The following is a 230,686-nucleotide window of genomic DNA, read 5'->3' as shown; positions in this document are numbered from 1 at the left end:
GCGCAGCGTCAGGCTTTCAACGGAGGCCGGACGGTTGGTGGTGACAATCAGATCCACCTCCTGCGATTTCAGCATATCCGCAACGTATGCGTTTCGCTTCACCCTGACATCCAGCGCAAGCTTCGGATAAACCGAACTAATACGGTTCAGCAGGAAGGGGAGTATGGTATCGGCAGACTCATCGGAAGCGCCGATTGTTAATACCCCCTGAAGATTACTGAACATTAATGATGAGCAGGCCTCATCATTGAAGCGTAAAATTTTTCTGGCGTAGCCCAGAAGCTGAATGCCGTGTTCAGTCAACAGTTTGTTACGACCGTGACGGGCGAAAAGTTCTTTCCCTACGAGCTGCTCAAGGCGCTGCATCTGTTGGCTCACCGCAGACTGAGTACGACACACTGCTGCAGCCGCTGCTGCGAAGGTGTTCAGATCGGCAACAGCGACAAATGTTCTCAGCAGATCGAGGTCGAGGTTAATTATCGGACGATTTGCATTTATCATAATTTTTCACTTACTGGCGGCTCTTACTGAGCGCGTTAATGCTGTGCATACAAAAACAAGCAATTCCGTTTGTAATGCGCTTCCCTTGCTGGATGTCCCGATGTAAACGGGTGAAAGTAAATATGTATATCACGTGACAAGTGAAATGCTACTCCCTTTCTTTTGTAATAATACCTGACGCAATTTCTCGGTTTATTTCCAGGAAAACAGCGGTCATTATTAAATGAGCACAGTTATCTCCCGATGCGCGTTGTAAAAGGTTTTTTGGCCAAAGGAACCAGACCGACAACAGCAAAAATAAGACGATATACCAGCAGTTTAGTCCTCTCCCGCCCCGTATATTCGCTATTTAAGCGGTCTGCAAGTCATTCGTCCCGGATATCTTAACCGAAAACCCTTTTATTTATAAGTCTTAATACGAATAATCTGATGCATGAGTAGTTATGTTTGCCAGACCACCCGGCTAATATTAACCCCGGGATGTAGCCTTTCTAATTATTAAATAATAATTAATCTGCTTTCAGGCCATTCATAAACCTTACTTAACATTGGTTTTACACTGTCATGTACATAGTCCATCCCGATTAGCCTCTTCCGTGATTAACCTTTCAGTATTGACGAATGAAGTAAATAACCGCGAATTAACTGACATCGTGCTGCCGTCGCGCCTCCTGCCAGCAAGAGAATCGACCACATTGAAAGGATTTACATGAAATATTAATCCATAAATATAGATTTTAATGAAAGATAAAACCAATTTAAAATAATAATCAAGTTATTTACAGGACAATAGCGCTTCACAATTTTGTAAAATCTTCTTCTGCAAAGCCTTCAAAACGCAGCGCCGGGGGAGTACATTGTTCCAGGCAAGCTTCCACGGCAGGAAGTGGCGACAACAGCTTAAAGGTCAAGATTCATGTCCCCCATTGAAAAATCCAGCAAACTTGAAAACGTCTGTTATGACATCCGCGGTCCGGTTCTGAAAGAAGCCAAACGCCTGGAAGAAGAAGGCAATAAGGTGCTGAAGCTGAACATTGGCAACCCCGCCCCCTTTGGCTTTGATGCGCCTGACGAAATTCTGGTCGACGTTATTCGCAATTTGCCCACCGCGCAGGGCTATTCCGACTCAAAAGGTCTCTATTCCGCGCGCAAAGCCATTATGCAGCATTACCAGGCGCAGGGTATGCGCGACGTCACCGTCGAGGATATTTATATCGGCAACGGCGTCTCGGAACTGATCGTGCAGGCGATGCAGGCACTGCTGAACAGCGGCGATGAAATGCTGGTGCCCGCGCCGGATTATCCCTTATGGACCGCAGCGGTCGCGCTCTCCGGCGGCAACGCCGTACACTACCTTTGCGATGAATCTTCCGACTGGTTCCCGGACCTTGACGATATCCGCGCGAAAATCACCCCGCGCACCCGCGGCATTGTGATTATTAACCCGAACAACCCTACCGGCGCCGTTTACTCAAAAGCGCTGCTGATGGAGATTGTCGATATCGCCCGCCAGCATAACCTCATCATTTTTGCCGATGAGATCTACGATAAGATTTTGTATGACGATGCCGAACATCACTCTATTGCCGCGATGGCGCCGGATCTGCTGACGGTGACGTTTAACGGGCTGTCCAAGACCTACCGCGTCGCCGGTTTCCGCCAGGGCTGGATGGTGCTTAACGGTCCGAAAAAACACGCCAAAGGCTACATTGAAGGGCTGGAGATGCTGGCCTCGATGCGTCTTTGCGCCAACGTTCCGGCCCAGCACGCCATTCAGACCGCGCTGGGCGGTTATCAGAGCATCAGTGAATTTATCATGCCCGGCGGTCGTCTTTACGAACAGCGCAACCGCGCCTGGGCATTAATTAACGACATCCCCGGCGTTTCCTGCGTGAAGCCGCGCGGCGCGCTGTATATGTTCCCGAAAATTGACGTTAAGCGCTTCAATATTTATGACGATCAGAAAATGGTCCTCGATTTCCTGCTTCAGGAAAAGGTATTGCTGGTTCAGGGGACCGCGTTTAACTGGCCGTGGCCGGATCACTTCCGCATTGTGACCCTGCCGCGCGAAGATGATCTGGAGATGGCGATTGGCCGCTTCGGGCGCTTCCTCAGCGGCTATCATCAATAATCTTAAATTCAGGCTACTGCGGTAGCCTGATTTGCATCTTCTCTCCCCTCCCCCCACAATGAACTCTGTCGTCGTAAAGACAAAAGGTAATCTATGAAGCAGAGTCACTTTTTTGCCCATCTTTCCCGCCTCAAACTTATTAACCGCTGGCCTTTAATGCGCAATGTGCGCACCGAAAACGTGTCTGAACACAGTCTGCAGGTCGCCATGGTGGCTCACGCGCTGGCGGCAATCAAAAACCGCAAATTCGCGGGCCAGGTTAATGTCGAGCGCATCGCCCTGCTGGCGCTGTATCACGACGCCTCAGAAGTGCTGACCGGCGATCTGCCGACGCCGGTAAAATATTTCAATTCGCAAATCGCCCAGGAATATAAGGCCATCGAAAAAATCGCCCAGCAGAAGCTGGTGGATATGGTGCCCGACGAGCTACGGGATATTTTTGCGCCGCTGATCGACGAACAAACCTGGAGCGACGAGGAGAAGGCGATTGTTAAGCAGGCCGATGCCCTCTGCGCCTATCTGAAATGTCTGGAAGAGTTGTCGGCGGGAAATAACGAGTTTCTGCTGGCCAAAACGCGCCTCGAGAAAACGCTGGCTGCCCGCCGCAGTGCGGAAATGGATTATTTTATGGCGGTGTTCGTCCCGAGCTTCCATCTGTCGCTGGATGAGATTAGCCAGGATTCACCGCTCTGATTGCCTGACGACGCCGCGCTTACCGGGCCTGCCCGCTTCGGCAGGCCGACCCGGCACAGGCGGCAATCAGAACGGGAACAGCATCGGGATCATCACCACGCATACCGCCATCACAATCAGGGTAAACGGCACGCCCAGCTTAACAAAATCGCTGAAGCTGTAATTTCCCGGCCCTAACACCAGCGTATTGACCGGCGACGAAACCGGCGTCATAAAGGCTGCGGACGCCGCCATCGCCACCACCATCGCAAAGGGATAGGGAGAAACGCCCATCGACTTGGCCGCCGCCAGCGCGATGGGCGCCATCAGCACCGCCGTCGCGGTGTTCGAGATAAACAGACCAATGGCGGCGCACAGCGCAAACAGGCAGCCCAGCATCATATAGGGGCCATAGCCGCCGCCAACGTCCATCAGACCTTTTACCACCAGATCGACGCCGCCAGTTTTTTGCAGCGCCAGGGCGAAGGGCATCATCCCGACAATCAAAATAATGCTTGGCCAGTGAATGGCTTTATAGGCGCTCTCGGCGTCGATACAGCGAAACTTGCCCATCAGCAGACAGGCGATAATCGCCGCCACGGGATTCGGAATCTCGTCAGTCAGCATCAACGCGACCATCAGCACCAGACAGAAAATGGCGTGCGGCGCCTGGCTGTGCGCCGGGGACGCCTCGCTCACCTCTTCCGGCAGATTCATCGCCACGAAGTCGCGCCCCTGCTTCGCCAGCATGCCGATAAGCTTCCAGTTGCCGACCACCAGAATAATATCGCCCATTCGCAGCGGCTCATCGACCAGCGATCCTTCAATCGCCACGCCATCGCGCTTCAGGCCGACCACGTTAAGTCCGTAGCGGGTGCGAAAACCGATTTCCCGCACCGATTTACCAATCAGTTCCGATTCGGGAATCAATGAGATCTCCGCCATGCCGACGTCCAGCGCCTGGTCAGAGAAATACTCCCCGCGCAGCACCATCGGCTCCAGCAGCTGTTCGCTACAAAATTCGCGCAGGTCGACCTCGGCGGCGGACATATCTATTAACAAAACGTCGCGCGCGCGAAATTCAGAAACTCCGTTGACGTTGACGATAACCCGGCGAAAACGCCGCCAGCGCTCGACGCCAATCACGTTCGCGCCGTAGCGCTCGCGCAGTTTGAGATCGTCAAGACGCTGGCCGATCATCGGCGAACCGGGACGAATCGCCAGCCGACGCGCCCGCCCGGTCAGGCGATATTCTTTGATCAGATCGCGAAAGGTACGGCGTTTCCAGCCGTCGCCCGGCTGCGCCTGAGGATCGCCTTTCAGCATAAAGCGCATCAGCAGCATATAGAGAATGCCCAGCACCAGCACCACCAGGCCGATCGGCGTCACGCTGAAAAAGCTGAAGCCGCTGTAGCCTTCACGCAGTAATTCACTGTTCACCACCAGGTTCGGCGGCGTCGCCACCAGCGTCATCATGCCGCTGATAAGCCCGGCAAAGCTGAGCGGCATCATCAGCCGCGACGGCGAGGTTTGCATGCGCATGGAGACGCTTAACACCACCGGAATAAAAATGGCGACCACGCCGGTGGAGCTCATAAAGGCACCCAGCCCGGCGACGGTCAGCATCAGCAGCACCAGCATTTTGATTTCACTGCTGCCGGCCATTTTTACCAGCCAGGCGCCCATTACGGTCGCCACGCCGGTACGCACCAGCCCGTCGCCAATGATAAACAGCGCGGCAATCAGCACCACGTTAGGATCGCTGAAGCCGGAAAAGGCTTCGCTGAGGCTCAATGTGCCGCTGAGCACAAAGGCCACGATGACCAGCAGAGCAATCGCATCCATACGCACTCTGCCCGTCGCAAACAGGACTACGGCAATCGCTAACAGCGAAACAACCCAAATCAATTCACCGCTCACAACCTACTATCCTTGTCAGATGAGAAGATAGCGTGATTTTGCCATAAAAAAGCCCCGATAAGCCGGGGCGAAATCATGATCAGGTATTTCTTAATACCACCACATCACCGTTCGGTTGTTTCTTCACCGACAATTGCTCCAGGCTGGTAAGGGCAAAATCCACCTCCTCCAGACGCGGCGTATCCGCTGGCGCATTTACCGCGATAACGTGGCAGCCCGCGGCCAGGCCCGACAGCACACCCGCCGGAGCATCTTCCACCACCACGCACTCTTTCGCCGCCAGCCCCAGCAGCTGCGCGCCCAGCAGATAGGCGTCCGGCTCCGGCTTGCCGCGTTTGACCCTTTCCGCAGTGACAAAAACTTCCGGCGCCGGCAAACCGGCCACCCGGTGCCGCGCGCGCGCGACCGGCATGGAACCGGAAGTGACTATCGCCCACGGGATCCCGGACGCATTGAGATGATTGAGCAAGGCGATCGCCCCCGGCAATGTGGTGATGCCGGCAGTTTCAGTGGCTTCAATTTGCTCCAGGCGCGTAAACTCGGCGGCGATCTCCGCCTCCGGTTTGCCCGCCATAAAGTGGCGCAACGAGGTAATCGCCTGCTTGCCATGAATAAAGTTCAGCACCTCATCATGCGCCAGCCCAAAACGATCGGCCCAGTTACACCACGCGCGTTCAACGGCGGGAAGTGAATCCACCAGCGTGCCGTCGAGATCAAACAGGAAGCCTTTACACTGCACGTTCACCCCCTCAGGCGTTGATAATTTGCGTAATTTCGTTGGCGCTCAGATGGTACTGACGCGGGCAGGCGTGCCACACCTTCAGCATACGCTGATATTTTTCCCACATCGGCGTCTGCGCGTTGAAACCGTGCGTACCGGCGTCAAAATGGGTGTAGCGCCCTTCGACATTGACCATAAAACGCACGTAGCCGAGATAACGCGCTTCCGTTGCGGCGTCAAAACCGAGGAAAGTGACGCGGCGTTCATCAATGCCCTGCGCATCTTTCAGGTTGGCCCAGGAGACGTGCAGCGCGTGATACATCTCCATAATGTCGATCACCGTGCGGCAGGTTTCTTCTTTCAGCTCGCCAAACTCGCGATCCAGTTCACGCATTTGCAGACCGTAGCCGCGCTCGATAATGGTCTGCAGGCGACGGTAACGCTCGGCGTTGGTCGGATCGAGCATGGTCATCATTTTGTACTGGTTAGACAAAATCAGACGTTGAGCGTTGGTCATTTCCATTCGGGACTCCTGTATCACTCTACTACGGTGAAAAAAGTGAAAAAAAAGAAGGCATCAATATGCCTTCTTTTATATGCGTAATCCGGGGTCAATTACAAATCATCAAGGAAAGTTTTATCCAGTTGTTTGAAGGCGCGCTTAAGCGTGTCAGCCAGCGCCTGGTAATCCGGTTTGCCTTCAACCGGCGCCAGCGCCTGCCCGGCTTCCTGTAATTTTCCCCTGACTTCGTAAAACCAGTTGAGGATGGAAGGCGGCAGCGGCGTCACGGAGCGCTTGCCTAACCACCACAGCCCCTGCATCGGTAAACTGAGCGCAAACAGCGCGGTTGCCACCGCCGGTCCGAGCTGGCCGCCCAGCGCTATTTGCCAGCAGAGAGTAAAGACGGCAATCGGCGGCATAAAGCGGATCGCGTAGCGCGTCATGCGTATCACGCGGTTCTCTACAAAGACCGGCGCAAGGCGCTTTTCCATCGGCCATGTCTTTGAGTAATGCTGCCCCCGACGAAAAAGGCTAAAAAAATTTACGGAGCGATGATCCGGTGTCGGCATGTCTTACCTCAACTTCACATATAAAATTTCAAAAATTCGTGCAAAACAACAACTATGGGGGACAACGTTCAAAACATTTTGGCATTGATACCCAGTATCAGGTATCCTGTAGCGGCCTGTAAATGGCTGGTAGTCCAGATTCATTGAGTCGTCAAATTAACACATAGTATGCCATTGGCTGAAAAATACGCAAAATGGCATAGACTCAAAGGTATTTCTTCCATCATGCCTAAAAAGACAACTGCGCATGATGTTAATCATAAATGTCAGCGTCACACTGCGCTACGCTCTATGGCTCCCTGACGTTTTTTTTAGCCACGTATCAATAATAGGTACTTCCATGTCGAGTAAGTTAGTACTGGTTCTGAACTGCGGTAGCTCCTCACTGAAATTTGCAATCATCGATGCAGTTAATGGTGAAGAGTACCTTTCTGGTTTAGCCGAATGTTTCCATCTTCCAGAAGCACGCATCAAGTGGAAAATGGACGGCAGTAAACAAGAAGCGGCTTTAGGTGCAGGCGCCGCTCACAGTGAAGCGCTGAACTTTATCGTTAATACTATTCTGGCACAAAAACCAGAACTGTCTGCGCAGTTAACGGCAATCGGTCACCGTATCGTACACGGCGGCGAGAAGTATACCAGCTCCGTAGTCATTGATGATTCCGTTATTCAGGGCATCAAAGACGCCGCGCCGTTCGCGCCGCTGCACAACCCGGCTCACCTGATCGGTATTACTGAAGCGCTGAAATCTTTCCCGGCGCTGAAAGACAAGAACGTTGCCGTGTTTGACACCGCGTTCCACCAGACCATGCCGGAAGAGTCTTACCTGTATGCCCTGCCGTACAACCTGTATAAAGAACACGGCGTCCGTCGTTACGGTTTCCACGGCACCAGTCACTACTATGTGACTCAGGAAGCCGCCAAAATGCTAAACAAGCCGGTAGACGAACTGAACATCATCACCTGCCACCTCGGCAATGGCGGTTCTGTCTCCGCTATCCGCAACGGCAAGTGCGTCGACACCTCTATGGGTCTGACCCCGCTGGAAGGCCTGGTGATGGGGACCCGTACCGGCGACATCGACCCGGCGATCATCTTCTTCCTGCACGATAACCTGGGCATGAACATCGATCAGATCAACAAAATGCTGACCAAAGAATCGGGTCTGCTCGGTCTGACCGAAGTCACCAGCGACTGCCGTTACGTGGAAGATAACTACGCCTCCAAAGAAGACGCTAAGCGCGCAATGGACGTTTACTGCCACCGTCTGGCGAAATACATCGGTTCTTACACCGCGCTGATGGATGGCCGTCTGGACGGCGTCGTCTTCACCGGTGGTATCGGTGAAAACGCCGCGATGGTTCGCGAGCTCTCCCTGGGCAAACTGGGCGTGCTGGGCTTCGAAGTCGATCACGAACGCAACCTGGCGGCGCGCTTCGGCAAATCCGGCTTCATCAACAAAGAAGGCACCCGTCCTGCGGTGGTGATCCCAACCAACGAAGAACTGGTTATCGCGCAAGACGCGAGCCGTCTGACTGCCTGATTCCACACCGCCAGCCATCATGCTGGCGGTGCTGTTTTGTCACCCGCCGATATCGGCGGTAACGAAAGAGGATAAACCGTGTCCCGTATTATTATGCTGATCCCTACCGGAACCAGCGTCGGCCTGACCAGCGTCAGCCTCGGCGTGATCCGCGCTATGGAACGCAAAGGCGTTCGTCTGAGCGTCTTTAAGCCTATCGCTCAGCCGCGCGCCGGTGGCGATGCGCCAGACCAGACCACCACTATCGTTCGCGCGAACTCTAACCTGCCGGCGGCTGAACCGCTGAAGATGAGCCACGTTGAATCTCTGCTTTCCAGCAACCAGAAAGACGTGCTGATGGAAGAGATCATCGCTAACTATCACGCGAACACCAAAGACGCGGAAGTGGTGCTGGTTGAGGGTCTGGTCCCGACCCGTAAACACCAGTTCGCTCAGTCTCTGAACTATGAAATCGCCAAAACGCTGAATGCGGAAATCGTCTTCGTCATGTCTCAGGGCACCGATACTCCGGAACAGCTGAAAGAGCGTATTGAGCTGACCCGCAGCAGCTTCGGCGGCGCAAAAAACAGCAGCATCACGGGCGTTATCGTCAACAAACTGAACGCGCCGGTGGATGAACAGGGTCGTACCCGTCCGGATCTGTCCGAGATTTTTGACGACTCTTCGAAAGCGAAGGTGATCAAAGTCGATCCGGCTCAGCTCAGCGCCAGCAGCCCGCTGCCGGTTCTCGGCGCGGTGCCGTGGAGCTTCGACCTGATCGCCACCCGTGCGATCGACATGGCGCGTCATCTGAACGCCACGATCATCAACGAAGGCGACATCAACACCCGCCGCGTGAAATCCGTCACCTTCTGCGCCCGTAGCATTCCGCATATGCTGGAACACTTCCGCGCCGGTTCCCTGCTGGTCACTTCAGCCGATCGCCCGGACGTTCTGGTTGCCGCCTGCCTCGCCGCGATGAACGGCGTGGAAATCGGCGCCCTGCTGCTGACCGGCGGCTACGAAATGGACGCGCGCATCTCTAAACTGTGCGAGCGCGCCTTCGCGACCGGCCTGCCGGTATTCATGGTTAACACCAACACCTGGCAGACCTCGCTGAGCCTGCAGAGCTTCAACCTTGAAGTACCGGTTGACGACCATGAGCGTATCGAGAAAGTGCAGGAGTACGTTGCCAACTACATCAACGCCGACTGGATTGAGTCGCTGACCGCGACCTCCGAGCGCAGCCGCCGTCTCTCTCCGCCAGCCTTCCGCTACCAGCTGACCGAGCTGGCGCGTAAAGCCGGTAAACGCGTCGTGCTGCCGGAAGGCGACGAGCCGCGTACCGTGAAAGCGGCCGCTATCTGCGCGGAGCGCGGTATCGCCACCTGCGTGCTGTTGGGTAACCCGGATGAAATCAGCCGCGTTGCCGCTTCTCAGGGCGTAGAGCTGGGCGCCGGCATTGAAATCGTCGACCCGGAAGTGGTCCGCGAAAGCTATGTCGCGCGTCTGGTTGAGCTGCGTAAGAGCAAAGGCATGACCGAAACCGTCGCCCGCGAACAGCTGGAAGACAACGTGGTGCTCGGCACCCTGATGCTGGAGCAGGACGAAGTCGACGGTCTGGTTTCCGGTGCGGTTCATACCACCGCGAACACCATCCGTCCGCCGCTGCAGCTGATCAAAACCGCGCCGGGCAGCTCGCTGGTCTCTTCTGTGTTCTTCATGCTGCTGCCGGAACAGGTTTACGTTTACGGCGACTGCGCGATCAACCCGGATCCGACCGCAGAGCAACTGGCTGAAATCGCTATCCAGTCCGCTGATTCAGCGATTGCTTTCGGTATCGAACCGCGCGTTGCGATGCTCTCCTACTCCACCGGCACCTCTGGCGCAGGTAGCGACGTAGAGAAAGTCCGCGAAGCAACCCGTCTGGCGCAGGAAAAACGTCCTGACCTGATCATCGACGGCCCGCTGCAGTACGACGCTGCGGTAATGGCTGACGTTGCGAAATCCAAAGCGCCGAACTCTCCGGTTGCAGGTCGCGCTACCGTGTTCATCTTCCCGGATCTGAACACCGGTAACACCACCTACAAAGCGGTACAGCGCTCCGCCGACCTGATCTCCATCGGGCCGATGCTGCAGGGTATGCGCAAGCCGGTGAACGACCTGTCCCGCGGCGCGCTGGTTGACGATATCGTCTACACCATCGCCCTGACCGCGATTCAGGCGTCCCAGCAGGGTTAATTCCCTGTCCGCCCGCCGACTGGTTCCGGCGGTTAAAGACGACATATCAATCCGGATGCAAAAGCATCCGGATTTTTTTTGCCCGAAATGTGCGCTAAAGAGTAGAGTAAATTCTTAAAGCGGCCTCGCGTCATGGTCAGAAATTGCATTTATATTCAGTGAGATGCATACTTATTCCCTTGCAACGCTACATGGAAGGTATGCTATGTCCTCTGTTACACCAACTCCGCCCGCGAAACGGCAAAAGTTTGCCATGCCCGATACGCTGGTGATCATCTTTTTCGTCGCCATCTTTACCAGCATTCTTACGTGGCTGGTGCCCGTCGGGCAGTTCGATACGCAACAAATTCACTATCAGGTCGAAGGCGTTGAGAAAAGCCGCCAGGTTGTCGATCCCGGTTCGTTTCGCATCGTGACGGATGCCGCAGGCGAAGCGCAGTACAACCACGTACAGTTTTTTTCTACCGGCGAGGGCAGCGCGGGGCTGATGAACTTCCCGTTTGAAGGGCTGACGTCGGGCGATAAGTATGGCTCCGCCATCGGCATTATTATGTTTATGCTGGTTATTGGCGGCGCTTTCGGCATCGTCATGCGCACCGGCACTATCGACAACGGCATTCTCGCGCTGATTAACCGCACCAAAGGTAACGAGATCCTGTTTATTCCGGTTCTGTTTATCCTGTTTTCCCTCGGCGGCGCCGTGTTCGGGATGGGGGAAGAAGCGGTCGCTTTCGCCATTATTATCGCCCCGCTGATGGTCTGTTTGGGCTACGACAGCATTACCACGGTGCTGGTGACCTACGTTGCCACACAGATTGGCTTCGCCACCTCCTGGATGAACCCGTTCAGCGTGGTCATAGCCCAGGGCATTGCGGGCATTCCGGTACTTTCCGGCTCAGGGCTGCGTATCGTCATCTGGGTATTTGCGACCCTGCTGGCGATGGTTTTCACGCTTCTTTACGCCTCGCGGGTCCGCAAATCGCCTGAGCTGTCGCCCTGCCGGGAGTCGGACCGTTTTTTCCGCGAACAGCAGCAGCAGATCGCGCAGCGTAAACTGGGCGCCGGAGACTGGCTGGTATTAGCCATTCTGACCGCCGCCATTGGCTGGGTGATTTGGGGCGTTATCGTTCATGCCTGGTTTATTCCCGAAATTGCCAGTCAGTTCTTCACAATGGGGCTCGCCATCGGTCTGGTTGGCGTGCTCTTTCGTCTGAACGGCATGACGCTCAACGCGATGGCGAACGCCTTCACCGAAGGCGCGAAAATTATGATTGCCCCTGCCCTGCTGGTGGGCTTCGCGAAAGGGATTATGCTGCTGATTGGCAATGGCGACGCCAGTACCCCGAGCGTGCTGAACACGATACTTAACGCCATCGCTGGCGGTATTGGTGAGCTGCACACCGCGGTTGCCGCCTGGTTTATGCTGCTGTTCCAGACGTTGTTCAATTTCTTCGTCACCTCGGGCTCCGGGCAGGCGGCGCTGACCATGCCTTTAATGGCGCCGCTCAGCGATCTGGTCGGCGTCAGCCGTCAGGTTGCCGTTCTGGCCTTCCAGTTAGGCGACGGGTTCAGCAATATTATTTATCCCACCTCGGCATCGTTAATGGCGACGCTGGGCGTTTGCCGGGTCGATTTCCGCTGCTGGATCAAGCCAGCCGCAACGCTGCTGGGGCTGCTGTTTATCATGTCCAGCGTGCTGGTGATTGGCGCGCAGTTAATGGGGTATCAGTAAAGCAGTGCCGGATGGCGGCGTAAACGACAGGCCACAACACGTTCCTGTAGGCCTGATAAGCGTAGCGCCATCAGGCAAAACAGCGCCGGATGGCGGCGTTAACGCCTTATCCGGCCTACGGACCGAAGAAGTTGTCGTAGGCATGATAAGCGCAGCGCCATCAGGCAAAATACGCCCTCCGGCTCCCATCACATCATCGATTTCGCCGCGTCGACAATGGCGGCGGCGGTCAGGCCGTACTCCTGCTGCAGGAACGCCTGCGTCCCCACCTGGCCATAACGCTCTTTGACGCCAACGCGGCGCATCGGCACCGGACACGTTTCCACCAGAACCTCCGCCACCGCCGAACCCAGCCCATTATGGATGCTGTGGTTTTCGCAGGTCACTATCCTTCCCGTTTTTTCTGCGTAATTTTTCACCAGCATGCGATCGACAGGCTTCAGGGTAAACATATCGATGACCGCGGCGCTGACGCCCATTCTTTCCAGCTGCCGGGCGGCCTCCAGCGCTTCAGCGACCATAATTCCATTGGCGATTAAGGTGACATCCTCCCCCTCCCGCAGCACGTTCCCTTTACCGATAGTGAACACTGAACCCGGCGCATAAATAGACGGCGCCTGCTTACGGATGGTGCGCACCCAATAAAAGCCGTCGAGATCGATAAGCTGGCGCAGAATATCGGCAAACATAACGGCATCCGTCACCTCGAGGACGACCGCGTGCGCCAGCCCGCGCACAATGCCCATATCTTCAAACGACATATGGGTCCCGCCATTATGACAGGCGGTGATGCCGGCATCTGAAGCAATCACTTTGACGTTGTTACGCTGATAATCCAGCGACATAAACAGCTGGTCAAAACAGCGGCGGCTGGCGAAGGCGGTAAAGGTGTGCACGAACGGCTTACGCCCGGTCAGCGCCAGCCCGGCGGCGACGCCGATCACATTGGCCTCCATAATCCCGCAATTGATAACGTGCTGCGGCCAGTCCCGCGCCACGCTGTCCATCGCCATTGAACTCATCAGATCGGCTTCCAGCGCGATGACCGGGCTTCCCGCCGCAATCTGTTTCGCCACAAATCCGGCGTAGACCTTGCGCATCTCAACGCTGTCTTTTTGTCCCGCGGGCGCGAGCTTAATCATGCGTCACCTCCAGTTGGCGAAGAGCGTCATTCAGCGCCTGCTTCATTTCTTCCGTCAGGCGCAGGTGATGAGAGTTGTTCAGCTGTTCCAGGTAAGGCACACCCTGGCCTTTAATGGTGTCGAGGATCACCACGCGCGGGCGTTCCTGCGCTTCCGGGACCGGTTGTACCACCGCCAGCAGGCCAGCAATGTCATCGCCTTTCACCGTAAACGGCGCAAAGCCAAACGCGCGGAATTTCTCCTCCAGGCTGAACGGACAAATAATGTCGTCCAGTTCGCCATCCAGCTGCTGCTTGTTCCAGTCGACAAATATCGTCAGATTGTTCAGACGATGATGGGCGATAAACTGAAACGCCTCCCAGCACTGGCCCTCATTAAGCTCGCCGTCGCCGACAATGCAAAACACCCGGTTCGGACGCTCCGCCAGCTTGTGCGAGAGCACCATGCCCGCCGCAATAGAGATCCCTTGCCCCAGCGATCCCGTGGTCGCATCGACGCCGCGCGTTTTCAGCCGGTCCGGATGGCTGGGCAGACGGGTGCCGTTTTGATTCAGCGTACTCAGCTCCTCCAGCGGGAAATATCCCTTTATTGCCAGCGTACTGTACAGCGCCGGTCCCGCATGGCCTTTCGATAAAACGAAGTAATCGCGCTCAGGCCAGTCCGGGTCGGCGGGATCAATTTTCATCACTGCGCCATACAGCAACGCCAGCGTTTCCACGACCGACATGCAGCCGCCAAAGTGACCAAAACCTAAATGAATAAGCGACCTTAACGTCGCGAGGCGAATATCGCGCGCCAGCTGACCGATCTCGTTCACACTCATGATTTAGCTCCATTTTTTTCCGGCGTTTTCACCGCTGTCCGGCTTTTCGCTAACAGGTTCCAGGCCACCAGCAGGGCGAACAGCGCCACGACCAGTCCCGAAATGGCGAATGGCGACAGGTAGCGGGCCAGGTTGCCCAGCACAATACCGACAACGCCAAAATCGGCATCTGAGAAGGTGGTATTGGCAAAGCCGATAGCGCCTAATACCGGCAGCAGCAGGACGGGAAGGAAGGTAATCAGCAGGCCGTTGGCAAAGGCGCCAATCATTGCCCCGCGGCGTCCGCCGGTGGCATTGCCGAAGACGCCCGCCGTCGCGCCGGTGAAAAAGTGGGGCACCACGCCCGGCAGGATCAGCACCAGCTTCATTTGACCAAGCAGGAACAGCCCTACCAACCCACCGAGGAAGCTGAACAGAAAGCCAATCAGCACGGCGTTAGGGGCATAGGGATAGACCACCGGACAGTCCAGCGCCGGGCGGGCGTTGGGCACCAGCTTTTCAGAAAAACCGGTGAAGGCGGGGACAATTTCCGCGAGGATCAAACGGACGCCCTGCAAAATAATGAACACCCCGGCGGCAAAGGTAATCGCCATGATGATGGCGTAAACCAGATAGTTCTGACCGCCGCTGAACGTGCCTTCAACGTATTCCCGACCGGCGCTTAACGCCATAATCAGATAGATGATCATCATGGTCAGCGAGATGGAAATCGAACTGTCGCGCAGAAAGCTCAGGTTCTTCGGCAGGTTCATCTCTTCCGTCGAGCGGGAGCCTTTGCCGCATACGCTGCCAATCCAGCCGGAGAGCACGTAGCCAAGCGTGCCGAAGTGACCAAAAGCAATCTCATCGTTTCCGGTTATACGCCGCATGTAACGCTGCGCCAGCGCCGGGAAAAAGGCCATCACCAGTCCCAGGATTAGCGATCCGGTAAAGACCAACCCCACGCCGTTGAAGCCCGCCACCGTCAGGATAACGCCAATCATGCAGGCCATATAGAACGTATGGTGTCCGGTGAGGAAAATGTATTTCAGGCGAGTAAAGCGTGCGACAAGAATATTCGCCACCATCCCGAAAGCCATAATGAGCGCCGTCGAAGCGCCATATTTTTCCAGCGCAATAGAGACGATCGCTTCATTATTAGGGATGATGCCCTGAATAGTAAACGCGTGCTCAAACATACCGCCTAATGGATTTAGCGACCCGACCAGTACGGTCGCCCCACCGCCGAGAACGATAAATCCGAGAATGGTTTTAATCGTGCCTTTTACAACATCGGAAAAAGCTTTTTTTTGCGCCACCAGACCAATTAAGGCAATTAACCCTACCAGTACCGATGGCACCTTAAGAATATCAACAACAAAATTCAGCGTTTCAAGGATAAACATATCCACCTCGCTCTAAGCATATTTGCGGTCAATACGATCTGAACGTTTGTCGGCAAATACCGTTATTGTTTAGCGAACCAGGCGCGCAGCTGCGCTTCAAGTTCATTGATATCTATAATGTTATTAATCACCACCAGTTGAGCCTCGGGCACGCTGGCGCTGGCGGCGATATCTTTCGCCATAACAAACAGATCGGCGGCGCCGGACGTTGCGGAAGAGAGATCGGCATGTTCCACTTCCGCTTCTATATCCATTTTCTTAAGTACTTTTTTAATATTCATTTCGACCATAAAACTGCTGCCAAGGCCGGAGCCGCAAACCGCCATAATTTTCATTATTATCACCTTTTTTAAGTAGAACAGGTCTGCATCACGCTCGCGCGTAATGTTGTATTAATCGGGGTGTGGCTTAAATCAGTAGCGTGAAATAATCGTTTTAATTTCCTCCAGAGTGGTGGCCTGATGTAACAAGGCAAGATCCTCTTCGCTGGAAAATAATTCCGCCAGCGCGGAGATCATTTCGATATGACGATGTTTATCGGGCGCCGCTAATAAAATAATAAGATCCACCGGATCATATTCACCGGCGCCAAATGAAACGCCGCGTTGCAGTTTCAGTAACGCTAAGCCCAGACCGTTCGCCCCTTCTTCAGGTCGGGCATGCGGCATCGCCAGTCCCGGCGCCAGAACGAAGTACGGCCCCAGCGTCTGGTGCTGCGCCACGATCGCGCTGATGTAATCCGGCGTGATAACGCCTGCCTCAAGCAGCGGTCGGGCACAAATCGCCAGCGCTTCCTGCCACTGTTCAACGCCGTCACGAAGCTGGATCGTCGTGTCCGTTAACCAGGTATTAAGCACCTTTCCTCCTTTTTCTGCGCTCAGGATGGGCAAACTTTATTCAACGCCCGTGGGCTTATCTGCGATCAAAATCACAAAGATAGCGCTATCAAAGGTTATCGCTCAGATTTGTGATAGCGCTATCAAAACAGCATTGCGGCATGAAATCACAGCAAAAAATGGCAATTAAGGCGTATACTGCGCGTAACGCGAAGCGAAAAACGATGATAAAAAAGCTCCTCAACTGGTTGTAATGGCGCAGGAATTTGTATGTCTCTAACCCGAAAACGGCGTAGTACAGGAAAAGTGACCATCGCCGATGTCGCTCAACTTGCCGGTGTCGGCACCATGACCGTCTCGCGCGCATTGCGCACGCCTGAACAGGTCTCCGATAAGCTGCGGGAGAAGATCGAAGCCGCAGTCAATGAACTGGGCTATATGCCGAACCTTGCCGCCAGCGCGCTGGCCTCGGCGTCCTCGCGTACCATCGCGATGGTGGTGCCGAATCTTACTGAGGCAGGCTGTTCGGAGATGTTCGCCGGACTCCAGGAGATCCTCCAGCCTGCCGGATATCAGATCATGCTGGCGGAGTCCCGCCACCGTCTTGAGCAGGAGGAAAAGCTGCTGGAGACGCTGCTGGCCTCCAATATTGCGGCGGCGATACTGCTCAGCGTCGAGCACAGCGATACCGTGCGCAACTGGCTGAAAAACGCCTCAATTCCGGTGATGGAGATGGGAGCGATCCGCACCGATCCGCTTGATATGAATATCGGTATCGATAACGTTGCCGCCATGTACGAGCTTACGGAAATGCTGATTCAGCGCGGCTATCAGAACATTGGCCTGCTGTGCGCTAATCAGGAGCAGTGGATCTTTCAGCAGCACCTGCAGGGCTGGTATAAAGCCATGCTGCGCCACCATATGTCGCCAAACCGGGTGATAAATGCCGCCCTGCCGCCCAATTTTTCTACCGGCGCTTCGCAGCTTCCCGAGTTTCTTCTCGCGTGGCCGGAGCTGGACGCGCTGGTCTGCGTCTCGGATGAACTGGCCTGTGGAGTACTGTATGAATGCCAGCGCAGACGGATTAAAGTGCCTGACGATCTGGCGGTGGTGGGATTTGGCGACAGCGACGTCAGCCGGGCCTGCCAGCCGCCGCTGACGACGATAGCGGTGCCGCACCGGAAGATCGGCCTTGAGGCCGGGCGAGCCTTACTGGCGAGGCTTCAGGATGGCAACTGGAGCGATCAAAAGCAGATCGCCTCCAGTTTATGCCTGCGCGACAGCTGCTGAAGCGTTACTCCGCCTCTTCCTGTTTTACCTGCTGTTTCTCTTGCTGCTTTTCCTGCGGCGTCTCTGTCAGAGCCATATCTGTTCTGGCGTTGCGGGTCATCCACAGCGCCAGCGCTTTCAGGGAGTCCGGGGTAAACTCGTCGCAGCGGGCGGTGATCTCCTCCGGCGTCATCCAGCACACTTCGCTCACTTCATCTTCCTGAAGCGCGAAGGGTCCGTGCGACACGCAGCTGAACAGACTTCCCCAGACGCGGCAGTTTTCATCTTCAAAATAGAACTGGCCGTGCTCGGCGAAGGGCACGCCCGCAATACCCAGCTCCTCTTCCGCTTCGCGGCGGGCCGAGTCCAGCAGTTGCTCATCAGCCTGCACGACGCCGCCCGCAGTGGCGTCTAACATACCGGGTAAAAAGTCTTTTGTTTCGGTACGACGCTGCACAAGAATTTTGCCCATCCCGTCATGTACGACGATATAGGTCGCGCGATGCCGCAGGCACTGCGCCCGCATCTGTTCACGGCTGGACTGTGCAATGACTTCGTTGTCTTCATTAACAATGTCCACCCATTCCGTACTTGCCAAACGACGCTGTTCCACCATCAGGAAACCTTCTTTTTTTGGCGCTCTTACGGCGCATTTACATTTGTGGGGGTAAATTACGAATTAATCGTCACCTGCGCAATGATACTTTGATCATTGAGTGCGATGACGCGCAAAACATTCTCATCCAGCATCCCGTAGCTCGCCTGCTGGCCGCCCTTGGGGATGCTCACCGAACCGGGGTTGAAATGGAAAATTTCGCCCCGCCTTTCGGCTACCGGCAGATGGGTGTGCCCGTATGCCAGTATATCCCCGGCGCACAGCGGCGGCTGTTTATCCGGCCCAAACAGATGACCGTGGGTCAGAAACAGCCGCTGTTTCGCCATCAGTACCTGCTGCCAGGGCGCGGTAATGGGGAAATCCAGCAGCATCTGATCCACTTCGCTGTCACAGTTGCCGCGCACTGCGATAATCCGCGCCGCTTCGCCGTTCAGCCGCTCTGCAACCCTGGCGGGCGCATAGCCTTCGGGTAAGGCGTTACGCGGTCCGTGGTTCAGTATATCGCCCAGAATCACCAGCCACTGCGCGCCGCTGCGGCTAAACAGCTCCAGCACGCGCTCTGTCGCCGGCAAAGATCCGTGGATATCGGACGCGAACATCAGTTTCATCACCTTCTCCGTATCGTAAATACCGCGCGCTATGATACTGGATTATAGACGCTTTATCAGCCCGAACGCTTCGCGGAAAGCGCAATAAAACGCTGGACCGAGGCGCGTTGCCACTGAAACGTCGCGTAGTCGGCCAGCGGCTCCGGCACCGCGTCGCCATTCAGCGCCAGTCGGTTGAGCATCAGCGCCAGATCGGTATCCGCCAGGCACCATTCGCCGAACAGATTCGGCATACCGTGCGCCAGCAGATTACCCGCCGTGGCGAACAATTTTTCCGCGCTGGCTCTCCCCGCCTCGCTCAGCGGCCCTTTTTTCACGCCGCCGAAAACCACCTCCGTCGAACGCTCTTCGCGAATCGGCATCAGGTCGCTGCGGAGCCAGGCCTGAATCTGCCGCGCCCGCGCGCGCTTTTGCAGATCCAGCGGGTAAAGACGTCCCCAGGTTGGCGGCGCAAATCTCTCCTCCAGATACTCGGCAATGGCCGACGACTCGCTGAGTTCAAATCCGTCGATTTCCAGCAGCGGCACCCGGCGGGTCTGGGCGTAGCCTTGCCAGCCGGGCTGGAGATGTTCGTCCTGGTTAAGGTCGACAGTTTTCAGGCTAAAAGACAGCCCCTTCTCCTGTAGCGCCACGTAAGCAGAGAGCACGTAAGGAGAGAAAAAGTTGGCGTCCGACCAGAGTGTAATGACAGGTTTATTCATAGCTTCCTCGTCTTGTTGCGTTTTTTTCCCAACATAAAGACTCTTTCGCTTGCTGTCACCTGATCAAAACTCACACAACGCGCCAGGCTTTCTATACTTGTGGTTGTCGCATACTTAAAACCGCTTTCTGGAGCAGAAATGATCGACCTCTATTACGCCCCGACGCCCAATGGACACAAGATTACGCTCTTTCTGGAAGAAGCCGAGCTGGACTATCGGTTGATAAAAGTCGATATCAGTAAAGGTAATCAGTTTCGTCCCGATTTTTTATCCATTTCCCCCAATAATAAAATTCCCGCCATTGTCGATCGTGCCCCTGCCGACGGCGGCGCGCCGCTCAGCCTTTTTGAGTCGGGCGAGATCCTGCTGTATCTGGCGGAAAAGAGCGGCATGTTACTGAGCGGCGAACTGCGCGAGCGCCACGTCACCTTGCAGTGGCTGTTCTGGCAGGTCGGCGGTCTGGGGCCAATGCTGGGTCAGAACCACCACTTCAACCATTTTGCCCCGCAGGCCATCCCCTATGCGATTGAGCGTTATCAGGTCGAAACCCAGCGACTGTACAACGTCCTGAACAAGCGGCTTGAAAACTCGCCCTGGCTGGGCGGCGAACATTACAGCATCGCCGATATCGCCTGCTGGCCGTGGGTTCACGCCCATCAGCGCCAGCGCATCGATCTGGCGATGTATCCGGCGGTGAAAAACTGGTATGCGCGTATCCGCTCGCGCCCGGCAACCGAACGCGCGCTGTTGCAGGCGCAGCTTAATCCTGAGACGTTGAAAGGGTAACGTCGCATGGTTCTCGTGTATGATGCGAATATTCACACATGGAGAAACCTGCAATGTCTCAACCTGACGCGATTATTCGTATAAAAAACCTTCGCTTACGCACGTTTATCGGCATTAAAGAAGAAGAGATCAACAACCGCCAGGATATTGTTATTAACGTCACGATTCACTATCCGGCAGAAAAAGCGCGCGTCAGCGAAGATATCAACGACGCGCTGAATTACCGCACCATCACCAAAAGCATTCTTCAGCACGTTGAGAACAACCGCTTTTCGTTATTAGAAAAATTGACGCAGGATGTGCTCGACATCGCACGCGAACACCACTGGGTCACTTATGCTGAAGTGGAAGTCGACAAACTACACGCGTTACGCTACGCCGATTCAGTCTCGATGACCCTGAGCTGGCGGCGCTAACCGGCAATACGGGAGGCTGCATGAATATACTGGTAACCGGAGGCACGGGACTTATCGGCGGAGAGCTTATTCCGCGACTGCTCAGGCTGGGGCATCAGGTCACTGTTCTGACGCGCCATCCCGCAAAAGCGCGCGACCGGCTCGACAGCCGGGTCACGCTATGGAGCACGCTGGAGGATAAGCAGAATCTTAACGGCGTGGATGCGGTGATTAACCTCGCTGGCGAACCTATTGCAGACAAACGCTGGTCAGCCGCGCAGAAGGAGCGGCTGTGCCAGAGCCGCTGGCGCATCACGCAAAAGCTGGCGGATCTGATTAACGCCAGCGACGTGCCGCCATCGGTGTTGATTTCAGGTTCCGCCACCGGCTACTACGGCGATCTCGGCGAGGTGGTGGTGACCGAAGAGGAGCCGCCGCACAATGAATTTACTCATAAGCTGTGCGCGCGCTGGGAACAGCTCGCCTGCATGGCGCAAAGCGATAACACCCGCGTTTGTCTGCTGCGCACCGGCGTGGTGCTGGCGCCGAAAGGCGGCATTCTCGGCAAAATGGTTCCGCCGTTTCGTCTTGGGCTGGGGGGACCTGTCGGCAACGGACGCCAGTACCTGGCGTGGATCCATATTGACGATATGGTGAATGCGATCCTCTGGCTGCTTGATAACGATCTGCGCGGGCCGTTCAATATGGTTTCGCCGTATCCGGTACGCAATGAGCAGTTTGCTCACGCGCTGGGCCACGCGCTACACCGTCCGGCTATTGTCCGCGTACCGGCGACCGCGATTCGCCTGCTGATGGGTGAGGCATCGGTGCTGGTGCTGGGCGGTCAGCGCGCGCTGCCGAAGCGCCTCGAAGCCGCCGGCTTCGCCTTTCGCTGGTATGATTTAGACGAAGCGCTGGCGGATGTGATTCGCTGACGCCCGGCCTGTGCATCTCCGCCATTCCGGTGGTAAGGTAGTCAGACTGGCTTCCGGAATGGCGATGTTATGGCATTACTGACGACCCCGCGACTGACGCTCTCCCCCTTTCAGGCAACCGACTGGCCCTTTTTTCTCGCCCTGCGCGAAAACCCGGAGATTATGCGCTATATGGGCGAGATCGGTCCGGAACGGGATACCCGCCTGCTGTTCGCGCGACGTCTGGGGTCGCAGCACATGTTTGTTATTCGCCAGCATAACGATCCCACGCCGCTGGGCGATGTCGGGCTGCAAATCAGCCATCAGTTCCCGCAGGAGGCGGATATCGGCTACTGCCTGCTACCGCAGGCGCAGGGTCGCGGGTTCGCTGTCGAAGCCGTCCGCGCCGTCTGCGAATACGCCTTTCGCGATGCCGGGATAAAGGCCATCAACGCCTGGGTGCTGGCGGAAAATCTCCCCTCCGTGCGGCTGCTGGAGAAGCTTGGCTTTGTACGCACTCAGATACTGGAGCAAGTCTTTGAGATAAACGGCATCCGTTTTGATGACTGGGGATACCGTCTGGAAAGCGCCTGATGGCGCTGCGCTTATCAGGCCTGCCAATGGCGTCTTCGTTCCCGTAGGCCGGATAAGGCGTTTACGCCGCCATCCGGCACCGTTCCAGGCTATTTCAATGAACCTTTAAGGAACTGCTGCAAGCGCGGGCTCTGCGGGTTGCCAAACACTTGCTCCGGTTCGCCCTCTTCTTCAATTTTTCCCTGATGCAGAAAAATCACATGGCTGGAGACATGGCGCGCAAAGCCCATTTCATGCGTCACCACCACCATCGTTTTCCCCTCTTCCGCCAGCTGCTGCATAATGCGCAACACCTCGCCTACCAGCTCCGGGTCCAGCGCCGAGGTCGGTTCATCAAACAACAGCACTTCCGGCTCCATCGCCAGCGCCCGCGCAATCGACACGCGCTGCTGCTGACCGCCAGAAAGATGCACCGGGTATTTCCCCTGCGCGCGTTCATCGATGCCGACTTTCGCCAGATATTTCATTGCCCGCTCGCGGGCTTCCTGCTTGCTCAGTCCCAGCACCTGAACCGGCGCTTCCATCACGTTTTCCAGCACCGTCATGTGGCTCCACAGATTAAAGTGCTGAAAGACCATCGTCAGACGCGTGCGCAGCAGCCGAAGCTGGTTTTTATCCGCCACCTTCAGCTGGCCGTCTTTATCGCGCACCAGATTGATATTCTGCCCGCTGACGATAATCGAACCTTCACTCGGTTTTTCAAGGAAGTTAATACAGCGCAAAAACGTGCTTTTGCCCGAACCGGAGGAGCCGATGATGCTAATCACATCCCCGGCATTGGCCTGCAGCGATACCCCTTTCAGCACTTCATGTTCGCCGTAGCGTTTGTGCAAATCGATAACGTTTAATTTATTCTCAGACATCGTGTTACTCGAATTATTTAGAGGAAACATGCTGCAGCCAGCGCCTTTCCGCTCTGCGGAACAGGCTGATCAGGACATAGGAAATCATTAAATAGAGCACCGCGGCAATACCGAAAGCGGTAAAAGGCTGATAGGTCGCCGAGTTGATATCACGGGCGATCTTGAGCAGATCCGGCACCGTGGCAGTAAACGCCAGCGCCGTGGAGTGCAGCATCAAAATAACCTCATTGCTGTATGCCGGCAGCGCAATACGCAGGGCCGAAGGCAGAATAATGCAGCGGTACATTTTGAACGAAGAAAAGCCATACGCCCGCGCCGCCTCTATTTCACCATGCGGCACCGAGCGGATCGCCCCGGCGAAAATCTCGGTGGTGTAAGCGCAGGTGTTGAGGGTTAACGCCAGCACGGTACAGTTCAGGCCGCTCCGGAAAAAGGCGTTGAGTAAATCGGTGCCTTTCACAATCTCAAGGGTGTACATCCCCGAATAGAACACCAGCAGTTGCACGTACAGCGGCGTGCCGCGGAAGATGTAAGTAAACAACCAGATGGGAAACTGGATGAATTTATTGCTGGAAACGCGGCCAATGGCGAGGAACACCGCCAGGATACCGCCCATCACCACCGACGATATAAGCAACCACAGGGTGATCGCCACACCGGTAAAGCGATAGCCGTCGCTCCACAGCAGGGATTTCCAGTACTCCTGAATAATCTCGATCACAGGTCAGCCCTCTTCACGCCCACGGAGTAGCGGCGCTCGAGGAACAGCAGCACACCATTGGAAACGGTTGTGAATATCAGATAGATAACCCCGCACACCACGGCGAAGTAAAACGGCTCCCAGGTGCTTTTACCGGCAAGCTGGGTGGCCTTCACCACATCCTCCAGGCCGAGCAGGGAGACCAGCGCCGTCGCTTTCAGGATCACCTGCCAGTTATTGCCAATGCCGGGAAGCGCATAGCGCATCATCGCCGGGAACATAATGCGGCGAAACGTCTGGGAAGAGGTAAAACCAAAGGCGGTTGCCGCCTCAATATGGCCTGTCGGCACCGCCATAAAAGCGCCGCGGAAGGTTTCCGTGAAATAGGCACCGTAAATAAAACCAAGCGTAATAATACCGGCAACCATAGGATCAATATCAATCTGGCCGATACCCATCGCCTCGGTCACCGCATTCAGCGCGATCTGCAAACCATAAAAAATCAGCAGCATCAGCACCAGATCCGGCACCCCGCGAATAAGGGTGGTATACCCTTCGAAAATAAGCCCCGTCACCCGGTTTTGCGAAAGCTTAGCGCCCGCCCCGACGAGGCCGATCAGCACTGCCAGCACGACGGAACTGAGCGCCAGTTCCAGCGTGACGATCGCGCCCTGTAAAATAACACCTGAAAAGCCGTACAACATGCTGCCTGTCCTGTCGTGAGTGGTGAGTAAGAGCCTCTTTTGAACCTGACCAACCCGCTGAATGCCTGATGGCGCTGCGCTTATCAGGCCTGGGGAAATGCTACCCGTAAGCCGGATAAGGCAAAGCCGCCACCGGCAACGTTCTGCCTGATGGCGCTGCGCTTATCAGGCCTACGGACATGCTACCCGTAAGCCGGATAAGGCGAAGCCGCCATTCGGCAACGTTCTGCCTGATGGCGCTGTGCTTATCAGGCCTACGGACATGCTACCCGTAAGCCGGATAAGGCGAAGCCGCCACCGGCAACGTTCTGCCTGATGGCGCTGCGCTTATCAGGCCTGCGGACATGCTACTCGTAGGCCGGATAAGGCGAAGCAGCCATCCGGCATCGGGTCAGTTATAACGCGGGCTTTATCTGCACCTGCGGTTATTAACCGCCGTAAACATCAAAATCAAAATACTTTTTCGCCAGCTTCTCGTAAGTCCCGTCAGCGCGCATTTCAGCAAACGCTTTGTTCAGGGCTTCACGCAGTTCGTTGTCTTCTTTACGCAGGCCCATACCGGTCCCGACGCCGAACAGTTTCTCGTCTTTTACCGACGGGCCGCCGAATTTGTAATCTTTACCAACGGGCTGCTTAAGGAAGCCTTCGCTTGCCGCAACTTCATCCTGGAATGCCGCATCGATGCGACCGGCAGTCAGGTCGGAGTAAATATTGTCCTGGCCCTGGTAAGAGACGATCTCAATGCCTTTCGGCGCCCAGTGTTCGTTACCAAACGTCTCCTGCGTCGTGCCCTGCAGTACGCCGACGCGCTTGCCTTTCAGCGACTCAACGGTCGGCTGAATGTCGGAATCTTTCGTTACCACCAGACGTGAGTCGGCTGCATAAAGTTTGTCGGTGAAGGCGATTTCCTGCTGGCGCTTTTCGGTGATGGAAAGCGAAGACATGATGGCGTCGATTTTCTTCGCTTTTAACGAAGGGATCAGCGCATCCAGCGGGTTCTCGATAAAGGTACATTGCGTATTAATGCGCTTACACAGCTCTTTCGCCAGATCGATATCAAAACCAACCAGTTCACCCTGCGCATTTTTCGATTCAAAAGGCGCATAGGTTGGATCGGTACCGATGCGAAGTTTTTGCGGAATAGCGGCAAAAGCTGCGGTAGCGCTGGAAAATGCCAGAACCAGAGAAAGAGATAACACCAGTTTTTTCATAACTATCCTCAACAGACTGTCTTTATAGGGGATCTTTACAGGACCAGGTGCCGTTATCGTGCCATTAATCGGGTCGACAAGGCAAAGAATTCTGCCCTGTCGCCCGGGTTATTTTGCATGAAAATCGCTTAACTATGCACTTTTCCACTTTCCGGCCGTTGCATTTGCACCATAATAGTGCAACCCATCCATTTTGCACCGTAATGGTTAGCCCGGATGGCGCAAACAGATCCCTGCGTCAGTAGTCAGTCGCCGTAGACGTTAAAGTCAAAATATTTTTTCGCCATCTTGTCATAGGTGCCATCCTGACGCAGATCGGCCAGCGCTTTATCAAAGGCGGCTTTCAGTTCGCCATCGTCTTTACGCAGACCGACGCCGGTACCGTCGCCAAAGTATTTTTTGTCTTTCACGGAAGGGCCGGCAAATGCGTAATCTTTACCGGCTGGCTGTTTGAGGAAGCCCTCGCTGGCGGCCACTTCATCCTGCAAAGCCGCGTCAAGACGCCCGGCCGTCAGATCGGAATAGATCAGGTCCTGGTTGGCGTACGCCACCACGTCCACGCCTTTGCTGCGCCAGTTATCGTTGGCGTAGGCTTCCTGGGTGGAGCCCTGTAAAACGCCCACGTGCTTGCCTTTCAGCGCATCGAGGGTCGGCTGAATCGGCGAGCCTTTGGCGGCAATCAGACGGGAGTCCGCCGCGTAGAGCTTGTCAGAGAAGGCAATCTCCTGCTGGCGCTTATCGGTAATGGAGAGCGAAGAGATAATGGCATCGATTTTCTTCGCCTTAAGCGATGGGATCAGCGCGTCAAAATCGCTGGCAACCCAGGTACATTTCACCTGCATACGCTTACACATCTCATTGCCCAGGTCGATATCAAAGCCGACGAAGTCGCCTTTGGCATCTTTTGAAGAAAACGGCGCGTAGGTGGTGTCGGTACCAATACGCACCGTCTCCGGCAGCGCGGCATAGCCGGAGACGCTGGCAGAAAGTCCAATCAGCAATGACAGAGCGAGAACTGACTTCTTCATACATAACCCTCAAGTGGAATGGCTTTATTATGTTTTGCGTTGTGTGTTTTGCAGGCTTTTTCATGCAGGTCTTATGCCATATTCGCGCCGGGGAGGATTTTTGACGTTAAATATGTTAATAAAACGTTGCAATATTATCCTGATGTTGAAGATAGCAGGTCTGACGGATGAACCGCAGCGTTTCGGCGGATTTTAACGAATTAAATGTTGAGGATATGATCGCGGTTGCAAAATTGCCCCGAAACAGGGCAACGGGCGGTGGCAAAGGCAAATTTATGCGCCCTGCCAGCGGGTAAAGAGATCGTGCGGCAGCGCGATGTCGAACTGGTCGAGTACGCGGTTAACCGTCTGATTTATCACATCATCCAGCGTTTGCGGCCGATGATAAAACGCCGGAACCGGCGGCATAATTACCGCGCCAATTTCCGCCGCCTGGGTCATCAGCCGCAGATGCCCCAGGTGCAGCGGCGTTTCCCGCACGCAGAGCACCAGCGGACGGCGCTCTTTCAATACCACGTCGGCGGCGCGGGTCAGCAGCCCGTCGCTGTAGCTGTGCACAATGCCGGACAGGGTTTTGATCGAACAGGGCAGGATCACCATGCCGGCAGTCTGGAAAGAGCCAGAAGAAACGCTGGCGGCAATATCCCGCGCGTCATGGGTAACGTTTGCCAGCGCCTGCACGTCACGCAGGGGCAGATCGGTTTCCAGCGACAGTGTCTGGCGGGCGGCCTGGCTTATAATCAGGTGCGTTTCGACCTCCGGCACATCGCGCAAAACCTGTAATAAGCGCACGCCGTAAATAGCGCCGCTGGCGCCGCTGATCCCTACAATGAGTCGTTTCATGGTGTATTGCCCTGTCTGCCTGATGCTGCAGACTTTGCCGGATTATGGTTGCCGTTGCAATGCCGGCGACAATGAGCTTTCACGGACGATCAGCCGTACCGGCATCAGCAGGTTCCGCTCCCCTTCGTCGCGCTGGAGCAGACAAAACGCATCGCGCCCCAGTTCACGCTTGTTTACCGCGATGGTGGTAAGCGGCGGATGGGTCCAGGCTGCCGCGTCAATATCATCAAATCCGACAATCGCCATCTCCTGCGGGATGGTGATGCCTTCACGCGCGCAGACGCGCATCGCCACCAGCGCCGCCACATCGTTATAAGCGAAAATCGCATCCGGCGGCTGCGGTAACGCCAGCAGGCGGTTCATACCTTCAGTCAGCGCCTGCTCAATGTCTTTGACCGGCGGCATCTCTACCCGATACCCGTCAGGCAGTGAAAGTCCGGCTTCCAGCAGCGCCTGCTGGTAGCCCTCCACGCGCTGACGAATGCTGTAGTGATGCTGCGATTGCCCGAGAAACGCGATCCGCCTTCTGCCCTGCTGGATCAGATGACGTGTGGCAATAAAGCCGCCGTGATAGTTATCCGGATTGACGCAGGGAAAATCTGCCGCCCAGAGATCGACCAGCACCACCGGCAGAGCGGTTTTGCGCAGCTCATCCAGTACTTCAGGCTCCATATATCCGGCGCAGATCAGCGCATCAGGCTGGTGCAGATTAATCAGTTCAGAGACCGCCTCATCGGCGCCGACGGGTTGAAAACTCATCGCCACGTCGTTTTCCCGGCAGGCATCGGCCACTCCGAGCATCACCGCCGAATAGAACGGTAAGGCGGTGGCGATATTGTGCTGACGATGAAGCAGGAACAGCAGGCGCTTAATCTTTCCGTTGCGTAAGCGGCTAAAGTCATAGCCCTGCGCCTGCGCAATCGCCAGGATTCGCTGTCGGGTCTCCTCGCTCAGACCCGGTTGCCCTTTTAACGCCCGGGAGACGGCGGCAAGGGAAACGCCGGATGCCGACGCAATATCTTTAATTCGGATCTTTTTTACCATTCCGTTCGTTTTATACCTTTAGCTGTGGCGCAGCAGGCAGCCGCTTAACTCCAGCATATACGAATTCCGCTCTCCCGAGGAAGGCGGACACCCGGCGCTGTGACGGCGGCAGATCTTTTTTCGTAAACATTTCTCGTAATAATAACGAAACAATACATTTATTTCCTGAATATGCCGATTTTTCGTGATTAAGATCGGATTTTAAATTTTATTTTTAGTAAAAATATCGATCAGTTTCACAATGACCACACCTGGCGATATACCTGAATATCGTGCCAGATCTATGCTCAGCAGCGCCCCATTTTTACGAAAAAGTCAGAGATAAGACGTAATGGCTTGCTAAACAATCGCAACCTGCTAACGCATAGGGAGAGAAGTTATGGCGACTGCCGACAGTCTGGATGGTGAAGTGCAGAGCGTGGATTCGGAGGAGAGACTCTCCACACGTGAAAAAATTGGCTATGGATTAGGAGATGCCGGAGGGCACTGCATCTCTGATTTAATCAGCGGCTTTTTGCTTTTTTTCTACACCGACGTATTTGGCCTGAGCCCGGCCATTGTCGGCGCGATGTTTTTTATTCTCAGGATTTTCGACGCTATTTCCGATCCGATAATGGGCATTGTAGCCGACCGAACCCGTAGCCGCTGGGGGCGCTTTCGTCCGTGGCTGCTATGGACTGCCGTGCCGCTCGGGATTATTGGCATTCTGACATTCACCGTCCCGGATATCAGTCCGAATATGAAAATCGCCTGGGCTTTCGCCACCTACTTCCTGCTCTCCGTGGGTTATACCGCCAACAACGTTCCCTACTGCGCGCTGATTAACGCCATTACCAGCTGCCACGATCAGGTGATGTCCTGCCAGTCCTGGCGGTTTGTGCTCAGCGGTATCGCCGGCTTTCTGGTGTCGGTCGGTTTGCCGTGGATGGTGGATCTGTTCGGCCAGGGCAACCTGGCGAAAGGCTATCAATACGGCGTAGCCGTGCTGTGCACCATTGGCATGGTGTTATTCCTGCTGTGCTTTTTCTGGGTAAAAGAGCGCGTGCCGCTATCGCTGGCCGGTCAGTTCACCCTGCGCGAACACCTGCAAGGGTTACGTAAAAACGATCAGCTGCTGATGATGCTGGTGATGTCCTTCCTGCTGGTCAACATCCTCTGTATTCGCGGCGGCGGCTATATGTATTTTATCACCTACGCTTTGCAGGGTAGCGCCGGGTATATGTCGCTGTTTTTTGGCATCGTCACCATCGCGGGCATAGTCGGAGCGATGGTGGTCAATCCACTCTCCCGCCGTATCGATATGGTGAAGTTATATTTCTACACCAATATCACGCTGGTGATTTTCGGCCTGGCGATGTACTTCCTGCCCGTCGGCCCCGGTTATCAGACGCTGTGGCTGGTCTGTATTTTAATCAATAACGTCGTGCTGGGATTTGCTCTCCCGCTGCACTTTTCCATTATGGCGTTCGCCGATGATTACGGCGAATGGAAAAACGGCGTGCGCTCCACAGGGATGAATTTTGCCTTCAACCTCTTTTTCATCAAGCTTTCCTGGGCCTCTTCCGGCGGCATAATCAGCCTGATTTTGATACTGGTCGCTTATCAGCCGGGGCTGGAAAACCAGACAGCCGCCTCGATTGAGGGCATTACCGCCCTGCAAAGCCTGGTGCCGGCGGCATTCCATCTTGTTCTTGCGCTATGCCTGCTCAAGTGCAGACTCAGCGGCGCCATGATGCAGCGCATTGCGAACGATCTTCACCAACGACATTCACAGTTAACCCGGGGGATACATGATGCAGTCTGATGTAATTGAAGCCGACCTGAAACGAATCACGATTACCGACCCCTTTTTAGGGGAATATCAGTGGCTGATTCGCGATGTGGTGATCCCTTATCAGTGGCAGGCGCTGAACGACAATATTCCGCAGGCGGAACCCAGCCACGCGCTGGCTAACTACCGCATTGCGGCAGGGCTGGAAAAGGGCGAATTTTACGGCATGGTTTTTCAGGACAGCGATGTGACCAAATGGCTGGAGGCGGTGGCCTGGTCTTTAAGCCAGCAGCCGGACGCCGCCCTTGAACAAACCGCCGACGAGGTGATTGAACTGCTGGCAAAAGCACAGTGCGATGACGGCTATCTCAACACCTGGTATAGCGTAAAAGAGCCGGGCCAGCGCTGGACCAACCTCGCCGAATGCCATGAGCTGTACTGCGCCGGTCATCTGTTTGAAGCGGCGGTAGCCTTTTTTCAGGCGACCGGAAAGCGCCGCCTGCTGGAGATCGCCTGCCGGTTTGCCGACCATATCGACGCCGTTTTCGGCCCCGAGCAGGGACAGCTACGCGGCTATCCCGGCCATCCGGAAATTGAGCTGGCGCTGATGCGCCTGTACGAAGTCACGCAGGAGCCGCGCTATCTGGCGCTGGCCCGTTTCTTTCTCGACGAGCGCGGCAGGCAGCCGCACTATTACGATATTGAGTTCGAAAAACGCGGCGGAAGCTGGCACTGGGGCGGCTGGGGCGATGCGTGGATGGTGAAAGACAAAGTCTACACCCATGCGCACAAGCCGCTGAGCGAACAGGATCAGGCGGTCGGCCACGCGGTGCGCTCGGTTTATCTGCTGACCGGGCTGGCGCATGTCGCCCGCATGACGCACGATGAAGAGAAGCGCCAGACCTGTCTGCGGATCTGGAATAACATGGTGCAGCGGCGGATGTACATCACCGGCGGGATTGGCTCCCAGGCGATCGGAGAAGCCTTTACCAGCGACTACGATTTACCTAACGATACCGCCTATAGCGAAAGCTGCGCCGCCATCGGCCTGATGATGTTCGCCCGCCGGATGCTGGAGATGGAAGGCGACGCGCACTACGCCGATGTGATGGAGCGCGCCTTCTATAACACGGTGCTCGGCGGGATGGCGCTGGACGGCAAGCATTTCTTTTATGTCAATCCGCTGGAAACGCAGCCGAAATGCATGGCGCACAACCATATTTACGACCATGTCAAACCGGTTCGCCAGCGCTGGTTTGGCTGCGCCTGCTGTCCGCCGAATATCGCCCGCACGCTGGTGGCTATCGGCCACTATCTCTTCACTCCGCGCCCGGATGCGCTGTTTATCAACTTCTACGCCGGTAGCGAAGCGCAATTTACCGTCCCGGACGGCGAACTGCATCTGACGATTCGCGGCAATTATCCGTGGACGGGAGAAGCAGAGATCGCCATGACGCATCCGCATCCGGTCACCCATACGCTGGCGCTGCGTCTGCCCGAGTGGTGCGATTCGCCGCAGATACGCGTCAATGGCGAAACGGCGCAGGGAGAGACGATTAAAGGCTATCTGCATCTCCATCGCCAGTGGCGACAAGGCGACGTCATTACCCTGCTGTTGCCGATGCGCGTTAAGCGCGTCTACGCCAGTCCGCGGGTGCGCCATACCGCCGGGAAAGTCGCGCTCCAGCGCGGACCGCTGGTTTACTGTCTGGAAGAGGCGGATAACGGCAGCGAGTTGCATAACCTTTCGTTGCCCTCTGACAGCCCATTGCATGAGGTTGCCGGAAGCGGCGTCTTACAGGGAAAAGTGCTGATTCAGACAGAAGGGCTACGCGTCGCCACTCCCGAAGAAGAAGCGCCGCTGTACAGCTTCGATACGCCGCCCACGAGCGTAACAAAACAGACGCTGACGTTTATTCCGTGGTTCAGCTGGGCGAATCGTGGGGAAGGCGAAATGCGAGTCTGGGTGGACGAGGCTTGATAATCTTGCCGGAGGACGGCGCTTCCGCCTCCGGCAAGGTGCCGGTTAACCTTCGTTATGCATCTCAAGGTTTTCCACTTCGTTCTGACGCTGCACCGCTTTGGCATCGTCATTGCGCAGGGAGTCGAGGAAATCAAGATACTGCTGATCCACGTCTTTGGTAACGTACACGCCGTTAAATACCGAGCATTCAAACTGCTGAATATCCGGGTTCTCGGCGCGTACGGCTTCGATCAGATCGTTCAGATCCTGGAAGATTAGGCCGTCTGCGCCGATGATCTGGCGAATCTCGTCCACTTCACGACCGTGGGCGATCAGCTCGTTGGTGGTGGGCATGTCGATGCCGTAAACGTTCGGGAAGCGAATTTCCGGCGCGGCGGAGGCCAGATACACCTTTTTCGCTCCGGCTTCGCGCGCCATCTCGATAATCTGTTCCGAGGTGGTGCCGCGCACGATGGAATCATCCACCAGAAGGACGTTTTTATCGCGGAACTCCGCGCGGTTGGCGTTCAGCTTGCGGCGCACCGACTTACGGCGCAGCTGCTGACCTGGCATGATGAAAGTACGTCCCACGTAGCGGTTTTTGACAAACCCCTGACGGTACGGCTTACCGAGAATACGGGCAATTTCCAGCGCAATGTCGCAGGAGGTTTCCGGGATGGGGATCACCACGTCGATGTCCAGGTCTTCCCATTCACGGGCGATTTTCTCGCCAAGCTTCGTCCCCATATTGACGCGGGCGCTGTAGACGGAAATCTTGTCAATGAAGGAGTCCGGACGGGCAAAGTAAACGTACTCGAACAGGCACGGGTTGCTGACCGGATTCTCCGCGCACTGGCGGGTAAACAGCTGGCCTTTTTCGGTGATGTATACCGCCTCGCCCGGCGCGACGTCGCGCAGGAATTCAAAGCCCAGCGTATCCAGCGCCACGCTTTCAGACGCCACCATATATTCGGTACGGCCATCACCGATGTCGCGCTTGCCCAGCACCAGCGGACGGATGCCGTTCGGGTCGCGGAAAGCAATCATCCCGTGGCCGATAATCATCGCCACGCAGGCGTAGGCGCCGCGGATCTGGCGGTTAGTGGCGGCAATGGCGGCAAAAATGTTATCGGCTTCCAGCGGATAGTGGCGGAAGTTATCCAGCTCGCTGGCGAAAATGTTAAGCAGAATCTCAGAGTCGGAGGTGGTATTGATATGGCGGCGCTTCTCTTCGAACAGCTTTTTACGCAGCTCATGGGCGTTGGTCAGGTTGCCGTTGTGAGCAAGGGTAATGCCGTACGGCGAGTTGACGTAGAAAGGTTGAGCTTCAGAGGCGCTGGAGCTGCCAGCCGTTGGGTAACGCACATGGCCGATACCCATATTGCCCTGCATACGCTGCATATGGCGGGCTTCAAATACATCGCTCACCAGGCCGTTTGCTTTACGCAAACGGAAGCAGTTGTTCGCATCAATGGTGATGATGCCAGCAGCATCCTGACCACGATGCTGAAGCACCGTTAAGGCATCATAAATCGACTGGTTGACCGGCATAACACCGGCGATACCGACAATACCGCACATACGTCTTTTTCCTCGTTAAGCGACAACCCAATGCTTAAGCCCTGGGCAAGAAACTTGACGAGCTTTGCAGATAGTCAAAGAACCATCTGATGATGAAACTGAACTCCGGGATCAGCCGCGACTGGCTCCAGTCCTCGCTTTTCGACAATCCGGTAAAGGTATCGAGAAAGAACAGAATGGCAGCGACAATCAACACGCCACGCAGAGCGCCAAAACAGATCCCTAACACCCGGTCAGTGCCCGACAAACCGGTTTTCTCAACCAGTTGCCCGACAACGAAGTTGACGACCGCGCCGACGATAAGCGTCGCGATAAACAGCACCGCGATGGCAATCCCGTTTCGAACCAGTTCATCTTCAAAGCCCGAAAACCAGACAGACAGATAAGTGTAGTAATGGCTGGCGACAAAGAAAGCACAACCCCATGTCACCAACGATAACGCTTCACGTACAAAGCCACGGATCAGGCTAACCAGACAGGAAAAACCAATCACCGCGATAATGGCGTAATCAATCCAGACCATATTCGTCCCACGATTTTACGCCCTGCCGTCCTGTTCGGGGCGCATTCTAACAGAAAAAGAAAACGTTTGCGTAGGGATTTCCTTCCCGCGCGTAAATAAAAATGGCGCTGAAAAAATATTCAACGCCATCATCATTTTGCCCCGCCGGGGCATTGCCGGATGGCGGCGTAAACGCCTTATCCGGCCTACGGACACCGTTTGCGGCCATCAGGCAAAAACCTTAGTTCGGGCTGTACCCCATCACTACTCCGCTCAGGCCGGAAAGCTGCTTCAGCTCGCCAAGCGATCCTTTCAGCTTGTCGCGCGAGGCATCCGGCCCGACCAGGATGCGGGTGATTTTACCCTGCACCGGCGTCGACGGCACAGTATATACCCGGTAGCCAGCGCCACGAAGTTTCCCTACGATTTCATTAACCTTATCGGCGTTTTTCAGTGCGCCCAGTTGAACAACGTAAGCTTTGCCCGTCGGCGCAGGTTTCTCCGCCGCTGGTTTTGCCGCCGGAGCAGGCGTAGCCTCAACCTGCGGCTGCGGTTTTGGCTTCAGTTTTTCAACCGGCTTAGGTCTGGGCTGCTCAACAGGCGCTGGCGCGAGATCGGGGTTGTTCGTGGCGGCATAGCGCGACGGATCCAGCGACGGCGCCGCCGCGTCACCAGCCCGCACCTCTTCCGCGGCGCCTTCCGGCGGCTGCGTCGGCAGCGCCTGCGTCGCGGCAGGCATCATGTCCGGCTCGTCGCGATCGCCCGGTTTCGGCACCAGCGGAATGGCGGCAAACTCATCCTGATAATGTTTTTTCTGCCCGTCGAGCAGGCCGGGAAGCACAATGACCCCCAGCGCGACCAGCACAATCGTGCCGACTAAACGATTCTGAAATTTACTCGCCACCGATTCTCCCCGCGTCCATCACTTCCATGACATGTGCTACCGTGTGGAAGGAGCCACACACCAGTACGGTGTCTTCCGGCTTCGCGTCAGCCCGCGCCGCGCGCCAGGCCTGCGCCACGCTGTCATAGACACCACCCTGGCCCAGATGTTCCAGCAGTTGTTCCGCGGTTGCGCCACGCGGCCCCTCCAGCGGAGCACAATACCAGTCGTCGACCACGCTTTTCAACCAGGCCAGCGTTCCCGCAATATCCTTATCGTGTAGCATACCGATAACCGCCAGCACGCGCCCCTGTTTCGGTAACATTTTCAGCCGTCCGGTAAGGTATTCCGCCGCATGAGGATTATGCGCGACATCCAGGATCACCCGCGGGGACTCGCTCACTATCTGAAAGCGTCCGGGTAAAATCGCCCCGGCGATACCGTCGCGAATCGCCTTCTCGCTTAGCGGCAGGCCGCTGGCGCGCAATGCCGCCAGCGCGGTCGCCGCATTCGGCTGTGGCACCTGCGGCAACGGTAAATCGCTTAACGTCCCCTGCGCGTCGCTGAAACGCCAGCCCTCGCCGGTTACCTGATAGCGCCAGTCAACGCCGCAGCGCTGAAGCCAGGCGCCTTTTTCCTGGGCGACGTCCGCAATGGTCGACGGCATTTCCGGTTCACCGACGATAGCCGGTTTTTCCGCCCGGAAAATCCCCGCCTTTTCGCGACCAATGCTTTCGCGATCCGGTCCCAGCCAGTCGGTGTGATCCAGCGCAATGCTGGTCACTACCGCGACGTCGGCATCAACAATGTTGGTGGCGTCCAGCCGACCGCCCAGCCCGACCTCCAGTATCACCACGTCGAGACTGGCCTGTTTAAACAGCCACAGCGCGGATAGGGTGCCGTACTCAAAGTAGGTCAAAGAGATATCGCCGCGCGCCGCTTCGATTTCAGCGAAGGAAGCGGTATGGGCAGATTCAGGCAGTTCATTGCCCTCTATGCGCACCCGCTCGGTATAGCGCACCAGATGCGGCGAGCTGTAAACGCCGACCCTGTAGCCTGCCGCCATCAGCACCGACTCCAGCGTCCGGCAGGTGGTGCCTTTGCCGTTGGTTCCGGCGACGGTAAAGACAAACGGCGCAGGCTTCAGCACGTTCAGCTTCGCCGCCACCTGGCTTATGCGCTCAAGCCCAAGGTCGATGTTTTTGGCGTGCAGATTTTCCAGATAAGAAAGCCACGAGGCCAGGGGCGACGCGGCTTGAGGAATGCGTTTGTTTTCCATGATGCCCGTAATTGGTTACGTTGAGAAAAGCAAAAGGCAGCGCCAGCTGGCCCTGCCCTTTTGTACTCGTCGTCTTTCAGGCTGCAGGCTTGTTGGCTGCTCTCGTTCACCCGAATCATTTGCCTGCGCAAGCTCATCGGGATGAACTCTCTTGCCGCCTACCTGCAACTCGAAATCCATAGAGTAAATGATCAGGCCTCGGGTTCCTGATCCGGTACCGGCGGCACCACCACGCCTTCACGCGGGGCGTCCGGATTCGGCGTCGGCAGGTTCATCAGCTTCGCCAGGATGCTCGCCAGCTTCAGGCGCATTTCCGGACGGCGAACGATCATGTCGATAGCGCCCTTTTCAATCAGGAACTCACTGCGCTGGAATCCCGGCGGCAGTTTTTCACGGACGGTTTGTTCGATAACGCGCGGACCAGCAAAGCCAATCAGCGCTTTCGGCTCGGCGATATTCAGATCGCCCAGCATCGCGAAGCTTGCAGAAACGCCGCCCATGGTCGGGTCGGTCAGCACGGAAATGTACGGCAGACCGCGCTCCTGCATTTTGGCCAGCGCGGCAGAGGTTTTCGCCATCTGCATCAGCGACATCAGCGCTTCCTGCATACGCGCGCCGCCGGAAGCGGAGAAGCACACCAGCGGGCAGTTATCTTCCAGCGCCTGCTCAACGGCGCGGACGAAACGCGCGCCGACGACAGAGCCCATAGAACCGCCCATAAAGGCAAACTCAAACGCCGCGGCGACGACCGGCATACCGTGAAGCGTACCCTTCATGACCACCAGCGCGTCTTTTTCGCCGGTTTCCTTCTGGGCGGAAGCCAGACGATCTTTATACTTCTTGGAGTCGCGGAACTTCAGAATGTCTTTCGGCTCAAGTTCGCTACCCAGCTCCACAAGAGAACCTTCATCCAGCAGACTATGCAGGCGATTACGCGCCGACATGCGCATGTGATGGTCACACTTCGGGCAGACCTCGAGATTACGTTCCAGCTCAGCGCGGTATAAAACCTGACCGCAGCTATCACATTTGGTCCACACCCCTTCAGGAATGCTTGCCTTACGGGTGGGCGTAATGTTGCTTTTAATTCGTTCAATCCAGCTCATTGGTGACCTTTCTGCCTGAACCTTAGTCAGCTTTGTTATAAGGGGCGCATGATGCCATTTTTGCCCCTGACAGACCATGAATGTTGCACATTAAAACATAACAGTCCGAAACTTTGGATAAAAAAGTGGTCGAACCGCTGAGTTAGTTTCTATTTTGTTACACGCGACGCGGCACGCTTATGACGGATGATTTCCACTACCCCCGGCAAAATCGACACCACGATAATACCGACGATCAGTAACTTAAGGTTATCCTGAATCAGCGGAATCGTACCGAAGAAGTAACCGGCATAGATAAACAGCAGTACCCACAGCAGCGCGCCAATCACGTTGTAGACGGCGAAATGGCGATACGACATATGTCCCATTCCCGCCACAAACGGCGCAAACGTCCTGACGATCGGCACAAACCGCGCCAGAATAATGGTTTTGCCGCCGTGTTTTTCATAGAACTGGTGCGTTTTATCGAGATAGCTGCGGCGGAAAATTTTTGAGTCCGGGTTGCTGAACAGCTTCTCGCCGAACAGACGGCCAATAGTGTAGTTCACCGCATCGCCGACAATCGCGGCAATCAGCATCAGCGCCACCATCACATGGACGTTAAGATCGTTAGTGGGCAGCGAGGCCAGCGCGCCAGCGACGAACAACAGCGAATCGCCCGGCAGGAAAGGCGTCACCACCAGACCTGTTTCACAAAATAAAATCAGGAACAAGATGGCGTAAACCCACACGCCATACTCCGCGACCAGTTCCGCCAGGTGCACATCGATGTGCAGGATAAAATCGATGAGAAAGTAAATCAGGTCCATATCTATGCCTTATACGACGCAAATTAGTCCGCCAGAAACAGCGGCCCCATAGGCGGTCTGGGAAGGTCGAACCGATCGGGATAATCCACCGCGACCAGGTACAGCCCTTCCGCTTTCGCCGTTGCCGCTGCAAGCGTTCTGTCCTTTGCCGCTAACAGCTCTGCTATCCAGCTCTCCGGCTGGTGGTGGGCGCCCACTTCCATCAGGCTACCGACGATATTCCTGACCATATGATGTACAAAGGCATTCGCTTTGATATCGACCACCACGTAAGCGCCGTGGCGTGAGACATTAATATGCATCACATTGCGCCACGGCGTGCGCGACTGGCACTGCACGGCGCGAAACGAGGTAAAGTCGTTCTCGCCAATCAGGCACTGCGCCGCGCGGTGCATCCGCTCCGCATCCAGCGGCTCGTAGTAGTGCGTGACGCCCTTTGCTAAAACCGCCGGACGCAACCGATGATTGTAGATGATGTAGCGATAACGGCGAGCCGTGGCGCTAAACCGGGCGTGAAAATCTTCCGGTACAGCTTTCACCCACCGCACCGCAATGTCACCAGGTAAATTCGCATTTACGCCTAACGTCCAGGCGGCGTCCTTACGCAGCGCGCTGGTTTCAAAATGCACCACCTGCCCGGTGCCGTGAACGCCCGCGTCGGTCCGCCCGGCGCAAAAGACGGTAATCGGCTCGTTGGCGACCTGGGAGAGCGCTTTTTCCAGCTTCTCCTGTACGCTGCGCACTTCGTTCTGACGCTGCCAGCCATAATATTTGCTGCCGTCATACTCAACGCCGAGCGCAATTTTATAGACGGGCTGCTGCTGGTCCGACATCAGTACAGATACTCCTGGACCAGTTTTTCGGCGATTTTCACCGCCATCAGCGCGCCGCCAAAGCGCACATTATCGGCCACCGACCAGAACTGCACCTGCTCCGGCATTCCGTAATCATTGCGTACGCAGCCCACGGAAAGCTGAGGATTGCCGGAGGCGTCGCCTACCTGCGTCGGGAAATCGCTCTCTTCCGACAGCACAATATCTTCGCCGCGGGTAAAGGCGTCACGCGCTTCCTCTGCCGCCAGCGGGCGCAGCGCTTCAAAGGCCACCATCTGCGCGTGACCGTAAAAGACCGGCGACTGCACGACGCTTGCGGAGATCATCAGCCCGTCATCCTGCATGATTTTGCGCACTTCATCGACAATACGCCGTTCTTCACGCACGCTGCCCTCTCTGTCCGGCAGCAGCGGCAGCATATTGAACGCCAGCTGGCGACCAAAGAAATCGTCCTCATCAATCGGCATACCGTTCAGCAGCTTCGCGCTCTGCCCGGCCAGCGCGTCCACCGCCTTTTTACCCTGCGCGGAAGCGGAGAGCAGGCTGGTCACGCTGATACGGGAAAGGCCGCCCTGGTCGATCAACGGCTTCAGCGCCGCCAGCAGTTGGCTGGTCAGGCTGTCAGGCACAGCTATCACATTGCGGTTACGGTAGTCCGCCAGCACAAACGGGTTAACCTCCGGCACCACCAGCGGCACGTCCGGCTCCAGAGCGAACAGGCCGCTGGAATCAATCACCAGGCAGCCCGCGTTGGTCGCCTCCTCAACCCAGGCCGCCGTGGCTTCCGCCCCGGCGACGAAAAAGGCCAGCTGCGCCTGCGTCCAGTCGAATTCCGCCGCGTCCTGCACCATCACAGACTTACCGGCAAAACGCAGATACTCGCCTGCGCTTTCAGGTCGCGCCAGCGCGTAGATTTCACCGACCGGGAACTGGCGTTCAGCCAGCGTTTCAAGCAGCGCTTCGCCAACGGCGCCCGTAGCGCCGAGGATGGCAATATTCCAGCCTTCAGACATGGTGATTTACTCCAGAAATAGCAAAGCTCCCCGCAGCAGGCAGGGAGCGACAAAGAGAATGTTAACGAGCCGGGTGATGAACGGCGTTAAAACCGAGCTGATGCAGCAGCGCGGCGGCGCTGGCGTCGTCGCACATGACATACAGTGACGACCATTCGCGGCGCTCAAGGTAATTCTTACGCAGTTTATCGAATTCACCCGGGATCCCGGCGACTTTACGCAGCGGCGCATCGTCGCGGCGCACATCATACACTAAATGCGCCAGTCTTTTCAGCGTCGGCTGATCTAACGGGCCATGCAGCGTAATGCGGCCAAATTCCGGGGCGGGAAGCAGCGTATCAAGGGCAACATGCTGAGCGCGGCCAATAAAGGCGCTATAAGCTTCAAAAACCTGGGTGGTGCCGCGCGCTTTGCCTTCGAGCGTATAGCCTGCAATATGCGGGGTGCCGATATCCACTTTACCGAGCAGTTCCACATTGAGCTCCGGTTCCCCTTCCCAGACGTCCAGCACCACGCTTAACGCCTGGCCCGCCTTCAGGCGCGCCAGCAGCGCCGCGTTATCGACAACCGGCCCGCGGCAGGCGTTAATCAGAATAGCGCCGGGTTTCAGGCGAGCGATTAACGCCTCATCGGCCAGGTGCAAAGTGCGGTACGGCCCGTCCTTAAACAGCGGCGTGTGGAAGGTCAGAATATCCGCTTCCCGCACCAGCTCGCCCAGCGCGCGAAAATCGCCCTCGTCCCCACGATCCGCGCGCGGCGGATCGCACAGCAGCGTACGCACGCCGAACGCCTCCAGACGCGCCTGTAAACGGCTACCGACGTTGCCAACGCCGACAATCCCGACTGTACGATCGCGCAGAGCGAATCCGTCACGTTCCGCCAGCATCAATAGCGCGGAAAATACGTATTCAACTACCGCAATCGCGTTGCAGCCAGGCGCGGCTGAAAAACCGATCCCCGCCTGCGCCAGCCAGTCGTCGTCAACATGATCGGTGCCCGCCGTCGCCGTTCCGACAAACTTCACCGGCTTGCCGGCCAGCAGCGCTTCGTTCACTTTGGTGACTGACCGCACCATCAGGGCGTCCGCGTCATCCAGTTCGCCAACCGGGATGGGACGGCCTGCAACCGCTTTAACCTCGCCCAGACGACTAAACAATTCGCGGGCATAGGGCATATTTTCATCAACGAGAATTTTCACGTCTGTCGTACCTGTTTGAGAACGAGAGTTAACCGGGCAAGTGTGCCATAATCTGGCCGCCAGGCATACTTTGCAAAGATTGATGGTTTAAGGATAAGTAATGATGCACCCCATTTCCGGTACTCCCGCGCGCCCTCCCGGCGGCGAAGAACGCCCCGTCGCCTCCCCGGCTGGCGAACAGCCGCTCTCCACGCAGCAGCGGACGGTACTGGAGCGACTGATCACCCGCCTGATCTCCCTGACGCAGCAGCAAAGCGCGGAAGTGTGGGCCGGAATGAAACACGATCTCGGCGTAAAGAGCGATACCCCGCTGTTGTCGCGCCATTTCCCCGCCGCTGAGCAGAACCTGAACCAGCGTCTGGACGTCGCCCGGCAAAATCACGCCAACCGGCAGGTGCTTTCCCAGCTCACCGAATTATTGAGCCAGGGGAATAACCGTCAGGCGGTGAGCGATTTTGTCCGCCAGCAGTACGGCCAGAGCGCGCTGAGCCAGCTTACGCCGGACCAGCTGAAAAATGTGCTGACGCTGCTCCAGCAGGGCCAGCTGTCGATCCCCCAGCCGCAGCAGCGCCCGGCGACGGACCGTCCGTTACTGCCCGCCGAGCACAATACCCTGAACCAGCTGGTGACCAGACTGGCCGCGGCGACCGGGGAATCGGGCAAGCAGATCTGGCAATCTATGCTGGAGCTTTCCGGGGTGAAAAGCGGCGAGCTGATCCCGGCGAAACATTTCACCCATCTCTCCACTTGGCTACAGGCGCGTCAGACCCTCAGCCAGCAGCACGCCCCGACTCTGCAATCGTTACAGGCGGCGTTAAAACAGCCGCTGGAGCCAGCGGAACAGACGTCGTTAAAAGAGTATGCCTGGCAAACGTACCAGCTTCAGCCACAGACGGTGCTGACCGCCGCTCAGGTTCTGGATCTGCTGAATCAGGTTTTTCTGCGCCGCGTTGAACGGGACAAAGAGCTGAACGATCCGCGCCATCTGCAGCCGATCTACAGCCCGTTTACCCCGGTGTTTGAAACCATCAAAGCCGCCACCGCCCGTCCCGGCCTGCTGTTCGTGGCGCTTCTGGTGGCGCTATTGATTTTCTGGCTGGTGGTTTAACCGCGGCGAAACGACAGCAGCGTTACCGCAATCCCCAACACGGCGGAAATCGCCCCCGCAAGGAAGACCGACGGATAGCCACAGGATGTGGCCAGCAGTCCGGCCAGCGGGCCGGTCACGGCGTAGGAGATATCCTGAAAGGCGGCGTACCCGCCCAGCGCCGTCCCGCGCACCTGCGACGGGACGCGTTTGACCACTTCCACCCCCAGCGCCGGGAAGATGAGCGAACATCCGGCCCCGGTTAGCGCCGCGCCCGCCATCGCCATCCACGCCGTCGGCGCCAGCCACAGCAGCGCCAGCCCGACGGTTTCCAGCAGCAGCGAGACGATAGCCACCCTGACGCCGCCGAAGCGATCCGGCATCCAGCCAAACAGCACGCGCATCAGAACAAACGCACCGCCAAACGCGGTCAGGGTAAAGCCTGCCATCGCCCAGCCGTGGCTGACGAAATAAAGTGAGATAAAGGTGCCGATAACCGCAAAACCCACTCCCTGCAACGCCAGCCCCACTCCGGGTTTCCAGATAAGCCCCACCACGCTCCACAGCGACGGACGCTCCCCGCTCTGCGCGGGCACTTTACGCACCGTGCCGTTAAATAGCCACGCCAGCAGCGGCAGCGCCATCGTGGTTCCGGCCAGCGCCGCAAAACCAAAATGGCTGTGGATCAGCAATCCCAGCGGCGCACCCGCCGCCAGCGCGCCGTATATCGCCATTCCATTCCATGACATCACCTTACCGGAACGCGCCGGTCCCACCAGCCCCAGCCCCCAGGTCAGGGTCCCGGTGAGCAGCTGACTTTCACCAAAACCGAGGATCAGCCGCCCGGCGATCAGCAGCGCAAATTTGATCGGCGCGGAAACCGGCAGTAATGCCGCCAGCAGCCATGCGCCGCCCGCCAGCGCGCAGGCGAACATGCCCTGTAGCGCCGAACGCTTGCCACCGTACTGATCGGCAAGGCGTCCGGCATAGCCGCGCGTCAGCACGGTAGCCAGAAATTGAATACCTACGGCAATACCTACCATCGTATTGCCATAGCCCAGTTCATGATGGACAAAAAGCGGAATGACCGGCAGCGGCAGCCCGACCGTCATATAGGTCAGAAACACCGCAAAGGCGATACGGAAAAGCGAGAAACTGGCAGAAGGCGTTTTTTCTGTTTGAACTACAGCAGCCATGCATGACCCCAAAAAACAGAGCAAAAAGGGAGCTGTTAGCTCCCCTTGAGAATGACCAGGCGCAGGCGGATAGCGGTATAACGCCTATCCGGCCCGGAACCGCAAATTATGCTTTCAGCTTGCGCATCACCAGCGTGGCGTTGGTGCCGCCAAAGCCGAAGCTGTTGGACATCACGGTGGTCAGTTCACGCTCGGTGGTTTCGGTGACAATGTTCAGACCCGCCGCCTGCTCGTCCATCTCTTCGATGTTGATGCTGGGCGCGATAAAGCCGTGTTCCAGCATCAGCAGCGAGTAAATGGCTTCCTGTACGCCAGCGGCGCCCAGAGAGTGGCCGGTCATCGCTTTGGTGGCCGAGATAGCCGGGCTGTTATCGCCGAACACTTCACGGATAGCACCCAGTTCTTTCACGTCGCCAACCGGCGTGGAGGTGCCGTGGGAGTTGAGGTAGTCGATCGGAGAATCAACGCCGTGCATCGCCATCTGCATACAGCGCACCGCGCCTTCGCCAGACGGAGCGACCATATCCGCGCCATCGGAGGTTGCGCCGTAGCCAACGATCTCCGCATAGATGCGCGCGCCGCGCGCCAGCGCGTGTTCCAGCTCTTCAACCACCACCATACCGCCGCCGCCTGCGATAATAAAACCGTCGCGGTGCGCGTCATAGGTGCGGGAAGCCTTAGCCGGCTGGTCGTTGTATTTGGTGGACAGCGCGCCCATCGCGTCGAATTCACAGGCCATTTCCCAGCCCAGCTCTTCGCCGCCGCCAGCAAACACGATGTCCTGTTTACCCAGTTGAATCTGCTCTACCGCGTTGCCGATGCAGTGCGCGGAGGTCGCGCAGGCGGAGCTGATGGAGTAGTTGACGCCATGGATTTTAAACGGCGTGGCGAGGCAAGCGGAAACCGCTGACCCCATCGCCTTGGTGACCACATACGGGCCAACCGCTTTCAGGCCGCGCGGGCTACGCATAGCGTCAGCGCCGAAGACCTGCGCTTTTGAAGAGCCGCCGGAACCGGCAATCAGGCCAACGCGCGGGTTGTTCTGATAGACCTCTTCGCTCAGGCCCGCGTCAGCAATGGCCTGCTGCATGGAAAGATAGGCATAAATAGAGGCATCGTTCATGAAACGAACCACTTTACGGTCGATCAAACCGGTGGTGTCCAGTTTAACGTTACCCCATACGTGGCTACGCATCCCCGCATCTTTAAACTCTTCAGAGAAGGTGATCCCGGAGCGTCCTTCACGCAGAGATGCCAGGACTTCCTGCTGGTTATTACCGATGCTGGAAACGATGCCCAGGCCAGTAATCACTGCACGTTTCATTCAATACCTCTGTAAGTCGCACTATTGTAAGTTTCGACTGGCACAATAGCGTACACTTGTACGCCGAACAAGTCCGATCAGCCAATTTCTGCCGAAATTTGCGCCGCCATGCACACATCGCTAAGATCGTGGCACCACCTGTCAGACGAGTAACTTACGTGAAACAAAATGCCATACAACCTGCCAACCTCGAATTCAACGCTGAGGGTACACCTGTTTCCCGAGATTTCGACGATGTGTACTTTTCTAATGATAATGGCCTGGAAGAGACGCGTTACGTCTTTCTCGGCGGCAACCGGATTACAGAACGTTTTCCGGAACATTCCGATCCGCTTTTTGTGGTAGCAGAGAGCGGATTCGGCACGGGCCTCAATTTTCTGACTCTCTGGCAGGCGTTCGCCGCGTTTCGCGCCAGTCATCCCGACGCGACGCTGCAAAGATTACATTTTATCAGTTTCGAAAAATTCCCTTTAAGCCATGATGATCTGGTCGCCGCGCATCAGCACTGGCCGGAACTGGCGGATTTCGCCCGGCAATTGCATACGCAGTGGCCGCTACCGCTGGCGGGCTGTCATCGTCTGCTGCTGGATGAAGGGCGCGTGACGCTCGATCTGTGGTTTGGCGATATTAACGCCCTCACCGCTCAACTGGATGACAGCCTGAACCAGAAAGTGGATGCCTGGTTTCTCGACGGCTTCGCCCCCGCCAAAAATCCGGATATGTGGACGCCGCAGCTGTTTAACGCGATGGCGCGTCTGGCGCGTCCGGGCGGCACGCTGGCGACTTTCACCTCCGCAGGCTTTGTCCGCCGCGGCCTACAGGACGCCGGATTTACCATTGAGAAATGCAAAGGTTTTGGCCGCAAGCGCGAGATGCTGCGCGGAGTGATGGCGCAGACGCCCGCGCCTGTCGCCAGGACGCCGTGGTTTGCGCGCTGCGGCAGCGAAAAGCGCGAAGCGGCGATCGTCGGCGGCGGTATCGCCAGCGCCCTGCTCGCGCTGGCGCTGCTGCGTCGCGGCTGGCAGGTGACGCTCTGTTGCGCCGATGAGAAGCCCGCGCAGGGCGCATCGGGAAACCGTCAGGGCGCGCTTTATCCCCTGCTCAGCAAGCACGATGCGGCGATTAACCAGTTTTTCCCCGCCGCCTTTACCTTCGCCCGCCGCCTGTACGACGCCCTGCCCGTCGCTTACGATCGTGACTGGTGCGGCGTCACGCAACTTGGCTGGGACGAGAAAAGCCAGCATAAAATCGCCCAGATGCTGTCGCTGGAACTGCCCGCCGCGCTGGCGCAGGCGGTTGATAGCGAGCAGGCGCAGACGCTTACCGGCGTGGACACCGGCTGCGCAGGCATCACCTATCCACAAGGCGGCTGGCTGTGTCCGGCGCAGCTGACTGCCGCACTGCTGGCGCTGGCCGAACGGCAGGGGCTACAGACCCACTATCAGAAAAAGCTTCAGGCCCTGACCCGCACGGACAACGGCTGGAATTTGCGCTTTGCCGACGGCAGCGATGCGGAACATAGCGTGGTGGCGCTGGCGAACGGCCACGCCATTAACCGCTTTACGCAAACGCAGGCACTACCGGTCTACTCCGTCGGCGGCCAGGTCAGCCATATCCCGACTACGCCCGCGCTCTGTGCGCTACGTCAGGTGCTGTGCTATGACGGTTATCTCACGCCGCAGAATCCGGCAAATCAGCACCACTGCATTGGCGCCAGCTATCATCGCGGCAGCGAAGAAACGCACTATCGTGAGGACGATCAGCAGCAGAACCGCCAGCGGCTGATTGACTGTTTCCCGACGGCGGAGTGGGCGAAAGAGGTGGACGTCAGCGGCAAAGCGGCGCGCTGCGGCGTGCGATGCGCTACCCGCGACCATTTACCGATGGTCGGCAACGTGCCGGATTACCACGCCACGCTGACGCAGTACGCTGATTTAGCGGACAACCCAACCTCTGCGGCCAGCGCTCCGGTGTATGACGATCTCTTTATGCTCGGCGCGCTGGGGTCGCGGGGGCTGTGTTCAGCGCCGCTGTGCGCGGAAATTCTGGCGGCGCAGATGAGCAATGAGCCCATCCCGATGGATGCCGACACGCTGGCGGCGTTAAATCCGAATCGCCTGTGGGTGAGGAAGTTGCTGAAGGGGAAAGCGGTGAAATAAGGGCTCGCTAAATCGCAGGCCGGATAAGACGCCAGGCGTCGCCATCCGGCATATCCGTCGTTAGTTGGCCGTTGCCTTGCGGAACAGGGTGTCCCACATCGCTTTGACTAACGTCTGATCGCTCGGTGAAAGTTCCCCCGCGCCGATCGCTTTCTCAAGACTGTTGGTCACGCTGGCGTATACCGCCTCAGCGGAATGGTCGTCTGCGCCTTCCAGCTCCGCGACGGCTAACGTCAGGTGGCCACGCAAATAACCGCTGGCAAACAGTTCATCGTCGCTGGCATGTTCTACCATGTCGTCGATTAATGCCAGAATGTGTGATTCAAACTCCGCGATCATCTTCTTTCCTCATTTGTAAACGTGGCGCTGGCTTTAGTTTAGCGCTTCCGGCCACGGGAACTGTTCCGCCTTAAGTTCGGGCGTGTGATAATAATTCTGTAACGCTTTGATAAAACGCGCCGGTCGTTCAGGGATGCCGTTTTCCAGATACTCCATCACCTGCGCATGGACCCGCCGCTGAAACAGCACGCGGTCCGGTTCGAAATCGCCTTCCAGGTTGTCGCAGCTGACGTTAAACGGATACCCCGCCGCCACGCAGAACAGCCAGTCAAACGCCTGCGGCTTGACCTCCACATCCTCAAACCTGCTTTGCGTCGCGGCATCGCGACCGTCCGGGCAGTACCAGTAGCCAAAATCGACCAGCTCGCGGCGCGCTTTACCGGCAATGCACCAGTGCGATATTTCATGCAGGGCGCTGGCGTAAAAGCCGTGCGCAAAGACGATCCGGTTATAAGGTACTTCGGCATCTGCGGGAAGATAGATCGGTTCGTCGTCGCCTTTAATCAGACGGGTATTAAAATCGTCGGCAAAGCAGCCGTTAAAAATCTCGATTAGCTGTTGGTAGTGGTGTGTACTGTTCATGAGTTCATCCCCAGCCAGTGGAGAATCTCCTGTCCATGGTTATCATAAAGAAGCCTGGCGCTCATCACCGCCGAAACGATGACAATCATTGGCCGAATCAGCTTTTGTCCTTTGCTCAGCACCAGCCGGGACCCCATACGCGCGCCGAGGAACTGCCCGATCAGCATCACAAAACCGGTCGCCCAGATCACTTTCCCGCCAATCATAAACAGCAGCAGGCCGCCGATATTCGACGTGGCGTTCAGCACCTTGGCGTGGGCGGTGGATTTGGCGAGGTTATAGCCGCACAGCGTGACAAACGCCAGCGCGTAAAACGACCCGGCCGCCGGTCCGAAAAAGCCGTCGTAAAAGCCCACGCAGCCGCCAGCAATCAGCGCAAACGGCAAACCGTACAGGCGACGCTGGCGATCGTCTTCGCCGAGTTTCGGCATCAATAAAAAGTACAGGCCGATGCAGATCACCAGCACCGGAAGGATTTGGCGCAGCACCTCCGCCTGCACGTGCTGCACCAGCAGCGCGCCGCTCATCGAACCGATAAAGGTCATGGCGATGTTGAGCTTCTGATCGGCGAGATTCACCACCTTGCGGCGGATGAAATAAACGGAGGCGGAAATTGAGCCGCCGCAGGCCTGCAGTTTATTGGTCGCCAGCGCATGAGCGGGCGACATCCCCGCCGCCATCAGCGCGGGGATGGTCAGCAGACCGCCGCCCCCCGCCAGCGAGTCGATAAATCCAGCCAGCATTGCAACAAAAAACAGCACAACCAACAGCAGTGGAGAGACCATAAACAGGTCGGCGAAATTATCCATTAGAGTACATGCTCATCCAGTAGCGCCTGGCAGGAAGGCGGCAACGGAGGCGGTGTCTTCTTCTCAGGCTTGGTGGTTCCAGGTTTCGGGGGTTCAAACCAGCTTTGCAGCTCAGCGCCGCAGCCGTCGCCCGCAGACGGTAAAGGCTGTTCTTCGCACTCCAGGCTGTCGGCAGGGCAACGTAATCGTACATGCATATGCGCGCGATGCTGGAACCAGGGGCGCACTTTACGCAACCAGTCGCGATCGGTTCCGGCGTCAAGGCAAAGCTGCTGTTTAATTGCCGGATTCACGAAGATGCGCGTCACCTCGCTATCCTGCGCCGCCAGCTTGATCAGGCTGGCGATTTCCGCTTTCCACAGCGAGGGAACGACATGCCTGCCGTCGCGGGCGACCAAATCCAGCGCCTGCGGGCGCAGCAGCTGCGCCGACGTCCAGCGCGTTTTCGGCAGTTGCAGGAAAATGTCGACATCCAGACCGGTCTGGTGGCTGGCGTGACCGCCGTTAAAGCGTCCGCCTGCCGGCATCCCCATATCGCCAACCAGCACTGTTCCCAGCCCCAGATTGCTGACCTGGGCGCTGAGTCGCTGAATAAACCTCACCAGATCGGGGTGGCCGAAATAGCGGCGCTGATCGGTACGCATTACCTGGTAGTGTTCCGACTGCACGGGAAGCGCGTCCGCGCCGATAATACAGCCGTTGGAAAAGCTGCCAATCGACTGCGCGCTGCCCGGTATGGGCTGGGTTATTTTCTGCCACGGCGTCGCCGCCAGGCTGACGCTGCTGGCAAGCAGAGCCAGCAGCGCAATCGCGGTTTTTTTCATCTCTTACCAGCGTGGAATATCCGTTGTCACATCCGCATTTTGCGCCCGCTGGCGCAGCAGGTGATCCATCAGCACGATCGCCAGCATCGCTTCAGCGATCGGCACGGCGCGGATCCCGACGCACGGATCGTGACGGCCTTTGGTGATCATCTCAACTTCTTCGCCAGCGCGGTTAATGGTGCGACCCGGCACGGTAATACTGGAGGTTGGCTTCAGCGCCATGTGCGCGACAATCTGCTGTCCGCTGCTGATCCCGCCCAGAATGCCGCCCGCGTGGTTGCTCTGAAAGCCCTGGGCCGTAATTTCATCGCGGTTCTGGCTGCCGCGTAGCGCCACCACGCCGAAACCATCGCCAATCTCAACGCCTTTCACCGCGTTGATGCTCATCAGCGCGTGGGCGATGTCGGCATCGAGGCGATCAAAGACCGGTTCGCCTAAGCCTGCCGGTACGCCGCTGGCTACCACGGTCACTTTTGCGCCGATGGAGTCGCCCTCTTTTTTCAGCGCCCGCATCAGCTCGTCCAGCGCCTCGATTTTGTCCGGATCCGCGCAGAAAAAGGGGTTCTGTTCAACCTGATCCCACTCTTTTATCGCCAGCGGAATGTCGCCCATTTGGGTCAGGCAGCCCTGGATTTTGACGCCGAACTTTTGCGCCAGATATTTTTTGGCAATCGCGCCCGCCGCCACGCGCATCGCCGTTTCACGCGCGGAAGAACGCCCGCCGCCGCGGTAGTCGCGCAGGCCGTATTTCTGTTCGTAGGTGTAGTCGGCGTGACCGGGACGAAAGACATCCTTAATGGCGCTATAGTCCTGCGAACGCTGATCGGTATTTTCAATCAGCAGGCCGATGCTGGTGCCGGTGGTAACGCCGTCAAACACGCCGGAGAGAATTTTTACCCGATCCGGTTCGCGACGCTGGGTGGTGTAGCGTGAGGTGCCCGGGCGACGTCTGTCGAGATCGTGCTGCAAATCCGCTTCGGTGAGCGGAATGCCCGGCGGCACGCCGTCGACGACGCACCCGAGCGCCAGCCCGTGCGATTCGCCGAAGGTAGTGACACGAAAGAGTTGTCCTATTGTATTTCCTGCCATTGCGGTTCCGTTGTTGTCGTTGTTGTAGGTATTAATCTTTGTAGATGCTGAAGTGCTCGCGGGCGGCGAGCAGCTCGGCTTTGGTCAGCATAAAGACGCCGTCGCCGCCGTTATTGAATTCCAGCCAGGTAAACGGCACGTCCGGATACTGTTCCATCAGATGTACCATGCTGTTACCCACTTCACAAATCAGAATACCGTTATCAGACAGGTAGTCCGGCGCATTGCCCAGAATACGGCGCGTGAGCTTCAGGCCGTCGGAGCCTGACGCCAGGCCCAGTTCCGGCTCATGGCGATACTCATTTGGCAGATCGGACATATCTTCCGCATCGACATACGGCGGGTTGGTGACAATCAGGTCATACTGAACTTTTGGCAGATCGCGGAACAGATCGGAACGAATCGGCGTGACGTGATGGATCAATCCATGCTCTTCAATATTGTGTTCGGTGACGGCCAGCGCATCGGTAGAGATATCAACCGCGTCAACTTCCGCCTCCGGGAAGGCGTAGGCACAGGCGATGGCGATACAGCCGCTGCCGGTACACATATCGAGAATGTGGTGCGGCTGTTCGCTAATCAGCCCTGCAAAACGGTTGTTGATCAGCTCGCCAATCGGCGAGCGCGGCACCAGCACGCGTTCATCGACATAAAACTCATGGCCGCAGAACCAGGCTTTATTCGTCAGGTAGGCCACCGGGATGCGTTCGTTAACGCGGCGGATCACGCGCTCAACGATACGGTGGCGTTCGCTGGAGGTCAGGCGCGCGGTGCGCATATCTTCCGGAATATCCAGCGGCAGATAGAGTGACGGCAGCACCAGCTGCACGGCTTCGTCCCACGGGTTATCGGTGCCGTGACCATACCAGATATTGGCCGCGCTAAAACGGCTGACCGCCCAACGCAACATGTCCTGAATGGTATGCAGATCATTTACTGCTTCATCAACGAAAATTTTATCCACCTGTCCCTCCAGGGCATGTACGCAATAATTTCGGCGGCTAGTTTGCCACGAAGCCAGCGATAAATCAGCATTCACGCAGGGGTCCGGCGCGAAAATTGCGTTTTCCGCATTCGTATCCCCGCGGAGTCGGGTAAACTAACGGAAAATGAAAAATGAGACAGCAGAATGAAAAAGAAAACATCGCTCAGCGAGGAGGATCAGGCGCTGTTCCGGCAATTGATGACCGGCACCCGCCAAATTAAACAGGACACCATTGTTCATCGTCCGCAGCGCAAAAAAATCAGCGAAGTGCCGGTAAAACGCCTTCTGTCGGAGCAGGCGGACGCCAGCCACTATTTCTCAGACGAATTTCAGCCGCTGCTGAATACTGAGGGTCCGGTGAAATACGTGCGCCCCGACGTCAGCCATTTTGAACTGAAAAAACTGCGCCGCGGCGACTATTCGCCGGAACTGTTCCTCGACCTGCATGGTCTGACGCAGCTTCAGGCGAAACAGGAGCTGGGCGCGCTGATTGCCGCCTGCCGTCGCGAACATGTCTTTTGCGCCTGCGTGATGCACGGTCACGGCAGACACGTTCTGAAACAGCAAACGCCGCTGTGGCTGGCGCAGCATCCGCATATTATGGCCTTCCATCAGGCACCAAAAGAGTACGGCGGCGACGCCGCGCTGCTGGTACTGGTTGAGGTGGAGGAGTGGCAGCCGCCGGAGCTGCCTTAAGCGCTGTGGCTTGCCGGATGGCGGCGCAAGCGTCTAATCCGGCCTGCAAACGTCCCGTCGCAGGCCGGGCAAAGCGGAGCGCCGTCAGGCATTGATTAAATCGCTTTCGCCATTTTGAGGTTGCATGGGCTCATCTGCCAGTTGAAAACCCCTTTCCCGCTTTCATCAAGCGTGACGCTGGCAATCGCCGAGGTGGTAAACATAGGCGGCGTTTCGCCCGGGCAGAGTTCAGAAACCAGGTAGCCCACCAGCGGCAGGTGAGAGATCACCAGCGCGGAAGAGACTCCTTCATTCGCCAGCGCCTGGAGATAAGCGCTGACCAGACCTACATCGCCGCAGGGCGTCAGTTCCGGCAGAACATCAACGTTTGTTGGCAGGCTGATACACTCCCCTACCTCATCCAACGTTTGCTCGGCTCGCAGGAACGGGCTTACCAGAACACGTTCGATAGCCACTTTTTGACCTTTCAGCCAGTTCGCCATGAGGCGCGATTCATCACAACCACAGACGGTCAGAGGACGAACCGAATCACTGGCGGCGTCGAGGGCCGCGTCGCCGTGACGCATGATAAAAACTTGCATATTGCACCGCTTTTGTTAACCAGAATCACCCGCACGACAGCCAGAACCGGAACAACCGGTGGCTGAAATGCGGTGGCCGGCATTGTGCCTTATCCGTTCACCGAATGAAACGCTGTTTTTTACCTCAATGGCGTAAGTATAGTCAATCCGTGTTTACAATTTGACCAACTCGCGACCATCCGGTACGGATTTACCTTACATTTGACCCTATTATTTCGGGTCAGTTGCATCTGTTTTCCAGAAACTTTCACCCCGCTCCGCCATCTGCAACAACGCCTCGCACGGCGCGAACCGTGGACCGTACTGCGAAGCCAGGCGCTGCAATACCGCAACCACTTCACCCGCGCCGAGAGAATCCATGTAACGGAACGGGCCGCCGAGAAACGGCGGAAAACCGATACCAAACACCGCGCCAATGTCGCCATCGCGCGCGCTGCGGATCACCTGCTCATCAAAGCAGCGCGCCGCCTCATTGAGCATTAACATTACGCATCGTTCGGCCATCTGGCGGGCGGAAAGCCTGCCCTGCCCGGATGCCCCGATAAGCGTATAAATTGCCGGATCCGCCTGTTTTTTGCTTTTACGCCCTTTTGCGCCGTAAAGATAGAAACCGCGACCATTTTTTCTGCCTTTGCGATCGTCATTCAAAATTGATGTAACAACATTTGCAGGGGCGCTAAAACGCTCGCCATAGGCGGCCTCAAGGACAGGTATAATTTTAGTGCCGGTGTCGATTCCGACCTCATCCAAAAGTTGGATCGGCCCGACCGGAAAACCAAATTTCACCAGCGCGTCGTCAATCTGCTCCACCCGTTCGCCTTCGGTCAACATCCGGATGGCTTCGTTGATATAAGGGGCCAGAATACGGTTTACATAGAACCCGGCCTTATCCTGCACCACGATGGGCGTTTTGCCCTGTTTTTTCGCCAGCTTAACCGTGGTGGCGATAGTTTTTCCGGAGGTGGAAGCATGGGGAATCACCTCCACCAGCGGCATTTTTTCAACCGGGCTGAAAAAGTGCAGACCAATCACCTGTTCAGGTCTGGCGGCATTAGCGGCAATATCGCTAATCGGTAAAGATGAGGTGTTGGAGGCAAAAATGGTATGAGGCGCGCAGTTTTGCTCAACTTCCGCCACCATCCGTTGTTTTAACGCCAAATCTTCAAATACCGCTTCAATAATAACGTCGCGGCGGGAAAAACCACGATAGTCCGTGGCGCCTGAAATCAGCGCCAGCTGTTTATCCCGCTCACTGGCTTTGATATGGCGGCGGCGCACCTTCGTTTCAAGCTGATCCCAGCTGTATTTCAGCGCATGATTAATCCCTTTCGCGTCAATATCTTTAATGCGAACTGGCAAGCCGCCTTTACAGGCCGTGACGTAGGCAATACCGCCGCCCATTAATCCCCCGCCTAACACGCCAACGCTGGCAAGCGGCCCGGCAGATTCAGCGCTGCCTGGATCTTTTTTCACATCCGTACTGGCAAAGAAAATGGCGCGCAGCGCGCGCGATTGCGGCGACATCGCCAGTTCGCCAAATGCGCGGGCTTCCGCCTCATAGCCACTGCTGACGCCCTGCGCCAGCCCGGTTTCAATGACCTGCAAAATGCGTTCGGCGGCAGGATAATTACCGTGGGTCTTGTGTTGCGTTTTCTTGCCAGCCATACGGAACAGCAGCGCGCGGCCAAGCGGCCCCGCCAGAACCCGCTCGCGCACCGGCAGCGGACGGTGCTCGGTTCGATCCTGCTTCGCCCGTTCGACAGCAGCCTCCAGCAGGATTGAGCGCGGAACCACCTCGTCCACCAGTCCAATTTTTAACGCCTGCTTTGCCCGCAGCTGTTTACCGCTGAGGATCATATCCAGCGCCGTACTGACGCCTACCAGACGCGGCAACCGCTGGGTACCGCCGGAACCGGGCAGCAGTCCAAGCTGTACCTCCGGCAGACCGAGCACCGTTTTCTTGTCGTCGGTACAGATTCGCGCGTGGCAGGCCAGCGCCAGTTCCAGACCGCCGCCCAAGCAGGGGCCGTGTATGGCGGCGACAACCGGCACCGAAAGCGCGTTGATTTCCGCCATTAACTGCTGCCCCTGACGAGCCAACGCCTGCGCCTCTTCCGCGCTGGCGCAGTTGCCGATCATGTTGATATCCGCGCCGGCGATAAAGTTGTCCGCTTTGGCGGAAATAAACACCACGCCGCGCAGCTCGCGGTTGTCGCGAAGCTGTTTCAGAATAGCGCGCACCTGGCTGGCAAACTCCGCTTTCAGGGTGTTCATCTTCTCATCCGGAACGTCAATGGCGATAACCGCAACGTTGTCCGGACGCAGGTTAAGCGTAAACGCCGATCTCATGTCCATTAATCCGCCTCCAGAACCATTGCCGCACCCAGACCGCCCGCCGCGCAGGCGGTGACTAAACCAAAACCGCCTCCCCGACGGCGTAATTCGCGCAGGGTTTGGGTGATCATCCGCGCGCCGGTCGCGGCAAACGGATGTCCGTAGGCAATGGAACCGCCAAGTACGTTGAATTTGCTGTCATCAACCTCGCCGGTGGCGTGGGAACGCCCCAATACCTCACGGGCGAAGCGCTCGCTTGCCAGCAGCTGAAGATTGGCCAGCGTCTGGGCGGCAAAGGCTTCGTGCATATCAATCAGCGTCAGATCGCTCAGGGTTAATCCGGCGCGTTCCAGCGCCAGCGGCGTTGACCAAGCCGGACCCAGCAGCATGTCCTGCCAGACGTCAATGGCGGTAAAGGCGTAGCTGCGCAAATAGCCGAGCGGGATAAGCCCCAGCTCTTTTGCGCGGGATTCAGTCATCAGGATCACCGCCGCCGCGCCGTCCGTCAGCGGCGTACTGTTAGCGGCGGTCACCGTACCGTGCCGGCGATCAAAGGCCGGACGCAGCCTGGCATAATCGGCAAGCGTCGAATTGCCGCGAATATTGTTATCCTCAGACAGCGGCGCTTTATACGGCGGCGTCCAGGCCGTCATCACCTCGTCGTTCAGTTTTCCGTCGGCCCAAGCCTGCGCGGCGCGCTGGTGCGAGCGATGCGCCAGCGCATCCTGCTCCTCGCGGGTAATGCCGTAGGTTTTTGCCATCTGTTCGGCGGTATCGCCCATCCGCAGGCCGGTCGAGTATTCAGCGACGGCGGGCGGCACGGGCAACAGATCGCGCAGACGCAGACGGGAAAAGAGCTTCAGACGTTGCCCCATCGTGCGGGCTTTATTGGCATCGACCAGCACCCGCGCCAGCTTTTTGCTGACGCCAATCGGCAGCACGGAAGAGGAGTCCGCGCCGCCGGCGATACCGGCGCGGATAGTGCCGGCCATCAGGCTTTCCGCCACGTTAGCCACCGCCTGAAAGCTGGTCGCGCAGGCCCGACTCACGCTGTAGGCATCGGTATGGACGCTCATTCCTGTTCCCAGCACAATTTCACGGGCAATATTCGGCGCTTCCGGCATCTGCACAACCTGGCCAAACACCAGTTGTTCGATAACATCAGCGGGAATTTCGCTGCGCGCCAGCAGTTCGCCAACCACCATTTTTCCGAGATCGACGGCGGGAATGCCATGATAAGCGGTAGCCTGGCGGGCAAAGGGGGTACGTAAACCGCTCACAATAGCGATGCGATCGCCCTGACGGGTGACCAGCGGTAAAGCCTGACTCATAACACTCCCCTGTAAAAATAAAATAAGTGGTCTGACCTGATCACAGTCTTAACCAATTTTTTACATTTAGCCAAGCAGAGGGCGATGAAAGTGAGAGCTACGACACACTCAGTAATGGCGGGAAAAAAAGGAACTACCCCGACAGAAGCGCGTCGGGGCAGAGAAAGGCGGGATTAACGCAGACCCAGCTGGAAGATCAGCGTTTCGGCTTCGCAGGCAAAAACAAAATCGATATCCAGGCGCACGCCGTCAGACTCTTCGGTAAAGGTCGGGGTGATCTGGCAAGGCTCAGATTCCACGTTACGCGCCTTTTCGGTCAGCGCCGCCAGCGTTTCTTCAGCTTCTGCGCGGTTAGCGAACACACGGCTGTATGACGCGGTGCAATCGGAGTTGTCCATGATGGTACCAACATCCATACAGCAGCAAACCGGGGTTTCATCAGCACTGCATTTACTCATTGTAGATTTCCTCTGTATTCGCACCCAGGGTGCCAGATAAACGATGGGGATATTTTACGCCCCCGACTTTCGCCTCTCCAGCGGTTAATTATGCAAAATGAGAGAAGTGACCGAAATCACACTTAAAAATGATCTAAAACAAATTTCACCCAAACGGTTGATGAGAGACCCCGGCAAATTTGCCAGCTGGATCGCGTTTCTGAGATCACAATTGAAAAAACTTATAAACATACTTGCAACATATTAGCTGGTCAGACCTATACTCTCGCCACTGGTCTGATTTCCAAGTCGTACCGCAGACCCTACACTTCGCGCTCCTGTTACAGCATGTAACATAGTTTGTATAAAAATAAATCATGAGGTTATGGTCATGAGCCAGAAAACCCTGTTTACAAAGTCTGCTCTCGCAGTCGCAGTGGCACTTATCTCCACCCAGGCCTGGTCTGCAGGCTTTCAGCTAAACGAATTTTCTTCCTCTGGTCTTGGCCGGGCCTATTCCGGGGAAGGCGCAATCGCTGACGATGCGGGTAACGTCAGTCGCAACCCGGCGCTGATCACCATGTTCGACCGTCCGACCTTCTCTGGCGGCGCAATTTTTGTCGATCCGGACGTGGATATTTCCGGTCGCTCGCGCATCGGTAACGACGCCAGCCAGGACAACATCGCGCCGACGGCATGGGTGCCGAACCTGCACTTTGTGGCTCCCATTAACGATCAGTTCGGTTGGGGAGCGTCCGTCACCTCTAACTATGGTCTGGCGACCGAGTTTAATAATACTTACGCCGCAGGCTCGATGGGCGGGAAAACCGATCTGGAAACCCTTAACCTGAACCTGAGCGGCGCCTATCGCCTGAATAATCACTTCAGCTTCGGCCTCGGCTTTAACGCCGTGTATGCCAAAGCGAAACTTGAGCGCTATGCGGGCGACCTGCCGCAGCAGATCGTCGCAGGCTCCGGCGGCCTGATTCCTCCTGCGCTGGCTGCTCAGTATCCGGCCGACACGCAGATTGCGCGTCTGAAGGGCGACGAGTGGGGCTTCGGCTGGAACGCCGGTATCCTTTACGAAGTGGATAAAGACAACCGCTACGGCTTCACCTACCGCTCGGAAGTGAAAGTCGACTTCGACGGCGATTACCGCAGCAGTCTGCCGTCAATGGATCGTATTCCGCCGCAGCTGCGCCCGGTATTCGCCAGCCTGCCTGCCGGTACCAACGGCGGTACGATCGACGGCTCACTTAACCTGAACCTGCCGGAAATGTGGGAAGTTTCAGGTTACAACCGCGTTGCGCCGCAGTGGGCGGTTCACTACAGCATGGCGTATACCAGCTGGAGTCAGTTCGAAGAGCTGAAAGCGAAAAACAACAACGGCCAGACGCTGTTCTATAAAGAAGAAGGCTTTAAGGATTCCTATCGCATCGCGTTGGGGACAACTTACTACTACGACGATACCTGGACATTCCGTACCGGTATCGCCTTCGATGACAGCCCGGTTCCGGCTAACCGTCGCTCCATCTCCATTCCGGACCAGGACCGCTTCTGGCTGAGCGCAGGCGCAACCTACGCCTTTAATAAGGATGCTTCGGTCGATGTCGGCGTCTCTTATATGCACGGTCAAAAAGTTAAATTCGAAGAAGGCCCGTACTCTTTCGAATCTGAAGGTAAGGCCTGGCTGTACGGTATGAACCTCAACTACGCGTTCTGATAGTTCAGATGTAAAAAAGGTGAGCGCTCTCTGGCTCACCTTTTTTTATGTCTTCCGCAAGGCTTTTTGCCGGATGGCGGCGGGCGTTACAAACCATGCTTCGCGCCATCAGGCATTCGCTTACTCGGCGTCGATCTCTTTTAAATCATCCTCAATCGCCTGGGCGTTCGGGTTTTCCTGCGGCTTGAGCTTCCCGCCGTTGGCGATAAAGTCATGACGCTGGAAGTAGGCCTCACGCACCATAATGTACGGATCGGAGGACTGACGCAGCAGGCCATCGGAATCCAGCAGCTGGGCGCGGGTTTCAATCCCTTCAATCGTCCATTTACCGATAGACATCGGCCAGGTCAGCCAGGAGAGGACCGGATAAAGCGTATCGGCCATATCGCCGCCATCCTCACGCAGCGTCCAGCTGCCGTAGAACGGCAACTGCACATAAGGACCGTAGCCTACGCCGTAGTGCCCCAGAGTGCTGCCGAAGCGATGCGGTTCAACGCGCTGCAGTTTCGGGTTCGCCATCCCCGCGACGTCAATAAAGCCGCCCATCCCGAGAAGCGTGTTCAGGAAGAAGCGGGTAAAATGCACCATTCCCTGATACGGATCGCCCTGCAGGAAATAGTTCACCATCACCGCTGGTTCTTCGAGGTTGCCGGTGAAGTTGCTCAGACCATTACGGGCGGGCTGCGGAACATAATCACGCCAGGCGACAGCCACCGGTCGAACGACATACGGATCCAACACGTTAAAGTTGAAGTTGTACATAGTGCGGTTGAACCCTTCAAACGGGTCCGAGCGCCCCTGCTGTTCTGTACCGGAACTTGCACAGCCCACCAGCAGTGTGGTTCCCAGCGCAAGCGCCGACAGGCGAAGCTTCATAAATGTCTCCCTGTAAATTATGGCTATCGCTGATTGCCATCCATGACGGAACGCGAACGTATCCGCCTGTAAAGGTGTGAGCGATTGTAACAGCACGTCAAACGTTGTCTATATCACCAGTGCGGGTGTTTTGATCATAGCCTGTTCATGCCGCCGCGTAGCGTTTCCGTTGTGGCGAAAGGAGAAAAAACCCGCGTTACCCTTTTTATGCTTTCAGAGTTTCCCCCACCTGACCTTCCGGGAAAAGCCGCTACGCTTAATTTATCACTGCGCATACCCGGGACATTATATGGATAATCTTGAAAACGATAAAATTGATCGCCACAGCGACGATCTGGAAGTGGAAAGCGAAGAGAAACAGCGCGGAAAAAAGATTGAGGTCGATGAAGAGCGCCTCCCTTCCCGCGCGATGGCGATCCACGAGCATATCCGCCAGGATGGCGAGAAAGAGATGGAGCGCGACGCGATGGCGCTGCTATGGTCCGCCATCGCCGCCGGGCTTTCAATGGGCGCATCGCTGCTGGCGAAGGGCATTTTCCACGTTCAGCTTGAAGGCGTTCCCGGCGGTTTTTTAATAGAGAACCTCGGCTACACCTTTGGCTTTATTATCGTCATTATGGCGCGCCAGCAGCTTTTTACTGAAAACACCGTGACAGCGGTTTTACCGGTAATGCAAAACCCGACGCTCGGCAACTTCGGCCTGCTGATGCGCCTGTGGAGCGTAGTGCTGCTTGGCAACGTGCTCGGTACCGGTATTGCCGCATGGGCGTTTGAGTATATGCCTATTTTTGACGAAGAGACGCGCGACGCGTTTGTCAAAATCGGCATGGAGGTGATGAAAAACAGCCCCACTGAGATGTTTGCCAACGCCATTATCTCCGGCTGGCTTATCGCCACGATGGTGTGGATGTTCCCGGCGGCCGGGGCGGCCAAAATCGTGGTGATTATCCTGATGACCTGGCTAATTGCCCTTGGCGACACCACCCATATCGTTGTCGGTTCGGTGGAAATACTCTATCTGGTGTTTAACGGCACGCTGCACTGGAGCGATTTTATCTGGCCGTTCGCCTTGCCAACGCTGGCCGGCAATATTTGCGGCGGAACGTTTATCTTTGCGCTGATGAGCCACGCGCAGATTCGCAACGACATGAGCAACAAGCGTAAAGAAGAGGCCCGACAGCGCGCGTCTGGGCAAGAAAAGCAGGAAAAACAACGCTGAATGGCGACTGTTTGAGCAGTCAGGCGGCAACTACTTACTCCGGCGAATAAAAAACGCTATACTCTTGCCGCCTTGTCCCCTTAGTTAAATGGATATAACGAGCCCCTCCTAAGGGCTAGTTGCAGGTTCGATTCCTGCAGGGGACACCATGACCTCTTTCTTCCACCTCTCATAAATCCCATCAACCCCATATAACACAAGGCCTTGCAGCATTTTTCATAACTAATGATTTCCAGTGAATAGCACCTATAAACACAACCAAAAGTGTCCCTTTAAAGTACCCTCGTGCTGTTAGAACTTCGGGAGGGACACATACCCTTAACCAATATCGAAATAAAGAACGCTCAACCTAAAGACAAAGAATATGTCATATCTGACGGCGGCGGGTTGGTAATACTCGTCAACCAGACGGCACGAATTTCATTGTAGAACGTGATGATAAATCAATCGCACTGGTAGACCCAACAACCGGGCGCGGCGAGGATGGTCAATCAGGCGTGTTTAAACACGCCAGAACCTCTGAGATTCTGCGCGGAGTTCGACCCGGCGCCTAACAATGCGCTCGGTATACGCGCTATGTCATCAAGACATTTTTCAGTAGCCGTAATACAGAAATGTTAGCGGAGAACCTTTCAGGGTTAGGATTTGTCCGCCAGAACCTCATAGCGGCTCGTGACATGCTTAATGCTGAGGGTAGAAATATGAGGCATAGATAAAAAATGCCGTAGAAACGCTGCCAGCGAGATTTCTGACTTACTTTGCCTGATTGCTGATTTTATTGAAAAATACAGATGCCGTGGTACAGATGAACGTTACAGAGAATATGTACAGACGATCTTTACTGGTGTAGATCCAGAGCGGTTACCGCCGATAATCGCCGGGCTTATCGTTCAGGAGTTGCGGCGCTGGTAGATACCGCTCGCGCTACCAATGTGATGACCTTCGCGAGCTCTGGTATAACCCACGAAGAGTACTGGCGGTTTACAGATCCGAAAGAATATGCTGAATCCTATCCTGATGGCGAGATACCGGCACCTGCTTCGCCTCTTGAAGCCCTTGATATTTATTCGCGACATGAGGAGATAGCACAGCAAAGCCTGTGGTAGGGGCTTGATGATTATGTAGATGATTTTATCATCTCGCTGGCTGGTGGCTTATTGTATGCAAAGCAGTCAAATGCGCAGGTCAATTAACTAAACATTGAGAACTTATTTATGCCTGTCATACTAAGATTTAAGGGGTATCGGTTCTTTTTCTATTCGAATGAGGGCGCCCCCCTCGAACCGGCACACATTCACATTCGCGGCACTGATGGTGAGGCAAAATTCTGGCTAACACCTGAAGTGCTGCTGGCGCGTAATGATGGTTTTAATGCTCGCGATCTGAAGGAGCTGGTGGGAGTGGTTGAAGAAAATCGCAAACTACTAATGGAGGCGTGGAATGACTATTTCGCCTAAAAACGTAAAGTTCGACGAATACAATATGTGGGTAGAGTTAAGCGATGCCCGTACACTGGGCATACCGTTGGCATGGTTTCCCAAATTGATGCACGCCAGCCCTGATGAGCGAAACGACTTTGAGTTAAGCCGCCGTGGTATTCACTGGGATAGCCTCAATGAGGATGTTTCTATTGAAGGGCTTCTCGCCGGGCGTGGCGATGTGACATTCAGGCCGCACAGCGCCGCATAAAATTCCACTGGCGGTAATGCCCTTCCTTCCGTTACCGCCATTCGGCTTAATATCCCTCTATGTATCCCCCCAACGCGCAACTAATAAATATCTTTAATAGTCATGATGTTACCTTGGTTTACTGATCCTGTAGGGGAGGCCACTTCAGACATAACCCACCTCTCCACACCAGAACACAACGATAATCACACCTTTATAATTAAGCATTCATATACAACCGAAGCGAACCAAAGCGAATTGACTACGCGCAAACTTTTGCGGATATATTATGGGCACACTGCAAAATGACCACGGATTTATGCCCACATGCCCACGGTAAAGCAAATCGACGCAGCAAAACCAACTGAAAAATCTTATCGCCTCGCAGATTACCGGAAGGCTGTTTCTGTTTGTTCCGCTGTCTGGGAAAGGTCTAATGTGAGCGAAGAGCGGACCGCAAATAACATTGACATTGTCGTCGGTAAAGTGGTTGTATTGTACAACCATCTACCGGAGACTGTTTTATGAATCCAGAATCATCAGTTGTTCAAGGTATACGCGTCGCCTCTCGTGCTATGGTCCGAGAGCTGGGCTTTATGCACACTACACTGGCTGCAACAGATTACCCTCCCTCAGCTGTCCATGCCCTGCTTGAGATTGAGGCGCAGGGTTCACTGACGGCAGCCCAACTGGTGCAGATTCTGGGGCTGGAAAAGTCCAGCGTCAGCCGAATGCTTGCGAAACTTGTCGATGCTGGAGAAGTGGCAGAAACCCCCTCTTCTGAAGACGCAAGGGCAAAGCGACTTTGCCTTACAGGAAAAGGCCAAAAGACCGTAAGAGCTATCAATAATTACGGTGACGAACGAGTGGTTGCCGCATTACAAAAACTGGACCACTATCATCAACAAGCTGTCTATCAGGGTGTTTCTTCATATGCCAATGCTCTGAAAGCCTGTCGTAATAGTACGGAACTCAATGGACTGAGCGGTTTAAAAATTATTACGGGTTACCATGCTGGCATGATTGGTCGCATTACTGAAATGCATGGTAGCTACTACGCGAGAGAGCATAATTTTGGCGGTTTTTTTGAAGGTAAAGTCGCTCAGGGTCTCGCTGATTTTACCAACCGTCTTGATAAGGCATGTAATCAGATTTGGCTGGCAACAGTGAATGATCGCATTGTTGGATCAGTGGCAATAGACGGTGAGGATCTGGGTAATAATGAAGCACATTTGCGCTGGTTTATCCTGGATGATGGCTGCCGTGGCAGCGGATTAGGCAGAAAGCTAATTCAGGAAGCGATGAACTTTTGCGAAGAGCAGGAATTCACCGCGGTTCAGTTATGGACATTTAATAAGCTTACAGCGGCGAGACGGTTGTACGAATCATTTGGTTTTGAACTAACGAAAGAGTGGGAGGGAGATCAGTGGGGCAGTACTATCACTGAGCAGCAGTTCACCCGTAACATCATTTAACTGGTCACTCTGGAGATCATTTTAAGCAGGTTCGCTGTCAACTAACTATTGATCGGCACTGTCCGCTTTTGGCACGAAGTGAACTTAGTTAACCGAGCTGAATATCTGCTAAGAGCGAGGAGCGGACGTTGCATTTATATGCAAACGCAAAAGACCACGACCGAAGTCGTGGCGATCCCACTGTCTGCTTCTTTGCAAGTCACTATGAGAAATCCCAATTAAGCACGATGGCGCTACAGTGTTTACAGATGAACTTATAAATACCCTGATCGCCTCCGGGGGCATATCCGTTCATGAAACTATCCCAGTCATTCCGGTTTTGCTCGTATCTCTCCATCCAGATGCGGATCGTTTTATCATCAGCATCAATTATATCTTGAGCGGTAGCATCTCCATGAAATTCACAAGCATCATTACAATGCGTTCCCCACTCCTGATCTTGCCAGGTAAAGAAGCCTGGCATGCGGAACAAGAGACTTTAGGCCTCACTCATAAACTTTTTTACCCATCATTGATATTGTATACGGGCACTCGTTGATGTCTCTGGATACCGTTTTTTGACCTGTCGTAATATCAGTAATATCGATTTCATTCCCTACTGTGCCGATCTCATAGGTGTGGCCTTTTTCCGCTTTAAAGATGGAACTCCATGTCCGGCTGAGGTCAATTCCATACTGACTCTGCTCGAAGAACTTCCACCAGATTTTATACTCTTCATTTGGCTTGATGGCATATTCGAGATACCCCCGTTTAGCATACCTTTCAGAAACGGGCGCAATGCCGGGCACAGTTTTGGAGTAGCTGGACTTGATACCCGCAACGGCAACCGAAGAGGTCAGGCCGTAAACCTGGTCAAGCTTCACGCAGTTGCCAGCCGGGATAATCTTCTGGATACGTAATGCCGTAGGTTGCCCAGAATTATCGACACGAATGTAGGCCGCATCGCTGCCTTGATAGTCAGTTAACTTGTCCGACATGTCTATTGAGCAACTAGAAAGAAGCAAACAAACAGAGGTAGAAAATAACATCCTGGTATACATGAACATCTCCATTTTAAATTTAGAAGTATAAAGTACAGCTCATCCTGCATTACAGCATGCTGCCATAAACAGTTTGACGTCAACTTGATAACTCCTGGAGTAAGTAATTTGTCACAGTGTCGATCTGGTTATCAATTGCCCCGTACTTTTTTACGCTACCCCTGGTAGGTCTCCTCGCTTCTTTAGTTTTTCACAGTCAAAACCTTAACGTGAGTTTTCGCTCCATTGGGGTCCGCTTGGAAAACGGAAAATATCCTACGTTAAGCCTGTTTTTTTGAGCAGACATGACGGGCAGCTATGAGCGAGGAGCGGACGTAACGTCATCGTTCGGCATTAAGGCTGGCGAGCGTATTCATTTTAGCAAGCAACCAGCGTTCAAAACTTTCCAGCGCAGCCTCATTAATTCCCGTTTCCGTCGATTTTATTAAACAGAATTTTTTGCTCAGGCACTCTGAGGCAGGCCAGGGCGAAACAAGCATGCCACAACTCAATTCATTCTCGACATACATACGTGGAACCAATGCTACGCCTTGTCCCGCAATGACTGCAGCAATGGCCATTTCATGAAGATCGTACCGCACACCCTGAGCCGGATTATCGAGGCGTATTCCACTTTCCCGGGCATAGTGATGCCATGCATCAGGATTCTGTCGACGGTGAATGCGCGGAAGTTCGTTTAACTGTCGATTGACGTCATTATTTGTTAACAGTGCGGGATTGCAAACAGGCAGCAAATTTTCCTGAAACAGAAATTGCATACGCATGCCTGCCCATGCGGAATGTTCAAAATGAATGACCGCGTCAAAGCCACTTCCCGGCAAAATGAACGGATCCGTTCTCGCCGCAATATTTAACGTTATGTCCGGGAACAAAGAGTTAAAGCCGCCCAGGCGAGGAATAAGCCAACGGCTTGAAAAGGTCGGCAGGACGGCGATATCCAGACTTTTACTGCCCTCAGTCATCCCCATTATGTACTGAGTATCTCTTTCGAGCCGATCGAGCGTTTCACGCACGTGATGTGCGTAGCGCGCTCCGACAGGGTTAAGCTTTACCCGGCTTCCCATACGGTCAAACAGTTTACAGTTCAGCAACGCTTCGAGACGCGCAATCTGACGGCTAATCGCCCCTTCTGTTAACGATAACTCCTCTGCGGCCCTGGCAAAATTACCGTGCCTTGCGGCGGCATCAAAAGCCTGCATGGACGCACTACTAGGTATTTTTCTGCGCATAAAACCTGTTCCTTGCTCAGTGCCTACAACGTGCTTTTAATGATTTAATGTCACTAAACCGTGAAATATTATCGTTTTTAAGCGCCATAAGCAGCCTGTAGCATGATGAAAAATCATTGAGAAAATGTATTTATTTGCGTTTATAACTCATTTAGAGGTGGGCTTATGTTCTATACCGTGGAATGCTCGTATAACGATCCTGAAACTGAGGCAGAATGGAATGCCTTTTACAGCCAGCAAAAATTACCCGCATTGATATCTGTTGCTGGCTTCTCTACATCTCAACGCTTTCGCGCCGTCAAATCTGGATGCCCTGTTTACCTTGCCATTCATACGATTAATGATGCGGATATTCTCAGCAGTGAGGATTACCGTTTAAAAGGAGGCGGTAATTTCTCTCGTTGGCAGGTCTGCATTACTGACTGGCATCGTAATCTCTATGAAAGTGAAGGCCTTGCTCCAGCCATCTCTTCCGATGGAATTCTGCTACTGAGCGCAAAGCCAATAGACTTTTTAGAGACAGAGATGGGATATCGGGGTCTGGAAATGCATGCGGTGGGGCTGGATAAATCCCCTGACTATCGCGTTGCATATGCCTTGCCTGTTGAGATGGCCTCGCTGTTTACAGATATGTCTGGTGTATATCTCTACGAGCCACTGACCCCACAGTTGCGGAGTGCTGAAAAAGGGAAGCCATAACATCATGCCTAATCTGACTTTTTATATTTCTGAAAATCACTCCGACAAGTTTAAAAAACTTGGTGATTTTACCCATAAATGCAGCGCCCTATGCTGTGAGATCCTCGGCGCAGAACCCAAAAACGTTCATATCATTTTTGTCGATGTAAAGCCGGGATGCGGGCAACCGGTCTATGCCGAGCTCTTTTATCGCCTGACAACATTGCGAACCCATGAAGTGATGGAGAACTTTATGCGTGAACTGGATTTTGCCACTCAACAGGCCTCTGGTCTGATGCCCCGTATTCGCTGTTTTGGCTCCCCAGCAGAACACCTATTCGCCCGCAACTAACCTCGAGGTAATGATGAGCCATCCCCTTCCGTTCCGTCAGATTGGCGATTTTGAGATAACTGCGCTGAGTGACGGTAATATGTCAGCGAGTCTGGATTTACTGTCAGGCATTGAAAAAGCTGATGCAGACGTTATTCAATACAGTGCCGGAATCGGTGAGCCCGGCGATATTCATATCAACTGTTACCTTATCCGCGGTCTGGGTCGAATAATTTTGGTTGACGCTGGCACAGGCCCGCTGAACAACATGGCGGGACAACTCAACGCAAACCTTGCCGCAGCGGGTGTTAGCCCTGACGACGTCGATACCGTTTTACTAACGCACTGCCATCCGGATCATATTGGAGGCCTGCTGGATGCTGAGAAACAGCCGGTTTTTAAACACGCTGAAATTATTCTTCATCCTCTCGAAGCACAACACTGGCAGGATGATGAAAAACTCAACTTAGCGAATGAGCGCGGGCAACGTAATTTTTGGCTGGTCCGCCAAACGTTAAATGCTTACGCCCGGAAGGTGCGTTTTTTTAACGGCGACAAAATAGCAGAAGGCATTCTGCCGGTATGGCTACCGGGTCATACACCCGGGCATACCGGTTTTCGCATCGATGCGGATGATAACTGCTTATTAATATGGGGAGACGTTGTCCATTATCCTCATATTCAGTCAGCGCAACCGGCTGTTTCTATCTTATTCGACACCGATCCTGCTCTGGCCGAGGAAACAAGAAAGAAAATTATGGAAAAAGCTGTCAGCGAAAAACTGATCATTGCCGGCATGCACTTAAGTCAGGTTGGGTTTGCCAGCGTTCTCAGGGAGGGCTGTGGATACCACATTTCCTACTCTGAAAAATGATGGGTAAAACTGACTGGGTTGTTATTGATTAGCACCGCTCAAGGTCATCAATGTCCGCAACTGGCACAGAGCTGCCTGTCAGAGGTAAGTTTGGCTCTGTGCAATAGATGTGTCAGGATAAATCTGAGCTTTTACTTCACATCTAAACTTCCTCTTTTATCCCCTGCGCTTATATGTTTTATGTGAGGTCTGCAGGGTGCATCTCTTCTGAAGTCTACCCCTCCCCCTATAAACAGTTACTAAGCCTTTACTCTGGTTATGTGACATCAAAGCCCACCCATTTCAACGTGAAACAGTAAGCGTTTGGGGGCCTTAGCGGGGGGCTTATCCTGTTCAATAAAAAATGAGTCTTCAGAAAAGATCTGCATTGTCTCGCCATGAAAAATGGAAGATAAGTTCCTCCTGATATTCACCCCGGCGGGGCGGGTGTTGCGGCCAGCCGAAAAAGCGCCCTGCCCACAGCATAGACTGCCGGGGCAGGGACTTAGCCGACGTTAAAAATGATATTTAAGGCCGACCATGGCCGTAGCATCGTGATAACCTTTATCCCCCATCTGGACGCCGATATTTCCCCAGGTGTTCAGCCGTGAGTTAATCTGCCCTTCAACGCCCGTTTTGATTTCGCCCAGATTTCGCGCCCCTGCCTGGTAAACGCTCACATCATCCATCTGCGTACCAAAATCACGGGTGTTATAAATCCAGTTGAGTTCTACGTAAGGCTGGAACACGCGCTCCTTAGCGTTATCGATGGCATGGTGGCCTTTCAGGAAGGTACGAACACCCAGCCTGGTGCGGATATTACCCTCACCTTCGCTATGAATACGGGTACCGTTTGCCTCATGGAAATCATCGGCTTTCACCCCCATCCATATCACCTGCGCCTGAGGCTGGATAAACCATTCATTCAGCGTTTCCATGCTCCCCATGAACTCAGCGAGTTTCTGCGTATATCCTGCCTCCAGAGACGCGGTGAATCCCCGCGATTTATACGATTCACTCGCGACCCCTTTGCCCTGAACGCTGTTATTAAACCAGTTGTACAGTAACCAACTGTCCAGCCAGGCGCCCTGCGACGCCGGGGCATTGGCATACCAGGTCGCGTATCCACCTATGCTGTACCCCTCCACGGAACCGCTGGCGCGATAGCCGCTCGCCAGACTGCGCGTCGAACTGTGGTTGTTGCCATAGCCCGCCATAAAGCCGACATGCCAGCGCTCAACGCCATCATGACTCCAGCGCGCCACGTCGCCGCCCAACTGCGCCAGATAGCGATTACTCTGGGTTGTCAGCTGGCCGCTACCGTCATGCCAGCCATTGTGGCCGCCGACCTGACGCAGCCACAGGCTGGTGACTTCCGGCTGTGCCGATAAGGCATCCACAAACCCAGGCTCACCCAGTCGGTCATGCAGACTCATCGTAAACAGAGTATTGGCCGCAGCGATATTCGCGGTGTAACTGCCCGCTTCCGGACGAATCACCGGCGCTGTTCTTTGCGTAACCGGCGTCGGCTCAGGTTTCGTGCCTGGAACGGGGGCTGGCGTGGGTTCTGGCTCCGGCGTTGGCTCAGGTACAACCGACGTCGCCTGGCTGGTCAGATACCAGTTTTCGCCCTTTTGCATCAGGGAATAATCATAAGCGCCCGCCACAATACGGCCCGACTGCACGAAATTGCCGTAAGAGGTCCCGCCGACATTGACAATTTCAATGCCTTCAACCGTTTGCGCGCCTTGTCCGCCCAGATTATTAATGGTGACGTACGTCGTGCCCGCCAGCACATCGCCGCCGACGCTCAATTTATTGCCCGGCGAGCTGTCATCTCCCAGTACACTGTTAAACATCAGCGTCCCGCCATTACCGGCATAATCGCCGGTCACCGTCAGGGTGTCCGTCACGTTGGACGCGGAAAAGGCGATGGTGCCGTTATTGGTCAACTGGCCGACAACCGAACTGCCGCTCATATTCCAGCGGCTGGTGCTATCCAGCGCCAGCGACGTCGCGGTATTGACTGCGCCGTTTAGCACCGAGGCCGACGTCAGCTCAATCGCCACGCTGTTAGCAACGTTTGTGGAGGTGATATCGCCATTTAGCTGGCTGTTTGCGGCCGTTAAAGTCACCGTACTGTAGAGGTTATTGGCGGGATCAATCGCATCCTCATAATGGCTAACGTTCATCAGCTGACCGTTGCCGCTGCTGACCGTAGAGTCATTTATCGTCAGCGCCAGTATCGTGGCATCGGCCTCGATCGTCTGCGCCTGCGCGCTTTGTAACGTCACATTATTCAGCGATACGCGATTGCTGAGCGTGGTGGAGTAATCATTCACATACAGCCCGACTGCCGCGTCGCCAGACGTCACAATCGTGCTGTTGCTGATATCCAGTTGCCCGTTACGGCTCCACAGCCCAAAACCTTGTTTGCCCGTGGTCGTCACATACACATTATCGGCGGTAATAGCCGAACCGGGATAGGCCAATAGCCCCGGCGCAAGTTCGCCGTGCGTAGTGATATCGCTGTTAGTCAGCGTTCCCTTCCCGGCTGTTGCGGCGAACAGGCCACCCCCGCCGATGCCGTGGGTGGTGATGGTCAGCTTATCGCCGGTGAGCTGCTGCTTTCCGCTATACAGCGCATAAGAATTAAAGCCTGCGGTTTCGAGGGTACTGTTAGCGATCGTTACCGTACCACGCTGCGCGTTCAGCGCGATGGCGCGATCGCCTGCGGTTGAAAGAGTGGCATCGTTTATGTTGACGGAGGAGTCAGTGGTGGTAACCCACACCGCATCGCTGTATTTACCCTGCGTCGCGTAGCGGCCCCCTTCAATATTTATTTTTGCCGCCTGATTGGCCTTCACCGCATAACTACTGTCGCCGGTTGTTGTGGCGACCGTATTGGTCAGCGTTACCTCACCCGCCGTGACGCTGATAGCGTCGGCGCTTTCGGTGGCGATGGCGCTGTCGCTGAGCTGAGCCATCGCGGAGCCTTGCGAGGAGGACCAGAGCCCATCCACCACCAGACCCATAGCATTGTTCTGAGCTACGATGCTAATATCGGAAAGCACGGCTGAGCTATTATTCGCAAGATAAATACCGCTGCCAACGTTGCCGCTGACGTTAATGTTCAGATTGTCGCCATTGAAGACGCTATCATCAATCCACGCGCCGCCGCCGAGTCCCCCGGAACTGGTGAGAAACAGCTGGCTGCCGTTAAATTCCGCACCATTTTTTGCCTGGATAATAAAGGCACCGCTTGTGTCATTTTCAAGTGTCAAATTTTCGAAATAGAGTTTTCCCCCATCAACGACAATAACGTTGCTATTTGCGGCGAAAACATAATTACTCGCAGCAAGATAAATCGGTAACGCGCAGAGTAAACGATGCCACTCACCCTGACTAAAGTGATAATGATCCATAATATAGCCTTTTAACTATTCCATTTATAAATACAGCGTATTTCTTTCATTACGCCCACAGCGAACGATATTTCACAAATCAAGAAAAAGCTCACTTTGACATTATTCAAAAACCTCTCTTCTGGTAATGACTAGAATTATTTCAGGATAACGCACAAGGAAGATCGTCAACAAAAAGATCTTAATGTACGCGTTTAAATTCTCTGTTTTAAGACAGATTAAGATTTATTAAAGAAGCTTCAGCTCTACCTTTTCAGACTCCACGTCGTAACGACCATTCATACACAAATCTACAGGGTGGGGCTGCCAGTTAATTAGCCCCCGAATCTCAAACGCAATAACGGCATATTTCGCCATCTGCTCCTTTTTCTGCAATGAACGCACCAGCAATGTTTCAGGGATAATACGTGGTTCGAAGCGAATGATAGCCTTACGGATAGCCTGCTCGATAAGCTGCCAGTTATTACGATTTTCATGGCTGCCGATCAACGCCGGAATACCATAATTAAGCACGGATTCTGTCACTGCTTTATAGCGTTGCTCATTGATCGTGTCCTCGATGTTGGTATGATTAATTAAATCAGTAATATCTTTCTGAACCAGCTGACGTATCGTTTTAACGTCGACAGGCCGGGCGCGATCGTGAAGGCTTTTAGGTTCGTCATCCTGTAGCCGCTCCAGAAGAGCAGGCAGATAGCGGCCTCCTCTGTTTAACGACTTATTTGAAGACAATCTCACCCACCTCCATGATCGAATGTACACAGCAGTCGGTAATCAATACCTTACGGCCATGACCGAGAATGAGCAGATCGGATAGCGTGGACCACTCTGTCTTTGATCCCAGCTTATAATTTTGCTCATCATCCGTCGTAATCGGGTAGCGTGCCGGAATGAAGCCAAAATATTTTTCCCCCGCAACGTTAACGGATGCCTGCGTCCAGAGAAGGTCGAGGAGATCTTTCGGTTTTGAAACGCGTAATTGTTGAACTTCAGAAAAAGGTAGCCAACGATATCCTCCGGCACAAATAAATTCACACACTGGTCCAAGACGGCCATCGCTGTCTGCAATCCAGGAAAATTCGCCCAAAGTATCACTTTTGCCACGGCTTTCCGGCGCAAGTTCAAATGCTTCAGAACGCGTCATATCCGATAACTCCCTATTGCCCTGGCAATATTGTCCGTTCGCCTCATGTAGTTTCACCATCCACTGCGGCATATCGCCCTGCAACGTTGCGGCCAGACGCTCGCCCGCTAAAACCTGCGTGCGCTGCATTTCACTGAAGACGAGGTTTTTATATAGCTCACACTGTTTTTTCATTTCCTCGTCAAGCAGCGATAAGGTCTGCAATTGCAGTAACGCGCTATCCCATGCACCGTCAACGCAATACAATTTAAACAGCACTTCCCGGGCTTTAAGATCTTGCGGAAATGACTTCACCCGGGTAAGAACCTGCGCCAGCAAGTCTTTCAGAGAAGCGGTTTTTAATGTCTCATTTAATGTCGTAATATCCTGCATAGTAGTAACTCCAGTTATCAATAGTGTGAATCCAGGCCAATCTTGTGGAAATCACGGAACACCAGTTCCGGAACCTGATATGTTCCTTTTGCCACGATATGCTCCGGTGAAAGAGATTTAAGTAAATCGACTTTTTCTTCTTCGACAAATATATCGTCCAAGACACCGCTGTTTTCAAAATCAGGCCAGACCTTTTCCATCAGAAAAGGTCTGTCGACAATACATTCCGTTAAGGTCTTTTCTTTTAGGCTTTCTTTTACGCGGTCAAATTGATTATCGGTTTTGATAAGATAAGCCGCTTCATTGCTGACGTTATCGTAGTAATGACGTCCTTGCTCTTGCCAGATAAGAAAGCGTTTGTACTCGATTTCAAGCACTTTCAAAACATCATGGCTATTCCTGTGCGCGATGACATTATTGAAATAATGCAGGTCATTTATATAACTGCCCCCGTTCGGCAAAATCTCCTCAACTTCCGGGATGTTATCCGCCGCCTGCCGGGCGCTCTCCGCACCGATAAATGGCAAAACCCCCTGATGCGTTAGCGCGTCGGCCTCCTCAGTGGTCACCTCCAGCTTAAAGTGGCCGATCTGAAGATGACTACCGACGCGCAGGGGCTGGCTTTCGCCATAGCAGAGCTCCACGCCGTCCAGCAAACAGATGGCGCTGACACAAAAGTTCCGCATGACCGGACGGGTTAAATGCCAGTAAAAAGCCACCGCATCTTGCCCCTCCGGCAGCTGGCTATGAGGTCCAAAGACCCCGCGACTTACCGCTAACGCGATGGCCCACTCCGCCGTAATACCTTCCTGCAACGTCACGGGCTGGCGCGATACCGGCCATTCAAAACGAAACTTCATCGCGTTAACCGATGTAGACATCGGCAGAACCCGTTACGACAGCCGCACCGCACCCGGTTACATCGCCCAGCCTTGCAGCCGGTACGCCGTTAATAAAGACCGTTCCGGAGCCGACGGCGACGGGCGCTGCGCCATGAAACAGCGCGCATGGCGCGATACTAACGCCCACCATCGCGGCTGGAATGCCATTAACGTAGACATTACCCGACCCGGAACATAAGGCGCCACCGTGAGAGGTAGCATCTCCGACACGTGCTGCGTTTTGCATATTTCACTCTCCTTTGAAAATACCAGGTGACGACGACAGGCCTTCGCCGTCAGATGCACATTAAGGTTCAGGAATTGCGTTGCCTGTCTCCGTCGGGGTTTCCGTTGGTGTCTCTGTTGGGGTTTCCGTCGGGGTTTCCGTTGGCGTCTCCGTCGGAGTTTCCGTTGGCGTCTCCGTCGGGGTTTCCGTTGGCGTCTCCGTCGGGGTTTCCGTTGGCGTCTCCGTCGGGGTTTCCGTTGGCGTCTCCGTTGGGGTTTCTGTTGGCGTCTCCGTCGGGGATTCCGTTGGCGTGTCCGTTGATGTCGTAGGCGCAGGCGTTGGCGTCGGAAGCAGCGGTAACGGAAGCACAACGCCAAACAGCGATGGAATCGCAGGCAGGCCCGGCAGGCCAATCATTGCGCCACCGCCCCCACCGCCGCCGCCGCAGTTATCGCTGCAGTCGCCAGGGTTAAGCTCGACCGTGCCGCCCTGAATAATGACCTGTTCGGAACCGACGATTTTGATCTTCTTCGCCGAGAGCACCAGTTCACCGCCTGCAGTGAGCGTCATCGCCCCTCCCGCAACGGTGGTGCTTGCGCCGCCGACAGCCAGCGAGTGATAGCCGCCAACGGTCGTCATAAACGCGCCGCCGACGTTAATTCCCTTTGCCAGCGCAACGTTATCGGTCTGGCCTCCGCCCACCTGAATGGCCAGCGCGCCGCCGATGATGGCGCTACTGTTGCCGACCACATCCGACATATAGTTCGCGCCAACGAACAGATTTCGTGACAGACCGACATTCACGTTGGAATTCATGCCGATGGTCTGCTCCTCGTTTTGCTTGGTTAAACGAGTCATATTGCGCTCGGCCTGTTCCCAGTACTGCTCAAGCCCGGGCTTATCTTCAAAGCGAATGCCGTTAAAGTTGCTGCGCCCACCGCCAACGGTGCGGCTAACCAGCCCGCTCTGCGTAGCGTTCACCGGCAGATCCCACGGCGGCATCGTTACGTTGTTGTACAGGCTGCCGATAATCAGCGGTCGGTCAGGATCGCCGTTAATAAAGTCGACAATCACTTCATGGCCGATACGGGGAATATAGATCCCGCCAAAGTTATTTCCGGCCCAGGCCTGGCTCACACGTAGCCAGCAGGAGTCGGACTCCCGGTTTTTACCGTAGCGATCCCACAAAAAACGTACCTTTACGCGGCCATATTCGTCGGTCCAGATCTCTTCGCCATCAGGACCCACAACGATAGCCGTTTGCGGTCCGCTGGTTTTCGGCCTGGGCACCGTCATCGGGTGGCGATAAATCTTGGTGGTTGGCTGAACGGTAAAATCGCAGTGATAACGGAATTCGTCCACGTCGGTCACCTGATTAATCTCTTCCACCACCAGATGGCTTCGCAAAATCATGTATTCGCGGTTCGCTTTCTCGACGGGGTAATTCACCAGTTCAAAATCGCACCCGCAGGCAATTCCGCGCAGTTCACCGGAACCTTCGCAGCGTGACCCCAGCGCCCCGCGTTCTTCCATTCGTACCCGCGCCAGCTGCTCACCGATATTGGGCTGCTCGTAATCGCCTGGCCAGTGGAAGATCTCCATCTCGTTAAAACTGGTTTTACGCGGCTTGCTGTCCAGCGCCATAATATCGGCACGTGATTTCGTAAAATCATAATCATTGGTGACCCATTTCCCGGAGGTAATGGTTTCCTGAAAATGAAACTGGCTGATATATTCCTGGTCCATCTTCGGACGATCGGCTGCGTACTGAACCACATGATAAGCTTCACTCGGGAAACGTTTATGCGCCCCGACGTTATCCACCAGAATCAGTTTGTGGTACTGTTCGGCATGTTCAAAGAACCAATAAATCCCCCACTCTTCCATTAACCGTTCAATAAAATTAAAGTCGCTTTCACCATACTGAACCTGGAAATCCAGCAGCGGATAGCTTCCCGCCAGCCTTTTTTCTAACGGGAAATTGTAATCGCCTAACACCTCATCAATAATATCCACCACGGTTTTTTTCTGGAATATTTTAAAATCCGTAGTCAGTTCTGCCAGATGCAGCCATGGGCGAATCACAATTTCATAGAGCGCCTGATTACTATCGCGTCCGATATAACGCGCACGTTGCACAATTCCTGATATTTCCCGGGTATCTTTACCAATGGCAAAAATATCCCCCAATCCGTTACCATCCAGTTCAATGGTGACGGTCATTTCTTTGCCGATTAATGCTTTTAAATCGACATTCGATGCGGCCTGCCAGGGAATTAAAGGGTTAGCCGGGGTTTTAGCCGTAATCACATAGGAGTACAGGGACGACAGCGCCTCTTCGCCATCCAGCTTAGAGATAACCAGAGCGGTATCGCCCAGCAATAACGGCATCGCCGGACTGCTTAATGTAATAGTACGTGACATATAATCACCTGATACGTTGTGAATCTAATATTTTTCTATGCCGACTTTCCCGCCATAACCATACTCCTGACTCGTTTAACAGGCAGTCAGGCCAGTTTTTCCATGGCATAACGTCAACACCATCGCTATTTCGGATACAATAGTCTTCCCGTGATCCCTCCCTGAGTAAGGTCTGCGAACGAATTTTAAAACGCCATGCAGGCGTCAGCGCAAAAGACTCCCAAAAAGGAGAATAAGCACGCTGTAATGCCGTGCGCCATTGCCGTAGCAATGGTGTGTTGCGGGCAGAAAAATCATTTTCCTGGATCATATTTAAAATTCTACTCATCCAGAATGTCAGCGAAAATTCAGCCTGCATGTTCTTATTCAGCCACCGGTGGGAAACCGGGCTGTAGATCCCAATAAGCGTTTTTTCCCCTTGTTCATTACAAAGAATCTTACACGCCCCGACGTAATGGTATTTTTCCTGTGCAGTGCTGGACGATATAACAAAACACCACGGATAAGCCGTAGACAAATAGTCGTCTGTCATTGCCGTCGCCATGTTTGACAGAATTTTTTGAGAAATAAAAGCCTCCGTCTGGCGCTGTTTTTTTCTCTTTCTGCAAAACGGACTGGCACGCGACTCACCACCAAGTAAATACAGCCGTAGAGACATTTTTCCCTCGGATTTTAATATTCGCCAGGGCAGCGGAAATCTTTCAACATCTCCACGACCAGTTGATCTTTGAAAGTTATCCCTTCGATCGCAAGGTCCGCACGTCTGGAGTCCAGCGAATAACGCAAAATCAGTTCATCAGAACCGGTTAAGGAAATATCGCGGGCGCTATCCAGCCAACGTAAAAGCGACCAGGGACCGCTAAACGTCAGCGACGAATTCCCGGTTGCGCCCCCTGGAGCCATGTACATCGTCGTTTTTGATACGGCGCGCGACGTCGGCCAGACGATCGACGCCGATGAAACCGGTCCGTGCGCATAATTCACCTGCTGGCCGTCAAAATTCATATTGAGCTGCGTAATCGCCGGATCCAGATGCTGAACCGAAATATCAAACGCGAGCGCTAATTTTCGGCCGTTCTCTCCCTGGAAAAAGGCTTCGCGAATTTCCGCCGCCTGCTCAAAAAAAGCCAACATATTCGCATCATCCGTCCCGACATCGCCTTTATAGCGCCACGGCTGCGAAGAGGTATCGACTTTATTGGCGAGGTGTTTTTTGTAATATTCGTCAACCAGGCCGCCCACCGCGAAAAAGCGCTCAAAGTCCGCGCGTTTCACTTCACGCGAGGTATCGGCAAACGGATAACGTTCCTTCAGGGTGGCGCGGCAAACCTGCCCGATGCTCTCTTCAATCCCTTCATTGCTTCTGGCGATAGCCTCCTGACTGGCGTGATGGTAAACGCTGTCCAGCAGCGGCCCCACCAGCTGGCTCAGCGGATCGGGCCAGGTGCGCGATTCGGCGCTAATTTTCAGGGCGGTATTCGGCAGCGACGGCGAGTTACCGTTTTTCAGCGCATCGTCGTAGATCACAAACAGCGTATACTGTTCGCTTAACGCCTCCATCAACTTGCCAAGTTCCGCGCCGGTCATCGCCGGGCTTCCCTTCTGCGTCAGTTCCTGCCTGCCGGTGGCAAATTCCCTCAGCGGAGCGAACTGGTTATCAACCCGCTCCCTGAGCAACTTCTTTTCCATGCTGGCATAAGCGAGACTCACCTTCTCCGCCGCATTCAGAATCCGGCCTTTAGTGCTGACGTTATCAGGCAGCGATTTTTCATCGTTTTTCGCCAGCGTCGTCTCCTTTACGATGCGCTGAATGAGATTCACCAGCGGCGAATGGGAGGCGCTGAGCGTACGCAGAATATAGATATTTGCCGCGACGCCTGCGCTGCCGTAATCCTGCGTGATCACATTCTCTTTAATACGAATATTGCTCAGAAAATCCTGCCAGCGCCGGGTATATTCATCCAGATAGAGGGCGAGAATTTGCTGCTGCACCGGGTTAACCAGCGTGCCGTCGCTGCCGACCGCCACCTTTGGCGGCGCGGCGTCCGGCTTCGCTTTCCCCAGCACCCAGGCATCCTCACGCTCTAACAGCATCAGCCCCGGACCCATTTTTTTTTTTAAACGCCTCATAATAGCCGGCGCGGGTAAAAAGGCCGGGAATGGCGCCTCCACCATACTCATCGCTCAGGGTAAACAGGTCGCCGCCCTGGGATTTCGCCATTTCACCGAGAGTTAAATCCCCCGGCGTATCCTGCGCCAGCGAGGCTTTGATACGCCCATAAAGACGGCTGGCTAAGTCTTCGCGTTCCAGCATCGCCCGCGCATATTTCACCAGCCCTTCATCCGCCTCCTGACCAAAACGCCGCCACTCAGGCACCGCAAAAAGCCGGGTCAGATGCGAGACAAAAACCTGTCGCTCTTCATAGGGCTGGAGCTTGCCGGTTTGCTCCCACACTTGGGTAATGCTGACGATCATCTCTTGCTGATCGAACTTGCCCTGACCGGTAACCTGCAGATAGAGCTTTAACAGGTTGTAGATGCGCGCCGCGTCACCGCTTTCAATCGCCTCCTGTAACGACACCGCCACCTGCTGCTGGATCTGCGGCAACAGCAGCCGTTGCAGGAGATAGTGATAGAGCGAATCCGATGCCGTCGCCACATCCGTGCCGGTATACAGCCCATAGCGCCACGACAATATCGGGTTCAACACATCCAGCGTGCCGTAATCCGGCAGCGAGTGTGAAAGGGCCAGCAGGCGCGGCAGCATGACGTCATTCGTCGCTTGGTTGAAACGGTTAACTTCGCCGCGCAGCGCGGCGACTTTCGTCTCGATGGCATCCAGATAACCGCTGTTGTTGCGATAGCTGTTACAGAAGCCGTTCAACAAAATAAAGGCGATCGCCATGCATAGCGTATGGCCAAGGAAGCGTTGCAGGCGGTACTTTGACTGGTTAGCCTGGTTATAGCGCGCCAGATGCAGATCCTTAACGATCACCTCGCTAAAGGGTTGTTTAAGAAAATATTGCCGCCCGTAAGAAACATCGTTAACCAGAAAATCCTGGTCGTCTGACTTCGCGCTCAGCGACGCCATCACCTCCGGCGACTTATGCCCGACATAGTTGGCCCAGTGACCAATCACGCTCTGGTTATTCAGCAGGTTAAAATCGATCGGCTGATGGCTGCTGCTAAAATAGATACCGCGCAGCTGGGTATAGCTTTGCGTTTCATCGTAGCGGGAGGCAAAAAAGATGTTATGCGCCACTTCCGCAACCATGCCGGAAAGCAGGTGAAAGTCCTGCGGCAGCGCGTACATCTTTTTCCGATCCCGATGGTCGTACTCCTCCTGCTGACGCACGATCATCTCTCGCTCCAGACGCTCCTCAAGCAGGGAGAACTCTTCGGCGATCTGGCTACGTAGCCCCGGGACGGAAACGCTTTTGGCGTCGCCATAAGGGAACGTCACGCCCCAGACCTGCTCGCGTTCCTGATCGGTCAGGATCCTGAAATATTCGGTAAAGCCCGGTAACTGATCGAGTTTCGTCACCAGCACGTATACCGGAAAACGCACGCCGAGCGTCTGACGTAGATCCTCAATTTTTGCCCGCAGGCTGGCCGCCAGCTCAAACAGTCCGGCTTTATTGCGGCACATCACGTCGGCGGCGGAAAAGGACAACACCACGCCGTTAATCGCTTTGACCGGACGGTATTTTTTCAGCGCTTTCAGGAGCACGCGCCACTCGCTGAGGTATGTTTCCGGCTCGCTGATGTATTTCCCGGACGTGTCAAGCCAGATAGCGTCGTTGGCGAACCAGCACTCGCAGTTGCGGGTGGGTGAGGCAGGCTTCCCGACCTGATTCAGCTGCTCCGGCAGCGGGAAATTCTGACCGGACGCCAGGAGCGCTGACGTTTTGCCAGCCCCGGCGGTCCCGATCATCATATACCAGGGCAGTACATCCAGCGGCTTACGCGCCAGGATCGCGCGCTGGAAAAAAGACAGCGTACCGTGGCTTTTATTCACGTAGTTGACCGCATTGCTAATGGCCGCCATCACTTCCTGGCTGTTATCGTCCGCGACCGGCCCCTTATTGCGGGCAAACTTATTAAGCAGCGCCGGGTTGTCTTTCAGCGCCAGCAGTAATAACCATAAGCCGTATAACAACGCGACCAGCAAAATAGCGGCAACGATCGCCAGCCTGACGCTCACCGGCGCAACAGGCCAGCTTTCGCCCACCAACAGGAAGGGGCCAAATACCCAGACAATGACGCACAGCGTCGCGGTCAGCGCAATAAACGCGGGCCAGCCCAGCCAGAAACAGGTCAGACAAAACGCCGCCAGCAGAATAAAAATAATGCGCGACTCTATACTTTGCAGAGGACGAGAGTCACCAAATCCAAAATACGGCCCCAGGAACCAGATGGCGGCGATCAGTAACGCGACACCAGACACAATCAGCAGCGTCTTCATAAAGCGCGTGGTGAAGACTCTATTTAAATAAGACATTGTCGTCCTCGTTAATACGTGACAAAAAACTCGACACGGCGATTCTTCGCCCTTCCCTGAGCCGTCGCTTCGTTCGCCACGGGTTGACTACTCCCCACGCCACGGACTTTCACTTTGCTCTCCGGCAGCCCGGCCGCAATAAAATATTGCGCCACTTCCGCCGCGCGTTTTTCCGACAGCGCAACGTTATTGGGCAGGCCTGGCCGACTGATCGGGGTGGCGTCCGTATGGCCGACAATCAATACGTCGCCGTTCACGCGTTGGACTTCGCTGGCGATACGTTCAATAACTTTCACCATCTCCGGCTGAACGCGGACAGAGCCGGACAGGAACAACGCATCCCCTTTCAGCACCACTTTGCTCTGCTTCTGGTTCTCATCCACGCTGAGAAGCTGCTGCCTGATTTCGTTACGCAGCAGCACCGCCAGCTTCAGACGCATGGCAGGTTGCACCACGGGCACGCTGAAGTTTTGCATGGCATAGATGTCATTAGTGATGCCGTCACTGCGCGACAGTAACCAGAATTTGCACCAGAGAAACGACGACACCACCAGTACGCCAGCGCACAGCGCGCTTAGCCGCACGGGGATCGCCAGCTTCTCGCGCGCCGCAGGTCCATGCGGTTGCAGCCCATGCGGCGACAGCGCGGGCGGCGTGGTGTTTCGCGTGCTTTGGATCAGGGTCAACAGACGCTGGCGAATTTTGCTGAGCTGGCGGTCGCCATCTTCAATAATGCTGTAACGCCCTTCAAACCCCAGCCCCAGAATGCGCAGCAACACCTCCAGCACATCCGCGAATTCAGTGGGATTCATGGAGAGACGGCCAACCAGCAGAAAGAATTTATTCCCTCCGTCGTTATCTCCTTCAAAGTGGTTCAGCAGGTTACTCTGCGACCAGCCCGCTTCAAGCCCCCATGCCGTGGTATGCGCCGCCTCATCAAGCGCGGTACAGAGGCAATAACGCACGATCGCCATCTTTTTCCACGGAATATTCACCTCGTCACAGACAACGCCGAACAGCGTGATCTGACTTTTGAGGGTGTTTTTGAGGATTTCGACATGGGTAATATCGTTAATCTGCTCCGGCATATCGCCAAGCGCGCGCAGTAGCGGTTGCGCGGCTTCCAGCAGCGGATTTTCCGCCGCCTTCACGCGTAAGATCCGCTGCTGCACGCTTTCGCTTTTCAGTGCGTGTTCACCACGCGCCGTATGCTCGCCAACAGGCCCGGTTTCCTCTTTCGACGTCGCTTCCGGCTCCTGTATCCACTCCCCCTGTTCATCCAGCAGGAACCTACCCAACGCCTGCGGCGAACTCCCCTCATCCTCCGCCGGTTCCGCGGAGAGTTGCAGGTTAAGATCGTCTTTCATCAGTTCCTGATTCCCCAAAGTTCCATCTTCAGGCCAGGGAACTCACCCGCAATATGCAGCGCCAGCGCGCCGATGCCTGAAATCTTGTCCCAGAAAGGCCCCTTTTTGAGCAGTTCAAAATAGACGTAACCCGTGCTGTACGGGATCTGACGCGGCGGTACCGGCAGCCCTTGCAGCGCCAGGCCCGGCAGGTGCGATCGAACCAGTTCATGGAGCTGTTGCGGCGCGCTGATTTTGGCCTGCGCCTGGAATTGCTGCAGCAACACATCCATCGGCAGCTGCGCATGAACCGCCAGCACCAGGTTTGAGAACGAACACAGTTCGTTCGGCAGCATCGAGGCAGCCCAGACGCCGTTGCCTTTGGCCTGCAGGTCAATAAGCTGCCCGGCCCGCACCAGGATCTGGTTAAGCAGGTCATGCACATCGTCGACCAGGGGACGAATGGAAGGATAAAGGCTGGCGTGGTCATAGCCCGGCGCGCTCCTGGGACGACGCGTTTTGGTGCGCACAAAAGTCGAAAGCTCACCGGCCAGCTTCGCCAGCTCTTCGTAAAGCATGATAGGCGGGAGTTCCGGAATATGGCGCAGGTGATCGAGAATCGGCTCGTATTTATTGAAAATCTGCAACAGCAGATAATCCGCCACCTCCGAGCTGGCGCTGGCCTTGCCGTCGGACGCCGACAGGCGGTGCGCCAGCATCCCGGCACGCATTTTGACCAGGCCATTAAGATGGGTAAGCCATTCGCTCAGCAGCGGATTCGCCGCATAGCCGGTGACGGGCGGGATATAATCGTCCAGATGCAACAGCACGCTGCCATCAGGCTGAATCGCCTTGACGCGGGTCAGCGGCAGGCCAATCCACGATTCGGTCATTTCCGTTTGCGACATCAGCCTGAGCCGCAGTTTGGCCAGTTGAACCGGCTTCGGCCCCTGGCGAATCGCGTTGGTGTCGCACAGTTCCGTCTCCTGCGCGCGAAAACGCGCCAGCGAACTGACGTCATGCTGGCTGAAGATAGTTTCATCGCTATTATCAAGGCGTAACGGTACCGCCAGATAAATCGTCTTGCCCAGATGTTCCGGCAAAATCGTTAGCGGCTCGGGTAAATCGGCGTGATCGGGCACATCAAACGGCGTACCGTCCGGCAATACGCCGCGCGCGGCACGCAGCACCAGCTTGCCATACGACAGCGCCTCGCGGTCGATTTCATACTGCGAGAATCCCCAAAAAAAGGGGCTCAGGGTCGATGCTCTTTTATGTGCGTAGTATTCAAAATAGCGTTCTTGCTGTTGAAAAAGCTGCGGACGAAGAAACAGCCCTTCACTCCAGACGACTTTATTCGTTCTCACGGTTTAATCCATTACTTTAATTGTTATTGCTGTTTTCTGGAAACGCGCATTCAGCTCAAGCGAATCATCGCTAAAGAAACCCGGTCGCCACCACGATTTTTTCTTTACGGGCAAATCCCAACTCGCCAGCCAGAGAGAATAATTAAGGCTGCGATAGGCGCCAATGAAAGCAAGACTGCGTGTAGAACCGTCTGGTTTAATCAGAATGGTGCGCGACTCTCCGGGTTGTAAAATCGCTTCATAGACTTTTGACGCTGCCGCCTGTACACGTTTACTGGTCCCCTCAACAATTTCATAAAAGTCCGCATTGGTTAAAGCATCCAGATCCTTGACGTTATAAATAAATATATTGAGTGGCGCCGGTTCGCCCATTTCATTTGGGTTAATATCGCTTGCCGCCAGCAGATTTATTTTTATTGCATCGCCATCGCTCGCCGGACGGCTGCTTCCACTACAGGCGACTAAAAAGAGTGACAGTAAAAAAACGGTTGTTCTCTTAAGTACGCGTTTTATTTCTTTTCCGCTAAGCATACGTTTCCACTCAATCCATCCGAACGACGCCATTGTGAGAAGAGTTTTGTCGCCGTAGCGGCAAAACTCTGTCTGTAAACCTGGCGTTAATTAGCTGCGCAGGTTAGCTTTTACGTCATAACTGGTAGAAATTACGCCAGATTTCGCGCCTTCGGCGTTCTGCATAACGTAATCCTGGGTCAGTTTGGTGAAGGCGAACGTCACGCGTTCACGCGGGCGTGTTTCGTCTTCGTTGGAACCTGCCGTTTCAACGCGGGTAATAATGACATCGGAGAATTTAATGGTCAGATATTCCAGCGGATCGCCGCCAGCTTTACGAACCACAAACTGAATGTCTTTAATATGCTTACCGGACAGGCAGTAGCTCAGAAGATTCGTACTGGCCTTATCGACATAGTGCTCGAAGCAAAAATCTTCAACCGTTGCTTTACCTGCGCCGCCGCCGGAACCGCTGTGCATATTTGAACTCTGCGCGCTGGCCCAACGCCAGGACAGCACTTCGATTTCATTTTTATGGGAAGCATCAAGAGATTCGCCTTCGATGCCATCAATTTTAATAAACATATCCTGAGCCATACGATTTCCTTAATTAGCTCTTATTAACAACGTTACTTAAACGGTAACGAACGAAATGAAGACAAAATATTTTGTCTTTTACAGCGCGCAGAGATCCCTGCGCAACCGCATTTTTATAAGAATAATAAAGTTATTATTCTTATAAATTCATTGACTGAATTACGCCACGTCTTTCAGCGACGGTAATTTAGCGACCATGCGTAAAGAAACGGTCAGACCTTCCAGTTGGAAATGAGGACGCAGGAAGAATTTCGCCTGGTAATAACCCGGATTGCCTTCCACGTCTTCCACCACCACTTCCGCCGCCGCCAGCGGACGGCGCGCTTTGGTTTCCTGCGATGAGTTCGCCGGGTCGCCATCGACATAATTCATGACCCAATTGTTCAGCCAGCGCTGCATATCTTCACGCTCTTTGAACGAACCGATTTTGTCGCGCACGATGCACTTCAGATAATGTGCGAAACGTGAACAGGCAAACAGGTACGGAAGACGCGCGGAAAGATTGGCGTTGGCCGTGGCGTCCGGATCGTAATATTCCGCTGGTTTCTGCAATGACTGCGCGCCAATAAACGCCGCGTAATCGGTATTTTTACGGTGAACCAGGGGAATAAAGCCATTCTTCGCCAGCTCCGCCTCGCGACGATCGGAAATTGCGATTTCCGTCGGGCATTTCATATCCACGCCGCCATCGTCGGTCGGGAAGGTATGACAAGGCAGATCTTCCACCACGCCGCCGCTCTCTACGCCGCGAATCATGGTGCACCAGCCGTAATGCTTGAAGGAACGGTTGATGTTGACCGCCATCGCATACGCAGCGTTAGCCCAGACGTATTTGCTGTGATTCGCGCCGTCGGTATCTTCTTCAAAATTAAAGTTATCTACCGGGTTAGTGTTGATGCCGTAAGGCAGACGCGCAAGGAAGCGCGGCATCGCCAGACCGATATAACGAGAGTCCTCAGACTGACGCAGGGAGTTCCACGCGGCATATTCCAGGTTCTGGGTAAAGATTTTCGTCAGATCACGCGGGTTAGCCAGCTCCTGCCAGGAGTCCATCTGCATAACGGATGGCGACGCGCCGGTAATAAACGGCATATGGGCGGACGCCGCCACCTTGCCAATCGAGGAGAGCAGATCCACATCCGGCGCGCTGTGATCGAAATGGTAATCCGCCACCAGGCAGCCGTAAGGTTCGCCGCCAAGCTGACCGTACTCTTCTTCGTAAATCTGCTTAAATAGCGGGCTTTGATCCCATGCGATCCCTTTGTAGCGCTTCATGTTGCGACGCAGGTCATCCTTGGAAATGTCCATAAAGCGCAGCTTCAGCTTCTCATCGGTTTCGGTGTTGTTCACCAGGTAGTGCAGGCCGCGCCAGGCGCTTTCCAGACGCTGGAACTCTTCATGATGAAGAATCAGGTTAATTTGCTCTGACAGCTTAAGGTCAATCTCCGCGATAATCGCCGCGATGTTTTTATAAGCATCGTCAGCCATAGTGATCGAGGTAGAGAGCGCCTGTTCCGCCAGGGTTTTCACCGCCATTTCGACCGCCGATTTCGCCTGCTCGGATTTCGGCTTAAATTCACGGGTCAGTAACGCATTAAAATCATTTTGCGTGGTGGCCTGCGGCGCGGCCTGCTTATGGTTTTGTGCTTGAGTTGCCATTTTTATCTCTCTGATTCACATTCAGGACGCGACTTCATCAGCCCGTTCAGGTTTTGGCGCCGATGCCAGGGTGTTCAACAGCGACTTGTCATTCAGTACCTTCATCACCAGGCTCTCCGCGCCTGCTTTACCGTCCATATAGGTCTGCAGATTGGCGAGCTGCGTACGGGCTTCAAGCAGCTGAGATAACGAGTCAACTTTGCGGGCAATCGCATCCGGAGAAAAATCATCCATGCTTTCGAAGGTCATATCGACCATCAGTTGCCCTTCACCCGTTAAGGTGTTCGGCACCGCGAACGCGACACGCGGACGCATGGCTTTCATACGCTCGTCAAAGTTATCAATATCGACACTCAGGAATTTGCGGTCTGCCACAGGCGGCAGCGGCTCCAGCGGTTTACCGGATAAATCCGCCAGCACGCCCATCACGAACGGCAATTCAATTTTCTTTTCACTGCCATAGATTTCTACGTCGTACTCAATTTGTACGCGCGGCGCACGATTACGTGCGATAAATTTTTGTGAGTTACTCTTGCTCATATGGATATATACTCTTTAATCACCGTTTATGTATAAATCATGACTGGTCTGATAATTAACGTTCAGATAATTCGCTGATTCCACTCCCTGTTATTTATAAACAAGCTCGACTCCCGATACCGTCTGGACTTTGCCGGCAGTAGGCGCTGAGTCGCCCTTCGCATAATAGCTCGCTAAAAATCTATGGCTTAATGGGTCCGCCGTGGCGGAAATAAGGTAATCCTGTCCTGAGGTCGCATCATCAATAATGACCTGCGAGCTGTCTTCTTTACGTAATCTGATCTGAACATTTTTGCTCATATCCGGTCCTGTATCGTTAATAAGGTTTCCCGTCACGGTATCCGCGCCGGAGACGCTGCTACTGAAAAACACCGTTACGGTCCTGCTGGCCGGACACTCTTTTAAGGTGATATTAAAAGGTACGCTGCCCGCTTCGCTGCCATTGGTCCGCAGCGACATAACCGAAATTTTGGGCAATGTGACGACTTCATTATTACTACCATTATTAATCTCTACGACACAGGTTTCGTCGGTATAGGTGCCAGTAAAATAAACGTCCATTGAGTAATTAACGGCACAGACGCAGGTCGCCTGGCTTCCCAGCAGAGCGAGAAAGAGCGCTTTTTTGATCAATGGCATACCACCTCCACCTGCGTAATCGAACCGGCCGCTTTACTTATTTTTTTAGCGATATCATCGCTGGAATAAATCGTGCACAGGCGATCGCCAGATGCGTTTTTCACATATAAATGACTGTTCCCGGCCTGCCAGCCGCGAATAAACGCCATGCCGCCCTGTCCAATAATGCCCAGGCTATTATCCTGTTGGTCAAAAATATCCGCGCCGATAGGTAAAGGCTGCCCTTTCCGATCGCGGACAATTAATACCGCAGGCGCCCCCACCTGCGTTTTAATATTTACTTTCACCGCTGCGCCCATTCGCGGAATAACCGTGCTTTCGCTTTCCAGCACATCCACATTATCAGGCAGACCCACGGTGTTCACCGCAATGGTGTTTTCACGATAGGGCGTGAGCGACGGCACAACCGCAAAGCCGCGGGAATCGATGCGTGAACCATAGCCGTTCAGCATCCTCGCCCCTTCCGCGCCCGGCGCCTCAATCAATGCAAACGGCGCATCGCCCAGCCGCGGCCCCGCCGTAATGCCGCCGCTGTGCGCCACCACGCTGCCGCTTGCCGACAGCGAGAGCTGACGCGTCTTATTCCCCACCGACGCGGTCGCGCCCAACTGTCCTGACGGCGAGTTGTAATTCACGTTACCATTGAACGCCGTCTGCGTTGACGTATCCCGCGCTTTACTAAGCGAGGCGCCCACGCCGTAGCTCAGTTCATTCTGTATGCCCTGGCTACCGATGGCATTCATCTGGAATCCGCTGCCGCCGTTATTGTCATGCCTGGCGGTGGAGTAGACGGTACTGAATAATGGTTTTTCTGTGATGCTACTTCCCAGCGGCACGTTGACGGACAGCATCACATTATTCACGTTCCGGCCGTCGCTGTTATATGACCGGGAAGCCGACACCGACCAGGAGAAATAGCGCTCGGACTGGTTATACGAAACCATGTACTGGCTGGTCGACGGGCGATCGTCCCAGTAGTTATAAAAATTACCGGAAAGATTTATCCTGCTGTCGTTCCATAATGGCTGACCGATGCTCATGGTAAAGCGCTGCCGGGTGCGGTAATCCACCAGATAATCATTATTTCTGACGCCATAGCGCTCCAGCGCCGCATCGCGAAGGCTGTAAAATCCCGTTGATGAGTATCGGTAAGCCGCCAGCGTGACGTCTGTCGACGTGATATCCAGGAGCTTACTAAAACCAATATTAAAACTGTTGCCGGAGGAAACCTTGCCGCCGCCGAGTTCGCTGCGCGCGCGGGTCGCATCCAGCGATATGCCCCCCAACGGGGTATTAAACGCGTTCCCCAGCCCTACCGCAGCGTAGTGATCGGCCAGCTGACCACCGCCGTACAGGGTATACATATTGCCAATGCCATACTGATAAAAGCCCTGGGCAACCCCCGGTTCTTCGGCGAGCGCATCGTCCTGCAACTTGCCGGCGGTTACGCCAAAGCGATTAACGCCAGCGTGCAGCAACATCGGCGGCGCCGAAAAGGGCACGACCTGCGTCCGCTGGCGTCCATCCGCCTCCGTCACCGTCACCTGCAAATCACCGCCATATCCCATTGCGCCAATGTCGCTCAGTTCAAACGGTCCCGGCGGCACGGTAGTCTCGTATAGCGCCTGCCCCCGCTGCGTCACCTGTACTTTGGCGTTAGTTTCAGCGATGCCGCGTACCAGCGGCGTGTAATAACGTAAGCCTTCCGGCAGCATACGGTCGTCAGACTGTAGCTGGATCCCTCTCACCGTCATGCTGTCGAACAGATCGCCGCTGGTCGAGCTATCGCCCAGCGTCAGCTGACTTCTGAGCGCCGGAACGTCGCGCTGCAGATACGTCATGATGGAGTGGGTATGCGTTGATCCCGTACTGCTCCAGTTGGTGTTCAGCCGCTTGCGAAATCGCCAGTCATACAGGTTCAGCCCCATCATCAATCCCAGGTTGCCGCTGGCGGATCGATCGTTTTCCCCGCCGGAGTGATTGACGTTCTGCTGAGCATAGGCATTGGCGTTATAGTCCAGCACCCCCGCCAGGACGCCAGAATCCCACGAGGCAGGATCGGTATAACCACGCGGGAACTGCACTATATAAGCCTGCGGAATAATCAGATTGAGATAAAAATCGCCGGACAAATAATTCGCGCGCGCGCCTTCCCCCCACTCATCCACCATGGCGCATTGCCCGCTGTCTGACGCCTCAGGTTTGGCCGTCACCTTAATGCCCAGACGGCTCAGTTCGTCATAGGTGAAGCAGGGCTGGGCGCTAACATTGTCGTTCACGGGTTTAAACAGCACCTTACGCTGCCCCCGGCTCAGGCCATTGACGGCGACCTGCACCGTATGCTCCCCCGCCGGCGCCGGGTTACCCTCGTAAAAACGAGAAACATCAACGCTAAGACCGTGAATAAACGCGCTGTTAAATTTCACAACGTCGTTTTTATCGCTGGTTGCCCGCTCGCCAGTGCCGGTATGCGCCAACACGGAAACGCTGGCTCCTAAAGAAGCAATAAGAATATGGCGTATCACCGCCGCCATTTTCGATTCACGGATTGCGCGGCGTGCATGTTTTTTTATCTCTTTCGGCTTCACGTCCTTGTCTCCCCCACTACGCGGCTCAGTGTTTAATTATTCCTTTATTGACAGGGTGTTACCCGTTGAATGGGTCAATTGATATTTAACAACGCCGCCGTAATCGTTAATCAGGCGGACCTCAACGCTACTAATTGTTGCTGGCGTTTTATTTTTACTCTCCAGGACAAATTCTTTACTGCCAAACGGCGGGATCATATTCGCCACCAGAGGATATTGTGCGCCCCCTGAATAAGCGATCGCCGAATCAAATGAAAAGTAATAGGGTGTAGGGTTGCTCACTTTAATCCCCCGGGCCGGGCTAATGATTTCCCAACGCAGTTTTTCAAATTCACTGGCACTGCTACTCTTTAATGCGGTCGGACGATAAAATATTTTAATACGGGTTCTGAACGCCAGTTCCAGACGATCGGTGTCTTTTAACTTTTCATTCAGCGGCGGAATTTCCAGCATATTAAACCAGTACACCGACTCCCGATCCTGCGGCAACGGCATACCATTATAAATAAGACGTACACTCTGTCCTTTACCAGGCTCTACGCGATAAACGGGCGGCGTAGCGGTAAAGGGCACTTTAATATTATTAATGTCGGTGTTTTTATTGCCATCATCAACCCAGACCTGAACCAGTGTCGGTGTGTCATTTTTATTATTCGTTCTCACCGTTTGCTCTTTTTCAGAACCGGGAAAAATGACCCGAGTACCGAATATAGTCATCCCGGCAAGGGTACTGTGGGTTGCCAGTGAGAAAAAGAGAAAAGCATTTAATAATACTGCACGTTGATATTTCATAGTACTGCCCCGCAGGTAATACGGTCTGTCTGATAAATGGCTTAACAGGGGCGATTTCTCGCCCCGGATTTAATCCTGACGGCAATTACGGATACGCGATGGTATAAGCCGCCTGCGCGTAAACCTTACCTACAGAGGTCGTATCCGTCGCGTAGTAACCACCGTAGTAACGCATGGTTGCTGAACCGCCGGTCACGGTAGCAGGTGCACCGGTTTCACCCAGTTTCAACTGCTTCTCGTCAGAGTTATACAGACGCACCTGTACGTTCTCAGCAGCAGGGGTAGTCGCATCCCCCTTGAACTGGTTTGTCAGGTTGCCGGTTGCGCTATCAACGCCAGAGCTGCCGATCGCTTCAAAGTGCGCGGCCACCTTAGTAATACCGGCAGGGCATTTTTCAACGTTCAGGTCAAAACCTTTAGAACCTGCAGTGTCGCCTGACTTAGCCAGAGTCTGAATCGCAATCTTCGGCAGTTGTACCTGGCGATCAACAGAATCCGCGGCAATTTCACAGGTGCTGCTAATCAGTTCACCGTTAAACGTTACGGTACCCTGCGTGACGGCCAGTGCAGACGTTGATACGCTCGCCATCGCCAGCGCGCATAATGTTATTTTGAAAGTAGACATGACAAATTCCCTATATTAGCTTTATTCAAATTAAAACCTCACGACCCTAAGATCGCTCCTGGGTTATTACATATTTCCTGTAGATTAAATGTTTTGTTTTCCCTCCAGTTGCATCTCAATATCAATTTCCTTTTCTTCAGATAAAATGCACTGCATGGTTATTGTTTTATTTTTTGCCGGTTTGTCAGCCTGGGTTAAAAGTGCACTGCCTATCTTTGGTAAAATATTTTTCTCAATAAAGCGGATTAGCATCCTGGCGCCGGTTTCCGCTACCGGACACTGTTCAACAACGTGCTGGACCAATTCATCGCTGAAGTTAAGCGTCATCTCATACTGCGCTTTCGCACGCTCAGCGATACGGTTCAAATGAATTCTGACAATATGCTGCAGCGAATCCGTCGCCAACGGTAAATAAGGTATAACGGTGACGCGACCTAAAAACGCGGCCGGAAATATCTTCAGCAATGCTGGCTGTAGTAATTTCAGCAAGCCTTCTTCATCAGGCATGGTTTGCGGATCGGCGCAGGCGCTGCTAATAATGTCGCTACCGGCGTTACTGGTCAGCAAAATGACGGTATTGCGAAAATCGATCTGCCGCCCTTCACCGTCTTCCATCGAACCTTTATCAAATACCTGGAAAAACAGTTCATGCACATCGGTGTGCGCTTTTTCCACTTCATCCAGTAAAATGACGCTATAAGGCTTGCGGCGTACCGCTTCGGTTAATACGCCGCCTTCGCCATATCCCACATAACCCGGCGGCGATCCTTTCAGCGAAGAAACCGTATGCGCTTCCTGATATTCACTCATATTAATAGTGATCAGATTCTGCTTGCCGCCATAAAGCTGGTCGGCAATCGCCAGCGCGGTTTCGGTTTTCCCGACCCCGGAAGGGCCAACCAGCATGAACACGCCAAAAGGTTTTTGCGGATCGGCAAGCCCGGCGCGCGCGGTCTGAATACTCTGGCTCAGGCAGGTTAACGCATACGTCTGGCCAATGACTTTTTCCGCCAGACGTTGCGGTAGTTCCATGACGGCGCTGACGTCGTCTTTCAGCACCTGACCCACCGGGATACCCGTCCAGTCCGCCACGATCGCCGCCACGATGCTGGCGTTCACTTCCGTCTGCACCAGCGCCTTTTCGCCGCGGATCTCGCTCAGCGTCGCTTCCAGCTCATTCAAACGAGACTGCAGGTAACTGATTTTTTCCGCTTCCGGCGTTTGCGGATCGTCCACCGTGGCGGCAAGCAACTGCTGGCGGGTATCAATAATCGTCGCCACCAGTTCGCACTCCTGCGCCCAGCGCCGCTCCAGCGCCGTCGCTTCTTCTGCATGGTCGTCGATAGCGCGCTGAATCGGCTGAAGGCGTTTATCGTCCTCTTTGCCAAAGCCAATCGCTTTTTCCAGCATGGACAGTTCAGCCTGCGCCGACTGCTGATGGAATTTCAGCAGCTGTAGCTCGGTTGGCGGCGCGTGCTGCGCGACGGCGACCCTGGCGCAGGCCGTATCCAGCAGGCTGATCGCTTTATCGGGCAACTGCCGGGCCGGAATATAGCGATGAGATAAACGGACGGCGGCGCGGATCGCCTCATCCATGACCCAGACGCCGTGGTGTTTTTCCAGTACCGGCAGCAGGCCGCGCAGCATAGCGATAGCCAGATCTTCCGACGGCTCCTCGACCTGCAGCACCTGGAAACGTCGCGTCAGCGCCGGATCTTTTTCGATGTGGCGCTTAAATTCGCTCCAGGTTGTCGCACCGATGGTGCGCAGCTGCCCGCGAGCCAGCATCGGTTTCATCAGATTAGCGGCATCCCCGGTGCCGGCATTGCCGCCCGCGCCGACCAGCGTATGCACCTCATCAATAAACAAAATCACCGGATCGACTGATTTGGCGGCGTCTTCCAGCACCGCTTTTAAACGCGCTTCAAATTCACCTTTCATGCTGGCTCCGGCGGAAAGCGCGGTGACATCCAGCGTCAGCAGGCGAACTTTTTGCAGCGCGGGCGGTACTTCTCCGGCAGCTAACGCCAGCGCCAGACCTTCCACGACCGCCGTTTTCCCGACCCCCGCTTCCCCGGTGAGCAGCGGGTTATTCTGTCGACGACGCAACAGAATATCGATCATGGTATTGATCTCTTTATCCCGCCCCAGCACCGGATCAATTTTGCCTTCACGCGCCAGCGCGGTCAGATCGGTTGAATATTGCGCCAGTCCGCCGCTCTGCGTGCCCCCCATCGCGTTACTGGCTTCGCCCGGTACGCCCGCTTCGGCGGAAACCATTGCGCCGCCCGCTTCGCTCTCTTCCGCAGAGTCGCGAATAATGTAGCCAAGATCTTTGCTTAACTGTTCCAGCGGAATTTTTTCGAATACAGACGAAATGCTGAATAGCGCGCGACGTAATTCCATGGTGGTCAGCAGCGCCATCAACAAATGACCGCTACGAATACTCGTGTTCTGACACTCCAGGCTGGCAAATATCCATGCCCGCTCGATAGCCAGTTCAATATGATATGAAAAATCGGAAATAGAACTGGCGCCCGCCGGCAGGCGCGTTAATGCCTGAGCAAAATCACGTTCGAGAATTTCTGCATCAAGTTCAAAATGCCGTACAATATGGCGGATATCGCTATCCTGCTGCTGATAAATCTGATTTAACCAGTGAACCAATTCAACGTAAGGATTACCGCGTAATTTACACAGCGTAGTGGCACTCTCCACGCTTTTAAACAGGCTTATATTAAGTTTTCCGAATAGATTTTTTCTGGTAATCGCCACAACAAGACTCATCCCTTTTTAATTCGATGTCGTTTTCGGCCACTATTCCTGTAGTGAAACAGATGTTTACCTGCCTGCGCAGGTGTATTAACAGAGGCATCCTCTGGCTACTTCGCGTTAATACTAAACATAGTTGTCGATAAGGAAAATATTAAATCATAGCAACCGACAAAATTAAGAAAATCACTCAGAGGGGATTCCTAATTTCACCGGAGAGGATAAAAAATGTGATCGTGAAGAACGCATTTAATTCTAGAATCCGGCGCTATAAAAGCAAGTCGCGAAAATTGACGGGATGCAATGTGGAACACAACTTTCTAGATTATTATAACCAGGAACTGACGTTTGTCAGAGAAATGGCGCGAGAATTTGCTGAGCAGCACCCGAAGATTGCCGGGCGACTAGGGATGCAGGGGATAGAAACTGCCGATCCTTACGTAGAGCGTTTGATCGAGGCATTTTGCTTTTTATCTGCCCGAACGCAGATAAAACTCGATGCAGAATTTCCTAAATTCACCCAACGATTGCTGGATATTATCTACCCGAATTACAATGCGCCGACGCCGTCAATGGGGGTTGTTCAACTACAGCCGAATCTGAAAGAAGGCGATTTAACGCACGGCTACGTCATCCCCAAAAAAAGCACTTTTTACAGTCGGTTACTGCCAGGCGAAATGACGCGTTGCGAATTCAGGAATAATCAGGACGTCAGGCTGTGGCCGCTGGATATTGCAGAGGTGCGTTTAACCTCTGTCCCTCCGGATATTCCAGACCTGGAACTCCATCGCCTTAACCACCAGCAGTTAAAAGGCGCGCTGCGCATCAAGCTGCGTTTACAGGGTGATTTAGTATTCTCAGATTTGAACGGACTGGATGAGCTACCCATTTATATTCAGGGTGATGAACGCGTAGTATCGCATACCTTTGAATTGCTTCACGGCAGGCATGTCGCGGTGGTGGTTCGTAGCGGAGAGGGTGAAAATATTCACCATCACGTTATTGTCAACGACGCGTTAAAATTTGAAGGGCTGGCGCCAGATCAGAGCCTGTTGCCCTTGCAATGGAATATGTTCCACGGGCACACCCTGATACAGGAATATATCGCCTGCCGCGAGCGATTTTATTTTTTCTCGATCGCCCAGCTGGCAGCCGCGCTGGAAGAGAATAATACCAATGCAGTAGAAATTATTATTCTGTTAAACAAATTACCGCAGGATCTGGTGCCGCATCTGGACGCCTCGCGATTTTTACTGCACTGCACTGCGGTGATTAACCTCTTTCCCAAACGCGTGGACCGAATTGAAGTTAACCGCGCGCTGAATAATTTTCATATCGTGCCGGACCGCAGCCGCCCCATGGACTATGAAGTCTTTTCCGTCGATAAAGTCTTCGGCTTACAGGCGGAAACCAGCGAAGAGCTAACCTTTAATCCGCTCTACCAGACCCGACACAGCGACACCGGTAATTTTGGCCGTTATTTCTCCATCAGACGGGAAGTCAGGGTGAAAGAGGCGAGCCACCGTAAATATGACACCCGCACGCCTTACAGCGGCACGGAGATTTTTATTTCGCTGGTTGATCAACAGGAAGCGCCCTATAGCGAACATATTCGTTACCTGCTGGTTGACGCTATGGTAACCAACCGCGACCTGCCCCGCTTGCTGACCAGTACCGGCAACCTTGAGTTGACCATGTCAGACTCCGTTCCGATTCACGGCGCCCGCTTCGTCAGCTCGCCAAGCGCCCCGCGTTCGCCATTCGCCGTTGGCGAGGCGGCATGGCGGCTTATCCGTCAGCTTAGCTTTAACTATCTGCCTCTCTCCGGGATGGAACACGCCCGGGGCGGCGAATCGCTGCGTAATATGCTGCGCCTGTTCACCAGCTCTGCCGATACGGAAACCCTGACGCAAATTAACAGCCTAGTGGGGTGTAAAACCGAGCCCGTGGTGCGTCGCCTGTCAGAGGAGGGACTGCTGGTTTACGGGCGCGGCGTGCGTTGTAGTTTAACCGTCGATGAAGAGGGTTTCTCCGGCATCAGTCCGTATCTTTTTGGCCTGGTGATGGAAAATTACCTGGCGCGGCACGCGGCGATCAACATCTTTACCGAAACTGAACTGCACTCCATGCAGCGCGGCTTAATCGCACGCTGGAACGCGCGTCCCGGCAGACGAGGCGCATTATGAAAGCGGTTGACGCCTGGTTTGATGACAGCAAGCCCTGGGAAGCGGGTTTTATTAGCACAATGCGCGCGATTGCCGCCCGCACTCCTGAGCTACCGGCCCCCGGCAAAGCCCTGCTGCCCTCGCAGGAGCGTTTTCGGCTGGGGCAAGTGGCCAGCATGGCCTTTGCGCCGCGTGAAATCGCCGCCATCAGCCAGCAGGATGACAAAATCAAGTTGCAGCTTTTTAGTTTGGGTATCTGGGGGGCGCAGGGCGCCATGCCGCTTCACCTTTCCGAACTGGCTTACTCCCGCTACGAGCAGCACGACCATACGCTGATTGATTTTGTCGATATTTTTCACCACCGCGCGCTTAGCCTGTTTTATCGCGCGTGGTTTTTATCGCAGGATACCGCCTCGCTGGACAGACAGGAGGACGAGCGGTTTTCGTTTTACGTCGGCAGCCTGATCGGCCTCGATCCAGCAGAACTCTCTCCCGATCCGTTACCTGTCCACACCCGGCTGGCCTCTTCCGCCCACCTTATTCGCGAAGCCCGTAACCCGGACGGCCTGCTGGGGGCGATGCGCTACTACTTTGGCGTGCCGGTTCGCATGGAAGAGTTTGAACTGCAATGGATAACCCTTGAGCATAACGATCAAACCGCGCTCGGCGACAGCCATTGCGCCGGGCTACTGGGAAACGGCGCGATCCTCGGCAACACCGTGCTGGACAGACAACATAAATTCAGGCTGCTCATGGGACCGCTGACGCTTGCCCAGTACATGCTGTTCAGCCCGTGGGGCAGCGATATGTCAGTGCTGCGTGAACTGGTGCGCAGTTTTATCGGTTTTGAATATGTCTGGGATGTGCAACTGGTACTGGCTGCCGATCAGGTGCCACAGGCCCGGCTTGATGGCGCCCACCAGCTTGGTTACGCAAGCTGGCTGGAGCGTAATGCTTGTGATGACCCGGTTTTCGGCATGAGCTTCGAGCCGGAAATGTATCACCGCGAGTTAACGTCTGTACCCACAGCAAAAAGATACGTGCGATGAATCAAACATACCCTCTGACCTGTTCAGATTATTACCAGCCCCTGATGTCGCCCATCTCAGGCAGCGACGCCTGCGGCGAGACGCTCGATTACGACCCCGCATTCATCATGTTACAGTCCCGGCTCCAGCCCAAACTGGACGCGGAATACGGCAACTTCATTGAAGCGGCGGAGCCCATTAACTGGGCTGAAACCGAGCGCGAATGCCAGACCCTGCTGCAAAAAAGTAAAGACGTCCGGCTGATTATCATCCTGATGCGCTGTCGGCTACGTAAAGTCGGCCTCGCCGCCCTGGCGGAAGGGCTGGAAGCGCTTCACGCCTTACTGTGTGCATGGCCGGACGATCTGCATCCGCAGCTTCTTGATGAAGGGGAGTTTGCTCCGATGCTGCGCGCCAACGCCTTCGCCGAGCTGGAGGATGCCAACGGCCTGCTTGCCGACCTGCGCAATCATCCGCTGCCGAAAGCCTCCGGCTTGCAAATCACCATCAAAGAGTTTGAAAAAGCGCATCAGCTTCCGCGAGAAGAGGGCGCGCTGTCGGATACGGCCATGGCCGCCATTATTCATGAATGGCAGCTTAACGCCCGTGACAGTCTCTTCCCGCTTACCCAGGCGTACGGCTTCCTGATTGAGATAAAAAGCGTGCTTGCCGAAACGCTCGGGCACGATGCGCCAGAATTTGCCGTACTCGGTAACCTGCTGGTCTATTTCGCTAATGATTTCAAAGGCGTATCCCCTTCCCCGGTCGTTTTGCCGTCTATCGTGGAGGATGAAACGCCGCGGGTTCAGGAGATCGCGGAACGTCCCGCCGGAGAGGTCCCCGCTGTGCTGGATCTTCCTCCCGTCGCGCCGCCTGCCGTCGTGGAACCGCGCCGCGCTATCGACAGCCGCGCCGATGCGCTGCACCGCTTACAGGAAGTCCGCTGCTGGTTTGCGATGACCGAGCCCAGCAGCCCGCTTATTCAGGTGCTGAAGTACGCGGAAGAGAGCATCGGCAAAAGCTTTGCCGACCTCTTAAAAATGTATCCCCCTGAGATCGTCGCCATGCTGAATCACGAGAAGGAATAAAAGATGTTAAGGATCGCCATTACGCTTTGTGCCCTTGCTTTAATGCCCACCGCTTCCGCCGTCTGTACGCTGGCGCGCGGCGCGCCGACCGCGGTTTCCATTCCTTCGCAAGTTATTCGTATCAACGCGAATGCGCCCGCAGACACCTCAACCCCGATCGCCCAGTTCGACAGCAATCAGGCAGGCCGGAATATTGGCTATGACGACTGCCTTGTCGGCACCGAGTACGGAAAGCGGGTGATCAACCTGACGGGACAGGACACGTCAACCCGCCTCTATCCGACCCATATACCGGGCATTGGCATTAAGCTACTGTGGAATAACGGTTTCGCTTTCGGCAACTTTCCCTCCACCAACCAGGTGCTCTTTCCCGGGGGAGAGCAAGTCGGCACATTTGATTTTTTGGCCGCCTCTTTTTACCGCATCCAGTTTTTTAAAACGGCGAACAATTTGCGCCTGAGCGATCCGAACGGCGATACCGTTCTGCCCGCCGGAGATATTGCCTATAACTACCTGATGACAGCCGATCCGGCTTCGTATGTCATGAAACTCGCCATGGGCGATATCAAAATCATCAGCACCCCCACCTGCGATGTCGACAGTGCCAAAACGATTGATTTCAACGAAGTGACCCCCTCTTTACTCAGCAGCGGCGTGACCCGCAAGCTGGCTTTCAACATTACCTGCAAAAGCGACTACGGCACCTATTCCGCTACCGCCTCAATGCTCACCGACACCCCCTCCCCGGATGGCTCGTATATCCGCGTAAAAGATGCGGGCGGCAATCTGGATCGGCTGGGCATAAAAATCACCGATGGCGCAGGCAAGGCGATGAAGCTGGACGGCAGCACCTCAGAACAAAAAACCAGCATTACCAGCCAGGGGCCTGCCGAATTCGCCTGGAACGCCACGCTGTTCGCCAGCAGCAAAACCGCCCCCGCAGGCGGGACCTTTAACGCCAAAGCGGAAGTTGTTTTTGATATTCAGTAATCAGTTTTTGAATGGATTGGGAAAAATGGACGCCACAGCGACAATTTTTATCAGCATCGCCAGCTATCGCGACCCGGAGCTCATCCCAACGCTACAGGATATGCTGCGCCATGCCGCTCACCCGGAGAATCTGCATCTCTCCGTTTGCTGGCAGGACGACGAAAAGCTGTCGCTGTTTGAACAATGCGGCATGACCCCGGAAGGCAGTCGCATCGTTGCGGGCCAGAAGGTATTTGCCTTTCGCTACCGTCAGGCCAGAATTGACATTATCAGCGTTCATTATTACGCCAGCCAGGGCGCCTGCTGGGCGCGCAGCATGGCGGAAACGCTGTTTGAACAGGAAGCCTATTTCCTGCAAATCGATTCCCACTGCCGTTTTATTCCCGGCTGGGATGACGAAATGGTTGCCATGCTGCGCCAGTTACAGCAGAAAAGCGCGCGGCCCATTCTCTCCGCCTATCCGCCGCCTTATTGCCCCGGCGAAGAGGAAGAGGCCAGCAAAAAGCACTATGTCAGCCGCCTGATACTTCGCGAATTTAATCCGCAGGGTATTCCCATGTTGACCTCCACGCCTTTTACGGCGACCGGGCCAGTGCGGGGAAGCTATCTCGCGGGCGGGTTTATCTTTACGCACGGCGATTTCGTCAGCACCGTGCCTAACGATCCGCAGATTTTTTTCGCCGGTGAAGAGATAGCCATGGCGGTGCGCGCCTTCACCCACGGTTATGACATTTATCATCCGCACAAGCCGCTGCTCTGGCATTTCTATCAGCGTAAAGCGCACAGCAAAGTCTGGGGCGATCACTCAAACGAGGCCAAAGCGCAAGGCGCGGTGGATAAAGCCTGGTGGGAAAGAGACAACATCTCGAAAAAACGCGTCCGGACCATACTGGGGCTGGAAACAGCGGACGCCGCAAGCCTGGCGCCTTACGGCACGGGCTCTGCGCGTTCTCTGCGAGCGTTTGAGTATCAGGCCGGAATTTGTCTGCAAAAGGGCACCGTACTGCCGGAGGTCATGAGCGCGGAGAAGATCAATTTTTTCCCGACGCCACCCGATGACCACGCGCAATGGCTTGCCCGCCAGTACGTCTGGTACAAAAAAAACCTCACGCTGGAGCCCGCTGTCTGGCGCGCTGACGATGGAGAAGCGGGGAACCTGCACCTTGGCGTTTATAACCCGCAAAACATGCTGCTCTATAAACGCACGCTTGACGCCCGGGAGCTGCAAGTCCTGCACACCACATCCCCGGATGGCAACCTCAACCTCTCTCTTGAATTTAAAACCGCCAACGCCGCACAGCCTGCTGTCGTGCGGATATGTCCGTGGTCAATGACCTCTGGCTGGGGCACCGTGACGGAGAAAAGATGGTGAAAAGTGAAAAATTTTTCTGCCGACTGATCGGCATTGATACCCTGATATCCTTCGACGGCATCATTCCTTCAGCGGCGGATTTTCAGCTCAGGCTTATTTCGCTCATCGAGCAGTTTAATAAAGCCTTGCAGGAAGAGAACCAGACCGCCGAAGAGAGCGAGGCGTTGTGCAGGCTGTTATGCGGTTATTTTGATAAGCGACTGATGTTAAACCAGAAAGATAACGCCCTCTCCTGGGGACGTTATGCGTTAATGCATTACTTCTATGGCTACACCCAAAGCCAGGCCGATGACGATATTACCTCACTGCTTGCCGACCTGCTTCGTTCCGACAGCAACCTGATTTTCCGCTATGCCAGAAAGCTGCTTACTCTGCTGAAACAGGTCGAAGGACAAACCGACGCGCTGACGTCGCTGCGCACCGCCTGCGCGCCGCGTACCCGGCTGATGCGCATGGAAGCGGTCCCTGAACCGGAAACAGGCTGCGTAGATACGCCTGCGACCTCTCCCCGGCTGATGGTGCTGATTATTGGCCCCTTCGCCCAAAAATGGTTTCACCAGGCCAATCTGTCGACCAGCGATAACGGACACATTGTCTGGATGGTAGCCGAACAGTCGACCACGCTCGCCAGTCGGCTTGCGCATGCGCAAGTGACGCACCCGCCAATGGCGACGGTGGCCCTGTTTCCCGTGCTTGTCGAAGGTGTGGAAAACAGCGCCCTGCTGACAGAACAGTTGATGTCCTGGCAGTACCTCTTCAGCTCCATACGGCTTAACGGGCGGTTGCCCTGCATACCGGCTTTTTATACCCGACTGAGCCAGCAACGCCATTCGCACGATCCCAACCGGGCGATCTGGACCAGCTCTCTGACGCCGCCGCCGCACGGTCAGCTGACGCTGGAGTCGTGTTTCCACAACCTGGTGGACAAGCTTAATGCCCGCGATGACGGCCAGGATCTGTACGCCATACAACGGTATGCGCTCGGCAGTACTTTTATCGCCTGGCTTGCCGAAAGTCGGCTGATGGGCGTCGTGCAGTCCTTGTTTAAAAACACCCCGCTCGATCTCGCTGGCGTTATGCTTGCTGACTCTGGTCAGGGTTTTACCCGTCACGGCGCCTGGTCGCAGTGGCTGGAGGAAAGGTACGGCATCCTGCCTGCGCTTTCCGCCTCGATTGTCATGCCGCCGTTACCTCCGTTGCCCTTACCGCCGCTAGCGGACCCCGAGACCACATGGCCAGCGCCCGTGTCTCTCGTTAAGCCAGGGCCGCGCCGTCGTTCTGCGCTACCCGCCATTATCGCGCTGTTGTTACTGTTAGCCTGTCTGGCTGGCGGCGTTTACTCCTCTGTCCGGCATAACATCGGCGAAATACGCGAGCAGATAAGGCAATTTTCTCCGTTACGGAAAAACGTTGCCGCAGACGACGCATCACTCTTCCCCCTGGCGGATACCGTGCCGCTGTTTGCGAACGGCAGCAGCAATCTCATGCCCGACAGCGAAAAAACCCTGCTCACTATCGTGCCGGTCATTCGCCGCTCGCCAGAAAAAACGTTCCTGATTATTGGTCATTCCGACAGTACCGGCTCTGCCGCGACGAACATGGCGCTCTCTGCCGCGCGCGCGCAGGTCATTAAAGAGTGGCTGGTGGCGCATACGGGACTCCCCGCCGGACAGTTCATTACCGAAGGCGCTGGCGACACCCGACCGATCGCCAATAACGACACCAAAGAAGGGAGAGCGCAAAACCGCCGCGTTGAGATTATTCCCTTACCCCGATAAACCATTAAGGATGAAAAGGACTGACATGAACAAAACCCCGATGACTTATCCTCTTAATGAAGGCACTTTCATGACACTCACGCCACAGGAAGATCGGTCCATTAATATTCTGCGCTATATGGATGAGGAAAATAATCAGTACAACATACTGATAAATCGCGCCACGCTGGAAAAAGATCAAACGGTGGACGATTTCTGTGAGAAGCAGTGGGAGAAAATGAAGCTTTATGTCCCCGGATTTGAGAGGGAAGGAAAAAACCTGCGCCATGAAATTGGCCCAGCCAAACTGCAGGTGCTGCAAACCGCCAATAAATTTCTCGAGGATGGCGCCTGGGTCCGGCAGGTTTCTTCCATTGTGACGCTGCCCTGTCACCCGAAGCACAACCCCGAGTCGCGCAAACTGCTGGTGTTTACGCTGGCGGCTTATAACGACTTTACCGAAGCGCAGCGTAAACATTACGTCCGTATTATCAACAGCTTTATTCCAACGGAAACCGCACTGAGCGTGGAGTGATCCGCAAAACCACTCTGCGCCCAGGGCGCAGAGTGAAAGGCGAGTCCCGGCCTCACAGCACCTTACTTAAAAATTCCGCCGTGCGTGGATTCGACGGAGCAGTAAAGATCGCTTCTGGCGTACCTTCTTCCTGAATAACGCCGTGGTCGATGAAAATCACCCGGTCGGCCACCTCGCGGGCGAAGCCCATTTCATGGGTAACGATCGCCATCGTCATCCCTTCATTCGCCAGGTTCTTCATCACGTCCAGCACGTCGCCTACCAGCTCCGGGTCCAGCGCCGAAGTCGGCTCGTCGAAAAGCATAATCGATGGATTCATCGCCAGCGCGCGGGCAATGGCGACACGCTGCTGCTGCCCGCCGGATAAACGCGAAGGCCAGGCGTCACGTTTATCGCTTAAACCGACTTTCGCCAGCAGCTTTTCAGCCCGGCTGATAGCCTCTTTACGCGCCACGCCCTGCAGCATTTCCGGCGCCATAATCAGGTTTTCCAGCACCGTCATGTGCGGAAACAGATTAAAACGCTGGAACACCATCCCTACGCTTTCACGCATTTTATTGAGATCGGTTTTGCGATCGTGAACGGCAAAGCCATTTACCACCACTTCACCTTCCGTCACTGTTTCCAGGGCGTTCATACAGCGCAAAAAGGTGCTTTTACCGGAGCCTGAAGGACCGATGATGCAAACGACTTCCTGCGGCTGAATGTCGCAGTCAATACCGCGCAGCACGTGGTTATCACCAAAGTGTTTATGCAAATTTTTAATGTGGATCACTTTTACCAAACCTCTTTTCCAGACGATTAACCATCTGCGCGAGCAGGAAGGTGAGCACCCAGTACACCAGTGAAATGGTCAGATAGGGTTCCCAGTAGGTGGCATATGCGCCCGACACCGTTCGCGCCGCATAGGCCAGATCGGCGAGTCCGATAGCCGACGCCAGAGAGGAATCTTTTACAATCGCGATGGCGTTATTGCCCAGCGGCGGAAGAATACGGCGGAAAGCCTGCGGCAGAATGACCTTACGCATGGTTTTCCACCACGGCATCCCCAGCGCCCTGGACGCCTCCATCTGCCCGGGATCGATCGACTGGATCCCGGCGCGGAAAATCTCGGAAACATAGGCGCCGGCATTCAGCGTAATGGCGACGATACAGGATAAAAACGCGCCGTAGCCGGAACGCAGCTCGCGGGCAAGATCCGCGCTCATTATCCCGCTGGTCACCAGTATGCCGTCCCGCGGGTTAATAAACAGCGGCACCAGCGCAAAATGAACCACCATGATCTGCACAAACAGCGGCGTGCCGCGAAACGCGCTGACGTAGAAGCGAACCGGAAACTGCACCAGATAACGCAGCGCATATTTCCAGAAGCCATGTTCGGCTTTCGCCATGCGGCCCAGGCCCAGCGTCAGCCCCCACAGCGTGCCAAGACAGACGCAGATAATAGTGCATTTAATTGTCATCCATGCGCCTTCCATAAACAGCGGCGCATACTCCTGGATGATTTCCCAACGAAATCCCGTCATGGTTTTCCCCTGCAAAAAGCCGACACCGGGCGGGTGTCGGCCTGAAAGACAATAAAAAAGACGTTACGCTGCTGGCAGAGTCGGCACTTCGCTATCAAACCAGGTTTTATAAATTTTGTCGTAGGTGCCGTCAGCAATGATTTTCTTCAGTCCGGCATTAATCTTTTGCAGCAGTTCGGTGTTGCCTTTGGCGACCGCAATGCCAAAATACTGACGTTCAAATTTAGCGTCTGGCACCAGCTTGAACTGCTTTTCCGGATGCTGCCTGATGTAATACTTCACCACCCCAACGTCGCCGACCGCCGCGCTGACGCCATCTTCAAACAGCTCCTGCAACATCAAAGGCGTATTGTCGAAACGCTTTATCGCGGTGCTGTTTTTACCCAGCACGCCGGATACCACGATATCGCCGGTGCTGGAATTGACCACGCCAACCTTTTCGTTTTTCAGAGAGTCAAGAGAAGTGACCGTGGAACCGGCAGGCACAACAATAGACTGCTCCGCCGGGAAGTAAGGATGGGAAAAATCGACCATCTGCTTACGCTTATCGGTGATAGTGATACCAGAGATAATGATGTCGCGATCCCCGGAGCCGAGGGTGGCGAAAATCCCCTCCCAGGGCGTGTTGACCAGTTTGACCTCAAAATTTTCTGCTTTCGCTATCGCTTTAATAATATCAATGTCAAAACCTTCCAGCTGTTTCTGGCTGTTTTCAAACTCAAACGGCCGGTAGGTGCCGCCAGCGCCGACGACATACGTCTCCTGAGCCGCCATCGCCGCCCCTGTCAGAGCCATCATCAGACATCCGGCTTTCATCCACTTACTGAACATCTCTCACTCCTTTGCTTTTTATGCACATTTATTGCATAAAAATACACTTACAACTCTTCTGATGCAATCTTTATCTGGTCATCGTGGAATTCAAAGGATTAATACGACAAATGAGTGAAAAAATCAGCAGGAACCGGGTTTAGCGCGCCCTGTGGACTTGTAGTGCAGAAACAGGCTTTTTTAATGCGTTGCTTAAGGTTAATTTCAGCCAATTTTATTCTGAAAGCAGTGCTATTACCCGGATAAACCGTCAACGAAATTTCAGATTACTCTAAACATAGCCGAAGCTATCTTTGTCAGGTTTGTTATTAAAACTGAAAAGCTGACATAGCTTTCGTTAACTTCCTGCCTGGTTACTGATATTAAATATCCGAAAATGAACATCTTCTTTTCTGCCTGCGCGTGTAGTTGACAGATAAACCATTAGTCTCCTTACCTTTTTTATTTTAAGCCAAACCTGTCGCTACATTAAATGACGCAACTTTTTCATAACAATATTATTAATAGGATAATACCTGGTGTTTTGGTTTAATAGCAATAAAAACAACCAATTAAAACCAGGATAATTATTTTATCGCCATCATAAAAATATTTACGCTTGTTGATTAATTATTTGTAGATGCGGTTTATCTGCTGGTGGTATATTGAGCATCCAGCATTCATGCCCCTTGTGGTTTTATCCTGAAGCAGTTTTACACGCTTTGCAGGAACCATTGTCGTAAATGATGGACTAAGTAATTGAGTGTACCGCTGTGGACAAAAGATCTTCTGCGTTACCACAATAATTATTGTCAGAAGGTATTTATGTCTCCAACACGCAAATTTTCCCGCGCGTTTTTACATCCGCGCTACTGGCTGACCTGGTTTGGCCTCGGTTTTCTCTGGTTACTGGTGCAGCTACCCTACCCTGTCCTGTGCTTTCTTGGCACCCGTACCGGCACGCTGGCTCGCCCGTTTCTGAAACGCCGAGAGTCTATTGCGCGTAAAAATCTCGAACTCTGCTTTCCCACTTATTCTTCAGAGCAACGGGAGACGATGATCACGGAGAATTTCCGTTCTCTCGGCATGGCGTTGCTCGAAACCGGCATGGCCTGGTTCTGGCCGGATCGTCGCGTACGTAAATGGTTTGACGTTGAGGGGCTGGATAACCTGCAGCGCGCCCAGCGACAGGATCGCGGCGTCATGGTCGTCGGCGTGCATTTTATGTCGCTGGAACTTGGCGGCAGGGTGATGGGATTGTGCCAGCCGATGATGGCGACCTATCGTCCACATAATAATCCGCTGATGGAGTGGGTGCAGACGCGGGGACGGATGCGTTCGAATAAAGCGATGATCGGCAGAAATAATCTGCGCGGCATCGTCGGAGCACTGAAAAAAGGGGAGGCAGTCTGGTTTGCCCCCGATCAGGATTACGGTCCGAAGGGCAGTTCGTTCGCTCCCTTTTTCGCCGTAGAAAACGTCGCCACCACCAACGGCACCTATGTGCTGTCGCGTCTGTCGGGAGCGGCCATGCTCACCGTCACGATGGTGAGAAAAGCCAATAACCGCGGCTATCGCCTATACATCACGCCGGAAATGGAAGGCTACCCGGCCGATGAAAATCAGGCCGCAGCCTATATGAACAAGATTATCGAGAAAGAGATCATGCGCGCCCCGGAGCAGTATCTCTGGATCCATCGCCGTTTCAAAACCCGACCTCTGGGTGAAGCCTCGCTTTACATCTGAAAGGGCCGCAAGGCCTGAGGGTTCCCCATAAATAAAGACAGGCATAGAAGGTTGTGATCTACTTAGTGTTCCACCAAAAAGTAAGGTCACTCCTCTATGCCTGCTTCACAAGTTTGCCATAAATTTTTCAGCCAGTCCCTGAACTCCATTCATCAGTACCGTAAAAATGCCCTGCTCGATATGACCGTGGCCCTGACGCGTGGTGCTTCGCTTTCTCTTACCAGCATCGGCAGATACCTGCCAGGCCCCGCACGTGTTAAGCACAAGATTAAGCGTGTTGACCGGCACCTCAACAGCGACCTGATGTTCAGTGATATTCCCTCCGTCTACCGGCAGCTTGTATCCCGACTCACACACAGTCTTTCAGTTTGTGTCATTGCCGTGGACTGGAGTGGTTATCCTTCATCAGAGCTCAGTGTTTTGCGGGCAAGCTTATTGTGCGATGGCAGAGCTATTCCTCTGATGAGTAAAGTCATTTCCTCCCGCTACCAGAACAACTCTGCCGTGCAAAATGCCTTTCTCGATCAGATGGCTACTGCCATCGGCAAAGATAAGCAGGTCATTATCGTGACTGATGCAGGCTTTCGCAGCAGCTGGTTTCACCACATCCGTTCTCTGGGCTGGGATTTTGTCGGACGAGTCAGGGGCAGCCTCTATTTTCAGGTCGTCGGGGATGAAGATTGGCAGATGGCGCGGGATATTGCATCATCAACAACGGCGCGCTATCTGGGATTCGGGCGACTGGCACGCAACGCCAGTCGTGACTGTCCGGGACATTTTTACACCGTACATAAGAGGGCGACGGGCAGGAAAAGCAGCCAGCATTACCCCAGAACAGACAGGATGTACCGTAAAAATGCGCGTGAACCGTGGCTGCTTTTTACCAGCCTGATGGAATATAAGCCACGCGAGATTGTTAAAATTTATAGTCGCCGTATGCAGATAGAACAGAACTTCAGGGATGAAAAAAGCGAGCGCTATGGGTTGGGACTGCGGGCAAGTAAAAGCCGGGGGGAGAAACGAATATCCGTGCTTTGCCTGGTTGCAGTTCTCTACAGCATCATCATATGGCTGACAGGATATTACCTTGAAAGTAAGGGAATAAATCGATGGTTCCAGGCGAACAGTGAGAAATCACGCAGGGTGCTGTCGTATCTGACATTGAGTGAAAATGTCATCAGGCAGTCGCCGGGGCTCCTGTCGGGGATGAACCCCGACAGGGTATACGCCGATATGGCGAGGGCCTATCGAAACATCATTATGGTGTATTAATGATGTTTCTGGGGAACCCTCAGGCCGCAAGGCCCTTTTTAATGTCCGCCCCGCCAGTTAGCTTGTTTTTTTACAGGATTCGTATCCCTTTATCGCCCTGAAATCAGCGTCGCTGAACAGCAATTTATTACCGTCAGAAATTATACTGTCGCCGAATCACGACACTGGTAAGTTACTAAAAGTAAATAAGAAAATGCCTCTTGTTTCGTCACATTTTTAGGCGTACATTAGCGCCGTCTGGAGCAATGAAGCACAGAATTCTGAGGTGATGCCAGAGGGCGAAACGGGAAACTTCCCGAGTTTCGTTACCGCCAACATCAGCTCTCTATAATCCTATGAGATGAAAATTCATTCAGGCGTATCAGTCACTGCGCGGAGAGATGAAACGTGAAATATTTCTTTATGGGCATTTCTTTTATGGTCATCGTTTGGGCCGGTACGTTTGCCCTGATGATCTAATGGCAATAATGCAGCAAAGAACAGGAGCCTGATGGCTCCTGTTTGTTTTTACGCTCTTTGCGTGATGGCCGCCTGATGGCTATGACTTATCCGGAGTACCCGCAACGGCTTCCTGCCCGGCGGATTCGGAAGCGGATTTTGCCGCAGCTGGCAGCAGGCCATCGGCGCGAAACATCGCCTTAATGCCCCTGATCGCCTGGCGAATACGGTCGCGGTTCTCGATCAGCGCAAAGCGCACGTGCGTGTCGCCATAGTCACCGAAGCCAATACCCGGCGAGACGCAGACTTTCGCCTCATTCAATAGCTTTTTAGCAAATTCCAGCGATCCCATTGCGGCGTACTGCTCCGGGATCTTCGCCCACACGTACATTGACGCCTTCGGCATGTCAACCATCCAGCCAGCCTCGTGCAGCCCTTTCACCAGCACGTCACGGCGACGTTTGTATTGCTCTGCAATATCGCGTACGCACTGCTGATCGCCTTCCAGCGCCGCGATTGCCGCCACCTGCAACGGCGTAAACGTACCGTAATCATGGTAGCTCTTGATGCGCGCCAGCGCGCTGACCAGCGTTTTATTGCCTACCATAAAGCCGATGCGCCAGCCCGCCATGTTGTAACTTTTCGACAGGGTGAAGAACTCCACCGCTACGTCGCGCGCGCCCGGCACCTGCATGATCGACGGCGCTTTCCAGCCATCGTATACAATATCGGCATAGGCCAGATCGTGAACCACCAGCACATCGTAACGCTTCGCCAGCGCCACCACTTTTTCAAAGAACTCCAGCTCGACGCACTGTGACGTGGGATTCGACGGGAAGCCGAGGATCATCATCTTCGGCTTCGGATAGCTCTCGCGAATCGCGCGCTCAAGCTCGTTGAAAAAGTCCACGCCTTCCACCAGCGGCACCGAGCGGACCTGGGCGCCGGCGATGACCGCGCCGTAAATATGAATGGGGTAGCTTGGGTTAGGCACCAGTACGGTATCACCATGATCGAGCGTAGCCAGCATCAGATGCGCCAGCCCCTCTTTTGAACCAATGGTCACGATGGCTTCCGTTTCCGGATCGATATCAACGTGATAGCGTTCCTGATACCAGCGGGAGATCGCCCTGCGCAGACGCGGGATCCCGCGAGATGTGGAATAACCATGTGTGTCCGGGCGCTGCGCTACGGTGCATAGCTTTTCGACAATATGCGGCGGCGTGGCGCCGTCCGGGTTTCCCATACTGAAATCGATAATATCTTCGCCGCGCCGACGCGCAGCCATCTTCAGTTCAGCGGTAATGTTAAACACGTAGGGTGGGAGACGATCGATACGCGTAAAGCGACGTTCAGGGCGAGAGTCAGCCATAATTTCCTCAGATTCACGTTAGCGCCCGGACCGTCCGAGCGACGCTGCCACGATGGTGGCACGCTTAGAAAATAGCCTGATTAATTTCCCGCTGTCGAGAGGGGCGAAGAAATATTTTTCCGCCGCTTAAAAGAGGAAGCACAATATAAAAAGGGGAAGCTATTGATATTCATCCATTTTCCACTTTACTTTCTCATAACAGTTCCTTGTTATCAAATTAACCTGGCGACACATTATTTGGCGAAATACAATGTAAACGCGTCGGTTATCAGACAATCCCCTTTTGAAACTGTGGTTTTTCCTCATTACGCACACGCTTGTTACAGGCTGGTCATCCGCCTCACGGTTACCTATCATAGTGGTTTCCCCCTTTAGCAAGAGTCCCCCGTGCACGAAATATTTACTATGCTGCTGGCGGTTTTCGATCGGGCAGCGCTGATGCTTTTCTGTCTGTTCTTTCTTATCCGCATCCGTCTGTTCCGTGAATTACTGCACAAATCAGCCCACACGCCGCAGGAATTGCTCGGCGTTACCGCCATTTTTTCACTGTTCGCGCTGTTCAGCACCTGGTCCGGCGTGCCGGTAGAAGGCTCGCTGGTGAATGTGCGCATCATCGCTGTGATGTCGGGCGGTATTCTGTTTGGACCCTGGGTGGGGATTATTACGGGGATGATTGCCGGTACGCACCGCTATCTGATCGATATCGGCGGCGTCACTGCGGTTCCCTGCTTCATCACCAGCATCCTGGCCGGCTGTATTTCAGGCTGGATTAACCGCAGGATACCGAAAGCGCAGCACTGGCGCGTCGGGATTTTAGGCGGCATGCTGTGCGAAACGCTGACGATGATTCTGGTCATCATCTGGGCGCCGACCGTCGCGCTGGGAGTGGATATTGTCTCTAAAATCGGTATTCCGATGATTCTCGGCAGCGTCTGTATTGGCTTTATCGTGCTGCTGGTACAAAGCGTCGAGGGCGAGAAAGAGGCCAGCGCCGCCCGCCAGGCCAAGCTGGCGCTGGATATCGCCAACAAAACCCTGCCGCTGTTTCGTCACGTCAACAGCGAGTCGTTACGCCAGATCTGCGAAATCATCCGGCATGATATTCACGCCGATGCGGTGGCGATCACCAACACTGAACATGTGCTGGCCTATGTCGGCGTTGGCGAGGCGAATTATCACAATAACGATAATTTCATCAGTCCCACTACCCGTCAGGCGATCAACTATGGAAAAATCATCATTAAAAACAATGATGAAGCACACCGCACTCCGGAAATCCACTCCATGCTGGTCATTCCGTTATGGGAAAAAGGCGTGGTCACCGGCACGCTGAAAATTTACTACTGTCACGCCCATCAGATCACCTCGTCACTGCAGGAGATGGCGATAGGCTTGTCGCAGATTATCTCGACCCAGCTGGAAGTGTCGCGCGCCGAACAGCTGCGGGAAATGGCAAATAAGGCAGAGCTGCGCGCGCTGCAAAGTAAAATTAATCCTCATTTCCTGTTTAACGCGCTGAATGCCATCTCGTCATCCATCCGGCTCAATCCGGACACCGCCCGCCAGCTGATTTTTAACCTGTCGCGCTATCTGCGCTATAACATTGAATTAAAAGACGATGAGCAGATCGACATTAAAAAAGAGCTGTATCAGATTAAAGACTACATCGCCATTGAGCAGGCTCGTTTTGGTGACAAGCTGACCGTCATTTATGACATTGACGAAGAAGTGAACTGCGCTATTCCGAGCCTGCTGATTCAGCCGCTGGTGGAAAACGCCATCGTCCACGGTATCCAGCCCTGCAAGGGAAAAGGCGTGGTCACGATTAGCGTCGCCGAATGCGGCAACCGGGTGCGCATCGCCGTGCGCGACACCGGGCATGGCATTGACCCGGCGATGATTGAACGCGTCGAATCCAACGAAATGCCCGGTAATAAAATCGGCCTGCTTAACGTCCATCATCGCGTTAAGCTGTTATACGGCGAAGGCCTGCATATCCGCCGCCTGGAGCCCGGCACGGAAATCGCGTTTTATGTGCCGAACCAGCGCGCCAGCGCCTCGCCCGCAACGTTAATGCTTTAAGCCGGAGTCATACAGTGAAAGTCATCATCGTTGAAGATGAATTCCTTGCCCAGCAGGAACTCAGCTGGCTGATAAAAGAGCACAGCCAGATGGAGATCGTCGGTACCTTCGACGACGGTCTGGACGTGCTGAAGTTTTTACAGCACAACCGCGTCGATGCCATTTTTCTGGATATCAATATTCCGTCGCTCGACGGCGTACTGCTGGCGCAAAATATCAGCCAGTTCGCGCACAAGCCGTTTATCGTGTTCATCACCGCCTGGAAAGAGCACGCGGTGGAAGCGTTTGAGCTGGAAGCGTTTGATTACATTCTCAAACCCTATCAGGAGTCGCGCATCGTCGGGATGCTGCAAAAGCTGGAGGCCGCCTGGCAACAGCAGCAGTCCGGCGCAGCGCCAGCCGGTCCGGTCACGCGCGAGAACGATACCATCAACCTGATCAAAGACGAGCGGATCATCGTTACGCCGATCAACGATATCTATTACGCCGAAGCGCATGAAAAAATGACCTTCGTCTATACGCGGCGGGAATCATACGTGATGCCGGTCAACATCACGGAATTTTGCAACAAGCTGCCTTCCTCGCACTTCTTCCGCTGCCATCGCTCGTTCTGCGTCAATCTGAACAAAATTCGCGAAATCGAACCGTGGTTCAATAACACCTATATTCTGCGGCTGAAAGATCTGGAGTTTGAAATCCCGGTAAGCCGGAGTAAAGTGAAGGAGTTCAGGCAGTTAATGCATTTGTAGCGGGGAAACGATGAAACAGCCCGGCTTACCGGCAGACCAACAGTTTTTTGCCGATCTGTTCAGCGGTCTGGTACTCAATCCGCAGCGGCTGGGACGGGTCTGGTTCGCCACGCCAGGCACCGCGCTGCCCGGCGGGAGTTTATGTCTCGATCTCCCCCGCCTGGATATCGTCCTGCGCGGCGAGTACGGTAATCAGCTGGAAAAAAGCCAGCACCGGCTGGTCGAAGGTGAAATGTTGTTTATTCCCGCCCGCGCCGCCAACCTGCCGATAAGTGAAAAACCGGTGATGCTGTTAAGCCTGGTCTTTGCCCCCGCATGGTTCGGCCTGTCGTTTTACGATACCCGCAGCGCCTCCCTGCTGCGCCCGCTCCGGCGCATTGAACTGCCGCATCCCCAGCGTGGCGAAGGTGAAGCGATGCTCACCGCCCTCACCCATTTGAGTCGATCGCCGCAGGAGCAGGCCATTATTCAGCCGCTGGTGCTGAGCCTGCTGCATCTGTGCCGTAGCGTGGTCAATACGCCCCCTGATATCCGCCGTCCGCGCGCTGAATTTCTCTATCACAGTATTTGCAACTGGGTGCAGGACAATTACGCCCGACCGTTAAGCCGCGAGAGCGTGGCGACATTTTTTAATATTACGCCGAATCATCTTTCCCGGCTGTTCACCCGGCATGGCACGATGAGTTTTGTCGACTATGTTCGCTGGGTGCGCATGGCGAAGGCGCGGATGATTCTGCAGAAATATCATTTGTCGGTGAACGAGGTCGCACAGCGGTGCGGGTATGAGGACAGCGACTATTTTTGTCGTCTGTTCCGGCGTCAGTTTGGCCTGACGCCGGGCGAGTACCGCGCGCGTTTTCAGTGAGCAGCGCCTCAGATACGTAGCATTTTTACCGTGGCGTCGATATCAATCTCATCTTCCGAAAAAACTAACGTCGTACCATGAAAAGTGGTGATCGCCAGCTTTTTCACAGGGCGCATTTCACCCGCCTTAGCGGCTGATTTGGGCCGGATATTGTTCATCAGCACCCCGACCGACAGCACCGCGTTTTCTTTGTCAACCGGCGCATCGGCGGGAACCTCTTCGCTGAATACGACAAAAGATTTGATCGACGTGAGCTTTAAGCGCTCACCGGCGATATAGATATACTTGCTGTCCGGGATCACTTTCACCGCATATGCCGACAGCCCTTTGCTGTTGGCCGTCGGCTCAAAAGTCACCGCCGCATCTTTTTTTATCAGCTCCGGATTGGCGACCTTAATCACATGAAAATAACGATTATCGCCGTTTTCATCTTTGATAAATCCGAAGCCTTTATCTTTAAACCACGTTGTGATCGTTCCGTTCATCGCCATTACCGCCTGTTATTCATACCGGGTCAATTTTTTGCAGCGCGAAGTGTAAAGCGTAAAGCCTGATTTTGGTAGCCGCGGCTCACCACATCAAATCATCAGGCACTTTAAAGTCGGCATACGGATCGTCTTCATCCTCTTCTTCCGGACTCAGCGCACTGTTTAAAACGATACTGTCGGCATCGCGCTGGGCAATTTTATCGGCGACGCTGGCGGGGATGATGGCGTATTGGCACTCGCCGCTGTTGTCCATCGCCAGGCGCGCAATGGCCAGACGTCCGTTGATAAGCTGCGTCTGGGTTAGCTTATCCACGTCGATCTTTTTGATAAGATTATTGTCCGTGAAGTTAAAACTGATATCGCCCCTGGTGACGGTAATTCTGTTCATTTCGATCAGCTGCTTCACCTGCGCTTTCAGTTCTTTCGCCAGCACGGCCTGCTTCTGCTGCTCGCTAAGCTGTCTGTCACGCTCAAGCTGGGCTTTTTTGTTCTCTTCCACCGCTTCTCGGGCCTCGCGAGCCTGAACGCGTGATTTTTTGGCGGTCCGCTGGACTTTGGCCATCTTCTTGCTGGAGACTAATCCCGCTTTCAGCATTTGCTCTTGTAAGGTTAATTTGCTCATCTTGCTGTCTGATTTGGTTAAGGGGTTTTGGGGATTATACCTGCAATCTGGAGGGTATAACCAATCTCTGTTTCTCTTTCGTGGGCCATTCAGTGGTATGTTGATATTTAGCAACCAGACGAGAAAAACGAATGTTTATCAGAACGTGGCATGGCTGTGTTCCGCGAAAGCAGGCAGAAGGTTTTATGGAACTCCTCGCAGAAAGGGGGGTTAAGCATTCACTAAGCATAAAAGATAATAAAGGTGCATTTGTACGCAGGGAAAGCCATGAAATACCGTGAAGCGTTGCAAAGTATATTGTCAGAAGACCCGTTAAGGATGCAGGCCCTTCATGCCGTTCGCATCTTAAACCTCAGCGATGGCTGGATTGGTGCGGGGTTTGTGCGCGATGCCGTGTGGGATCACCTGCATGGATATGGACAAAAACCTGTTTCTGGTGATGTGGATGTTGTCTGGTTTGACTCAGAACGCCGTCACCCGAGTCATGACAACGAGCTGCAACAAAAACTCAGGCAGCGATTGCCGATGTTTACCTGGTCGGTAAAGAATCAAGCCAGAATGCATCAACGTAACGGTAATAGCCCCTACCTCTCTACCGAAAATGCGTTGCGCTACTGGCCTGAAACCGCGACAGCAGTGGCCGTCAGAGTGGAAGGCAATAATATTGATGTTATTGCTCCCTGGGGTCTTGCTGATTTATTTGAACTGCGTCTACGCCCGACACTGTCGTTCGAGCGTGAAAAATTTGAGATCTTCCGGCAACGTGTTGCTACAAAACAATGGATGAAACGTTATCCCGGATTGCAACTGATCGCACCGGTATAAACCGTTTCGCAAACTGAAGCGTGGATGTATGTTAACGGAACTAATCTCATTCACTCTGAGCTGCGCAAGACGTTAAAGACCGAATTCAGGCCCGACAAGCTTGCTTTATCGGGCCAGCAGACACCTAAAACGTCAGCTCCGCCTCCAGCAATGCCAGCATGCTTTCCGCATCCGCGGCGGCAAACAGCGACTGGCGGAAGGTTTTATTGACCAGCTTGCGCGCCAGCTGGGAAAAGACCTTCACGTGGTTGATGCCCTCTTCCGCCCCCAGCATCAGCATTATCACCAGTTCGACCTCGCCCATTTCCGACTGCCAGTCAATGGGCCTGTCCAGCCGCGCGATACTGATGCTGGAATGGCGAATCCACTGCGATTTCGTGTGCGGGATAGCCACGCCAAACCCGACCGCGGTGGTGACGATCTCTTCGCGCTGCCAGACATCCTCTTCCAGCTCGAACGGATGCGCCGTTCTCCCGTTCACGCCCAGGTTGCCGCAGAGGAACTGAATGACCTGCTCTTTGTTGCTGAAAGTCTCCCCGACGAAGATATTCTCCAGCGCCAGCAGCGGACACCGATCTTTCTTCGGCGTAAACCGACTCAGCAGCGCTTCGATCTCCTGCGCGCTACGGCACTCGCAGGCGGCATTCGCCAGCTTCCGGCACGCCTCGCCGTCGAGCTGACGCAGCTGGCTTTTAATCACCGGAATACGCGGGCTGCTCATGCTCAGCTCATCAAGGCCCAGTCCCAGCAGCAGCGGCAGATAACGGCTTTCACCGCCCAGTTCGCCGCAGATCCCTACCCATTTACCGCGCTCATGCGCAACGCGAACAATCTGCTGCAACATGCGCAGGAATGAAGGCGTGATCGGATTATATAACGGCGAGACGCGCGGATTATTCCTGTCGACCGCGTACAGATACTGCGTCATATCGTTCGAACCGATACTGAAAAAGTCCACTTCGTCGCAGAAGTGGTCGATGATGTAACAGACCGACGGCACCTCAACCATAATACCCAACGGAAGTGACGCCGCATGGCGCAGCCCTTCGTTTTTCAGTCCGGCGATCGCTTTTTGCAGCTCGCTTTTCACCCATAAAATTTGATCGAGGCTGTGTACCATCGGGATCATCAGCTGCGCGTTGCCAAAGGCGGCGGCGCGCAGAATTGCCCGTAGCTGGCTGCGAAACAGCTGCGAAAACTCAGGATAGATGCGCACCGCCCGGTAGCCGAGAAACGGATTCTCCTCCTGTGGGATATTGAGGTAGGGGATATTTTTATCGCCGCCAATATCCATCGTGCGGAAAATAACCGGCCTGTCGCCCGCCGCCAGCAGGACCTGCTGATAGGCTTCAAACTGTTCCTGTTCGTCCGGCGCGCTCTCCCGATCCATAAAGAGCATTTCGGTACGGAACAGCCCCACCCCTTCCGCCCCGTTGGCGAACGCGCCGGGCGCTTCCAGCGCCGTACCAATATTGGCGGCGATATCCAGGCGCTGGCCGTCGCGCGTGACGGCCAGCTGAGCGGCGTCCCGCGCCTGCTGCCGCTGGTGCTTATCCGCCAGTTTCTGCGCGATAGCATAATAGCCCTGCACCGCCTCGTCGGGATTAATCGCCACCACGCCGCAGCGCGCGTCCAGTATCGCAGGCAGTCCGGCATAACGGGCCAGCGCATCGAGCGGCAAACCGCTTAATACCGGTATCGCCGAAGCGCGCGCAAGGATCAGCGTATGCGAAGTGCGTCCGGTTTTCTCCAGAATCATGCCGGAAAGATAGCGGAGATCGAGACTCATAAACTGGCTGGGCGTCAGGTCTTCCGCCACCAGAATGGTTGGCTGGCTCAGTACCAGCGCATTACGTGGACACCGCTCAGGCCAGGTGATATGCAGCAGACGCTCGCTGATATCGCGAATATCGCTGACCCGCTCGCGCAGATAGTCGCTGGCGGACGCAGACAGTTTCTCGCATACCTGCTCCATGTTGCGCACAATCGCCGCTCCCAGACTCATGCGTTGTTCCGCCATCAGACGGCGAATATTGCCTGCAAATTCATCGTCCTGAATCAGCGATAAATGCGCGCTGAGTATGGTTTTACTCTCGCCATCGCGTTCGCGAAGCTGCTGGTTCAGCTGTTCCGCCAGCGTCGCCAGGCTGTGCTCCAGCCGGGTATTGTCTTCCGCGCTGGCCGCAATCGCCCGGTAGCTCTCCAGGCTATCGCTCCGCCAGAGGGTAAGGCTGCCGCTACCGACGCCGTTCGCCAGCGCGTTGCCGTACAGCAAATCCGGATTGAGACGAATCAGCGAGCGCGGCAGCGGATGCGCCGCCAGTTCTGCTGGCGTCGGCTGGACGCTGTCGCTGTCAATAAAGCGGTGCTGAAGATAATCCTCCAGCGCCCGTCTGGCCTGCTCTTCATCGCTGCCTGAAACCGTCAGGCAGCAGCTGTCGTTAAACAGCGTGCCGGTGCCAATCAGCGCCAGCGAACTTTTCGCATCCGCCCGGGTATTCAGGCGCTGGTTGATAAAAATAATCTCGCTTTGCCACTGGCTGCACTGTTCTTTCAGCTCCCAGGCGGGACGGGCATGCAGGCCATTCGGCAGTGGGCAAAGAAAAGGGATGGTAAGCATAACGACTCCTGATTAACGCGAAATCAGCAACTGAAATCCTTCAGATGCGCCACGATTTCGGGCGTAAAACGTGTTACCAGCGCTGATAACAGCGCCCGGGTTTGCAGAATATCCTGACAGTCGGCAATTGAAGCGGCGCAATGCCCGTGGCGGGTTGGCGGCCCCATCACCACCGTCGGGATCCCGGTGCCGCTCAGATGCACCGCGCCGCCGTCGGTGCCGCCGTTACTGAACATATCCAGTTGCAACGGTATGCCCGCTTCTGCGGCAACGTTTTCAATCCAGGCGGTGAGTCTGGGCAGCGCAATCATCGATTTATCGCTTAACACCAGCATCGGGCCTTTGCCGATCTGCCGCTGGTTCGCCGCGCTGTAGTCAAAATTTTTGCCCCAGCAGGCGGTATCCAGCACGATGGCCAGATCCGGCGCTACGGCGCGGGCCGACGTGTGTCCGCCGCGCAGTCCCACCTCTTCGCTGGAGCTGGCCACCAGCCAGATCTCGGCGGGCAGTTCGGCGGCGTGCCATTCGCGCAGCAGCGCGATCAGCAGATAGCAGCCCAGCCGATCGTCAAAGGCTTTTCCCATTACCCGCTGATGCGGCAGCTCCTGAAAGGGAGTATCGAAAGTGACGCGATCGCCCGGACGCACGCCCGCCTGTAGCGCTTCTTCCCGGCAGCGCGCGCCAATATCGACGCGCAGCGCGCCGACCTCACTCCCGCTACGCTCTCCGTTCAGCAGGCTGGGAATTTTGCTCTCTTCGCGCGTGGTGATGCGCACGGGCTGTAGCTCCCGCGCCGCCATCCGCACGTTACCGACCGGCAGCACTTCAATTGCCCCTTCAGCCGAGATGCCGCGCACCATGAACCCCACTTCATCCATATGGGCGCAGATCATGATTCTGGGGCCGTACGACGCATTCAGCCGGATCAGCACCGATCCGAGGCCATCGAAACGGACCTCTTTGTTCAGCCGTTGCGCTTCCTCAAGGAAAATCTGCCGGACCTCCTGCTCGGAAGCGGCGATCGCATCGGCCTCGCTTAATGCCTTCAGCAGCGTTAAATCCATTACGCCTCTCCCGTCGTTAAAAGTTCTTTGGCCATTGTGTAGAGCACTTCGCCGCCCTCCGGCGTCACCAGCACCACATCCTCAATCCGCACGCCGCCCCGTTTCGGCAGATAAATACCGGGCTCAACGGTTAACAACATTCCCGGCGCGAGCAGCGTGCCGTCCGTCGGGGAAAAGCGCGGATCTTCATGCACCTCAATGCCAATCGCATGGCCGGTGTTATGGTCAAAATAGTCGCCATAACCGGCGTCGGCGATCGTATTGCGCGCCGCCGCATCGACCTCCATGCAGCTTACGCCAGGACGGATCGCGGCGATGGCGGCAAGCTGCGCGCGAAGTACGGTCTGATAAACCGGATAAAGCACATGTTCCTGCGGCGCGCCCGCGCCGGATACCCAAAACGTGCGCGTCATATCCGAGCAGTAGCCCTGATACTGCGCGCCAAAATCAATAGTGATAAATTCTCCTGCCTCAACGTGCTTATCGCTGGCCTTGCCGTGCGGCAGCGCGCCGCGCCAGCCGCTGGCGACGATAGTCTCAAAAGCGGCTTTTTCCGCCCCCTGGGTGTGCATAAACCACTCCAGTTCGGCGGCGATCTCCCGCTCGCTCATGTCGGGCCGGATAAAGCGACGGATGTGCGCCGCGCTGCTGTCCGCGATGCGGCAGGCCTCGCGGATACGGGCGATCTCCTGCGGCGTTTTAATCTGCCGCAGCGGCGAGAGCGACGCGCTGACCAGCGTCGCCCGCAGCTCGCTTTGCCAGCGACGGGCGGTATCCCAGCTCACCTGTCCCCCCTCAAAGCCGAGCTTTTGCAGCCCCTCCGCCTGAATAAGCTGATTGACGACCGTCGCCAGCGACTGCGTCCCGCCGAGCCTGTGCATCCGGTAGCCTTCCGCCCGCGCCTGGACGTCGGCGAAATAGCGCGAGTCAATGAGCACGTGCGCGCTGTCCCGGCTAATCAGTACATATCCGGAAGCAGTGGAAATCCCCAGATGCGGCTGTTTATTCTGCCGCGATGAGATCAGCATCGCGTCCAGCTTCTGTGCTGTAAGCCACTGGCGCAGCGAGTCGAGTAACGTCATAACGCAGTTCCTTTTCTTACAGGCTTTCTATCAGCAGCTTGCCCCGGCGGTACATCAGATGGCGCAAAAAGACGACCATCAGCGCGGTGATGGTCGCGCCCAGCAGAATGCCGCCCATATAGACGCCGAGGTTACTGACCAGCGGCCAAGCCCAGATCGCCGACTCCGGGAACCACTGCACCGCGCCCAGCCAGACGGCGGTTGTCGAACCGACAATCGCGCCGACCATATACGAAGGAATGGCGGTCATCGGGCTTTCCAGCGCAAACGGAATCGCCCCCTCGCTGATCCCCATAAACGCGAGGAACATCGCCGTTTTCCCCTGCGGATACAGCTGGGCGCTGAACAGGCGTTTGCCGGTCAGACGGCGGTCGATAAGCGTGGCGAGCCCCAGGCCGATCGGCGGGATAACGATGGCAATTGAACGTGCGGTAACGGGCAAGACATGATCGGTCGTGAAGCTGAAGGCGACAAAACATGCGGCTTTGTTAATCGGTCCGCCAAGGTCAATGGCCGTCGCCGCCGAGATCCCCATCGCATACATCAGCGTTCCCTTCTCGCCCGCCGCGGTAAGCAGAGTGCGGATACCGCCATTGATCCAGCCGCCGAAAGGGGTAATTACGTAATACATCGCCAGCATCACGAAGATTGCGGAAAGAATCGGCAGCAAAAAGGTGGTTTTAAAGGCCAACAGAAAATCAGGCAGCTGGATTTTCTGATTCATCCACTTCACCAGGTAACCCGCCACAATTGAAATAATCAACGCCCCGATAAAGGTGGAGGGCACCGGCGCGCTGGTCATCCATTGCAGACTGGCGGGATCAAAGTTCAGCACCTGCGTAGGCTGGGTGGACATCAGACCGCCGATAAACCCGGCAGGAAATGCCAGCTTACCGCCGATGGAATTCGCCACAAACGCAGCGAACATGGGAATGGCAAAGCCAAACAGCACGCCGCCGAAAGATTGCGACAGCCAGGCGAATTTGAGCAGGGAAAGATCAAACCCGCTGAATTTGCCGCTGTTCAGCGCATCCATAATGCCGGTATCTGCGGGGATGTTCAGCCAGCTATAGGCAATCAGCTGGCTGAAGGCGAGGATCACCCCGCCCATGATTAAGGTCGGCACCATCCGCGAAATACCGGACATCACGTGCTGCGGCAGTTCACCCCAGAAGCTGTTGCCGGCGGCCGGCGGATTTTTGATTGCCGCCGCGGCGCCCGATGCGCCGGGCACAACGGTCGCACTGCGTTTTTTAATGGCCATATCGGTATCCCTGTCGACAATTACGGTTGTTCGGCGGCGATCATCTCTTCAATCTCTTTAATGATGCCCGCTGCATTTTTAATGGCATCCTGAAGGGTGATCTCATAAACATCACGGGTCGCAAAACGCTCATTGTCCTCCGGCGTCACCGCCACGGAATGGATGATTAACGTGGCTTCGGCAATATCCTGCGCCGTCAGGCGGTTTTGAATACCGTCTGCCCCCTGCGTTTCAATCTTCACTTCATAACCCGCTTCAATCGCCGCTTCCTCCAGCGCCTGGGCCGCCATAAAGGTGTGAGCCAGACCCATCGGGCAGGCGCAAACTGCAATCAGTTTTTTGCTCATAACAGACTCCTCGAAATAGTTAACGAGGGAAATTATGGCGGGGGGAATAACAGGAGCGTTACCGGATAAATAATGCTTTTACTGGACAAATAATTCCGTTAAGTGGAAATGTGACGAACATCGGAAAGGCGTGCAACGGGCATAAAAAAACCGCGTGAGAAACGCGGTTTAAGGTGAATGACAACGCGGGTATGCCGGATGTTGCAGGCCTACAGAATCTGCCCTAAGGTCTGGCGCAGATGCGCGCCCGCGCCAAGCAGCCCCGGATTATCGTGGACGATCAAATAGACCGGGATATCCTGCACGTAAGCTTTAAAACGGCCTTTGTCTTCAAACGCGCCGCGGAAACCGGAAGCTTTGAAGAACTCAAGGAAGCGCGGCACGATGCCGCCGGCAATGTACACGCCGCCAAACGTGCCCAGCGTCAACGCCAGGTTGCCGCCAAAGCGCCCCATGATCACACAAAACAGCGACAGCGCGCGGCGGCTGTCGGTGCAACTGTCCGCCAGCGCGCGTTCGGTGATATCTTTCGGCCGCAGATTTTCCGGCAGACGACCATCCGCTTTGACTATCGCGCGGTACAGGTTCACCAGGCCGGGACCGGAAAGCACCCGCTCGGCGGAAACGTGGCCGATTTCGGCGCGCAGCACCTCCAGAATAATATCTTCCTCTTCGCTGTTCGGCGCAAAATCCACGTGTCCGCCCTCGCCCGGCAGACTCACCCAGCGCCGGTCGACATGGACCAGATGCGCCACGCCAAGTCCGGTGCCCGCGCCGTACACCGCGATGGGTTTGCCCTCCACCGGTTCCGCCCCGCCAAACTGAATCAAATGCTCTTTTTTCAGCATCGGGATCGCCATCGATACCGCGGTAAAATCATTGATGATTTCCAGATGGCTGAAGCCAAGATTCTTTTTCATCTCCGCAATAGAAAACGCCCAGGTATGGTTAGTCATCGCGACCCAGTCGCCGGTGATCGGACAGGCGATAGCAATGCAGCCATCTTCCACGCTCACCTGATGCTCATCGAGATAAACCCGCACCACGGCTTCCAGGCTGGGATAATCAAGGCCGGAATAGGTTTTAGCTCGCGAGATCTCCCCGCTGTCGACATCGCACAGAGCAAGACGCGCGTTGGTGCCGCCCACATCCCCTACTAAAGCATACTTTGTCATTCTTCTACTGCTCCGCTAAAGTCAAAATAAATCTTTGCCACACTGTAAATTCACAGGGGCGCAACAACAACGCCAGAAAGGCGGGTCCCCTGAAAAAAGCGATCCAGGTCACACAATAACTTTATCGTTTCAGCACCTTTTGCAGCGATGCCGTCAGGCAGTCGCGGCAAACTGAGCGCCAGATTCGGCATTAAGGAAAAAGAAAATGCTCCATCCGCGAGCCAGAACCATGTTGTTATTGTCGCTTCCCGCGCTGATTCTTGAGATAGCTTCAAGCTTAGTCCTTATTGTAGTAATGAAATTTGCCTCAGTATTACAGCTCATACTGTGGCAGCGCCTGCCGGGCAGCGTTGGTATCGCTGCGGATTCGCCGTTCTGGATAATCTCTATCCTGACGCTGACAGGTATTCTGGTCGGTCTGACGATCCGCTACAGTCCCGGCCACGGCGGGCCGGATCCGGCAAGCGAGCCGCTTATCGGCGCGCCCATCGCGCCCGCCGCCCTGCCGGGCCTGCTCATTGCGCTGGTGCTGGGCCTGGCGGGCGGCGTGAGTCTGGGGCCGGAACATCCGATTATGGCGGTCAATATCGCGCTGGCGGTGGCGCTGGGCAGACGGCTATTCCCGCGCATCGGTACGCTCGACTGGACTATTCTGGCCTCTGCCGGAACCATTGGCGCGCTGTTCGGCACTCCGGTGGCCGCCGCGCTGATTTTTTCGCAAACGCTGAGCGGTTCTGACGATACCCCGTTATGGGATCGGCTTTTCGCCCCACTGATGGCGGCAGCGGCAGGATCGCTGACCACCAGCCTGTTCTTTCATCCCCACTTTTCTCTGCCCGTCGCGCACTATACCCAGATGCGGCTGGTGGACATTTTCAGCGGCGCGGTGGTGGCCGCTATCGCTATTGCGGCGGGAATGGTGGCCGTCTGGTGCCTGCCGAGACTGCATTTCCTGATGCACCGGCTGAAAAACCCGTTGCTGATACTGGGCGTCGGCGGCTTTATTCTGGGCGTGCTGGGTGTGCTCGGCGGGCCGCTGACTCTGTTTAAAGGTCTGGATGAGATGCAGCAAATGGCCTTCGGCCAGACGCTCAGCGCCACGGACTTTTTTATGCTGGCGGTGATAAAGCTCGCCGCGCTGGTCGTGGCGGCGGCCTGCGGTTTTCGCGGCGGGCGGATCTTTCCGGCGGTGTTTGTCGGCGTCGCGCTGGGGTTAATGCTGCATGCCCATGTGGATGCGGTGCCTGCCGCCATCACCGTCTCCTGCGCCATTCTCGGCCTGGTGCTGGTGGTGACCCGCGACGGCTGGCTCAGCCTGTTTATGGCGGCAGTCGTGGTGCCGGACACCACCCTGCTGCCGCTGTTGTGTATCGTTATGCTCCCGGCCTGGCTGCTGCTGGCCGGTAAGCCAATGATGATCGCCAGCCGCAAAGATCGCTAGTCAACCGCTGTTGCGCGTTTCCAGCGCCCGGGTGACCGCGCGCAGCAGCACGGGTAAATCGGCTTGCGGCAACACTACTTCAATCAGCGAAAGCCGCTCAGGACGCGTCAGGCGGGCGAGCACCTCCGCAAGCTGTACGGCCTGAGTGACGCGCCAGCACTCCGCACGCCCGGCAAGGTTTAAGGCATGGGGAATTTGCGTCCAGTTCCAGCGCGCGATGTCATTATAGCGCTGCGTTTCACCGTGAATCGCCCGTTCAACGGTATAGCCGTCATTGTTAAGCAGCAGAATCACCGGCGACTGTCCGTCCCGCAGCATCGAGCCCATCTCCTGGATCGTCAGCTGCGCGGCCCCGTCGCCGGTAATCAGAATTACCCGCCGTCCGGGCGCTGCGGTCTGGGCGCCAAAGGCGGCAGGCAGCGCATAGCCTATCGAACCCCACAGCGGCTGCACCAGCAGCTCCGCGCCCGCGGGCAGCGTAAGCGACGCCGCGCCGAATGCCGCCGTTCCCTGATCGGCAAGAATCACATCGCCGGGCTGTAGCGCCTGCTGTACGGTATGCCAGAAGTTTTGCTGGTTCAGCGCCCCCTGCTTCACCTGCGTCTGTTCGCCTGCAGGCTTCGCGGGCGGCGGGGCGAAGGAAAGCTCCAGACATACCTCCCGCAGCGTGACAACGGCCTGTTCCATTGAGATACCGCTATACCACGTTTGCCCAATCCGGGAGCCGTGTGGCTGTACCTCTATTGTCCGTTCTGCCGCCAGCTGCTGGGTAAAACCGGCCGTCAGCGTATCCACAAAGCGGGTGCCGACGCAGATTGTGGTATCCGCCCCTTCAATGGCTTCGCGGACAAACTCGCCGCTTGCCCCGCCGCTATACGTGCCGACAAAGCCCGGCTGCTGTTCATCGAAAAGGCCTTTGCCCATCAGCAGGGTGGCGTGGGCCATTGGCGTCTCGGCCATCCAGCGCTGCAGAACAGGCTGTAAATCAAAGCGCCTGGCGAGAAAGTCCGCCAACAGCGCCACCCGTGGACTGTTCATCAGCATCTGGCGCGCCTGATAGCGGAAAGCGGTAACGACGCTCTCCTGCGACTCAGGCTGTAGCGGCACCAGAGCTTCTGAAGGCGGTACAGCCGGACGTTTCGCCACGTCAGCGGGTAACAACAGGTAACCGGGCCGACGGCTGGTTAACATGGCATGCAGCACGCGGTCAATTTCATGGCAGGCGGTTTGTTCATCCAGCACCGCGCTGGCGGCGCAGACGGCCTGGCTCATCCGGTAGAAATGGCTGAAATCCCCGTCGCCAAGGGTGTGATGCATCAGTTCGCCCCGGCGCTGCGCTCCGCTACAGGGCGCGCCGACAATATGCAGAACGGGAACGTACTCGGCATAGCTGCCCGCCAGACCATTCAGCGCGCTCAGTTCGCCGACGCCGAAGGTGGTCAACAGCGCGCCAGCCCCCGCTAAGCGGGCATAGCCGTCGGCAGCATAGGCGGCGTTCAGTTCATTAGCGCAGCCGACCCAGCACACGTCAGGATGGTCGATCACGTGGTCGAGAAACTGCAAATTATAATCGCCCGGCACGCCGAACAGATGCGCGATACCGCATCCTGCCAGTCTGTCGAGCAGGTAATCGGCGACGGTATAGGGGGTTTGCATGGCAGCGATCCTTTTGACGTGAGCCTCAGCTTGAGTATTGAAGAAGCGCGAAGCCTGTCCAGAAAGTTGCTGCGAAGCGCATGGAAAGCAAAATTTACAGCGGTGATAGCGAAAAATGTCGTTGAAAAAGCGTCAGTGTAAACGTATACACTGGGAAGCAGAACTCACTGCGAGGAGAGACAATGGTTTACCAGCCTGATGAAAATCGCTATCAAAAGATGGCGTATCGCCGCTGCGGTCACAGCGGTCTGAAGCTGCCGGCGGTTTCGCTGGGGCTATGGCATAACTTCGGCGACGCCACCCTGATTGAAAACAGCCGCGCCCTGCTGCGCCGGGCTTTCGATTTGGGGATTACCCACTTTGACCTCGCCAATAACTACGGACCGCCGCCGGGATCGGCAGAGCGGAACTTTGGCCGACTCCTGCAGGAAGATTTTTTACCCTGGCGCGATGAGCTTATTATTTCGACCAAAGCGGGCTATACCATGTGGGACGGCCCTTACGGCGACTGGGGATCGCGCAAATACCTGATTGCCAGCCTCGATCAAAGCCTGAAACGCATGGGGCTGGAGTATGTGGATATTTTTTATCACCACCGCCCCGACCCCGAAACGCCGCTGACGGAGACGATGAAGGCGCTGGATCATGTTGTCCGCCAGGGGAAAGCGCTGTATGTCGGGCTCTCGAACTACCCTGCCGCTCTCGCGCGTGAAGCCATTGCTATCCTGAACGATCTGGGAACGCCATGCCTGATCCATCAGCCTAAATATTCGCTGTTTGAGCGCCAGGCGGAGGAGGGATTACTGGCGTTATTACAGGAAAAAGGCGTGGGCAGCATCGCCTTTTCGCCGCTGGCGGGCGGACAGCTCACCGACCGCTACCTGCACGGCATCCCGGCGGATTCACGGGCGGCAAGCGGCAGCCGCTTCCTCAGTCCGGAACAGCTGACGGAGACGAAGCTGGAAAAAGTACGCCAGCTCAACGCGCTGGCTGAAAAGCGCGGCCAGAAGCTGTCGCAAATGGCGCTGGCGTGGGTGCTGCGTAACGACGACGTCACATCGGTGCTGATTGGTGCCAGTAAACCGGCGCAGATTGAAGATGCCGTGGGGATGCTGGCAAATCGTCATTTTACCGCTCAGGAGCGCGCCGCCATTGAGCAGATACTTGCCGACACGCCTTAAGCGCTGTCTTTAGCAATTCGTGCTCTCGTTTATGATTTAAGAGTTAAGGCGATGAAACGGGGCTTTACGGCCCCTTAATATTGCGTTAACAGGCCGATTACGGCTTCGATCGTGAAGGAGAAAAAGTATGTTCAGGTCACTGATTCTGGCGGCAGCCCTGCTGGCTTTTGCACCGCTGGCCGCGAATGCGGGAGAGATCACCCTGTTGCCATCAATAAAATTACAAATCGGCGATCGCGACGACTATGGCAGATACTGGGACGGCGGCTACTGGCGCGACCGTGATTACTGGCATCGTCACTATGAGTGGCGCGGCGACCGCTGGTGGCGGCACGATAACGGCAAACACCGCGGCTGGGATAAGCGCAAAGCTTACGAACGCGGATACCGCGAAGGCTGGCGCGATCGCGACGATCATGGCGGTCGTGGACGCGGCCACGGTCATAAGCACCATCATTAAACCACGCAGGAAGAGTTCGCCGGGCAGCGCTACGCTGACCCGGCTTTTGTTTTTTTACAGCCCCAGCGCCGTCCCGACCAGTAACCAGACGTTGAGCACCACTACCAGCGCCACGATCAGCCAGCCAGTGAGTTTTATCCAGCGGGTATTAACCAGATCGCCCATTACGCAGCGGTCGCTGGTGAAAATCAGCAGCGGCACCAGGGCAAGGGCAATCCCAAAGCTCAGCAGCACCTGGCTCATCACCAGAATGCGGGTCGGATCCAGCCCCAGCAAAATCACCACAAACGACGGCATCATTGTGATGGCGCGACGCACCCATAGCGGAATATGGAAACGCACAAATCCCTGCATAACCACCTGCCCCGCCAGCGTACCAACCACCGTGGACGACAGCCCGGCGGCAACCAGACTCAGGCCAAACACCGTTGCCGCCGCGTGACTGAGCAGCGGTTCAAGGGTCAGATAAGCCTGATCGAGATCAGCAATGCCGGTGTGTCCGCTAAAGTGAAACGCCGCCGCGGCGGTAGCCATCATCGCCAGGTTAACGAATCCGGCAATGGTCATGGCGATCGCCACATCCCACCGGGTCGCCGCATAGCGCTGATGTCGCGTACCGCCGTGCGAATGCTGGGTGAGCGAGGAGTGCAGGTAAATCACGTGCGGCATAATCGTCGCGCCCAGCACCCCGGCCGCCAGAAAGACCGCCTCTGAGTTCGGCAGGCTGGGGATCATCATCCCTTTACTTAACTGCGCCAGACTGGGCCGGGAAAAAATCAGTTCGACAATATAGGCAATCGCCACAAACAGCAGCAGCCCGCCGATCGCCTTTTCCAGCGGTTTTTGTCCCCGACGTTGCAGCATTAGGATTAGAAACGTGGCGATACCGGTCAGCACCGCGCCCTGCAATAGCGAGACGCCGAGAATGAGCTTAAAACCAATCGCCGCGCCGATAAATTCCGCCAGATCGGTCGCCATCGCGATAATCTCGGCCTGGATCCAGTAAAACCAGACGACCGGGCGCGGATAATGGTCGCGAATTTGCTCGGCTAGATTTTTACCGGTGGCGATCCCCAGCTTTGCCGACAGCACCTGAATCAGCATCGCCATCAGGTTTGCCCACACCACTACCCACAACAGCGTGTAGCCAAAACTGGCCCCGGCCTGAATGTTGGTGGCAAAGTTACCGGGATCGATATAGCCGATAGCGGCAATGAACGCAGGCCCCATTAATGCGAACCTTAACTTGCGCGCGGCCTTTCCACTGCTACGCTCAACGCGATCGTCTGTCATCTCGTACCCCGGTAATATAGCCTTTGCTATGTTTCATGCTATGCCTGTTGAGAATAGTTATCAAATTCATTTAAAAAGTTAACGGTGATTTCTCTGACAGGCAGGAACAATTGATCGTGTAAAAACTGGAAATGTGCGCAGCGTGATTAACAATATAATAAAATATTAGCACAGTGACGTAACTTTTCACTTCCATACTAAACATAACAGAAATGTATGACTGCTTACTAATTTTGAATCCCGTCACAGGACCGGATTATAGTGTGTGTTTGATCTCGTTTTCTTTGCATCTGTTACATAGAATGTGCACGGAAATTAAACCTGCCTCATATTTGGAGCAAATATGGACCGCGTCCTTCATTTTGTCCTGGCGCTAGCCGTTGTTGCGATCCTCGCATTGCTGGTAAGCAGTGACCGTAAAAAAATTCGCATTCGTTATGTCATTCAATTACTTGTTATCGAAGTATTACTGGCGTGGTTCTTCCTGAACTCTAACGTCGGTCTGGGCTTCGTGAAAGGATTCTCCGAACTGTTTGAAAAACTGCTCGGATTCGCCAATGAAGGGACCAACTTCGTCTTTGGCAGCATGAACGATCAGGGTCTGGCGTTCTTCTTCCTGAAAGTGCTCTGCCCTATCGTCTTTATCTCCGCGCTGATCGGTATCCTCCAGCACATTCGCGTGCTGCCGGTGATTATTCGCGCGATTGGTTTTCTGTTATCCAAAGTCAACGGCATGGGTAAACTGGAATCCTTTAACGCGGTCAGCTCCCTGATCCTCGGCCAGTCTGAGAACTTTATCGCCTATAAAGACATTCTCGGCAAAATGTCCCGCAACCGCATGTACACCATGGCGGCCACGGCGATGTCCACGGTATCCATGTCTATCGTCGGCGCGTATATGACCATGCTGGAGCCGAAATATGTGGTGGCGGCGCTGGTTCTCAACATGTTCAGTACCTTTATCGTTCTGTCGCTGATTAACCCATACCGCGTTGACGCCAGCGAAGAAAACATCCAGATGTCGAACCTGCATGAAGGACAGAGCTTCTTCGAAATGCTTGGTGAATATATTCTGGCGGGCTTTAAGGTGGCGATTATCGTTGCCGCGATGCTGATCGGCTTTATCGCCCTGATCGCCGCGCTGAACGCTCTGTTCGCTACCGTAACCGGCTGGTTCGGCTACAGCATCTCCTTCCAGGGCATTCTGGGCTACATCTTCTATCCGATTGCGTGGGTGATGGGCGTGCCGTCCAGCGAAGCGCTGCAGGTGGGCAGTATTATGGCGACCAAACTGGTTTCCAATGAATTTGTCGCCATGATGGATCTGCAAAAAATCGCCTCCACGCTCTCTCCGCGCGCGGAAGGTATTCTTTCCGTGTTCCTGGTCTCTTTCGCTAACTTCTCCTCCATCGGCATCATCGCTGGCGCGATTAAAGGCCTGAATGAAGAACAGGGTAACGTGGTTTCCCGTTTCGGTCTGAAACTGGTTTACGGCTCTACCCTGGTGAGCGTCCTGTCGGCGTCTATCGCCGCACTGGTGCTGTAAGACCGCGTCGCAATAAAAGCCGGGGAATACTCCCCGGCGGAGCATGAAGGCCTGATGGCGCGACGCTTATCCGGCCTTCGTTCCCGATGTCTCTAACGGCTGTGGCCGTCCAATCAGGTAGCCCTGCAAATAGTTCACCCCCATGCTTAACAGCAGATCCCGCTGCTCCGGCGTTTCCACGTATTCGGCCACCACGCTTAATGATTTGGTTTTCGCCAGCTCAGTTATCGACTTCACAATCATCGCATCCAGCGAGTCGTTGAGTATGTCCTTCACAAACACGCCGTCAATTTTGATAATGTCCGCCTGCAGACGCTTCAGCCGTTCGTAATTAGCGTAGCCCGTACCAAAATCATCAATCGCAATTCTGAAGCCGAACTTATGCAGTTGCTCAATATTCTGCACGCTGGCCTCAGAGTTGGAAAACGCCTGCTCTTCGGTGATTTCAATGATCACCGTTTCCGGCGCGATGCCGTAGCGGTTAAACAGACGAATGATCCGCGGGGCCGTCTCTTTTTGCAGCAGGGTCAGCGGCATTAAATTCACCGAGAAACGCGGGCCGGGTTCGGCAGAGGGATGGGCGGCAAGCCAAGTCAGCAGCGCCTCCACCACCTGCAAATCAAAGCGGGCGCTGAGGTTAAACTGCGCAATCAGCGGGATGAAGCGATCCGGCGTCATGATGCCATCATCGCACTTCAGGCGTGCAAGGATTTCGTCGTAGCCTTTGCCCTGGCTGTCGCGGATAGGCTGCGCGTAAAGCAGCAGATCGCCGCCGTCGAGCGCTTTGCGGATTTTATTAAGTAACAGCACACGCTCGGTCGTCTGTCCGGTCGCCGCCTCCAGACTGTTGGTCAGCGCCATAACGCGATGATGCGTACAGGATTGCTCAGCCAGCCAGCTCAGTTGCCCAAGCAGCGGCTGCAACGTCTCCTGTTTACCGTCCCAGCCGCCCCAGGAGGCGCCATAGCCCATATCCAGCCCGGTATTGTTCCAGTAGATTTTACGACTATTCAGCAGGTCGAGCATATGCTGCAGGCGAGCCTCCGTTTCCGGCCCGCGCAGAACCAGCAGTAGTTCGCTGCCCGGAAGCTGAAAAATCTTTTCCCCTTCCAGCAGCAGCGGCTGAAGCATACGGTACACCGTGCGCTTACAGTGAACGCGCATTAACATACCGTAGTGACGACTGAGAAACTCCAGATTATCCAGCCGCAGGCTGCACACGCTCTGCCCTGACTCTTTTTGCAGAAAATGTTCCAGCGCGCGCAAATTGGGCAGGCGGGTCAAGGGATCGGTCAGCGCCTGTTGATGCCAGCGCTGGTTCAGCCAGTTGCTGCGCTGATAAATCCGCGTCATATAGAGCAAACAGATACTGAACGATATCAGGGCTGAAAGAATAAATGCCAGCGAATATTCCGACCCGACGCCCTGCAAAAAATTTCGGTTATAGGTCAGCAGGCACAGCGTCGAGATCGCCCAGCTTAAGTTTAAAAACGGGTAGCTGAATTTACCGACGCCGGTAGTAAAAAGAATGAAGAACACCGGCACCAGATAGCCCGCGATATACGCATTATCATAGGGGGCGCACATGACGAACAGCAACGCGGCCAGCCCGAACAGCCAGCATAGCGTGAATAACCGCTGTTTTTTCTCCAGCGACGGCGCGATATCCCTGCGCCAGAAGGTGCGCGCATAGCGAGGATTCACGATCATTCGCATCGGGTAATAAAACAGCATGGTAAAGATCAGCGCCGCTGAAATCAGGCTCAGGATATCGACAATGGTAAAAATCGCCGCCGCAGCGCCAAAAAAGGTCGAAACCGCAACCGGAAAGTCAAAATAATGGCCGGCCAGGTACATACTGATTTTCATACCCAACGGCGCGATAAAACCGAGCCAGATTACCCTGCGCCAGATATTGCGGTTCGGTAATCCGTAGCGCCAGCGTGAACCAATTCGCCAGCGCGCCAGCGCGCAAACGCCTAATACGCAGAATATCTGGCAGAACAGCAGTACGACACTCTGCGTAAACGATAGATCGAGATTCCAGAGGTTGGTGATAAACATCCCCAACACAATCGGCGCCACGCCGCGCCTGCCGAAGATAAGCAGCACCGCAAACATCACGCACAGCGGCAGCCAGGAAAGGTATATATAACTGGAGTCAACGGCGGCAAGCGGAGAGATAAAGCGTGAAAACTGGATAGCGATAATCGAGAGCGTTATTGCCAGCGCGAATATTCTTATATTATTTATCAGGTTATGCTTTACTGGCATGGTATGACTGCTCTCACGGAACGCATGATTAATCACATAAATGATAAGTTTATTCGCATCGCGAAGCAAACCTGTGCCTGCCAGATACTGCCAGATAAATGGATAACATTACGCAATCAGCCACTGGCCTAACAGAAACTGTATAACAAAAAAGCCTGGCCTGCAGAGATAAAAAAACCCCCGCTTCGCAGCGAGGGTTCAGAAGGTGGTGGAGCTAAGCGGGATCGAACCGCTGACCTCTTGCATGCCATGCAAGCGCTCTCCCAGCTGAGCTATAGCCCCACAATCTCTTTACGTACCAAAAATGTTGGGTTCACTTTTGGTGGAGCTAAGCGGGATCGAACCGCTGACCTCTTGCATGCCATGCAAGCGCTCTCCCAGCTGAGCTATAGCCCCACAATCTCTTTACGTACCAAAAATGTTGGGTTCACTTTTGGTGGAGCTAAGCGGGATCGAACCGCTGACCTCTTGCATGCCATGCAAGCGCTCTCCCAGCTGAGCTATAGCCCCACAATCTCTTTACGTACCAAAAATGTTGGGTTCACTTTTGGTGGAGCTAAGCGGGATCGAACCGCTGACCTCTTGCATGCCATGCAAGCGCTCTCCCAGCTGAGCTATAGCCCCGTCACGTAAAGCTTGTCGAGTTGACGGGCGGCATCATATGAATTCCCTTCGCATGTGTCAACGGCAAATTGACGCCGCCGATTCTAATCGCTGAAAAAGCAGACAAATGAAGAACCTTGCGTGGCAACTCGCATTCAGTAGTTAAACGCGTCACGGTTTCTACTAAAATGGTGCTATAAAATGAACCACTAATAAACCATACAGCTAATCAGGGAATTGCCATGTTCAAGGAACGGATGACGCCAGAAGAACTCGCCAGTCTGACCGGTTACAGCCGTCAAACCATCAATAAATGGGTGCGCAAGGAAGGCTGGGTGACATCGCCTAAGCCGGGCGTTCAGGGGGGAAAAGCGCGTCTGGTGCATGTAACTGAGCAGGTTCGTGAATATATCCGCAGTGCAGAACGCTCTGCGGATGGGGTTTCTGACGATTTTTTGTCCACTACGGGCGATGCGTCGCTTGAAGCTCTGTTAATCAAACTCGCGAAAGAGATGACGCCTGCGGAACAGAAAAAAATCACCTCTTTACTTCTGCGGGAAGGTATTACCGGTTTGTTACAGCGCTTAGATATTCGCGACAGCAAATAATTAATATGAAAAGATTACGCAGCAAAATGACTACCGAAGAGCTGGCGCAATGCCTCGGGGTCGCCAGACAAACCGTAAATCGTTGGGTCCGCGAGCAGAAATGGGAAACAGAAAAGTTTCCAGGCGTGAAAGGTGGTCGGGCAAGGCTGGTGCATATCGATTCGCGCGTTCAGGAATTCATTCTGAACATTCCGGCGTTTCGCAATCACTATGCGTTTTATCAGGCGCAGGAGCCGCTGGCCGAATACAAACCCGGCGCGCGCAGTCATGCTTATCGTCAGATCGTTGATGCTGTGGAAAATATGTCCGCTACGGAACAGGAAAAGCTGGCGATGTTTCTTTCGCGTGAGGGTATTCGCAGCTTTCTTGCCCGTCTGGGCATTGAAGAATCGCAGACGCGTTAAACGCGGCGCTGTCAGGATACAGGCCGGGACACCCTCCCCGGCCTGCCTGGTAAAAATTTATTGCTGTGCTTCACGCCCGGCAATAAACGCCAGCGCTTTGTTGATGCGCTCAATGCTGCGGGCTTTACCAATCGCATGCACCGTAACGTCCAGGCCCGGCGACTGACCGGCGCCAGTGACGGCAACGCGCAGCGGCATTCCTACTTTACCCATCCCGACTTCCAGCTCATCGGCGGTCGCCTGAATCGCATGGTGCACGTTTTCCGCGCTCCAGTCGCTGATTGCCGACAGTTTGTCACGCACCACTTCCAGCGGCTGACGGGCGACCGGACGCAGATGTTTTTTCGCAGCATCGGCGTCGAACTCCGCAAAATCCTCATAGAAATAGCGGCAGCTCTGCGCCATCTCTTTCAGCGTTTTGCAGCGCTCGCCCAGCAGTTTCACCAGCTCCGCCAGCTGCGGGCCGTTACGGGTGTCGATATTTTCCTGCTCAATATGCCACTGAAGATGCGTTGCCACATATTCCGGCGCCAGCGAATTAATATAGTGGTGGTTCAGCCACTGCAGTTTTTCCGTATTGAACGCGCTGGCGGATTTGCTGACTGCGCCAAGGGAGAACAGTTTGATCATCTCTTCACGGGTGAAGATCTCCTGATCGCCGCTGGACCAGCCCAGACGCACCAGGTAGTTGAGCAGCGCTTCCGGCAGGTAACCGTCGTCACGATACTGCATTACGCTCACCGCGCCATGACGTTTAGACAGTTTTTTACCGTCGTCGCCGTTGATCATTGAGACGTGCGCATAGACCGGCACCGGCGCATTCAGCGCTTTCAGGATGTTGATCTGGCGCGGCGTGTTGTTGATATGGTCTTCACCGCGAATAACGTGGGTGATTTCCATATCCCAGTCGTCCACTACCACGCAGAAGTTATAGGTCGGGGAACCGTCGGTACGGCGGATAATCAGATCGTCCAGCTCCAGATTGCTGAACTCGATCGGTCCGCGGATCTGGTCGTCAAAAATAACAGAACCCTCCTGCGGGTTCGCAAAACGCACCACGCACGGCTCATCGTCCGCATGATGCTCATGACCGTGACGGCAGCGGCCGTCATAGCGCGGTTTTTCACCTTTCGCCATCTGCTCTTCACGCAGCGCGTCCAGACGTTCTTTAGAGCAGTAGCATTTATAGGCCGTGCCCGCTTCCAGCATCTCATCAATAACGGCGTTGTAACGATCAAAACGTTTGGTCTGGAAATAAGGACCTTCGTCCCATTCCAGGCTCAGCCAGTTCATGCCATCCATAATGGCTTCAATAGCTTCCGGCGTGGAACGTTCAAGATCGGTGTCTTCAATACGCAGCACAAACTCACCGCCGTGGTGACGTGCGAAAAGCCAGGAATAGAGAGCAGTACGCGCACCACCGACGTGCAGATAGCCTGTCGGGCTTGGCGCGAAGCGAGTTTTGATTTTCATGAAATGGCCTTACGTTGATAAAGATGCCGACAGCCGGCAAATCCGGGAAAAATTAACGTTCGGTATTCTATCACTCCCACCTGATTCCTCAATGATGTTACCGCCAGAACCTCTGGCTTTGCTATTTTCGTATAGAAATCATGCGCCACGGCGTGATTTGCAAACGTTTTGCTTAAATTTACGACGAACGAACAATTTCTTTAGAAAATGCGTTGACTCATTTTCAACTCTCCCTATAATGCGACTCCACACAGCGGGGGTGATTAGCTCAGCTGGGAGAGCACCTCCCTTACAAGGAGGGGGTCGGCGGTTCGATCCCGTCATCACCCACCAACTACTTTATGTAGTCTCCGCCGTGTAGAGAAGAAATTGAGAAGTGGGTGATTAGCTCAGCTGGGAGAGCACCTCCCTTACAAGGAGGGGGTCGGCGGTTCGATCCCGTCATCACCCACCACTTCGGGTCGTTAGCTCAGTTGGTAGAGCAGTTGACTTTTAATCAATTGGTCGCAGGTTCGAATCCTGCACGACCCACCAATGTAGAAAGGCGCCTTTTTGCTGTCTGCGCTATTCCATGCCGGATGGCGGCTACGCCTTATCCGGCCTACAAGCGAAGCGCTATCAGACAAGACCCTCCTTGTTACCCCCTTTTGCATCCTGGCAGCTCGTCACGATAAATAAGACGGAACAAATATCATTAAATTAAATTTACCGCAGAGCGCACATAGTGCCTCACTATTAATCCCTTGAAAAACAAGATTTAATGCTGTCATTTATCAGGCAAAGATGATCCACATCAAAAAATAACCGTACAAATTATCATCTACTGTTTCAGTTTATTTAACTTTTCCCGGTTTTTACCCGGTAGCCAGGGAGGCGGTTATGGCAGAGAAAGGACTGCGTTTCACGCTGGAAGTGGAAGGACAGCCCCCGGAAACCTTTGCGGTGGTCAGCTTCCGGCTGGTTCAGGATTATTCCGTTCCCTTTACGCTTGACGTGGATGTTGCCGGTGAGGGCTTCCGGCTGACGCCGGAAGCCCTGCTGGAGAAAGAGGCCGTGCTGACTATCCTGACCGGCGCCACAATGCAGCGCCGTATGAGGGGGATTGTCACCCATTTCGGCATCCGTGATTACAACGGATGGCAGATCCGCCATCAGTTGATCATCCGTCCGCCGTTATGGCGCGCCGGGCTGCGACAGAACTTCCGCATCTTCCAGCAGCAGGATATTCAGTCCATTACTGCCACATTACTGGACGAAAACGGCGTCACCGACTGGACGCCCTGCTTTTATGAGCATCATCCGCCCCGTGAATTCTGCGTTCAGTACGGCGAAACCGACCTGGCATTTCTGACACGACTGTGGTCAGAGGAAGGCATTTTCTTTTTTGAGCGCCAGGCGCACGAAGGCGATAAACAGACGCTGGTGCTGTGCGACAATGCCGCCGGATTAACCACCGCAGGCGACATGCCGTTTAATCCCAACCATACCACCGAAGCCTTCACCCGCTGTATCAGCGCCTTCAGCTATCTGGCGCAGATACGCCCCTCGTCGGTCAGTACCCGGGACTATACCTTTAAGGCCCCCTCCTGGCCGGGATGTTTCGACCGTGAAGGCGATAACCTGAACGGTCAGTACAGGCAGTATGAGATTTTTGATTACCCGGGCCGCTTTAAGGATGAGCAGCACGGTCAGGATTTCGCCCGCTATCAGGCGGAAGGCTGGCGCAGCAACGCCGAAACCGCCAGCGGCGAAAGCCACTCCCCGGCGCTGTGGCCGGGCGCGCAGGTCACGCTTACCGGACATCCGGTCCCTCCACTGAACCGGGCCTGGCAGATCATCAGCAGTACATTGACGGGAAAACAGCCGCAGGCGCTGAAAGGCAGCCGCGGTCCGGGCACCACGCTGGATAATCAGTTCAGCGTTATTCCTGGGGACAGAACATGGCGACCCCAGCCGCTGCTGAAGCCGAAAGTCGATGGTCCGCAGCCTGCCGTGGTGACCGGACCGCCGGGCGAAGAGATCTTTTGCGATGAACATGGCCGGGTACGGGTGAAATTTATCTGGGACCGCTATCACGGCGAAAACGAAGACAGTTCCTGCTGGATACGGGTGTCACAGGCGTGGGCAGGCGCGGGATTTGGTAATCTGGCGGTTCCCCGCGTCGGTCAGGAAGTGATTGTGGACTTCCTCAACGGCGACCCGGACCAGCCGCTTATCATGGGGCGAACCTATCATGAAGATAACCGTTCGCCGGGAGATTTACCCGGAACCAGAACGCAGATGACCATCCGTTCAAAAACGTATCAGGGCAGCGGCTTTAATGAACTGCGGTTTGAGGATGCGACCGGACAGGAACAGGTGTATATCCATGCGCAGAAGAACATGGATACCGAAGTGCTGAACAACCGCAGTACCGACGTGAAGGTCAACCACACGGAAACCATCGGCGGAAACCAGGTTATCACAGTGAAACAGAACCAGATGCAGACGGTGGTGCAGAACCAGCAGGAGAATATCGGCCAGAATCAGTCCGTCACCGTCGGGCTGAACCAGGCGGAAACGGTGGGCGTGGCCCGTGCCCTGACGGTCGGAGTGGCGTATCAGACCACGGTGGGCGGCATGATGAACACCTCAGTGGCGCTGATGCAGGCTTCGCAGGTGGGAATACAGAAATCGCTGCTGGTCGGTAAAGGATATGACGTCAGCGTCGGGGAAAATGTCACATTTACGGTGGGGAAAAACCGGCAGGAAAGCGCAGGCAGGGTCGCCGTTTACTCCGCCGGCGAGCATCTGGAACTGCGCTGCGGGCAGGCGCGGCTGGTGCTGACGCAGGACGGCAGCATCTTTCTGAACGGCACGGCGATTAATTTGCAGGGAGTGCAGACCATCAGCGGCGATTCGCTGATGATTAACTGGAACTGCGGCGCGACAAAAAATCCTCCGGATGCGCCGGAGTAGTAAAGCCTTTACCGGAACACACAAGACAATAAACAGAAGGAACTGATCATGAGCGGAAAACCGGCGGCCCGTCAGGGCGACATGACACAGTACGGCGGGCCGATAGTTCAGGGGTCAGCGGGCGTGTTTATCGGTGCCCCCACCGGCGTCGCCTGTTCGGTCTGTCCCGGCGGCATCACCTCCGGCTCGCCGGTTAACCCCCTGACAGGCGCCAAAGTGCTGCCCGGCGAAACGGACCTCGCCCTGCCCGGCCCGCTGCCGTTTGTCCTTTCCCGCACCTACAGCAGTTATCAGACGAAAACGCCTGCGCCTGTGAGTGTCTTCGGTCCCGGCTGGAAAGCCCCTGCTGATATCCGCCTGCAGCTTTCTGATGACGAACTTATCCTTAACGATAACGGCGGGCGCAGCATTCGCTTTGAGCCACTGTTCCCCGGTGAGACCGCCTTCAGCCGCAGTGAATCCCTGTGGCTGGCCCGCGGCGGCGTGCTGACGCTGCATGAAAGCAACCCGCTGCACCGCCTGTGGCAGACCCTGCCGGAGAAGATTCGCTCAGGCCCGCACGTTTACCTGGCCACGAACAGCGCGCAGGGGCCATGGTGGATTCTGGGCTGGCCTGAGCGGGTGCCGGAGGCGGATGAGGTCCTGCCCGCCCCGCTGCCGCCGTACCGGGTGCTGACCGGGCTGGCGGACCGCGCCGGGCGCACGCTCAGTTTTCACCGGGAGGCCGCCGGTGAATTCACCGGCTGCATCACCGCCGTGACCGACGGCGCAGGCCGCCGTTTCAGGCTGGTACTGACCACGCAGGCGCAGCGGGCGCAGGCGGCGCGTCAGCAGGCCATTACATCCGGAATAAAAGCCCCTGAATTTCCGCAGACGGTGCCGGTTTCCGGCTACGGCGCGGACAGCGGTATCCGCCTGGAGGCGGTGTGGCTGACGCATGACCCGCAATACCCGGACAACCTGCCCGCCGCGCCGCTGGCGCGTTATGAATACACCCCGCGCGGGGAGCTGGCGGCGGTGTATGACCGGGGCGGCGTCCGGGTGCGTCAGTTTGAATACGACCCGCAGCATCCGGGACGGATGTGCGCGCACCGGTACGCCGGACGCCCGCCGGTCACCTATCTTTACGACACCGCCGGCCGGGTGGTGGAGCAGCGTAACCCGGCGGGCCTGAGCTACCGCTACCGGTATGAAAGGAACAGCGTCATGATTACCGACAGCCTGAACCGCCGCGAAGTGCTGCACACGGAAGGCGAAGGCGGGCTGAAGCGGGTGGTGAAGAAGGCACTGGCGGACGGCGGCTGTGTCCTCAGTGACCATGATAACGCGGGCCGCCTGCTGGCGCAGACTGACGCCACAGGGCGCAGGACAGAATACCGGATGAATGCCGGCTCCGGCCTGGTGACGGAAATTGTCACGCCTGACGGCCGGTCCGTGCGGTTCAGCTATAACGACCGGCACCAGCTCATCTCCTCCACCGGGGCGGACGGCCTGCGCAGCCGGCGGGAATATGACGACCGGGGACGGCTGACGGCAGGGACCTCCCGTCAGGGCGACACCACCCGCTGGTTTTATGATAATCCGGACAGTGAGCTGCCCTGCGCTGTGGAAGACGCCACCGGCAGCCGCAGGACGATGACCCGCAACCGTTACGGCCAGGTGCTGACCGTCACCGACTGTTCGGGATATGAAACCCGTTATGAGTATGACCGCTTCGGGCAGACCACAGCGGTTCACCATGAGGAAGGGCTGAGCGTTTACCAGGATTACGATAACCGGGGCAGACTCATCAGCCGGAAGGATATACAGGGCCGGGAGACGCGTTACGAATACAGCATCGCGGGCGACCTGACCGCCATCATTCATCCGGACGGCCGCCGCCATGAAACGCGTTATGACGCGGCGGGACAGCCGGTCAGCCTGAGCGCAGGCGGCCTGACGCGGCAGATAACATACGATGCTGCCGGGCGCGTCACCGCGCTGACGAATGAAAACGGCGCTGTCACCACGTTGACTACGACGTCATGGACCGGCTGACGGAAGAGTGCGGCTTTGACGGCCGGACACAGCGTTACGGATATGACCCCGGCGGACAGCCTGTCCGCAGCGAAGAGGGCTCCCTCATCACCCTCTGGCATTACGATGCCTCCGGTCGCCTGACGCACAGCACGGTGAACGGTGAGGAGGCTGAACGCCGGCTGTACGATGAGCGCGGCTGGCTGACGGAAATCAGCCACCCCGGCGACGGCCACCGCGTCGCGGTTCACTATGAGTATGATGATAAAGGCCGGATGCGCAGCGAGCGACAGACCGTCCACGCCCCGCAGACAAATGAACTGCTGTGGGAGCACGTCACGCAGCACGATTACCGGAACGGACTGGCGACCAGAACCACCCCTGACCACCTGCCGCCGGTGGAATGGCTGACCTACGGCAGCGGTTATCTGGCGGGGATGAAGCTCGGCGACACGCCGCTCACCGACTTCACCCGCGACCGCCTGCACCGGGAGACACTGCGCAGCTCCGGGGCATACGAACTGGCCAGCACGTACAGCGCAGGCGGGCAGCTGCAGCGCCACACGCTGAATATAACGGAACTGAACCGGGAATACGCCTGGAGCGACGGCGGAGAGCTGGTGAGTATCCGCGGTCCCCTGCAGCAGCGGCAGTACCGGTACGACGACGCGGGACGGCTGAATCAGGTATTCCTGACCGCCACAGAAACGACAGCAGACTGGCTGACCGACCCGGCGGGCAACCGCATTGCGGACCGGCAACAATACCCGGCGCTGCCCGCAACATGGCCGGATAACCGTATCACTGAGGACAGCCACTGGTTTTACCATCACGATGAACACGGCAGGCTGACGGAGAAGGACGAGCGGCGCATCCGCGACGGCGGCAGCCTCAGCCACCATTATCATTACGATACCCGGCACCGGCTGGTGCGTTATGTCCGCATGCAGCAGGGACAGACGCGGCTGGAAAGCCGCTACCTGTATGACCCTGTGGGCCGCCGCACAGGCAAACGGGTATGGCGAAGCCCGGGCGGGAAAGACCGCCCGTCCCTCAGCCACACGCCGGAGGTGACGTGGTACGGTTATGACGGCGACAGGCTGGTGACCACGCAGACGGCGGACCGCCGTGTGCAGACGGTATACATGCCGGGCAGCTTCACGCCGCTGCTCAGGGCCGAAACGGAACTGGCGGAGCTGGAGAAGGCCGCCGCACACCGCACGCTGGCGCAGAAGCTTCAGCAGGAGGCGAACATGACGTTCGTGCCGGAGCTGGTAATGATGCTGGACGTGCTGGAGGGGGAGCTGCGGCGCGGAGAAGTCAGCGAGCCGAACCGGCAGTGGCTGGCGCAGTGCGGGCTGACGCCGGAGTAGATGAAGAACCAGACGGAGCCGGAATACGTGCCGCGGCGTAAAATCCACCTCTACCACTGTGACCACCGGGGCCTGCCGCTGGCGCTGATACGCCGGGACGGAGGGACGGCCTGGCAGGCGGAATATGATGAATGGGGCAACGTGCTGCGGGAGGATAACCCGGAGGGGCTGGAGCAGCTCATCCGCCTGCCGGGGCAGCAGTACGATGAGGAGACAGGGCTGTACTATAACCGTCACCGGTATTATGACCCGCAGCAGGGACGGTATATTACGCAGGATCCGATTGGACTTAGAGGGGGATGGAATTTATATAGCTATGCATTTAATAACCCAATGAAATATATTGATCCAAGAGGATTAGATATATGGTTGGAAGGCGCTGCACCCGGTGAACCGGATCTTCATCAAAGTGTAAATGTAGGTGATCCTAATGGGAGTTATGATTCATACAGTTATGGATTGAGTGGCTTCATTACCGGTGAAGTCTATAAAGATGTAAATCAAGGAGGAGTGATCGTTGCTTACAAGACAACAACATATGAACAGGATGAAGCCTTTAAAGAAATAATGGAAGGAAAAATTGGTGATAGTGGTTATTATGGCTATGATGATATTTGCCGAAGCTGGAGCCAACGTCAATTTAAGGAAGCTCCTGGTCAATTAACCAGTCCTCCTAAAAGAGATGGTGCTATCACTACAATGGGATTAGGTGCCTTATCCTCAAGAGGAAGTAGCACTACAAATAGTGGAACGTCCAAATGAAAATTTTAATTTTTATCGTTGGATTTATCTCCTCAATTGTTGCATTAATAGCAATTAATACAACCGCTATAAATGAGGCTGTGTATTATAGGTTGTTTGTTATTGTAACAGTGTGTAGCATAGTATCGATATTAGCATGTTTATTACTTTATTCTGGTGGAGGATGGCAGCGTTATATTTTATTTAGTGGAGTATATTCTATATATAACGTAATTTGCCGCTGCTTTGGATATATGATTTAGTTGTATTGAAAATCCTTATTGCAATGGAATAAATTCGTCAATCGCGGGAGCAATACGATGCGGAGACGGGGCTGTACTATAACCGTCACCGGTATTACGACCCGCAGCAGGGACGGAATATTACGCAGGATCCGATTGGACTAAGAGGGGGCTGGAGTCTATATACTTATCCGTTAAATCCTGTCATGGACGTAAGCGGCTCGCCAGAACCGTATTGATATTTACTGAGAGCTCAGATCAACTTTCCAGGGCAACAGATCGCGTACCCGATTTGCCGGCCAGTCCTGGATATGCTCAATGACGTAACGCAGCCATTTTTCTGGCTCCACATTGTTCAGACGGCATGTGCCGATCAGCGAGTACAACACCGCCGCATGTTCGCCACCGCTGTCAGAACCCGCGAACAGCCAGTTTTTCCGGCCTACGGCCACTCCCCTTAAGGCGTTCTCTGCGATGTTGTTGTCGATTTCCACCCAGCCATTACTGCAGTACACGTTCAGGCTATCCCACTGTTTCAGCAGGTATGCGAACGCTTTTGCCGTATCCGAGTGACGCGACAGTGTTTTCATCTGAGTCTGTATCCAGTCATACAGTGACTGCATCAGTGACGCAGCTCTGGCTTTTCTTGCCGCCAGACGCTGTTCTGCTGAACATCCCCGGACTTCTGCTTCGATGGCATACAGTTCACCGATACGCTGCAGGGCTTCCGTGGTGATATCGGTTGGCGCTCTTGCATGCACATCGTGGATTTTTCTCCGGGCATGGGCCATACACGCGGCTTCCGTTATTCTGCCGGATTCGTATAACGCCCGGTAGCCACCGTAAGCATCGGCCTGAAGCACTCCGCTGTAACCGGACAGGTGATTCTGTGGATGTATGCCTTTCCGGTCCGGGCTGTACGCGAACCAGACCGCCGGGGGCATCTGTGAACCGGCGTTACGGTCATCACGGACGTAGACCCACAGCCGGGCTGTCCGGGTTTTACCGCTGCCCGGCTCCTGGACCGGGACGGGGATATCATCAGCATGGACTTTACCGGGCATCAGCACATACTGGCGCAGGACGTCATACAGCGGCTCCAGCAGTTCAGCAACAGCACCTGTCCAGCGCCCCAGTGTGGCACGGCTCAGCTCCACTCCCTGACGACGGTATATTTCTGACTGGCGGTATAACGGCAGATGGTCTGCATATTTCCCGGTGACAACATGGGCCAGAAGCCCCGCTCCGGCATAACTGCGTGCAATGGGTTTTGAAGGTACTGGTGCCTGCACGATATGGTCGCACCGGCAACAGGCCAGTTTCGGACGTTGTGTTTCGATAACCTTAAAGGCGCTGCTGATAAGCTCCAGTTGCTCTGACACATCACATCCCAGAGAACTGAGTTCACCACCACAGGCAGGACAGCATTCCTCTTCCGGCCGGATAACCCGGGTTTCACGGGGAAGTGAGGCCGGTAACGGTTTACGGGCTGAAGACTGGCGCAGGGCGGATGGCAGTGCCGGGTCATATTGCTCACCCAGCGTTTCAGCCATTTCTTCCTGAAGTGCGCTGATTCTCTCCTGTGCATCCTGTATCTGCCGTTCGGTTTTTGCGCGAAGTTTTTCTGAGCTTTTACCGAACTGCATACGTTGCAGTTTCGCAACCAGCGCCTTCAGCCGGTTGATTTCGGAAGCATAAGCCGCCACCCGCTGTGAGAGCAGGCGGTTGTATTCGGCCATCTGGCGGATGGTGTCCTGTTGCGTCTGCAACAGTGCCCGCAGGCGGGCGTTCTCATGAGCAAGTGAGGTGTCCATATCCTCACTTTACAACGGGTTATATGCGGATTCCAGCGCGTTCCGTTCGTTTCGGGTGCTTCCAGTTGATACCTTCAAGAAGCATGGATAACTGAGCCGGAGTAAGGTGCACCTTGCCGTCACGGGTGACTGGCCAGATGAAGCGGCCCCGCTCCAGGCGTTTGGTGAAGAGGCACAGTCCGTCACTGTCAGCCCACAACACTTTTATCTGGTCACCCCGGCGTCCGCGGAAGATGAACAGGTGTCCGGAGAACGGGTCATCCTTCAGGACGTTCTGAACTTTTGATGCCAGGCCGTTAAAGCCATTTCGCATATCGGTGATACCTGCAACCAGCCAGATACGCGAACCTGCAGGGAGAGATATCATCAGTGGCTGCTCCCTTTTATTTCGCGGATAAGTGTCTGTAATAACGCCGGCGTCAGTTTACCTTTAAGCCTGAGAGTTCCGGCCGGCAGAACCAGCTCACAACACAGACTGTCGGACGGTGTATTTATCTGCTCTGGTTCCTGTGCGGGGGCCGGGATTTTATTATCCGGCTCCGGCGTTAACGTCACGGGAAGCAGTGCCGGCATATTTTTTCCGGAAGGCAGCAGGCCACCTTTCCGGTATTGATGGCGCCAGTTGAAGAGCAGGTTATCGTTGATTCCGTTTTCCCGGGCGATCTGCGCCACACAGGCTCCGGGCTGCAGTGACTGCTCCACTAAGGCGATTTTAAACTCATAAGGGAAGTTGGGCCGCCGGGGACGTTTTTTTACCACGGGGGTTTCGGATATAACGGTGCTTTCAGGACGTACGACTGGTACCGTGGAAAATTGTCCGTAAAGGCAGGCATCAAGTTCCTGCTCCGACATGCCTGCGGGCAAAGGCCACGAAAGGCCAGCTCTCCGAAAGCGCACGAACATACTACAAACTGTTGATTTTGGTACACCCAGGCGACGTCCGGCCACAACCCGAGGTAAATGTTCTTCGAAGTGAAGGCGTAAAGCTTCAGTAATCCAGGTCCGGTATTCCATACGATAGTGTCCACTAAAAATGATGGACATTATTTTTGTGGAGCCGGAGGAAACAGACCAGACGGTTTAAATGAGACGCTTACGCTGGTCGTACTGAACCAGAGTTTTGTTCCGACAACAAAAGGTGACGCAGCGGGTCAGGCCAAAGGTGTGAAAAGCGGGACCGTGGGCGGGAAATGTTACCCGCAGGAGCACAGTAAAACGGTACGGGCAGGAAAAAAACAGATTTTGCGTCATGGTGACGATTTCTGGATGAACGGGACGTAGTGTAATGGGAACAGGGAACACGACAGGCAAAATTGTGGGACAACCTCCCGTACCGGAAAAAACGGCGGAAGAAGCGAATCCGGTTGTATCAGCAGAAACAGAAGAGGAGAAAGGTTTTCTTGATTCCCTGACAGACATCCCCCTAAACAGCAGATTTCGTGGGCGGTGGCTGGCGGTAAGCGCCCTGCATCATGGTCAGTATGAGTCATTCCGGGCGACAGCCGAAGGATATGGCGATGAGGCGCTGGCCGGGTTTGACAGCATATATGACAGTGCCGATGTACAGTTAGCGTCGGTCATGATAAATATAGCAGGAGCGGGACGGGGTTCTGTAAAGCGTGCGAAAACCGGCCCTGCGGGGAAAGGGCGGTTACGCGGAACGGGATTTGGAACACAAACGCCGGTACTGGCGGGAGCGGGAGGGATGCCCTATGGACAGGGGCTGCAGATACTGCATGCTGAACAGAAGGCAGCGGGAAATTCGGTAAAAAACGCAGGGACAGGGAATAAGAAAACAGTAACAGGAAGTGGTGGTAAAGCCAGAGGTAAGAGAAAGAGTGAGCCGGGGCCTTGTGATCATCTCAGGAAAGGTGCAGGAAAAGGAAAATATCGCGGGGGGGCTCATGAGGAAACTAAGGAACCCAAAAGGGATGGACTAGATTCTCATCATATGCCTGCCAAAGCAGCAAGTCCATTAACTCCAAATCAAGGACCTGCGATTCAAATGAAACCAACTGACCATGGTAAGACATCTAGTAATGGAAAAGTGAGAGGATTTGCTAACTATATTGTTCGCATAAAGATGTTATTAACCCAAGGAAAATGGAGGGAGGCCATGGCACTGGAAATCAAAGATGTCAGGCGGGTAGCAAAACTTCAAGGGGATTTAAGACGGTATAATATTGCATTGCAAGAAATGCTGAAATATTATCATTGTCTAGAGAAACATAACTTGCTGAGATAAATATGAATACAAATACTATTTTTGAACTGTATCCGCAAGTTGGCATCAATAATGTCAAATTCGGAATGTCCCCTGAGCAGGTTGCTATGGAGTTGGGGGACCCAGAGGAGGTATGGGTAAATGAAAATAATGAATTAGTGGAGGAGCGTGCTCATTTAAACATAACGTATACAGCTTTAGATAAGGAACTCTGTCATTTTGGATTTGGAAAAAAAATGAATCATGTAATGTTTTCTGGAGTTAATGTATTTCATAGTAAACCAGATAAAATTATAAAAAAAATGATGACAATAGATGATAAGCCATATTTTTTTGTTGGTAGTATTTTTTTTATGAAGCTAGGTATTTCTCTGTCCGGCTTTTATGATGAAGATGAAGATGAAGATGAAGATGAAGATGATAAAGCAATAGCCTTATACAATCATCATGATTATGACGATTTATTACCTCAAATGGAGCTATTTACCGATATGATGAAAAGAGAATACAATAAAGACTTTTAAACCCAAATTAAGTAGCAAGCATATAATGATGTGTATTACCATCTGATCTGACCATTTCCTCCCTGCTCGCTGAAAGCGGTTTCACTGACTAGGCATTTTCCTTTTATGAGGTCCATCCCGCCAAGTCGATATCATTAATAGAGACTCGGACCAGCCCATCATCACGAGGTGCACTTACCACCAGGGCAATCGCGCGCCGGGCGACCTGCCGGGGCAGCACGGCAGCCGGGGGAAGGCACCACGCTCACCAGCCAGCTGGAGGTCATCCCCGCCGACCGGACATGGCGCCCCACCCCGCTCCCTAAACCCGCCGTGGACGGCCCGCAGAGCGCCGTTGTCACCGGCCCCGCCGGCGAGGAAATCTTCTGCGATGAGCACGGCCGGTAAGCGTCTCATTTAAACCGTCTGGTCTGTTTCCTCCGGCTCCACAAAAATAATGTCCATCATTTTTAGTGGACACTATCGTATGGAATACCGGACCTGGATTACTGAAGCTTTACGCCTTCACTTCGAAGAACATTTACCTCGGGTTGTGGCCGGACGTCGCCTGGGTGTACCAAAATCAACAGTTTGTAGTATGTTCGTGCGCTTTCGGAGAGCTGGCCTTTCGTGGCCTTTGCCCGCAGGCATGTCGGAGCAGGAACTTGATGCCTGCCTTTACGGACAATTTTCCACGGTACCAGTCGTACGTCCTGAAAGCACCGTTATATCCGAAACCCCCGTGGTAAAAAAACGTCCCCGGCGGCCCAACTTCCCTTATGAGTTTAAAATCGCCTTAGTGGAGCAGTCACTGCAGCCCGGAGCCTGTGTGGCGCAGATCGCCCGGGAAAACGGAATCAACGATAACCTGCTCTTCAACTGGCGCCATCAATACCGGAAAGGTGGCCTGCTGCCTTCCGGAAAAAATATGCCGGCACTGCTTCCCGTGACGTTAACGCCGGAGCCGGATAATAAAATCCCGGCCCCCGCACAGGAACCAGAGCAGATAAATACACCGTCCGACAGTCTGTGTTGTGAGCTGGTTCTGCCGGCCGGAACTCTCAGGCTTAAAGGTAAACTGACGCCGGCGTTATTACAGACACTTATCCGCGAAATAAAAGGGAGCAGCCACTGATGATATCTCTCCCTGCAGGTTCGCGTATCTGGCTGGTTGCAGGTATCACCGATATGCGAAATGGCTTTAACGGCCTGGCATCAAAAGTTCAGAACGTCCTGAAGGATGACCCGTTCTCCGGACACCTGTTCATCTTCCGCGGACGCCGGGGTGACCAGATAAAAGTGTTGTGGGCTGACAGTGACGGACTGTGCCTCTTCACCAAACGCCTGGAGCGGGGCCGCTTCATCTGGCCAGTCACCCGTGACGGCAAGGTGCACCTTACTCCGGCTCAGTTATCCATGCTTCTTGAAGGTATCAACTGGAAGCACCCGAAACGAACGGAACGCGCTGGAATCCGCATATAACCCGTTGTAAAGTGAGGATATGGACACCTCACTTGCTCATGAGAACGCCCGCCTGCGGGCACTGTTGCAGACGCAACAGGACACCATCCGCCAGATGGCCGAATACAACCGCCTGCTCTCACAGCGGGTGGCGGCTTATGCTTCCGAAATCAACCGGCTGAAGGCGCTGGTTGCGAAACTGCAACGTATGCAGTTCGGTAAAAGCTCAGAAAAACTTCGCGCAAAAACCGAACGGCAGATACAGGATGCACAGGAGAGAATCAGCGCACTTCAGGAAGAAATGGCTGAAACGCTGGGTGAGCAATATGACCCGGCACTGCCATCCGCCCTGCGCCAGTCTTCAGCCCGTAAACCGTTACCGGCCTCACTTCCCCGTGAAACCCGGGTTATCCGGCCGGAAGAGGAATGCTGTCCTGCCTGTGGTGGTGAACTCAGTTCTCTGGGATGTGATGTGTCAGAGCAACTGGAGCTTATCAGCAGCGCCTTTAAGGTTATCGAAACACAACGTCCGAAACTGGCCTGTTGCCGGTGCGACCATATCGTGCAGGCACCAGTACCTTCAAAACCCATTGCACGCAGTTATGCCGGAGCGGGGCTTCTGGCCCATGTTGTCACCGGGAAATATGCAGACCATCTGCCGTTATACCGCCAGTCAGAAATATACCGTCGTCAGGGAGTGGAGCTGAGCCGTGCCACACTGGGGCGCTGGACAGGTGCTGTTGCTGAACTGCTGGAGCCGCTGTATGACGTCCTGCGCCAGTATGTGCTGATGCCCGGTAAAGTCCATGCTGATGATATCCCCGTCCCGGTCCAGGAGCCGGGCAGCGGTAAAACCCGGACAGCCCGGCTGTGGGTCTACGTCCGTGATGACCGTAACGCCGGTTCACAGATGCCCCCGGCGGTCTGGTTCGCGTACAGCCCGGACCGGAAAGGCATACATCCACAGAATCACCTGTCCGGTTACAGCGGAGTGCTTCAGGCCGATGCTTACGGTGGCTACCGGGCGTTATACGAATCCGGCAGAATAACGGAAGCCGCGTGTATGGCCCATGCCCGGAGAAAAATCCACGATGTGCATGCAAGAGCGCCAACCGATATCACCACGGAAGCCCTGCAGCGTATCGGTGAACTGTATGCCATCGAAGCAGAAGTCCGGGGATGTTCAGCAGAACAGCGTCTGGCGGCAAGAAAAGCCAGAGCTGCGTCACTGATGCAGTCACTGTATGACTGGATACAGACTCAGATGAAAACACTGTCGCGTCACTCGGATACGGCAAAAGCGTTCGCATACCTGCTGAAACAGTGGGATAGCCTGAACGTGTACTGCAGTAATGGCTGGGTGGAAATCGACAACAACATCGCAGAGAACGCCTTAAGGGGAGTGGCCGTAGGCCGGAAAAACTGGCTGTTCGCGGGTTCTGACAGCGGTGGCGAACATGCGGCGGTGTTGTACTCGCTGATCGGCACATGCCGTCTGAACAATGTGGAGCCAGAAAAATGGCTGCGTTACGTCATTGAGCATATCCAGGACTGGCCGGCAAATCGGGTACGCGATCTGTTGCCCTGGAAAGTTGATCTGAGCTCTCAGTAAATATCAATACGGTTCTGGCGAGCCGCTTACGCAAGTACGGCGATTCGGGGAGTAATAGGCAGCTGGCCGCAAAAGCAATAAAAAAAGGGAGCACTGTAAAAACAGTGCTCCCGGTTCGTTTCGCAGCATTCCGGCTACTTTTGGTGCTCCCTGCTCATCCTTGACAACTTTTCCAGCGGCCTTGCGACCCGTTGCTCATCCTGAACGTTTGCATCCTGCTCACATCATCCCGATGTGAATACTTCATCCTGAAGCGTCCTGGCCTTCCTGACCCACCGACCATCCTGACCGGCTCTCGTTCTCCTTCCTGGAGGTGTCCTTTAACGCGTTCCTGCGTGGTCCTTGTGCTTCATCCTGAAGCCTTTCCTTGTAACACCTTCCCGGTGCGTCCTGTAGAAACGCCATCATCCTGATGTTCGTTTCTTTTGTGCGACTCCCCGTCGACGTAGACAGAATCGCCTTTTTTACGTTGTCTTACAAGGTGCTTACAGACAATTCCTTAAGAAAAATTTCATATGAAAGTCAGGATGAAATGATTAACTGCATGATTTATTAGAATAATGATAATTATTAACGCACTAAGTCTTTACTGATCTCCCGGCGATCTCTTACAGGGCTTGTAAGAGATCTCTCACAGAATGGCGGGATTTGCGGATTACAGAAGAGGCTTAAGTTCAGTGAGGAATTCCGCAAGGGAGGGGGCCAGAACGGTACGATTACGCGTTCCCAGCCTCTCTTTGACCACTTCACCAGACAAATTACACACCGAAATAACGTCAAGTTCATTTTCGAGCGTGGCGATAAACAGGGTCGGCGACAGCTTCAGGCGCTTCTGCGTCACCAGATGTCCAATCAGATTCTCCTGAACCCTACGGAAATCATCCTCACTCCAGGTTTGCAGCAGACAGAGCGTCTCTCCGGCAAACTGCGCGGGCATATCCCCGGCGAACTGCGTGGTATAAAACGAATGAATCGCAGGTTGTACCACAATATCAAAGGCGCGTTCAACCGCGTTTACGCTCTGCTCCCCGACGAAGGGCTGCGGCTGCCAGTAAACGGCATCGCTTGTGGTGGAAATAATGCACGGCGAAGGTACGCCATACAGCGCTTCACTCAACGGCCAGCTGTGGTGTTTTTCATGCCAGGCGTCGCAATAACGGGTCGTAAAAGCCTTCAGGGCCAATGCAGTCTGTTCGTCCACCGGTTTCTCTCATCATAAAAGCCAGGATACACTTAGCCGTTAGTGTATCTGGTTTATGACGGTGAAACATGTCTTCTTACGAAAACCATCAGGCGCTTGAGGGCCTGACGCTCGGAAAATCAACCGATTACCGGGATAATTACGACGCCAGCCTGTTGCAGAGCGTCCCCCGCAGCCTCAATCGCGATCCGCTCGGTCTTCACGCCGACACGCTGCCATTTCACGGCGCCGATATCTGGACGCTGTACGAGCTGTCGTGGCTGAATGCCAACGGGCTGCCGCAGGTGGCGGTGGGACATGTGGAGCTGGATTACGCCAGCGTCAACCTGATTGAATCCAAAAGCTTCAAGCTCTATCTCAACAGCTTTAACCAGACGCGGTTTGCCGACCGGGAAACGGTACGCCAGACGCTGGAGCGCGATCTCAGCGCCTGCGCGCAGGGTCAGGTGAAGGTATCGCTGTTCCGCCTTGACGAGCTGGAAGGCCAGCCAATCGCCCATTTCCACGGCACCTGCATCGACGATCAGGATATCAGCATCGATAACTATCAGTTCACGACCGATTATCTGCACGATGCGGTCAGCGGAGAAAAAGCGGTGGAAGAGACGCTGGTCAGCCATCTGCTGAAATCCAACTGTCTGATCACCCATCAGCCGGACTGGGGATCGATACAAATCCAGTATCGCGGACGCAAAATCGATCGCGAGAAGCTACTCCGCTATCTGGTCTCCTTCCGTCACCATAACGAGTTCCATGAGCAGTGCGTGGAGCGCATTTTTAATGACCTGCTCCGCTTCTGCCAGCCGGAAAAACTGAGCGTGTATGCGCGTTACACCCGTCGCGGCGGGCTGGATATTAACCCGTGGCGTAGCAACACCGAATTCGTTCCCGCCATCGGCAGACTGGTTCGTCAGTAAATTATTTCGCTATTTTGCGTGTCCGGTTGCGCATCCCGGGTTGTGAAAGGCCATAAGCCGGGGCTATTGTAATCAGCAGGAATGACGGTTTTGCGTCCCATAAGGAGTTTACTTGATTACACATATTAGCCCGCTTGGCTCAATGGACATGCTGTCGCAGCTGGAAGTCGATATGCTTAAACGCACGGCCAGCAGCGATCTGTATCAACTGTTTCGTAACTGCTCGCTTGCCGTTTTAAACTCCGGCAGTCTGACTGACAACAGCAAAGAGCTGCTGTCCCGCTTCGAAAGTTTCGATATCAACGTGCTGCGCCGCGAACGCGGCGTGAAGCTGGAACTGATCAATCCGCCGGAAGACGCTTTTGTCGATGGCCGCATTATCCGCGCGCTACAGGCGAACCTGTTCGCCGTGCTGCGCGACATCCTGTTTGTTAACGGTCAGATCCATAACGCCGGACGTTTTCAGCATCTGAATCTCGAAAGTTCGGTGCATATCACTAACCTGGTGTTCTCCATTCTGCGCAACGCCCGGGCGCTGCACGTGGGCGAAGCGCCGAATATGGTCGTCTGCTGGGGCGGTCACTCAATTAATGAAACCGAGTATCTGTACGCCCGCCGCGTCGGTACGCAGTTAGGTCTGCGCGAGCTGAATATCTGCACCGGCTGCGGGCCTGGCGCAATGGAAGCGCCGATGAAGGGTGCGGCGGTAGGTCACGCCCAGCAGCGTTACAAAGACAGCCGTTTTATCGGCATGACCGAACCGTCGATCATCGCCGCCGAGCCGCCTAACCCGCTGGTTAACGAATTGATCATCATGCCGGACATTGAAAAACGTCTGGAAGCGTTTGTGCGTATCGCCCACGGCATCATCATCTTCCCCGGCGGCGTAGGAACGGCGGAGGAGCTGCTGTATTTGCTGGGGATCCTGATGAATCCGGCCAACAAAAATCAGGTGCTGCCGCTGATCCTCACCGGCCCGCAGGAGAGCGCCGATTACTTCCGCGTACTGGATGAATTTATCGTCCATACGCTGGGCGACGCGGCGCGAAATCACTACCGCATCATTATTGATGACGCGGCGGAAGTGGCGCGCCTGATGAAAAAAGCGATGCCGCTGGTGAAAGAGAATCGCCGCGATACCGGCGATGCCTACAGCTTCAACTGGTCGATTCGCATTGCGCCGGATCTGCAACTGCCGTTTGAGCCGTCCCATGAAAACATGGCCAACCTGAAGCTCTACCCTGACCAGCCGGTTGAAGTGCTGGCGGCAGACCTGCGCCGCGCGTTCTCCGGTATCGTCGCCGGTAACGTGAAGGAAGTGGGTATTCGCGCCATTGAGCAGTTCGGGCCTTATAAAATCCACGGCGATAAGGCAATGATGCGACGGATGGACGATCTCCTGCAAGGTTTCGTGGCGCAGCACCGCATGAAACTGCCGGGCACGGCGTACATTCCCTGTTACGAAATCTGCGCCTGACGCATCCCTCCTCCAGAGCAAACCGGGACGCTTCGTCGCCTCCCGGTTTTTTTCATGTATAGCAAAGAGATAGCCGCAAAAATTAATTAACCTTATTTATATGTCATACAAAATACTTTAGCGCGCAAACGATTACCTGGATAATGCCGCCGTGTTTTATCATCCTTAACGATTATTAGTCGTCATAAACCTCTAAAAAACAACCTCTGCACAGAGTAATCTTCGAATATATATCAGGAAACTTTCAGAACCCATCTCGTTAATGCTAGTCTTCGCGCGCGTTAATTCGCCATGATGATTTTTTGACAGATTAATGATCCGGTTTCATCGATTTTAAAAGTGGATTATTGCATTTGAGATCGCGATCACTGATAGATTTATTGGTTATCTGTATCTTTCCGCCCGCAAATTATTACGGCGAAAAATTATATAAAAATCGTCTTTGATGAAGTTTCGTTTTTCGGTCAGGCCTTTTTTCATTGGATTAGACCAGCAACCTGACATTTAGCATCCTCCAGGAGAAACTGATGGAAACCACTCAAACCAGCACTATTGCTTCGATTGAATCCCGAAGCACATGGCGCAAGACTGACACCATGTGGATGCTGGGCCTTTACGGCACGGCTATCGGCGCAGGCGTTCTGTTCCTGCCAATTAACGCAGGCGTCGGCGGCATGATTCCGTTGATCATCATGGCGATTCTCGCTTTCCCGATGACCTTCTTTGCGCACCGCGGCCTGACCCGCTTCGTGCTGTCCGGTAAAAACCCCGGTGAAGACATCACCGAAGTGGTTGAAGAACATTTTGGCATCGGCGCCGGTAAGCTGATCACCCTGCTGTACTTCTTCGCGATCTACCCGATTCTGCTGGTTTACAGCGTGGCGATTACCAACACGGTGGAAAGCTTCCTGGCGCATCAGTTAGCCATCACCCCGCCGCCGCGCGCGATTTTGTCGCTGATCCTGATCGTCGGGATGATGACCATCGTGCGTTTTGGCGAACAGATGATCGTTAAGGCGATGAGCATCCTGGTGTTCCCGTTCGTGGCGGCGCTGATGCTGCTGGCGCTGTACCTGATCCCGCAGTGGAGCGGCGCGGCGCTGGAGACATTGTCCTTTAACACCGCCGCCTCTACCGGCAACGGCCTGTGGATGACCCTGTGGCTGGCGATTCCGGTGATGGTGTTCTCCTTCAACCACTCGCCAATTATCTCTTCCTTTGCGGTAGCGAAGCGTGAAGAGTACGGCGAAGGCGCTGAGAAAAAATGTTCTAAGATTCTGGCGTTCGCCCACATCATGATGGTGCTGACCGTTATGTTCTTCGTCTTCAGCTGCGTACTGAGCCTCTCCCCGGCGGATCTGGCGGCGGCCAAAGAGCAGAACATCTCGATTCTGTCCTACCTGGCGAACCACTTTAACGCGCCGATCATCGCCTGGATGGCGCCGATCATCGCGATGATCGCTATCACCAAATCCTTCCTCGGCCACTACCTGGGCGCGCGTGAAGGCTTCAACGGCATGGTGATCAAGTCGCTGCGTGGTAAAGGCAAAACCATCGAGATCAATAAGCTGAACCGCATTACCGCGCTGTTCATGCTGGTGACCACCTGGATTGTCGCCACACTGAACCCAAGCATCCTCGGTATGATTGAAACCCTGGGCGGGCCGATCATCGCGATGATTCTGTTCCTGATGCCGATGTACGCCATCCAGAAAGTCCCGGCAATGCGTAAATACAGCGGCCACATCAGCAACGTCTTCGTTGTTATTATGGGCCTGATTGCTATCTCCGCGATTTTCTACTCCCTGTTCAGCTAAGTTTGACAGCGCCGCTTCCCGGCGGCGCTACCTCCCTGAGATTCAAGTAATGGAAGTCCTATGATTAGCGTCTTCGATATTTTCAAAATCGGCATTGGCCCTTCCAGCTCCCATACCGTGGGGCCAATGAAAGCAGGCAAGCAGTTCACGGACGATCTGATTGCCCGCCATCTCCTTACCGATGTCACCCGCGTCGTGGTTGATGTGTACGGTTCCCTCTCCCTGACCGGGAAAGGCCACCACACCGATATCGCGATCATTATGGGTCTGGCCGGAAACTTGCCGGACACCGTCGACATCGACGCTATCCCGAGCTTCATTCAGGATGTCAACACCCACGGACGCCTGCTGCTGGCGAACGGTCAGCATGAGGTTGAGTTCCCGGTGGATAAGTGCATGAATTTCCATGCCGATAATCTCTCTCTGCATGAGAACGGAATGCGCATTACCGCGCTGGCGGGCGAAACCGTTCTCTACAGCCAGACGTATTACTCCATTGGCGGCGGCTTTATCGTTGATGAAGAACATTTCGGCTTGCCCAACAGCGCGCCGGTCAACGTGCCTTATCCCTATAAATCCGCTGCCGATCTGCAAAGACACTGTCAGGAAACCGGACTGTCGCTTTCCGGCCTGATGATGCAAAACGAACTGGCGCTGCACAGCAAAGAGGAGCTGGAACAGCATTTTGCCAGCGTCTGGGAAGTGATGCGCAGCGGCATTGAGCGCGGCATCAGCACCGAAGGCGTTCTGCCCGGCAAACTGCGCGTACCGCGTCGTGCGGCAGCGCTGCGCCGTATGCTGGTCAGCCAGGATAAAACCACCACCGATCCGATGGCGGTCGTGGACTGGATCAACATGTTCGCACTGGCGGTTAACGAAGAGAACGCCGCCGGTGGACGGGTAGTGACCGCCCCGACTAACGGCGCGTGCGGCATTGTTCCGGCGGTGCTGGCCTACTACGACAAGTTCATCCGCGAAGTGAACGCCAACTCGCTGGCCCGCTATATGCTGGTCGCCAGCGCTATTGGTTCGCTGTACAAAATGAACGCCTCGATTTCCGGCGCGGAAGTGGGCTGTCAGGGCGAGGTGGGCGTGGCGTGCTCGATGGCGGCGGCCGGTCTGGCGGAACTGCTCGGCGGCAGTCCGGCGCAGGTGTGCATCGCGGCGGAAATCGGTATGGAGCACAACCTCGGTTTAACCTGCGATCCGGTAGCCGGTCAGGTGCAGGTGCCGTGCATCGAACGTAACGCCATCGCCTCGGTGAAAGCGGTCAACGCCGCGCGTATGGCGCTGCGCCGCACCAGCGAACCCCGCGTCTGCCTCGATAAAGTGATCGAAACCATGTACGAAACCGGGAAAGACATGAACGCCAAATACCGCGAAACCTCTCGCGGCGGCCTGGCGATGAAGATCGTCGCCTGCGATTAAATCCCGGCATCCGTAGGCCTGATAGGGTTGTAGGCCGGATAAGGCGCCTGCCGTCATCCGACATTTATTGCCTGATGGCGCTTCGCTTATCAGGCCTACGGATCAAAACGTTACAAAACTCGCCTCTCCCTGCCGTGGATGTTGCCCTACCCACAGATTGTAGGCCGGATAAGGCGCCAGCCGTCATCCAGCATTTATTGCCTGATGGCGCTTCGCTTATCAGGCCTATGGATCAAAACGTTACAAAACTCGCCTCTCCCTGCCGTGGATGTTACCCTACCCACAGATTGTAGGCCGGATAAGGCCCAGCCGCCATCCGGCATTTATTGCCTGATGGCGCTTCGCTTATCAGGCCTTGTATTATCCCTTCAGTGCAGGGAGAACCGGCCAGTTCTCTCTGCCATGCGGTCCGCATGCCGTATCAGGCCTCAGGCTAATAACCTGTGACGTAGATTTATGCAGCGGACCGCCGTTCTCCACAAGTGACAAACCGGACAGTATCATGGACCGGTTTTCCCGGTAATCCGCATTCACAAGGCTGGTCTCACTATGGAACAGGAACTTCATTTTATCGGTATCGATGTCTCTAAAGCTAAGCTGGATGTCGATGTGTTGCGGCCTGATGGCCGTCACCGCAGCAAAAAATTTGCCAACACCCCGAAGGGCCACGACGAACTTCTCCGCTGGCTCAGCGGTCATCGCGTGGCACCGGCACATATCTGCATGGAAGCCACCAGTACGTATATGGAAGACGTTGCCGCTCATCTCAGTGATGCCGGTTACACCGTCTCCGTCATCAACCCCGCCCTGGGTAAAGCCTTTGCACAGAGTGAAGGTCTGCGCAGCAAAACCGATGCAGTGGATGCCCGTATGCTGGCAGAGTTCTGTCGTCAGAAGCGCCCTCCGGCGTGGGAAGCCCCGCATCCGGTTGAACGGGCCCTGCGGGCTCTGGTGCTGCGCCATCAGTCGCTGACGGACATGCACACGCAGGAGCTGAACCGCCTGGAGACAGCGCGTGAGGTGCAGCGTCCGAGTATAGACGCCCATCTGCTGTGGCTTCATGCCGAACTTAAGCGCATCGAAAAGCAGATAAAGGACCTGACGGATGATGACCCGGATATGAAGCACCGCAGGAAGCTGCTGGAAAGTATCCCGGGCATCGGGGAGAAAACGTCCGCGGTATTACTGGCTTATACCGGTCTGAAGGAGCGCTTCACCCATGCCAGGCAGTTCGCCGCTTTTGCGGGTCTGACGCCGCGGCGGTATGAATCAGGCAGCAGTGTGAACAGGGCCAGCCGGATGAGTAAAGCCGGACATGCGTCGCTTCGCAGGGCGCTGTATATGCCTGCGATGGTGGCGGTAAGTAAAACGGAATGGGGAAGAGCGTTCCGTGACCGTCTGGCAGGGAACGGTAAAAAAGGGAAAGTGATAATCGGTGCGATGATGCGCAAGCTGGCGCAGGTGGCGTACGGTGTTCTGAAGTCAGGCGTGCCGTTCGATGCGTCCCGGCATAATCCGGTAGCAGCGTAAAATATGGTGGAAGGGATGAAAAAACAGCGCCTGACGGCGCTGTGACTGGTATGCCTGCAATCCGGTAAGGCGGAAAATAAAAAAGCTTGCAGGCGATAACAGTATCTACGGATCAAAACGTTACAAAACTCGCCTCCCCCCCGCCGTGGATGTTACCCTAGCCGCAGGTTGTTAAGGGAGAACACCGTGGCTGTCCATCTGCTTATTGTCGACGCGCTCAATTTAATTCGCCGCATTCATGCCGTTCAGGGATCGCCCTGCGTGGAGACCTGCCAGCACGCTCTGGAGCAGCTTATTCTTCACAGCCAGCCGACCCATGCCGTGGCGGTATTTGATGATGAGGCGCGTAACAGCAGCTGGCGTCATCAGCGGCTTGCGGATTACAAAGCCGGTCGCCCGCCAATGCCGGACGAACTACAGCAGGAGATGCCCTCCCTGCGCGCCGCCTTTGAACAGCGCGGCGTCGCCTGTTGGATGTCGAGCGGAAATGAAGCCGACGACCTGGCGGCGACGCTGGCGGTAAAAGTGACTCAGGCTGGTCATCAGGCCACCATTGTGTCGACGGACAAAGGCTATTGCCAGCTTCTCTCTCCCACGCTGCGCATCCGCGACTACTTTCAGAAGCGCTGGCTGGACGCGCCGTTCATTGCCAAAGAGTTCGGCGTGTCGCCGCAGCAACTGCCTGATTACTGGGGGCTGGCGGGGATCAGCAGCTCAAAAGTGCCGGGCGTCGCCGGTATTGGTCCGAAAAGCGCCACCCAACTGCTGGCGCAGTTTCAGACTCTGGAAGACCTCTATGCGAATATTGCCGCGGTGCCGGAAAAGTGGCGCAACAAGCTGGAAACGCATAAAGAGATGGCCTTTCTCTGTCGCGATATCGCCCGTCTGCAAACGGATTTACACCTTGACGGCAATTTGCAGCAGCTACGACTGACGCGATAGCGTGAGGCGTTTATTCTTCAATCCGTAAGCCGTAAGTTTTGAACTTCTCCAGCACCACGGCAATCTCCTCATCCGACAGTACCGGCACCGGGTCGACCACCGCCAGCGTGCTCAGATACAGCTGCGCCAGCACTTCCACCTCATGCGCCAGCCACAGCGCCTTTTGCAGATTCGCTTCACAGGCGATTAAACCATGATGCTGCAACAGCGTGGCTTTGCGGTTCCTGAGCGCCACGGCGACGTGTTCCGAAAGCTCACGCGTGCCGAAGGTGGCGTAGGGCGCGCAGGGAATGGAATTACCTCCCGCCGCGGCAATCATGTAATGAATGGCCGGTATGGGACGGTTAAGAATGGAAACCGCGGTGCAATGAATCGCATGGTTATGCACGACGGCATAGGCGTCCGGGCGCGTCTGATAGGCCGCCAGATGAAAACGCCACTCGCTGGAGGGCAGTTTTCCCTCTTCATAATCGCCATCGTTACCGACAAAAACGATCATCTTTTCCGTCATGCGCTCGTAAGGCACGCCGCTTGGCGTAATCAACATTCCGTCCTGATAGCGTGCGCTGACGTTGCCTGCGGTTCCCTGGTTTAACCCCAGGCGCGTCATTTCAAGACAGGTTTCAATGATTTCGCGGGATAGCTGGGTTCTTTCCATCACGGTTCTCCGGGTAATCGGTTCAATGGCTGTTTTATCGCGCGGGTTATTGTTGTCGTAAGCGCGTGATTAATTTCATGTCGACTTTTACGGTCTCTTTCACCGGCTGGCCTTCTATGGCGCTGAGCATCATGTCGAAAGCCTTCTCCGCCCAGGCGTTCTCGTCCTGCTGCATTGACCAGACGTTATTCGACAGGAATCCCAGCATCGGATGTTCGTCAAAGGTGCCAATATCGATCTCCGGCGGCACCACGCCGACGCGATCGCGGATGGCTCTCACCGCCCCTTCCAGCACCGGCAACGACGAGGCGATAAACGCCTGCGGGCATCCCTGTTCATCCATAAGCTTTTGCATAATCTCGTATCCCCCTTCCGGGGTGTTGACCGGCCCTTCGCGCACCCACTCGCGATGCGTAATGCCCTGTTGGCTTAACGCGCTGAGATAACCAGCCAGACGATCGCTGATGCTGGGTAAACCGGTGTCGCCGACCAGAAACCACACCGGCAGCTTTTGCGCATCCAGTAAATGACGGGTTAACTGCTCGCCGCCGGACAGGTTATGACTCTCCACCAGCGCGTTATCGGTGTATTTAAAATCGCGGTCCAGCAGCACCATTGGCTTCCTGACCTGACGTAAATGGTGCTGCTGATTCTCTAACGTCGAAGGAACGATAAAGAGGCCGTCAACGTTACGGGCGATTAACGCTTTGGTTAATTTATTCTCATAATCCACGTCATCGTAGGTGCAGCTGATCATCAGCTGGTAGCCGGAGCGGCGACAGCGTTGCTCAAGCTTTTCCGCCAGCGTGGCGAAGAAAACGTTGGAAAGGTTGGGAACAATTAACCCCAGGGTATAGGTTTTATTCAGCTTCAGGCTGCGGGCGGAGTGGTTGATCACATAGCCATAGCGCTCGACATAGTCATTTATCCGCGTTTGTGTTTTGAGGCTGATTCGATACTGTTCAGCTTTTCCATTCAGCACCAGTCTCACGGTCGTAACCGATAAATTGAGATCGTCGGCTATCTGTTCTACTGTCTTAGCCATGTATTTGCCTCAGTCACCGTCCAGGCGTCAATTGCCAGTCATAAAAGCGTTTTATAACTTTATCCTACGGCATCAGTTGGTTAAGCGCGAGCACGCGATCGCCAGGCAGCAGAGGGGGCGGCCATACCGCCCCCAATGAGCTTACTTTTTACCGAACGGATGTAACAGCTTGTCTATTTCCGGCGTATTGATATTTTGCGCACTGACAAACTTCACCGGAATATCAATCTCTTTTGGCACCGTTTGCCCGGACAGCGCGGCGTTCAGGGTTTTGATGCCCTGATAGCCAATCTGATACGCATCCTGCACCACAAAGCCCTGAATCACTCCGGCGTTAAGGAAATTAATAATGGCTTCGGTGCTGTCAAAGCCGATGACCTTTACTTTCCCTTTCAGATTCTGGCTGTCGATGGCGTTGGCGACGCCCAGCGTTGATCCCTCATTAGTGCCGTAGATCCCCGCCAGATCCGGGTTGGCCTGAATCATATCAATGGTTTTATCCATCGCTTTTTGCGGATCGCCATCGCTGTACTGCACTGGCAGCACCTGAATGTCCGGGTACTTTTCCTTCATCCGCGCGATAAAGCCCTCGGAGCGCTCAATCGCCGATGAGGTGCCCGCAACGTGGGCGATAATGCCGACTTTGCCTTTCTGATTGACCTGCGCCGCCAGCGCGTCCGCCGCTTCCGCCCCGGCCTTGCGGTTATTGGTCGCCACAAAGCTGACCGGAATCGTGGAGTTGACGCCGGAATCAAAGGTCACCACCTTGATGCCGCGCGAACTGGCGGTTTCCACCAGCGGCGCCAGCGCGTTGGCGTCCAGCGCCGCCAGCAGCAGGCCGTTCGGCTTCTGCGCCATCGCGTTTTCTACGAGCTGAATCTGCTCGGCGATCTGCGTTTCATCGGCAGGCCCGACGTAGCTGGTTTTATCCCCCAACTCTTTCGCCGCCGCTTCAGTCCCCATTTTTACGGTCTGCCAGAACTCATGCTGGAAGCCTTTACTGATCACCGGAAGATTAAAATCTTTCGCCAGCGCGCCGGAAGTGATGCACGCCAGCAGGGATAACGCATAAACAAAATGCCTGGTTTTCATTGTATAACTCCGATTTAATGTCTCACCCTTTTACGGCAGGGTCTGTAATCCCCGTGACTGCCGGGAGCGTAATCAACGAATTTTCTTGCGCAGCGTATCGAGATACACGGCGGCGACCACCACTATGCCCATCGCCACCATTTGCCAGAACTGGGAAACGCCCATCAGGTTCAGGCCATTTTTCAGTACGCTCATAATGAAGGCGCCAATAATGGTGCCGCCAATGGTGCCGATGCCGCCCATCAGGCTGGTGCCGCCAATTACCACCGCCGCAATCGCCTCCAGCTCGTAGCCGACGCCGACGGTCGGCTGGCCGGAGTTCAGACGTGAGGCCAGAATCACCCCGGCGATGCCGGTCAACAGCCCGCAGAAGGCGTAAACGAAAATTTTGACCCGCTGGACCTTAATACCGGACAGGTGCGCCGCCACTTCATTGCTGCCGACGGCGTACACATAGCGGCCAATCACTGTCTTCTTCAGGATGTAGGCGGCCACCAGCGCCACAATCAGCAGGTAAAACACCGGATACGGCAGCACATCGAACAAGCGCCCCTGCGCCAGCAGCCTGAAGGTGGGATAATCAGCAAAGTAAATGGCGCGGCCATCGGTCATCACCATGTTGATGCCCCTCACCGACATCATCAGCCCCAGCGTGGCGATAAACGGCGGAATGGTCATTTTGGTCACCAGCAGTCCGTTGACGTAGCCGCAGAGCGCGCCAGCGATCACACCAGCCAGGATGCAGACTGGCAGCGGCAGACCAAGCGTGGCGCACAGCCCGACCGCGACGCCGGAAAAGGCGACAACGGACCCTAACGACAGGTCGATCCCGGCGGTGATAATCACAAAGGTCACGCCAATCGCCATAATGCCAATCACCGACGTTTGCAGCGCGATGGTCATCAGGTTTTCGGTATTAAAGAAAAACGGTGAACTGAAGCTGAAGAAAACAAGCAGAATAAGCAGGCTCAGCAGCGGCGCGAGGCGCATTAACAGTTCTTTATTTATTTTTAATTTTTTATTGGCTTTGTTGAATAAATCGAACTTTTGCTGAGTTGAAGGATCAGATCACGCATCCTCCCGACAACACAGACCATTCCGTGGCAAAGCAAAAGTTCAGAATCACCAACTGGTCCACCTACAACAAAGCTCTCATCAACCGTGGCTCCCTCACTTTCTGGCTGGATGATGAGGCGATTCAGGCCTGGTATGAGTCGGCAACACCTTCATCACGAGGAAGGCCCCAGCGCTATTCTGATCTCGCCATCACCACCGTTCTGGTGATTAAACGCGTATTCCGGCTGACCCTGCGGGCTGCGCAGGGTTTTATTGATTCCATTTTTGCCCTGATGAACGTTCCGTTGCGCTGCCCGGATTACACCAGTGTCAGTAAGCGGGCAAAGTCGGTTAATGTCAGTTTCAAAACGTCCACCCGGGGTGAAATCGCACACCTGGTGATTGATTCCACCGGGCTGAAGGTCTTTGGTGAAGGCGAATGGAAAGTCAGAAAGCACGGCAAAGAGCGCCGTCGTATCTGGCGAAAGTTGCATCTTGCTGTTGACAGCAACACACATGAAGTTGTCTGTGCAGACCTGTCGCTGAATAACGTCACGGACTCAGAAGCCTTCCCGGGCCTTATCCGGCAGACTCACAGAAAAATCAGGGCAGCCGCGGCAGACGGGGCTTACGATACCCGGCTCTGTCACGATGAACTGCGCCGCAAAAAAATCAGCGCGCTTATTCCTCCCCGAAAAGGTGCGGGTTACTGGCCCGGTGAATATGCAGACCGTAACCGTGCAGTGGCTAATCAGCGAATGACCGGGAGTAATGCGCGGTGGAAATGGACAACAGATTACAACCGTCGCTCGATAGCGGAAACGGCGATGTACCGGGTAAAACAGCTGTTCGGGGGTTCACTGACGCTGCGTGACTACGATGGTCAGGTTGCGGAGGCTATGGCCCTGGTACGAGCGCTGAACAAAATGACGAAAGCAGGTATGCCTGAAAGCGTGCGTATTGCCTGAAAACACAACCCGCTACGGGGGAGACTTACCCGAAATCTGATTTATTCAACAAAGCCTTTTTTATTATTGCTGTCGGATGAGGTGACAGAGATAGTCATGATTTACTCCTCTAACGTCGCGTATTGCATGATTTTTTCCTGTGTGGCGTTGTCGGCGGCTAATTCGCCGGTAATACGACCGTTACGCATCACCAGGATGCGATCGCACATGCCTAACACTTCCGGTAATTCAGAGGAAATCATTATTATTGATTTGCCTTTAGCCACGAGGCGATTCATTAATTCATAGATTTCCAGTTTTGCCCCGACATCAATTCCCGGGTCGGCTCATCAAAAATTAAAATATCAGTATCCTTACAGACCCAGCGGGCAATAATAATCTTCTGCTGGTTACCGCCGCTTAAATTAAGGGCGGCCTGTTCAAGATGCGGCGTTTTTATTCTGAGCGCCGTTACCTGCTCTGCGCTTGTTTGCTGGCAGCGCCGGGTATTGACATTACCAAAACGGTCAGAGAACTCAGGATAATTTCCCAGCATAATATTGCGCTCAACGGACAGATTGAGCGCCAGCCCCTCTTTTTTACGGTCTTCGGTTAAATAGCTGATGCCCTGGTCGATGGCGTCGGCAATATCGCGGATGGCGGTCACTTTGCCATTCAGTTTTATCGTCCCGCTGTCTATCGGGTCGGCGCCGAATATCGCCCGCGCCAGCTCCGTGCGTCCGGCCCCCATCAACCCGGCAAAGCCGAGAATTTCACCACGATAGAGCGTGAAGCTGACGTCATTGAGAACGCCTTTGCGGTTCAGCGCGCACACCTCCAGCAAAGGCTCCTGATGCGCCCGCGGCTCGCGGCGCGGATAGATATTGCCTAACTCGCGGCCCACCATCATCGCAATCAGATCGCTGATTTGCACCGTTTCATAATCAACGGTATCGATGTACTGTCCGTCACGCATGACGGTGGCGCGGTCGGCAATCAGCGCCAGCTCCTCCAGCCGGTGCGAGATATAAACAATGCCGGTGCCCTGCGCTTTCAGCAGTCGGGTGACGCGAAATAAACTCTCGATTTCCGTTTCGGTGAGCGCCGCCGTCGGCTCATCCATAATCAGGACTCTGGCATTAACGGAGATGGCTTTGGCAATTTCCACCATCTGCTGTTGCGCTACCGTCAGATCCGCAACCAATGTATCCGGCGAAATATTCAGATTCAGTTTTTGCAAAATTTCCTTTGCGGCCTGACGCTGCTGTTTTTCATCCAGCCGCCAGCGGTTATTTTTACAAAACTCTCTGCCGATAAAGATATTTTCTTCAACGGTTAACTCCGGGAAAAGATTAAATTCCTGATGAATAATGGTAATTCCGGCATTTTGCGCGCTGAGCGGATCGCTGAAGGTGACGGGACGCCCCTCAAAAATAATTTCCCCCTCGTCGGGTTGATAAACGCCGGCCAGAATTTTCATCAGCGTCGATTTACCCGCGCCATTTTCGCCTAACAGCGCATGAACTTCGCCTTTGCGTAGGGTAAAATTCACATTACTCAACGCCATTACGCCAGGAAAGCGCTTAGTAATATGACGCATCTGTAAGAATGTTTCAGACATTGCTGCTTTCCTCAATAATCAGAAAACGACAGGCTGTGATCGGGCGAATTCCGTTCTCAGGAAGCAGCCGTCACCGTAAATGTGAATACGTCCTGAAAACACAAATACATCACTACGATAGCGTTGCCAGAATTGCTAACTCGAGTTAGCGATCGGCCTTTTAAAGCTATTTTAGCCGCCAGGAAACGCCAAATTATTTGGTGTTAAACTGTGACAATGGACAGAAACTTTATTTTAACTTGATGATTAATATCTGTTTTTATTAAAAATCGATTTACTGTTTTATTTGACGCAGATCGAATTTTAACCACTTCTCGTGAAGCGACTCACAAACCCACCATAAAAAAGTTGTGTAAAAAATGCGCCGGCACCTAAGCTAACTCGAGTTAGCAAAATCACCTGTTTATCCCGCTGCCGCCATTTTGCGCCTGCGCAGCGCGCCTGAACACAAGATGAGGAACCACGCATGAATAACGTCAACCTGCCGAAAATCGGCATCCGTCCGGTGATTGACGGGCGTCGTATGGGCGTCCGGGAATCGCTGGAAACCCAGACCATGAACATGGCGAAAGCGACCGCCGCCCTGCTGACGGAAAAGCTGTGCTATGCCTGCGGCGCGCCCGTGGAATGCGTCATTGCCGATACCTGCATTGCCGGGATGGCGGAAGCCGCCGCCTGCGAAGAGAAGTTCAGCAGCCTGAACGTCGGCCTGACGATCACCGTCACCCCGTGCTGGTGCTATGGCAGCGAAACCATCGACATGGATCCAATGCGTCCGAAAGCCATCTGGGGCTTCAACGGCACCGAACGTCCGGGCGCGGTTTACCTTGCCGCAGCGCTGGCGGCCCACGCCCAGAAAGGGCTCCCGGCGTTCTCTGTTTACGGCCATGATGTGCAGGACGCGGGCGATACCCGCATCCCGGCTGACGTGGAAGAGAAACTGCTGCGCTTTGCGCGGGCGGGGCTGGCGGTCGCCAGTATCAGGGGTAAAAGCTATCTCTCGCTGGGCGGCGTCTCGATGGGCATCGCCGGTTCGATTGTCGATCACAACTTCTTTGAGTCCTGGCTCGGCATGAAAGTACAGTCCGTCGACATGACCGAACTGCGCCGCCGCATCGATCATAAAATCTATGACGAAGCCGAACTGGAACTGGCGCTGGCCTGGGCCGATAAACATTTCCGTTTTGTGGAAGATAAAAACGCCAGGCAGTATCAGCGTAACGCCGAACAAAACCGCCAGATCCTGCGCGAAAGTCTGCTGATGGCAATGTGCATTCGCGACATGATGCAGGGCAACCGCAAGCTGGCGGAGATGGGCCGCGTGGAAGAATCCCTCGGCTATAACGCCATAGTGGCGGGCTTCCAGGGGCAGCGCCACTGGACCGATCAATATCCTAACGGCGACACCGCCGAAGCGCTGCTCAACAGCTCGTTCGACTGGAACGGAGTGCGGCAACCGCTGATCGTCGCCACCGAAAACGACAGTCTGAACGGCGTCGCCATGCTGTTCGGCCATCAGTTGACCGGTACGGCGCAAATCTTTGCCGACGTGCGCACCTACTGGTCGCCGGAGGCGGTTAAGCGCGTAACGGGGCATACCCTGAGCGGCGCGGCGGAACACGGCATCATCCACCTGATTAACTCCGGCTCCGCCGCGCTGGACGGCACCTGTAAGCAGCGGAACAGCGAAGGTAAACCAACGATCAAGCCGTACCGCGAGATCAGCCAGCAGGAGGCGGACGCCTGCCTGGCGGCAACCGAATGGTGCCCGGCAATCCACGAATACTTTCGCGGCGGCGGCTTTTCGTCACGCTTTCTGAGCGAAGGCGGCGTGCCGTTTACCCTCTCCCGCGTCAATATCATTAAAGGGCTGGGGCCGGTGCTGCAAATCGCCGAAGGCTGGAGCGTTGAACTGCCGGAGGCGGTGCATGACACCCTCGACAAGCGTACCGACTCCAGCTGGCCGACCACCTGGTTTGCTCCGCGCCTGAGCGGCAAAGGCCCGTTCACCGACGTCTGGTCCGTGATGGCGAACTGGGGCGCGAACCACGGCGTGCTTACCGTCGGACACGTGGGGGCAGACTTTATCACCCTCGCCGCGATGCTGCGCATTCCGGTCTGTATGCACAACGTCGACGAAGCGAAAATTTACCGTCCTTCCGCCTGGGCCGCGCACGGCATGGACAGCGAAGGCCAGGATTATCGCGCCTGCCAGAACTACGGGCCGCTGTATAAGCGTTAAGATACGACGCAGGCCGGAGAGTCATTATGAAAAATGAAGTCATCTTGGTTCTCGACTGCGGCGCGACCAACGTGCGGGCGATGGCGGTTGACCGACAGGGTCACATCGTCGCCCGCGCCTCAGTGCCTAACGCCAGCGAGATTGCGCCGGAGAACAGCGCCTGGCACCAGTGGTCAGCAGACGCCATTCTGCACCGCTTCGCGACCTGCTGTTGCAGGCTGAGCAACGAACTGGCCGCCTGGCGGATACGCGGCATCACGGTCACTACCTTTGGCGTTGACGGCGCGCTGGTGAACGCGCGCGGCGAGCTGCTGTATCCGGTCATCAGCTGGAAATGTCCGCGCACCGCGGCGGTAATGGAAACCATCAGCCGCTATATGCCGCCGCACCGGCTACAGGCGATTTCCGGCGTCGGCGCATTCAGCTTCAACACCCTGTATAAGCTGATATGGCTTAAAGAAAATCACCCCACGCTGCTGGCGCAGGCCCATAGCTGGCTGTTTATCTCGTCGCTGATTAACCATCGTCTGACCGGCGAGTTCACCACTGACGTGACGATGGCCGGCACCAGCCAGCTGCTGGACATTCACCAGCGCGACTTCAGCGCCGACATTTTGCAGGCCGCAGGCTTGTCGCGGTCGCTCTTTCCGCGGCGGGTGGAAGCCGGTGAACGGATTGGCGCGCTGCAGCCTGCAGCCGCAACGCTGCTGGGGCTGACTGCCGGTATCCCGGTGATTTCCGCCGGACACGATACCCAGTTTGCCCTCTTTGGCGCGGGGGCGGAACGGGATGAACCGGTGCTCTCTTCCGGCACGTGGGAAATCCTGATGGTGCGTAGCCGCCAGGTGGACACCGCGATGTTAAGCCGCTATGCCGGTTCCACCTGCGAACTGGACAGCCAGACGGGGCTGTATAACCCGGGGATGCAATGGCTGGCTTCCGGCGTGCTGGAATGGGTGCGCAAACTGCTGTGGACGCCCGAAACGCCGTGGCAGACGCTGATTGACGAGGCGCAGCGCGTGCCGCGCGGAGCTGAAGGGGTAACCATGCAGTGCGATCTGCTCACCTCGCCGCAGGCGGGCTGGCAGGGCGTCACGCTCTCGACCACTCGCGGCCATTTATACCGCGCGGCGCTGGAGGGGTTAACGGAGCAACTACAGCGTAACCTGCATACGCTGGAACGCATCGGTCAATTCCGCGCAACAGAACTGCTGCTGGTCGGCGGCGGAAGCCGCAACCCGCTGTGGAATCAGATTAAAGCCGACGTGCTGGAAATCCCCGTCAAGGTACTGGACGACGCTGAAACCACCGTGGCCGGCGCCGCGATGTTTGGCTGGTATGGCGTTGGCGAATTTTCCAGCCCGCAGCAGGCCAGAGAACAGGTGCGCTATCAGTACCGTTATTATTATCCGCAGACGTAATAAAGGAACCGGTATGCTAAAAACCATTTCACCGTTAATTTCGCCGGCACTGCTCAAAGTGCTGGCGGAGATGGGCCACGGCGACGAGATTGTCTTTTCTGACGCCCACTTTCCGGCGCACAGTCTGGGCCCGCAGACAATCCGCGCTGACGGACTACAGGTCAGCGATTTGCTGCGGGCCATTATTCCGCTGTTTGAACTCGACAGCTACGCGCCGCCGCTGATCATGATGGCGGCGGTTGACGGCGACGTTCTCGATCCTGACGTTGAAACGCGGTATCGCGATGCCCTTAGCTGGCAGACGCCCTGCCCGCCCATTACGCGCATCGATCGCTTCGCCTTTTACCAGCGCGCGCAAAAGGCCTTTGCCATCGTCATCACCGGCGAGCGCGCAAAGTACGGGAATATCCTTTTAAAAAAAGGCGTAACGCCGTAATCTCATTCGCCTGAGAGGGTAAACCGCGAGACGTCCGGAGATGAAAGCGTTACGACAGCAAGCGATCGTCGATCTGCTCGGCAGGCATCAAAGCCTGACCACCGACGCGCTCTCCGTACAGCTTAACGTCAGTAAAGAGACGATCCGCCGCGATCTCAGCGAGCTACAGGCGCAGGGAAAAGTGTTGCGCAGCCACGGTCGGGCAAAAAGCCTTCGGCGGGAGTCTGCGGACAGCGGCGATCCCTTCTCGATCCGCCTGAAGAGCCACTATGCGCACAAGGCGGACATCGCCCGCAAGGCGCTGGGCTGGATCGATAACGGGATGGTGATTGCGCTGGACGCCAGTTCCACCTGCTGGTATCTGGCGCGGCAGCTGCCGGATATCAACATTCAGGTCTTTACCAACAGCCAGCCAGTTTGTCAGGAACTGAGCAAACGCGAGCGTATTCAGCTAATCTGCTCCGGCGGCAGGCTTGAGCGTAAGCACGGCTGCTACGTTAATCCTTCGCTTCTCTCGCAGCTTAAAGCGCTGGAGATCGATCTGTTTATTTTTTCCTGCGAAGGCATCGACCGCCACGGCGCGCTGTGGGACTCCAGCGCCTTTAACGCTGAATTTAAAACCGTACTGCTTAATCGCGCGGCGCAATCGCTGCTGCTGATCGATAAAAGTAAATTCAACCGCTCAGGAGAGGCGCGGCTGGGCCATCTGGATGAAGTGACGCATATTGTGACCGACGCGTCGCAGTTATAGCGGACCGGATGCAGCATTCGCGCCGCTATCCGGTCTGTTTCATCAGCGTTCGTCGCGACGACCGCCAACCGCCGCCCACAGGCGACGCACGTGTACCGTAACCTCTTCGCGATCGTGGTACAGCTGACGCGCCTGCATCTGGGCATTCACGCCGTGCTCGTCAAGCTGCGCCTGAATATAAGCGAGGTTCTGCGATACCTCTTCGTAGCGCTTTTTCATCGGCAGCTTGAGGTTGAAAATGGTTTCCCGACACCAGCCGTTCACCAGCCACTGCGCCATCAGCGCCGCCACTTTCGCCGGTTTTTCCACCATATCGCACACCATCCATGAGATATTGTTGCGGTTCGGACGATATTTAAAGCCATCTTCCCGCAGCCAGGTCACCTGGCCGGTGTCCATCAGACTCTGCGCCATTGGGCCGTTATCCACCGAATACACCCACATGTTGCGTTTCACCAGTTGATAAGTCCAGCCGCCGGGACAGGCGCCTAAATCTACCGCGTACATACCGTTGGCCAGCCGTTCATCCCACTCATCCTGGGGGATAAAGACGTGCAGCGCCTCTTCCAGCTTCAGCGTCGAGCGGCTAGGCGCATCGGCCGGGAACTTCAGGCGCGGAATGCCCATGTAATACGGCGAGTTGTTAAAGGCATACGAGTAGCCGGTATAACAGCAGCCTGGCGCAATAAAGAAGACGTGAACCACCGGCCGCTTCGGCGTCTCGTAATGGGTCAGAACCCCCGCGTCACGCAGCGCAGCGCGCAGCGGCACCGTAAATTTGCGGCAGAACTTCATCAGCTCTTTGCTTTCATTGGTGTCCGCCACTTCAACGCGCAGGTCGCCGCCCTTCTCGACAACGCCCTGCAACATGCCGACGATCGGCGTGACGCGATCTTCCGGCGGCAGATGCTGCAACAGCTCGCCAACCACAAACCACTGACGGGTAAAGATCAGCGAGCTGAACGGCAGATCGCGGATGATTTTGTCCGCGTCTTCAGCCTGATAGCATTCATAGATGACATAGCCCGCGTTCTCTTTAACGCGCGCGAAACCAAACAGCTCGCGACGCCCCGCTTTATCAGTAATTTCCGCAGCGCACTCTTTTTCAAAGCCCGGGCGACACAACAACACCACTTTATTCATGAACTACGCCCTTACGCTTCAAACGGATAGCGCCGATTAACATCAGCACCCAGCCTGCCAGAAAGCTCACGCCGCCGACAGGGGTCACAAACGCCCACAGGCGCAAATGCGACAGCGCCAGGCAATATAAGCTGCCGCTAAACAGCACCGTGCCTAACGCCAGAAAAACGCTGCTCCAGTAGAACCAGATACTGATGCGGCGCTGCATCGCCACCGCCAGGCCGAAGATCGCCAGCGTATGGAACGCCTGATACTGCAGGCCGGTCTGGATCCAGCCCATTTCAGCCATACCGAGGGTTTTACTCAGCACATGCGCGCCAAACGCGCCCAGAGCGACATAGATAAAGCCGCTGACAGCGGCAAAAATCAGCATAAAACGGCTGGTCATGGTGATACCCTAAATAAGTTATTGTTCGTAACGAAAGCGGAACTTTTCTTGTTCAGACGCCGCTTTCGCCAGGATCCACTGACGGAAGGCGGCTATTTTACCCAGTTCTGCCTGGCTGTCATGACAAACCAGATAAAATGCGTTCTTACTGACCAGAACGTCATTAAATGGACAGACCAGGCGTCCGGCTTCAATTTCAGATTGCGCCATCACGTTGTTCGCCAGCGCGATGCCCTGACCATGAATGGCGGCCTGCAACACCATCGCGCTGTGGCTGAAGATTGGCCCCTGCTGCACGTTGATATGATTCAGCCCCAGCTGGCGGGTATACGTTTGCCAGTCACGGCGCGAGGCATCGTGCAGTAACGTGTGTTTTGCCAGATCTTCCGGCGATTTTAACGGCTTATCGCCGGTCAGCAGCAGCGGCGAACATACGGGCAGCAGATATTCCGCATACAATTTTTCTACCCGCAGCCCCGGCCAGTTGCCGCGACCATAAAAGATAGCGACGTCCACATCGTCGGCCAGCTTATCCTCCTGGCGGTCCACCGCCTGGATTCTGACGTCGATTCCCGGATAAGCTGAGTTAAAGCTGGAGAGCCGGGGAACCAGCCACTGAATCGCGAAACTGGGTAATAAACTGACCGTCAACGCCCCTTTTGCGCTCCGCGCCTGAAGTTTACGCGTCGCTTCGGTCAATTGCGAAAAAATCTCTTTAATATCGAGGAAATAGCTCTGTCCTTCCTCTGTCAGCAGTAAAGAACGGTTGCGCCGACGAAACAGCTTCAGCCCCAAAAAATCCTCAAGTGACTTGATTTGGTGACTTACTGCGGCCTGGGTCACAAAAAGCTCCTCTGCTGCGCGCGTGAAGCTTAAATGCCGGGCGGCGGCATCAAAAACACGTAATGCGTTCAGAGGTGGAAGGCGTTTAGACATGGCTTTTAGACTTTGATGTTAAAACAATTTAACAATTAGATTACAACATGTAACCTATTAGTTTTTTTTATCTGAGACATTATAATTTGTCCGTTGAGGAACTACCAGCAAATACCTATAGTGGCGACACTTCCTGAGCCGGAACGAAAAGTTTTATCGGAATGCGTGTTCTGGTGGGCTTTTGGCTTACGGTTGTGATGTTGTGTTGTTGTGTTTGCAATTGGTCTGCGATTCAGACCACGGTAGCGAAGCTACCCTTTTTCACTTCCTGTACATTTACCCTGTCTGTCCATAGTGATTAATGTAGCACCGCCCTATTGCGGTGCTTTTTTTTACCTTCAGACGCTGATTAATCTTCCAGCGCAACCATCTCTTTTACGTCAGTACGGTTAATCTGCTGTTTGTTGCCGTTAGCGTCTTTGTAAGAGATCATCCCGGTGTCATTATCGGTCTGCGGCTTACCGTCAGAGACTATGCTACGACCATCGTTGGTGTGCATGACATAGTTCGGACCGGAACAGGCGCTCAGGGCAAAAGTCAGCATACATGCAGAAATAATTGCGGCAGTCTTTTTCATCTTCTTCTCCTTAAAGCTGTTTATGCTATTAAAAATGGACTCCGTAACAGGCAGAAACTTTTGCCTAACACTATTCAGCATAAGACACTGGTCTGATTTCGCCAGGTTATCCGGAAGATTCCTGGAGACAGGCAAGCCTTGTATCGTCAGCAAATTTACGCCACGATCGGCTGACTGAACTGAGGAATACCATGAACGCTTTCAATCCCGCGCAGTTTCGCGCGCAGTTTCCCGCCCTGGCAGACGCCGGCGTTTACCTTGACAGCGCGGCGACGGCGCTCAAGCCGCAGGCGGTTATTGACGCCACTCAGCGGTTTTACAGCCTGAGCGCCGGGAACGTCCATCGCAGCCAGTTTGCTGAAGCCCGGCGCCTCACCGCGCGCTACGAGGCTGCCCGGGAACAAGTGGCGCGGCTGCTGAACGCGCCGGATGAGAAAACCATCGTCTGGACCCGCGGCACCACCGAAGCCATTAATATGGTGGCGCAAAGCTACGCTCGTCCGCGCCTGCAGCCGGGTGATGAAATTATCGTCAGCGCCGCTGAGCACCACGCCAATCTCGTCCCCTGGCTGATGGTGGCGGAGCAAACCGGCGCGAAGGTGGTGAAGCTGCCGCTCGATGCGCAATTTATACCGGATATTGCACGCCTGGCGGAGATAATCACTCCCCGCAGCCGTATTCTGGCGCTGGGGCAAATGTCGAACGTCACCGGCGGCTGCCCGGATCTGGCCCGCGCCATTACGCTTGCTCATCGCGCCGGCATGGTCGTTATGGTGGACGGGGCGCAGGGCGCGGTTCATTTCCCCGCCGATGTGCAACGGCTCGATATCGACTTCTATGCTTTTTCCGGCCATAAACTGTACGGGCCGACGGGTATCGGCGTGCTCTACGGCAAACCCGAACTGCTGGCGGCAATGTCGCCCTGGCTTGGCGGCGGCAAAATGATCGACACCGTCAGCTTTGAGGGGTTCACCACCCAAGCCGCGCCGTGGAAGCTGGAGGCTGGCACCCCTAATGTAGCGGGGGTGACCGGGATGGGCGCGGCGCTGGAATGGCTGGCGGAAGTTGATATCGCCCAGGCGGAAAGCTGGAGTCGCGGGCTGGCGACGCTGGCGGAAGAGGCGCTGGCGAAACGCCCTGGATTTCGCTCGTTCCGCTGCCAGGACTCAAGCCTGCTGGCCTTTGATTTTGCGGGCGTTCACCATAGCGATATGGTAACGCTGCTGGCGGAATACGGCATCGCGCTACGCGCCGGACAGCACTGCGCCCAGCCGCTGCTGGCGGAACTGGGCATAACGGGCACTCTGCGCGCCTCATTTGCGCCGTATAATACAAAGAGTGATGTGGATGCGCTGGTTAACGCCGTTGATCGCGCGCTTGAACTATTGGTGGATGAATGACAACTCCTGTGCTCGCTGGACACCCGTTCGGCACAAACGTAACCGAAGAGACGCTACGCGACATTTTTCTTCCTCTCAGCCAGTGGGAAGACAAATATCGGCAGTTGATTTTGCTGGGAAAACAGCTTCCGGCGCTGTCGGATGAGCTGAAAGCGCAGGCAAAAGAGATTGCCGGTTGCGAAAACCGCGTCTGGCTGGGATATACCCGCGCGGACAGCGGCGCGCTGCACTTCTACGGCGACAGCGAGGGCCGTATTGTGCGCGGTTTGCTGGCGGTGTTGCTTACGGCGGTGGAAGGCAAAACCGCGGCGCAGCTGCTGGCGCATTCACCGCTGGCGCTGTTTGATGAGCTGGGTTTGCGCGCGCAGTTAAGCGCCTCGCGTAGCCAGGGGCTGAATGCGCTCAGCGAGGCGATCGTTAACGCGGCGCAGGATGCCGGAACTTAACCAGCCACAGGTCGGATAAGCCCCGCGCCATCCGACATCATTCCACTAAACCTGGCGCGCCGCCTTCGCCATCATCTTTTTCAGTGCGTGAGAAACCGCCACAAAGCCAAAGGTGGCGGTGACCATCGTCGCTGCGCCGAAGCCCGACGCGCAGTCCATCCGTTTCGGCCCTTCCGCCGTCGCTTTCATGGCGCAGACGCTGCCGTCGGCCTGGGGATAAACCAGCGCCTCGGTGGAGAACACGCAGTCCACGCCCAGCTTGCCTTTGCTGTTTTTCACCACGCCAAAATCACTTTTCAGCCGCTCGCGCAGCTTCGCCGCCAGCGGATCCTGAATGGTTTTCGCCAGATCCGTCACCTGAATTTGAGTAGGATCGATCTGGCCGCCCGCGCCGCCGGTGGTCACCAGCGGGATTTTGTTGCGACGGCAGTATGCAATCAGCGCCGCCTTCGGGCGCACGCTGTCAATGGCGTCAATCACATAGCTGAATCCGGCGTTCATATATTCCGCGACGTTATCCGGCGTCACAAAGTCATCGACTACGCTGACCCGGCATTCCGGGTTGATCTGGCGAAGGCGTTCGGCCATCACCTCCGCTTTCGCCAGCCCGACGTTGTCGCGCAGGGCGTGGATCTGGCGGTTGGTGTTGGTGACGCACACATCATCCATATCAATAAGGGTAATCGCGCCGATACCGGTTCGCGCCAGCGCCTCCGCCGCCCACGAACCGACGCCGCCAATCCCGACCACGCAGATATGCGCGTCGGCAAACAGCTGCAGCGCTTTTTCACCATACAGGCGCGCCGTGCCGCCAAAACGCTGACGCCAGGCATCACTTATTACAACAGACATACCACCTCAGAATGACCGGAGACGTTTGCCGGATGGCGGCGTAAACGCCTTATCCGGCCTACAAAATACATAAACTCAGCACCGTTGCCGGATGGCGGCGCAAGCGCCTTATCCGGCCTACAGGTTATTTACAGCAACGGCGCGCAGAATAACATATTCAGCCGCTGAAGACGTTGCCGGCGCCGGGGGCGGTTTTCAGCACCCAGACGCGACCGTAGTGATTATACCAGCCGGCACGGTGTCCGGCCTCGGGTCCAATTCCCTGATAAATATCGAAATGCTGGCCTTTAATCGCCCCGCCGACGTCCAGCGCCACCATCAGGCGCAGTTCGTACTGACCGTTAAATTTGCCGTTATTGTCCAGTAGCGGCACCTCAGCAAGCAGCGTTGTCCCCGCCGGAACAATGCTACGGTCAGAAGCGACGGAGGCGCGGCCAATCAGCGGCACGGCGCTCGCCCCTTTCACCGGCGCGAAAGACTGCGGCTTGAAGAAGACGAAGGAGGGGTTCTGCTCTAACAGTTCGCGAACTTCCGCCTCGCTGTGCGTTTCGCCCCAGTGACGGATCGCCTGCATCGACATATCTTCCCGCTTCACTTCGCCGCGATCGATCAGCACCTTGCCGATACTGCGATAGGCATGACCGTTTTTGCCCGCATAGCTGAAGAAATTCAGCGGCGAACCGTCGCCAAAGTCGATATAGCCGCTGCCCTGCACATCCATGATGAAGTTATCCATCAGCGAGTTGCTGTAAGCGAGAATATAATTGTCGCTCAGCGCGCCCGCGTAAATTTCCGCGCGGGACGGTAAACGTCCGCGTTTTGGTGGCATACGATAGATAGGGTACTGAAACTCGCCCTGACGGGTATGACGCGCCTGCACTACCGGGGTGTAGTAACCGGTAAACTGCACGTTGCCGTAGTTATCCGCCCCTTCCATCTGCCAAGCGTCGATGCCGAACTGGCGCATGGAGCGCGTATCGCCACCAGCGCGCAGCCACTCCTGGACGGCACTGTAGACGCTGCTCTGGCTGCCATACAGACGCGGAGAGGCGCTGCGGATCTGGTTTACCTGCTCGGCGAAATCACCGGCGTTAATCGGTGCGCCGACGGCGTCCGGCTGATTCACCAGTGAAAAAGGCTGGGTAAACTTCCCGTCTTTATACTGCTGTCCGCGATCGGTTGGCTTTGAGGTACAGGCGGCAAGCACGGCCACGACTGCGCCCATAAGGAGATAATTTACCCAACGTGATTTCATTGTTCTCGTCTTTTAATCGTCAATAATGCGCAATGAAGATAACAAACCACACCCTCTAATGAAACGAGCAGTGTTGCCCTTACGCAAATTCTGCGCAAAATTTAAACCAAAATGCGTTGTTTTTGTTCATTTTTGCCCTTAAACCGTAATCCAGGTGAAAAAAGGGTTGCATGAAAATGTTAGCAGAGTATAGTGCGCTTCCACGGACGCGGGGTGGAGCAGCCTGGTAGCTCGTCGGGCTCATAACCCGAAGGTCGTCGGTTCAAATCCGGCCCCCGCAACCAATTAAAATTTGATGCAAAGACTTTCTGCAAAGCAGAAACACGGACGCGGGGTGGAGCAGCCTGGTAGCTCGTCGGGCTCATAACCCGAAGGTCGTCGGTTCAAATCCGGCCCCCGCAACCAATCAAAATTTGATGCAGAGATTTCTGCAAAGCAGTAATACGGACGCGGGGTGGAGCAGCCTGGTAGCTCGTCGGGCTCATAACCCGAAGGTCGTCGGTTCAAATCCGGCCCCCGCAACCAATACTAAACACCTTAGCGGGTGTTTTTTTGTTTCTGGCGTCCGCGTACATTTTCAGTTTACCGCCAGCAGCCGGATGACACGGCAGGCCGGGCAAACGAAACGCCCCCGCCATCACAGCAAAAGCGCTCCGAATCATTATCCTCTTCTCGCCAGCGTCGCCCCGTCGGCAAAATAGGCCTTAATTCCGGCTAAAATCGACTCCGCCACCTCCTGCTGGAACTTCGCCGTTTTGAGCTTACGCTCCTCCTCAATGTTGCTGATAAACGCCGTTTCGACGAGGATCGACGGAATATCCGGCGCTTTCAGGACCGCAAAGCCCGCCTGTTCCACCTGATTCTTATGCAGATTGTTAATCTTACTGAGCTTGTTCAGCACCGCTTTACCAAATTTCAGGCTGTCGGCAATGGTCAGCGACTGCACCATATCGAACATGGTATGGTCAACATAGCGATCGCCGCTTTTGCTGACCCCGCCAATTAAGTCGGAGGCGTTCTGCGTCTGCGCCAGGTATTTCGCCGCGGTACTGGTGGCGCCTTTGGTCGACAGGGCAAATACCGAAGAACCGCTGGGCTGGCGGCTGGTGAACGCATCGGCGTGAATCGATACAAACAGGTCTGCACGCTGCTTCTGCGCCTTGGCCACGCGCACCTTCAGCGGAATAAAGATATCTTCATTACGCGTCATATAGACCTTCATGTTGCCCTCTTTTTCGATCAGCGCCCGTAAACGCCTGGCGATCTGCAACACCACATCTTTTTCCCGCGTTTTATATTTGCCTACCGCGCCGGAGTCCTCGCCGCCGTGTCCCGGATCGAGCATGATCACAATCGGACGATCGCGCCCGGCTTTCCCCGGCTGCGGTCCGCTCTGCGCAGGCGGCACCTGCTTATCAAGATCGCCTCTGTTGTAGTCCTCAAGCAGCGCCAGCAGCGGATCCTGCATATCCTGCGCATTGGCAGGATAAAGATCCATCACCAGGCGTTCCTTAAATCCGGCCACTGGCGCCAGCGCAAACAGCTGCGGCTTCACGTTTTGTTTCAGCTCAAACACCATACGAACGGTCTGCGGATCGAACTGCCCCACCCGCGCCGACTTGATGTAAGGATCGTCAGGACGAATTTGCGCCGCCATGCCCTTCAGCACGGAGTTCAAATTCACATCTTCAATATCCACAACCACGCGTTCGGGATTGCTCAGGGCAAACTGCTTATATTTCAGCTGTCGGTTCGATTCCACCGTAACGCGGGTATAACTCGATGCGGGCCAGATACGAACCGCAACAATCTGACTGACGGCAGCCAGACCGACCTGACTGACGCTCAATAGCCACATGGCGCCCGCCCCTTGCAGTAAACGACGGCGGCTGATGGGTGGATTGGTTCCCGACATGCTTCTCCCGAGCAAATAAAACGTAGCGGTGTAGATGACTAAATGTCCAAATTGACCGGAAACTTTAGCGAATGACGCATAATCTGTCATCTATAAAAGGGTAAACTTTCTTTTACCATTCACGGTATTACTGAGAAAAAACTTTTCCCGGGCGAAAATTTGCGCTTGCGCGCGGCAAGAAAACAGAATAAAAATACAGTAATTACGAATAATCATGCAATGAGGGTGTGCCGTGGTGAAGGAGCGTAGAACCGAACTGGTCCAGGGATTCCGCCATTCTGTTCCCTATATCAATACTCATCGGGGGAAAACCTTTGTCATTATGCTCGGCGGCGAAGCTATTGAGCATGAAAACTTTTCCAGCATCGTCAATGATATTGGCCTTCTTCACAGCCTCGGCATCCGTCTGGTGGTGGTCTATGGCGCGCGACCGCAAATCGACGCCAACCTCGCACTGCATCATCATGAGCCGATGTACCACAAAAATACCCGTGTGACCGATGCCAAAACGCTGGAGCTGGTGAAGCAGGCGGCAGGGACGTTGCAACTGGATATTACCGCCCGGCTGTCGATGAGTCTGAACAATACGCCGCTACAGGGCGCGCACATCAACGTGGTCAGCGGGAATTTCATCATCGCGCAGCCGCTGGGCGTTGACGATGGCGTCGACTACTGCCACAGCGGACGCATTCGCCGTATTGATGAAGAAGCCATCCATCGTCAGCTGGACAGCGGCGCAATCGTCCTGATGGGACCGGTGGCGGTCTCGGTAACCGGCGAAAGCTTTAACCTGACCTCGGAAGAGATCGCCACGCAGCTGGCCATCAAACTGAAGGCTGAAAAGATGATTGGCTTCTGCTCTTCTCAGGGGGTAACCAACGAAGACGGCGATATCGTCTCCGAACTGTTCCCCAATGAGGCCCAGACGCGCGTTGAGGCGCAGGAAGAGAAAGGCGATTACAACTCCGGCACCGTGCGGTTCCTGCGCGGGGCGGTAAAAGCCTGCCGCAGCGGCGTCCGCCGTTGTCATCTGATCAGCTATCAGGAGGACGGCGCGCTGTTGCAGGAGCTGTTCTCCCGCGACGGTATCGGAACGCAGATTGTAATGGAGAGCGCCGAGCAGATCCGCCGGGCGACCATTAACGACATCGGCGGCATCCTGGAACTGATTCGTCCGCTGGAGCAACAGGGAATTCTGGTACGCCGCTCGCGCGAACAGCTGGAGATGGAGATCGACAAGTTCACCATTATCCAGCGCGATAATATGACCATCGCCTGCGCCGCGCTCTACCCCTTCCCGGAAGAAAAAATCGGTGAAATGGCCTGCGTGGCGGTGCATCCCGATTACCGCAGCTCCTCGCGGGGCGAGGTTCTGCTGGAACGAATTGCCGCCCAGGCTAAACAACTTGGTCTGAGCAAGCTGTTCGTGCTCACCACCCGCAGTATTCACTGGTTCCAGGAGCGCGGCTTTACGCCGGTGGATATCGACCTGTTGCCGGAGAGCAAAAAGGAGATGTACAACTATCAGCGGTGTTCAAAAGTGCTGATGGCGGATCTGGGATAAGCGCCATCTGGCGTTGGCCGCTTATCCGCCCTCCGCTTTGCCGCTAAACAGCACCGACAAACCGCTACGCCGCTCGGTGCGCGTCGCTACCGCGCTGCTGAGGATCTGCTCATCGGCATACAGCGACAGGCGCTGGCGCGCGCGGGTCACGGCAGTGTACACCAGTTCGCGGGTCACGACCGGCGTGCGCTGGGTAGGCAACACCAGCGCCGCATGATCGAACTCCGATCCCTGCGATTTGTGCACCGTCATCGCCCAGGTCGTTTCATGCTCCGGCAGGCGGCTGGGCTGGATATCTTTAATGCTTCCGTCCGGCATCGCGAACCAGACCCGCAGACCCTGTCCGCGATCGAGGGCGATGCCGATATCGCCATTAAACAGCCCCAGCGCGCTGTCGTTGCGGGCAATCATAATCGGGCGGCCTTCGTACCAGCGCGAATAGGGCTGGCGACGGATCCTACGCTTGTTATGCATGGCCTGCTCAAGACGTTCATTCAGTCCGCTGACGCCAAACGGCCCTTCGCGCAGCGCGCAAAGTAGCTGAAACTCATTAAAAGCCTGAATAACCAACGACGGATCGGCACGCTCAGCAAGCAGTTGCAGATAGCGGCCATAACCGGTCAGCGCGTCTTCCAGCATGGCCCCGTAATCTTCACTACTCCTGAGCATCCGCTTCTCAATGTCGCTGAACGCCTGCCGGAAAACGGCGTTTATCGCAGCCTTATCGCCACGGTTTATCGCCGCCGCCAGCAGGCCGATGCCGGAATCATGCCCAAAACGATAGCTTTTTTGCAGCAGACAGAGGCTGTCGCGCAGCGATGCCGCATCGTCTCCGCTGCCAGCCGGAACCGGCATCCCCGTCAGGCGGCTCAGCTGCCGCGCCCGCTGCGGCGTATAACCTGCGTTAACATACGCGCAGATATCGCCCAGCACCGCCCCTGCTTCAACCGACGCCAACTGATCGCGGTCACCAAGGAAGATAACGCGGCCATGCGGCGGCAGCGCGTCGATCAGCCGCGACATCATCGGCAGGTCAATCATCGACGCTTCATCAACCACCAGCACATCAAGATGCAGCGGGTTGCCCGCGTGATAACGCAGACGCTGACTCCCCGGCTGCGCGCCCAGCAGGCGGTGCAGCGTACTGGCATCGTCAGGGATCCTTTTTTTCTGTTCATCGGTCAGCGGCAGCTGGCGTAACGCCTTGCCTAACGACTCTGTCAGACGCGCGGCGGCTTTCCCCGTCGGCGCCGCCAGCCGGATACGGCAGCGCTGGCCGTCCGCCATCTGAATCAGCGCCGCCAGCAGGCGCGCCACGGTGGTGGTTTTGCCGGTGCCTGGCCCGCCGGAAATCACCGAAATACGGCGGGTCAGCGCCACCGCCGCCGCCACTTTCTGCCAGTTGATCTCATCGGTGGTCGGGAACAGCGTTTCCAACGTTCTGCTCAGCAACGCCTCATCAACCTCGATGGGCTGGTTCACCTCGCTAAAAAAGCGGGCGACCGTGCGTTCATTGCACCACATTCTGTTGAGATACAGACGGTCGCCGTGGAGGATCATCGGCGATGGACGATCGCCGCGGCTCACGGCGTCAGAGGCAAGCAGACATTCCGCCCAGTCCGTCGGCTCACCGGTTTCACTCAGACAGGCGGCAAGCAGCGGGGGAAGCTCGTCTTTCTTTGCTAATCGCGCCAGCGGTAAACAGACGTGCCCTTCCCCGGCATCCCGGCTGAGCAGCGCCGCCGCCAGCGTCACAGCAGGCTCATTTTCACCGGCGACCGCCAGCGCGAATTGCGCATCCAGCGGACGAAGCTGCTTTTGCGCCACGGCTTCGAGCAGTCGCTCCTGTAACGTCATAGCGTCTCCTCCTGTGCAATACCGGCAAACATTTCGTCCATGCGGGCAATAAGCTCGCGGTGCGGGCGGGTCGTGTAAATACCCTGTTCTGGCTGTGCGCGATCCACGCCGCGTAAAAACAGATAGATTACCCCGCCAAAGTGGCGCTCATAGTCATAATCCGCGATACGGTGCCGCAGATAGCGGTGCAGCGCAAGGGTGTAAAGCTGATACTGCAAATCGTAACGGTGTGCCTGCATCGCCGAGGCCATCGCTTCCGGGGTATAAGCCTGGCTGTTTTCACCCAGCCAGTTCGATTTGTAATCCAGCAGGTAATAGCGCCCCTGATGACGAAATACCAGATCGATAAACCCCTTCAGCATACCGCGAACCTGGGCAAACTCCAGCGGCGGACAGCCTGCCGAAAGCGGATCGTACTGACGAATCAGCGCATCCAGCTCACCGGCGATAAGCGGCTGCGCGATTGGCAGATAAAACTCCATCTCAACCTGCTTTTCCCGCGCGCTAAGCTGGCTCAGAGTGACGCCCGTTTCGTTCAGCGGCGCGCGCAGTATCGCCTCAATCCACGCGGTGAGCGTGGGCTCCCACTCTTCCTCATAGCCGCCCAGCTCAAGCTTTTCGCGAACCCAGGCGGCATCCACCGGCTGGGTAAAATCGAGATCTTCAAACAGGCTATGCAGGAACGTTCCCGGCGACGCGCCGCGCGGGAACTGGTGCGGCGTGCGCTCCGGCGCCAAAACCGTCGCCTCGCCAACGCCCGTGGCGTCGATATCCAGACGCGGCATAAGATCCTGCGCGATGCCGTGTCCACGCTGTTGCAGGCCGGAATAGCTGGTCACCCGCCAGCTGTCGCCAGGGGCGCGCCGCACCCGTCGGGCATTCAGCGACGCGCTCACTTCGTCCGACGACGGCAGCGACGCCGTACTGGCGACGTCCGGCATCCGGCAGTGAATATTCTCATCGCATATCGCCCCGATAGCGGCGCGAAGCCCGGCGGCATCTTTCGCTTCGCCCTTTTGCAGCAGTCGGCCAAGCGCGCTCTGATGAATGTCCGTATCGCCTTTTTTGTCGCCCCGACGCCGCACCAGCGGCGCAACGCCCAGGCTACAGTGCCAGATGGAACGGGTCAGCGCCACGTAGAGCAAGCGCAAATCTTCCGCCAGCCGTTCAGCCTCGGCCAGCGCGATGCTCTCCTCGGCATGGCTGAGATCCAGCACCGCTTCAAATGAGTTGCGATCGTGATAAAAGGCCTGATCCTGAACGCGGAAATTGGTGATAAACGGCAGCCACACCAGCGGATATTCAAGCCCTTTTGATTTGTGAATGGTGACAATCTGCACCAGATGTTTATCGCTTTCCAGACGCATTTGCTGACTGGCGGCATTGCTGTCCGGCTCAAGGATATGCTGCGAAAGCCAGCGCACCAGCGCATATTCGCTTTCCAGCTGCGACGCCGCCTCCTGCAACAGCTCGCTGATGTGCAGAATGTCGGTCAGCCGACGCTCACCGCCCGGCGTCGCCAGCAGATTTTCCGCGATATGCTGCGATGACATCAGTTTGCGCAGCATCGGCATAACGCCACGTTTTTGCCAGATCTGACGGTAGTCGACAAACTCTTCCACCACCCGATCCCATGCGCTTTCGCTTTCATTAAGCGTTTCGATATCGCGGGCGTTTAGCCCCATCACAGAGGTCGCCAGCGCGCTACGCAGGGTGTTCTCCCGTTCCGGAGTCATCACCGCCTGTAAAATCCAGAGCATCTCCTGGGCTTCCAGCGTTTCGAACACGCTGTCGCGGTTAGAGAGGTAGACGGACGGAATGGCGAGCAGAGTCAGGGCATCACGCACCAGCGCCGCTTCCTGACGGCTTCTGACCAGTACGCTAATATCCGATGCGCTCACCGCGCGCGAATGGTCGCCGCGAACAAGAAGGGCCTCGCCACGCTGTCCGGCTTCCAGCCAGTCGCGAATTTGCGCGGCGCAGACCTGCGCCATATAGCTCTGATAGTCGCCTACGCCGCAGCTCTCCCCTTCCATCAGCCACATCGTCATCGCTGGCTGAGTTTCCCCGTGGAACTCAAAGCGCAGCGACTGGTTTTTCCCGGCGGACTTCACCGGCTGGAATGGAATTTCGCGGAACATGAAGGCGTCATCCATCTGAGTGAACAGCCTGTTAACGCTGTTGACCATGCCCGGCGCGGAACGCCAGTTGGTGTCAAGCGTATAGCGCGCGCTCACTTCGCTACGCGCCTTCATATAGGTAAAGATATCCGCGCCGCGAAAGGCATAAATCGCCTGCTTCGGATCGCCTATCAGTAACAGCGCAGTCTCCGGCTGCTGTCGCCAGATTCGGCGAAAAATACGGTATTGCTGGGGATCGGTATCCTGAAATTCATCGATCATCGCCACCGGAAAACGGGTACGTATCGCCGCCGCCAGCGCATCGCCGCTCTCACTGCGCAGCGCGGCATCCAGTCGACTGAGCATATCGTCAAATCCCAGTTCGCCGCGGCGACGCTTTTCACGGGCAACCGTCTCACGGATCTCTGCCAGCGCCCGCGTGATCACCAGATCGCGGATGGTTAACGGTTCCGCCAGCAGCGCGTCGATGGCGACAAACAGCGGATGTTCAGGAACAACGCCGCCCGCCTTGGTGCGTTCCGCCAGGAAACGCTGCGAAAATTTATCCAGCGCGTCCGGTAACTGGTAGCTGAGCGTTTCTTCCTGCGCCCAGGCGCTGATCTTCTCGATCCATTTGCCCTGATTGCCGCGATTGAATTTGCGTCGATCAATGCCGGAAGACTCCAGCAGCCCCTCCAGTTCATCGACCGATTCACACCATTTTTGCTTGAGCGCATTAATTCGCCCGACAATGGCTTCATGGCGGGAGGCCAGCGTTTCGTCCGCTGGCGGCGGCGCTTTAATAACCGGCGCCTCCCCTTGCAGGTAACGATTGATATCCGCCAGCAAAGCCTGCGGGCCTTTCCACGTCTCAAACACCACCTGGGCGATTTCGCGCGGTAAAGGGTAGCAGTGACGCCGCCAGAAATCGGCGCAGGCCTGATAACGCAGCAGGGATTCATCTTCAATGAGCTGTAGCTCAAACAACATGCCGGATTCGAAGGCGTTCATGCTCAGCATACGCTGGCAGAAGCCGTGGATAGTAAAAACGGCCGCCTCGTCCATCTGCCGTTCGGCCAGCAGCAGCCACTGCGCCGCCTGTTCTTTATCGTCGATCTCCGCCAGCAGACCGGCATAAAGCGGATTATCGGTGGCATTGCGCAGACAGGCGATACGCAGTTCATGGATATTACTGCGAATACGACCGCGCAACTCTTCGGTGGCGGCCTCGGTGAAGGTCACCACCAGTAATTCTTCGACGGTAAGCGGACGGGGAAAGGCGGCGGAACCGCCTAACCCAAGCAGAAGGCGCAAATAGAGCGCGGCGATGGTAAAGGTTTTTCCGGTGCCGGCTGAGGCTTCAATCAGGCGCTCGCCCGTAAGGGGCAAGCGCAGGGGATCAAGGGGCTCGGCGACATCATTCATTCTTTTCACTCAACAGGGGCATAGTTTGCTGCAACGCGCTGACGCTGTCCCACACTTTCCAGCCTTCCGGATGAACGTATTCCGCTTTGCCATTCTGGCCGCCGGAAATTTGTGACAGTATCGCCATACCTTTCGGCGCAATCACAGCCTGGTGAAAGAAGTCGGCCAGTTTTTGCGGCGTCAGCAGCTTTATCTGGGCCACGATTTTATCACGCGAATCGAAGCGCATATTGCCGCGATCGAAATCTTTGCTTATTTTCCCCGCCTCTTCACCCAGCGTTTGCGGCGCCTGTAGCATCTGCGCCACGATTGACTGCTGGATCTGGGCAAACTCTTCAGGTTTCATTGCCCGCAGCTTTGCTTCTGCGGTAGGGAAAAACGCCCTGTAACGCTGCCAAAGATAACCCGGCTGTTTGTCGCTGCTTTGCAGAAGGAAACCCATTCCCCACTGGCGTCCGACGCTCATCGGAAAGGCGAATACCGCATACCCTAACTGCTCTTCGGTACGCAGCTGATTGTAAAACCACGGCTGGACGATCTGGCTCAGCATCGCGCTGTAGGCTGAACTGGCATACTCATCGTAGCCCGTGGGAACGAATACCGCCGCCAGCGCGGAGTCGGTGCTGCTGCCCGCTTTTTCAAAAATAACGGACTGCTTTTTATCCACCAGCACGTCTTTGTTGCGACACCATTCCGCTCCGTTCGCGCCAAGCTGTTTTTGCATATCGCGCGCCATCGTCATCACCTGCGCTTCGCTCATGTTACCAATAGCGAGGAACTCCGGGCGAGCGCCGGTTTTTAACGCCTCGCGATAGGCCATTACCTCTTTCAGCGTGATCGACGCCAGCAGCGCACGGCGCTCGTCGCGGGAAAAATAGGGCACCTGCGAGAGCATCTGCACCGGCATAATCGCCTGTTCATAGGCTTTGCCTTTTTCAGCGGAGTCCAGCATCTGGCTGTACCAGGATTTCGCCTGCGCCAGCTGTTCTTCCGTTGCGGTGTAGCTGAAATAGCCCGTCAGCAGCGCCTGGAAAAGCTGGGGCAGGCGCTGAGTGTAGCCGTTGGCATTGAGCATCAGGCCGTTGTTGGCGTTGGTGGAAAAGCCGATTCCGCCAACGGAGGCCTGGTTGGCTAACTGGTCAAGCGCAATGCCAGCCAGATAGTCATTCAGGGCGAACATAACCTGATTCCGGGCGCTGTTCATCGCCTGCGGATTGCGCAAAATCACGCTGACATCCGCTCTGGGCTCGCTGGCGAAATACTGGCTCGGCGCATACACCACGCGCAGTCCCGGCTCGTCGACAATCAGCGCCGGACGGGCATATTTCTTCTGCGGTTTAACCAGCGTGAAGTCGTCCGGAATATAGGGGTTAAGCTCCGGCAGCGACAGCGCGATGCCCTGCGCTTTTTTCTGCCACGCGGCAAAGGTCTGTTCGCTGATTTTGTCGACCTGATACGGGGCGTCGACAAAGTACGCCGTTTTGTTGTGCGGCTCCTGCGGGCTGATGTACCAGATGCGCGCATTTTGCGGCGTCATCATCGCCAGACGTTGCTGAATTGCTTTTGCGTCGTAGCGATCGGCAATGTTCACGGCATCCAGAGTGTGGGCCACCGGTACGCGAATCATGGTATCGGCAAGCCACTCTACGTAGTCCATATCCCGGGTAATTGACGGATAGCGGAAGTCGAGATCGAGAACATGCGCCAGTTCGTCAAAGTAGCGTTTATCGACGCCTTTTTCGCGCAACAGGTTGAGATAGCCGAAAATAGCCGCCGCCACCTCTTCGCGGTTAGCCAGTCCCTTGTCGGTAAGCGTTGCGGAGATCGCCAGCACGCCGCTGTTGCCGTTCACCACCGGATCGGCGTCGGCGCGGATGCCTTCCACCAGCCCCTGCTTTTGCAGCCAGTCAGAGAGCGTTCCCGGCGTGCGGTTGCCAATCAGATAGGCGATCAGTTCGTCCGTTTTACTGCGGAACTGCGCGCTGTTATTGTCGATGCGAAACTCAACGCGCAGCACTTTTCGCGGCAGCGCAGGAACATAGTGAATAATGATCCCTTTCTGCGCGTCGGTGACCACCGGAACGGTAATTTCCGGCTTTTTGATATTTTTGTTCGGCACCCGGCCAAAGGTCTCAGCAGCCATCTTTGCCAGCTCCGGCAATGGCTTATTGCTGTAAATCACCGCTTTCATCAGGTTAGCGGAGTAATACTTGTTATGAAAATCGAGTAACGCCTGCTGCACCGGATTACCGGGCTTATCGCTCAGGGTTTCAAGATTACCGCCGGAAAAACGCGCCCCCGGATGCGCCGGGTTAATGGTTTCCGCGCTGACCTGCGCCATTCGCATCCCGTCGCGGGTTCGCGCCATAGTGAGCTCCGCGTTCACCGCATTGCGCTCACGATCGGCATATTTCTTATCCAGTAGCGGTTGTGCTACGGCGTCCGCCAGACGGTCAACCGCGCCTGTCAGCGCGTCGTTATCCACTTCCAGATAGTACGCCGTGCGATACGGCGCGGTGCTGGCGTTATGGCTACCGCCGTGCAGCTTGAGGTATTCCGCGAGGCTGTCGGCCTGCGGGTATTTTTTGGACCCCATCAGGCACATATGTTCGAGATAGTGCGCCAGCCCCTGATGCGCGTCCGGATCTTCCAGCGACCCGACGGGCACCACCAGCGCAGAGAGAGACTTTACCGCCTGCGGATCGGATACCAGCAAGACCACCATCTCATTGTCCAGACGCACGGCCTGATACTGACGGGTATCTTTATCGCTTTTACGGATGGTTTCCGCAATGGGTTGCCAACCGGTATCTGCCTGACTTAAGGGCGCCCAGAAGGCGACTAACAACAGTAACGCTTTGAACAAGGTGCTGCGGGGCATTCAAAAACCTCATCATTAACTTTCTTTCTGCGCAAAGATACGCCGGATACGGCTTTGGGCAGGGCATCGCATCTTAAAGGAAGCCTTCAGGATGCGCAATTTTTATACAATCATGACGGCTGATTAAATCTGAAAAGCGGAAGCAGGTAACGTTGTGATTGCGCGATAATGGTCTCAAGCGTACCGGGATCCAGTTGCCGCCATAGCCGCTGATACCAGATATCATCGCCTTCGCCGCGTATCACCATATTGCCTTCGTAGGCCTGCAAAAACTTCGTGCGCGCCTTTTGCCGCGTTTCGTCGTCCTCTAACATGGCATCATTTACCGCGTCATAACAGGCTTTTATCCATGCGCCGCCGCTCTCCGGCAACACCAGAAGCGGCGAAGACATTCCTTCCCGATACCCATCAATCAACTGCGCCAGATAATCCAGCGCCTGCGCCGCCTCTAACGGCGGGAAGCGCCACTCTCCGTCTTTGCGCAAAAACAGTCGGCTTTCGCCTGTTCCTCCGCAGGCACAATAGACAAGATGTTCAAGCCAAAGTTGCAGTCCCTGCGAAACGCTGATAAGCGAAGGCCGCCAGCGCAGCAGGCCATCCTCCTGCACCTGCGGCAGCCAGCCGGTCAGTTGAACGCCATGACAGTGAAGATCAATCTCCATGCTCTGGCTGGGCTGACGGCAGGCGATGATTTTGTCAGCCAGGGTTTGCATTTCCTGATGCTGCGTCTCCCAGAGGATCTCGCCAAACGCGCCGTAGGGCAGATCGCCCGCCGCACGGAAGCGGCGGAACAGACGCTCAGCATCGCCCTCTTCCACCAGCGCGTTCAACAGTTGCTGGTTTAGCTGATAGCGGGTCAGCCCCTCAAGGGTAAAGGGCTCCGTATCAGGGATTTCGCTCTCTTCGGAGCGGAAATTGACCCGTAAACGCATCTGGAAAAACGCCCGTACCGGATGCGCCCAGAAGCGCTGTAGCGTTTCCAGCGAGAGCGTCTCCGGCATTTCGAACGCCAGCGGCTGCACGAAATCAGAGTGGGCTTCGCCGCTGCGGCTTGCCGCCGGCAACCATTCGCTGGCATAGCTCTGCCGCTCGCCGGGCAGGAAGTTCTCGCTGTCAAAAGGCATCCGCGTATGGATACAGGTGACATGCGCCTTCACCCGCTCTTCGCTCTCATCGCAGGTTAGCGCTTCGTCCCCCGGTAGATAGTGGCTTTGCCCGATGTAGTCCAGCAGCTCCTGGACTAACACAGAGGGGAAACGCTCGCTGTTATCCTGAATTGAGCGTCCGATATAGCTGATATACAGCTTCTGCTGGGCGGAAATTAAGGCTTCGAGGAACAGATAGCGGTCGTCATCACGACGGCTGCGATCGCCGCGCATCGGTTTCAGGCTCATCAGATCAAAGCCCAGCGGGGGCATCTGCCGCGGATAAACCCCGTCGTTCATTCCCAGCAGGCACACGACTTTGAAAGGGATTGAGCGCATCGGCATCAGGGTGCAGATATTCACCGGACCGGCCAGGAAACGCTGGCTGATCCGCTCCTGATCCAGCCGCTGCGCGAGTTCGTCACGCAGTAGCGAAAGCGGTACCGCATCACCGTATTCCGCCCCCAGCCCTTCGGCAACGATCGCCTGCCACTGCTGCTCAATAAGCGTCATGGCGGCTACCGTTTCGCTATCCGGCAGGAAGAAATCGTTAAGCATCTCCCGACAGACCGGCAGCCACTCCGCCAGCGGTCGCTCCTGGGACAGACCGCGACGCCAGATATTAAGCTGCATCAGCAGTGACGCCAGATGCCCGACCAGTTCTGCAATCAGCCCGCTGGACTCGTCATATGGCAGAACGGACTGCCATTCGCCCTGGGCGCTTTCCATCGCGTACCCCAGCAGCATTCGCGTCAGGCCAAACCGCCAGGTATGCTGCCCTGTCGCCGGAAGCTCCAGTTCGCGCACGTTATCATCATCTATCCCCCAGCGGATGCCGGATTCATTCACCCACAGACGCAGGTAGCGCAAGCCTTCTTCGCTGATGTTGAAACGCGCCGCCAGCACCGGGACGTCAAGCAGGGCCAGCACATCCTCAGAGACAAAACGGCTGTCCGGCAGCGACAGCAGGCTGATAAACGCCTGCAACACCGGATGCGACTGGCGGGCGCGACGATCCGAAATGGCATATGGCAGATGACGCTCAGGCGGAGCGCTGCCAAATACGGCCTGAATAAACGGGCTGTAGCTGTCGATATCCGCGACCATCACGATAATATCGCGCGGCGTCAGCGTTGGGTCCGCTTCCAGCATCGCCAGCAGACGATCGTGGAGAATTTCCACTTCGCGCTGAGGGCTGTGGCAGACGTGAAAGGTCACGCTGGTATCATCCGGATCGAGACGGCGCTTGCTGTCGCTACGCGAGTACTCTTCCAGGCTCACTCCGGCTACCGCGTGATTTTCCAGTTCCAGGATATCGGCCTGAATGTTATGCAGCAGGTTATCCGGCGTGATATCGACAAACGCATCCAGCTCCTGACTGTTTTCCAGTTCGGAAAGCAAATAAATATAATCGCGCCCCAGCTTGCCCCATGAGGCCAGCATCGGGTTGCCGACGTCCTGTTCGCCGTCGCTGTTAAACAGGCTGCCGGCAGAGGCGCCGTCACGAAACAGCGGCAGATGACGGTCTTCAAAGCTGTGCCGCCGCTGTCGCGCCAGCAGTTTTGCCAGATACGCAGGATCTTTGATATCGCCCCAGTAATAGCGACATGGGTTGGTAAAGAGCAAATGGATGTCAATGTGTTTGCCAAGCGCCTGGAGCGCCTGAAGGTAAACCGGCGGCAGCGCCGAGATACCGCAGATAAACACCCGCGAAGGTAAGCCGGGCGGACAGGTATTGGCGTTTTCAAGGGTCTGAATAAACCGCTGATAGAGGCTGGCGCGATGCCAGCGCGGCTGCCCCAGCCGATCGGTGTACTCCACCAGCGCTTTCCACAGCGGCGCCTGCCAGCGCTGGGCTTCTCCCAGTCCTTCCACCCTTCGTCCCGCCTCCCACTGGGTTAACCATTCAGGACGGAACACCAGATACTGGTCGAACAGATCCGCCGCGCGCGATGAAAGCTGGAACAGCTTACGTTTGTCGGTATCGTCCGTCAGATAGTGGCGCAACAGCGTAAAGTCGTCATGCCCAAGCAGTTCCGGCAATAGCGTCATTAGCTTCCAGCTCATGCTCTGTTTGTTAAAGGCGCTCTCTTTCGGGATCCCCGGTAAGACGCGCACAAACATGTCCCAGATAAAGCTGGCGGGCAGCGGGAATTCGATATTGGCGGCGATGCCGAATTTTTGCGACAGGGTCATCTGTAGCCACTGCGCCATACCGGTGCTTTGAACCAGAATCATTTCAGGTTCAAACGGATCGTCCAGCCGCTCGCGTTCGACGATAAACTCCATCAACGCTTCCAGCACATCCAGACGGTTCGAGTGGTAGACCCTTAACATGGAGACTCCTGACAACTAACGGTCAGGGCAATGCAGGCGCGTCATTTGCCCCTGCCTGCCCAACGGTGAAAACAGCTTAGCGCTGATGCTGACACATCCCGCCTGCGTTGTCTGCATTCTGTTAACCTGCCAGTCCGCGGGTGGCGAAAAGGAACGCAGTTGCGTTTGCTGCCAGCCCTGTCGCCAGAGCTGGAGATACTGACTGCGAACAATAAAACTGCTCATCAGCGCGCGCTGATATCCGGCAAGCGCGGTGACCACCATCACCATCAGCGCCACAGCCAGCAGCACCTCCGGCAGGCTGAACCCGCGTTGACGACTCAGGGAAGCTGGCATAGCGCGGCCTCCCGCAACGGGCAAAAATCGCTCCAGCCATGCGGCGAGAAAACGGCGGCTCCGGCTACCCACTCACCCAGTCGCCACAGGGATGTTCCCTGAAACTGAGTAATCAGCAGCAGTTGATTGTCGGCGAACATGCGCAGACAAACCGGAACCTTTTCCGCTGCATAATACCGACAGGGCCGCGCCGGATCGGCCTTCCACGGCTGCACCCTGCCCCACTCCATTGCTGACTGTACCAGCGCCTGACGCTGCAAGGCTGTGCTTTCCATCGCCACGCGAGTAGCAAAGCTGGCGTGCTGCTGGTTCACCCCCTGTAATAACAGGCTACCAAGCGCTAACAGTAGCAAAACCAGCGCCAGCGAGGAGACGCCCCGCTCACGGTTCACAGATTGTACCCCGTGACGCTATAGCGCGCGTCGATAACCCTCTGCGGCTGCGCCCACGCCACGCCGCGCAGGTGCACGGTCAGAACAGGGGCAAAACCCGCGACATCCTGACGCTCGACCTCAAAGGCGGTAATGCGCAGCGTGTCGGGGTCGGTCATTTTATCCCAGCCTTTATCGGTGCAGGAGCCTGCTCCCCGCAGCGTTTCCAGGACATTATTTTTCAGGCGAAACCCGGTCTGTTCCGGCTCTTTTAGCGATCCGCGTTCCCAGACGCCGTTACCGTTGGCGTCCCACTGCGCGATAACGCACTGCCCCTGTTCAGCCAAGGTAAGCCCCTTGCCGCCGCAGTTGCCATAACAGTACCCGGCGCGCTGAAGATGCTTCGCCACGGTATAAACCCGTTGCCACACCTCCTCTTCCAGCGAAAGTTGCAGGGTGTGCTGTAAAATATCCCGCTGTAAAGCGGGCAGAAACCGGGCGGCGCCCAGCAGCAACACACTGCCAATCGCCATCGCAATCAGCACTTCAGGCAACGAAAACCCTCGCGTATTCACCAGCATGACGCCGTGTCGCCGCGTGCGCAAAGACGAATGCGCCCCCAGGAAGAAATCACCAGCCGCCACTCCCCGGCCGCATTTTTCAGGCGGATATGTCCGGCCCACGCGGTGTTGCGCAGGCCAAAAAATGCCAGAGAGGGGGTGATTTCCACGACTCCGACATCGCGCCATAATGGCGTAAAGACCAGCGCGGAGCGCGGCTGGCAGGTAGCTTGTCCGGCAGCCGAACTGATAAGACACCATGATGCTTCCTCCCTGACGACGGTAATAACGTGGTCGCGGTTATGCCAGTTGGCGTCTTCCCGCAACTGCAGCAAAAAGTCGCGCACCTGACAGGCGGTCTGCCACAGGCGCTGCTGTTGCTGCCAGCGCTGCCAGCCGTACAGTCCTGTCGCGCTCAGGCTGACGATAATCAGCATCGCCGCCAGCATTTCGATGAGCGTATAGCCCTGCTGTTTTTTCATGGCGGCAGTATGACGCGGCGGAAAATAAAAACGAGGGGAGAATTCAGCGTCTTCGGCGCGCTACGAGGAAAATTTAACGCGTTGCAGCGGGTTGCAAAATTTCAGGAACCCGCGCCGAAAAATCAGCTACAGGGATAAAAAAACCGACGCACAGAGGCGTCGGTTATGGCAGGATGGCGGCGATCAGATAGCGACCGGCGCTTTGATTCCCGGATGCGGATCGTAGCCTTCGATTTCAAAGTCGTCGAAACGATAGTCGAAGATGGAGTCAGGTTTACGCTTAATCACCAGCTTCGGCAGCGCGCGCGGCTCGCGGCTCAGCTGGAGGCGCGTTTGCTCCAGGTGGTTGCTGTACAGGTGCGTGTCGCCGCCGGTCCAGACAAAATCGCCCACCTCGAGGTCGCACTGCTGCGCCATCATGTGCACCAGCAGCGCGTAGCTGGCGATGTTAAACGGCAGGCCGAGGAAGACGTCGCAAGAGCGCTGGTAAAGCTGACAGGAGAGCTTGCCGTCCGCGACGTAGAACTGGAAAAACGCGTGGCACGGCGCCAGCGCCATTTTATCCAGTTCGCCGACGTTCCATGCGGAAACGATTATCCGCCGTGAATCCGGGTCGTTTTTTAACTGCTTCATCACCGTGGCGATCTGGTCGATGTGGCGGCCATCCGGCGTCGGCCAGGCGCGCCATTGTTTACCGTAAACCGGGCCGAGATCGCCGTTTTCATCTGCCCATTCGTCCCAGATGGTAACGTTGTTTTCGTGCAGGTAAGCCACGTTGGTGTCGCCCTGCAGGAACCACAACAGCTCATGAATGATTGAGCGCAGGTGACAACGCTTTGTCGTCACCAGCGGGAATCCTTCCTGCAGGTTAAAACGCATCTGATGGCCAAAAATGGAAAGCGTTCCGGTTCCGGTACGGTCGTTTTTCTTGGTGCCTTCATCCAGCACTTTTTGCATCAGTTCTAAATACTGTTTCATGGTTCCTCAGGAAACGTGTTGCTGCGGGCTACGGCGATAAGCCCAGACCATCATGATCACACCAGCGACAATCATCGGAATCGAGAGGATCTGCCCCATGCTGATGTACTGTACCCATTCACCGGTGAACTGCGCATCCGGCTGACGGAAGAATTCAACGATGATGCGAAACGCGCCGTAACCAATCAAAAACAGCCCGGAAACGGAGCCCATCGGGCGCGGTTTGCGAATAAACAGGTTAAGAATGATAAACAGCACCACCCCTTCGAGCGCCATCTCATACAGCTGCGAAGCGTGGCGGGGCAGTACACCGTAGGTATCGAAAATGGATTGCCACTGCGGGTTGGTCTGCAACAGCAGGATATCTTCGGTGCGCGAGCCGGGGAACAGCATAGTGTACGGGAAATTGGGATCGACACGGCCCCACAGTTCGCCGTTGATAAAGTTACCGAGGCGACCAGCGCCGAGGCCAAAGGGGATCAGCGGCGCGATAAAATCAGAGACCTGGAAGAAGCTGCGCTTCGTGCGTCTGGCAAAGATAATCATCACCAGAATCACGCCGATCAGGCCGCCGTGGAAGGACATACCGCCGTCCCAGACGCGGAACAGATACAGCGGGTTATCAAGAAACAGCGGGAAGTTATAGAACAGTACGTAACCAATACGGCCACCGAGGAAAACCCCAAGGAAACCTGCATAGAGTAAGTTTTCAACTTCATTTTTGGTCCAGCCGCTACCGGGGCGGTTGGCGCGGCGCGTTGCCAGCCACATCGCAAAAATGAAACCCACCAGATACATTAAGCCGTACCAGTGAAGCGCGACGGGTCCTATTGAGAAAATGACCGGATCGAATTCCGGAAAATGCAGATAGCTACTGGTCATCTGTCACCACAAGTTCTTGTTATTTCACTGAAAAAATTCAGCGCACGAGAAGTACGCCCGCAGCTTGCAGGCGTTCCAAAGGAACGAATGATAGCATAAGGGGCGCACCGCGGCGGCTGTCAGGTTGTAAAAGTTCTGTCAGGAGTCGGACAGAGGCGCCGTGTTGCCGGATGGCGGCGGCAATGCGGATCGACCTGCCGTCTACAGCCCCCCACGAATCAATCCGCCCATGCCACGCCGCTCCATAAACGCCGCCACTTGGTGACGCACTTCCGTTGCCAGCTGCGCCTCAAGGCTGCGCCGGGCCAGCGTTTTCGCCTCTTCAAAATCAATATGACGCAGCAGGTACTTCACCCGCGCCACCGAGCGACCATTCATCGAAAGATGGCGGTAACCCAGACCAATCAGCAGCGCCACGCACATCGGATCGCCCGCCATTTCACCGCACAGCCGCAGGTCGATGCCGCAGCGTTCGGCCTCGCTGGCGATCATTGATAGTGCCCGCAACATGCCCGGATGCAGGCTGTCGTAAATACTGGCGACGCGGGTATTGTTGCGATCCACCGCCAGAATATACTGCGTCAGATCGTTAGTGCCGACCGAGATGAAATCGATGCGGCTGGCGAGATGCGGCAGCATAAATACCATCGACGGCACTTCCAGCATGATGCCAATGCGTGGTCGGGGGATCGCATAGCCGATCATCTCCTCCACTTCGCGTCCGGCGCGTTCGATCAGGCGTCGCGCTTCGTCCACCTCATCAATGCTGGTGACCATCGGCAGCAGAATACTCAGGTTGCCGGTGGCCGCGTTGGCGCGCAGCATCGCGCGAACCTGGATCAAAAAGATCTCCGGCTGATCGAGGGTGATACGAATTCCCCGCCAGCCGAGACACGGGTTCTCTTCGCTGATCGGCATATAGGGCAGCTGTTTGTCTGCTCCTACGTCCAGGGTACGCAGCGTGACCGGCTTGTCGTTGAACATCTGCAACATGCCCTGATACTGCGCAACCTGCTCTTCTTCGGACGGGAAACCGCTTTGCAGCATAAAAGGAATTTCAGTGCGATATAGCCCGATACCGTCGATGCGGCTGCCCAGCTTCTCTTCATGTTCCGGACTCAGACCGGCGTTCAGCATCACCTTCACCCGCTCGCCGCTTTTCAGCTGCGCGGGCTGGTTAACGTCATCCTCCGCCAGGCGGCTGAGGGCGATTTCTTCGCTGATGAGACGCTGGTACTCCTGGATCAGTACCGGTTCAGGATCGACCAGCAGTTCGCCGCGATAGCCGTCCACCACCAGCGTTCGGCGGTGCAGCACCGACGGCTGGATATCGGCGCCCATCACGGTCGGGATCCCCAGCGCGCGGACCATAATCGCGGCATGCGAGTTGGCGGCGCCGTCGCGAACCACCACGCCCGCCAGCCGATCCTGCGGCAGCTCCGCCAGCGTGGTGGCCGACAGTTCATCGGCCACCAGGATGAAGCGCTCCGGCCAGGCGTTCGGCCCCTGCACGGCGTCGTCAAGATGAAACAGCAGACGCTGCCCGAGAGCACGCAGATCGCCCGCGCGTTCTTTCAGATAGTTGTCGCTCAGCGCGGCAAACTGCTCGGCGAACTTCTCAATGATCGTTTTGACCGCCCACTCAGCCACCGCGCCTTTATCCACTTCGGCGAACAGTTCCCGGCGCAGCCGGGCATCGGAAAGCAGGTGCGAATAGAGATCGAATATCGCCGCCGTCTCTTTTTGCGCCCCTGCGGCGTAGCGTTTGCTGTAGCGACGGAACTCGTTCGCCGCCTCTTCCAGCGCCCCGGTCAAGCGCTCGCGCTCAAGCGCCGGGTCCAGCGTGGAGGCCTGGTAAACCTGCTCCATCAGCGGCAGCGTCGCATCCTGCCAGCCCTCGGCAATGGCGACCCCCGGCGCGGCGGGTAGCGCGCGAATGCGCGTCTGGCGATACTGGCCAAACAGCGCGGTGAGCTGGGACTGCGAGAGGATGGCCGCCATCTGGGTGGCGAGGGTCACCAGGAAGGATTCTTCGCTTTCATCGTACTGGCGCAGCTCGCGCTGTTGCACCACCAGCACGCCCAGCAGCTGGCGTCGCTGAATGATCGGCACGCCAAGAAAAGCGCGAAAGCGTTCTTCTTTGACCGAAGGAATGTATTTAAAGCTGGGATGTTTTTGCGCATCGGCAAGGTTGATCGGTTCCGCCAGCCTGCCCACCAGGCCGACGATACCTTCATCAAACGCGAGCGCCACCGTGCGACCGCGCGGTTTTTTCAGCCCCCGGGTCGCCATAAGGTAATAACAACGTCGGTCATGATCGGCCAGATAGACCGAGCAGACCTCTGTTTCCATCGCAAGACAGATATCGGTGACCAGAATATCCAGCGCCTCATTCAGACGCGGAGCGCTGGCCACCTTTTCGACTATTTCGCGCAGGCGGGTGAGCATAATTTGCGTGGCTTAACCTCTTTTACGTCGATAAGCAGGTGCGCTTTGCGGCTTCGGCGTCGTTTCCTGAAGCGCCATGACAACACTTGCGAACTCTTTCATCACCCTGCGATAGACATCGCGTTTAAACGAAACCACTTGCCGAACCGGGTACCAGTAGCTTACCCATCGCCAGCCGTCGAACTCAGGAGTGCTGCTGGTTTGCATATTGATCTCCGCGTCCGCGCTCATCAATTGCAAAAGAAACCATTTTTGTTTCTGGCCGATACACACCGGCCTGGTATCCCAACGCACCAAACGTTTCGGTAACTTGTAACGCAACCAGTTGCGAGTAGAGGCAAGGATTCGTACGTCTTTACGGCTTAACCCAACCTCTTCAAACAGTTCCCGGTACATCGCCTGCTCTGCAGATTCTCCTGGATTAATCCCGCCCTGCGGGAACTGCCAGGAGTGCTGACCAAATCGCCGGGCCCACATCACCTGCCCCTGACGATTACAAATTACGATACCTACATTTGGGCGGTAGCCATCGTCATCAATCACCGGACTACCTCAACATAAACCTTATATACAAACGATTGTTTCACACTCCTGACAGGCGGTAAACCACTGTGTTAGCAAGCTGCGTATCTAATAACATTTGAATAACTCACAGTTAAGGCCAGAGTTATAAACAGAAGATTGCGATTTTGCGCAATTTTATTCACCTTTTCTGTGGATAGAGTTGTGAAAAAGTACGGAATTACCGCGGGAAAACCCGGAACAATCTGAATGACGGCATAACAGCATGAAGAAAATAACTGCTTATATTCATACAATTAGCTGTCTACTATAGTCGGTTTCCGGCTAAAAGGTGATATAAATCACATCAACGATCCTCACGCTGATGAAAGATCGAACAGTGCCGTATTTATCCACAGATTGTGCCAATAAGTTAAACACAATTTGGCTGAAAATTCGATTTTCGTCGCACGTCAAGGCTGTAAATGGAAACAGTAGTCGGGGTTTTTCACAGTTATCCCATCTTTCTGTGGATAACATGGTGTAAGATCCTGTTTATTTTCAGTGACCAGATTTGGAAAACCGTTTTTTCCGTTGCGCAACACTTGGCTGGCGTTGCTAAAAAGCAAGATAAATCATGGCATTGAATATGCGTTGTGGAAAAAGTTAAACTTCTTCACTGCGGCATTGATGCATTGTTCATTTTTTCACCTAAGGCGCGACCCAATGGCAGGACTTCAACCTTTACGCTTTCCCCCCGATTCCGAAGCACAGTTGCTCTGTCAGGCGCAGCAGCTATCGGGCTATTCGCTGGGCGAACTGGCGGCGCTGGCGGGCATTCAGACGCCGAAGGATCTGAAGCGCGACAAGGGCTGGATCGGCGTCTTGCTTGAACTCTGGCTGGGCGCCAGCGCCGGAAGCAAACCGGAGCAGGATTTCGCGGCGTTAGGCGTGGAGCTTAAAACCATCCCTGTGAATAGTCTCGGGCAACCGCTGGAAACCACTTTCGTCTGCGTTGCCCCGCTCACCGGCAACAGCGGCGTCACCTGGGAAACCAGCCATGTGCGGCATAAGCTCAGGCGGGTGCTATGGATCCCGGTGGAGGGCGAGCGCAGTATCCCGCTTGCCGAGCGGCGCGTTGGCTCCCCCGTGCTGTGGAGTCCGGATGAAGAAGAAGATCGGCAACTGCGTCTCGACTGGGAAGAACTCATGGACATGATTGTGTTAGGCCAGGTTGAACGCATCACCGCCCGGCATGGCGAATTTTTACAACTACGGCCGAAGGCGGCCAACGCCAAAGCGCTGACCGAGGCGATCGGTGCGCAGGGCCAGCCAATCCTGACCTTGCCGCGCGGCTTCTATCTGAAAAAGAACTTCACTCGCGCTCTGCTGGAACGCCATTTTTTGTTACAGCACCGTTAGGCTTTCGCCTGCCGTTTCTGAGGCATATAATTACCGTTTCTTTTTTGGCAGGACTTTGTTCAATGTTATTTGCATGGATAACCGATCCTAACGCCTGGCTGGCGCTCGGTACGCTGACGCTGCTGGAGATCGTGCTCGGGATCGATAATATTATTTTTCTCTCTCTGGTTGTTGCAAAATTGCCTACCGCGCAGCGTGCGCATGCCCGTCGCCTCGGCCTGGCCGCCGCGATGGTGATGCGTCTGGCGCTGCTGGCCTCCATCGCCTGGGTAACGCGCCTGACCAATCCGCTGTTTGAGATCTTCGGCGAGGCGATCTCCGCGCGCGATCTGATCCTCCTGCTCGGCGGGCTGTTCCTGATCTGGAAAGCGAGCAAGGAGATCCACGAAAGCATTGAAGGCGAAGAGGAAGGGCTGAAAACCCGCGTCTCCTCTTTTCTCGGCGCGATCGTACAGATTATGCTGCTCGACATTATCTTCAGCCTCGATTCCGTCATTACCGCGGTCGGCCTGTCCGATCATCTGTTCATTATGATGGCGGCGGTGGTTATTGCCGTCGGCGTGATGATGTTTGCGGCGCGGCCAATCGGCGAGTTTGTCGACCGCCACCCTTCCGTGAAGATGCTGGCGCTGTCATTCCTGATTCTGGTCGGCTTTACCCTGATTCTGGAAAGCTTCGATGTCCACGTGCCGAAAGGCTACATCTATTTCGCCATGTTCTTCTCTATTGCCGTGGAAAGCCTGAATCTGCTGCGTAATAAAAAGAACCCGCTATAATCCTTCAGTTCGCTCCCTGTGGGGAGCGAAACTCGCCGTTTTCACTCGCAGACTAAGAATTTACCGCTTTCTCTGCGCGTAACTTCACGTTATTACTAGACTATTATCAGACGAATGCCACGTGAGGATAACCAGATGAAAAAATGGGCAGTAGTGATTTCCGCCGTAGGACTGGCCTTTGCTGTTTCCGGCTGCAGCAGCGATTATGTCATGGCGACCAAAGACGGACGGATGATCCTGACCGATGGAAAACCTGAAATTGACGATGATACCGGTCTGGTGAGCTACCACGATCAGCAGGGCAACGCCATGCAAATTAACCGCGACGAGGTTTCGCAAATCATTAAACGTTGATGGTTGAGGTCAGCCTCAACGCTGGCCTCGACAATTTTTCTTCCCTTTTTCCCTTCCGTCAGCCATTTTTATAATCCTTATGTCGTGATTATAAAAAGGAAACGGCTATGCACTATCACCGTATACCCCACAGCTCGCTTGAAGTCAGTACGCTGGGTCTGGGCACAATGACGTTTGGTGAACAAAATAGCGAAGCCGATGCGCATGCACAGCTCAACTATGCCGTCGCGAATGGCATTAACCTGATCGATGTGGCCGAGATGTACCCGGTCCCGCCGCGACCGGAAACCCAGGGACTTACCGAAACCTACGTCGGCAACTGGCTGGCGAAGCATGGCAATCGTGAAAAGTTGATTATTGCGTCGAAGGTCAGCGGTCCGACGCGCAATAATGACAGCGTTATTCGCCCGAACCAGGCGCTGGATCGTAAAAATATTCGTGAAGCGCTGCATGACAGCCTGAAGCGTTTGCAGACCGATTATCTGGATCTGTACCAGGTACACTGGCCGCAGCGTCAGACCAACTGCTTTGGCAAGCTCGGCTACAGCTGGACGGACGCCGCGCCTGTAGTCTCGCTGCTGGACACGCTGGACGCGCTGGCCGAATTTCAGCGCGCCGGAAAGATTCGCTATATCGGCGTCTCTAACGAAACCGCCTTTGGCGTGATGCGCTATCTGCATCTGGCGGATAAGCACGATCTGCCGCGCATTGTCACCATCCAGAATCCGTACAGTCTGGTCAACCGTAGCTTTGAAGTGGGGCTGGCGGAAGTCAGCCAGTACGAAGGCGTCGAACTGCTGGCCTATTCCTGCCTGGCGTTTGGCACCCTGACCGGAAAATATCTGAACGGGGCGAAACCCGCCGGGGCGCGCAATACGCTGTTCAGCCGTTTTACCCGCTACAGCGGCGCGCAAACGGAAAAAGCCGTGGCGGCGTATGTGGATATCGCGAAGCGACATGGGCTGGACCCGGCGCAGATGGCGCTGGCGTTTGTTCGCCGTCAGCCGTTTGTCGCCAGCACGCTGCTGGGCGCAACCACCCTGGAACAGCTACAAACCAACGTCGAAAGCCTGCATCTGGAATTGAGTGAAGAGGTGCTGGCGGAGATTGAAGCAGTGCATCAGGTTTATACCTATCCGGCGCCGTGAGAATGAGTGCCTGATGGCGCTGCGCTTATCAGGCCTACGAGCGCACCATCCTCAGGCCCCCCCCCTCAGGCCGGATAAGGCGTTTACGCCGCCATCCGGCATGTTATGCCTGGCGGCGCTGCCAGATCCACAGCGCAGCTATCGCCGTCGCGAACAGGCCGCCAAAGCCGACGCCAACGGCGACCACCGGCACACCAACCCACACCGCCAGCGAGTAAAGCCCCAGCATCAGCAGCATAGCGCTGTTTTCACCGAGATTTTGCACCGCAATAGCGTTGCCCGCCCCGACGCTTCGCTTACCGCGCTCCTGCAATAGCGCGTTCAGCGGCACGACAAAAAAACCGCCCAGCACGCCAATCAGCATCAGCAGACCATAGGCCGGCAGCAAAGCGTGTTGCAGGGAAAAAATCACGACCACAACGCCTATCAGGATCCCCGCGGGCATACAGCGCGCAACGGTTTCCAGCGTCACCAGCTTTGCCGCCGCGCCTGCGCCCGCCACAATACCGATGGCGACCATCGCATTAAGATAGGTTGGCGTGGCGTTATCGGTGATCCCCAGCGCAACCGGCACCCACAGCACCAGCAGGAAGCGCAGCGTCACGCCCGCGCCCCAGAACAGGCTGGTGCCGACCAGCGAGAAGCGCGTTTCACCATTGCGCCACAGCGATGTGCAGGCGCCGAAGAAACTGCGGCTCATCTTCACCACATGCCAGGACTGTCCGGGCCGCGCGGCGACCAGTTTCGGTATGAACAGGTTTGCCACAACCGCCCCGGCGTAGGCCAGCGCGCAGGCGATCAGCGCGGCGATCACATGCCAGTCGGCCAGCACGCCGCCCGCCACCGATCCGAGCAGAATCGCTGCAATGGTGGAGGCTTCCATCAGGCCATTGGCTTTCACCAGCTTATCGCCGGTGGTCAGTTCACCAAGGATGCCATATTTCGCCGGGGAATAGGCAGCAGCGCCAATGCCCACCAGCGTATAGCCGACAAACGGGTTGAAGCCAAAGCAGATGCCCGCCGCCCCCAGCAGCTTCAGCGCGTTGGCGAACATCATTACCCGGCCTTTGGCGAAGCTGTCCGCCACCTGGCCGACAAACGGCGCAAACAGGATGTAAGCGCCCACAAACACCATTTGCAGGAGCGGCTGGCTCCAGTCCGGATAAAACTGCGCTTTCAGCAGCGCCAGCGTGGCAAACAGCAGAGCGTTGTCGCCAAACGCAGAGAGAAACTGCGCGGCGATCACCGACATCATGCCTTTCGACCAGATCGAACTGTTAGTGTGCACTGACTCACCCATTCTGTTGTTCTGTTTCATCAACCCAGCTTTTCAGGGTGACGAAGTCCGGCTTACCGCTGCCCAGTAACGGCAGCTGTTTCAGATGACGGATATCGCGCGGCACCGCCAGCTCCGGCACCCCGTGCGACCGGGCGTACTGCTGTAATTTATCGCGCGTCAGCTCGCTGTCGGTCGTAAAGAGCACCAGCGCTTCGCCTTTGCTGGCGTCGCTTTTGATTGCCGTCGCGTGCATTTTTTCCGGCGATACGCCCAGCGCCAGTTGCTCGACCATCTCCAGCGAAACCATCTCACCGGCAATTTTGGCAAAGCGTTTGGCGCGCCCCTGGATCTGTACAAAACCCTGTTCATCAAAGCGCACGATGTTGCCAGTGTCGTACCAGCCGCGCTCCAGTTCGCCCTGGGCGTTTTTCGCAGCAGGCACCTCCAGCACGCCCGGTTTTTCCACCCGCAGGTAGCCGTTCATGATGTTCGGGCCTTTCAACTGCAGGCGTCCGCCATCTTCAATACCGGGCACGGCCAGCAGGCGGGCATCCATTCCCGGCAGGAGACGGCCAACGGTGCCCGGCTTCGCCGCCATCGGCACGTTGATAGAGACCACCGGCGCGCACTCCGTCACGCCGTAGCCTTCAAGAATGCGCAGACCAAATTTATCCTGCCAGAGCTGCTTCGTACTCTCCTGTAGCTTCTCCGCACCAGCCACCACGTAGCGCAGACGATAGAAATCATACGGGTTAGCAAAGCGCGCGTAGTTACCGAGGAAGGTCGAGGTGCCAAACAGCACCGTACAGTTCCGGTCATAGACCAGTTCCGGCACGATGCGGTAGTGCAGCGGGCTCGGGTAAAGGAACACTTCAGCGCCAGTCAGCAGCGGCGTAAACAGCCCCACCGTCAGGCCGAACGAGTGAAACAGCGGCAGCGCCGACATAAAGCGGTCATTGGCGGTGAAATCGGCGATGGATTTGATCTGCTCGACGTTGGCCAGCAGACTTTTGTGGCTGTGCACCACCCCCTTCGGGTGACCTTCCGATCCGGAGGTAAAGAGGATCATCGCCGCCTCTTCCGGCTGCTGCCTGACCTGCGCCAGACGCGGCATCAGCAGATGGGCAAAAATCCACAGCTTGTCGGCGGTGGTGACATCCGCCTTCAGATCTTCCAGATAGACCCAGCGAACCTGAGTAAGCTGCTCCGGCAGATGCCAGAGTTTGCCTTTATCGAGGAACTGGCGGGAGGTGAAAATAGTGTTGATTTCAGCGGCGGTAATGGCGCTGCTCAGCCCTTTCACGCCAGCCGTGTAGTTCATCATCGCCGGTATGCGCCGACGGGACACCGCGCCGAAAATCACCGCCGCGCTGATGGCGGCATTCGGCAGCATCAGGCCGATTTTCTCCCCTTCGACGCTGTATTTTTCCAGAATACGTCCGACAAATAGCGTTTTGGTGAGCAGTTGCCGGTAGCTGTCCGGTTTGAAGTTGATATCTTCAATGCATTTTTTACCTGCGCCATAGCGGTACATTGCCGCCAGCAGCGACTCGTACAGCGTTTCGCGCGGGCGCACCGCCATCCGCGCCTCCATCATCTTCTGATGCAGCATCTCACCGGCGATTCTGCGGCGATCGCGCGCGCGCGGCGCGTCCGGCATCGGCAAGCGGGTCGGCGGCAGCACATGCAGGTGAATACGCGGGAAAAAACGACGTTTAACCAGCCCTTTCAGGCGGCTGAAATGGGTAAGCTCGGCCCCTTCAATACGCACCGGCACCAGCGTCGCCCCGGATTTCGCAGCGACGAATCCGGCGCCGTCGTAAATTTTCATCAGCGACCCCGTCGACGTAATGCGCCCTTCCGGGAAAATCACCACCGGACGGCCCTGCTCAATCAGCCGCACCAGGTGCTTAATGGCCATCGGTTTTGTGGGATCGAGAGGAACGAAGTCAATCAGCGCGGTTAACCAGCGCATATACCACTGCTCGCTGATGGAGGTATACACCGCAAACACCGGTCTTACCGGCAAAAACAGCGCCAGCAGGATGCCATCAAGAAAAGAGACATGGTTCGGAGTGATTAATACCCGCTCGCCATGCAGTGCTGTCATATCTCCCGTTACGCGCACCCGATAGAGCACGCGACACAGGTTACGGAAAAAGCCAAATAGCATTCCAACTCCCTTTGCCGAAGATTCGATAACTGATGGTGGCAGAATATACGATCCGGGCAGCAGGAGCGACAGTTTAGTCAGGACGAAAAAAAACCTGCGCATCCGCGCAGGCTGGTGCAAGAGACAGGTACGAAGAGCGTACCGAAGAATCTCACCAATCAATACCTCTGGGATCTTGATTGTGGTCTTAACATAGCCGCTTCGCCAGCGTGCAAACGCAAAGGAATGAATGGAAATGCAACCAGTTGTGTATATTGTCGGTTACTGTTACAGATTCCGGCGTGGGCAAAAAAAAACCTGCGCATCTGCGCAGGTTGGTGTAATTCGTGTGTTCAACCCGAAAGTTGACGTCACCTATCAATACCTCTGGGATCTCAACTCTATCAACCCGTTGCGAACGCTCGCCAGCAAACAAAAGCAACAGCCCTTCGCAAAGTGTAACCAAAGGTTTGTATTCTCCGCTTTTCGTCGTATTTTCGCCCGCAATTGTTCACTTTTGCGGCGTTGTGCAGGGCAATCCGCTTGAACCGACGAGCATTTTCCGTAACACTGGAAGAATGTAAGCGTTTACCCACAACAGGTACTGTCATGGCGACCATAAAGGATGTAGCCCGACTGGCTGGTGTTTCAGTCGCCACCGTTTCCCGCGTTATCAACGCCTCCCCGAAGGCCAGCGAGGCCTCGCGCCTGGCGGTGACCAGCGCGATGGCGACGCTCAGCTATCATCCTAACGCCAACGCGCGCGCGCTGGCGCAACAGTCCACCGAAACCGTGGGACTGGTGGTGGGCGATGTTTCCGATCCCTTTTTCGGCGCGATGGTAAAAGCGGTGGAACAGGTGGCGTATCACACCGGCAATTTTCTGCTGATCGGCAACGGCTACCATAACGAACAGAAAGAGCGTCAGGCGATTGAACAACTTATTCGCCACCGCTGTGCGGCGCTGGTCGTTCACGCGAAGATGATCCCGGATGCCGATCTCACCGCCCTTATGGAGCAGATGCCGGGCATGGTGCTGATCAACCGCATCCTGCCGGGCTTTGAACAGCGCTGCGTGGCGCTCGACGACCGCTACGGCGCCTGGCTGGCGACGCGCCATCTGATTCAGCAGGGCCATACGCGCATCGGCTATATCTGCTCCAACCACTCGATTTCCGACGCGGAAGACCGCCTGCAGGGCTACTACGACGCCCTTGAGGAGAGCGGTATTGCGGTAAACGACCGCCTTGTCACCTTTGGCGAACCGGATGAAAGCGGCGGCGAACAGGCAATGACCGAACTGTTAGGCCGCGGCAGAAACTTTACGGCGGTGGCCTGCTATAACGACTCTATGGCGGCGGGCGCAATGGGCGTGCTCAATGACAATGGCGTGGAGGTGCCTGGCGAGATCTCGCTGATTGGGTTTGATGACGTGCTGGTTTCACGCTACGTGCGCCCGCGTCTCACCACCGTGCGCTATCCGATCGTCACCATGGCGACCCAGGCCGCGGAGCTGGCGCTGGCGCTGGCGGAAAAGCGCCCCTTGCCGGATATCACTCACGTCTTTAGCCCCACGCTGGTGCGTCGCCACTCGGTGTCATCGCCTGCGGAACCTGGCCCTTCGGCATCAAACGAGTAATCAGGATGGCGGCTATGCCTTAACCGCCGTCCGCCCAACAGTTATTTTTCCGCGGGCCGGAGAAGCGCTTGCGCCGCCATCCGGCATACCCATCACATCAACTCCAGCGCCAGCAGCTCTTCTATTGTCTGACGACGACGGATCAGCCGCGCCTGGCCGTTATCAAACAGCACTTCCGGCAGCAGGGGGCGGCTGTTGTAGTTCGAGGACATCGACGCGCCGTATGCTCCGGTATCGTGCAGCACCAGATAGTCTCCCGGCTTCACCGCCGGCAGCGTCCGGGTTTCGACGTTTCCGCCCTCCTGCTGGGTAAAGACATCGCCGGATTCGCACAGCGGCCCGGCGACCACCGTCTCTACCTGCGGCGCGTTTTCCAGCGAACGGCCGTCGGCGGCCAGCGCCGTAATGTGGTGATAGCTGCCGTACATCGCCGGGCGCATCAGATCGTTGAAGCCTGCATCCACCAGCACAAAGTGACGGTTGCCCATCTGCTTGACGCTACGCACCTGAGTTACCAGCACGCCAGACTCCGCCACCAGAAAACGCCCCGGCTCAATTTCCAGCTTCACGGGGTGGCCCAGATGACGGGCGATCTGTTCGCGCGCGGCGTTCCACAGGCCAAAGTAGTGCCGGGTATCCACCGCCTCTTCTCCCTCGCGATAGGGAATCGACAGGCCGCCGCCTGCGGAGATCGCCTGCAGATCCTGCCCAAACTCCACCACCTGGCGCACCATCGCTCCACAGACCTGTTCCAGATGACCGTAATCCACTCCGGAACCAATATGCATATGGATGCCGGCCAGCGTTAACTGATACTGCTGCATCACTGCCAGCGCCTGGGGCAAGTCGCTGTGCCAGATGCCATGCTTGCTGTTTTCGCCGCCGGTATTGGTTTTCTGGCTGTGACCATGACCAAACCCCGGATTGACGCGCAGCCAGACGCGGTGCCCCGGCGACACTTCCCCCAGCTGCGCCAGCATATCGACAGACCCGGCATTGACCGGAATTTGCAGTTCGCTGACCCGGGAAAGCGTGGCGTTATCAATCACATCGGCGGTAAAAACGATATCGTCCGGGTGCGTCTGCGGGTTGTAGCCCGCCGCCAGCGCGCGTTCTATCTCGCCCAGGGAAACGGAATCCACCTTCACGCCCTGCTCGCGCATTAAGCGCAGAATATGGATGTTCGAGCAGGCTTTCTGCGCAAAACGCACCACGTCAAACTGCTGCAATGCCGCAATCTGGCGGCGAATAATTTGTGCGTCGTAGACCCACACCGGACAACCAAATTCGGCGGGCAGTCTGAGCAGGTTTTGCGCCGTCAGATCGGTATCTGCGGCATAAAGGGAATGTGGCATGTCAGCCTCCGGAAAAGGTGTTTTTAGCCATTACGCCACAGGCTTAAGGCAATAAAAAATATCGTTTCATGCGGACTCTATGCAAAAATGATATAGCTTACTGATAAAACGAGGTGACGATGGCCGCCGTTAATTTACGTCATATTGAAATTTTTCATGCGGTGATGACCGCCGGGAATCTCACCGAGGCCGCCCGCCTGCTGCACACTTCGCAGCCAACCGTCAGCCGCGAGCTGGCGCGCTTTGAGAAAGTGCTGGGCTTAAAGCTGTTCGAACGGACCCGTGGCCGACTGCATCCGACGGTTCAGGGGCTGCGGCTGTTTGAAGAGGTACAGCGTTCGTGGTACGGGCTGGATCGGATAGTCAGCGCGGCGGAAAGCCTGCGTGAGTTTCGCCAGGGCGAGCTGTCGGTGGTCTGCCTGCCGGTATTTTCGCAGTCGCTGCTGCCGACGCTGGTGCAACCGTTTCTCGCCCGCTACCCGCAGGTCAGCCTGAATATTGTGCCGCAGGAATCCCCCCTGCTTGAGGAGTGGCTCTCCGCGCAGCGGCACGACCTGGGGCTGACGGAAACCCTGCATACGCCCGCAGGAACCGAACGCACCGAACTGTTCTCGCTGGATGAAGTCTGCGTTTTGCCGCCGGGCCATCGGCTGGCGCAAAAGGCGGTGTTAACGCCGCAGGATTTTCACGGCGAGAACTACATCAGCCTGTCGCGTACCGACAGCTATCGCCAGTTGCTCGACGCGCTGTTTAACGAGCATCGGGTGAAACGCCGTATGGTGGTGGAGACCCACAGCGCGGCGTCGGTCTGCGCCCTGGTGCGCGCCGGCGCGGGGCTCTCCGTTGTCAACCCGCTCACCGCGCTGGATTACGCCGCAAGCGGAGTGACGGTGCGCCGCTTCAGTATCAATGTGCCATTCACCGTCAGCCTGATTCGTCCGCTGCACCGCCCCTCCTCAGCGCTGGTAGATGCGTTCAGCAGCCATCTGCAAACCGGCCGTAGCCTGTTTACCGGCGCGCTGGAGGCAATTTTACAGTCGGCTACGACAGCATAAACTCAACGGCGTCCGCAGCGTGGATCGCGGCGGTATCAAATACCGGGATCGGGCTGCTTTGCGCCGGTACCAGCAGGCCGATTTCGGTGCAGCCGAAAATTACGCCCTGCGCGCCCTCTGCGGCCAGCCGTTCAATAACGTCCACATAGTAGCGTCGCGACGCTTCGCTAAACTGGCCGAGGCACAGTTCATCAAAAATGATCTGGTTGATCGTCGCCCGATCCTCCGCTTCCGGCACCAGGCTCTCAATGGCAAACTGCTGCGCCAGCCGTCCGCGGTAAAAATCCTGCTCCATGGTGTAACGCGTACCGAGCAGCGCCACCCGCTTCATTCCCCGCGCGGCGATCGCGCGTCCCGTCGCATCGGCGATATGTAAGAAAGGCAGCGAGCAGCGCGATTCAATGACGTGTGCCACTTTATGCATGGTGTTAGTACATAACACGATCCCTTCCGCCCCCGCCTTTTGCAGACCCAGCGCCGCTTCGGCCAGCATTTCTCCCGCTTTATCCCACTCGCCGCGGCTCTGGCAGGCTTCAATGGCGTGAAAATCAACGCTGTGCAGCAGCAAACTCGCGGAGTGAAGTCCGCCGAGACGCTGTTTTATCCCTTCGTTAATCAACCGGTAATAGGGGATCGTCGATTCCCAGCTCATGCCGCCCAATAACCCAATCGTCTTCATCGCCCTCTCCTTATGTCCGTCGCTCAGAGCAGTGAAACAAACTTGTGATCAACTTTCCAGTTCATTTCGCTTACCGTTTTCTTTTTTCCTGCGCTGAGCTAATTTAAATGAAACAATGTTTCAAACAAAAACAGGACCCCGGTATGTTTATTTTTCACAAAGAGACGACGCTTGAAGATCTGGGCAATGGCGTCACCCGCCGCATACTCGCCCATGACGGTAAAATGATGGCGGTAGAAGTTAATTTTGAACAGGGTGCGATTGGTCCGCTGCACAACCATCCTCATGAACAGCTGACCTATGTATTATCGGGAGAGTTTGAATTCACCATTGGTGATGAAAAGCATGTGGTGCGCGCCGGAGATACGCTATACAAGAAGCCGAATATTATGCACGGCTGCGTCTGCCTGAAGCCCGGCACCCTGCTCGATACCTTTACCCCGGTGCGGGAAGACTTTCTTAAATAAACGCCGGGTTACCGGATGCCATTACCCTCCCATCGGTTCCGGCAGTAACACAGCGAAAGCGCAGGGCGTATCAGACGGTAACGTTCTGCTCCCTTCTTTACCAGCGGCGTTGTCCTGCGCTTTCCTCTTTTCGGCAAAGGAAGCCGCAACGCGCCCCCGTCTCTGTCAATCATTCATCAAACGGTTCGCCACCAGCCTGCCGCGCTTCCTTTTTACAGCCTCTCCTGCGCAACCACCACTGAGTGAGAAAAGTAAAAAAATGCCAGCCACTTCACCATATTGAAACAGCGTTTCGACCGCGATCACATTTCCGTCATTTACAGAATGACGCCGAAACAAATAGCAATAAAATAAATTAAAACCATGTTTCACAAATTAAGAACAACAGTTCACCTGTTTTAAAACTCAGGCGTTACATCTCTAACCGGACAGAAAAAGGCTTTAGATAACAACGCTCAATAGAAAATAGTTTTTGATTCACACCGAAGAATTTTGCCTGCGCGCTTTCGTTAAAAAGCGCGTGGCGCGGCACGACGAGCAGATTCCGTTTTAAACCATTGGTTACCAGGTAGGTATGTATGAATGAAAACAAACTGCTGGGGCTGGCCTGGATATCGCCTTATATAATTGGGTTGATACTCTTTACCGCCTTTCCCTTCGTCTCATCATTCTTTCTCAGCTTTACCGAGTACGATTTGATGAGCCCTCCGGTGTTTAACGGAGTGGAAAACTATCGCTACATGTTTACTGAAGATAGCCTCTTCTGGAAATCTATGGGCGTGACCTTTGCTTATGTCTTTTTAACCATCCCCCTGAAGCTCGCCTTTGCGCTGGGGATCGCCTTTGTGCTCAATTTCAAATTACGCGGCATTGGTTTTTTCCGCACCGCCTATTACATCCCGTCGATTCTTGGCAGTTCCGTGGCGATTGCCGTTCTCTGGCGCGCGCTGTTTGCCATTGATGGTCTGCTCAACAGCTTTATCGGCGTGTTTGGCTTCGATCCGGTGAACTGGCTGGGCGAACCGTCGCTGGCGCTGATGTCCGTCACCCTGCTGCGCGTCTGGCAGTTCGGATCGGCGATGGTCATTTTCCTTGCGGCGCTGCAAAACGTTCCGCAGTCGCAGTATGAAGCCGCAATGATCGACGGCGCATCCAAATGGCAGATGTTTATGAAGGTGACCGTGCCGCTGATTACGCCGGTTATTTTCTTCAACTTCATTATGCAAACCACCCAGGCATTCCAGGAGTTTACCGGTCCGTATGTCATCACCGGCGGCGGTCCGACCTACTCAACGTATCTGTTCTCGCTCTATATCTACGATACCGCCTTTAAGTACTTCGATATGGGCTACGGCGCGGCGCTGGCCTGGATCCTGTTCCTGGTCGTCGCCATCTTTGCCGCCGTTGCCTTTAAGTCGTCGAAATACTGGGTGTTCTACTCTGCCGATAAGGGAGGCAAAAATGGCTGATATTCAGGAAATTACATCAGCACAGAGCGTGGCTGAACGTGAAGTGGCGCGCACCCTGCGTCGCGAGAAAATTAACGCCGCCGTCCGCTACGTCATTTTGCTGTTCGTCGGCCTGCTGATGCTTTATCCGCTGGTGTGGATGTTCTCGGCGTCGTTCAAGCCGAACCATGAAATCTTCACCACCCTTAGCCTGTGGCCAGCGCACGCCACCTGGGACGGCTTTGTGAACGGCTGGAAAACCGGCACCGAGTACAACTTCGGCCATTACATGCTGAACACCTTTAAGTATGTGATCCCGAAAGTGATCCTGACCATTATCTCCTCCACCATCGTGGCGTATGGCTTTGCCCGCTTTGAGATCCCGTGGAAGAAATTCTGGTTCGCCACGCTTATCGCCACCATGCTGTTGCCGAGCACCGTACTGCTGATCCCACAGTACCTGATGTTCCGCGAAATGGGCATGCTGAACAGCTACATGCCGCTGTATCTGCCGCTGGCCTTCGCCACCCAGGGATTCTTCGTCTTTATGCTGATCCAGTTCCTGCGCGGAGTGCCGCGCGATATGGAAGAAGCGGCGCAAATCGACGGCTGCAACTCCTTCCAGGTGCTGTGGTACGTGGTGGTGCCGATCCTCAAACCGGCGATTATCTCGGTTGCGCTGTTCCAGTTCATGTGGTCGATGAACGACTTTATCGGTCCGCTGATCTATGTCTACAGCGTGGATAAATACCCGATCGCACTGGCGCTGAAAATGTCCATCGACGTCACCGAAGGCGCGCCGTGGAACGAAATACTGGCGATGGCGAGCATCTCCATTCTGCCATCCATCATTGTCTTCTTCCTGGCACAGCGCTACTTCGTACAGGGCGTAACCAGCAGCGGAATTAAAGGTTAAGAGGGAAATACCATGGCTGAAGTGATTTTCAACAAACTGGAAAAGGTCTACTCCAACGGCTTCAAAGCGGTACATGCTATCGACCTTAAGATCGCGGAAGGGGAATTTATGGTGATCGTCGGGCCTTCCGGCTGCGCCAAATCCACCACCCTGCGAATGCTGGCCGGGCTGGAAACCATCAGCGGCGGCGAAGTGCGCATCGGCGATAAGGTCGTCAATAACCTGGCGCCGAAAGAGCGCGGAATTGCGATGGTGTTCCAGAACTATGCGCTCTATCCGCATATGACGGTGCGCGAAAACCTGGCCTTTGGCCTCAAGCTGAGCAAGATGCCGAAAGATCAGATCGACGCACAGGTGAATGAGGCGGCGAAGATTCTGGAGCTGGAAGAGCTGCTCGACCGTCTGCCGCGCCAGCTTTCCGGCGGCCAGGCGCAGCGCGTAGCGGTTGGCCGCGCCATTGTGAAAAAGCCGGACGTGTTCCTGTTCGACGAACCGCTGTCGAACCTCGACGCCAAACTGCGCGCCTCAATGCGCATCCGCATCTCCGATCTGCATAAGCAACTGAAGAAATCCGGCAAACCGGCGACCACCGTCTACGTGACGCACGACCAGACCGAAGCGATGACCATGGGCGATCGTATCTGCGTGATGAAACTCGGACACATCATGCAGGTCGATACGCCGGACAACCTCTACCACAAGCCGAAGAATATGTTCGTCGCAGGCTTTATCGGCGCGCCGGAGATGAACATCCGCGCCAGCAAACTGGTGGATGAAGCCGGACGTCTGGCGCTGATCATTGGTAACGAAACGCTGCCCCTGAGTGAAAGATTGCAGGACAAAGTGTCAGCCAGCCAGGGCCAGGAGGTGTTTTATGGCATTCGCCCGGAATTCGTTGAACTGTCTGACGAGCCGTTTGCTGAAGGAGGCTGTAGCGGTGAGATGGTACGCGTGGAAAACATGGGGCATGAATTCTTCGTTTACCTGAAGGTGTCTGATTATGAACTGACCGCCCGCGTTCCTTCTGATAAAGCTAAGCCCATGATTGAAAAGGGACTTCATCGAAAAGTGTATTTCAGGTTCGACATGAATAAATGTCATATCTTTGACGCAAAAACCGAACAGAACATCTCTCTCTGACTGGAGTTATAAAAATGAAAAAAGTGCTTTTAAGCGCCGCGATCTCCGCTACTCTGGGACTTACCGCGCTGCCGTCAATGGCGCAAAACGTTGATTTACGCATGTCCTGGTGGGGCGGCAATGGCCGTCACCAGGTGACGTTGAAAGCTCTCGAGGAGTTCCATAAGCAAAACCCGGATATCAACGTCAAGGCGGAATATACCGGCTGGGACGGTCATCTGTCGCGTCTGACCACTCAGATTGCCGGCGGTACGGAACCTGACGTGATGCAGACCAACTGGAACTGGCTGCCGATCTTCTCGAAAACCGGCGACGGCTTCTACGATCTGAACAAACTGAAGGACGTTATCGATTTAAGCCAGTTCGATCCGAAAGAGCTACAGTCCACCACGATCAACGGCAAGCTGAACGGCATTCCGATCTCCGTGACCGCCCGGGTGTTCTATTTTAATGATGAAACCTGGAAAAAAGCGGGCATTGCCTATCCGAAAAGCTGGGATGAGCTGATGGCTGCGGGTAAAACCTTCGAAAGCAAACTGGGCAAGCAGTACTTCCCGGTAGTGCTGGAGCATCAGGATACCCTGGCACTGCTGAATTCGTACATGATTCAGAAATACAACATCCCGGCGGTTGATGAAAAGACGAAGAAGTTCGCTTACAGCAAGGAGCAGTGGGTTGAGTTCTTCCAGATGTACAAAAAGCTCATCGACAGTCACGTGATGCCGGACACCAAATACTACGCCTCGTTTGGTAAGAGCAACATGTACGAAATGAAGCCGTGGATCCAGGGGGAATGGGGCGGCACCTACATGTGGAACTCTACTATCACCAAATATTCCGACAACCTGAAGCCGCCAGCGAAGCTGGAGCTGGGCGACTACCCGATGCTGCCGGGCGCGACCGACGCGGGCCTGTTCTTTAAACCGGCGCAGATGCTCTCGATTGGCAAGTCAACGAAGAACCCGGAAGCGGCGGCGAAGCTGATTAACTTCCTGCTGAACAGCAAAGAAGGCGTTGAGACGCTGGGGCTGGAGCGCGGCGTGCCGTTGAGCAAAGCGGCGGTGGCGATTCTCACCGCGGACGGCACGATTAAAGAGGACGACCCGTCGGTCGCGGGCCTGCGTCTGGCGCAGTCTTTGCCAGCTAAACTGTCCGTCTCGCCGTACTTTGACGATCCGCAGATCGTTGCCCAGTTCGGCACCTCTTTGCAGTACATCGACTACGGGCAGAAAACGGTGGAAGAAACGGCGGCGGATTTCCAGCGCCAGGCCGAACGGATCCTGAGACGCGCTATGCGTTGATGCAAAATGCCGGGTGGCGGCTTCGCCTTACCCGGCCTACAAGGTTATGTGCTGATGTAAAACATGCGCCGGTGCCTGCAATAATCGGTAGGCCCGGTAAGCGCAGCGCCACCAGGCAATAACATCACACCCCAATATTTCTTAACTTCTCACCTGCCATCAGCTTACGTTCAATATGTTCCAGGGTGACGTTTTTGGTTTCCGGAATCAGCCAGAAGGTGATGCCGATAAACGCCACGTTCAGCGCGGTATAAAGCCAGAAGGTGCCCGCGGCGCCGATGCTGTCGAGCAGCGTCAGGAAGGTCGCGCCGATAATCATATTCGACACCCAGTTGGTGGTGGTGGAACAGGTAATACCAAAGTCACGGCATTTCAGCGGCTGAATTTCAGAACACAGGATCCATACTACCGGCGCGGCACTCATCGCATAACCGGCAATACACATCATGGTCATGCCAACGGAAAGCCATGACAGACCGCCTGAGGCGGTGCCGTTGTCAAACTGCATCAGGCAATAGCCCAGCACCAGCGTGCCGATCGCCATCACGCTGAAGCCGATTTTCAACGCCGGTTTACGCCCGGCTTTATCCACGGTAAACACCGCGATAAAAGTGGCGAACATAAAGGTCAGGCCGACCACCAGCGTGGCGATCATCTGCTGTTCGGTGGTGGTAAAGCCCGCCATTTTAAAAATACGCGGCGCGTAATACATGATGATGTTCATCCCGGTAAACTGCTGCATCGCCTGTAACAGCATGCCGAGAAACACCGCGCGGCGCACGTTCCGGTTAACTTTAAACAGCGCCCAGCCGCCCTGCTTCAGCCTCAGGCTCTCACGAATTTCATTCAGCTCCTCGCGGGCTTTTTCCGACGTATCGCGCAGCATCCGCAGGACCTCTTCGGCTTCGATATGACGGCCTTTCTGCGCCAGCCAGCGCGGACTGTTAGGCAAAAAAATCACCAGAACGATCAGCAATACGGCGGGCAGCGCCAGCACCCCGAGCATCGCGCGCCAGTTGCCGCTGTAGCTGAATGCCGTATCCGATAAAAACGCCAGCACAATGCCCAGCGTTACCATCAGCTGATACATGCTGATCATCTTGCCGCGCACGTTTTCGCTCGCCATTTCAGAAAGATAGAGCGGCGCGGTGTACGACGCGATGCCTACGGCAATACCTAACACCACGCGGGCGGCGATCAGCACCTCAACGCTGTTGGCAAAGGCCGATCCCAGCGATCCGGCGACAAACAGGATCGCTCCGGCCATCAGGCTATATTTGCGTCCCAGCCGGAATGAAAGCCAGCCGTTGAACAGCGCGCCAATCGCCGCGCCGAGCATCATGCTGCTCACAACCCACTCCTGCAGCCGGCTGGTCAGGACGAAGTGATCGGTGATAAACGGCAACGCCCCGGCAATAACCCCGATATCCAGGCCAAAGAGTAAGCCTGCCACGGCCGCCGAGACCGATACAAACAGATTCATACGTCGCGTATCGCGCAGCGCGCGCGGCGTTAAAGCTGAGTCATGATTGATAGACACCATATTTTCCTGCCACAACAGAGTAAGACATGATCAAAAAGTAAGATATTCGCCAGCAAGGCGTCAGGCAGGAAACGGCATAAACATGGACAAAACAGCTACACAGTAGCGTTATGTGATGGACATTACACTTTCAAATATATCCGCTTATCTGAAAAATATTTTTATTTGTTTGTTTAATAAGCTTTTTAACAAAAATGGATATACCTCGCCGTAAAACGATATGGATGAATGAATAATCAGAATATGGACTAAGCTATATGGAGAGATAAAAAAACCCTGCCGCAGGCAGGGTTTCAAAAACACGAAAGAGGAATTAACGCGCCAGCCAGCCGCCGTCAACCGCCACGGTGTAGCCATTGACGTAGTCAGACGCGCTGGACGCCAGGAATACCACCGGCCCCATCAGATCGCTCGGCAGACCCCAGCGCCCCGCCGGGATACGATCGAGGATCTCAGCGCTGCGCTGTTCGTCCGCGCGCAGCTGCTGAGTGTTATTGGTCGCCATATAGCCCGGCGCGATAGCGTTAACGTTGATATTGTGCTTCGCCCACTCGTTCGCCATCAGGCGGGTGATGCCCATCACGCCGCTCTTGGAGGCGGTGTAAGACGGTACGCGGATGCCGCCCTGGAAGGAAAGCATCGACGCGATGTTGATGATTTTGCCGCCCTTGCCCTGCGCGATAAAGTGCTTCGCCGCCGCCTGCGACATAAAGAACACGCTCTTGATATTCAGGTTCATAACGTCGTCCCAGTCTTTTTCGCTGAAATCGATCGCATCTTCGCGACGAATCAGACCAGCGTTGTTGACCAGAATATCGATATGGCCAAATTCAGCCACCGCACGCTCCAGCAGCGCCGGGATGCCGTCGATCTGACGCAGATCTGCGGTCAGGCTTAAAAAGCGACGGCCCAGCGCGGTCACGCGTTCGATTGTTTCCGTCGGCTCGACAATGTTAATCCCGACGATATCGCAGCCGGCTTCCGCCAGACCAAGCGCCATGCCCTGACCCAGACCGGTATCGCAACCGGTGACTACCGCGACTTTACCTTCGAGAGAGAATGCATTCAAAATCATTGTAATTCCTTAATATTATTCATGCCTGTCACGGACAGGCGTTATGAGCGCCCGCGACTAGCGCAGATCTTTTACCGCAACGTGATCCATATCATCGAAGACCTGGTTCTCGCCCACCATCCCCCAGATGAAGGTATAGGCTTTCGTGCCGACGCCAGAGTGAATCGACCAGCTCGGCGAAATGACCGCCTGTTCGTTGTGCATCACGATGTGGCGTGTCTCCTGCGGCTGCCCCATCATATGGAAGACGCAGGTGTCCTCTTCCATATTGAAATAGAAGTAAACTTCCATGCGGCGTTCATGGGTGTGGCACGGCATGGTATTCCACAGGTTGCCCGGCGCCAGTTCGGTTAACCCCATGCTGAGCTGGCAGGTTTCCAGTACATCCGGCACGAAGTATTTATTGATGGTGCGGCGGTTGCTGGTGAGGTTGTCACCCAGCGTTACCGGCGCGACCTCGGCTGGCGTCACCTTTTTGGTAGGATAAGTGGTATGCGCCGGCGCGCAGTTGTAATAAAACTTCGCTGGCGTCGCGCTATCAACGCTGGCGAAAACCACTTCTTTCGCGCCTTTGCCGACATACAGCGCGTCGCGGTGCCCGATTTCGTAGCAGGTACCGTCAACGGTGATGGTGCCCGCGCCGCCGATATTGATTACCCCCAGTTCGCGACGCTCGAGGAAATAGCTCACGCCGAGCTGCTTACCGACTTCACCGCCCACGGAAACCGTGGTGGTCACAGGCATAATGCCGCCGACAATGATGCGATCAATGTGGCTATAAACCATGGTGTATTCGTCAGCAACGAACACTTTCTCAACCAAAAACTCGTTGCGTAGCCCCTGGGTGTCCAGTGTTTTGGCATGCGCGCTATGAATACTTTGTCTTACGTCCACATTAACCTCCGGTCGTGACTGAGCGGGAATGACTTTGCGAAGAGCGAAACGCTGTTCCGTTTTACAATATGGGCTAATGATAGCCCTCCGGGAAAGGGTTTTCAATTACAAATAAAACAACGTTTCACTTTTTCTGCATCTTATTATCAAAAGTGTAATTACGATCACGCTCATTTCGTTAGCGCAGAGAAACGGAAAATAAAAACATCACAAAAACAAATAGTTATAATTTATAAACGAAAGCTAAACCGCCTTTTCTCCTGCTTAATCAACGCTATTCCCCTGTATGATTTATTCTTTCTCCGCGATTTTTCTTATAAATTGCGCAGTCAATCACATACATTGAAACGATGTTTTGATATTTTGACACCCACTTTTTAAACCTATCATAAATCTGGGTACTGCTGCGGATCGCATACCTCCGTTACGGTAAAAAGGAGTGCATTATGGCTAAAGGCATGCGGGTCAGGCTGAACTATGAGGTCAGCCGCGATCCGGATACGGGCGTGGAAATTACGCGTCTGACCCCACCGGAAGTAACGTGTCACCGAAATTATTTTTATCAGAAATGTTTCTTTAATGACGGTAGCCATCTGCTGTTTGCCGGGGAGTTTGACGGCCACTGGAACTACTATTTACTGGATATAGCGAAAGCAGAGGCCGTTCAGCTGACGGAAGGCGCAGGCGACAATACCTTTGGCGGCTTTTTATCTCCTGACGACAGCGCTCTTTACTACGTAAAGAACGATCGCACGCTGTATGAAGTTAATCTGCACACCCTGGCGGAGCGGGAAGTGTACCGCGTACCGGAGGAATGGGTAGGTTATGGCACCTGGGTGGCAAACAGCGACTGCACGAAGCTGGTCGGTATTGAGATTGCCAAAAGCGACTGGACGCCGCTCAACGACTGGCAAATCTTCCACGACTTTTTCCATAAAGGCCCTCACTGCCGCCTGCTGCGGGTCGATCTGAAAACCGGCGACAGCGCCGTTATCCATGAAGAAAAGATCTGGCTGGGCCATCCGATCTATCGTCCCTTCGATGATCATACCGTGGCGTTCTGCCACGAAGGTCCGCACGATCTGATCGACGCGCGGATGTGGCTGGTGAATGAAGACGGCAGCAATATTCGCAAAGTGAAAGATCACGCCGAGGGCGAAAGCTGCACCCATGAATTCTGGGTGCCGGACGGCTCCGCGCTGGTATACGTCTCGTATCTGAAAGGGCAGCAGGGCCGCACTATCTCCCGCTATAACCCGGACAGCGGCATGAATGAAGATATTATGCCGATGCCAGCCTGCTCGCATCTGATGAGTAATTTCGACGGTACGCTGCTGGTGGGCGACGGTTCCGGCACCCCGGTCGATGTCAAAGACACCGGGGGTTATACCATCGATAACGATCCTTATTTATACGGTTTTGACGTGGCGAAGAAAGGGTATTTCCGCATAGCCCGTCACGATACCTCATGGGCGACGGTCGCCAACAGCCGTCAGGTTACCCATCCGCATCCCTCTTTTACTCCGGACGATCGCGCGGTTCTGTTTAGCTCTGATAAAGACGGTAAACCTGCCATCTATATTGCGAAGCTGCCGGAACAACCGGAATTATTGCAACTGTGATTTTCGCGCCTGCCCCACGGGCGCAACATGAGTGTTTCTGTAACTGGCCTTGCCCTCCTCCGGAGGGCTTTTTTATGGCTGGACACGCTATAGATACGGACAATAAAAAAACCCCGACAGACTGCGCCGGGGTGAAAAAGCAATGAGGGGAAAGCTAAATCAGAATGAATAAGCCACACCCACACGGAAACGGGTCTGGCGTTCGTCGGTGGTTTTCACCCCCACGTTGCCCACTTCAACATATGGCGCCCAGTTTTTATCCCATTTATAGGCCAGCTTGGCGTTATATTCGTTGGAGTAAGTTTTATTGTTATTGCGAATTTCACCTTCCGTACTTTTCGCATAAACATAGTTCAGCTCGGTGCGCCAGTCGCCCATTACCCAGCCAATCCAGGCATCGCCGCGGTTAACTTTGTCGTCGTCTTTATTATCGCTGGAGGGGTAGCGGGGCTTTGTTGAATAAATCGAACTTTTGCTGAGTTGAAGGATCAGATCACGCATCCTCCCGACAACACAGACCATTCCGTGGCAAAGCAAAAGTTCAGAATCACCAACTGGTCCACCTACAACAAAGCTCTCATCAACCGTGGCTCCCTCACTTTCTGGCTGGATGATGAGGCGATTCAGGCCTGGTATGAGTCGGCAACACCTTCATCACGAGGAAGGCCCCAGCGCTATTCTGATCTCGCCATCACCACCGTTCTGGTGATTAAACGCGTATTCCGGCTGACCCTGCGGGCTGCGCAGGGTTTTATTGATTCCATTTTTGCCCTGATGAACGTTCCGTTGCGCTGCCCGGATTACACCAGTGTCAGTAAGCGGGCAAAGTCGGTTAATGTCAGTTTCAAAACGTCCACCCGGGGTGAAATCGCACACCTGGTGATTGATTCCACCGGGCTGAAGGTCTTTGGTGAAGGCGAATGGAAAGTCAGAAAGCACGGCAAAGAGCGCCGTCGTATCTGGCGAAAGTTGCATCTTGCTGTTGACAGCAACACACATGAAGTTGTCTGTGCAGACCTGTCGCTGAATAACGTCACGGACTCAGAAGCCTTCCCGGGCCTTATCCGGCAGACTCACAGAAAAATCAGGGCAGCCGCGGCAGACGGGGCTTACGATACCCGGCTCTGTCACGATGAACTGCGCCGCAAAAAAATCAGCGCGCTTATTCCTCCCCGAAAAGGTGCGGGTTACTGGCCCGGTGAATATGCAGACCGTAACCGTGCAGTGGCTAATCAGCGAATGACCGGGAGTAATGCGCGGTGGAAATGGACAACAGATTACAACCGTCGCTCGATAGCGGAAACGGCGATGTACCGGGTAAAACAGCTGTTCGGGGGTTCACTGACGCTGCGTGACTACGATGGTCAGGTTGCGGAGGCTATGGCCCTGGTACGAGCGCTGAACAAAATGACGAAAGCAGGTATGCCTGAAAGCGTGCGTATTGCCTGAAAACACAACCCGCTACGGGGGAGACTTACCCGAAATCTGATTTATTCAACAAAGCCGGGTAGCGGGTATATTCATAACGGTAACGCGCCGCCACATAAAAGCCGTTTTCGAAGCTGTACTGTACGTGAATGTTCGGTTTGTAAATGGTACGGCTGTCGGTGCTTTCAAGGGTCATGGCTGGCGTAATGGCAATATTATTAGTCGCTTTCCAGCGCCAGCTTAATGAATCCTCATGACCGTTACCCACCACGTCAGAGAAAGGCTGGTCAGCTTTATCGCCGCCGGACTTCCATTTCGCTTCGACCGAGAAACCCACGCCGTTATCGAAACGATGCGACACCGCTACGCGGTCGGCGTTAGTACCGCTATCAATATACTCATGACGCAAATCGACAGTCACTGCTTGTGCCGCAAACGAAGCACCAATTAACGACGCAAGGCCCAGAGTTTTTTTAAACATATCTTATCCTCAAATTAAAATGATGTTTCTTTTTTATGGAATTGCATTTTATTTTTTTAGTAACTTTATTTTAGTGATCGCGATCGTAATTGTTTGTTTCAAAAAAAATGGACACCAAAGGCGTGATGAATATCAAACTAAAAAGCTTCCGGACGATAAAAATGACGATAACGGTCACATTTCAATTTAATTAAAACAAGGCTCTGGGGTAAATAATAAAATAAATACAACGAGTTAATAAAAACGCCAGATAATAACCTGCGTTATTTTGTTTTTTACAATTATCAAGTAATTAACTGTTTAATGGCGTACGCAACGTTATGAAAAATGCGCGCTGGCATATTTTATTTATGATGAGAGATAACGCGTGAATGCCGTCACGTTTTCGCTGACGGCATATAAAAAGAGGAATCGCAGGAAGGAAAGCAAACGGTAAGCTAATCGCGTTCGATGGCTAACGCCACGCCCTGCCCTCCGCCGATGCAGAGTGTCGCCAGACCTTTACGGGCATCACGCTTAATCATCTCATGCACCAGCGACACCAGTATCCGACAGCCGGAGGCGCCAATAGGGTGACCTAAGGCAATCGCCCCGCCGTTGACGTTCACCCGCCGCTCGTCCCACTCAAGCATTTTACCGACCGACAGCGCCTGCGCCGCAAAGGCTTCGTTCGCCTCAATAAGATCGACATCGGCCAATTGCCAGCCGACCCGTTCCAGACAGCGGCGGGTTGCATAGACCGGGGCAATGCCCATCAGCGCAGGATCCACGCCGACGCTGGCGAATGCGCGAATACGCGCCAGTACCGGTAAATTCAGTTCCTGAGCTTTCGCTTCGCTCATCATCATTACCGCCGCCGCGCCATCGTTGATGGAGGAGGCATTGCCAGCGGTCACCGATCCGCTCAACGCGAACGCCGGATCGAGCCGGGCCAGGCCTTCGGCGCTGGCATCGGTTCGCGGCTGTTCATCGGTATCGACAATCACCGTCTGACCATTACGCTGGGTCAGTACCGGGACGATCTCCGCTTTAAAGCGCCCGGCATCGATGGCCGCCCGCGCTTTTTGCTGGGAGCTGAGCGCATACGCGTCCTGCAACTCACGACTGATGCCATATTCACGCGCCAGGTTTTCGGCGGTAACGCCGATATGGTAATCATTGAAGGCATCCCATAAACCGTCATGCACCAGGCTGTCGACGAGCTGGCTGTTACCCAGCTGCGCGCCGGTCCGGCTGTCGGTAAGAACGTGCGGCGCCCGGCTCATGTTCTCCTGCCCGCCGGCGATGACGATATCCGCTTCGCCGCACTGGATCGCCTGCGTCGCCAGATGCAGCGCTTTCAGCCCCGAGCCGCAGACGTCGTTAATGGTGATAGCAGAAACCGTGTTCGGCAAGCCACCTTTAATGGCGGACTGACGCGCCGGATTTTGCCCGGCTCCTGCCGTGAGCACCTGGCCGAGAATCACTTCATCAACGGCGTTCGCGTCCACGCCGCTGCTTTCAATCAGCGCCTTCACCACCATGCTGCCGAGATCGACGGCAGAATGACGCGCCAGCGTCCCCTGAAAGCAACCAATTGGCGTTCGCAACGCCCCGACTATCACAACCTCTTTCATTACGACCTCTGCGCAAAAGAACAGCGCAATAGTAGAGTATTGTTAAAAATAGTTGTCTTGAATGTTTTAGAAAAGTGAGTTTTATCACAAAGGAAATTCCTCTGACTGCCCCCCTACGCTACAGCGTTGTTCAACCACTTCGCGGGTCTGGTTTCCCCCTCCCTTACGGATTTATGGTAAATTGCGCTTCTTTTTGTTTATTTTATAGTTGATACGTTCAAATAATGTCTAAAATCTGGTCAAAAGAAGAAACACTCTGGAGCTTTGCCTTATATGGTACTGCTGTAGGCGCAGGGACCCTGTTTCTGCCAATCCAGTTGGGTTCCGCCGGGGCGATTGTCCTGTTCATTACCGCGCTGGTCGCCTGGCCGTTGACCTACTGGCCGCACAGGGCCCTGTGCCAGTTTATCCTCTCGTCGAAAACCGCCGCCGGAGATGGCATTACCGCCGCCGTCACCCACTATTACGGAAAGAAGATCGGCAGCCTCATTACTATGCTGTACTTTATCGCCTTCTTTGTCGTTGTGCTGATCTACGCGGTCGCCATCACCAACTCGCTGACGGAACAGTTAGCCCGCGACAGGACTATCACCACCGGCATCCGTATGGCGGTCAGTTTCGGCGTGGTGTTAATCCTGAATCTCATTTTCCTGATGGGGCGTCATGCAACCATTCGGGTCATGGGGTTTCTGGTCTTCCCCCTTATCGCTTATTTCCTGTTTCTTTCGCTGTATCTGACCGGCAGCTGGCAGCCCTCGCTGCTCACCGGGCAGATGGAACTCAATGAGCGCACGCTGCATCAGATATGGATATCAATTCCGGTGATGGTTTTCGCTTTTAGCCATACGCCAATCATCTCCACCTTTGCCATCGACAGGCGTGAGAGATACGGCGAGCAGGCGATGGGTAAATGCAAAAAAATCATGAAGGTCGCCTATCTGATCATCAGCTTAAGCGTACTATTTTTTGTTTTTAGCTGTCTGCTGTCGATACCGCCTTCCCGGATTGAAGCGGCTAAAAATGAAGGCGTGACGATACTCTCCGCGCTCGCCATGATGCCTGGCGCCCCGGCGTGGCTCTCTGTTTCCGGCATCGTCGTCGCGGTGGTGGCAATGTCAAAATCGTTTCTCGGCACCTATTTCGGCGTAATTGAAGGGGCGAGTGAAGTCGTCAGGAGCACATTATTCCAGGTCGGGGTAACGAAAAGCCGCGCCTTTAACCGCGCGCTGTCGGTTATACTGGTTTCCGTCATTACCTTCATCGTTTGCTGTATTAACCCAAATGCCATTTCCATGATTTACGCCATTAGCGGGCCGCTTATCGCCATGATTCTGTTTATTATGCCGACCCTGTCTATGTGGCTTATTCCGGCATTAAAACCGTATCGTTCGCCGGGCAATCTGATTACTCTGCTTGTCGGCCTGCTCTGCGTTTCCGTTATGTTTTTTAGTTGACGCCGTACGACGGCCCGGACGGGCCGTCTGTTTTATTACCTAATCGCGACGGCGCGCCGCTTATATCCACACTCTACCCGACAGAAAAAATCTTAAAAGGGGCTAATTTTATCTGACGTTGAGTAAATAAAAAACATGCTTCCTGAATAAATAATCATATAAATCAATGGGATTAAAGCCAATCCGGATCATAATTTCTTAATTAAGAGTATTTTAGATGCCTGTTCTCTCCTGAGCGCGTAACATTGACTCGTCTCTGGAAAGCAGACAAAAAAACAATCATGGCGTTTTAATTCAAAGCCTGACCAGCGTTACAAAAACCTTATAATTTGTAACAGTTTGCCAACTTTTAACCATAAATGCTATATGCGAACATAACTTAAACAATTTTATACTATAACAATTCCTGGCTACTGTTATAAAAATCCTGGAGGCTGTTTTTTTACTCTTCAGCCTCCGCGGAAAAATACGCTTAGTATTTGCCTTATGGCATGCTTCATTTTAAACGTAAAAAACAGACTTTTAGGAATAATAACAATCGCCTGATTTCAGGGCTTCCGCTCTGTTTTTTTTTACAATTTTCAGAGTATTGACACACTTTAAAACGGATGAAATTATCCAATTATCACGAACCGGGGGGCTCAATATGGGGCTGGATGAGAAAATAAAAAAACTGTCATGTAGTAGTTGTAGTTTACATTGCAAAATAATGCCAGAAAAATCGCCACGCTTACAATATTGTGCCAACGCCTGTTTTTGCATGTGGCCGGAAGAAAGCGTTTATTTTAATAAAGGGATCATTGAAGGTATTTTAGCGAATAACCATAACGCCAGGCTTAGCGGTTATATTTTCGTGGATTTTTCCATCAGTTTCCTGCGCCTGTTTCTGGATAAAGAGTGGCTCGAGTACCTCACCAGCACGCGCATGGGGATCATTCTGGTTAGCGACCGGAATATGCAGTCGCTGGCTAACTACTGGCGCAAGAACTATCCCGCCGTGTCGGCCATCATTTATCATGATGACGGGCTGGCGGTGGCCAATGAGAAAATTCGCCAGGTTTTTATTGGACGGCATTTGTCGTTCACCAAAGGCAATACCTTAACGCAGATGGAATTTATCATTCTCGGCCAGATGGTTGCCGGCGCCACGCCGCATCAGATTGCGCAAAGGCGGGATATGGATATCCGCAGCGTGTATGCCTACAAACAGCGTATTGAAAAACGCATGGGGGGACGGATTAATACGCTTTTTATCCATTCCCATTCGGTAACCGAGGGGCAAAACGTCCACCCGCTGCTAAGGAAAGATGCAGAGTGTATGACGATCCCCCTGCAAAGAAGTAATTGAGTCCAGCCTCAGGGATTGAACAGGACAGGAGTTTGAAGATGGGTTATTACGAAGAAGAGACGCGCGCGCTGAGCGCAGTGCTGCTATCACTGTACAGCCAGCAGGGAGAGCGGGCTTACCATAAACTGGAAACGGCGTTACGGCAGCTGACGTTTCCGCCTTCGGTTCGACGGCTGTGTGAAGAAGCGCTGCAAGCGCCTGGCGACTGCCGCGATACCAAAAGCGTGCGCTGTTTATTACAGGCGCTGGAAGATATCAGCGGCTATAAGCACGTCGAACGTTATATTGTGCAACGCAATCAGAACATGCTTTTCAGCTGACCACATCCGCCGGGACGCAGTGCCCGGCTATTTGATATAGGAGTCC

200 protein-coding genes, 11 tRNA genes and 7 pseudogenes (2 of these 218 only partly in view) are annotated in these 230,686 nt (G+C 55.3%); 90 read left to right on the top strand and 128 right to left on the bottom strand.

Annotated elements, in window-relative coordinates; genetic code table 11:
- Positions 1-501, bottom strand: partial view of a transcriptional regulator LrhA gene (gene lrhA / locus K7R23_RS13035; protein ID WP_012906853.1) — the 5' portion only. It extends 438 nt beyond the left edge of the window; the window shows 501 of its 939 coding nt (coding positions 1-501); its start codon is at positions 499-501; the stop codon falls past the left edge of the window.
- A gap of 916 nt (positions 502-1,417) precedes the next feature.
- Between lrhA and alaA the strand changes: the two genes are divergently transcribed.
- Positions 1,418-2,632 carry an alanine transaminase AlaA gene (gene alaA / locus K7R23_RS13030; protein WP_012906854.1) on the top strand — a complete coding sequence of 405 codons (1,215 nt, stop codon included), beginning with the start codon at positions 1,418-1,420 and terminating at the stop codon, positions 2,630-2,632.
- 93 nt (positions 2,633-2,725) lie between these two features.
- The gene (gene yfbR, locus K7R23_RS13025; RefSeq protein ID WP_012906855.1) at positions 2,726-3,325 is read left to right on the top strand and encodes a 5'-deoxynucleotidase; all 600 of its coding nucleotides are present in this window, start codon (positions 2,726-2,728) and stop codon (positions 3,323-3,325) included.
- A 66-nt stretch (positions 3,326-3,391) separates the two neighbouring features.
- Here the strand turns inward: yfbR and K7R23_RS13020 are convergent, their stop codons facing one another.
- The 4 genes from K7R23_RS13020 to yfbV all read right to left on the bottom strand — a co-directional run bounded on the left by K7R23_RS13020 (position 3,392) and on the right by yfbV (position 7,016).
- On the bottom strand, positions 3,392-5,224 hold the full coding sequence (locus K7R23_RS13020; RefSeq protein ID WP_012906856.1) for an SLC13 family permease: 1,833 nt from the start codon (positions 5,222-5,224) through the stop codon (positions 3,392-3,394).
- A gap of 79 nt (positions 5,225-5,303) precedes the next feature.
- Positions 5,304-5,963: a sugar phosphatase gene (locus tag K7R23_RS13015; RefSeq protein WP_012906857.1), complete on the bottom strand. Its 660-nt coding sequence runs from the start codon at positions 5,961-5,963 to the stop codon at positions 5,304-5,306.
- Between the two features lie 10 nt (positions 5,964-5,973).
- On the bottom strand, positions 5,974-6,468 hold the full coding sequence (locus K7R23_RS13010) for a YfbU family protein (protein ID WP_012906858.1): 495 nt from the start codon (positions 6,466-6,468) through the stop codon (positions 5,974-5,976).
- Positions 6,469-6,560: 92 nt separating this feature from the next.
- Complete coding sequence (gene yfbV / locus K7R23_RS13005; protein ID WP_012906859.1) at positions 6,561-7,016, bottom strand: terminus macrodomain insulation protein YfbV; 456 nt, start codon at positions 7,014-7,016, stop codon at positions 6,561-6,563.
- Between the two features lie 340 nt (positions 7,017-7,356).
- On the opposite strand from yfbV, the gene ackA reads away from it, so the two are divergent.
- The 3 genes from ackA (at position 7,357) to yfcC (ending at position 12,511) form a co-directional block, all read left to right on the top strand.
- Positions 7,357-8,559, top strand: coding sequence for an acetate kinase (gene ackA, locus K7R23_RS13000; protein WP_024132807.1), 1,203 nt, complete (start codon positions 7,357-7,359; stop codon positions 8,557-8,559).
- A 78-nt stretch (positions 8,560-8,637) separates the two neighbouring features.
- Entirely contained in the window at positions 8,638-10,779 is a 2,142-nt protein-coding gene (gene pta, locus K7R23_RS12995) for a phosphate acetyltransferase (protein WP_012906861.1), read from the top strand.
- Between the two features lie 205 nt (positions 10,780-10,984).
- Positions 10,985-12,511 carry a putative basic amino acid antiporter YfcC gene (gene yfcC / locus K7R23_RS12990; protein WP_012906862.1) on the top strand — a complete coding sequence of 509 codons (1,527 nt, stop codon included), beginning with the start codon at positions 10,985-10,987 and terminating at the stop codon, positions 12,509-12,511.
- 188 nt (positions 12,512-12,699) lie between these two features.
- Here yfcC and K7R23_RS12985 read toward each other — a convergent pair whose 3' ends face one another.
- From K7R23_RS12985 to K7R23_RS12965, 5 genes are all read right to left on the bottom strand, one after another.
- Positions 12,700-13,653 carry a transketolase family protein gene (locus tag K7R23_RS12985; protein ID WP_012906863.1) on the bottom strand — a complete coding sequence of 318 codons (954 nt, stop codon included), beginning with the start codon at positions 13,651-13,653 and terminating at the stop codon, positions 12,700-12,702.
- Entirely contained in the window at positions 13,646-14,476 is an 831-nt protein-coding gene (locus K7R23_RS12980) for a transketolase (protein ID WP_012906864.1), read from the bottom strand. The genes K7R23_RS12985 and K7R23_RS12980 overlap by 8 nt, the downstream gene beginning before the upstream one ends.
- A complete protein-coding gene (locus K7R23_RS12975; RefSeq protein WP_012906865.1) occupies positions 14,473-15,861 on the bottom strand; it encodes a PTS ascorbate transporter subunit IIC in 1,389 nt (462 codons plus the stop codon). The genes K7R23_RS12980 and K7R23_RS12975 overlap by 4 nt, the downstream gene beginning before the upstream one ends.
- 62 nt (positions 15,862-15,923) lie before the next feature.
- A complete protein-coding gene (locus K7R23_RS12970) occupies positions 15,924-16,196 on the bottom strand; it encodes a PTS sugar transporter subunit IIB (protein ID WP_024132809.1) in 273 nt (90 codons plus the stop codon).
- A 78-nt stretch (positions 16,197-16,274) separates the two neighbouring features.
- A complete protein-coding gene (locus K7R23_RS12965; RefSeq protein WP_012906867.1) occupies positions 16,275-16,718 on the bottom strand; it encodes a PTS sugar transporter subunit IIA in 444 nt (147 codons plus the stop codon).
- Between the two features lie 249 nt (positions 16,719-16,967).
- Here K7R23_RS12965 and K7R23_RS12960 point away from each other — a divergent pair, with 249 nt between their 5' ends.
- Positions 16,968-17,987: a LacI family DNA-binding transcriptional regulator gene (locus K7R23_RS12960; protein WP_012906868.1), complete on the top strand. Its 1,020-nt coding sequence runs from the start codon at positions 16,968-16,970 to the stop codon at positions 17,985-17,987.
- A 4-nt stretch (positions 17,988-17,991) separates the two neighbouring features.
- On the opposite strand, the gene yfcD is transcribed toward K7R23_RS12960, so the two are convergent.
- From yfcD to yfcF, 3 genes are read right to left on the bottom strand one after another with little or no spacing between them, the layout of a single operon-like run.
- Positions 17,992-18,582 carry an NUDIX hydrolase YfcD gene (gene yfcD / locus K7R23_RS12955; RefSeq protein WP_042623048.1) on the bottom strand — a complete coding sequence of 197 codons (591 nt, stop codon included), beginning with the start codon at positions 18,580-18,582 and terminating at the stop codon, positions 17,992-17,994.
- Between the two features lie 56 nt (positions 18,583-18,638).
- On the bottom strand, positions 18,639-19,190 hold the full coding sequence (gene yfcE, locus K7R23_RS12950; protein WP_024132810.1) for a phosphodiesterase: 552 nt from the start codon (positions 19,188-19,190) through the stop codon (positions 18,639-18,641).
- Between the two features lie 56 nt (positions 19,191-19,246).
- Positions 19,247-19,891, bottom strand: coding sequence for a glutathione transferase (gene yfcF / locus K7R23_RS12945; protein ID WP_012906871.1), 645 nt, complete (start codon positions 19,889-19,891; stop codon positions 19,247-19,249).
- 138 nt (positions 19,892-20,029) lie between these two features.
- Between yfcF and yfcG the strand changes: the two genes are divergently transcribed.
- The 4 genes from yfcG to K7R23_RS12925 all read left to right on the top strand — a co-directional run bounded on the left by yfcG (position 20,030) and on the right by K7R23_RS12925 (position 22,580).
- Positions 20,030-20,677 carry a GSH-dependent disulfide bond oxidoreductase gene (yfcG, locus tag K7R23_RS12940; RefSeq protein WP_012906872.1) on the top strand — a complete coding sequence of 216 codons (648 nt, stop codon included), beginning with the start codon at positions 20,030-20,032 and terminating at the stop codon, positions 20,675-20,677.
- 53 nt (positions 20,678-20,730) lie between these two features.
- Positions 20,731-21,093, top strand: a complete 363-nt coding sequence (gene folX, locus K7R23_RS12935; protein ID WP_012906873.1) for a dihydroneopterin triphosphate 2'-epimerase — start codon at positions 20,731-20,733, stop codon at positions 21,091-21,093.
- Between the two features lie 20 nt (positions 21,094-21,113).
- Positions 21,114-22,007, top strand: a complete 894-nt coding sequence (locus K7R23_RS12930; protein ID WP_012906874.1) for a TIGR01777 family oxidoreductase — start codon at positions 21,114-21,116, stop codon at positions 22,005-22,007.
- A gap of 69 nt (positions 22,008-22,076) precedes the next feature.
- Positions 22,077-22,580 (top strand): GNAT family N-acetyltransferase, encoded by a 504-nt coding sequence (locus K7R23_RS12925; RefSeq protein ID WP_012906875.1) that lies wholly within the window; start codon positions 22,077-22,079, stop codon positions 22,578-22,580.
- A gap of 89 nt (positions 22,581-22,669) precedes the next feature.
- Here K7R23_RS12925 and hisP read toward each other — a convergent pair whose 3' ends face one another.
- The 7 genes from hisP to K7R23_RS12890 all read right to left on the bottom strand — a co-directional run bounded on the left by hisP (position 22,670) and on the right by K7R23_RS12890 (position 28,973).
- Complete coding sequence (gene hisP, locus K7R23_RS12920) at positions 22,670-23,443, bottom strand: histidine ABC transporter ATP-binding protein HisP (RefSeq protein ID WP_012906876.1); 774 nt, start codon at positions 23,441-23,443, stop codon at positions 22,670-22,672.
- A gap of 13 nt (positions 23,444-23,456) precedes the next feature.
- Entirely contained in the window at positions 23,457-24,164 is a 708-nt protein-coding gene (gene hisM, locus K7R23_RS12915) for a histidine ABC transporter permease HisM (protein ID WP_012906877.1), read from the bottom strand.
- Positions 24,161-24,847, bottom strand: coding sequence for a histidine ABC transporter permease HisQ (locus tag K7R23_RS12910; RefSeq protein WP_012906878.1), 687 nt, complete (start codon positions 24,845-24,847; stop codon positions 24,161-24,163). Before K7R23_RS12910 ends, hisM begins: the two co-directional genes overlap by 4 nt.
- 428 nt (positions 24,848-25,275) lie before the next feature.
- Positions 25,276-26,058 carry a histidine ABC transporter substrate-binding protein HisJ gene (gene hisJ / locus K7R23_RS12905; protein WP_012906879.1) on the bottom strand — a complete coding sequence of 261 codons (783 nt, stop codon included), beginning with the start codon at positions 26,056-26,058 and terminating at the stop codon, positions 25,276-25,278.
- 245 nt (positions 26,059-26,303) lie between these two features.
- Positions 26,304-27,086 (bottom strand): lysine/arginine/ornithine ABC transporter substrate-binding protein ArgT, encoded by a 783-nt coding sequence (gene argT / locus K7R23_RS12900; RefSeq protein ID WP_012906880.1) that lies wholly within the window; start codon positions 27,084-27,086, stop codon positions 26,304-26,306.
- 273 nt (positions 27,087-27,359) lie between these two features.
- Positions 27,360-27,929: a UbiX family flavin prenyltransferase gene (locus K7R23_RS12895; RefSeq protein WP_012906881.1), complete on the bottom strand. Its 570-nt coding sequence runs from the start codon at positions 27,927-27,929 to the stop codon at positions 27,360-27,362.
- Positions 27,930-27,971: 42 nt separating this feature from the next.
- Complete coding sequence (locus K7R23_RS12890) at positions 27,972-28,973, bottom strand: LacI family DNA-binding transcriptional regulator (protein ID WP_012906882.1); 1,002 nt, start codon at positions 28,971-28,973, stop codon at positions 27,972-27,974.
- Positions 28,974-29,352: 379 nt separating this feature from the next.
- Here K7R23_RS12890 and K7R23_RS12885 point away from each other — a divergent pair, with 379 nt between their 5' ends.
- Together K7R23_RS12885 and K7R23_RS12880 are read left to right on the top strand one after the other, a co-directional pair.
- Entirely contained in the window at positions 29,353-30,777 is a 1,425-nt protein-coding gene (locus K7R23_RS12885) for an MFS transporter (RefSeq protein ID WP_012906883.1), read from the top strand.
- Positions 30,764-32,725, top strand: a complete 1,962-nt coding sequence (locus K7R23_RS12880) for a glycoside hydrolase family 127 protein (RefSeq protein ID WP_024132811.1) — start codon at positions 30,764-30,766, stop codon at positions 32,723-32,725. The genes K7R23_RS12885 and K7R23_RS12880 overlap by 14 nt, the downstream gene beginning before the upstream one ends.
- Positions 32,726-32,770: 45 nt before the next feature.
- Here K7R23_RS12880 and purF read toward each other — a convergent pair whose 3' ends face one another.
- The 9 genes from purF to pdxB all read right to left on the bottom strand — a co-directional run bounded on the left by purF (position 32,771) and on the right by pdxB (position 41,911).
- Positions 32,771-34,288: an amidophosphoribosyltransferase gene (gene purF / locus K7R23_RS12875; RefSeq protein ID WP_012906885.1), complete on the bottom strand. Its 1,518-nt coding sequence runs from the start codon at positions 34,286-34,288 to the stop codon at positions 32,771-32,773.
- Positions 34,289-34,322: 34 nt separating this feature from the next.
- The gene (cvpA, locus tag K7R23_RS12870) at positions 34,323-34,811 is read right to left on the bottom strand and encodes a colicin V production protein (protein ID WP_012906886.1); all 489 of its coding nucleotides are present in this window, start codon (positions 34,809-34,811) and stop codon (positions 34,323-34,325) included.
- A gap of 220 nt (positions 34,812-35,031) precedes the next feature.
- Positions 35,032-35,694 carry a cell division protein DedD gene (dedD, locus tag K7R23_RS12865; RefSeq protein ID WP_012906888.1) on the bottom strand — a complete coding sequence of 221 codons (663 nt, stop codon included), beginning with the start codon at positions 35,692-35,694 and terminating at the stop codon, positions 35,032-35,034.
- On the bottom strand, positions 35,684-36,952 hold the full coding sequence (gene folC / locus K7R23_RS12860) for a bifunctional tetrahydrofolate synthase/dihydrofolate synthase (RefSeq protein WP_012906889.1): 1,269 nt from the start codon (positions 36,950-36,952) through the stop codon (positions 35,684-35,686). The genes dedD and folC overlap by 11 nt, the downstream gene beginning before the upstream one ends.
- A gap of 191 nt (positions 36,953-37,143) precedes the next feature.
- Positions 37,144-38,058, bottom strand: a complete 915-nt coding sequence (accD, locus tag K7R23_RS12855; protein ID WP_012906890.1) for an acetyl-CoA carboxylase, carboxyltransferase subunit beta — start codon at positions 38,056-38,058, stop codon at positions 37,144-37,146.
- Positions 38,059-38,207: 149 nt separating this feature from the next.
- A complete protein-coding gene (locus K7R23_RS12850) occupies positions 38,208-38,867 on the bottom strand; it encodes a DedA family protein (RefSeq protein ID WP_012906891.1) in 660 nt (219 codons plus the stop codon).
- A 23-nt stretch (positions 38,868-38,890) separates the two neighbouring features.
- A complete protein-coding gene (truA, locus tag K7R23_RS12845) occupies positions 38,891-39,700 on the bottom strand; it encodes a tRNA pseudouridine(38-40) synthase TruA (RefSeq protein WP_012906892.1) in 810 nt (269 codons plus the stop codon).
- Positions 39,700-40,713 (bottom strand): aspartate-semialdehyde dehydrogenase, encoded by a 1,014-nt coding sequence (locus K7R23_RS12840; RefSeq protein WP_012906893.1) that lies wholly within the window; start codon positions 40,711-40,713, stop codon positions 39,700-39,702. The genes truA and K7R23_RS12840 overlap by 1 nt, the downstream gene beginning before the upstream one ends.
- A gap of 61 nt (positions 40,714-40,774) precedes the next feature.
- On the bottom strand, positions 40,775-41,911 hold the full coding sequence (gene pdxB / locus K7R23_RS12835) for a 4-phosphoerythronate dehydrogenase PdxB (protein WP_012906894.1): 1,137 nt from the start codon (positions 41,909-41,911) through the stop codon (positions 40,775-40,777).
- 103 nt (positions 41,912-42,014) lie between these two features.
- Here pdxB and flk point away from each other — a divergent pair, with 103 nt between their 5' ends.
- On the top strand, positions 42,015-43,019 hold the full coding sequence (flk, locus tag K7R23_RS12830) for a flagella biosynthesis regulator Flk (RefSeq protein ID WP_024132812.1): 1,005 nt from the start codon (positions 42,015-42,017) through the stop codon (positions 43,017-43,019).
- Here the strand turns inward: flk and K7R23_RS12825 are convergent.
- Complete coding sequence (locus K7R23_RS12825) at positions 43,016-44,194, bottom strand: MFS transporter (protein ID WP_012906896.1); 1,179 nt, start codon at positions 44,192-44,194, stop codon at positions 43,016-43,018. The genes flk and K7R23_RS12825 overlap by 4 nt on opposite strands.
- A gap of 106 nt (positions 44,195-44,300) precedes the next feature.
- A complete protein-coding gene (gene fabB / locus K7R23_RS12820) occupies positions 44,301-45,518 on the bottom strand; it encodes a beta-ketoacyl-ACP synthase I (protein ID WP_012906897.1) in 1,218 nt (405 codons plus the stop codon).
- A gap of 158 nt (positions 45,519-45,676) precedes the next feature.
- Between fabB and mnmC the strand changes: the two genes are divergently transcribed.
- Entirely contained in the window at positions 45,677-47,677 is a 2,001-nt protein-coding gene (gene mnmC, locus K7R23_RS12815; protein ID WP_012906898.1) for a bifunctional tRNA (5-methylaminomethyl-2-thiouridine)(34)-methyltransferase MnmC2/FAD-dependent 5-carboxymethylaminomethyl-2-thiouridine(34) oxidoreductase MnmC1, read from the top strand.
- A 60-nt stretch (positions 47,678-47,737) separates the two neighbouring features.
- On the opposite strand, the gene K7R23_RS12810 is transcribed toward mnmC, so the two are convergent.
- The 6 genes from K7R23_RS12810 to prmB are packed head-to-tail and all read right to left on the bottom strand — an operon-like array spanning position 47,738 to position 52,284.
- Positions 47,738-48,016 carry a YfcL family protein gene (locus K7R23_RS12810; RefSeq protein ID WP_012906899.1) on the bottom strand — a complete coding sequence of 93 codons (279 nt, stop codon included), beginning with the start codon at positions 48,014-48,016 and terminating at the stop codon, positions 47,738-47,740.
- Between the two features lie 33 nt (positions 48,017-48,049).
- Positions 48,050-48,598, bottom strand: a complete 549-nt coding sequence (epmC, locus tag K7R23_RS12805) for an elongation factor P hydroxylase (protein ID WP_012906900.1) — start codon at positions 48,596-48,598, stop codon at positions 48,050-48,052.
- Positions 48,595-49,407 (bottom strand): sulfite exporter TauE/SafE family protein, encoded by an 813-nt coding sequence (locus K7R23_RS12800; protein ID WP_012906901.1) that lies wholly within the window; start codon positions 49,405-49,407, stop codon positions 48,595-48,597. The genes epmC and K7R23_RS12800 overlap by 4 nt, the downstream gene beginning before the upstream one ends.
- Entirely contained in the window at positions 49,407-50,231 is an 825-nt protein-coding gene (gene mepA / locus K7R23_RS12795; protein ID WP_012906902.1) for a penicillin-insensitive murein endopeptidase, read from the bottom strand. Before mepA ends, K7R23_RS12800 begins: the two co-directional genes overlap by 1 nt.
- A 3-nt stretch (positions 50,232-50,234) precedes the next feature.
- Positions 50,235-51,320: a chorismate synthase gene (gene aroC, locus K7R23_RS12790; protein ID WP_012906903.1), complete on the bottom strand. Its 1,086-nt coding sequence runs from the start codon at positions 51,318-51,320 to the stop codon at positions 50,235-50,237.
- 31 nt (positions 51,321-51,351) lie between these two features.
- Positions 51,352-52,284 carry a 50S ribosomal protein L3 N(5)-glutamine methyltransferase gene (prmB, locus tag K7R23_RS12785; RefSeq protein ID WP_012906904.1) on the bottom strand — a complete coding sequence of 311 codons (933 nt, stop codon included), beginning with the start codon at positions 52,282-52,284 and terminating at the stop codon, positions 51,352-51,354.
- Between the two features lie 165 nt (positions 52,285-52,449).
- Between prmB and smrB the strand changes: the two genes are divergently transcribed.
- On the top strand, positions 52,450-53,001 hold the full coding sequence (gene smrB / locus K7R23_RS12780; protein WP_012906905.1) for an endonuclease SmrB: 552 nt from the start codon (positions 52,450-52,452) through the stop codon (positions 52,999-53,001).
- Positions 53,002-53,096: 95 nt separating this feature from the next.
- Here smrB and sixA read toward each other — a convergent pair whose 3' ends face one another.
- From sixA to K7R23_RS12760, 4 genes are all read right to left on the bottom strand, one after another.
- Positions 53,097-53,582, bottom strand: coding sequence for a phosphohistidine phosphatase SixA (gene sixA / locus K7R23_RS12775; RefSeq protein WP_012906906.1), 486 nt, complete (start codon positions 53,580-53,582; stop codon positions 53,097-53,099).
- Between the two features lie 210 nt (positions 53,583-53,792).
- The gene (gene fadJ, locus K7R23_RS12770; RefSeq protein WP_012906907.1) at positions 53,793-55,937 is read right to left on the bottom strand and encodes a fatty acid oxidation complex subunit alpha FadJ; all 2,145 of its coding nucleotides are present in this window, start codon (positions 55,935-55,937) and stop codon (positions 53,793-53,795) included.
- On the bottom strand, positions 55,937-57,247 hold the full coding sequence (gene fadI / locus K7R23_RS12765) for an acetyl-CoA C-acyltransferase FadI (protein WP_012906908.1): 1,311 nt from the start codon (positions 57,245-57,247) through the stop codon (positions 55,937-55,939). The genes fadJ and fadI overlap by 1 nt, the downstream gene beginning before the upstream one ends.
- Positions 57,248-57,420: 173 nt before the next feature.
- The gene (locus tag K7R23_RS12760) at positions 57,421-57,705 is read right to left on the bottom strand and encodes a YfcZ/YiiS family protein (RefSeq protein WP_024132813.1); all 285 of its coding nucleotides are present in this window, start codon (positions 57,703-57,705) and stop codon (positions 57,421-57,423) included.
- Positions 57,706-58,075: 370 nt separating this feature from the next.
- Here K7R23_RS12760 and fadL point away from each other — a divergent pair, with 370 nt between their 5' ends.
- Positions 58,076-59,407: a long-chain fatty acid transporter FadL gene (gene fadL, locus K7R23_RS12755; RefSeq protein ID WP_024132814.1), complete on the top strand. Its 1,332-nt coding sequence runs from the start codon at positions 58,076-58,078 to the stop codon at positions 59,405-59,407.
- Between the two features lie 120 nt (positions 59,408-59,527).
- On the opposite strand, the gene mlaA is transcribed toward fadL, so the two are convergent.
- Positions 59,528-60,283, bottom strand: a complete 756-nt coding sequence (gene mlaA / locus K7R23_RS12750) for a phospholipid-binding lipoprotein MlaA (protein WP_012906911.1) — start codon at positions 60,281-60,283, stop codon at positions 59,528-59,530.
- A 289-nt stretch (positions 60,284-60,572) separates the two neighbouring features.
- Here mlaA and K7R23_RS12745 point away from each other — a divergent pair, with 289 nt between their 5' ends.
- The 5 genes from K7R23_RS12745 to K7R23_RS12725 all read left to right on the top strand — a co-directional run bounded on the left by K7R23_RS12745 (position 60,573) and on the right by K7R23_RS12725 (position 64,645).
- A complete protein-coding gene (locus K7R23_RS12745) occupies positions 60,573-61,502 on the top strand; it encodes a formate/nitrite transporter family protein (protein WP_024132815.1) in 930 nt (309 codons plus the stop codon).
- 74 nt (positions 61,503-61,576) lie between these two features.
- Positions 61,577-61,651: transfer RNA gene (locus K7R23_RS12740), tRNA-Arg, on the top strand.
- Between the two features lie 1,065 nt (positions 61,652-62,716).
- Positions 62,717-62,959 carry a DUF4160 domain-containing protein gene (locus tag K7R23_RS12735; RefSeq protein WP_012906914.1) on the top strand — a complete coding sequence of 81 codons (243 nt, stop codon included), beginning with the start codon at positions 62,717-62,719 and terminating at the stop codon, positions 62,957-62,959.
- Positions 62,943-63,191 (top strand): DUF2442 domain-containing protein, encoded by a 249-nt coding sequence (locus tag K7R23_RS12730; protein WP_012906915.1) that lies wholly within the window; start codon positions 62,943-62,945, stop codon positions 63,189-63,191. Before K7R23_RS12735 ends, K7R23_RS12730 begins: the two co-directional genes overlap by 17 nt.
- 503 nt (positions 63,192-63,694) lie before the next feature.
- On the top strand, positions 63,695-64,645 hold the full coding sequence (locus K7R23_RS12725) for a bifunctional helix-turn-helix transcriptional regulator/GNAT family N-acetyltransferase (RefSeq protein ID WP_012906917.1): 951 nt from the start codon (positions 63,695-63,697) through the stop codon (positions 64,643-64,645).
- Between the two features lie 202 nt (positions 64,646-64,847).
- On the opposite strand, the gene K7R23_RS25970 is transcribed toward K7R23_RS12725, so the two are convergent.
- From K7R23_RS25970 to K7R23_RS12715, 3 genes are all read right to left on the bottom strand, one after another.
- Complete coding sequence (locus K7R23_RS25970; protein ID WP_049794259.1) at positions 64,848-65,108, bottom strand: CbrC family protein; 261 nt, start codon at positions 65,106-65,108, stop codon at positions 64,848-64,850.
- Between the two features lie 22 nt (positions 65,109-65,130).
- Positions 65,131-65,622, bottom strand: a complete 492-nt coding sequence (locus K7R23_RS12720; protein WP_148222091.1) for a hypothetical protein — start codon at positions 65,620-65,622, stop codon at positions 65,131-65,133.
- Positions 65,623-66,005: 383 nt separating this feature from the next.
- The gene (locus K7R23_RS12715; protein WP_012906921.1) at positions 66,006-66,914 is read right to left on the bottom strand and encodes a LysR substrate-binding domain-containing protein; all 909 of its coding nucleotides are present in this window, start codon (positions 66,912-66,914) and stop codon (positions 66,006-66,008) included.
- A 165-nt stretch (positions 66,915-67,079) separates the two neighbouring features.
- On the opposite strand from K7R23_RS12715, the gene K7R23_RS12710 reads away from it, so the two are divergent.
- Genes K7R23_RS12710 through K7R23_RS12700 form a run of 3 tightly spaced genes read left to right on the top strand, consistent with a single transcriptional unit; the run spans position 67,080 to position 68,797 of the window.
- The gene (locus tag K7R23_RS12710) at positions 67,080-67,613 is read left to right on the top strand and encodes a hypothetical protein (protein ID WP_012906922.1); all 534 of its coding nucleotides are present in this window, start codon (positions 67,080-67,082) and stop codon (positions 67,611-67,613) included.
- A gap of 4 nt (positions 67,614-67,617) precedes the next feature.
- Positions 67,618-67,944 (top strand): tautomerase family protein, encoded by a 327-nt coding sequence (locus K7R23_RS12705; protein WP_012906923.1) that lies wholly within the window; start codon positions 67,618-67,620, stop codon positions 67,942-67,944.
- A 13-nt stretch (positions 67,945-67,957) separates the two neighbouring features.
- Positions 67,958-68,797, top strand: coding sequence for an MBL fold metallo-hydrolase (locus K7R23_RS12700; RefSeq protein ID WP_012906924.1), 840 nt, complete (start codon positions 67,958-67,960; stop codon positions 68,795-68,797).
- Between the two features lie 494 nt (positions 68,798-69,291).
- On the opposite strand, the gene K7R23_RS12695 is transcribed toward K7R23_RS12700, so the two are convergent.
- The 20 genes from K7R23_RS12695 to tssH all read right to left on the bottom strand — a co-directional run bounded on the left by K7R23_RS12695 (position 69,292) and on the right by tssH (position 95,187).
- The gene (locus tag K7R23_RS12695) at positions 69,292-72,201 is read right to left on the bottom strand and encodes an autotransporter outer membrane beta-barrel domain-containing protein (RefSeq protein WP_012906925.1); all 2,910 of its coding nucleotides are present in this window, start codon (positions 72,199-72,201) and stop codon (positions 69,292-69,294) included.
- A gap of 228 nt (positions 72,202-72,429) precedes the next feature.
- A complete protein-coding gene (gene tssE, locus K7R23_RS12690) occupies positions 72,430-72,933 on the bottom strand; it encodes a type VI secretion system baseplate subunit TssE (RefSeq protein ID WP_012906926.1) in 504 nt (167 codons plus the stop codon).
- Positions 72,920-73,717, bottom strand: coding sequence for a type VI secretion system accessory protein TagJ (locus tag K7R23_RS12685; protein WP_012906927.1), 798 nt, complete (start codon positions 73,715-73,717; stop codon positions 72,920-72,922). The genes tssE and K7R23_RS12685 overlap by 14 nt, the downstream gene beginning before the upstream one ends.
- Positions 73,718-73,734: 17 nt before the next feature.
- The gene (locus K7R23_RS12680; RefSeq protein ID WP_012906928.1) at positions 73,735-74,598 is read right to left on the bottom strand and encodes a TagK domain-containing protein; all 864 of its coding nucleotides are present in this window, start codon (positions 74,596-74,598) and stop codon (positions 73,735-73,737) included.
- A complete protein-coding gene (locus tag K7R23_RS12675) occupies positions 74,582-74,845 on the bottom strand; it encodes a PAAR domain-containing protein (RefSeq protein ID WP_024132817.1) in 264 nt (87 codons plus the stop codon). The genes K7R23_RS12680 and K7R23_RS12675 overlap by 17 nt, the downstream gene beginning before the upstream one ends.
- A 60-nt stretch (positions 74,846-74,905) precedes the next feature.
- Positions 74,906-77,215 (bottom strand): type VI secretion system Vgr family protein, encoded by a 2,310-nt coding sequence (locus K7R23_RS12670; RefSeq protein ID WP_024132818.1) that lies wholly within the window; start codon positions 77,213-77,215, stop codon positions 74,906-74,908.
- A gap of 37 nt (positions 77,216-77,252) precedes the next feature.
- On the bottom strand, positions 77,253-77,906 hold the full coding sequence (locus K7R23_RS12665) for a hypothetical protein (protein WP_012906930.1): 654 nt from the start codon (positions 77,904-77,906) through the stop codon (positions 77,253-77,255).
- A 14-nt stretch (positions 77,907-77,920) separates the two neighbouring features.
- On the bottom strand, positions 77,921-79,378 hold the full coding sequence (locus K7R23_RS12660) for a type VI secretion IcmF C-terminal domain-containing protein (RefSeq protein WP_232796076.1): 1,458 nt from the start codon (positions 79,376-79,378) through the stop codon (positions 77,921-77,923).
- On the bottom strand, positions 79,326-81,749 hold the full coding sequence (tssM, locus tag K7R23_RS12655; protein WP_231851563.1) for a type VI secretion system membrane subunit TssM: 2,424 nt from the start codon (positions 81,747-81,749) through the stop codon (positions 79,326-79,328). Before tssM ends, K7R23_RS12660 begins: the two co-directional genes overlap by 53 nt.
- A gap of 11 nt (positions 81,750-81,760) precedes the next feature.
- Positions 81,761-83,116: a type VI secretion system protein TssL, long form gene (gene tssL / locus K7R23_RS12650; RefSeq protein ID WP_012906931.1), complete on the bottom strand. Its 1,356-nt coding sequence runs from the start codon at positions 83,114-83,116 to the stop codon at positions 81,761-81,763.
- On the bottom strand, positions 83,116-84,462 hold the full coding sequence (gene tssK / locus K7R23_RS12645; protein WP_012906932.1) for a type VI secretion system baseplate subunit TssK: 1,347 nt from the start codon (positions 84,460-84,462) through the stop codon (positions 83,116-83,118). Before tssK ends, tssL begins: the two co-directional genes overlap by 1 nt.
- Before the next feature lie 3 nt (positions 84,463-84,465).
- Entirely contained in the window at positions 84,466-84,993 is a 528-nt protein-coding gene (gene tssJ, locus K7R23_RS12640) for a type VI secretion system lipoprotein TssJ (RefSeq protein ID WP_012906933.1), read from the bottom strand.
- Between the two features lie 90 nt (positions 84,994-85,083).
- Positions 85,084-85,569, bottom strand: a complete 486-nt coding sequence (locus K7R23_RS12635; RefSeq protein ID WP_012906934.1) for an Hcp family type VI secretion system effector — start codon at positions 85,567-85,569, stop codon at positions 85,084-85,086.
- Positions 85,570-85,728: 159 nt separating this feature from the next.
- Positions 85,729-87,228, bottom strand: a complete 1,500-nt coding sequence (tssC, locus tag K7R23_RS12630; protein WP_012906935.1) for a type VI secretion system contractile sheath large subunit — start codon at positions 87,226-87,228, stop codon at positions 85,729-85,731.
- Positions 87,229-87,249: 21 nt separating this feature from the next.
- Entirely contained in the window at positions 87,250-87,768 is a 519-nt protein-coding gene (tssB, locus tag K7R23_RS12625) for a type VI secretion system contractile sheath small subunit (RefSeq protein ID WP_012906936.1), read from the bottom strand.
- 90 nt (positions 87,769-87,858) lie between these two features.
- A complete protein-coding gene (locus K7R23_RS12620; protein ID WP_012906937.1) occupies positions 87,859-88,407 on the bottom strand; it encodes a fimbrial protein in 549 nt (182 codons plus the stop codon).
- Entirely contained in the window at positions 88,398-90,995 is a 2,598-nt protein-coding gene (locus K7R23_RS12615; protein WP_024132819.1) for a fimbria/pilus outer membrane usher protein, read from the bottom strand. Before K7R23_RS12615 ends, K7R23_RS12620 begins: the two co-directional genes overlap by 10 nt.
- Before the next feature lie 36 nt (positions 90,996-91,031).
- Complete coding sequence (locus tag K7R23_RS12610; RefSeq protein ID WP_012906939.1) at positions 91,032-91,787, bottom strand: fimbrial biogenesis chaperone; 756 nt, start codon at positions 91,785-91,787, stop codon at positions 91,032-91,034.
- An 85-nt stretch (positions 91,788-91,872) separates the two neighbouring features.
- Positions 91,873-92,412, bottom strand: coding sequence for a fimbrial protein (locus K7R23_RS12605; RefSeq protein WP_012906940.1), 540 nt, complete (start codon positions 92,410-92,412; stop codon positions 91,873-91,875).
- A gap of 84 nt (positions 92,413-92,496) precedes the next feature.
- A complete protein-coding gene (gene tssH, locus K7R23_RS12600; RefSeq protein WP_024132820.1) occupies positions 92,497-95,187 on the bottom strand; it encodes a type VI secretion system ATPase TssH in 2,691 nt (896 codons plus the stop codon).
- A gap of 302 nt (positions 95,188-95,489) precedes the next feature.
- On the opposite strand from tssH, the gene tssF reads away from it, so the two are divergent.
- The 7 genes from tssF to K7R23_RS12565 are packed head-to-tail and all read left to right on the top strand — an operon-like array spanning position 95,490 to position 104,119.
- The gene (gene tssF / locus K7R23_RS12595; RefSeq protein ID WP_012906942.1) at positions 95,490-97,370 is read left to right on the top strand and encodes a type VI secretion system baseplate subunit TssF; all 1,881 of its coding nucleotides are present in this window, start codon (positions 95,490-95,492) and stop codon (positions 97,368-97,370) included.
- The gene (gene tssG / locus K7R23_RS12590; protein ID WP_012906943.1) at positions 97,367-98,398 is read left to right on the top strand and encodes a type VI secretion system baseplate subunit TssG; all 1,032 of its coding nucleotides are present in this window, start codon (positions 97,367-97,369) and stop codon (positions 98,396-98,398) included. Before tssF ends, tssG begins: the two co-directional genes overlap by 4 nt.
- Positions 98,395-99,465: a type VI secretion system protein TssA gene (locus tag K7R23_RS12585; protein WP_012906944.1), complete on the top strand. Its 1,071-nt coding sequence runs from the start codon at positions 98,395-98,397 to the stop codon at positions 99,463-99,465. The genes tssG and K7R23_RS12585 overlap by 4 nt, the downstream gene beginning before the upstream one ends.
- 3 nt (positions 99,466-99,468) lie before the next feature.
- The gene (locus tag K7R23_RS12580) at positions 99,469-100,455 is read left to right on the top strand and encodes a fimbrial protein (protein ID WP_012906945.1); all 987 of its coding nucleotides are present in this window, start codon (positions 99,469-99,471) and stop codon (positions 100,453-100,455) included.
- Positions 100,456-100,480: 25 nt separating this feature from the next.
- Positions 100,481-101,827: a GlcNAc-transferase family protein gene (locus K7R23_RS12575; protein WP_012906946.1), complete on the top strand. Its 1,347-nt coding sequence runs from the start codon at positions 100,481-100,483 to the stop codon at positions 101,825-101,827.
- Positions 101,773-103,605, top strand: coding sequence for an OmpA family protein (locus tag K7R23_RS12570; RefSeq protein WP_231851564.1), 1,833 nt, complete (start codon positions 101,773-101,775; stop codon positions 103,603-103,605). Before K7R23_RS12575 ends, K7R23_RS12570 begins: the two co-directional genes overlap by 55 nt.
- Positions 103,606-103,630: 25 nt before the next feature.
- Positions 103,631-104,119, top strand: coding sequence for a DcrB-related protein (locus K7R23_RS12565; protein ID WP_012906948.1), 489 nt, complete (start codon positions 103,631-103,633; stop codon positions 104,117-104,119).
- Between the two features lie 52 nt (positions 104,120-104,171).
- On the opposite strand, the gene K7R23_RS12560 is transcribed toward K7R23_RS12565, so the two are convergent.
- From K7R23_RS12560 to K7R23_RS12550, 3 genes are all read right to left on the bottom strand, one after another.
- Positions 104,172-104,894: an amino acid ABC transporter ATP-binding protein gene (locus K7R23_RS12560; protein ID WP_012906949.1), complete on the bottom strand. Its 723-nt coding sequence runs from the start codon at positions 104,892-104,894 to the stop codon at positions 104,172-104,174.
- On the bottom strand, positions 104,881-105,645 hold the full coding sequence (locus K7R23_RS12555) for an amino acid ABC transporter permease (RefSeq protein WP_012906950.1): 765 nt from the start codon (positions 105,643-105,645) through the stop codon (positions 104,881-104,883). Before K7R23_RS12555 ends, K7R23_RS12560 begins: the two co-directional genes overlap by 14 nt.
- A gap of 63 nt (positions 105,646-105,708) precedes the next feature.
- Positions 105,709-106,476, bottom strand: coding sequence for a basic amino acid ABC transporter substrate-binding protein (locus tag K7R23_RS12550; protein WP_012906951.1), 768 nt, complete (start codon positions 106,474-106,476; stop codon positions 105,709-105,711).
- 804 nt (positions 106,477-107,280) lie between these two features.
- Between K7R23_RS12550 and lpxP the strand changes: the two genes are divergently transcribed.
- From lpxP to ypdK, 3 genes are all read left to right on the top strand, one after another.
- Positions 107,281-108,201 carry a kdo(2)-lipid IV(A) palmitoleoyltransferase gene (lpxP, locus tag K7R23_RS12545; protein ID WP_012906952.1) on the top strand — a complete coding sequence of 307 codons (921 nt, stop codon included), beginning with the start codon at positions 107,281-107,283 and terminating at the stop codon, positions 108,199-108,201.
- 96 nt (positions 108,202-108,297) lie between these two features.
- Positions 108,298-109,473, top strand: a complete 1,176-nt coding sequence (locus K7R23_RS12540; protein ID WP_012905025.1) for an IS4-like element ISCro2 family transposase — start codon at positions 108,298-108,300, stop codon at positions 109,471-109,473.
- 387 nt (positions 109,474-109,860) lie between these two features.
- Positions 109,861-109,932, top strand: coding sequence for a membrane protein YpdK (gene ypdK, locus K7R23_RS12535; RefSeq protein WP_010723117.1), 72 nt, complete (start codon positions 109,861-109,863; stop codon positions 109,930-109,932).
- Positions 109,933-110,011: 79 nt separating this feature from the next.
- On the opposite strand, the gene alaC is transcribed toward ypdK, so the two are convergent.
- Positions 110,012-111,283 (bottom strand): alanine transaminase, encoded by a 1,272-nt coding sequence (alaC, locus tag K7R23_RS12530; RefSeq protein ID WP_012906953.1) that lies wholly within the window; start codon positions 111,281-111,283, stop codon positions 110,012-110,014.
- A 387-nt stretch (positions 111,284-111,670) separates the two neighbouring features.
- Here alaC and K7R23_RS12525 point away from each other — a divergent pair, with 387 nt between their 5' ends.
- The 3 genes from K7R23_RS12525 to K7R23_RS12515 are packed head-to-tail and all read left to right on the top strand — an operon-like array spanning position 111,671 to position 114,979.
- Positions 111,671-113,365 carry a sensor histidine kinase gene (locus K7R23_RS12525; protein WP_012906954.1) on the top strand — a complete coding sequence of 565 codons (1,695 nt, stop codon included), beginning with the start codon at positions 111,671-111,673 and terminating at the stop codon, positions 113,363-113,365.
- A gap of 14 nt (positions 113,366-113,379) precedes the next feature.
- Positions 113,380-114,114, top strand: coding sequence for a two-component system response regulator YpdB (gene ypdB / locus K7R23_RS12520; RefSeq protein ID WP_012906955.1), 735 nt, complete (start codon positions 113,380-113,382; stop codon positions 114,112-114,114).
- Positions 114,115-114,124: 10 nt separating this feature from the next.
- Positions 114,125-114,979 (top strand): AraC family transcriptional regulator, encoded by an 855-nt coding sequence (locus K7R23_RS12515; protein WP_012906956.1) that lies wholly within the window; start codon positions 114,125-114,127, stop codon positions 114,977-114,979.
- Between the two features lie 8 nt (positions 114,980-114,987).
- Here K7R23_RS12515 and K7R23_RS12510 read toward each other — a convergent pair whose 3' ends face one another.
- Together K7R23_RS12510 and K7R23_RS12505 are read right to left on the bottom strand one after the other, a co-directional pair.
- Positions 114,988-115,470, bottom strand: a complete 483-nt coding sequence (locus K7R23_RS12510) for a cold-shock protein (RefSeq protein WP_012906957.1) — start codon at positions 115,468-115,470, stop codon at positions 114,988-114,990.
- A 79-nt stretch (positions 115,471-115,549) separates the two neighbouring features.
- Positions 115,550-116,089, bottom strand: coding sequence for a DUF2058 domain-containing protein (locus tag K7R23_RS12505; protein ID WP_024132823.1), 540 nt, complete (start codon positions 116,087-116,089; stop codon positions 115,550-115,552).
- A gap of 267 nt (positions 116,090-116,356) precedes the next feature.
- Between K7R23_RS12505 and K7R23_RS12500 the strand changes: the two genes are divergently transcribed.
- Positions 116,357-116,914 carry a nucleotidyltransferase family protein gene (locus K7R23_RS12500; protein WP_012906959.1) on the top strand — a complete coding sequence of 186 codons (558 nt, stop codon included), beginning with the start codon at positions 116,357-116,359 and terminating at the stop codon, positions 116,912-116,914.
- A 124-nt stretch (positions 116,915-117,038) separates the two neighbouring features.
- Here the strand turns inward: K7R23_RS12500 and ptsP (K7R23_RS12495) are convergent, their stop codons facing one another.
- The 7 genes from ptsP (K7R23_RS12495) to K7R23_RS12465 all read right to left on the bottom strand — a co-directional run bounded on the left by ptsP (K7R23_RS12495) (position 117,039) and on the right by K7R23_RS12465 (position 124,741).
- Positions 117,039-119,534 carry a phosphoenolpyruvate--protein phosphotransferase gene (ptsP, locus tag K7R23_RS12495; RefSeq protein ID WP_012906960.1) on the bottom strand — a complete coding sequence of 832 codons (2,496 nt, stop codon included), beginning with the start codon at positions 119,532-119,534 and terminating at the stop codon, positions 117,039-117,041.
- A gap of 23 nt (positions 119,535-119,557) precedes the next feature.
- Positions 119,558-120,598 carry an aminopeptidase gene (gene ypdE, locus K7R23_RS12490; RefSeq protein ID WP_012906961.1) on the bottom strand — a complete coding sequence of 347 codons (1,041 nt, stop codon included), beginning with the start codon at positions 120,596-120,598 and terminating at the stop codon, positions 119,558-119,560.
- Complete coding sequence (gene ypdF, locus K7R23_RS12485) at positions 120,598-121,680, bottom strand: aminopeptidase (protein WP_012906962.1); 1,083 nt, start codon at positions 121,678-121,680, stop codon at positions 120,598-120,600. Before ypdF ends, ypdE begins: the two co-directional genes overlap by 1 nt.
- A 16-nt stretch (positions 121,681-121,696) precedes the next feature.
- On the bottom strand, positions 121,697-122,944 hold the full coding sequence (locus tag K7R23_RS12480; RefSeq protein WP_012906963.1) for a PTS fructose transporter subunit IIC: 1,248 nt from the start codon (positions 122,942-122,944) through the stop codon (positions 121,697-121,699).
- Between the two features lie 20 nt (positions 122,945-122,964).
- A complete protein-coding gene (locus K7R23_RS12475; protein ID WP_012906964.1) occupies positions 122,965-123,291 on the bottom strand; it encodes a PTS fructose transporter subunit IIB in 327 nt (108 codons plus the stop codon).
- A 209-nt stretch (positions 123,292-123,500) separates the two neighbouring features.
- Positions 123,501-124,466 carry a glucokinase gene (glk, locus tag K7R23_RS12470; protein WP_012906965.1) on the bottom strand — a complete coding sequence of 322 codons (966 nt, stop codon included), beginning with the start codon at positions 124,464-124,466 and terminating at the stop codon, positions 123,501-123,503.
- Positions 124,467-124,516: 50 nt separating this feature from the next.
- A complete protein-coding gene (locus K7R23_RS12465; RefSeq protein WP_162467718.1) occupies positions 124,517-124,741 on the bottom strand; it encodes a hypothetical protein in 225 nt (74 codons plus the stop codon).
- Here K7R23_RS12465 and K7R23_RS12460 point away from each other — a divergent pair.
- On the top strand, positions 124,672-125,907 hold the full coding sequence (locus K7R23_RS12460) for an ion channel protein (RefSeq protein ID WP_012906966.1): 1,236 nt from the start codon (positions 124,672-124,674) through the stop codon (positions 125,905-125,907). The genes K7R23_RS12465 and K7R23_RS12460 overlap by 70 nt on opposite strands.
- Here K7R23_RS12460 and K7R23_RS12455 read toward each other — a convergent pair whose 3' ends face one another.
- Positions 125,908-127,563 carry an alpha-keto acid decarboxylase family protein gene (locus K7R23_RS12455; RefSeq protein ID WP_012906967.1) on the bottom strand — a complete coding sequence of 552 codons (1,656 nt, stop codon included), beginning with the start codon at positions 127,561-127,563 and terminating at the stop codon, positions 125,908-125,910.
- Between the two features lie 182 nt (positions 127,564-127,745).
- Here K7R23_RS12455 and mgrA point away from each other — a divergent pair, with 182 nt between their 5' ends.
- Both mgrA and ypeC read left to right on the top strand, forming a co-directional pair.
- The gene (mgrA, locus tag K7R23_RS12450; protein WP_012906968.1) at positions 127,746-128,744 is read left to right on the top strand and encodes an L-glyceraldehyde 3-phosphate reductase; all 999 of its coding nucleotides are present in this window, start codon (positions 127,746-127,748) and stop codon (positions 128,742-128,744) included.
- A 127-nt stretch (positions 128,745-128,871) separates the two neighbouring features.
- Positions 128,872-129,204 carry a DUF2502 domain-containing protein YpeC gene (ypeC, locus tag K7R23_RS12445; RefSeq protein WP_012906969.1) on the top strand — a complete coding sequence of 111 codons (333 nt, stop codon included), beginning with the start codon at positions 128,872-128,874 and terminating at the stop codon, positions 129,202-129,204.
- 54 nt (positions 129,205-129,258) lie between these two features.
- Here ypeC and K7R23_RS12440 read toward each other — a convergent pair whose 3' ends face one another.
- Together K7R23_RS12440 and K7R23_RS25965 are read right to left on the bottom strand one after the other, a co-directional pair.
- Positions 129,259-130,497: an Nramp family divalent metal transporter gene (locus K7R23_RS12440; RefSeq protein ID WP_012906970.1), complete on the bottom strand. Its 1,239-nt coding sequence runs from the start codon at positions 130,495-130,497 to the stop codon at positions 129,259-129,261.
- Positions 130,478-130,534, bottom strand: coding sequence for a hypothetical protein (locus K7R23_RS25965; RefSeq protein ID WP_420830982.1), 57 nt, complete (start codon positions 130,532-130,534; stop codon positions 130,478-130,480). The genes K7R23_RS12440 and K7R23_RS25965 overlap by 20 nt, the downstream gene beginning before the upstream one ends.
- A 306-nt stretch (positions 130,535-130,840) precedes the next feature.
- Here K7R23_RS25965 and nupC point away from each other — a divergent pair, with 306 nt between their 5' ends.
- Entirely contained in the window at positions 130,841-132,043 is a 1,203-nt protein-coding gene (gene nupC / locus K7R23_RS12435; RefSeq protein ID WP_012906972.1) for a nucleoside permease NupC, read from the top strand.
- A 66-nt stretch (positions 132,044-132,109) separates the two neighbouring features.
- Here the strand turns inward: nupC and K7R23_RS12430 are convergent, their stop codons facing one another.
- From K7R23_RS12430 to K7R23_RS12410, 5 genes are all read right to left on the bottom strand, one after another.
- Positions 132,110-134,317 carry a bifunctional diguanylate cyclase/phosphodiesterase gene (locus tag K7R23_RS12430; protein ID WP_012906973.1) on the bottom strand — a complete coding sequence of 736 codons (2,208 nt, stop codon included), beginning with the start codon at positions 134,315-134,317 and terminating at the stop codon, positions 132,110-132,112.
- Positions 134,318-134,523: 206 nt separating this feature from the next.
- Positions 134,524-134,599: transfer RNA gene (locus tag K7R23_RS12425), tRNA-Ala, on the bottom strand.
- Between the two features lie 38 nt (positions 134,600-134,637).
- Positions 134,638-134,713: transfer RNA gene (locus tag K7R23_RS12420), tRNA-Ala, on the bottom strand.
- Positions 134,714-134,751: 38 nt separating this feature from the next.
- A tRNA-Ala gene (locus K7R23_RS12415) sits at positions 134,752-134,827 on the bottom strand.
- 38 nt (positions 134,828-134,865) lie between these two features.
- Positions 134,866-134,941 (bottom strand) — tRNA-Ala (locus tag K7R23_RS12410).
- 221 nt (positions 134,942-135,162) lie between these two features.
- On the opposite strand from K7R23_RS12410, the gene K7R23_RS12405 reads away from it, so the two are divergent.
- Positions 135,163-135,528, top strand: coding sequence for a YfeC-like transcriptional regulator (locus K7R23_RS12405; protein WP_024132824.1), 366 nt, complete (start codon positions 135,163-135,165; stop codon positions 135,526-135,528).
- Between the two features lie 5 nt (positions 135,529-135,533).
- Complete coding sequence (locus K7R23_RS12400) at positions 135,534-135,932, top strand: MerR family transcriptional regulator (protein ID WP_012906975.1); 399 nt, start codon at positions 135,534-135,536, stop codon at positions 135,930-135,932.
- A 57-nt stretch (positions 135,933-135,989) separates the two neighbouring features.
- On the opposite strand, the gene gltX is transcribed toward K7R23_RS12400, so the two are convergent.
- Entirely contained in the window at positions 135,990-137,405 is a 1,416-nt protein-coding gene (gene gltX / locus K7R23_RS12395; RefSeq protein WP_012906976.1) for a glutamate--tRNA ligase, read from the bottom strand.
- A gap of 257 nt (positions 137,406-137,662) precedes the next feature.
- Here gltX and K7R23_RS12390 point away from each other — a divergent pair.
- The 6 genes and pseudogenes from K7R23_RS12390 to K7R23_RS25960 all read left to right on the top strand — a co-directional run.
- Positions 137,663-137,738, top strand: a tRNA-Val gene (locus K7R23_RS12390).
- A gap of 45 nt (positions 137,739-137,783) precedes the next feature.
- A tRNA-Val gene (locus K7R23_RS12385) sits at positions 137,784-137,859 on the top strand.
- Between the two features lie 4 nt (positions 137,860-137,863).
- Positions 137,864-137,939, top strand: a tRNA-Lys gene (locus tag K7R23_RS12380).
- 345 nt (positions 137,940-138,284) lie between these two features.
- On the top strand, positions 138,285-140,363 hold the full coding sequence (locus K7R23_RS12375) for a type VI secretion system Vgr family protein (RefSeq protein ID WP_012906977.1): 2,079 nt from the start codon (positions 138,285-138,287) through the stop codon (positions 140,361-140,363).
- Between the two features lie 48 nt (positions 140,364-140,411).
- Positions 140,412-144,514: pseudogene (locus K7R23_RS12370) on the top strand (RHS element core protein).
- A 274-nt stretch (positions 144,515-144,788) separates the two neighbouring features.
- Positions 144,789-144,974: pseudogene (locus K7R23_RS25960) on the top strand (RHS repeat-associated core domain-containing protein); the annotation flags it as partial.
- Between the two features lie 3 nt (positions 144,975-144,977).
- Here the strand turns inward: K7R23_RS25960 and K7R23_RS12365 are convergent.
- Genes K7R23_RS12365 through tnpA (K7R23_RS12355) form a run of 3 tightly spaced genes read right to left on the bottom strand, consistent with a single transcriptional unit; the run spans position 144,978 to position 147,593 of the window.
- Entirely contained in the window at positions 144,978-146,549 is a 1,572-nt protein-coding gene (locus tag K7R23_RS12365) for an IS66-like element ISCro1 family transposase (RefSeq protein ID WP_012904571.1), read from the bottom strand.
- A 19-nt stretch (positions 146,550-146,568) separates the two neighbouring features.
- Positions 146,569-146,916, bottom strand: a complete 348-nt coding sequence (gene tnpB, locus K7R23_RS12360) for an IS66 family insertion sequence element accessory protein TnpB (protein ID WP_012904570.1) — start codon at positions 146,914-146,916, stop codon at positions 146,569-146,571.
- Entirely contained in the window at positions 146,916-147,593 is a 678-nt protein-coding gene (gene tnpA / locus K7R23_RS12355; RefSeq protein ID WP_012904569.1) for an IS66-like element accessory protein TnpA, read from the bottom strand. Before tnpA (K7R23_RS12355) ends, tnpB (K7R23_RS12360) begins: the two co-directional genes overlap by 1 nt.
- Between tnpA (K7R23_RS12355) and K7R23_RS12350 the strand changes: the two genes are divergently transcribed.
- From K7R23_RS12350 to K7R23_RS12320, 7 genes and pseudogenes are all read left to right on the top strand, one after another.
- On the top strand, positions 147,570-147,830 hold the full coding sequence (locus tag K7R23_RS12350; RefSeq protein ID WP_081442373.1) for a PAAR-like domain-containing protein: 261 nt from the start codon (positions 147,570-147,572) through the stop codon (positions 147,828-147,830). The two genes, tnpA (K7R23_RS12355) and K7R23_RS12350, sit on opposite strands and share 24 nt — an antisense overlap.
- A gap of 4 nt (positions 147,831-147,834) precedes the next feature.
- A complete protein-coding gene (locus K7R23_RS12345; RefSeq protein WP_024132825.1) occupies positions 147,835-148,794 on the top strand; it encodes a hypothetical protein in 960 nt (319 codons plus the stop codon).
- Between the two features lie 2 nt (positions 148,795-148,796).
- Positions 148,797-149,297, top strand: a complete 501-nt coding sequence (locus tag K7R23_RS12340) for a hypothetical protein (protein WP_012906980.1) — start codon at positions 148,797-148,799, stop codon at positions 149,295-149,297.
- A gap of 201 nt (positions 149,298-149,498) precedes the next feature.
- Positions 149,499-149,681 (top strand): annotated as a pseudogene (locus K7R23_RS12335) (hypothetical protein); the annotation flags it as partial.
- A gap of 52 nt (positions 149,682-149,733) precedes the next feature.
- A complete protein-coding gene (tnpA, locus tag K7R23_RS12330; RefSeq protein ID WP_012904569.1) occupies positions 149,734-150,411 on the top strand; it encodes an IS66-like element accessory protein TnpA in 678 nt (225 codons plus the stop codon).
- Positions 150,411-150,758 (top strand): IS66 family insertion sequence element accessory protein TnpB, encoded by a 348-nt coding sequence (gene tnpB, locus K7R23_RS12325; protein ID WP_012904570.1) that lies wholly within the window; start codon positions 150,411-150,413, stop codon positions 150,756-150,758. Before tnpA (K7R23_RS12330) ends, tnpB (K7R23_RS12325) begins: the two co-directional genes overlap by 1 nt.
- A 19-nt stretch (positions 150,759-150,777) precedes the next feature.
- Positions 150,778-152,349 carry an IS66-like element ISCro1 family transposase gene (locus K7R23_RS12320; protein ID WP_012904571.1) on the top strand — a complete coding sequence of 524 codons (1,572 nt, stop codon included), beginning with the start codon at positions 150,778-150,780 and terminating at the stop codon, positions 152,347-152,349.
- Between the two features lie 655 nt (positions 152,350-153,004).
- On the opposite strand, the gene syd is transcribed toward K7R23_RS12320, so the two are convergent.
- Entirely contained in the window at positions 153,005-153,550 is a 546-nt protein-coding gene (gene syd, locus K7R23_RS12315; RefSeq protein WP_012906981.1) for a SecY-interacting protein, read from the bottom strand.
- A gap of 68 nt (positions 153,551-153,618) precedes the next feature.
- On the opposite strand from syd, the gene queF reads away from it, so the two are divergent.
- The 6 genes from queF (at position 153,619) to xni (ending at position 161,661) form a co-directional block, all read left to right on the top strand.
- Positions 153,619-154,467: an NADPH-dependent 7-cyano-7-deazaguanine reductase QueF gene (gene queF / locus K7R23_RS12310; protein ID WP_012906982.1), complete on the top strand. Its 849-nt coding sequence runs from the start codon at positions 153,619-153,621 to the stop codon at positions 154,465-154,467.
- A 112-nt stretch (positions 154,468-154,579) separates the two neighbouring features.
- The gene (ppnN, locus tag K7R23_RS12305; RefSeq protein WP_012906983.1) at positions 154,580-155,944 is read left to right on the top strand and encodes a nucleotide 5'-monophosphate nucleosidase PpnN; all 1,365 of its coding nucleotides are present in this window, start codon (positions 154,580-154,582) and stop codon (positions 155,942-155,944) included.
- A gap of 527 nt (positions 155,945-156,471) precedes the next feature.
- A complete protein-coding gene (sdaC, locus tag K7R23_RS12300; RefSeq protein WP_012906984.1) occupies positions 156,472-157,761 on the top strand; it encodes an HAAAP family serine/threonine permease SdaC in 1,290 nt (429 codons plus the stop codon).
- A 60-nt stretch (positions 157,762-157,821) separates the two neighbouring features.
- Positions 157,822-159,189: an L-serine ammonia-lyase II gene (gene sdaB, locus K7R23_RS12295; protein WP_012906985.1), complete on the top strand. Its 1,368-nt coding sequence runs from the start codon at positions 157,822-157,824 to the stop codon at positions 159,187-159,189.
- Between the two features lie 549 nt (positions 159,190-159,738).
- Positions 159,739-160,719, top strand: a complete 981-nt coding sequence (locus K7R23_RS12290) for an IS110-like element ISCro4 family transposase (RefSeq protein ID WP_012904434.1) — start codon at positions 159,739-159,741, stop codon at positions 160,717-160,719.
- Positions 160,720-160,905: 186 nt separating this feature from the next.
- Entirely contained in the window at positions 160,906-161,661 is a 756-nt protein-coding gene (gene xni / locus K7R23_RS12285; protein WP_024132827.1) for a flap endonuclease Xni, read from the top strand.
- A gap of 10 nt (positions 161,662-161,671) precedes the next feature.
- On the opposite strand, the gene fucA is transcribed toward xni, so the two are convergent.
- The 4 genes from fucA to K7R23_RS12265 all read right to left on the bottom strand — a co-directional run bounded on the left by fucA (position 161,672) and on the right by K7R23_RS12265 (position 165,446).
- The gene (gene fucA / locus K7R23_RS12280) at positions 161,672-162,319 is read right to left on the bottom strand and encodes an L-fuculose-phosphate aldolase (protein WP_012906987.1); all 648 of its coding nucleotides are present in this window, start codon (positions 162,317-162,319) and stop codon (positions 161,672-161,674) included.
- Positions 162,320-162,365: 46 nt separating this feature from the next.
- Positions 162,366-163,364: a LacI family DNA-binding transcriptional regulator gene (locus K7R23_RS12275; protein WP_012906988.1), complete on the bottom strand. Its 999-nt coding sequence runs from the start codon at positions 163,362-163,364 to the stop codon at positions 162,366-162,368.
- A 141-nt stretch (positions 163,365-163,505) separates the two neighbouring features.
- Positions 163,506-164,456 (bottom strand): ABC transporter substrate-binding protein, encoded by a 951-nt coding sequence (locus tag K7R23_RS12270; protein ID WP_012906989.1) that lies wholly within the window; start codon positions 164,454-164,456, stop codon positions 163,506-163,508.
- 72 nt (positions 164,457-164,528) lie between these two features.
- A complete protein-coding gene (locus K7R23_RS12265) occupies positions 164,529-165,446 on the bottom strand; it encodes an ABC transporter permease (RefSeq protein WP_012906990.1) in 918 nt (305 codons plus the stop codon).
- 65 nt (positions 165,447-165,511) lie between these two features.
- On the opposite strand from K7R23_RS12265, the gene K7R23_RS12260 reads away from it, so the two are divergent.
- Positions 165,512-166,480, top strand: a complete 969-nt coding sequence (locus tag K7R23_RS12260) for an IS5 family transposase (protein WP_012904651.1) — start codon at positions 165,512-165,514, stop codon at positions 166,478-166,480.
- A 101-nt stretch (positions 166,481-166,581) separates the two neighbouring features.
- On the opposite strand, the pseudogene K7R23_RS12255 reads toward K7R23_RS12260, so the two are convergent.
- Positions 166,582-168,080 (bottom strand): annotated as a pseudogene (locus tag K7R23_RS12255) (sugar ABC transporter ATP-binding protein).
- A 466-nt stretch (positions 168,081-168,546) separates the two neighbouring features.
- Here K7R23_RS12255 and fucI point away from each other — a divergent pair.
- From fucI to fucR, 4 genes are read left to right on the top strand one after another with little or no spacing between them, the layout of a single operon-like run.
- A complete protein-coding gene (gene fucI, locus K7R23_RS12250) occupies positions 168,547-170,322 on the top strand; it encodes an L-fucose isomerase (protein WP_012906992.1) in 1,776 nt (591 codons plus the stop codon).
- Between the two features lie 26 nt (positions 170,323-170,348).
- Entirely contained in the window at positions 170,349-171,743 is a 1,395-nt protein-coding gene (fucK, locus tag K7R23_RS12245) for an L-fuculokinase (RefSeq protein ID WP_012906993.1), read from the top strand.
- A 13-nt stretch (positions 171,744-171,756) separates the two neighbouring features.
- Complete coding sequence (fucU, locus tag K7R23_RS12240; RefSeq protein WP_012906994.1) at positions 171,757-172,179, top strand: L-fucose mutarotase; 423 nt, start codon at positions 171,757-171,759, stop codon at positions 172,177-172,179.
- Positions 172,180-172,219: 40 nt separating this feature from the next.
- The gene (gene fucR, locus K7R23_RS12235) at positions 172,220-172,930 is read left to right on the top strand and encodes an L-fucose operon activator (protein WP_012906995.1); all 711 of its coding nucleotides are present in this window, start codon (positions 172,220-172,222) and stop codon (positions 172,928-172,930) included.
- A gap of 42 nt (positions 172,931-172,972) precedes the next feature.
- Here the strand turns inward: fucR and rlmM are convergent, their stop codons facing one another.
- The 4 genes from rlmM to K7R23_RS12215 form a co-directional block, all read right to left on the bottom strand.
- The gene (gene rlmM, locus K7R23_RS12230; protein WP_012906996.1) at positions 172,973-174,073 is read right to left on the bottom strand and encodes a 23S rRNA (cytidine(2498)-2'-O)-methyltransferase RlmM; all 1,101 of its coding nucleotides are present in this window, start codon (positions 174,071-174,073) and stop codon (positions 172,973-172,975) included.
- The gene (locus tag K7R23_RS12225) at positions 174,066-174,461 is read right to left on the bottom strand and encodes a DUF423 domain-containing protein (RefSeq protein ID WP_012906997.1); all 396 of its coding nucleotides are present in this window, start codon (positions 174,459-174,461) and stop codon (positions 174,066-174,068) included. Before K7R23_RS12225 ends, rlmM begins: the two co-directional genes overlap by 8 nt.
- A gap of 18 nt (positions 174,462-174,479) precedes the next feature.
- Positions 174,480-175,397 (bottom strand): glycine cleavage system transcriptional regulator GcvA, encoded by a 918-nt coding sequence (gene gcvA / locus K7R23_RS12220; protein WP_012906998.1) that lies wholly within the window; start codon positions 175,395-175,397, stop codon positions 174,480-174,482.
- Between the two features lie 349 nt (positions 175,398-175,746).
- A complete protein-coding gene (locus K7R23_RS12215) occupies positions 175,747-175,974 on the bottom strand; it encodes a YgdI/YgdR family lipoprotein (RefSeq protein WP_012906999.1) in 228 nt (75 codons plus the stop codon).
- A 191-nt stretch (positions 175,975-176,165) separates the two neighbouring features.
- Here K7R23_RS12215 and csdA point away from each other — a divergent pair, with 191 nt between their 5' ends.
- On the top strand, positions 176,166-177,374 hold the full coding sequence (gene csdA / locus K7R23_RS12210; RefSeq protein ID WP_012907000.1) for a cysteine desulfurase CsdA: 1,209 nt from the start codon (positions 176,166-176,168) through the stop codon (positions 177,372-177,374).
- Positions 177,371-177,820 carry a cysteine desulfurase sulfur acceptor subunit CsdE gene (csdE, locus tag K7R23_RS12205; protein WP_012907001.1) on the top strand — a complete coding sequence of 150 codons (450 nt, stop codon included), beginning with the start codon at positions 177,371-177,373 and terminating at the stop codon, positions 177,818-177,820. The genes csdA and csdE overlap by 4 nt, the downstream gene beginning before the upstream one ends.
- A gap of 45 nt (positions 177,821-177,865) precedes the next feature.
- Here csdE and tcdA read toward each other — a convergent pair whose 3' ends face one another.
- Together tcdA and mltA are read right to left on the bottom strand one after the other, a co-directional pair.
- On the bottom strand, positions 177,866-178,672 hold the full coding sequence (gene tcdA / locus K7R23_RS12200) for a tRNA cyclic N6-threonylcarbamoyladenosine(37) synthase TcdA (protein WP_012907002.1): 807 nt from the start codon (positions 178,670-178,672) through the stop codon (positions 177,866-177,868).
- A gap of 157 nt (positions 178,673-178,829) precedes the next feature.
- Positions 178,830-179,927, bottom strand: coding sequence for a murein transglycosylase A (gene mltA / locus K7R23_RS12195; protein ID WP_012907003.1), 1,098 nt, complete (start codon positions 179,925-179,927; stop codon positions 178,830-178,832).
- A 207-nt stretch (positions 179,928-180,134) separates the two neighbouring features.
- Here mltA and K7R23_RS12190 point away from each other — a divergent pair.
- From K7R23_RS12190 to K7R23_RS12180, 3 genes are all read left to right on the top strand, one after another.
- A tRNA-Met gene (locus tag K7R23_RS12190) sits at positions 180,135-180,211 on the top strand.
- Between the two features lie 44 nt (positions 180,212-180,255).
- A tRNA-Met gene (locus K7R23_RS12185) sits at positions 180,256-180,332 on the top strand.
- A 43-nt stretch (positions 180,333-180,375) separates the two neighbouring features.
- Positions 180,376-180,452, top strand: a tRNA-Met gene (locus K7R23_RS12180).
- 136 nt (positions 180,453-180,588) lie between these two features.
- Here K7R23_RS12180 and amiC read toward each other — a convergent pair.
- Complete coding sequence (gene amiC, locus K7R23_RS12175) at positions 180,589-181,842, bottom strand: N-acetylmuramoyl-L-alanine amidase AmiC (protein WP_012907004.1); 1,254 nt, start codon at positions 181,840-181,842, stop codon at positions 180,589-180,591.
- A gap of 232 nt (positions 181,843-182,074) precedes the next feature.
- On the opposite strand from amiC, the gene argA reads away from it, so the two are divergent.
- The gene (gene argA, locus K7R23_RS12170) at positions 182,075-183,406 is read left to right on the top strand and encodes an amino-acid N-acetyltransferase (protein WP_012907005.1); all 1,332 of its coding nucleotides are present in this window, start codon (positions 182,075-182,077) and stop codon (positions 183,404-183,406) included.
- 21 nt (positions 183,407-183,427) lie between these two features.
- On the opposite strand, the gene recD is transcribed toward argA, so the two are convergent.
- The 13 genes and pseudogenes from recD to K7R23_RS25790 form a co-directional block, all read right to left on the bottom strand.
- Entirely contained in the window at positions 183,428-185,263 is a 1,836-nt protein-coding gene (recD, locus tag K7R23_RS12165) for an exodeoxyribonuclease V subunit alpha (protein ID WP_012907006.1), read from the bottom strand.
- A complete protein-coding gene (gene recB / locus K7R23_RS12160; protein WP_012907007.1) occupies positions 185,260-188,808 on the bottom strand; it encodes an exodeoxyribonuclease V subunit beta in 3,549 nt (1,182 codons plus the stop codon). The genes recD and recB overlap by 4 nt, the downstream gene beginning before the upstream one ends.
- On the bottom strand, positions 188,801-191,689 hold the full coding sequence (ptrA, locus tag K7R23_RS12155) for a pitrilysin (protein ID WP_012907008.1): 2,889 nt from the start codon (positions 191,687-191,689) through the stop codon (positions 188,801-188,803). The genes recB and ptrA overlap by 8 nt, the downstream gene beginning before the upstream one ends.
- 110 nt (positions 191,690-191,799) lie before the next feature.
- The gene (gene recC / locus K7R23_RS12150) at positions 191,800-195,171 is read right to left on the bottom strand and encodes an exodeoxyribonuclease V subunit gamma (protein WP_012907009.1); all 3,372 of its coding nucleotides are present in this window, start codon (positions 195,169-195,171) and stop codon (positions 191,800-191,802) included.
- A gap of 15 nt (positions 195,172-195,186) precedes the next feature.
- Positions 195,187-195,507: a prepilin-type N-terminal cleavage/methylation domain-containing protein gene (locus K7R23_RS12145; RefSeq protein WP_012907010.1), complete on the bottom strand. Its 321-nt coding sequence runs from the start codon at positions 195,505-195,507 to the stop codon at positions 195,187-195,189.
- Entirely contained in the window at positions 195,492-195,899 is a 408-nt protein-coding gene (locus tag K7R23_RS12140) for a DUF2509 family protein (protein WP_012907011.1), read from the bottom strand. The genes K7R23_RS12145 and K7R23_RS12140 overlap by 16 nt, the downstream gene beginning before the upstream one ends.
- Positions 195,896-196,459: a prepilin peptidase-dependent protein gene (locus K7R23_RS12135; protein WP_012907012.1), complete on the bottom strand. Its 564-nt coding sequence runs from the start codon at positions 196,457-196,459 to the stop codon at positions 195,896-195,898. Before K7R23_RS12135 ends, K7R23_RS12140 begins: the two co-directional genes overlap by 4 nt.
- Complete coding sequence (locus K7R23_RS12130) at positions 196,450-196,920, bottom strand: prepilin peptidase-dependent protein (protein WP_012907013.1); 471 nt, start codon at positions 196,918-196,920, stop codon at positions 196,450-196,452. Before K7R23_RS12130 ends, K7R23_RS12135 begins: the two co-directional genes overlap by 10 nt.
- 183 nt (positions 196,921-197,103) lie before the next feature.
- Complete coding sequence (gene thyA / locus K7R23_RS12125; RefSeq protein ID WP_012907014.1) at positions 197,104-197,898, bottom strand: thymidylate synthase; 795 nt, start codon at positions 197,896-197,898, stop codon at positions 197,104-197,106.
- Positions 197,899-197,904: 6 nt separating this feature from the next.
- Positions 197,905-198,780 (bottom strand): prolipoprotein diacylglyceryl transferase, encoded by an 876-nt coding sequence (gene lgt / locus K7R23_RS12120; RefSeq protein ID WP_012907015.1) that lies wholly within the window; start codon positions 198,778-198,780, stop codon positions 197,905-197,907.
- A gap of 201 nt (positions 198,781-198,981) precedes the next feature.
- The gene (gene ptsP, locus K7R23_RS12115) at positions 198,982-201,228 is read right to left on the bottom strand and encodes a phosphoenolpyruvate--protein phosphotransferase (RefSeq protein ID WP_012907016.1); all 2,247 of its coding nucleotides are present in this window, start codon (positions 201,226-201,228) and stop codon (positions 198,982-198,984) included.
- Positions 201,229-201,240: 12 nt separating this feature from the next.
- On the bottom strand, positions 201,241-201,771 hold the full coding sequence (gene rppH, locus K7R23_RS12110) for an RNA pyrophosphohydrolase (RefSeq protein WP_012907017.1): 531 nt from the start codon (positions 201,769-201,771) through the stop codon (positions 201,241-201,243).
- Between the two features lie 360 nt (positions 201,772-202,131).
- Positions 202,132-202,269, bottom strand: a pseudogene (locus K7R23_RS25790) (hypothetical protein); the annotation flags it as partial.
- A gap of 186 nt (positions 202,270-202,455) precedes the next feature.
- Here K7R23_RS25790 and mutH point away from each other — a divergent pair.
- From mutH to K7R23_RS12090, 4 genes are all read left to right on the top strand, one after another.
- Entirely contained in the window at positions 202,456-203,151 is a 696-nt protein-coding gene (mutH, locus tag K7R23_RS12105) for a DNA mismatch repair endonuclease MutH (protein WP_012907019.1), read from the top strand.
- A gap of 62 nt (positions 203,152-203,213) precedes the next feature.
- Positions 203,214-203,927 carry a TerC family protein gene (locus tag K7R23_RS12100; RefSeq protein ID WP_012907020.1) on the top strand — a complete coding sequence of 238 codons (714 nt, stop codon included), beginning with the start codon at positions 203,214-203,216 and terminating at the stop codon, positions 203,925-203,927.
- 135 nt (positions 203,928-204,062) lie between these two features.
- Positions 204,063-204,281 carry a lipoprotein YgdR gene (gene ygdR / locus K7R23_RS12095; protein WP_024132829.1) on the top strand — a complete coding sequence of 73 codons (219 nt, stop codon included), beginning with the start codon at positions 204,063-204,065 and terminating at the stop codon, positions 204,279-204,281.
- 107 nt (positions 204,282-204,388) lie between these two features.
- Positions 204,389-205,429 (top strand): NADP(H)-dependent aldo-keto reductase, encoded by a 1,041-nt coding sequence (locus K7R23_RS12090; protein WP_012907022.1) that lies wholly within the window; start codon positions 204,389-204,391, stop codon positions 205,427-205,429.
- Positions 205,430-205,532: 103 nt separating this feature from the next.
- Here the strand turns inward: K7R23_RS12090 and lplT are convergent, their stop codons facing one another.
- Positions 205,533-206,729: a lysophospholipid transporter LplT gene (gene lplT / locus K7R23_RS12085; protein ID WP_012907023.1), complete on the bottom strand. Its 1,197-nt coding sequence runs from the start codon at positions 206,727-206,729 to the stop codon at positions 205,533-205,535.
- A complete protein-coding gene (gene aas / locus K7R23_RS12080; protein WP_012907024.1) occupies positions 206,722-208,881 on the bottom strand; it encodes a bifunctional acyl-ACP--phospholipid O-acyltransferase/long-chain-fatty-acid--ACP ligase in 2,160 nt (719 codons plus the stop codon). The genes lplT and aas overlap by 8 nt, the downstream gene beginning before the upstream one ends.
- Before the next feature lie 588 nt (positions 208,882-209,469).
- On the opposite strand from aas, the gene galR reads away from it, so the two are divergent.
- On the top strand, positions 209,470-210,498 hold the full coding sequence (galR, locus tag K7R23_RS12075) for an HTH-type transcriptional regulator GalR (RefSeq protein WP_012907025.1): 1,029 nt from the start codon (positions 209,470-209,472) through the stop codon (positions 210,496-210,498).
- A 92-nt stretch (positions 210,499-210,590) separates the two neighbouring features.
- On the opposite strand, the gene lysA is transcribed toward galR, so the two are convergent.
- The gene (gene lysA / locus K7R23_RS12070; protein ID WP_012907026.1) at positions 210,591-211,853 is read right to left on the bottom strand and encodes a diaminopimelate decarboxylase; all 1,263 of its coding nucleotides are present in this window, start codon (positions 211,851-211,853) and stop codon (positions 210,591-210,593) included.
- Positions 211,854-211,972: 119 nt separating this feature from the next.
- Here lysA and K7R23_RS12065 point away from each other — a divergent pair, with 119 nt between their 5' ends.
- Entirely contained in the window at positions 211,973-212,908 is a 936-nt protein-coding gene (locus K7R23_RS12065; RefSeq protein ID WP_012907027.1) for a LysR family transcriptional regulator, read from the top strand.
- On the opposite strand, the gene K7R23_RS12060 is transcribed toward K7R23_RS12065, so the two are convergent.
- On the bottom strand, positions 212,895-213,587 hold the full coding sequence (locus tag K7R23_RS12060) for an aspartate/glutamate racemase (protein WP_012907028.1): 693 nt from the start codon (positions 213,585-213,587) through the stop codon (positions 212,895-212,897). The genes K7R23_RS12065 and K7R23_RS12060 overlap by 14 nt on opposite strands.
- Positions 213,588-213,730: 143 nt before the next feature.
- Between K7R23_RS12060 and K7R23_RS12055 the strand changes: the two genes are divergently transcribed.
- Positions 213,731-214,054 carry a cupin domain-containing protein gene (locus tag K7R23_RS12055; RefSeq protein WP_012907029.1) on the top strand — a complete coding sequence of 108 codons (324 nt, stop codon included), beginning with the start codon at positions 213,731-213,733 and terminating at the stop codon, positions 214,052-214,054.
- 165 nt (positions 214,055-214,219) lie between these two features.
- On the opposite strand, the gene K7R23_RS12050 is transcribed toward K7R23_RS12055, so the two are convergent.
- Positions 214,220-214,426 carry a hypothetical protein gene (locus K7R23_RS12050; protein ID WP_071820590.1) on the bottom strand — a complete coding sequence of 69 codons (207 nt, stop codon included), beginning with the start codon at positions 214,424-214,426 and terminating at the stop codon, positions 214,220-214,222.
- A 206-nt stretch (positions 214,427-214,632) separates the two neighbouring features.
- Here K7R23_RS12050 and K7R23_RS12045 point away from each other — a divergent pair, with 206 nt between their 5' ends.
- From K7R23_RS12045 to K7R23_RS12030, 4 genes are read left to right on the top strand one after another with little or no spacing between them, the layout of a single operon-like run.
- A complete protein-coding gene (locus tag K7R23_RS12045) occupies positions 214,633-215,523 on the top strand; it encodes a carbohydrate ABC transporter permease (protein WP_012907030.1) in 891 nt (296 codons plus the stop codon).
- The gene (locus tag K7R23_RS12040; RefSeq protein ID WP_012907031.1) at positions 215,516-216,418 is read left to right on the top strand and encodes a carbohydrate ABC transporter permease; all 903 of its coding nucleotides are present in this window, start codon (positions 215,516-215,518) and stop codon (positions 216,416-216,418) included. Before K7R23_RS12045 ends, K7R23_RS12040 begins: the two co-directional genes overlap by 8 nt.
- A gap of 12 nt (positions 216,419-216,430) precedes the next feature.
- Positions 216,431-217,558, top strand: coding sequence for an ABC transporter ATP-binding protein (locus tag K7R23_RS12035; protein ID WP_012907032.1), 1,128 nt, complete (start codon positions 216,431-216,433; stop codon positions 217,556-217,558).
- A 14-nt stretch (positions 217,559-217,572) separates the two neighbouring features.
- Positions 217,573-218,859, top strand: a complete 1,287-nt coding sequence (locus tag K7R23_RS12030) for an ABC transporter substrate-binding protein (RefSeq protein ID WP_012907033.1) — start codon at positions 217,573-217,575, stop codon at positions 218,857-218,859.
- 124 nt (positions 218,860-218,983) lie between these two features.
- Here the strand turns inward: K7R23_RS12030 and araE are convergent, their stop codons facing one another.
- The 3 genes from araE to kduI all read right to left on the bottom strand — a co-directional run bounded on the left by araE (position 218,984) and on the right by kduI (position 222,371).
- Positions 218,984-220,402 (bottom strand): arabinose-proton symporter AraE, encoded by a 1,419-nt coding sequence (gene araE / locus K7R23_RS12025; protein WP_012907034.1) that lies wholly within the window; start codon positions 220,400-220,402, stop codon positions 218,984-218,986.
- A gap of 313 nt (positions 220,403-220,715) precedes the next feature.
- The gene (gene kduD / locus K7R23_RS12020) at positions 220,716-221,477 is read right to left on the bottom strand and encodes a 2-dehydro-3-deoxy-D-gluconate 5-dehydrogenase KduD (protein WP_012907035.1); all 762 of its coding nucleotides are present in this window, start codon (positions 221,475-221,477) and stop codon (positions 220,716-220,718) included.
- 57 nt (positions 221,478-221,534) lie between these two features.
- Positions 221,535-222,371 (bottom strand): 5-dehydro-4-deoxy-D-glucuronate isomerase, encoded by an 837-nt coding sequence (gene kduI / locus K7R23_RS12015; protein WP_012907036.1) that lies wholly within the window; start codon positions 222,369-222,371, stop codon positions 221,535-221,537.
- A 446-nt stretch (positions 222,372-222,817) separates the two neighbouring features.
- On the opposite strand from kduI, the gene K7R23_RS12010 reads away from it, so the two are divergent.
- Positions 222,818-223,993, top strand: coding sequence for an oligogalacturonate lyase family protein (locus tag K7R23_RS12010; RefSeq protein WP_012907037.1), 1,176 nt, complete (start codon positions 222,818-222,820; stop codon positions 223,991-223,993).
- Between the two features lie 159 nt (positions 223,994-224,152).
- Here the strand turns inward: K7R23_RS12010 and K7R23_RS12005 are convergent.
- A pseudogene (locus tag K7R23_RS12005) lies at positions 224,153-224,440 on the bottom strand (oligogalacturonate-specific porin KdgM family protein); the annotation flags it as partial.
- 33 nt (positions 224,441-224,473) lie between these two features.
- Here K7R23_RS12005 and K7R23_RS12000 point away from each other — a divergent pair.
- On the top strand, positions 224,474-225,442 hold the full coding sequence (locus K7R23_RS12000) for an IS5 family transposase (RefSeq protein WP_012904651.1): 969 nt from the start codon (positions 224,474-224,476) through the stop codon (positions 225,440-225,442).
- 34 nt (positions 225,443-225,476) lie between these two features.
- On the opposite strand, the pseudogene K7R23_RS11995 reads toward K7R23_RS12000, so the two are convergent.
- Both K7R23_RS11995 and K7R23_RS11990 read right to left on the bottom strand, forming a co-directional pair.
- Positions 225,477-225,902 (bottom strand): annotated as a pseudogene (locus K7R23_RS11995) (oligogalacturonate-specific porin KdgM family protein); the annotation flags it as partial.
- 437 nt (positions 225,903-226,339) lie between these two features.
- Positions 226,340-227,518 carry an acetyl-CoA C-acetyltransferase gene (locus K7R23_RS11990; protein ID WP_012907039.1) on the bottom strand — a complete coding sequence of 393 codons (1,179 nt, stop codon included), beginning with the start codon at positions 227,516-227,518 and terminating at the stop codon, positions 226,340-226,342.
- A gap of 224 nt (positions 227,519-227,742) precedes the next feature.
- Here K7R23_RS11990 and K7R23_RS11985 point away from each other — a divergent pair, with 224 nt between their 5' ends.
- From K7R23_RS11985 to K7R23_RS11975, 3 genes are all read left to right on the top strand, one after another.
- Positions 227,743-228,972 carry an amino acid permease gene (locus K7R23_RS11985; RefSeq protein WP_012907040.1) on the top strand — a complete coding sequence of 410 codons (1,230 nt, stop codon included), beginning with the start codon at positions 227,743-227,745 and terminating at the stop codon, positions 228,970-228,972.
- A gap of 646 nt (positions 228,973-229,618) precedes the next feature.
- On the top strand, positions 229,619-230,320 hold the full coding sequence (locus tag K7R23_RS11980; RefSeq protein WP_012907041.1) for a helix-turn-helix transcriptional regulator: 702 nt from the start codon (positions 229,619-229,621) through the stop codon (positions 230,318-230,320).
- Positions 230,321-230,358: 38 nt separating this feature from the next.
- Positions 230,359-230,640: a hypothetical protein gene (locus K7R23_RS11975; protein ID WP_024132831.1), complete on the top strand. Its 282-nt coding sequence runs from the start codon at positions 230,359-230,361 to the stop codon at positions 230,638-230,640.
- A gap of 27 nt (positions 230,641-230,667) precedes the next feature.
- Here K7R23_RS11975 and rcnR read toward each other — a convergent pair whose 3' ends face one another.
- Positions 230,668-230,686, bottom strand: partial view of a Ni(II)/Co(II)-binding transcriptional repressor RcnR gene (gene rcnR, locus K7R23_RS11970; protein WP_012907043.1) — the 3' end only. The gene runs 254 nt beyond the window's last position; the window shows 19 of its 273 coding nt (coding positions 255-273); its start codon lies beyond the right edge, outside the window; its stop codon occupies positions 230,668-230,670.

Origin of the sequence: Citrobacter rodentium NBRC 105723 = DSM 16636, from assembly GCF_021278985.1 — a bacterium.
GTDB lineage: Bacteria > Pseudomonadota > Gammaproteobacteria > Enterobacterales > Enterobacteriaceae > Citrobacter_A > Citrobacter_A rodentium.
Note: the sequence above shows the minus strand (reverse complement) of the source record. Positions and strands in the feature narration are given on the sequence as shown.

Bases quoted from the DNA above. Each gene is read 5' to 3' on its own strand.
- K7R23_RS12215 (WP_012906999.1), bottom strand. From the start codon at position 175,974: ATGAAAAAGACTGCCGCAATTATTTCTGCATGTATGCTGACTTTTGCC.
- yfbV (WP_012906859.1), bottom strand. From the start codon at position 7,016: ATGCCGACACCGGATCATCGCTCCGTAAATTTTTTTAGCCTTTTTCGT.
- K7R23_RS12065 (WP_012907027.1), top strand. From the start codon at position 211,973: ATGGCCGCCGTTAATTTACGTCATATTGAAATTTTTCATGCGGTGATG.
- K7R23_RS11975 (WP_024132831.1), top strand. From the start codon at position 230,359: ATGGGTTATTACGAAGAAGAGACGCGCGCGCTGAGCGCAGTGCTGCTA.
- K7R23_RS12885 (WP_012906883.1), top strand. From the start codon at position 29,353: ATGGCGACTGCCGACAGTCTGGATGGTGAAGTGCAGAGCGTGGATTCG.
- tssC (WP_012906935.1), bottom strand. From the start codon at position 87,228: ATGGCAACTCAAGCACAAAACCATAAGCAGGCCGCGCCGCAGGCCACC.
- tssL (WP_012906931.1), bottom strand. From the start codon at position 83,116: ATGAAAGACGATCTTAACCTGCAACTCTCCGCGGAACCGGCGGAGGAT.
- purF (WP_012906885.1), bottom strand. From the start codon at position 34,288: ATGTGCGGTATTGTCGGTATCGCCGGTGTTATGCCGGTCAACCAGTCG.
- amiC (WP_012907004.1), bottom strand. From the start codon at position 181,842: ATGTCGGGAACCAATCCACCCATCAGCCGCCGTCGTTTACTGCAAGGG.
- K7R23_RS12135 (WP_012907012.1), bottom strand. From the start codon at position 196,459: ATGCTGGTGAATACGCGAGGGTTTTCGTTGCCTGAAGTGCTGATTGCG.
- ypeC (WP_012906969.1), top strand. From the start codon at position 128,872: ATGTTCAGGTCACTGATTCTGGCGGCAGCCCTGCTGGCTTTTGCACCG.
- ackA (WP_024132807.1), top strand. From the start codon at position 7,357: ATGTCGAGTAAGTTAGTACTGGTTCTGAACTGCGGTAGCTCCTCACTG.
- K7R23_RS12290 (WP_012904434.1), top strand. From the start codon at position 159,739: ATGGAACAGGAACTTCATTTTATCGGTATCGATGTCTCTAAAGCTAAG.
- K7R23_RS12705 (WP_012906923.1), top strand. From the start codon at position 67,618: ATGCCTAATCTGACTTTTTATATTTCTGAAAATCACTCCGACAAGTTT.
- tcdA (WP_012907002.1), bottom strand. From the start codon at position 178,672: ATGTCTGTTGTAATAAGTGATGCCTGGCGTCAGCGTTTTGGCGGCACG.
- K7R23_RS13010 (WP_012906858.1), bottom strand. From the start codon at position 6,468: ATGGAAATGACCAACGCTCAACGTCTGATTTTGTCTAACCAGTACAAA.
- K7R23_RS12265 (WP_012906990.1), bottom strand. From the start codon at position 165,446: ATGCGCCTCGCGCCGCTGCTGAGCCTGCTTATTCTGCTTGTTTTCTTC.
- K7R23_RS12580 (WP_012906945.1), top strand. From the start codon at position 99,469: ATGTTAAGGATCGCCATTACGCTTTGTGCCCTTGCTTTAATGCCCACC.
- recC (WP_012907009.1), bottom strand. From the start codon at position 195,171: ATGTTAAGGGTCTACCACTCGAACCGTCTGGATGTGCTGGAAGCGTTG.
- K7R23_RS12675 (WP_024132817.1), bottom strand. From the start codon at position 74,845: ATGCAAAACGCAGCACGTGTCGGAGATGCTACCTCTCACGGTGGCGCC.
- K7R23_RS12890 (WP_012906882.1), bottom strand. From the start codon at position 28,973: ATGGTAAAAAAGATCCGAATTAAAGATATTGCGTCGGCATCCGGCGTT.
- epmC (WP_012906900.1), bottom strand. From the start codon at position 48,598: ATGAACAGTACACACCACTACCAACAGCTAATCGAGATTTTTAACGGC.
- K7R23_RS12060 (WP_012907028.1), bottom strand. From the start codon at position 213,587: ATGAAGACGATTGGGTTATTGGGCGGCATGAGCTGGGAATCGACGATC.
- K7R23_RS12540 (WP_012905025.1), top strand. From the start codon at position 108,298: ATGCCTGCTTCACAAGTTTGCCATAAATTTTTCAGCCAGTCCCTGAAC.
- K7R23_RS12340 (WP_012906980.1), top strand. From the start codon at position 148,797: ATGAATACAAATACTATTTTTGAACTGTATCCGCAAGTTGGCATCAAT.
- K7R23_RS12620 (WP_012906937.1), bottom strand. From the start codon at position 88,407: ATGCCATTGATCAAAAAAGCGCTCTTTCTCGCTCTGCTGGGAAGCCAG.
- K7R23_RS12710 (WP_012906922.1), top strand. From the start codon at position 67,080: ATGTTCTATACCGTGGAATGCTCGTATAACGATCCTGAAACTGAGGCA.
- K7R23_RS12550 (WP_012906951.1), bottom strand. From the start codon at position 106,476: ATGTTCAGTAAGTGGATGAAAGCCGGATGTCTGATGATGGCTCTGACA.
- K7R23_RS12400 (WP_012906975.1), top strand. From the start codon at position 135,534: ATGAAAAGATTACGCAGCAAAATGACTACCGAAGAGCTGGCGCAATGC.
- K7R23_RS12345 (WP_024132825.1), top strand. From the start codon at position 147,835: ATGGGAACAGGGAACACGACAGGCAAAATTGTGGGACAACCTCCCGTA.
- gcvA (WP_012906998.1), bottom strand. From the start codon at position 175,397: ATGTCTAAACGCCTTCCACCTCTGAACGCATTACGTGTTTTTGATGCC.
- K7R23_RS12880 (WP_024132811.1), top strand. From the start codon at position 30,764: ATGATGCAGTCTGATGTAATTGAAGCCGACCTGAAACGAATCACGATT.
- K7R23_RS12850 (WP_012906891.1), bottom strand. From the start codon at position 38,867: ATGGACCTGATTTACTTTCTCATCGATTTTATCCTGCACATCGATGTG.
- hisJ (WP_012906879.1), bottom strand. From the start codon at position 26,058: ATGAAAAAACTGGTGTTATCTCTTTCTCTGGTTCTGGCATTTTCCAGC.
- K7R23_RS12800 (WP_012906901.1), bottom strand. From the start codon at position 49,407: ATGGATAATTTCGCCGACCTGTTTATGGTCTCTCCACTGCTGTTGGTT.
- alaA (WP_012906854.1), top strand. From the start codon at position 1,418: ATGTCCCCCATTGAAAAATCCAGCAAACTTGAAAACGTCTGTTATGAC.
- K7R23_RS11985 (WP_012907040.1), top strand. From the start codon at position 227,743: ATGTCTAAAATCTGGTCAAAAGAAGAAACACTCTGGAGCTTTGCCTTA.
- K7R23_RS12960 (WP_012906868.1), top strand. From the start codon at position 16,968: ATGTCTCTAACCCGAAAACGGCGTAGTACAGGAAAAGTGACCATCGCC.
- tnpA (WP_012904569.1), bottom strand. From the start codon at position 147,593: ATGTCCATCATTTTTAGTGGACACTATCGTATGGAATACCGGACCTGG.
- glk (WP_012906965.1), bottom strand. From the start codon at position 124,466: ATGACAAAGTATGCTTTAGTAGGGGATGTGGGCGGCACCAACGCGCGT.
- K7R23_RS12505 (WP_024132823.1), bottom strand. From the start codon at position 116,089: ATGAGCAAATTAACCTTACAAGAGCAAATGCTGAAAGCGGGATTAGTC.
- tssB (WP_012906936.1), bottom strand. From the start codon at position 87,768: ATGAGCAAGAGTAACTCACAAAAATTTATCGCACGTAATCGTGCGCCG.
- K7R23_RS12660 (WP_232796076.1), bottom strand. From the start codon at position 79,378: ATGAGGCGTTTAAAAAAAAAAATGGGTCCGGGGCTGATGCTGTTAGAG.
- ypdE (WP_012906961.1), bottom strand. From the start codon at position 120,598: ATGGATTTAACGCTGCTGAAGGCATTAAGCGAGGCCGATGCGATCGCC.
- truA (WP_012906892.1), bottom strand. From the start codon at position 39,700: ATGTCGGACCAGCAGCAGCCCGTCTATAAAATTGCGCTCGGCGTTGAG.
- K7R23_RS12570 (WP_231851564.1), top strand. From the start codon at position 101,773: ATGTCCGTGGTCAATGACCTCTGGCTGGGGCACCGTGACGGAGAAAAG.
- K7R23_RS12980 (WP_012906864.1), bottom strand. From the start codon at position 14,476: ATGAGTGTGAACGAGATCGGTCAGCTGGCGCGCGATATTCGCCTCGCG.
- ptrA (WP_012907008.1), bottom strand. From the start codon at position 191,689: ATGCCCCGCAGCACCTTGTTCAAAGCGTTACTGTTGTTAGTCGCCTTC.
- K7R23_RS12145 (WP_012907010.1), bottom strand. From the start codon at position 195,507: ATGCCAGCTTCCCTGAGTCGTCAACGCGGGTTCAGCCTGCCGGAGGTG.
- K7R23_RS12035 (WP_012907032.1), top strand. From the start codon at position 216,431: ATGGCTGAAGTGATTTTCAACAAACTGGAAAAGGTCTACTCCAACGGC.
- fadI (WP_012906908.1), bottom strand. From the start codon at position 57,247: ATGAGTCAGGCTTTACCGCTGGTCACCCGTCAGGGCGATCGCATCGCT.
- K7R23_RS12500 (WP_012906959.1), top strand. From the start codon at position 116,357: ATGAAATACCGTGAAGCGTTGCAAAGTATATTGTCAGAAGACCCGTTA.
- recB (WP_012907007.1), bottom strand. From the start codon at position 188,808: ATGAATGATGTCGCCGAGCCCCTTGATCCCCTGCGCTTGCCCCTTACG.
- yfbR (WP_012906855.1), top strand. From the start codon at position 2,726: ATGAAGCAGAGTCACTTTTTTGCCCATCTTTCCCGCCTCAAACTTATT.
- K7R23_RS12375 (WP_012906977.1), top strand. From the start codon at position 138,285: ATGGCAGAGAAAGGACTGCGTTTCACGCTGGAAGTGGAAGGACAGCCC.
- ptsP (WP_012906960.1), bottom strand. From the start codon at position 119,534: ATGCTTACCATCCCTTTTCTTTGCCCACTGCCGAATGGCCTGCATGCC.
- K7R23_RS12055 (WP_012907029.1), top strand. From the start codon at position 213,731: ATGTTTATTTTTCACAAAGAGACGACGCTTGAAGATCTGGGCAATGGC.
- K7R23_RS12010 (WP_012907037.1), top strand. From the start codon at position 222,818: ATGGCTAAAGGCATGCGGGTCAGGCTGAACTATGAGGTCAGCCGCGAT.
- tnpB (WP_012904570.1), bottom strand. From the start codon at position 146,916: ATGATATCTCTCCCTGCAGGTTCGCGTATCTGGCTGGTTGCAGGTATC.
- K7R23_RS12365 (WP_012904571.1), bottom strand. From the start codon at position 146,549: ATGGACACCTCACTTGCTCATGAGAACGCCCGCCTGCGGGCACTGTTG.
- csdE (WP_012907001.1), top strand. From the start codon at position 177,371: ATGACAACTCCTGTGCTCGCTGGACACCCGTTCGGCACAAACGTAACC.
- K7R23_RS12735 (WP_012906914.1), top strand. From the start codon at position 62,717: ATGCCTGTCATACTAAGATTTAAGGGGTATCGGTTCTTTTTCTATTCG.
- K7R23_RS12100 (WP_012907020.1), top strand. From the start codon at position 203,214: ATGTTATTTGCATGGATAACCGATCCTAACGCCTGGCTGGCGCTCGGT.
- fucU (WP_012906994.1), top strand. From the start codon at position 171,757: ATGCTAAAAACCATTTCACCGTTAATTTCGCCGGCACTGCTCAAAGTG.
- K7R23_RS12930 (WP_012906874.1), top strand. From the start codon at position 21,114: ATGAATATACTGGTAACCGGAGGCACGGGACTTATCGGCGGAGAGCTT.
- K7R23_RS12475 (WP_012906964.1), bottom strand. From the start codon at position 123,291: ATGAGCAAAAAACTGATTGCAGTTTGCGCCTGCCCGATGGGTCTGGCT.
- K7R23_RS12975 (WP_012906865.1), bottom strand. From the start codon at position 15,861: ATGTTTATCCTTGAAACGCTGAATTTTGTTGTTGATATTCTTAAGGTG.
- tnpB (WP_012904570.1), top strand. From the start codon at position 150,411: ATGATATCTCTCCCTGCAGGTTCGCGTATCTGGCTGGTTGCAGGTATC.
- fadJ (WP_012906907.1), bottom strand. From the start codon at position 55,937: ATGGACATGAGATCGGCGTTTACGCTTAACCTGCGTCCGGACAACGTT.
- fadL (WP_024132814.1), top strand. From the start codon at position 58,076: ATGAGCCAGAAAACCCTGTTTACAAAGTCTGCTCTCGCAGTCGCAGTG.
- K7R23_RS12515 (WP_012906956.1), top strand. From the start codon at position 114,125: ATGAAACAGCCCGGCTTACCGGCAGACCAACAGTTTTTTGCCGATCTG.
- K7R23_RS12670 (WP_024132818.1), bottom strand. From the start codon at position 77,215: ATGCCGTTATTGCTGGGCGATACCGCTCTGGTTATCTCTAAGCTGGAT.
- csdA (WP_012907000.1), top strand. From the start codon at position 176,166: ATGAACGCTTTCAATCCCGCGCAGTTTCGCGCGCAGTTTCCCGCCCTG.
- K7R23_RS12635 (WP_012906934.1), bottom strand. From the start codon at position 85,569: ATGGCTCAGGATATGTTTATTAAAATTGATGGCATCGAAGGCGAATCT.
- recD (WP_012907006.1), bottom strand. From the start codon at position 185,263: ATGACGTTACAGGAGCGACTGCTCGAAGCCGTGGCGCAAAAGCAGCTT.
- K7R23_RS12730 (WP_012906915.1), top strand. From the start codon at position 62,943: ATGACTATTTCGCCTAAAAACGTAAAGTTCGACGAATACAATATGTGG.
- smrB (WP_012906905.1), top strand. From the start codon at position 52,450: ATGAAAAAGAAAACATCGCTCAGCGAGGAGGATCAGGCGCTGTTCCGG.
- K7R23_RS12910 (WP_012906878.1), bottom strand. From the start codon at position 24,847: ATGTTGTACGGCTTTTCAGGTGTTATTTTACAGGGCGCGATCGTCACG.
- aroC (WP_012906903.1), bottom strand. From the start codon at position 51,320: ATGGCAGGAAATACAATAGGACAACTCTTTCGTGTCACTACCTTCGGC.
- yfcD (WP_042623048.1), bottom strand. From the start codon at position 18,582: ATGGTGGAACAGCGTCGTTTGGCAAGTACGGAATGGGTGGACATTGTT.
- K7R23_RS12440 (WP_012906970.1), bottom strand. From the start codon at position 130,497: ATGACAGACGATCGCGTTGAGCGTAGCAGTGGAAAGGCCGCGCGCAAG.
- K7R23_RS11980 (WP_012907041.1), top strand. From the start codon at position 229,619: ATGGGGCTGGATGAGAAAATAAAAAAACTGTCATGTAGTAGTTGTAGT.
- kduD (WP_012907035.1), bottom strand. From the start codon at position 221,477: ATGATTTTGAATGCATTCTCTCTCGAAGGTAAAGTCGCGGTAGTCACC.
- ypdF (WP_012906962.1), bottom strand. From the start codon at position 121,680: ATGACGTTACTCGACTCGCTGCGCCAGTGGCTTACAGCACAGAAGCTG.
- fucA (WP_012906987.1), bottom strand. From the start codon at position 162,319: ATGGAAAGAACCCAGCTATCCCGCGAAATCATTGAAACCTGTCTTGAA.
- fucR (WP_012906995.1), top strand. From the start codon at position 172,220: ATGAAAGCGTTACGACAGCAAGCGATCGTCGATCTGCTCGGCAGGCAT.
- lplT (WP_012907023.1), bottom strand. From the start codon at position 206,729: ATGGGTGAGTCAGTGCACACTAACAGTTCGATCTGGTCGAAAGGCATG.
- K7R23_RS12585 (WP_012906944.1), top strand. From the start codon at position 98,395: ATGAATCAAACATACCCTCTGACCTGTTCAGATTATTACCAGCCCCTG.
- fucK (WP_012906993.1), top strand. From the start codon at position 170,349: ATGAAAAATGAAGTCATCTTGGTTCTCGACTGCGGCGCGACCAACGTG.
- K7R23_RS12510 (WP_012906957.1), bottom strand. From the start codon at position 115,470: ATGGCGATGAACGGAACGATCACAACGTGGTTTAAAGATAAAGGCTTC.
- tssM (WP_231851563.1), bottom strand. From the start codon at position 81,749: ATGTCTTATTTAAATAGAGTCTTCACCACGCGCTTTATGAAGACGCTG.
- K7R23_RS12685 (WP_012906927.1), bottom strand. From the start codon at position 73,717: ATGCAGGATATTACGACATTAAATGAGACATTAAAAACCGCTTCTCTG.
- lgt (WP_012907015.1), bottom strand. From the start codon at position 198,780: ATGACCAGTAGCTATCTGCATTTTCCGGAATTCGATCCGGTCATTTTC.
- ygdR (WP_024132829.1), top strand. From the start codon at position 204,063: ATGAAAAAATGGGCAGTAGTGATTTCCGCCGTAGGACTGGCCTTTGCT.
- K7R23_RS12460 (WP_012906966.1), top strand. From the start codon at position 124,672: ATGCTCCATCCGCGAGCCAGAACCATGTTGTTATTGTCGCTTCCCGCG.
- nupC (WP_012906972.1), top strand. From the start codon at position 130,841: ATGGACCGCGTCCTTCATTTTGTCCTGGCGCTAGCCGTTGTTGCGATC.
- K7R23_RS12985 (WP_012906863.1), bottom strand. From the start codon at position 13,653: ATGATTAAGCTCGCGCCCGCGGGACAAAAAGACAGCGTTGAGATGCGC.
- ptsP (WP_012907016.1), bottom strand. From the start codon at position 201,228: ATGCTCACCCGCCTGCGCGAAATAGTCGAAAAGGTGGCCAGCGCTCCG.
- K7R23_RS12480 (WP_012906963.1), bottom strand. From the start codon at position 122,944: ATGGCCATTAAAAAACGCAGTGCGACCGTTGTGCCCGGCGCATCGGGC.
- K7R23_RS12090 (WP_012907022.1), top strand. From the start codon at position 204,389: ATGCACTATCACCGTATACCCCACAGCTCGCTTGAAGTCAGTACGCTG.
- K7R23_RS12430 (WP_012906973.1), bottom strand. From the start codon at position 134,317: ATGCCAGTAAAGCATAACCTGATAAATAATATAAGAATATTCGCGCTG.
- K7R23_RS12130 (WP_012907013.1), bottom strand. From the start codon at position 196,920: ATGAAAAAACAGCAGGGCTATACGCTCATCGAAATGCTGGCGGCGATG.
- accD (WP_012906890.1), bottom strand. From the start codon at position 38,058: ATGAGCTGGATTGAACGAATTAAAAGCAACATTACGCCCACCCGTAAG.
- K7R23_RS12405 (WP_024132824.1), top strand. From the start codon at position 135,163: ATGTTCAAGGAACGGATGACGCCAGAAGAACTCGCCAGTCTGACCGGT.
- K7R23_RS12555 (WP_012906950.1), bottom strand. From the start codon at position 105,645: ATGACGGGATTTCGTTGGGAAATCATCCAGGAGTATGCGCCGCTGTTT.
- fucI (WP_012906992.1), top strand. From the start codon at position 168,547: ATGAATAACGTCAACCTGCCGAAAATCGGCATCCGTCCGGTGATTGAC.
- rlmM (WP_012906996.1), bottom strand. From the start codon at position 174,073: ATGAATAAAGTGGTGTTGTTGTGTCGCCCGGGCTTTGAAAAAGAGTGC.
- mlaA (WP_012906911.1), bottom strand. From the start codon at position 60,283: ATGAAGCTTCGCCTGTCGGCGCTTGCGCTGGGAACCACACTGCTGGTG.
- K7R23_RS12725 (WP_012906917.1), top strand. From the start codon at position 63,695: ATGAATCCAGAATCATCAGTTGTTCAAGGTATACGCGTCGCCTCTCGT.
- K7R23_RS12575 (WP_012906946.1), top strand. From the start codon at position 100,481: ATGGACGCCACAGCGACAATTTTTATCAGCATCGCCAGCTATCGCGAC.
- K7R23_RS12225 (WP_012906997.1), bottom strand. From the start codon at position 174,461: ATGACCAGCCGTTTTATGCTGATTTTTGCCGCTGTCAGCGGCTTTATC.
- K7R23_RS12045 (WP_012907030.1), top strand. From the start codon at position 214,633: ATGAATGAAAACAAACTGCTGGGGCTGGCCTGGATATCGCCTTATATA.
- lpxP (WP_012906952.1), top strand. From the start codon at position 107,281: ATGTCTCCAACACGCAAATTTTCCCGCGCGTTTTTACATCCGCGCTAC.
- lysA (WP_012907026.1), bottom strand. From the start codon at position 211,853: ATGCCACATTCCCTTTATGCCGCAGATACCGATCTGACGGCGCAAAAC.
- mgrA (WP_012906968.1), top strand. From the start codon at position 127,746: ATGGTTTACCAGCCTGATGAAAATCGCTATCAAAAGATGGCGTATCGC.
- sixA (WP_012906906.1), bottom strand. From the start codon at position 53,582: ATGCAAGTTTTTATCATGCGTCACGGCGACGCGGCCCTCGACGCCGCC.
- cvpA (WP_012906886.1), bottom strand. From the start codon at position 34,811: ATGGTCTGGATTGATTACGCCATTATCGCGGTGATTGGTTTTTCCTGT.
- K7R23_RS12715 (WP_012906921.1), bottom strand. From the start codon at position 66,914: ATGCGCAGAAAAATACCTAGTAGTGCGTCCATGCAGGCTTTTGATGCC.
- mltA (WP_012907003.1), bottom strand. From the start codon at position 179,927: ATGAAATCACGTTGGGTAAATTATCTCCTTATGGGCGCAGTCGTGGCC.
- tssG (WP_012906943.1), top strand. From the start codon at position 97,367: ATGAAAGCGGTTGACGCCTGGTTTGATGACAGCAAGCCCTGGGAAGCG.
- queF (WP_012906982.1), top strand. From the start codon at position 153,619: ATGTCTTCTTACGAAAACCATCAGGCGCTTGAGGGCCTGACGCTCGGA.
- K7R23_RS12605 (WP_012906940.1), bottom strand. From the start codon at position 92,412: ATGTCTACTTTCAAAATAACATTATGCGCGCTGGCGATGGCGAGCGTA.
- K7R23_RS12680 (WP_012906928.1), bottom strand. From the start codon at position 74,598: ATGTCTACATCGGTTAACGCGATGAAGTTTCGTTTTGAATGGCCGGTA.
- K7R23_RS12970 (WP_024132809.1), bottom strand. From the start codon at position 16,196: ATGAAAATTATGGCGGTTTGCGGCTCCGGCCTTGGCAGCAGTTTTATG.
- alaC (WP_012906953.1), bottom strand. From the start codon at position 111,283: ATGGCTGACTCTCGCCCTGAACGTCGCTTTACGCGTATCGATCGTCTC.
- mutH (WP_012907019.1), top strand. From the start codon at position 202,456: ATGGCAGGACTTCAACCTTTACGCTTTCCCCCCGATTCCGAAGCACAG.
- K7R23_RS12275 (WP_012906988.1), bottom strand. From the start codon at position 163,364: ATGGCTAAGACAGTAGAACAGATAGCCGACGATCTCAATTTATCGGTT.
- tssJ (WP_012906933.1), bottom strand. From the start codon at position 84,993: ATGCTTAGCGGAAAAGAAATAAAACGCGTACTTAAGAGAACAACCGTT.
- K7R23_RS12760 (WP_024132813.1), bottom strand. From the start codon at position 57,705: ATGAGTAAATGCAGTGCTGATGAAACCCCGGTTTGCTGCTGTATGGAT.
- K7R23_RS12720 (WP_148222091.1), bottom strand. From the start codon at position 65,622: ATGTCGGACAAGTTAACTGACTATCAAGGCAGCGATGCGGCCTACATT.
- K7R23_RS12825 (WP_012906896.1), bottom strand. From the start codon at position 44,194: ATGGCTGCTGTAGTTCAAACAGAAAAAACGCCTTCTGCCAGTTTCTCG.
- K7R23_RS25970 (WP_049794259.1), bottom strand. From the start codon at position 65,108: ATGCCAGGCTTCTTTACCTGGCAAGATCAGGAGTGGGGAACGCATTGT.
- folC (WP_012906889.1), bottom strand. From the start codon at position 36,952: ATGGAAAACAAACGCATTCCTCAAGCCGCGTCGCCCCTGGCCTCGTGG.
- yfcF (WP_012906871.1), bottom strand. From the start codon at position 19,891: ATGAATAAACCTGTCATTACACTCTGGTCGGACGCCAACTTTTTCTCT.
- K7R23_RS12925 (WP_012906875.1), top strand. From the start codon at position 22,077: ATGGCATTACTGACGACCCCGCGACTGACGCTCTCCCCCTTTCAGGCA.
- K7R23_RS12610 (WP_012906939.1), bottom strand. From the start codon at position 91,787: ATGAAATATCAACGTGCAGTATTATTAAATGCTTTTCTCTTTTTCTCA.
- K7R23_RS12030 (WP_012907033.1), top strand. From the start codon at position 217,573: ATGAAAAAAGTGCTTTTAAGCGCCGCGATCTCCGCTACTCTGGGACTT.
- folX (WP_012906873.1), top strand. From the start codon at position 20,731: ATGTCTCAACCTGACGCGATTATTCGTATAAAAAACCTTCGCTTACGC.
- K7R23_RS12665 (WP_012906930.1), bottom strand. From the start codon at position 77,906: ATGTCTCTACGGCTGTATTTACTTGGTGGTGAGTCGCGTGCCAGTCCG.
- K7R23_RS12695 (WP_012906925.1), bottom strand. From the start codon at position 72,201: ATGGATCATTATCACTTTAGTCAGGGTGAGTGGCATCGTTTACTCTGC.
- yfcE (WP_024132810.1), bottom strand. From the start codon at position 19,190: ATGAAACTGATGTTCGCGTCCGATATCCACGGATCTTTGCCGGCGACA.
- araE (WP_012907034.1), bottom strand. From the start codon at position 220,402: ATGGTGTCTATCAATCATGACTCAGCTTTAACGCCGCGCGCGCTGCGC.
- K7R23_RS12700 (WP_012906924.1), top strand. From the start codon at position 67,958: ATGAGCCATCCCCTTCCGTTCCGTCAGATTGGCGATTTTGAGATAACT.
- hisP (WP_012906876.1), bottom strand. From the start codon at position 23,443: ATGTCTGAGAATAAATTAAACGTTATCGATTTGCACAAACGCTACGGC.
- fabB (WP_012906897.1), bottom strand. From the start codon at position 45,518: ATGAAACGTGCAGTGATTACTGGCCTGGGCATCGTTTCCAGCATCGGT.
- mepA (WP_012906902.1), bottom strand. From the start codon at position 50,231: ATGAAAAAAACCGCGATTGCGCTGCTGGCTCTGCTTGCCAGCAGCGTC.
- aas (WP_012907024.1), bottom strand. From the start codon at position 208,881: ATGCTATTTGGCTTTTTCCGTAACCTGTGTCGCGTGCTCTATCGGGTG.
- K7R23_RS12270 (WP_012906989.1), bottom strand. From the start codon at position 164,456: ATGAAAACCAGGCATTTTGTTTATGCGTTATCCCTGCTGGCGTGCATC.
- K7R23_RS12745 (WP_024132815.1), top strand. From the start codon at position 60,573: ATGGATAATCTTGAAAACGATAAAATTGATCGCCACAGCGACGATCTG.
- tnpA (WP_012904569.1), top strand. From the start codon at position 149,734: ATGTCCATCATTTTTAGTGGACACTATCGTATGGAATACCGGACCTGG.
- K7R23_RS11990 (WP_012907039.1), bottom strand. From the start codon at position 227,518: ATGAAAGAGGTTGTGATAGTCGGGGCGTTGCGAACGCCAATTGGTTGC.
- K7R23_RS12455 (WP_012906967.1), bottom strand. From the start codon at position 127,563: ATGCAAACCCCCTATACCGTCGCCGATTACCTGCTCGACAGACTGGCA.
- sdaB (WP_012906985.1), top strand. From the start codon at position 157,822: ATGATTAGCGTCTTCGATATTTTCAAAATCGGCATTGGCCCTTCCAGC.
- K7R23_RS12565 (WP_012906948.1), top strand. From the start codon at position 103,631: ATGAACAAAACCCCGATGACTTATCCTCTTAATGAAGGCACTTTCATG.
- yfcC (WP_012906862.1), top strand. From the start codon at position 10,985: ATGTCCTCTGTTACACCAACTCCGCCCGCGAAACGGCAAAAGTTTGCC.
- K7R23_RS12840 (WP_012906893.1), bottom strand. From the start codon at position 40,713: ATGTCTGAAGGCTGGAATATTGCCATCCTCGGCGCTACGGGCGCCGTT.
- gltX (WP_012906976.1), bottom strand. From the start codon at position 137,405: ATGAAAATCAAAACTCGCTTCGCGCCAAGCCCGACAGGCTATCTGCAC.
- K7R23_RS12320 (WP_012904571.1), top strand. From the start codon at position 150,778: ATGGACACCTCACTTGCTCATGAGAACGCCCGCCTGCGGGCACTGTTG.
- yfcG (WP_012906872.1), top strand. From the start codon at position 20,030: ATGATCGACCTCTATTACGCCCCGACGCCCAATGGACACAAGATTACG.
- flk (WP_024132812.1), top strand. From the start codon at position 42,015: ATGCACCCCATTTCCGGTACTCCCGCGCGCCCTCCCGGCGGCGAAGAA.
- K7R23_RS12040 (WP_012907031.1), top strand. From the start codon at position 215,516: ATGGCTGATATTCAGGAAATTACATCAGCACAGAGCGTGGCTGAACGT.
- galR (WP_012907025.1), top strand. From the start codon at position 209,470: ATGGCGACCATAAAGGATGTAGCCCGACTGGCTGGTGTTTCAGTCGCC.
- argT (WP_012906880.1), bottom strand. From the start codon at position 27,086: ATGAAGAAGTCAGTTCTCGCTCTGTCATTGCTGATTGGACTTTCTGCC.
- K7R23_RS12895 (WP_012906881.1), bottom strand. From the start codon at position 27,929: ATGAAACGACTCATTGTAGGGATCAGCGGCGCCAGCGGCGCTATTTAC.
- K7R23_RS12810 (WP_012906899.1), bottom strand. From the start codon at position 48,016: ATGATCGCGGAGTTTGAATCACACATTCTGGCATTAATCGACGACATG.
- sdaC (WP_012906984.1), top strand. From the start codon at position 156,472: ATGGAAACCACTCAAACCAGCACTATTGCTTCGATTGAATCCCGAAGC.
- thyA (WP_012907014.1), bottom strand. From the start codon at position 197,898: ATGAAACAGTATTTAGAACTGATGCAAAAAGTGCTGGATGAAGGCACC.